This is a genomic window from Prochlorococcus sp. G5PB11 (assembly GCF_059772425.1).
In genome coordinates, this window is sequence record NZ_CM186287.1 from 1399319 (window position 1) to 1624222 (window position 224904).

Annotated in this window: 259 protein-coding genes, 3 tRNA genes and 2 pseudogenes (2 of these 264 only partly in view); 134 read left to right on the top strand and 130 right to left on the bottom strand. The window is 35.2% G+C overall.

The features are described from left to right. The 3 genes from AC6EI0_RS08060 to AC6EI0_RS08070 all read left to right on the top strand — a co-directional run. On the top strand, positions 1–84 hold the end of the coding sequence (locus AC6EI0_RS08060) for a hypothetical protein (protein WP_498522064.1). 102 nt of this gene lie to the left of the window's left edge; the window shows 84 of its 186 coding nt (coding positions 103–186); its start codon lies off the left edge, out of view; its stop codon occupies positions 82–84. A 205-nt stretch (positions 85–289) separates the two neighbouring features. Then, a complete protein-coding gene (locus tag AC6EI0_RS08065) occupies positions 290–649 on the top strand; it encodes a DoxX family protein (protein WP_498522065.1) in 360 nt (119 codons plus the stop codon). Between the two features lie 58 nt (positions 650–707). Beyond that, the gene (locus AC6EI0_RS08070; RefSeq protein WP_498522066.1) at positions 708–1169 is read left to right on the top strand and encodes a hypothetical protein; all 462 of its coding nucleotides are present in this window, start codon (positions 708–710) and stop codon (positions 1167–1169) included. Between the two features lie 84 nt (positions 1170–1253). Here the strand turns inward: AC6EI0_RS08070 and AC6EI0_RS08075 are convergent, their stop codons facing one another. Both AC6EI0_RS08075 and AC6EI0_RS08080 read right to left on the bottom strand, forming a co-directional pair. Further along, positions 1254–1388 (bottom strand): hypothetical protein, encoded by a 135-nt coding sequence (locus AC6EI0_RS08075; protein ID WP_498522067.1) that lies wholly within the window; start codon positions 1386–1388, stop codon positions 1254–1256. A 4-nt stretch (positions 1389–1392) separates the two neighbouring features. Then, the gene (locus AC6EI0_RS08080) at positions 1393–1566 is read right to left on the bottom strand and encodes a hypothetical protein (RefSeq protein WP_498522068.1); all 174 of its coding nucleotides are present in this window, start codon (positions 1564–1566) and stop codon (positions 1393–1395) included. A gap of 198 nt (positions 1567–1764) precedes the next feature. On the opposite strand from AC6EI0_RS08080, the gene AC6EI0_RS08085 reads away from it, so the two are divergent. Next, positions 1765–1929, top strand: a complete 165-nt coding sequence (locus AC6EI0_RS08085; RefSeq protein ID WP_011822881.1) for a hypothetical protein — start codon at positions 1765–1767, stop codon at positions 1927–1929. Positions 1930–1939: 10 nt separating this feature from the next. On the opposite strand, the gene AC6EI0_RS08090 is transcribed toward AC6EI0_RS08085, so the two are convergent. Continuing rightward, positions 1940–2167: a hypothetical protein gene (locus tag AC6EI0_RS08090; RefSeq protein WP_498522069.1), complete on the bottom strand. Its 228-nt coding sequence runs from the start codon at positions 2165–2167 to the stop codon at positions 1940–1942. A 179-nt stretch (positions 2168–2346) separates the two neighbouring features. Further along, positions 2347–2547, bottom strand: coding sequence for a DUF8673 family protein (locus AC6EI0_RS08095; protein WP_498522070.1), 201 nt, complete (start codon positions 2545–2547; stop codon positions 2347–2349). A gap of 171 nt (positions 2548–2718) precedes the next feature. Between AC6EI0_RS08095 and AC6EI0_RS08100 the strand changes: the two genes are divergently transcribed. Both AC6EI0_RS08100 and AC6EI0_RS08105 read left to right on the top strand, forming a co-directional pair. After that, positions 2719–4218: an FAD-binding domain-containing protein gene (locus AC6EI0_RS08100; RefSeq protein WP_498522071.1), complete on the top strand. Its 1500-nt coding sequence runs from the start codon at positions 2719–2721 to the stop codon at positions 4216–4218. Positions 4219–4385: 167 nt separating this feature from the next. Further along, entirely contained in the window at positions 4386–5603 is a 1218-nt protein-coding gene (locus AC6EI0_RS08105) for a DUF4214 domain-containing protein (RefSeq protein ID WP_498522072.1), read from the top strand. 428 nt (positions 5604–6031) lie between these two features. Here AC6EI0_RS08105 and AC6EI0_RS08110 read toward each other — a convergent pair whose 3' ends face one another. Further along, complete coding sequence (locus AC6EI0_RS08110; protein ID WP_498522073.1) at positions 6032–7291, bottom strand: DUF4214 domain-containing protein; 1260 nt, start codon at positions 7289–7291, stop codon at positions 6032–6034. 69 nt (positions 7292–7360) lie between these two features. Between AC6EI0_RS08110 and AC6EI0_RS08115 the strand changes: the two genes are divergently transcribed. From AC6EI0_RS08115 to AC6EI0_RS08125, 3 genes are all read left to right on the top strand, one after another. Continuing rightward, entirely contained in the window at positions 7361–7462 is a 102-nt protein-coding gene (locus AC6EI0_RS08115; protein ID WP_498522074.1) for a DUF4214 domain-containing protein, read from the top strand. 848 nt (positions 7463–8310) lie between these two features. Continuing rightward, a complete protein-coding gene (locus AC6EI0_RS08120; protein WP_498522075.1) occupies positions 8311–8472 on the top strand; it encodes a DUF8642 family protein in 162 nt (53 codons plus the stop codon). Further along, on the top strand, positions 8469–8660 hold the full coding sequence (locus AC6EI0_RS08125; RefSeq protein ID WP_498522076.1) for a hypothetical protein: 192 nt from the start codon (positions 8469–8471) through the stop codon (positions 8658–8660). Before AC6EI0_RS08120 ends, AC6EI0_RS08125 begins: the two co-directional genes overlap by 4 nt. Positions 8661–8878: 218 nt before the next feature. On the opposite strand, the gene AC6EI0_RS08130 is transcribed toward AC6EI0_RS08125, so the two are convergent. Further along, positions 8879–9034 carry a hypothetical protein gene (locus AC6EI0_RS08130; RefSeq protein ID WP_498461891.1) on the bottom strand — a complete coding sequence of 52 codons (156 nt, stop codon included), beginning with the start codon at positions 9032–9034 and terminating at the stop codon, positions 8879–8881. Positions 9035–9235: 201 nt separating this feature from the next. Between AC6EI0_RS08130 and AC6EI0_RS08135 the strand changes: the two genes are divergently transcribed. From AC6EI0_RS08135 to AC6EI0_RS08145, 3 genes are all read left to right on the top strand, one after another. Beyond that, the gene (locus AC6EI0_RS08135) at positions 9236–9403 is read left to right on the top strand and encodes a hypothetical protein (RefSeq protein ID WP_498522077.1); all 168 of its coding nucleotides are present in this window, start codon (positions 9236–9238) and stop codon (positions 9401–9403) included. A gap of 72 nt (positions 9404–9475) precedes the next feature. Further along, on the top strand, positions 9476–9661 hold the full coding sequence (locus tag AC6EI0_RS08140) for a hypothetical protein (RefSeq protein ID WP_498522058.1): 186 nt from the start codon (positions 9476–9478) through the stop codon (positions 9659–9661). A gap of 482 nt (positions 9662–10143) precedes the next feature. Further along, positions 10144–10422: a hypothetical protein gene (locus tag AC6EI0_RS08145; protein ID WP_498522078.1), complete on the top strand. Its 279-nt coding sequence runs from the start codon at positions 10144–10146 to the stop codon at positions 10420–10422. A 143-nt stretch (positions 10423–10565) separates the two neighbouring features. On the opposite strand, the gene AC6EI0_RS08150 is transcribed toward AC6EI0_RS08145, so the two are convergent. The 3 genes from AC6EI0_RS08150 to AC6EI0_RS08160 all read right to left on the bottom strand — a co-directional run bounded on the left by AC6EI0_RS08150 (position 10566) and on the right by AC6EI0_RS08160 (position 11207). Further along, positions 10566–10868 (bottom strand): hypothetical protein, encoded by a 303-nt coding sequence (locus AC6EI0_RS08150; protein WP_498522079.1) that lies wholly within the window; start codon positions 10866–10868, stop codon positions 10566–10568. A 76-nt stretch (positions 10869–10944) separates the two neighbouring features. After that, the gene (locus AC6EI0_RS08155) at positions 10945–11070 is read right to left on the bottom strand and encodes a hypothetical protein (protein ID WP_498522080.1); all 126 of its coding nucleotides are present in this window, start codon (positions 11068–11070) and stop codon (positions 10945–10947) included. Beyond that, a complete protein-coding gene (locus AC6EI0_RS08160) occupies positions 11067–11207 on the bottom strand; it encodes a hypothetical protein (RefSeq protein WP_498522081.1) in 141 nt (46 codons plus the stop codon). Before AC6EI0_RS08160 ends, AC6EI0_RS08155 begins: the two co-directional genes overlap by 4 nt. 56 nt (positions 11208–11263) lie before the next feature. Between AC6EI0_RS08160 and AC6EI0_RS08165 the strand changes: the two genes are divergently transcribed. Next, positions 11264–11656: a hypothetical protein gene (locus AC6EI0_RS08165; protein WP_498522082.1), complete on the top strand. Its 393-nt coding sequence runs from the start codon at positions 11264–11266 to the stop codon at positions 11654–11656. 190 nt (positions 11657–11846) lie between these two features. Here AC6EI0_RS08165 and AC6EI0_RS08170 read toward each other — a convergent pair whose 3' ends face one another. From AC6EI0_RS08170 to AC6EI0_RS08185, 4 genes are all read right to left on the bottom strand, one after another. Continuing rightward, complete coding sequence (locus AC6EI0_RS08170; RefSeq protein ID WP_498522083.1) at positions 11847–12437, bottom strand: hypothetical protein; 591 nt, start codon at positions 12435–12437, stop codon at positions 11847–11849. Positions 12438–12901: 464 nt separating this feature from the next. Next, entirely contained in the window at positions 12902–13138 is a 237-nt protein-coding gene (locus AC6EI0_RS08175) for a hypothetical protein (protein WP_498522084.1), read from the bottom strand. Beyond that, entirely contained in the window at positions 13131–13310 is a 180-nt protein-coding gene (locus tag AC6EI0_RS08180) for a hypothetical protein (protein WP_498522085.1), read from the bottom strand. Before AC6EI0_RS08180 ends, AC6EI0_RS08175 begins: the two co-directional genes overlap by 8 nt. A gap of 78 nt (positions 13311–13388) precedes the next feature. Then, positions 13389–13790 (bottom strand): hypothetical protein, encoded by a 402-nt coding sequence (locus AC6EI0_RS08185; RefSeq protein ID WP_498522086.1) that lies wholly within the window; start codon positions 13788–13790, stop codon positions 13389–13391. Positions 13791–13981: 191 nt separating this feature from the next. Between AC6EI0_RS08185 and AC6EI0_RS08190 the strand changes: the two genes are divergently transcribed. The 8 genes from AC6EI0_RS08190 to AC6EI0_RS08225 all read left to right on the top strand — a co-directional run bounded on the left by AC6EI0_RS08190 (position 13982) and on the right by AC6EI0_RS08225 (position 16183). Beyond that, positions 13982–14497, top strand: coding sequence for a hypothetical protein (locus AC6EI0_RS08190; protein ID WP_498522087.1), 516 nt, complete (start codon positions 13982–13984; stop codon positions 14495–14497). A gap of 232 nt (positions 14498–14729) precedes the next feature. Beyond that, positions 14730–14858 carry a hypothetical protein gene (locus AC6EI0_RS08195; RefSeq protein WP_498522088.1) on the top strand — a complete coding sequence of 43 codons (129 nt, stop codon included), beginning with the start codon at positions 14730–14732 and terminating at the stop codon, positions 14856–14858. A gap of 15 nt (positions 14859–14873) precedes the next feature. Further along, the gene (locus tag AC6EI0_RS08200; RefSeq protein WP_498522089.1) at positions 14874–15065 is read left to right on the top strand and encodes a cupin domain-containing protein; all 192 of its coding nucleotides are present in this window, start codon (positions 14874–14876) and stop codon (positions 15063–15065) included. Positions 15066–15078: 13 nt separating this feature from the next. Next, positions 15079–15147 carry a hypothetical protein gene (locus AC6EI0_RS08205; protein WP_498523523.1) on the top strand — a complete coding sequence of 23 codons (69 nt, stop codon included), beginning with the start codon at positions 15079–15081 and terminating at the stop codon, positions 15145–15147. A gap of 131 nt (positions 15148–15278) precedes the next feature. Next, positions 15279–15452, top strand: a complete 174-nt coding sequence (locus AC6EI0_RS08210; protein WP_498522090.1) for a hypothetical protein — start codon at positions 15279–15281, stop codon at positions 15450–15452. After that, entirely contained in the window at positions 15449–15589 is a 141-nt protein-coding gene (locus AC6EI0_RS08215; RefSeq protein ID WP_498522091.1) for a hypothetical protein, read from the top strand. Before AC6EI0_RS08210 ends, AC6EI0_RS08215 begins: the two co-directional genes overlap by 4 nt. Further along, positions 15590–15796, top strand: coding sequence for a hypothetical protein (locus AC6EI0_RS08220; RefSeq protein WP_498522092.1), 207 nt, complete (start codon positions 15590–15592; stop codon positions 15794–15796). It begins immediately after the preceding gene. Between the two features lie 222 nt (positions 15797–16018). Further along, the gene (locus AC6EI0_RS08225; RefSeq protein ID WP_498522093.1) at positions 16019–16183 is read left to right on the top strand and encodes a hypothetical protein; all 165 of its coding nucleotides are present in this window, start codon (positions 16019–16021) and stop codon (positions 16181–16183) included. On the opposite strand, the gene AC6EI0_RS08230 is transcribed toward AC6EI0_RS08225, so the two are convergent. After that, complete coding sequence (locus AC6EI0_RS08230; RefSeq protein ID WP_498522094.1) at positions 16180–16386, bottom strand: hypothetical protein; 207 nt, start codon at positions 16384–16386, stop codon at positions 16180–16182. The two genes, AC6EI0_RS08225 and AC6EI0_RS08230, sit on opposite strands and share 4 nt — an antisense overlap. A gap of 38 nt (positions 16387–16424) precedes the next feature. On the opposite strand from AC6EI0_RS08230, the gene AC6EI0_RS08235 reads away from it, so the two are divergent. From AC6EI0_RS08235 to AC6EI0_RS08250, 4 genes and pseudogenes are all read left to right on the top strand, one after another. Continuing rightward, a complete protein-coding gene (locus AC6EI0_RS08235) occupies positions 16425–16589 on the top strand; it encodes a hypothetical protein (RefSeq protein ID WP_413678143.1) in 165 nt (54 codons plus the stop codon). Positions 16590–17478: 889 nt separating this feature from the next. Then, positions 17479–18015, top strand: a pseudogene (locus AC6EI0_RS08240) (S1C family serine protease); the annotation flags it as partial. Positions 18016–18186: 171 nt separating this feature from the next. Beyond that, positions 18187–18513: pseudogene (locus AC6EI0_RS08245) on the top strand (FKBP-type peptidyl-prolyl cis-trans isomerase); the annotation flags it as partial. Positions 18514–19624: 1111 nt separating this feature from the next. After that, positions 19625–20809 (top strand): hypothetical protein, encoded by a 1185-nt coding sequence (locus AC6EI0_RS08250; RefSeq protein WP_498522095.1) that lies wholly within the window; start codon positions 19625–19627, stop codon positions 20807–20809. A gap of 399 nt (positions 20810–21208) precedes the next feature. Here the strand turns inward: AC6EI0_RS08250 and AC6EI0_RS08255 are convergent, their stop codons facing one another. The 4 genes from AC6EI0_RS08255 to AC6EI0_RS08270 all read right to left on the bottom strand — a co-directional run bounded on the left by AC6EI0_RS08255 (position 21209) and on the right by AC6EI0_RS08270 (position 23206). After that, positions 21209–21418, bottom strand: coding sequence for a hypothetical protein (locus tag AC6EI0_RS08255; RefSeq protein WP_498520185.1), 210 nt, complete (start codon positions 21416–21418; stop codon positions 21209–21211). A gap of 188 nt (positions 21419–21606) precedes the next feature. Then, positions 21607–21753 (bottom strand): hypothetical protein, encoded by a 147-nt coding sequence (locus AC6EI0_RS08260; RefSeq protein ID WP_498522096.1) that lies wholly within the window; start codon positions 21751–21753, stop codon positions 21607–21609. A gap of 249 nt (positions 21754–22002) precedes the next feature. Next, positions 22003–22338: a hypothetical protein gene (locus AC6EI0_RS08265; RefSeq protein WP_498522097.1), complete on the bottom strand. Its 336-nt coding sequence runs from the start codon at positions 22336–22338 to the stop codon at positions 22003–22005. A gap of 343 nt (positions 22339–22681) precedes the next feature. Next, positions 22682–23206, bottom strand: a complete 525-nt coding sequence (locus AC6EI0_RS08270) for a hypothetical protein (RefSeq protein WP_498522098.1) — start codon at positions 23204–23206, stop codon at positions 22682–22684. A 319-nt stretch (positions 23207–23525) separates the two neighbouring features. Here AC6EI0_RS08270 and AC6EI0_RS08275 point away from each other — a divergent pair, with 319 nt between their 5' ends. Further along, on the top strand, positions 23526–23834 hold the full coding sequence (locus AC6EI0_RS08275; RefSeq protein ID WP_498520189.1) for a hypothetical protein: 309 nt from the start codon (positions 23526–23528) through the stop codon (positions 23832–23834). A 195-nt stretch (positions 23835–24029) separates the two neighbouring features. Here AC6EI0_RS08275 and AC6EI0_RS08280 read toward each other — a convergent pair whose 3' ends face one another. After that, positions 24030–24242: a hypothetical protein gene (locus AC6EI0_RS08280; RefSeq protein ID WP_498522099.1), complete on the bottom strand. Its 213-nt coding sequence runs from the start codon at positions 24240–24242 to the stop codon at positions 24030–24032. A 997-nt stretch (positions 24243–25239) separates the two neighbouring features. Here AC6EI0_RS08280 and AC6EI0_RS08285 point away from each other — a divergent pair. The 3 genes from AC6EI0_RS08285 to AC6EI0_RS08295 all read left to right on the top strand — a co-directional run bounded on the left by AC6EI0_RS08285 (position 25240) and on the right by AC6EI0_RS08295 (position 27184). Then, the gene (locus AC6EI0_RS08285) at positions 25240–25635 is read left to right on the top strand and encodes a hypothetical protein (RefSeq protein ID WP_498522100.1); all 396 of its coding nucleotides are present in this window, start codon (positions 25240–25242) and stop codon (positions 25633–25635) included. After that, the gene (locus tag AC6EI0_RS08290) at positions 25635–26744 is read left to right on the top strand and encodes an NAD(P)-binding protein (RefSeq protein WP_498522101.1); all 1110 of its coding nucleotides are present in this window, start codon (positions 25635–25637) and stop codon (positions 26742–26744) included. Before AC6EI0_RS08285 ends, AC6EI0_RS08290 begins: the two co-directional genes overlap by 1 nt. A 164-nt stretch (positions 26745–26908) precedes the next feature. Further along, positions 26909–27184, top strand: coding sequence for a hypothetical protein (locus AC6EI0_RS08295; protein ID WP_498522102.1), 276 nt, complete (start codon positions 26909–26911; stop codon positions 27182–27184). Positions 27185–27233: 49 nt separating this feature from the next. Here AC6EI0_RS08295 and AC6EI0_RS08300 read toward each other — a convergent pair whose 3' ends face one another. Together AC6EI0_RS08300 and AC6EI0_RS08305 are read right to left on the bottom strand one after the other, a co-directional pair. Then, positions 27234–27536 carry a DUF8638 family protein gene (locus AC6EI0_RS08300; RefSeq protein ID WP_498522103.1) on the bottom strand — a complete coding sequence of 101 codons (303 nt, stop codon included), beginning with the start codon at positions 27534–27536 and terminating at the stop codon, positions 27234–27236. A gap of 246 nt (positions 27537–27782) precedes the next feature. After that, a complete protein-coding gene (locus AC6EI0_RS08305) occupies positions 27783–28139 on the bottom strand; it encodes a DUF2237 family protein (protein ID WP_498522104.1) in 357 nt (118 codons plus the stop codon). 498 nt (positions 28140–28637) lie between these two features. On the opposite strand from AC6EI0_RS08305, the gene AC6EI0_RS08310 reads away from it, so the two are divergent. Continuing rightward, complete coding sequence (locus tag AC6EI0_RS08310) at positions 28638–28745, top strand: high light inducible protein (protein WP_498490915.1); 108 nt, start codon at positions 28638–28640, stop codon at positions 28743–28745. Between the two features lie 61 nt (positions 28746–28806). On the opposite strand, the gene AC6EI0_RS08315 is transcribed toward AC6EI0_RS08310, so the two are convergent. Then, positions 28807–28977, bottom strand: coding sequence for a hypothetical protein (locus AC6EI0_RS08315; RefSeq protein WP_498522105.1), 171 nt, complete (start codon positions 28975–28977; stop codon positions 28807–28809). A gap of 265 nt (positions 28978–29242) precedes the next feature. Here AC6EI0_RS08315 and AC6EI0_RS08320 point away from each other — a divergent pair, with 265 nt between their 5' ends. The 5 genes from AC6EI0_RS08320 (at position 29243) to AC6EI0_RS08340 (ending at position 31696) form a co-directional block, all read left to right on the top strand. Continuing rightward, the gene (locus tag AC6EI0_RS08320; protein WP_498522106.1) at positions 29243–29368 is read left to right on the top strand and encodes a hypothetical protein; all 126 of its coding nucleotides are present in this window, start codon (positions 29243–29245) and stop codon (positions 29366–29368) included. A 179-nt stretch (positions 29369–29547) separates the two neighbouring features. Beyond that, complete coding sequence (locus AC6EI0_RS08325) at positions 29548–29706, top strand: hypothetical protein (RefSeq protein WP_498522107.1); 159 nt, start codon at positions 29548–29550, stop codon at positions 29704–29706. A 148-nt stretch (positions 29707–29854) separates the two neighbouring features. After that, positions 29855–30400 carry a DUF4912 domain-containing protein gene (locus tag AC6EI0_RS08330; RefSeq protein WP_498522108.1) on the top strand — a complete coding sequence of 182 codons (546 nt, stop codon included), beginning with the start codon at positions 29855–29857 and terminating at the stop codon, positions 30398–30400. 99 nt (positions 30401–30499) lie between these two features. Next, positions 30500–30916 (top strand): hypothetical protein, encoded by a 417-nt coding sequence (locus AC6EI0_RS08335; protein WP_498522109.1) that lies wholly within the window; start codon positions 30500–30502, stop codon positions 30914–30916. 114 nt (positions 30917–31030) lie between these two features. Beyond that, on the top strand, positions 31031–31696 hold the full coding sequence (locus AC6EI0_RS08340; RefSeq protein WP_498522110.1) for an SDR family oxidoreductase: 666 nt from the start codon (positions 31031–31033) through the stop codon (positions 31694–31696). Between the two features lie 16 nt (positions 31697–31712). Here AC6EI0_RS08340 and AC6EI0_RS08345 read toward each other — a convergent pair whose 3' ends face one another. Next, positions 31713–31982 carry a helix-hairpin-helix domain-containing protein gene (locus AC6EI0_RS08345; RefSeq protein WP_498522111.1) on the bottom strand — a complete coding sequence of 90 codons (270 nt, stop codon included), beginning with the start codon at positions 31980–31982 and terminating at the stop codon, positions 31713–31715. A 251-nt stretch (positions 31983–32233) separates the two neighbouring features. Between AC6EI0_RS08345 and AC6EI0_RS08350 the strand changes: the two genes are divergently transcribed. After that, a complete protein-coding gene (locus tag AC6EI0_RS08350; protein WP_498461937.1) occupies positions 32234–32905 on the top strand; it encodes a nucleotide-binding protein in 672 nt (223 codons plus the stop codon). A 219-nt stretch (positions 32906–33124) separates the two neighbouring features. Here AC6EI0_RS08350 and AC6EI0_RS08355 read toward each other — a convergent pair whose 3' ends face one another. Further along, positions 33125–34960 (bottom strand): ABC transporter ATP-binding protein, encoded by a 1836-nt coding sequence (locus AC6EI0_RS08355; RefSeq protein WP_498522112.1) that lies wholly within the window; start codon positions 34958–34960, stop codon positions 33125–33127. 749 nt (positions 34961–35709) lie between these two features. Here AC6EI0_RS08355 and AC6EI0_RS08360 point away from each other — a divergent pair. The 3 genes from AC6EI0_RS08360 (at position 35710) to AC6EI0_RS08370 (ending at position 37642) form a co-directional block, all read left to right on the top strand. Next, the gene (locus AC6EI0_RS08360; protein WP_498522113.1) at positions 35710–36774 is read left to right on the top strand and encodes a glycosyltransferase family 4 protein; all 1065 of its coding nucleotides are present in this window, start codon (positions 35710–35712) and stop codon (positions 36772–36774) included. A gap of 206 nt (positions 36775–36980) precedes the next feature. Beyond that, positions 36981–37151 (top strand): hypothetical protein, encoded by a 171-nt coding sequence (locus AC6EI0_RS08365; RefSeq protein WP_498522114.1) that lies wholly within the window; start codon positions 36981–36983, stop codon positions 37149–37151. A gap of 173 nt (positions 37152–37324) precedes the next feature. After that, positions 37325–37642 (top strand): DUF3303 domain-containing protein, encoded by a 318-nt coding sequence (locus tag AC6EI0_RS08370; RefSeq protein WP_498461940.1) that lies wholly within the window; start codon positions 37325–37327, stop codon positions 37640–37642. A gap of 76 nt (positions 37643–37718) precedes the next feature. Here the strand turns inward: AC6EI0_RS08370 and AC6EI0_RS08375 are convergent, their stop codons facing one another. Continuing rightward, positions 37719–37895: a hypothetical protein gene (locus AC6EI0_RS08375; RefSeq protein ID WP_498522115.1), complete on the bottom strand. Its 177-nt coding sequence runs from the start codon at positions 37893–37895 to the stop codon at positions 37719–37721. Between the two features lie 517 nt (positions 37896–38412). Here AC6EI0_RS08375 and AC6EI0_RS08380 point away from each other — a divergent pair. From AC6EI0_RS08380 to AC6EI0_RS08390, 3 genes are all read left to right on the top strand, one after another. Beyond that, positions 38413–38820, top strand: coding sequence for a cupin domain-containing protein (locus AC6EI0_RS08380; protein ID WP_498522116.1), 408 nt, complete (start codon positions 38413–38415; stop codon positions 38818–38820). A gap of 547 nt (positions 38821–39367) precedes the next feature. Continuing rightward, complete coding sequence (gene folE / locus AC6EI0_RS08385) at positions 39368–40108, top strand: GTP cyclohydrolase I (RefSeq protein WP_498522117.1); 741 nt, start codon at positions 39368–39370, stop codon at positions 40106–40108. A gap of 568 nt (positions 40109–40676) precedes the next feature. Beyond that, on the top strand, positions 40677–41801 hold the full coding sequence (locus AC6EI0_RS08390; RefSeq protein WP_498522118.1) for a THUMP domain-containing class I SAM-dependent RNA methyltransferase: 1125 nt from the start codon (positions 40677–40679) through the stop codon (positions 41799–41801). 1 nt (position 41802) lies between these two features. Here the strand turns inward: AC6EI0_RS08390 and AC6EI0_RS08395 are convergent, their stop codons facing one another. Continuing rightward, complete coding sequence (locus tag AC6EI0_RS08395) at positions 41803–42189, bottom strand: phage holin family protein (RefSeq protein ID WP_498522119.1); 387 nt, start codon at positions 42187–42189, stop codon at positions 41803–41805. Next, on the bottom strand, positions 42189–42653 hold the full coding sequence (locus tag AC6EI0_RS08400) for an ElaB/YgaM/YqjD family protein (protein ID WP_498522120.1): 465 nt from the start codon (positions 42651–42653) through the stop codon (positions 42189–42191). The genes AC6EI0_RS08395 and AC6EI0_RS08400 overlap by 1 nt, the downstream gene beginning before the upstream one ends. 216 nt (positions 42654–42869) lie before the next feature. Here AC6EI0_RS08400 and AC6EI0_RS08405 point away from each other — a divergent pair, with 216 nt between their 5' ends. The 4 genes from AC6EI0_RS08405 to AC6EI0_RS08420 all read left to right on the top strand — a co-directional run bounded on the left by AC6EI0_RS08405 (position 42870) and on the right by AC6EI0_RS08420 (position 48273). Then, entirely contained in the window at positions 42870–43007 is a 138-nt protein-coding gene (locus AC6EI0_RS08405) for a hypothetical protein (RefSeq protein ID WP_011294050.1), read from the top strand. Positions 43008–43099: 92 nt separating this feature from the next. After that, positions 43100–43489, top strand: a complete 390-nt coding sequence (locus AC6EI0_RS08410; RefSeq protein WP_498522121.1) for a hypothetical protein — start codon at positions 43100–43102, stop codon at positions 43487–43489. Positions 43490–43565: 76 nt separating this feature from the next. Continuing rightward, positions 43566–47171 carry a chromosome segregation protein SMC gene (gene smc / locus AC6EI0_RS08415; RefSeq protein WP_498522122.1) on the top strand — a complete coding sequence of 1202 codons (3606 nt, stop codon included), beginning with the start codon at positions 43566–43568 and terminating at the stop codon, positions 47169–47171. 58 nt (positions 47172–47229) lie between these two features. Further along, positions 47230–48273 (top strand): PRC-barrel domain-containing protein, encoded by a 1044-nt coding sequence (locus tag AC6EI0_RS08420; protein WP_498522123.1) that lies wholly within the window; start codon positions 47230–47232, stop codon positions 48271–48273. Here the strand turns inward: AC6EI0_RS08420 and AC6EI0_RS08425 are convergent, their stop codons facing one another. Both AC6EI0_RS08425 and AC6EI0_RS08430 read right to left on the bottom strand, forming a co-directional pair. Next, positions 48274–49551 carry a glycosyltransferase family protein gene (locus tag AC6EI0_RS08425; RefSeq protein ID WP_498522124.1) on the bottom strand — a complete coding sequence of 426 codons (1278 nt, stop codon included), beginning with the start codon at positions 49549–49551 and terminating at the stop codon, positions 48274–48276. It abuts the gene before it with no gap. A gap of 26 nt (positions 49552–49577) precedes the next feature. Continuing rightward, positions 49578–49659, bottom strand: a tRNA-Leu gene (locus tag AC6EI0_RS08430). Positions 49660–49785: 126 nt separating this feature from the next. Between AC6EI0_RS08430 and accC the strand changes: the two genes are divergently transcribed. Then, positions 49786–51129 carry an acetyl-CoA carboxylase biotin carboxylase subunit gene (accC, locus tag AC6EI0_RS08435; RefSeq protein WP_498522125.1) on the top strand — a complete coding sequence of 448 codons (1344 nt, stop codon included), beginning with the start codon at positions 49786–49788 and terminating at the stop codon, positions 51127–51129. 13 nt (positions 51130–51142) lie between these two features. Here the strand turns inward: accC and AC6EI0_RS08440 are convergent, their stop codons facing one another. Next, positions 51143–51442 carry a YggT family protein gene (locus tag AC6EI0_RS08440; RefSeq protein WP_498522126.1) on the bottom strand — a complete coding sequence of 100 codons (300 nt, stop codon included), beginning with the start codon at positions 51440–51442 and terminating at the stop codon, positions 51143–51145. A gap of 87 nt (positions 51443–51529) precedes the next feature. Between AC6EI0_RS08440 and psbX the strand changes: the two genes are divergently transcribed. Continuing rightward, positions 51530–51700 carry a photosystem II reaction center protein PsbX gene (gene psbX / locus AC6EI0_RS08445; protein ID WP_498520218.1) on the top strand — a complete coding sequence of 57 codons (171 nt, stop codon included), beginning with the start codon at positions 51530–51532 and terminating at the stop codon, positions 51698–51700. An 84-nt stretch (positions 51701–51784) separates the two neighbouring features. Then, positions 51785–52753, top strand: coding sequence for a Ycf66 family protein (locus AC6EI0_RS08450; RefSeq protein WP_498522127.1), 969 nt, complete (start codon positions 51785–51787; stop codon positions 52751–52753). 11 nt (positions 52754–52764) lie between these two features. Here AC6EI0_RS08450 and AC6EI0_RS08455 read toward each other — a convergent pair whose 3' ends face one another. From AC6EI0_RS08455 to def, 5 genes are all read right to left on the bottom strand, one after another. After that, complete coding sequence (locus tag AC6EI0_RS08455; protein WP_498522128.1) at positions 52765–53004, bottom strand: CAB/ELIP/HLIP family chlorophyll-binding protein; 240 nt, start codon at positions 53002–53004, stop codon at positions 52765–52767. A 9-nt stretch (positions 53005–53013) separates the two neighbouring features. After that, positions 53014–55002 carry an ABC transporter ATP-binding protein/permease gene (locus AC6EI0_RS08460; RefSeq protein WP_498522129.1) on the bottom strand — a complete coding sequence of 663 codons (1989 nt, stop codon included), beginning with the start codon at positions 55000–55002 and terminating at the stop codon, positions 53014–53016. A 122-nt stretch (positions 55003–55124) separates the two neighbouring features. Beyond that, positions 55125–55406: a hypothetical protein gene (locus tag AC6EI0_RS08465; protein WP_498522130.1), complete on the bottom strand. Its 282-nt coding sequence runs from the start codon at positions 55404–55406 to the stop codon at positions 55125–55127. Between the two features lie 111 nt (positions 55407–55517). After that, the gene (locus AC6EI0_RS08470; RefSeq protein WP_498461958.1) at positions 55518–55853 is read right to left on the bottom strand and encodes a histidine triad nucleotide-binding protein; all 336 of its coding nucleotides are present in this window, start codon (positions 55851–55853) and stop codon (positions 55518–55520) included. A gap of 69 nt (positions 55854–55922) precedes the next feature. Beyond that, positions 55923–56531: a peptide deformylase gene (gene def, locus AC6EI0_RS08475; RefSeq protein ID WP_498522131.1), complete on the bottom strand. Its 609-nt coding sequence runs from the start codon at positions 56529–56531 to the stop codon at positions 55923–55925. Between the two features lie 96 nt (positions 56532–56627). On the opposite strand from def, the gene AC6EI0_RS08480 reads away from it, so the two are divergent. Next, positions 56628–58553: an alpha/beta hydrolase family protein gene (locus AC6EI0_RS08480; RefSeq protein WP_498522132.1), complete on the top strand. Its 1926-nt coding sequence runs from the start codon at positions 56628–56630 to the stop codon at positions 58551–58553. Here the strand turns inward: AC6EI0_RS08480 and AC6EI0_RS08485 are convergent. The 4 genes from AC6EI0_RS08485 to sufB are packed head-to-tail and all read right to left on the bottom strand — an operon-like array spanning position 58550 to position 63319. Continuing rightward, a complete protein-coding gene (locus AC6EI0_RS08485; protein WP_498522133.1) occupies positions 58550–59797 on the bottom strand; it encodes an aminotransferase class V-fold PLP-dependent enzyme in 1248 nt (415 codons plus the stop codon). The two genes, AC6EI0_RS08480 and AC6EI0_RS08485, sit on opposite strands and share 4 nt — an antisense overlap. After that, positions 59794–61038, bottom strand: a complete 1245-nt coding sequence (gene sufD, locus AC6EI0_RS08490; RefSeq protein ID WP_498522134.1) for a Fe-S cluster assembly protein SufD — start codon at positions 61036–61038, stop codon at positions 59794–59796. The genes AC6EI0_RS08485 and sufD overlap by 4 nt, the downstream gene beginning before the upstream one ends. After that, positions 61035–61826 (bottom strand): Fe-S cluster assembly ATPase SufC, encoded by a 792-nt coding sequence (gene sufC, locus AC6EI0_RS08495; RefSeq protein WP_498522135.1) that lies wholly within the window; start codon positions 61824–61826, stop codon positions 61035–61037. The genes sufD and sufC overlap by 4 nt, the downstream gene beginning before the upstream one ends. Before the next feature lie 50 nt (positions 61827–61876). Next, positions 61877–63319, bottom strand: a complete 1443-nt coding sequence (sufB, locus tag AC6EI0_RS08500; protein ID WP_498522136.1) for a Fe-S cluster assembly protein SufB — start codon at positions 63317–63319, stop codon at positions 61877–61879. Positions 63320–63797: 478 nt separating this feature from the next. Between sufB and AC6EI0_RS08505 the strand changes: the two genes are divergently transcribed. The 5 genes from AC6EI0_RS08505 (at position 63798) to AC6EI0_RS08525 (ending at position 69735) form a co-directional block, all read left to right on the top strand. Then, positions 63798–64160 carry an NDH complex assembly factor CRR9 gene (locus AC6EI0_RS08505; protein ID WP_498522137.1) on the top strand — a complete coding sequence of 121 codons (363 nt, stop codon included), beginning with the start codon at positions 63798–63800 and terminating at the stop codon, positions 64158–64160. A 299-nt stretch (positions 64161–64459) separates the two neighbouring features. Further along, positions 64460–65545: a DUF4912 domain-containing protein gene (locus tag AC6EI0_RS08510; protein ID WP_498523524.1), complete on the top strand. Its 1086-nt coding sequence runs from the start codon at positions 64460–64462 to the stop codon at positions 65543–65545. Positions 65546–65564: 19 nt separating this feature from the next. Then, the gene (locus AC6EI0_RS08515) at positions 65565–65735 is read left to right on the top strand and encodes a DUF8677 family protein (RefSeq protein WP_011294071.1); all 171 of its coding nucleotides are present in this window, start codon (positions 65565–65567) and stop codon (positions 65733–65735) included. Between the two features lie 63 nt (positions 65736–65798). After that, entirely contained in the window at positions 65799–67448 is a 1650-nt protein-coding gene (locus AC6EI0_RS08520) for an alpha-D-glucose phosphate-specific phosphoglucomutase (protein WP_498522138.1), read from the top strand. Between the two features lie 88 nt (positions 67449–67536). Continuing rightward, a complete protein-coding gene (locus AC6EI0_RS08525; RefSeq protein ID WP_498522139.1) occupies positions 67537–69735 on the top strand; it encodes an AAA family ATPase in 2199 nt (732 codons plus the stop codon). On the opposite strand, the gene AC6EI0_RS08530 is transcribed toward AC6EI0_RS08525, so the two are convergent. Next, complete coding sequence (locus AC6EI0_RS08530; RefSeq protein WP_498522140.1) at positions 69736–70392, bottom strand: 4'-phosphopantetheinyl transferase family protein; 657 nt, start codon at positions 70390–70392, stop codon at positions 69736–69738. Between AC6EI0_RS08530 and bcp the strand changes: the two genes are divergently transcribed. Next, a complete protein-coding gene (bcp, locus tag AC6EI0_RS08535) occupies positions 70391–70858 on the top strand; it encodes a thioredoxin-dependent thiol peroxidase (protein WP_498522141.1) in 468 nt (155 codons plus the stop codon). The two genes, AC6EI0_RS08530 and bcp, sit on opposite strands and share 2 nt — an antisense overlap. On the opposite strand, the gene AC6EI0_RS08540 is transcribed toward bcp, so the two are convergent. Together AC6EI0_RS08540 and AC6EI0_RS08545 are read right to left on the bottom strand one after the other, a co-directional pair. Continuing rightward, positions 70828–71586 (bottom strand): type III pantothenate kinase, encoded by a 759-nt coding sequence (locus AC6EI0_RS08540; protein WP_498522142.1) that lies wholly within the window; start codon positions 71584–71586, stop codon positions 70828–70830. The genes bcp and AC6EI0_RS08540 overlap by 31 nt on opposite strands. After that, on the bottom strand, positions 71559–72329 hold the full coding sequence (locus AC6EI0_RS08545; protein ID WP_498522143.1) for a phosphoadenylyl-sulfate reductase: 771 nt from the start codon (positions 72327–72329) through the stop codon (positions 71559–71561). The genes AC6EI0_RS08540 and AC6EI0_RS08545 overlap by 28 nt, the downstream gene beginning before the upstream one ends. 71 nt (positions 72330–72400) lie before the next feature. On the opposite strand from AC6EI0_RS08545, the gene AC6EI0_RS08550 reads away from it, so the two are divergent. The 5 genes from AC6EI0_RS08550 to AC6EI0_RS08570 all read left to right on the top strand — a co-directional run bounded on the left by AC6EI0_RS08550 (position 72401) and on the right by AC6EI0_RS08570 (position 78838). After that, the gene (locus tag AC6EI0_RS08550) at positions 72401–73573 is read left to right on the top strand and encodes an NAD(P)/FAD-dependent oxidoreductase (RefSeq protein ID WP_498522144.1); all 1173 of its coding nucleotides are present in this window, start codon (positions 72401–72403) and stop codon (positions 73571–73573) included. A gap of 99 nt (positions 73574–73672) precedes the next feature. After that, positions 73673–75490: an SLC13 family permease gene (locus AC6EI0_RS08555; protein WP_498522145.1), complete on the top strand. Its 1818-nt coding sequence runs from the start codon at positions 73673–73675 to the stop codon at positions 75488–75490. 103 nt (positions 75491–75593) lie between these two features. Beyond that, a complete protein-coding gene (locus AC6EI0_RS08560) occupies positions 75594–76979 on the top strand; it encodes a TrkH family potassium uptake protein (RefSeq protein ID WP_498522146.1) in 1386 nt (461 codons plus the stop codon). A gap of 14 nt (positions 76980–76993) precedes the next feature. Beyond that, on the top strand, positions 76994–77698 hold the full coding sequence (locus AC6EI0_RS08565) for a potassium channel family protein (RefSeq protein WP_269609359.1): 705 nt from the start codon (positions 76994–76996) through the stop codon (positions 77696–77698). 3 nt (positions 77699–77701) lie between these two features. Continuing rightward, positions 77702–78838 (top strand): anhydro-N-acetylmuramic acid kinase, encoded by a 1137-nt coding sequence (locus AC6EI0_RS08570; RefSeq protein ID WP_498522147.1) that lies wholly within the window; start codon positions 77702–77704, stop codon positions 78836–78838. Between the two features lie 18 nt (positions 78839–78856). Here the strand turns inward: AC6EI0_RS08570 and AC6EI0_RS08575 are convergent, their stop codons facing one another. After that, on the bottom strand, positions 78857–79159 hold the full coding sequence (locus AC6EI0_RS08575; protein ID WP_498522148.1) for a ribbon-helix-helix domain-containing protein: 303 nt from the start codon (positions 79157–79159) through the stop codon (positions 78857–78859). A 139-nt stretch (positions 79160–79298) separates the two neighbouring features. Here AC6EI0_RS08575 and AC6EI0_RS08580 point away from each other — a divergent pair, with 139 nt between their 5' ends. Then, positions 79299–79655 carry a DUF8682 family protein gene (locus AC6EI0_RS08580; RefSeq protein WP_498522149.1) on the top strand — a complete coding sequence of 119 codons (357 nt, stop codon included), beginning with the start codon at positions 79299–79301 and terminating at the stop codon, positions 79653–79655. 33 nt (positions 79656–79688) lie between these two features. Continuing rightward, a complete protein-coding gene (locus AC6EI0_RS08585) occupies positions 79689–79919 on the top strand; it encodes a DUF8665 family protein (protein WP_498522150.1) in 231 nt (76 codons plus the stop codon). Here the strand turns inward: AC6EI0_RS08585 and AC6EI0_RS08590 are convergent, their stop codons facing one another. Continuing rightward, positions 79920–80084 (bottom strand): hypothetical protein, encoded by a 165-nt coding sequence (locus tag AC6EI0_RS08590; RefSeq protein ID WP_498522151.1) that lies wholly within the window; start codon positions 80082–80084, stop codon positions 79920–79922. Positions 80085–80169: 85 nt separating this feature from the next. Here AC6EI0_RS08590 and abc-f point away from each other — a divergent pair, with 85 nt between their 5' ends. Continuing rightward, entirely contained in the window at positions 80170–81888 is a 1719-nt protein-coding gene (gene abc-f / locus AC6EI0_RS08595; protein ID WP_498522152.1) for a ribosomal protection-like ABC-F family protein, read from the top strand. Between the two features lie 24 nt (positions 81889–81912). Here the strand turns inward: abc-f and AC6EI0_RS08600 are convergent, their stop codons facing one another. Then, positions 81913–83091, bottom strand: coding sequence for a trypsin-like peptidase domain-containing protein (locus AC6EI0_RS08600; RefSeq protein ID WP_498522153.1), 1179 nt, complete (start codon positions 83089–83091; stop codon positions 81913–81915). Positions 83092–83320: 229 nt separating this feature from the next. Here AC6EI0_RS08600 and AC6EI0_RS08605 point away from each other — a divergent pair, with 229 nt between their 5' ends. The 5 genes from AC6EI0_RS08605 to xseB all read left to right on the top strand — a co-directional run bounded on the left by AC6EI0_RS08605 (position 83321) and on the right by xseB (position 85790). Beyond that, complete coding sequence (locus AC6EI0_RS08605) at positions 83321–83596, top strand: DUF2973 domain-containing protein (protein WP_498461983.1); 276 nt, start codon at positions 83321–83323, stop codon at positions 83594–83596. Between the two features lie 54 nt (positions 83597–83650). Further along, complete coding sequence (locus AC6EI0_RS08610) at positions 83651–84034, top strand: DUF8663 family protein (protein WP_498461984.1); 384 nt, start codon at positions 83651–83653, stop codon at positions 84032–84034. Positions 84035–84134: 100 nt separating this feature from the next. Then, the gene (locus tag AC6EI0_RS08615; protein WP_011294091.1) at positions 84135–84281 is read left to right on the top strand and encodes a CAB/ELIP/HLIP family chlorophyll-binding protein; all 147 of its coding nucleotides are present in this window, start codon (positions 84135–84137) and stop codon (positions 84279–84281) included. A gap of 34 nt (positions 84282–84315) precedes the next feature. Then, the gene (gene xseA / locus AC6EI0_RS08620) at positions 84316–85476 is read left to right on the top strand and encodes an exodeoxyribonuclease VII large subunit (protein WP_498522154.1); all 1161 of its coding nucleotides are present in this window, start codon (positions 84316–84318) and stop codon (positions 85474–85476) included. A 62-nt stretch (positions 85477–85538) separates the two neighbouring features. Further along, on the top strand, positions 85539–85790 hold the full coding sequence (gene xseB, locus AC6EI0_RS08625) for an exodeoxyribonuclease VII small subunit (RefSeq protein WP_498520247.1): 252 nt from the start codon (positions 85539–85541) through the stop codon (positions 85788–85790). A 2-nt stretch (positions 85791–85792) separates the two neighbouring features. On the opposite strand, the gene AC6EI0_RS08630 is transcribed toward xseB, so the two are convergent. The 5 genes from AC6EI0_RS08630 to AC6EI0_RS08650 form a co-directional block, all read right to left on the bottom strand. After that, the gene (locus AC6EI0_RS08630; RefSeq protein WP_498522155.1) at positions 85793–86122 is read right to left on the bottom strand and encodes a hypothetical protein; all 330 of its coding nucleotides are present in this window, start codon (positions 86120–86122) and stop codon (positions 85793–85795) included. A 62-nt stretch (positions 86123–86184) separates the two neighbouring features. Further along, positions 86185–87093, bottom strand: a complete 909-nt coding sequence (locus tag AC6EI0_RS08635; RefSeq protein WP_498522156.1) for a YihY/virulence factor BrkB family protein — start codon at positions 87091–87093, stop codon at positions 86185–86187. Positions 87094–87244: 151 nt separating this feature from the next. Next, positions 87245–88063, bottom strand: a complete 819-nt coding sequence (locus AC6EI0_RS08640) for an inositol monophosphatase family protein (RefSeq protein ID WP_498522157.1) — start codon at positions 88061–88063, stop codon at positions 87245–87247. Positions 88064–88080: 17 nt separating this feature from the next. Further along, positions 88081–89658 carry a TolC family protein gene (locus AC6EI0_RS08645; RefSeq protein ID WP_498522158.1) on the bottom strand — a complete coding sequence of 526 codons (1578 nt, stop codon included), beginning with the start codon at positions 89656–89658 and terminating at the stop codon, positions 88081–88083. 37 nt (positions 89659–89695) lie between these two features. After that, positions 89696–91045 (bottom strand): TIGR03279 family radical SAM protein, encoded by a 1350-nt coding sequence (locus tag AC6EI0_RS08650; protein WP_498522159.1) that lies wholly within the window; start codon positions 91043–91045, stop codon positions 89696–89698. A 410-nt stretch (positions 91046–91455) separates the two neighbouring features. Here AC6EI0_RS08650 and AC6EI0_RS08655 point away from each other — a divergent pair, with 410 nt between their 5' ends. Together AC6EI0_RS08655 and nadB are read left to right on the top strand one after the other, a co-directional pair. Further along, on the top strand, positions 91456–92094 hold the full coding sequence (locus tag AC6EI0_RS08655) for a DUF3120 domain-containing protein (protein WP_498522160.1): 639 nt from the start codon (positions 91456–91458) through the stop codon (positions 92092–92094). 13 nt (positions 92095–92107) lie between these two features. Beyond that, the gene (gene nadB, locus AC6EI0_RS08660) at positions 92108–93808 is read left to right on the top strand and encodes an L-aspartate oxidase (protein WP_498522161.1); all 1701 of its coding nucleotides are present in this window, start codon (positions 92108–92110) and stop codon (positions 93806–93808) included. Here nadB and AC6EI0_RS08665 read toward each other — a convergent pair. From AC6EI0_RS08665 to AC6EI0_RS08695, 7 genes are all read right to left on the bottom strand, one after another. After that, a complete protein-coding gene (locus AC6EI0_RS08665; RefSeq protein WP_498522162.1) occupies positions 93795–94736 on the bottom strand; it encodes a vitamin K epoxide reductase family protein in 942 nt (313 codons plus the stop codon). The genes nadB and AC6EI0_RS08665 overlap by 14 nt on opposite strands. A gap of 180 nt (positions 94737–94916) precedes the next feature. Further along, positions 94917–95111: a cytochrome b6-f complex subunit PetL gene (petL, locus tag AC6EI0_RS08670; protein ID WP_498522163.1), complete on the bottom strand. Its 195-nt coding sequence runs from the start codon at positions 95109–95111 to the stop codon at positions 94917–94919. Further along, positions 95075–95476, bottom strand: a complete 402-nt coding sequence (locus AC6EI0_RS08675; RefSeq protein ID WP_498522164.1) for a DUF4346 domain-containing protein — start codon at positions 95474–95476, stop codon at positions 95075–95077. Before AC6EI0_RS08675 ends, petL begins: the two co-directional genes overlap by 37 nt. 77 nt (positions 95477–95553) lie before the next feature. Then, complete coding sequence (locus AC6EI0_RS08680; RefSeq protein ID WP_498522165.1) at positions 95554–95820, bottom strand: hypothetical protein; 267 nt, start codon at positions 95818–95820, stop codon at positions 95554–95556. Between the two features lie 31 nt (positions 95821–95851). Further along, positions 95852–97033, bottom strand: a complete 1182-nt coding sequence (locus AC6EI0_RS08685; RefSeq protein WP_498522166.1) for a GNAT family N-acetyltransferase — start codon at positions 97031–97033, stop codon at positions 95852–95854. Between the two features lie 16 nt (positions 97034–97049). Further along, positions 97050–97733, bottom strand: coding sequence for a RibD family protein (locus tag AC6EI0_RS08690; protein WP_498522167.1), 684 nt, complete (start codon positions 97731–97733; stop codon positions 97050–97052). Then, positions 97734–98660 carry a 6-pyruvoyl trahydropterin synthase family protein gene (locus AC6EI0_RS08695; protein ID WP_498522168.1) on the bottom strand — a complete coding sequence of 309 codons (927 nt, stop codon included), beginning with the start codon at positions 98658–98660 and terminating at the stop codon, positions 97734–97736. Positions 98661–98712: 52 nt separating this feature from the next. Between AC6EI0_RS08695 and AC6EI0_RS08700 the strand changes: the two genes are divergently transcribed. Continuing rightward, on the top strand, positions 98713–99309 hold the full coding sequence (locus AC6EI0_RS08700; RefSeq protein WP_498522169.1) for a shikimate kinase: 597 nt from the start codon (positions 98713–98715) through the stop codon (positions 99307–99309). On the opposite strand, the gene AC6EI0_RS08705 is transcribed toward AC6EI0_RS08700, so the two are convergent. Next, positions 99263–99526: a CRR7 family NDH-1 assembly protein gene (locus tag AC6EI0_RS08705; RefSeq protein WP_498462002.1), complete on the bottom strand. Its 264-nt coding sequence runs from the start codon at positions 99524–99526 to the stop codon at positions 99263–99265. The genes AC6EI0_RS08700 and AC6EI0_RS08705 overlap by 47 nt on opposite strands. A 22-nt stretch (positions 99527–99548) precedes the next feature. On the opposite strand from AC6EI0_RS08705, the gene AC6EI0_RS08710 reads away from it, so the two are divergent. Next, on the top strand, positions 99549–100256 hold the full coding sequence (locus AC6EI0_RS08710) for a DUF6816 family protein (RefSeq protein ID WP_498522170.1): 708 nt from the start codon (positions 99549–99551) through the stop codon (positions 100254–100256). Here the strand turns inward: AC6EI0_RS08710 and AC6EI0_RS08715 are convergent. Next, complete coding sequence (locus AC6EI0_RS08715) at positions 100243–100962, bottom strand: glutathione S-transferase family protein (RefSeq protein ID WP_498522171.1); 720 nt, start codon at positions 100960–100962, stop codon at positions 100243–100245. The genes AC6EI0_RS08710 and AC6EI0_RS08715 overlap by 14 nt on opposite strands. Positions 100963–101022: 60 nt before the next feature. Here AC6EI0_RS08715 and AC6EI0_RS08720 point away from each other — a divergent pair, with 60 nt between their 5' ends. The 4 genes from AC6EI0_RS08720 (at position 101023) to AC6EI0_RS08735 (ending at position 104153) form a co-directional block, all read left to right on the top strand. Continuing rightward, positions 101023–101229, top strand: a complete 207-nt coding sequence (locus AC6EI0_RS08720; RefSeq protein ID WP_498520265.1) for a DUF751 family protein — start codon at positions 101023–101025, stop codon at positions 101227–101229. A 2-nt stretch (positions 101230–101231) separates the two neighbouring features. Next, on the top strand, positions 101232–101615 hold the full coding sequence (rbfA, locus tag AC6EI0_RS08725; protein ID WP_498522172.1) for a 30S ribosome-binding factor RbfA: 384 nt from the start codon (positions 101232–101234) through the stop codon (positions 101613–101615). Between the two features lie 17 nt (positions 101616–101632). Continuing rightward, complete coding sequence (locus tag AC6EI0_RS08730; protein WP_498522173.1) at positions 101633–103267, top strand: glycoside hydrolase family 3 N-terminal domain-containing protein; 1635 nt, start codon at positions 101633–101635, stop codon at positions 103265–103267. Positions 103268–103367: 100 nt separating this feature from the next. Next, positions 103368–104153: a uroporphyrinogen-III synthase gene (locus tag AC6EI0_RS08735; RefSeq protein WP_498522174.1), complete on the top strand. Its 786-nt coding sequence runs from the start codon at positions 103368–103370 to the stop codon at positions 104151–104153. Between the two features lie 2 nt (positions 104154–104155). Here the strand turns inward: AC6EI0_RS08735 and AC6EI0_RS08740 are convergent, their stop codons facing one another. Then, a complete protein-coding gene (locus tag AC6EI0_RS08740) occupies positions 104156–104608 on the bottom strand; it encodes an SRPBCC family protein (RefSeq protein ID WP_498520269.1) in 453 nt (150 codons plus the stop codon). 3 nt (positions 104609–104611) lie between these two features. After that, positions 104612–106072, bottom strand: a complete 1461-nt coding sequence (zds, locus tag AC6EI0_RS08745; protein WP_498522175.1) for a 9,9'-di-cis-zeta-carotene desaturase — start codon at positions 106070–106072, stop codon at positions 104612–104614. 106 nt (positions 106073–106178) lie between these two features. Between zds and AC6EI0_RS08750 the strand changes: the two genes are divergently transcribed. Together AC6EI0_RS08750 and AC6EI0_RS08755 are read left to right on the top strand one after the other, a co-directional pair. Further along, complete coding sequence (locus AC6EI0_RS08750; RefSeq protein WP_498522176.1) at positions 106179–106568, top strand: HesB/IscA family protein; 390 nt, start codon at positions 106179–106181, stop codon at positions 106566–106568. Positions 106569–106596: 28 nt separating this feature from the next. Beyond that, positions 106597–107016: a tetratricopeptide repeat protein gene (locus tag AC6EI0_RS08755; protein ID WP_498522177.1), complete on the top strand. Its 420-nt coding sequence runs from the start codon at positions 106597–106599 to the stop codon at positions 107014–107016. 27 nt (positions 107017–107043) lie between these two features. Here the strand turns inward: AC6EI0_RS08755 and AC6EI0_RS08760 are convergent, their stop codons facing one another. Next, on the bottom strand, positions 107044–107973 hold the full coding sequence (locus AC6EI0_RS08760) for a TIGR01777 family oxidoreductase (RefSeq protein ID WP_498522178.1): 930 nt from the start codon (positions 107971–107973) through the stop codon (positions 107044–107046). A 189-nt stretch (positions 107974–108162) separates the two neighbouring features. Between AC6EI0_RS08760 and AC6EI0_RS08765 the strand changes: the two genes are divergently transcribed. Further along, the gene (locus AC6EI0_RS08765) at positions 108163–108426 is read left to right on the top strand and encodes an NAD(P)H-quinone oxidoreductase subunit O (protein ID WP_498522179.1); all 264 of its coding nucleotides are present in this window, start codon (positions 108163–108165) and stop codon (positions 108424–108426) included. A gap of 19 nt (positions 108427–108445) precedes the next feature. Here AC6EI0_RS08765 and AC6EI0_RS08770 read toward each other — a convergent pair whose 3' ends face one another. Continuing rightward, positions 108446–109099 carry a J domain-containing protein gene (locus tag AC6EI0_RS08770; protein WP_498522180.1) on the bottom strand — a complete coding sequence of 218 codons (654 nt, stop codon included), beginning with the start codon at positions 109097–109099 and terminating at the stop codon, positions 108446–108448. A 21-nt stretch (positions 109100–109120) separates the two neighbouring features. Continuing rightward, entirely contained in the window at positions 109121–110089 is a 969-nt protein-coding gene (gene cysK, locus AC6EI0_RS08775) for a cysteine synthase A (protein WP_498522181.1), read from the bottom strand. 143 nt (positions 110090–110232) lie between these two features. Here cysK and AC6EI0_RS08780 point away from each other — a divergent pair, with 143 nt between their 5' ends. The 5 genes from AC6EI0_RS08780 to AC6EI0_RS08800 all read left to right on the top strand — a co-directional run bounded on the left by AC6EI0_RS08780 (position 110233) and on the right by AC6EI0_RS08800 (position 114110). Beyond that, positions 110233–111798: an ArnT family glycosyltransferase gene (locus tag AC6EI0_RS08780; protein ID WP_498522182.1), complete on the top strand. Its 1566-nt coding sequence runs from the start codon at positions 110233–110235 to the stop codon at positions 111796–111798. An 83-nt stretch (positions 111799–111881) separates the two neighbouring features. Next, positions 111882–112142: a UPF0367 protein family gene (locus AC6EI0_RS08785; RefSeq protein ID WP_498462018.1), complete on the top strand. Its 261-nt coding sequence runs from the start codon at positions 111882–111884 to the stop codon at positions 112140–112142. 16 nt (positions 112143–112158) lie between these two features. Further along, entirely contained in the window at positions 112159–112845 is a 687-nt protein-coding gene (locus AC6EI0_RS08790) for an ABC transporter ATP-binding protein (RefSeq protein WP_498523525.1), read from the top strand. A gap of 29 nt (positions 112846–112874) precedes the next feature. Next, positions 112875–112946: transfer RNA gene (locus AC6EI0_RS08795), tRNA-Asn, on the top strand. A gap of 366 nt (positions 112947–113312) precedes the next feature. Next, the gene (locus AC6EI0_RS08800) at positions 113313–114110 is read left to right on the top strand and encodes a response regulator transcription factor (RefSeq protein ID WP_498522183.1); all 798 of its coding nucleotides are present in this window, start codon (positions 113313–113315) and stop codon (positions 114108–114110) included. Here AC6EI0_RS08800 and AC6EI0_RS08805 read toward each other — a convergent pair. Genes AC6EI0_RS08805 through AC6EI0_RS08815 form a run of 3 tightly spaced genes read right to left on the bottom strand, consistent with a single transcriptional unit; the run spans position 114107 to position 118030 of the window. Then, complete coding sequence (locus AC6EI0_RS08805) at positions 114107–115066, bottom strand: DNA polymerase III subunit delta' (protein ID WP_498522184.1); 960 nt, start codon at positions 115064–115066, stop codon at positions 114107–114109. The two genes, AC6EI0_RS08800 and AC6EI0_RS08805, sit on opposite strands and share 4 nt — an antisense overlap. Beyond that, positions 115059–115703 (bottom strand): dTMP kinase, encoded by a 645-nt coding sequence (gene tmk / locus AC6EI0_RS08810; protein WP_498522185.1) that lies wholly within the window; start codon positions 115701–115703, stop codon positions 115059–115061. The genes AC6EI0_RS08805 and tmk overlap by 8 nt, the downstream gene beginning before the upstream one ends. Then, the gene (locus AC6EI0_RS08815) at positions 115700–118030 is read right to left on the bottom strand and encodes a heavy metal translocating P-type ATPase (protein ID WP_498522186.1); all 2331 of its coding nucleotides are present in this window, start codon (positions 118028–118030) and stop codon (positions 115700–115702) included. Before AC6EI0_RS08815 ends, tmk begins: the two co-directional genes overlap by 4 nt. 160 nt (positions 118031–118190) lie before the next feature. On the opposite strand from AC6EI0_RS08815, the gene AC6EI0_RS08820 reads away from it, so the two are divergent. Then, a complete protein-coding gene (locus tag AC6EI0_RS08820; RefSeq protein WP_498462024.1) occupies positions 118191–118712 on the top strand; it encodes a photosystem I assembly protein Ycf3 in 522 nt (173 codons plus the stop codon). A 17-nt stretch (positions 118713–118729) separates the two neighbouring features. Here the strand turns inward: AC6EI0_RS08820 and radA are convergent, their stop codons facing one another. Beyond that, the gene (gene radA, locus AC6EI0_RS08825) at positions 118730–120109 is read right to left on the bottom strand and encodes a DNA repair protein RadA (protein ID WP_498522187.1); all 1380 of its coding nucleotides are present in this window, start codon (positions 120107–120109) and stop codon (positions 118730–118732) included. A 106-nt stretch (positions 120110–120215) separates the two neighbouring features. Here radA and rpaB point away from each other — a divergent pair, with 106 nt between their 5' ends. Genes rpaB through AC6EI0_RS08850 form a run of 5 tightly spaced genes read left to right on the top strand, consistent with a single transcriptional unit; the run spans position 120216 to position 124971 of the window. Further along, the gene (gene rpaB, locus AC6EI0_RS08830; protein ID WP_011294133.1) at positions 120216–120962 is read left to right on the top strand and encodes a response regulator transcription factor RpaB; all 747 of its coding nucleotides are present in this window, start codon (positions 120216–120218) and stop codon (positions 120960–120962) included. 4 nt (positions 120963–120966) lie between these two features. Continuing rightward, positions 120967–122289: a phosphate acyltransferase PlsX gene (plsX, locus tag AC6EI0_RS08835; RefSeq protein ID WP_498522188.1), complete on the top strand. Its 1323-nt coding sequence runs from the start codon at positions 120967–120969 to the stop codon at positions 122287–122289. Positions 122290–122347: 58 nt separating this feature from the next. After that, positions 122348–123364: a beta-ketoacyl-ACP synthase III gene (locus tag AC6EI0_RS08840; RefSeq protein ID WP_498522189.1), complete on the top strand. Its 1017-nt coding sequence runs from the start codon at positions 122348–122350 to the stop codon at positions 123362–123364. Positions 123365–123391: 27 nt separating this feature from the next. Next, entirely contained in the window at positions 123392–124288 is an 897-nt protein-coding gene (gene fabD / locus AC6EI0_RS08845; RefSeq protein ID WP_498522190.1) for an ACP S-malonyltransferase, read from the top strand. A 50-nt stretch (positions 124289–124338) separates the two neighbouring features. Next, the gene (locus tag AC6EI0_RS08850) at positions 124339–124971 is read left to right on the top strand and encodes a lysophospholipid acyltransferase family protein (protein ID WP_498523526.1); all 633 of its coding nucleotides are present in this window, start codon (positions 124339–124341) and stop codon (positions 124969–124971) included. A gap of 47 nt (positions 124972–125018) precedes the next feature. Here AC6EI0_RS08850 and tsaB read toward each other — a convergent pair whose 3' ends face one another. Both tsaB and AC6EI0_RS08860 read right to left on the bottom strand, forming a co-directional pair. Continuing rightward, positions 125019–125735 (bottom strand): tRNA (adenosine(37)-N6)-threonylcarbamoyltransferase complex dimerization subunit type 1 TsaB, encoded by a 717-nt coding sequence (tsaB, locus tag AC6EI0_RS08855; protein WP_498522191.1) that lies wholly within the window; start codon positions 125733–125735, stop codon positions 125019–125021. Next, positions 125696–125947 (bottom strand): Ycf34 family protein, encoded by a 252-nt coding sequence (locus AC6EI0_RS08860; RefSeq protein WP_498522192.1) that lies wholly within the window; start codon positions 125945–125947, stop codon positions 125696–125698. Before AC6EI0_RS08860 ends, tsaB begins: the two co-directional genes overlap by 40 nt. A gap of 29 nt (positions 125948–125976) precedes the next feature. On the opposite strand from AC6EI0_RS08860, the gene AC6EI0_RS08865 reads away from it, so the two are divergent. Together AC6EI0_RS08865 and AC6EI0_RS08870 are read left to right on the top strand one after the other, a co-directional pair. After that, entirely contained in the window at positions 125977–127170 is a 1194-nt protein-coding gene (locus AC6EI0_RS08865) for a tRNA nucleotidyltransferase/poly(A) polymerase-related protein (RefSeq protein ID WP_498522193.1), read from the top strand. Positions 127171–127235: 65 nt separating this feature from the next. Continuing rightward, positions 127236–127667: an RNA recognition motif domain-containing protein gene (locus AC6EI0_RS08870; protein WP_498522194.1), complete on the top strand. Its 432-nt coding sequence runs from the start codon at positions 127236–127238 to the stop codon at positions 127665–127667. A gap of 4 nt (positions 127668–127671) precedes the next feature. On the opposite strand, the gene AC6EI0_RS08875 is transcribed toward AC6EI0_RS08870, so the two are convergent. Both AC6EI0_RS08875 and pds read right to left on the bottom strand, forming a co-directional pair. Then, a complete protein-coding gene (locus AC6EI0_RS08875) occupies positions 127672–128610 on the bottom strand; it encodes a phytoene synthase (RefSeq protein WP_498522195.1) in 939 nt (312 codons plus the stop codon). 92 nt (positions 128611–128702) lie between these two features. Then, positions 128703–130079: a 15-cis-phytoene desaturase gene (gene pds / locus AC6EI0_RS08880; protein ID WP_498522196.1), complete on the bottom strand. Its 1377-nt coding sequence runs from the start codon at positions 130077–130079 to the stop codon at positions 128703–128705. A gap of 104 nt (positions 130080–130183) precedes the next feature. Between pds and ndhM the strand changes: the two genes are divergently transcribed. Together ndhM and AC6EI0_RS08890 are read left to right on the top strand one after the other, a co-directional pair. Beyond that, a complete protein-coding gene (ndhM, locus tag AC6EI0_RS08885) occupies positions 130184–130531 on the top strand; it encodes an NAD(P)H-quinone oxidoreductase subunit M (RefSeq protein ID WP_498520291.1) in 348 nt (115 codons plus the stop codon). Continuing rightward, the gene (locus AC6EI0_RS08890) at positions 130528–131187 is read left to right on the top strand and encodes a DUF3172 domain-containing protein (protein ID WP_498522197.1); all 660 of its coding nucleotides are present in this window, start codon (positions 130528–130530) and stop codon (positions 131185–131187) included. Before ndhM ends, AC6EI0_RS08890 begins: the two co-directional genes overlap by 4 nt. On the opposite strand, the gene AC6EI0_RS08895 is transcribed toward AC6EI0_RS08890, so the two are convergent. Further along, positions 131184–132134 carry a LysR family transcriptional regulator gene (locus tag AC6EI0_RS08895; RefSeq protein WP_498522198.1) on the bottom strand — a complete coding sequence of 317 codons (951 nt, stop codon included), beginning with the start codon at positions 132132–132134 and terminating at the stop codon, positions 131184–131186. The genes AC6EI0_RS08890 and AC6EI0_RS08895 overlap by 4 nt on opposite strands. A 109-nt stretch (positions 132135–132243) precedes the next feature. Here AC6EI0_RS08895 and AC6EI0_RS08900 point away from each other — a divergent pair, with 109 nt between their 5' ends. From AC6EI0_RS08900 to AC6EI0_RS08920, 5 genes are all read left to right on the top strand, one after another. After that, complete coding sequence (locus AC6EI0_RS08900) at positions 132244–132990, top strand: NnrU family protein (RefSeq protein ID WP_498522199.1); 747 nt, start codon at positions 132244–132246, stop codon at positions 132988–132990. A 25-nt stretch (positions 132991–133015) separates the two neighbouring features. After that, positions 133016–135022: an NAD(P)H-quinone oxidoreductase subunit 5 gene (locus tag AC6EI0_RS08905; protein ID WP_498522200.1), complete on the top strand. Its 2007-nt coding sequence runs from the start codon at positions 133016–133018 to the stop codon at positions 135020–135022. 138 nt (positions 135023–135160) lie between these two features. Continuing rightward, the gene (locus AC6EI0_RS08910) at positions 135161–136777 is read left to right on the top strand and encodes an NAD(P)H-quinone oxidoreductase subunit 4 (protein WP_498523528.1); all 1617 of its coding nucleotides are present in this window, start codon (positions 135161–135163) and stop codon (positions 136775–136777) included. 68 nt (positions 136778–136845) lie between these two features. Next, positions 136846–137739 (top strand): segregation/condensation protein A, encoded by an 894-nt coding sequence (locus AC6EI0_RS08915; protein ID WP_498522201.1) that lies wholly within the window; start codon positions 136846–136848, stop codon positions 137737–137739. A gap of 56 nt (positions 137740–137795) precedes the next feature. After that, a complete protein-coding gene (locus tag AC6EI0_RS08920; RefSeq protein WP_498462042.1) occupies positions 137796–138974 on the top strand; it encodes a sugar phosphate nucleotidyltransferase in 1179 nt (392 codons plus the stop codon). Here the strand turns inward: AC6EI0_RS08920 and AC6EI0_RS08925 are convergent. Further along, positions 138967–139848, bottom strand: a complete 882-nt coding sequence (locus AC6EI0_RS08925) for a methylenetetrahydrofolate reductase (protein ID WP_498522202.1) — start codon at positions 139846–139848, stop codon at positions 138967–138969. The genes AC6EI0_RS08920 and AC6EI0_RS08925 overlap by 8 nt on opposite strands. An 84-nt stretch (positions 139849–139932) precedes the next feature. On the opposite strand from AC6EI0_RS08925, the gene pedR reads away from it, so the two are divergent. Further along, a complete protein-coding gene (gene pedR / locus AC6EI0_RS08930) occupies positions 139933–140205 on the top strand; it encodes a photosynthetic electron transport-dependent transcriptional regulator PedR (protein ID WP_498462044.1) in 273 nt (90 codons plus the stop codon). Here pedR and AC6EI0_RS08935 read toward each other — a convergent pair. From AC6EI0_RS08935 to AC6EI0_RS08975, 9 genes are all read right to left on the bottom strand, one after another. Beyond that, positions 140202–140360, bottom strand: a complete 159-nt coding sequence (locus AC6EI0_RS08935) for a hypothetical protein (protein ID WP_498522203.1) — start codon at positions 140358–140360, stop codon at positions 140202–140204. The genes pedR and AC6EI0_RS08935 overlap by 4 nt on opposite strands. An 87-nt stretch (positions 140361–140447) precedes the next feature. Beyond that, positions 140448–140948, bottom strand: coding sequence for a CYTH domain-containing protein (locus AC6EI0_RS08940; protein ID WP_498522204.1), 501 nt, complete (start codon positions 140946–140948; stop codon positions 140448–140450). Between the two features lie 6 nt (positions 140949–140954). Beyond that, a complete protein-coding gene (locus tag AC6EI0_RS08945) occupies positions 140955–141860 on the bottom strand; it encodes an NAD(+) kinase (RefSeq protein ID WP_498522205.1) in 906 nt (301 codons plus the stop codon). Between the two features lie 9 nt (positions 141861–141869). Beyond that, positions 141870–142199 carry an NADH-quinone oxidoreductase subunit NuoK gene (nuoK, locus tag AC6EI0_RS08950; RefSeq protein ID WP_498522206.1) on the bottom strand — a complete coding sequence of 110 codons (330 nt, stop codon included), beginning with the start codon at positions 142197–142199 and terminating at the stop codon, positions 141870–141872. Positions 142200–142232: 33 nt separating this feature from the next. Continuing rightward, on the bottom strand, positions 142233–142835 hold the full coding sequence (locus AC6EI0_RS08955; RefSeq protein ID WP_498522207.1) for an NADH-quinone oxidoreductase subunit J: 603 nt from the start codon (positions 142833–142835) through the stop codon (positions 142233–142235). Next, on the bottom strand, positions 142835–143488 hold the full coding sequence (ndhI, locus tag AC6EI0_RS08960; protein WP_498522208.1) for an NAD(P)H-quinone oxidoreductase subunit I: 654 nt from the start codon (positions 143486–143488) through the stop codon (positions 142835–142837). Before ndhI ends, AC6EI0_RS08955 begins: the two co-directional genes overlap by 1 nt. Positions 143489–143597: 109 nt before the next feature. Then, positions 143598–144716, bottom strand: coding sequence for an NADH-quinone oxidoreductase subunit NuoH (gene nuoH, locus AC6EI0_RS08965; RefSeq protein WP_498522209.1), 1119 nt, complete (start codon positions 144714–144716; stop codon positions 143598–143600). Positions 144717–144790: 74 nt separating this feature from the next. Further along, complete coding sequence (locus tag AC6EI0_RS08970; RefSeq protein ID WP_498522210.1) at positions 144791–145918, bottom strand: citrate synthase; 1128 nt, start codon at positions 145916–145918, stop codon at positions 144791–144793. 139 nt (positions 145919–146057) lie between these two features. Beyond that, positions 146058–147644, bottom strand: a complete 1587-nt coding sequence (locus AC6EI0_RS08975; RefSeq protein ID WP_498522211.1) for a DUF3352 domain-containing protein — start codon at positions 147642–147644, stop codon at positions 146058–146060. A 77-nt stretch (positions 147645–147721) separates the two neighbouring features. Here AC6EI0_RS08975 and AC6EI0_RS08980 point away from each other — a divergent pair, with 77 nt between their 5' ends. Then, on the top strand, positions 147722–148078 hold the full coding sequence (locus tag AC6EI0_RS08980) for a rhodanese-like domain-containing protein (RefSeq protein ID WP_498522212.1): 357 nt from the start codon (positions 147722–147724) through the stop codon (positions 148076–148078). A gap of 13 nt (positions 148079–148091) precedes the next feature. On the opposite strand, the gene trpB is transcribed toward AC6EI0_RS08980, so the two are convergent. Then, entirely contained in the window at positions 148092–149345 is a 1254-nt protein-coding gene (gene trpB, locus AC6EI0_RS08985) for a tryptophan synthase subunit beta (RefSeq protein ID WP_498522213.1), read from the bottom strand. A gap of 39 nt (positions 149346–149384) precedes the next feature. Between trpB and AC6EI0_RS08990 the strand changes: the two genes are divergently transcribed. Beyond that, positions 149385–149708, top strand: coding sequence for a translation initiation factor (locus AC6EI0_RS08990; RefSeq protein ID WP_498522214.1), 324 nt, complete (start codon positions 149385–149387; stop codon positions 149706–149708). A gap of 52 nt (positions 149709–149760) precedes the next feature. Then, entirely contained in the window at positions 149761–150396 is a 636-nt protein-coding gene (cysC, locus tag AC6EI0_RS08995) for an adenylyl-sulfate kinase (RefSeq protein WP_498522215.1), read from the top strand. Between the two features lie 26 nt (positions 150397–150422). Here cysC and purE read toward each other — a convergent pair whose 3' ends face one another. Beyond that, entirely contained in the window at positions 150423–150959 is a 537-nt protein-coding gene (gene purE, locus AC6EI0_RS09000) for a 5-(carboxyamino)imidazole ribonucleotide mutase (RefSeq protein ID WP_498522216.1), read from the bottom strand. Between the two features lie 25 nt (positions 150960–150984). Next, entirely contained in the window at positions 150985–151137 is a 153-nt protein-coding gene (locus tag AC6EI0_RS09005) for a hypothetical protein (protein WP_498522217.1), read from the bottom strand. A gap of 171 nt (positions 151138–151308) precedes the next feature. On the opposite strand from AC6EI0_RS09005, the gene bchM reads away from it, so the two are divergent. Next, positions 151309–152010: a magnesium protoporphyrin IX methyltransferase gene (bchM, locus tag AC6EI0_RS09010; protein ID WP_498522218.1), complete on the top strand. Its 702-nt coding sequence runs from the start codon at positions 151309–151311 to the stop codon at positions 152008–152010. A gap of 30 nt (positions 152011–152040) precedes the next feature. On the opposite strand, the gene AC6EI0_RS09015 is transcribed toward bchM, so the two are convergent. Then, positions 152041–152769 (bottom strand): response regulator transcription factor, encoded by a 729-nt coding sequence (locus AC6EI0_RS09015; RefSeq protein WP_498462059.1) that lies wholly within the window; start codon positions 152767–152769, stop codon positions 152041–152043. Between the two features lie 78 nt (positions 152770–152847). On the opposite strand from AC6EI0_RS09015, the gene AC6EI0_RS09020 reads away from it, so the two are divergent. Next, positions 152848–153996 carry a cysteine desulfurase family protein gene (locus AC6EI0_RS09020; RefSeq protein WP_498522219.1) on the top strand — a complete coding sequence of 383 codons (1149 nt, stop codon included), beginning with the start codon at positions 152848–152850 and terminating at the stop codon, positions 153994–153996. Between the two features lie 7 nt (positions 153997–154003). Here AC6EI0_RS09020 and rsmH read toward each other — a convergent pair whose 3' ends face one another. Further along, complete coding sequence (gene rsmH / locus AC6EI0_RS09025; RefSeq protein WP_498522220.1) at positions 154004–154918, bottom strand: 16S rRNA (cytosine(1402)-N(4))-methyltransferase RsmH; 915 nt, start codon at positions 154916–154918, stop codon at positions 154004–154006. Positions 154919–154959: 41 nt separating this feature from the next. Here rsmH and AC6EI0_RS09030 point away from each other — a divergent pair, with 41 nt between their 5' ends. Beyond that, entirely contained in the window at positions 154960–156144 is a 1185-nt protein-coding gene (locus AC6EI0_RS09030; protein ID WP_498520317.1) for an NAD(P)H-quinone oxidoreductase subunit H, read from the top strand. A gap of 5 nt (positions 156145–156149) precedes the next feature. Further along, on the top strand, positions 156150–156602 hold the full coding sequence (locus AC6EI0_RS09035; protein ID WP_498522221.1) for an acyl-CoA thioesterase: 453 nt from the start codon (positions 156150–156152) through the stop codon (positions 156600–156602). Here AC6EI0_RS09035 and AC6EI0_RS09040 read toward each other — a convergent pair. The 3 genes from AC6EI0_RS09040 to menA are packed head-to-tail and all read right to left on the bottom strand — an operon-like array spanning position 156599 to position 159746. Next, positions 156599–157834: an AMP-binding protein gene (locus AC6EI0_RS09040; RefSeq protein WP_498522222.1), complete on the bottom strand. Its 1236-nt coding sequence runs from the start codon at positions 157832–157834 to the stop codon at positions 156599–156601. The genes AC6EI0_RS09035 and AC6EI0_RS09040 overlap by 4 nt on opposite strands. Further along, the gene (gene menC / locus AC6EI0_RS09045; protein WP_498522223.1) at positions 157831–158802 is read right to left on the bottom strand and encodes an o-succinylbenzoate synthase; all 972 of its coding nucleotides are present in this window, start codon (positions 158800–158802) and stop codon (positions 157831–157833) included. The genes AC6EI0_RS09040 and menC overlap by 4 nt, the downstream gene beginning before the upstream one ends. 20 nt (positions 158803–158822) lie before the next feature. Then, positions 158823–159746 (bottom strand): 2-carboxy-1,4-naphthoquinone phytyltransferase, encoded by a 924-nt coding sequence (gene menA, locus AC6EI0_RS09050; RefSeq protein WP_498522224.1) that lies wholly within the window; start codon positions 159744–159746, stop codon positions 158823–158825. A 99-nt stretch (positions 159747–159845) separates the two neighbouring features. On the opposite strand from menA, the gene AC6EI0_RS09055 reads away from it, so the two are divergent. After that, on the top strand, positions 159846–161246 hold the full coding sequence (locus AC6EI0_RS09055; RefSeq protein WP_498522225.1) for an isochorismate synthase: 1401 nt from the start codon (positions 159846–159848) through the stop codon (positions 161244–161246). On the opposite strand, the gene gshB is transcribed toward AC6EI0_RS09055, so the two are convergent. Continuing rightward, positions 161224–162153, bottom strand: a complete 930-nt coding sequence (gene gshB / locus AC6EI0_RS09060; protein WP_498522226.1) for a glutathione synthase — start codon at positions 162151–162153, stop codon at positions 161224–161226. The genes AC6EI0_RS09055 and gshB overlap by 23 nt on opposite strands. Before the next feature lie 3 nt (positions 162154–162156). Beyond that, positions 162157–162420, bottom strand: a complete 264-nt coding sequence (gene grxC, locus AC6EI0_RS09065) for a glutaredoxin 3 (protein WP_498523529.1) — start codon at positions 162418–162420, stop codon at positions 162157–162159. A gap of 85 nt (positions 162421–162505) precedes the next feature. On the opposite strand from grxC, the gene prfB reads away from it, so the two are divergent. The 5 genes from prfB (at position 162506) to AC6EI0_RS09090 (ending at position 165513) form a co-directional block, all read left to right on the top strand. Next, positions 162506–163616 (top strand): peptide chain release factor 2 gene (gene prfB / locus AC6EI0_RS09070; protein ID WP_498523530.1). Its coding sequence is split into 2 segments (ribosomal slippage): positions 162506–162580 and positions 162582–163616, totalling 1110 coding nucleotides; the frame shifts between segments, so codons are not numbered across the junction. Between the two features lie 11 nt (positions 163617–163627). Further along, complete coding sequence (locus AC6EI0_RS09075; RefSeq protein WP_498522227.1) at positions 163628–163819, top strand: DUF3285 domain-containing protein; 192 nt, start codon at positions 163628–163630, stop codon at positions 163817–163819. A gap of 16 nt (positions 163820–163835) precedes the next feature. Continuing rightward, positions 163836–164372 carry an rRNA maturation RNase YbeY gene (ybeY, locus tag AC6EI0_RS09080; protein ID WP_498522228.1) on the top strand — a complete coding sequence of 179 codons (537 nt, stop codon included), beginning with the start codon at positions 163836–163838 and terminating at the stop codon, positions 164370–164372. A 72-nt stretch (positions 164373–164444) separates the two neighbouring features. Further along, on the top strand, positions 164445–164903 hold the full coding sequence (locus AC6EI0_RS09085) for a diacylglycerol kinase family protein (protein ID WP_498522229.1): 459 nt from the start codon (positions 164445–164447) through the stop codon (positions 164901–164903). A 13-nt stretch (positions 164904–164916) separates the two neighbouring features. Continuing rightward, positions 164917–165513, top strand: a complete 597-nt coding sequence (locus AC6EI0_RS09090) for an anthranilate synthase component II (RefSeq protein WP_498522230.1) — start codon at positions 164917–164919, stop codon at positions 165511–165513. 34 nt (positions 165514–165547) lie between these two features. Here the strand turns inward: AC6EI0_RS09090 and AC6EI0_RS09095 are convergent, their stop codons facing one another. From AC6EI0_RS09095 to mnmE, 4 genes are all read right to left on the bottom strand, one after another. After that, positions 165548–166663: a pyridoxal phosphate-dependent aminotransferase gene (locus AC6EI0_RS09095; RefSeq protein WP_498522231.1), complete on the bottom strand. Its 1116-nt coding sequence runs from the start codon at positions 166661–166663 to the stop codon at positions 165548–165550. Then, entirely contained in the window at positions 166663–168486 is a 1824-nt protein-coding gene (argS, locus tag AC6EI0_RS09100; RefSeq protein ID WP_498522232.1) for an arginine--tRNA ligase, read from the bottom strand. The genes AC6EI0_RS09095 and argS overlap by 1 nt, the downstream gene beginning before the upstream one ends. Positions 168487–168561: 75 nt before the next feature. Beyond that, entirely contained in the window at positions 168562–169425 is an 864-nt protein-coding gene (gene nadC / locus AC6EI0_RS09105; protein WP_498522233.1) for a carboxylating nicotinate-nucleotide diphosphorylase, read from the bottom strand. 301 nt (positions 169426–169726) lie between these two features. Next, positions 169727–171121: a tRNA uridine-5-carboxymethylaminomethyl(34) synthesis GTPase MnmE gene (gene mnmE, locus AC6EI0_RS09110; protein WP_498522234.1), complete on the bottom strand. Its 1395-nt coding sequence runs from the start codon at positions 171119–171121 to the stop codon at positions 169727–169729. Between the two features lie 72 nt (positions 171122–171193). On the opposite strand from mnmE, the gene AC6EI0_RS09115 reads away from it, so the two are divergent. Continuing rightward, positions 171194–171649: a DUF2062 domain-containing protein gene (locus AC6EI0_RS09115; protein ID WP_498522235.1), complete on the top strand. Its 456-nt coding sequence runs from the start codon at positions 171194–171196 to the stop codon at positions 171647–171649. A gap of 54 nt (positions 171650–171703) precedes the next feature. Here AC6EI0_RS09115 and AC6EI0_RS09120 read toward each other — a convergent pair whose 3' ends face one another. Next, on the bottom strand, positions 171704–174040 hold the full coding sequence (locus AC6EI0_RS09120) for a RelA/SpoT family protein (RefSeq protein WP_498522236.1): 2337 nt from the start codon (positions 174038–174040) through the stop codon (positions 171704–171706). Between the two features lie 55 nt (positions 174041–174095). Between AC6EI0_RS09120 and AC6EI0_RS09125 the strand changes: the two genes are divergently transcribed. Next, positions 174096–175700 (top strand): ABC transporter ATP-binding protein, encoded by a 1605-nt coding sequence (locus tag AC6EI0_RS09125; protein ID WP_498522237.1) that lies wholly within the window; start codon positions 174096–174098, stop codon positions 175698–175700. On the opposite strand, the gene AC6EI0_RS09130 is transcribed toward AC6EI0_RS09125, so the two are convergent. Beyond that, positions 175684–176664, bottom strand: a complete 981-nt coding sequence (locus AC6EI0_RS09130) for an RluA family pseudouridine synthase (protein ID WP_498522238.1) — start codon at positions 176662–176664, stop codon at positions 175684–175686. The genes AC6EI0_RS09125 and AC6EI0_RS09130 overlap by 17 nt on opposite strands. After that, the gene (ylqF, locus tag AC6EI0_RS09135; protein ID WP_498522239.1) at positions 176664–177527 is read right to left on the bottom strand and encodes a ribosome biogenesis GTPase YlqF; all 864 of its coding nucleotides are present in this window, start codon (positions 177525–177527) and stop codon (positions 176664–176666) included. The genes AC6EI0_RS09130 and ylqF overlap by 1 nt, the downstream gene beginning before the upstream one ends. 478 nt (positions 177528–178005) lie before the next feature. Between ylqF and AC6EI0_RS09140 the strand changes: the two genes are divergently transcribed. Next, positions 178006–179211: a phosphoglycerate kinase gene (locus AC6EI0_RS09140; protein WP_498522240.1), complete on the top strand. Its 1206-nt coding sequence runs from the start codon at positions 178006–178008 to the stop codon at positions 179209–179211. A 39-nt stretch (positions 179212–179250) separates the two neighbouring features. Here AC6EI0_RS09140 and AC6EI0_RS09145 read toward each other — a convergent pair whose 3' ends face one another. After that, complete coding sequence (locus AC6EI0_RS09145) at positions 179251–179916, bottom strand: DUF8623 domain-containing protein (protein WP_498522241.1); 666 nt, start codon at positions 179914–179916, stop codon at positions 179251–179253. A gap of 109 nt (positions 179917–180025) precedes the next feature. Between AC6EI0_RS09145 and AC6EI0_RS09150 the strand changes: the two genes are divergently transcribed. Further along, the gene (locus AC6EI0_RS09150; protein ID WP_498522242.1) at positions 180026–181084 is read left to right on the top strand and encodes a UDP-N-acetylglucosamine--N-acetylmuramyl-(pentapeptide) pyrophosphoryl-undecaprenol N-acetylglucosamine transferase; all 1059 of its coding nucleotides are present in this window, start codon (positions 180026–180028) and stop codon (positions 181082–181084) included. Here the strand turns inward: AC6EI0_RS09150 and AC6EI0_RS09155 are convergent. From AC6EI0_RS09155 to AC6EI0_RS09200, 10 genes are all read right to left on the bottom strand, one after another. Beyond that, positions 181077–182159 carry a pyridoxal phosphate-dependent aminotransferase gene (locus AC6EI0_RS09155; RefSeq protein WP_498523531.1) on the bottom strand — a complete coding sequence of 361 codons (1083 nt, stop codon included), beginning with the start codon at positions 182157–182159 and terminating at the stop codon, positions 181077–181079. The genes AC6EI0_RS09150 and AC6EI0_RS09155 overlap by 8 nt on opposite strands. Positions 182160–182222: 63 nt before the next feature. Further along, entirely contained in the window at positions 182223–183380 is a 1158-nt protein-coding gene (locus AC6EI0_RS09160) for a quinone-dependent dihydroorotate dehydrogenase (protein ID WP_498522243.1), read from the bottom strand. Continuing rightward, a complete protein-coding gene (gene rnhA / locus AC6EI0_RS09165; protein WP_498506631.1) occupies positions 183367–183852 on the bottom strand; it encodes a ribonuclease HI in 486 nt (161 codons plus the stop codon). Before rnhA ends, AC6EI0_RS09160 begins: the two co-directional genes overlap by 14 nt. A gap of 68 nt (positions 183853–183920) precedes the next feature. Continuing rightward, positions 183921–184316, bottom strand: coding sequence for a 50S ribosomal protein L7/L12 (gene rplL / locus AC6EI0_RS09170; protein ID WP_498522244.1), 396 nt, complete (start codon positions 184314–184316; stop codon positions 183921–183923). A gap of 52 nt (positions 184317–184368) precedes the next feature. Continuing rightward, the gene (rplJ, locus tag AC6EI0_RS09175; protein WP_498520342.1) at positions 184369–184896 is read right to left on the bottom strand and encodes a 50S ribosomal protein L10; all 528 of its coding nucleotides are present in this window, start codon (positions 184894–184896) and stop codon (positions 184369–184371) included. Positions 184897–185118: 222 nt separating this feature from the next. Continuing rightward, positions 185119–185826: a 50S ribosomal protein L1 gene (gene rplA, locus AC6EI0_RS09180; protein ID WP_498462089.1), complete on the bottom strand. Its 708-nt coding sequence runs from the start codon at positions 185824–185826 to the stop codon at positions 185119–185121. Between the two features lie 69 nt (positions 185827–185895). Then, positions 185896–186321 carry a 50S ribosomal protein L11 gene (rplK, locus tag AC6EI0_RS09185; protein ID WP_269604350.1) on the bottom strand — a complete coding sequence of 142 codons (426 nt, stop codon included), beginning with the start codon at positions 186319–186321 and terminating at the stop codon, positions 185896–185898. Positions 186322–186423: 102 nt separating this feature from the next. Further along, positions 186424–187032: a transcription termination/antitermination protein NusG gene (gene nusG, locus AC6EI0_RS09190; RefSeq protein ID WP_498523532.1), complete on the bottom strand. Its 609-nt coding sequence runs from the start codon at positions 187030–187032 to the stop codon at positions 186424–186426. Positions 187033–187134: 102 nt separating this feature from the next. Next, complete coding sequence (gene secE / locus AC6EI0_RS09195; RefSeq protein WP_498522245.1) at positions 187135–187377, bottom strand: preprotein translocase subunit SecE; 243 nt, start codon at positions 187375–187377, stop codon at positions 187135–187137. 74 nt (positions 187378–187451) lie between these two features. Further along, the gene (locus AC6EI0_RS09200) at positions 187452–190217 is read right to left on the bottom strand and encodes an ATP-dependent Clp protease ATP-binding subunit (protein ID WP_498522246.1); all 2766 of its coding nucleotides are present in this window, start codon (positions 190215–190217) and stop codon (positions 187452–187454) included. A gap of 183 nt (positions 190218–190400) precedes the next feature. Between AC6EI0_RS09200 and eno the strand changes: the two genes are divergently transcribed. Further along, on the top strand, positions 190401–191702 hold the full coding sequence (gene eno / locus AC6EI0_RS09205; RefSeq protein WP_498522247.1) for a phosphopyruvate hydratase: 1302 nt from the start codon (positions 190401–190403) through the stop codon (positions 191700–191702). Between the two features lie 6 nt (positions 191703–191708). On the opposite strand, the gene AC6EI0_RS09210 is transcribed toward eno, so the two are convergent. Beyond that, on the bottom strand, positions 191709–193388 hold the full coding sequence (locus AC6EI0_RS09210) for an ABC1 kinase family protein (RefSeq protein ID WP_498522248.1): 1680 nt from the start codon (positions 193386–193388) through the stop codon (positions 191709–191711). After that, positions 193385–193696: a hypothetical protein gene (locus AC6EI0_RS09215; RefSeq protein ID WP_498522249.1), complete on the bottom strand. Its 312-nt coding sequence runs from the start codon at positions 193694–193696 to the stop codon at positions 193385–193387. Before AC6EI0_RS09215 ends, AC6EI0_RS09210 begins: the two co-directional genes overlap by 4 nt. A gap of 271 nt (positions 193697–193967) precedes the next feature. Here AC6EI0_RS09215 and AC6EI0_RS09220 point away from each other — a divergent pair, with 271 nt between their 5' ends. After that, the gene (locus AC6EI0_RS09220) at positions 193968–194924 is read left to right on the top strand and encodes an NAD(P)/FAD-dependent oxidoreductase (RefSeq protein WP_498522250.1); all 957 of its coding nucleotides are present in this window, start codon (positions 193968–193970) and stop codon (positions 194922–194924) included. A gap of 23 nt (positions 194925–194947) precedes the next feature. Here the strand turns inward: AC6EI0_RS09220 and AC6EI0_RS09225 are convergent, their stop codons facing one another. Genes AC6EI0_RS09225 through AC6EI0_RS09235 form a run of 3 tightly spaced genes read right to left on the bottom strand, consistent with a single transcriptional unit; the run spans position 194948 to position 197952 of the window. Next, positions 194948–195229, bottom strand: coding sequence for a P-II family nitrogen regulator (locus tag AC6EI0_RS09225; protein ID WP_498522251.1), 282 nt, complete (start codon positions 195227–195229; stop codon positions 194948–194950). A 9-nt stretch (positions 195230–195238) separates the two neighbouring features. Beyond that, on the bottom strand, positions 195239–196234 hold the full coding sequence (locus tag AC6EI0_RS09230; protein ID WP_498522252.1) for a sodium-dependent bicarbonate transport family permease: 996 nt from the start codon (positions 196232–196234) through the stop codon (positions 195239–195241). A gap of 50 nt (positions 196235–196284) precedes the next feature. Further along, entirely contained in the window at positions 196285–197952 is a 1668-nt protein-coding gene (locus AC6EI0_RS09235; RefSeq protein WP_498523533.1) for a SulP family inorganic anion transporter, read from the bottom strand. A 142-nt stretch (positions 197953–198094) separates the two neighbouring features. On the opposite strand from AC6EI0_RS09235, the gene AC6EI0_RS09240 reads away from it, so the two are divergent. From AC6EI0_RS09240 to AC6EI0_RS09265, 6 genes are all read left to right on the top strand, one after another. Beyond that, positions 198095–199030 carry a DnaJ C-terminal domain-containing protein gene (locus AC6EI0_RS09240; RefSeq protein WP_498522253.1) on the top strand — a complete coding sequence of 312 codons (936 nt, stop codon included), beginning with the start codon at positions 198095–198097 and terminating at the stop codon, positions 199028–199030. Positions 199031–199079: 49 nt separating this feature from the next. After that, entirely contained in the window at positions 199080–200081 is a 1002-nt protein-coding gene (gene hemB, locus AC6EI0_RS09245) for a porphobilinogen synthase (RefSeq protein ID WP_498522254.1), read from the top strand. A gap of 47 nt (positions 200082–200128) precedes the next feature. Further along, positions 200129–200533, top strand: a complete 405-nt coding sequence (locus AC6EI0_RS09250) for a VOC family protein (protein ID WP_498522255.1) — start codon at positions 200129–200131, stop codon at positions 200531–200533. 14 nt (positions 200534–200547) lie between these two features. After that, positions 200548–202965, top strand: a complete 2418-nt coding sequence (locus AC6EI0_RS09255; RefSeq protein ID WP_498522256.1) for an endonuclease MutS2 — start codon at positions 200548–200550, stop codon at positions 202963–202965. A gap of 99 nt (positions 202966–203064) precedes the next feature. Then, a complete protein-coding gene (cgtA, locus tag AC6EI0_RS09260; RefSeq protein ID WP_498522257.1) occupies positions 203065–204054 on the top strand; it encodes an Obg family GTPase CgtA in 990 nt (329 codons plus the stop codon). Positions 204055–204131: 77 nt separating this feature from the next. Continuing rightward, entirely contained in the window at positions 204132–204314 is a 183-nt protein-coding gene (locus AC6EI0_RS09265; RefSeq protein WP_413389723.1) for a hypothetical protein, read from the top strand. 70 nt (positions 204315–204384) lie between these two features. Here the strand turns inward: AC6EI0_RS09265 and AC6EI0_RS09270 are convergent, their stop codons facing one another. From AC6EI0_RS09270 to AC6EI0_RS09280, 3 genes are all read right to left on the bottom strand, one after another. Continuing rightward, on the bottom strand, positions 204385–204603 hold the full coding sequence (locus AC6EI0_RS09270) for a CP12 domain-containing protein (RefSeq protein ID WP_498462105.1): 219 nt from the start codon (positions 204601–204603) through the stop codon (positions 204385–204387). Between the two features lie 164 nt (positions 204604–204767). Beyond that, positions 204768–205433: a DUF2301 domain-containing membrane protein gene (locus tag AC6EI0_RS09275; protein ID WP_498522258.1), complete on the bottom strand. Its 666-nt coding sequence runs from the start codon at positions 205431–205433 to the stop codon at positions 204768–204770. Between the two features lie 9 nt (positions 205434–205442). Then, positions 205443–206417, bottom strand: coding sequence for a glutathione S-transferase family protein (locus AC6EI0_RS09280; protein WP_498522259.1), 975 nt, complete (start codon positions 206415–206417; stop codon positions 205443–205445). A 43-nt stretch (positions 206418–206460) separates the two neighbouring features. On the opposite strand from AC6EI0_RS09280, the gene AC6EI0_RS09285 reads away from it, so the two are divergent. Next, positions 206461–207378 (top strand): aspartoacylase, encoded by a 918-nt coding sequence (locus AC6EI0_RS09285; protein ID WP_498522260.1) that lies wholly within the window; start codon positions 206461–206463, stop codon positions 207376–207378. On the opposite strand, the gene AC6EI0_RS09290 is transcribed toward AC6EI0_RS09285, so the two are convergent. Continuing rightward, entirely contained in the window at positions 207369–207503 is a 135-nt protein-coding gene (locus AC6EI0_RS09290) for a YWSERL motif small protein (RefSeq protein WP_498522261.1), read from the bottom strand. The two genes, AC6EI0_RS09285 and AC6EI0_RS09290, sit on opposite strands and share 10 nt — an antisense overlap. Positions 207504–207701: 198 nt before the next feature. On the opposite strand from AC6EI0_RS09290, the gene psbA reads away from it, so the two are divergent. Next, on the top strand, positions 207702–208784 hold the full coding sequence (psbA, locus tag AC6EI0_RS09295; protein ID WP_011294225.1) for a photosystem II q(b) protein: 1083 nt from the start codon (positions 207702–207704) through the stop codon (positions 208782–208784). 128 nt (positions 208785–208912) lie between these two features. Beyond that, positions 208913–210010, top strand: coding sequence for a chorismate synthase (gene aroC / locus AC6EI0_RS09300; protein ID WP_498522262.1), 1098 nt, complete (start codon positions 208913–208915; stop codon positions 210008–210010). On the opposite strand, the gene AC6EI0_RS09305 is transcribed toward aroC, so the two are convergent. The 5 genes from AC6EI0_RS09305 to coaBC all read right to left on the bottom strand — a co-directional run bounded on the left by AC6EI0_RS09305 (position 210011) and on the right by coaBC (position 216172). Continuing rightward, positions 210011–210673, bottom strand: coding sequence for a bifunctional 4-hydroxy-2-oxoglutarate aldolase/2-dehydro-3-deoxy-phosphogluconate aldolase (locus tag AC6EI0_RS09305; protein WP_498522263.1), 663 nt, complete (start codon positions 210671–210673; stop codon positions 210011–210013). 16 nt (positions 210674–210689) lie between these two features. Continuing rightward, a complete protein-coding gene (ftsH, locus tag AC6EI0_RS09310) occupies positions 210690–212537 on the bottom strand; it encodes an ATP-dependent zinc metalloprotease FtsH (protein WP_498522264.1) in 1848 nt (615 codons plus the stop codon). 43 nt (positions 212538–212580) lie between these two features. Beyond that, positions 212581–213753 carry a sulfate adenylyltransferase gene (gene sat, locus AC6EI0_RS09315; RefSeq protein ID WP_498522265.1) on the bottom strand — a complete coding sequence of 391 codons (1173 nt, stop codon included), beginning with the start codon at positions 213751–213753 and terminating at the stop codon, positions 212581–212583. Positions 213754–213885: 132 nt separating this feature from the next. Continuing rightward, complete coding sequence (locus AC6EI0_RS09320) at positions 213886–214689, bottom strand: photosystem II manganese-stabilizing polypeptide (protein ID WP_498522266.1); 804 nt, start codon at positions 214687–214689, stop codon at positions 213886–213888. A gap of 226 nt (positions 214690–214915) precedes the next feature. After that, positions 214916–216172, bottom strand: coding sequence for a bifunctional phosphopantothenoylcysteine decarboxylase/phosphopantothenate--cysteine ligase CoaBC (gene coaBC, locus AC6EI0_RS09325; RefSeq protein ID WP_498522267.1), 1257 nt, complete (start codon positions 216170–216172; stop codon positions 214916–214918). Between the two features lie 204 nt (positions 216173–216376). Here coaBC and AC6EI0_RS09330 point away from each other — a divergent pair, with 204 nt between their 5' ends. Beyond that, a complete protein-coding gene (locus AC6EI0_RS09330) occupies positions 216377–216718 on the top strand; it encodes a DUF565 domain-containing protein (protein ID WP_498462116.1) in 342 nt (113 codons plus the stop codon). Positions 216719–216724: 6 nt separating this feature from the next. Here the strand turns inward: AC6EI0_RS09330 and AC6EI0_RS09335 are convergent, their stop codons facing one another. Together AC6EI0_RS09335 and AC6EI0_RS09340 are read right to left on the bottom strand one after the other, a co-directional pair. Further along, on the bottom strand, positions 216725–217744 hold the full coding sequence (locus tag AC6EI0_RS09335; protein ID WP_498522268.1) for an aspartate carbamoyltransferase catalytic subunit: 1020 nt from the start codon (positions 217742–217744) through the stop codon (positions 216725–216727). Next, the gene (locus AC6EI0_RS09340) at positions 217741–218310 is read right to left on the bottom strand and encodes a DNA-3-methyladenine glycosylase (RefSeq protein ID WP_498522269.1); all 570 of its coding nucleotides are present in this window, start codon (positions 218308–218310) and stop codon (positions 217741–217743) included. The genes AC6EI0_RS09335 and AC6EI0_RS09340 overlap by 4 nt, the downstream gene beginning before the upstream one ends. A 252-nt stretch (positions 218311–218562) precedes the next feature. Here AC6EI0_RS09340 and gatC point away from each other — a divergent pair, with 252 nt between their 5' ends. After that, positions 218563–218850 carry an Asp-tRNA(Asn)/Glu-tRNA(Gln) amidotransferase subunit GatC gene (gene gatC, locus AC6EI0_RS09345; RefSeq protein ID WP_498522270.1) on the top strand — a complete coding sequence of 96 codons (288 nt, stop codon included), beginning with the start codon at positions 218563–218565 and terminating at the stop codon, positions 218848–218850. Positions 218851–218859: 9 nt separating this feature from the next. Here the strand turns inward: gatC and crtR are convergent, their stop codons facing one another. Next, positions 218860–219894, bottom strand: a complete 1035-nt coding sequence (crtR, locus tag AC6EI0_RS09350; protein ID WP_498522271.1) for a beta-carotene hydroxylase — start codon at positions 219892–219894, stop codon at positions 218860–218862. Between the two features lie 48 nt (positions 219895–219942). Further along, positions 219943–220024, bottom strand: a tRNA-Leu gene (locus AC6EI0_RS09355). A 202-nt stretch (positions 220025–220226) separates the two neighbouring features. Here AC6EI0_RS09355 and AC6EI0_RS09360 point away from each other — a divergent pair. Continuing rightward, positions 220227–220745: a hypothetical protein gene (locus tag AC6EI0_RS09360; protein WP_498522272.1), complete on the top strand. Its 519-nt coding sequence runs from the start codon at positions 220227–220229 to the stop codon at positions 220743–220745. A gap of 51 nt (positions 220746–220796) precedes the next feature. Further along, positions 220797–223700 (top strand): isoleucine--tRNA ligase, encoded by a 2904-nt coding sequence (gene ileS, locus AC6EI0_RS09365; RefSeq protein WP_498522273.1) that lies wholly within the window; start codon positions 220797–220799, stop codon positions 223698–223700. Between the two features lie 18 nt (positions 223701–223718). On the opposite strand, the gene AC6EI0_RS09370 is transcribed toward ileS, so the two are convergent. Continuing rightward, the gene (locus AC6EI0_RS09370) at positions 223719–224330 is read right to left on the bottom strand and encodes a DUF3177 family protein (protein ID WP_498522275.1); all 612 of its coding nucleotides are present in this window, start codon (positions 224328–224330) and stop codon (positions 223719–223721) included. Between the two features lie 245 nt (positions 224331–224575). On the opposite strand from AC6EI0_RS09370, the gene trmB reads away from it, so the two are divergent. After that, a protein-coding gene (gene trmB, locus AC6EI0_RS09375; RefSeq protein ID WP_498522276.1) for a tRNA (guanosine(46)-N7)-methyltransferase TrmB crosses the window boundary here: on the top strand, positions 224576–224904 show its 5' portion. It continues 316 nt past the right edge of the window; the window shows 329 of its 645 coding nt (coding positions 1–329); it begins with the start codon at positions 224576–224578; its stop codon lies off the right edge, out of view.

Genomic DNA, 224904 nt, shown 5'->3' on the forward strand with positions numbered 1-224904 from the left:
TCTCGAAATAGCAGCTCGATTTGGACCTATGGAATTATCACAATCACGCTTCTTTCTATCATTAAGTACATAACTTCTAATTAGACGTATGAGTATAAAAGCTGCCTACATTGAAATAGATAGATGATTTGAGCTAGATCAGCTAGAGAGAAGACAAGATATGAAAGGTTCTTGTTAAATGCCTGAAGAGGAGAAATTTGAAAAATGTTGGGATACTGTCTACTAATTTTGTGTAGTGGTAAAAAATTGTTTCTTAAGTTATTTATGTAGTATTCGCTACTAAACGATTATGGATTTAACAAGATTTTATTCTTTGAACTTTCTTGGACGATTGTTGCTAAGTGCAATTTTTATAAATGCAATACCAGGCAAAATAACAAATTTTGCTGCTCAAGCTGAATACATAACAAACAGAGGGTTTCCCGAGCCAGTATCAATGATAATGATGGTAGGTGCAATAGCTTTACTTCTTGGTGGTACTGTCCTATTGATCTTCACAGAACGGGTCAAACTCGCTTGTTCACTACTTTTGATTTTCTTGGTGCCAGCGACAATAATTTTTCATTTGATACCATTTCAACTTGCAGCAGTCGCACGAAACCTATCTTTAATTGGAGGATTGTTAGTTGCCATAGAAAAATCAAAATAACTAATATCGATTCACTATTCAAAATCTTTTGGGCTGGCTTGAGTCAGTCCTTTTTGTAATGAAAAAACTCCACTTAATTATTGTATGTTTTTGGTTCTTTCAGCCCATCATCGCTAAAGCTAAGCCCGTAAAAGGGATTAGCGACTTTGATGGAGGCTTCAAAGGTGTTGAGAGAATCACTTTTGAATGTCCCGTCAACAATGAAAGAAATATACAAAGAACTAATGACGAATTTGACGATCAACAACCAAAAGAAAAATGTTGGGTTGATTTTCACCCAACTTATTTGAATGTTATGAATAAACAGGTGATAAATAAAAAAAATGTCATTAGTTTTTGGCAATCCCCTCCTCAATCAGGCAAGTGTTGTGCAAGTTGGAATTTAATTTATAAGGATGTCGAAGGAAAGAATAAAATCTTATCTATGAGAAAAAAAGAATTTCCATTCCCGCTCACTAAGAGAAAATTAAAAATACTTGGCACACCATCAAACATTATTAATCGTTGGCTTACACAATAGAAGAGAGACAAAGATCAAACTAGTCAAAGGAAGTCTTAGATTTATGGGATGTTCTTAATTCTCAAATCGAAAGAGCAACAGCTACTAACTTTTCACAAAAGAATCAAGGTCAATTTCTAGTTGAGTCCAATGGCTTTCTTCTGAACTTATCCCCCATAATTCACCTCGTTCAGAGGCTTCTAAAATGGATTCATAAAATTCTGGAATATGTTTTGACATTCTTTTAGTTGATTGTAGAAGCAGAAATTTTCTCTTCACAATCGGTATCTCCTGCTTCACAGACAACTTCAGCTTTATCAGAGTGTGAGCCACAACCCATTGCCACCACTGGTGAAACACCAAGAACTGTGTGAAGAGTAGTTGCCGAAAAAAGAAGATAAGGAATGAATTTTTTCATAATCATATTTAGAATTTCACTAATGATCTATCAATTGATTACCAACTGTGAGGTTTCAATGTTCGGTTAACTACTTAAAGATAATAGGAATAGAAACTATTTATAAATAAACGAGTCCTAATAAAAGTAACTTATAAAATAAAAGTTGCTGATTTTGGCATTTCTCGTATCCATTGATAGACAAAGAAATCAAGGAACATGAGTCACTTCCAATTTACTGATGAACAATTTATCGAGATCAGAGAAATCTGGAGAGATATCAATTCTCAATGCAAATTGCTGCAAGAGCAAACTGGTTGTCCTGATAGCGAAATAGTCAAAATGATTGACTCTGCAAAGAGTTATTGGGAAAACAAGAGTTAAAAAAAACTATTTACGCACTCAGTTTTTCCCAGATCACCTCTGATTCTTTGATCAAGTCAATAGCCTCATCTCTACCAAGTATCTTTTGTGCATCATTCATCAGCTGTATATATCTAAGCCTTAGTTCTTGTTTGTTCATGAGCTGCATTTGTATTTCATGCAGAGACTTCTCGCTAAGTGCAACATTATGTTTATTCGGTGCGTGCGAAAAGTTCAAAGAAGCATTGTGATGGGTCATTAGAATAAATCTGATTAACTTCTTAGCGAGAGAGGGAAATTGCTATGTAGAACAATTCCCTAGCCTCTAGTTGAGTGTCAAAAGGCGCTTTGCAAAACCTTTTTAAGCACATGCAGGTGATTGACTGACCTACGCTACGTACCTGATATTTTGGCTAGGTAACTGAGCTATCGAGTTAGTTAACCAGTACGGTTTTCCTTATTAAAGGTTGGTACTTTAAGCGTTGCAGCTTGAAGTCCTTCAGGGTAGACATTGAGTGATGTAGTCCACTCACAAAATTCTTGGCTAACTGCATAACTATCTTCATACCTCTGTAACTCATCGAGGTAATTTACTCTCTGAGTAGCCCATGCAATGATGAGTCGCTGACTAATATCCATCAATAAATCGTATTCAAGCCAAGAAAGTACCGTGGTTATTACTTGTTAAATCAATATGAAAAGAACCTTCAAACGAAAGCTTTTTTGTTCCAGATTACTCACGACTAAATCAACTTTTGGATAAAATTATGTGTAAACCTTTTAGTTCACAATTTTGTTTAACTTTAGAGAGTGGAGACGATAAATCTAGTTTGGTTCAAAAAAGACTTAAGAACATACGACAACGAAGCACTTTATGAAGCGCTAAAAACTGAAAATGTAATACCAATTTTTGTTGTTGAGCCAGATCTCTGGAAACTTCCTGATCATTCTTCAAGACAATGGGAGTTTGTACGAGAATGTTTAATTGATTTAAACAACTCATTAAGTGATATTGGTTTGAAATTAATTATAAGAGTTGGGAATATTCAAGATGTAATTAAAGAGTTTACGAAAAAGTTTCATGTTAAAGGTATTTATAGTCATGAAGAAACCGGCAATGAATGGACATTTAAACGTGATCAAGATCTAAGGCGTTATACAAAAAACGAAAACATAAATTGGCATGAATACAGACAATTTGGTGTTTTTAGAGGTCTTAAAACACGCATAAGTTGGTCTCAGAAATGGGAACAACATATGTCACAGGAACTCAGCAATGATCCTAGAAGAGTAAATTATTTTATTGATATTCCAAGTCATAATTTACCCTCATCTAAAAGTCTAAAGTTAAATTTAGATAAATGTAGTCATCGAATTCAAGGAGGAAGAAAGCAAGGGCTTCATAAACTGGATGAGTTTCTGAAATACAAAATAGATAATTATCAATATTCTTTATCAAGTCCTTTAAAAGCATTTGATGGATGTTCTCGCTTATCGCCTTACTTAACTTGGGGTTGTCTATCAATTAGAGAAGTAGTCCAGGCAATTAGAAAAACTAAGAAAAGAGGATCCAGAGCAATTGACTCAAGATTACATTGGCATTGCCATTTTATTCAAAAGCTTGAATCAGAACCTGAATTAGAAAATCGTGAGTACCATCCACACATGAGTGGTATCAGGAAGTCAAATCAAATTTTTTTAAAAGCATGGAGTCAAGGTCTAACTGGAATACCTTTTATAGATGCATGCATGAGATCCCTAAATAGTCATGGGTGGATTAATTTCCGAATGAGAGCAATGCTTATGTCATTTGCTAGCTACCAACTATGGCTTCCATGGCAAGAGAGTGGCTTATGCCTAGCACGCAAATTTATTGACTATGAGCCAGGAATTCACTGGACACAATGCCAAATGCAATCGGGTACGACATCGATTAATACAATTAGAATTTATAACCCAATTAAACAAGGATATGATCATGACCCAGAGGGAATATTTATTAGAACTTGGGTAAAAGAATTACAATACCTTCCAAGCAAATTCATCCATGAACCATGGGAAATTGATCTATTTCGTCAAAATGATTCATCATTCGTTCTTGGAAAAAATTATCCATTCCCTATTGTAGATCCAATTATTAGTACAAAGACAGCACGAGCAAAGCTTAAAGAGATAAGAAATAAACCAGGCTTCTTTGACATCGCTAATAATATCCTTGAGAAACATGGCTCAAGAGAAAGAAGAAAGTCAAAGTTGAAAAAGAAGCAAAACAATCCCAAGGGACATAATCAATTAACCCTCAAGCTTTAAAGTTGCAGGGCTGATGAGTCTACTAATATCGCCAGGAACGGTATAAAGATCAGCCAGTAGCAATAGTGTCTCTACTTATTTAAACGACCTAAGGTCACACTTAAAAGATGATTTTTCTAGGATTTAAGCATTACGTCTTAATTGGTTGATTTATTTCCAGAAATAAAATGTCGAATTATTATGAGCAATCTTCATCATCCACTTCTAATCAATCAGAAAGTAGTAATTCCAATGTCGAAACTAAGCTTGTAACGGTACAAGCTAAAAGCTCATCTCACCCATATTTTGGTCAAGGATCATCCAAAGGATATTTTATTGATGGAAAAGAATCCCCTTCATTAATTCTGAGACAGAACGTTGTATATAGATTCGATCAATCGGACAGCAGTAACGCTAATCATAAAATCTTGTTTTTTACTGATGCGAATAGAATAAATTCATATCAAAAAAACATTTCTGAAGTTGGTATTGCTGGTTCAACGGGTGCATATACCGAAATCACTTTAAACAGTGAGACACCAGTAGAAATTTTCTACCAATGTCAAAATCATCCTTTAATGGGTAGCAATATAAAATCGTCAACTACAGGTAATGACTTACTCACTAGTAGTTCAAACAATGAACTATTTGATGGAGGCGCAGGGACCGATACCGTTATTTTCACCGGAAAATTTTCTAATTATTCTTTCACACGCACCTCAACCTCCATAGACCTAGATGATCAAAGGACAGGAACTAATGATGGGACAGATACTCTTTCTAATATTGAATACATTCAATTCACTGATCAAACCGTAGAGGAATCCAAAGTAGATATCGTTAAAACCTATAGCGGTGAGTTTAGTGATTACAAGTTCTACAGCAAAGGTAATGGTGTCTATCAAATCAAAACTGATTCTGGGTATGACGACATCACAGGACTTCCCTTATTAACCTTCACTGGAGAAGCAAGCGATAGTTCATTTAAAGAGATCAGTGCAATTGTTGACATCAAAGGAACGTTTGATCAAGTCACTGGTTTAGAAACTGATGATGCAAAAATGTTCCGTCTCTATAACGCTGCATTTAAACGACTTCCTGACGCTGATGGTTTGAAGTATTGGATTGGGAAATATACTTCTGGAGAAAATGATGATCGAGCGGTTGCACAATCATTTCTTGTTTCAGATGAATTCTCTGAACGCTATGGTGCAAACGTTACTAACGCCAAGTATGTAGAAACGCTCTACGTCAATGTTCTCGGTCGTGACTACGATCAAGAAGGTTATAACTATTGGTTAGGGAATTTAAATTCGGGAAAAGAAACGAGGTATGAATTACTTTTAGGGTTTGCAGAATCAGCAGAGAACAAAGCGCTCTTTACAGACATTACAGGTTTTGGATAATCACCTCAACATCCAGCACAAATTTCTTCACTCTCATTATTCATACAACCACCACTCATTTACCCCCATACACCGCTCTTCATTTAGCTATCTAGAGAGAAAGCAGATCTATCTCTCTAAATAAATCCATCTATGTGCGTATTAAGTGGTAGCATTGCGGTAGCATATAAAACCAGCAGCTTTAAATCCCTTTTATACCAATCAGTCTCAGCTTACGTTGTATAATCGGCATTGATGTTGACATAACCCCGAAACCATTGCAATAACAGACTTGATATACAAGAAATTGCTGGTTTATTAGTGGTTTATTTGAAAAACATGCCCTGAAAACGTAGTCAGGGCGGTACTAGCGGTTCAAAAGTGGTTTATTACAGATGAATGTAGATAATATTTAATAACAAAAATTGCACATGATAAATCTTTTTTAATCAAGCAAATCCGGTCATCTCAGTAAATAATAATTTATTCTCATCAGATTCAGAAAAACCCAAAAGAACTTCATATCGTTGTTCAACACCATTGTTCAGATTACCAACCCAATAGTCGTATCCACTTTGATCGAGTTCTCTATTTAAAACATTGAGATAGAGATTTTTTACATACGTCTCATGTGTAATATTTGCACCATAACGTTCTTCAAATTCATCAGAGACGAGGAATGATTTTGAAACTACTCTTCTAGTATTTCGCCCTGAACTAAATTCATCGATCCAATACTTCAGTCCATCCGCATCAGGGAATCTTGCAAAGGCAGCGTTATAGAGACGAAACATTTCACCTGAGTCTGTATTGAGTCCTGTGACATGATCAAATGTTCCTTTAATATCTGCAATAGCACTAATACCAGAAGTATTATCAGCAAAAGTTAGTTTGGGTATACCAGTGATGTCATCAACGACTCCTGTGTCACTTTTGATCTCATACTTCCCATTACCTTTGTGATAAAACTTGTAGTCCCTGAAATTACCAGCATAAGTTTTAGAAACGTCTACCTTTGACTCCTCTACCGTTTGATCTGAGAACTCAATAAATTCAATATTTTTAATCGTATCTTCACCATCCTCATTTGTTTTCCTTAAATCAACTACGCGAAGTTCGTCACTAATTCTTATGAAACGATAGTCGTTAAATTTTCCAGAGTAAACAGCAGTATCACTGCCATCTCCACCGTATATTCTATCGTTCCCTGCACCAGCATTAATAATGTCGTCGCCACTACTTGCATCAATAGTATCTGTGCCTTGATTAGTGGTAATCACATCGCTACTAGAAGTACCTATTGTACTGTTGTTATAGTTCGATAATTCATAACTCAAACTAACTGTAGACTTAACTATTCCTCTTGCTCCTCCAGATATAACACCCTCTAAAGAATGTGCATTAAATGTCCAAGATCCATCTTCTCCTTCCGTATCATCTCCATATGCATGAAAAATCTGAAAATCACTATCATCATAAATTCCATTAGCATTTGAATCAAGAAAAATACTTGCACTATCGGAATAAGTAGTACCTTCAAAAGTAATTTGCTGACCAGTTGTCCACCACCATCCATTCAAAGAACTTGTAGAACTTTCCCAACTTCCATATTCACCTGCTCCAGACTCAGAGATCCATGACCAAGTGCCATGAGTTAAATCACTGGATTTTAAAGGAACTGCAAGTACCAACCAAACAATCCTAATCAATAAAGGTGTTAGATAAACTTTCTAGCACATATAGATTCTATATATAAAAGTTTGCTACATGCAGAGATCATGAAAAATAGTGGTTTAGAAACTCGATATGAACTCCTTTTAGGTTTTGCTGAATCAGATGAAAATAAAACTCTCTTTACTGAAATGACTGGGTTGAGTTAAGTAAAGAAGCTTTTAGAACAGCTGAAGAAGAAAGAGAAGAAACTCCTTATCCAATAAATTAATCCGCCTCTTGATTCATGAGAAAAATTTATTCCACGGTTAGCACTACCTCAACCGAACCTCAGTTTTAGAGAACTTCCTTTTAAATTATTTAAAGCGAGAGCGAGTAACTTCTAATGACACGTTGCGTTCAAGCTCAAGTCAGAGAAGGGGACAGTTGTCGAAATCCTGTCCCTTTACTCGCAAACTCATAAAATGTAGGTCTGCACTTTTTTGAGAACCCGAAGTGGTGAAATGTTCAATCTTTTCCCTTCAAAAACATCCTCATACAATTTTCAGTAAACCCTCCTCTGAGGGGGGTTTCTTTTACCTAATATTATTCTTAATCAGATAGCGGCAACGATCAATTTAACTGGTAACTTTTTTATTGCTGCTTGTGCATGGACTGGAAATATTCAACACGAGATATATTCTAGATACATTGAAAAGTCATCCCTTACTAATCTTTTTATTGAGCATAAGCTTGGGGGAGGGGAGGACAGAACTTCTTTCAATCTTCGTATCGATAGCAGCAATATTTTATTTCCGATTTCAATTTTGGGAACAAGATAATCGAAAACAAAAATTTTAATAATTTCACTGCTAAGACATAGTTCAACTATCATTAGTTGAAATTATCATGCCATAAATTTTCATAAGTTTTCTTCACAAGGAAGTATGAATAATTACTTAGGCTTTTATTCTCATTCACAGGTTAAATGATTAAATAGGTACTTTACATTTAGTATTAAATAAATATTTTATGAAACTTTAATGCTAGCTTCGTTGACCATTAGGAGGTGCAACTTATGACCATAAGAGATTCATTTCCCAAGCAAGATGTTGTCATCGAAAGAGATGCTATTGATGATTATTTTGAATGCATTACTGCATGCTCAATAGACAATGAAGGAATGCAATGTATAACACAATGTGTTGAAGTTCATCTTAAAAATGAGTTAGATCAATGATTACCAAAAATTCTCTTTTAATATCATCTAAAGGTGGAATAATTACCTTTTTGAAAGGAGATTCTGGGAAAAAAATTTATCACTCATGCTCTAGAAATAATTGCATCTACTCAGGAGACTTACATACAGCAAAATTATCCTTAGACAATCTTGAAGATGCAAACAATATCCTGCTAAAAATAAACTGAGAATATTCAAAGAAATAGTTTACGAATATCGAACATCTATAAGAGAACCTGCTTTTCAGGGGAGGTACTCTTCTCCTTATCCTGAGCAAGCAGTTACTACCGAAATTAAGTCTTAAACCTAATCAATTGTTTTTGTTTTCCTTCTTTTTATTTAGCCGTTCTCAAGAAACTCGACAAATTCTTTTTGTTGTTAAGTGAATTGCGAGTTCATTTCCTTGTCAGACATCTTTTTCGCTTTCTACTTTCTCTGCAAGTTCTCTAAGCATCTTTGCAATTACATCTTTTGACCAACTAAACTCTTCTTTCATACCATCGACACAGTCCATGACTGATTCCCAAGCCGCTTCATATTCTTCAGGATTTACTTTTGTCATGTTCCTAATTTAGGAATTTTTTTTATTAAACCTTCAAATTCTATTTAAAGGAACTCCAATCAAAATAAAAAAATGGATTGAGTTTTAAAGATGTTGCATTATGAGCCGTTAGTTTATGAGTAATTACTTGTGTGGTCTCCACATAGATTTTCACATTCATTTGAAGTAGACATGAATTAAGGATATTTAGGAGGTTTTGCTATGACCTGCGGAAATCCCTTCAACCATATGCTCAAAAATATTTTGATTGAGATGGTTGATTCTCCTACCCTATGGAAAATTAGAGACGAAAAAGAAATGGATTGTCTCACTTATGGATTTTGCTCTAAGCCAGAATCATTTCCTCGGCCTAGACGAGTAATACTTTAGGGTTTTTGTCCTGTAGATTTTTTGAATTAGGAGGAGTAGATATAAATCAAGGCACTATTAGGAGGTCAAACCATGTCATGCGGTAATCCTTTTAAACATGCAATCGAAGACGTAAAGGAAACATTCTCGAAATCATGTGGCGTTCCTATCCAAGGTAATGATTGGTGCGATCTGTTTTCGAATTATGAAACTGATTTTGATGAGGTCGAATACGAGAATGAATGTTTGCAGTTTGGCAACTGCTCAATGGACTACTAAAAAACATTGAACTAACAGGAGATCTAATTATGCAAGCAACACGTAGTTTCCGATCTAATGGGTCGAATACTCTTTCATCGATCTTTCTATGGTTTTCAGTCTTTTTGATTTCTATGGGAACACTTCCTCATCTCATTCCTTATTACTTTCAGTTGAAATATTGAGGTAAAAACAATGATTCTTGATCTTCTCAAACTCATTCTTAGAAAGCACAAAGATTATTGGGTTGTTGGTTAAACAGGAGTTTTTTCTCATGTTCACCTGATCTAAATTTGTTAGAATTGAATTAGGAGTCACAGCACCTTCTGTGGGTCAAAGTTAAATAAAGGATGGAAATTTAGTTCAGTCAGTTGAGTGCTTGACTCAAAGGGGGCGACCAAAATCTCGCCCCCTTATTCATGGGAATTAGAAGGAAAGCACTACCTCAACCGACCCTCCTTTTTAGTGAACTTATTTTTAGACTTATTCTGGGATATTGGGTAATGCGGACTACCCTTTATTCCAGAGATATTGGACTGTCTGTATTCGAAATGCGACTCTGTCCCTTCCTCGCAAATTTTTTAAAAGTATGTGTTCTAAATTTAATGAGAAGCAAAGAGATTATTGAAGATTTCATTAGTTCTTCCATAACAGAGATTTTAAAAAGATCGTTAACCCTTGATAGAGAAGATCAAATTGCAATCCATCAAGAGTTTAAAGAATGGATTTATGGAGGAACCACAGAGGAAGACATTTGGGTCATAGATCGTCCAATCAAATAATTAAATCTTCAATCCCTTTGCCACTAAAAGAGAGTCCCAAGTTCAATGCTTGTGTTGATGCTGCCTAACCATAATTAACTCTAAATTGCTCAAAAGGAAGACCAGTTTTACCCTCGATTTCTGTTTCTAATGAGATCCACCATTCACCATTCCTCTTCGTCTAATGAGACTTCATAAAACCTTCTTGCAAAATGTGCGTTTATTTCATCAAAAATTTTAACCCCATATTCATCTAATACTTCTTGCTCTGAATCAAAAACTCCTTCGCCTTCAGCATCAATAACTACACTTATTTCCCACCAATTTTTACTTTCCCATTCTGGTAGTAAATCAAGTAATGCTTGTGGAGCAAAAAGTTCTACTGACCAATTTACACCTGCTCTAAACCTTTCATTTCCATCTAAATCATCATCGTTTATGTGATCCAAATAATTGTCTGCTCTCATCCTCTCAACTTGTTTTGGATTGAATTTTTTTATTCAATCTTCGATTTCTTTTTGAGTTTTATACATTTCTCAACCCTTATTTCAAAAATGGAAGCAACTTGCTAAAGGTTGCTGGAAACGATCCAACAACGAGCGCCACTGCTCCAAGAACAACCGACACGATTGCAGCATCTACCAAAAGGTCTTTCCAGTTGTATTTCATCTCAACCTGACCATATCTGGCGTAGTGCATTCAGTCGGATATGAGATTACATTTTGTGCTGTAAAACCTGCACCTATCGCAACCAGTCCAATTACAAAGATCCATTTAGATCTCTCACTAGAGAGCAGTCTGTTCATAAAATTGGTAATGATGTTCAGTTTCCGTCAAGGATAACAATAATGCTTTTTATCCAATGACCTTCAAAACTATTAGAAGTATTTGTATTAGTTGTTTCGCACTCTTACTTATTCTCTACCCGTCAAAAATAGATGCTCTATCGCATGAGTGGGTTGCAGTTCCAAAGAGTCAGTATGGAGAGCAATTATGGGATAAGAACAGTGTTCAAAAAAATCAAGATGGATCCATACGAGTATTCAGCAAATTTATTCCTAAAAGTACTACTGACATTACTCAAGACATTTTGTATACGATGGATGTCAACTGTTCGGAAAATTCTTTTAGAGACGTTGCAGTAGGAGCAAAGGAATTTAATGAATTTAAAAACAAGGATTCACAATGGAAAGATGCCAATGGAGACAAATTGATTTTGGGTGTTATCGATCAGGTTTGCATGTTTGGAAATTAGATAAAAAGTAGACTACAAGCGTCCAACAAATGGCGACCATATCACCCTGTATGACTAATCGTCATTCAGGGGTGATAGAGATCATCATGATTGAAGAGTTAATAGTTAGTTGAGAGAAAGAAAAGATAGTACTCACAGGATGTCTATTAAGGAGACATCAATAGGGGTAAATACAATTCTGGATTATATGTTAGAAAGAGAAAAAATCTTCTTTTCGACTATGCTGAACCTGTAAAAAATTATTATTTTTGGAATTATTGTTAGTTGATAATAAGGGATCAACATAACTGATTTTTTTTATTTTAGTTTGAGATTGATTTGAAGATTTTATTTGAGTCATTGATAATAAAGATTTTGTTGATTTATTATCTGTCTTGATATTGACATGGCTACTGCTTACTCCTTTATATGAATTTTGGATAGATTGGATCCTTAAAAGACTTGAGCCTCCTATGGCTATAATAGCTAGACTACCAATCCCCCAAAATTTTGAAGGTGCTATGAACTTTAGTTTTTTAATATTTAGCTTTTCTGATTTTTCTTGATTCACTTTTGCTAGCTCAAGAGTTAATTGATCTTCTGGCTTTTCTTTAACTAATTCAAGATGTAAACTATCGTCTAATTTTTCAATAAATTCATTTGTTTGATTGTCAAGGATGTTGTTAAAGTAATAACCTATTAATGCAAAGACAATTAATAGAAAAAGTATCAATATTGCATCTGTAGGAATTGAAATTGTACTAGCATCGGTCAACTCAAGCTCAGTAATTCCTAGTGACATTAAAAATCTATGACTCTATTTATTAAAACTACCTTTAAAAAATATGGCTAGACTTCTTTACTTATCTATTTAATTTCAATGCGTATTAATACTGGCTATATGATTTGAAAGTATGATTTTTTATAGAAAGAGTGTGATTAGTTTGCGCCTATTACTTTTATTTGATTACTAATATCACAGATATCACAGAATTTCATCAATTCCTTTTATACTCATCTGTTTACGATTTGACTCTTCTTATATACACGGCATTTGCCTTTAAGTCTTCGATCACTTCATAACCTAAGAACCCCAATAATTCTTCTTGATTCTTAAAGCATCGATCACTCCATTCATAATTCTTGTCCCCCTTCGTATTTTTATACTCATAGCACTAGTAAAAATAATCAGTTCTATATCGCTCTACTTATCCAAACTTTTTTGCACGTCCTCTTGGAGTTTGTTGTAAATACTCCATGCAATTATCACGACTGGCAGATGTCTGAATCTTCAACTTTTTTATTCCACTCCTGGAAACTTGAACTGCCATTGGGTGAAGGTTGTTCTCGAATTCCTTTTAACTTTTTCCATCTGATGTAGAGAGCATCAATCAACCAACTTTCAGTTAATGACTTTGCACTATTCTTTAGTAGGCTATCTTGTCTCTTATTGAATTTTTCTGAGTCTAGAAGTTCTTGCTTCCAATCGATTTTTTCAGTCATTGACTTTTGCCTTCAACTTATAGAAGTTTTCTTCACAGCTACAAGAAACACCCTTGTAGTGATCTGGGAATGATTTCATCCAAGTAGGAATTGCCATCGTCATGGGATGACCACCTTTGATGTGAAAGACAACCTCTTTTGTTTTGTCTATGTAATGCGGAGGAAGACTCATCTTGCTACCTATTCATTTCATCAATACCTTTCTATTAACCACTCTGCACAGGGATTTCTTAGATTCTATTGAATTTACTTATGCAACTTTTTCCTCTTCTTCGTTAATCACTTCAACGACTTCTGGACTGAATGAAGAGAGTGCGTCATCATCATCATCATCGTCATCATAGTTTAGTTCTACTGATTGCTCTTTGATTTCATTAATTGGCTGGACTACATTTAATAGTGGCCCATCTGCCTTTGATACAGTCTCTTTTGCAGGAGTTGTCTCTCTCTTTTTAGGGGAAAGAGAGGTACTGGTTAAGATCCCTATTAGATTTTTAAGAGAGAAGAAAAACTTTTTGCAAATATCAAATAAATTGCTCAGTTCTTCTCTTATTATCTCTTGAGAATCTTTTTTTATAAAGAAAGTTGTGACAGTCCATCCAGTAAGTATTATTAAAAATAAACCTATCGATATAGTAATAAGATTTAGCATTATTAAAAGATAGAGTATACTAGTTATATCGACTCTTTTTAGGTATTTCAAGTTAGAGAAAATTTCTTAAAGCAAAAAATTATTTTATGTGGTTTTGCTTCAATAGTTGTTTCACAGTATTTTTACCATCATTCATTAGGTGGCTTTATATTCGCATATACGATATATAAGTTTAGTAGAAGACATCAAAGATGCCTGTTATTGCTTATTTGAAAAGTAATCAAAAGAAAATTCAATCCAAATATCATCGAGTTACAAAACGATTTAGGTCGCAATACGAGTTAATTCATCGGAAGCTAACATCAAGGTTTCATAGAGAACCAACCGAAACAGAGCTCATTCGCTACAAAATAAATAATTTAATAACTCAATCTAAAGAATCTATCGAAAGCAAAATCAATTCAACAAAATTTATACCTGTTTTTTCAAGAACGTCTACTAAAAACAATAACATATTTTATCCAGACATTATAGATTGGCTTCAGGGTCGATTTTCAGGACAAACAATTAGAATAATTGTAAGAGAAAGAAAAATAATTGAGAAGATTTTTGTGTCTCCTAAAGGCAATAAAATTTCTGTAAAGAGAAGTAAGTTAGAGTTGAGGATTAGATCAATCGCGACTATTCAAATTAAGTTGAGGTTAAGGATGAGGTCTCTGCCGATTATAGAAAGTAATCTAAAATTAATTGGTATAAAAGGAATTTAGTTCAGTTAAATTTAGCTGCGCACATAAAATCCGCGCATAGTTGGATTGATACAAAATGGTAGATTTGATTTCTTGCAGGATAGCTAAATTCATGCGGCGTATTGGGGTAAATGAGTGGTGGTTGTATGAATAATAAGAGTGAAGAAATTTGTTTTGAAAATAAGTGGTTAAGCAAAACAAACACAATGTTGCATTGAGTGAGAAATCTCTGCATGAAATATAAATGCAGCTCATGAATAAACAAGAACTTAGGCTTAGATATATACAGCTAATGAATGATGCACAACAGATACTTGGTAGAGATGAGGCTATTGACTTGATCAAGGAATCTGAGGTGATCTGGAAAAAACTTAGTGCTTAGATAGTTATTTATCTCTTGTCTATATCAGTCACCTCTCCTTGTCCTCAGACCACTATTGAGGAACTAGGAATTAAAAACTTGTCAATTTGGACTTGTGAAGAAAGTTCTTTTGATTGGACTTATTACGATAAAGAGACTTGTTTATTACTTGATGGTGAAGTAACGGTAACTCCATGGAGTAGAACCTCTGAAGTTTGGTGCAGGTGACTTAGTTATCTTTCTGGCAGGCATACACTGTAGATGGGATGTTCATAGGTTAGTCCGCAAGTATTATGGATTTGGTGATTAAAATAGGTAACCACTATCAATTCAGATGAAAAGCATGTCTAAAGTTATTGCAATTGGTATTGTCGCAATTTTTGTCCTAACTGCTTTTGCGGGATTGTTCTGAACTCTATTATCAAACTTAATAATCTCCCCATGAGTTATAAAATAATTAGACATGATAAAGAATCTGACGACATTACTCAGCAATCTTTTAACAGCTATGATGAGGCATACGATCTATTAGAAGAAATATATTCCGATGTTTGTTGTTCTGATGCTGATTATGGGGACCGTCCCTATTATGAAATTATTGAGATAGAAGAATGAAACTTATAGATATGCATAAGCAGCTAATTGCTTGGTATCAAAAGAAGCTTGGTCTGACTGATTATGGATTACTTTGGGTTGTCTTTTTAAAAGGAGTATTTGTAGCTCTAGTACTAGAAAGATTAATTGTTCACTAGATGTTTAACCAAGATGCTCTTTTGGAATATTTGAGTTCACCTGAGGGGGTTAATACAATTATTGTTGGAATTATTTTGGTTGGAGCTATTAACGCAATGTTTATAACTTACAGCATTAGGAGTACTTATGGAGCTGCTAAAACAGAAAGAGAAAAACTAAAAATTCAACAAGCTAAAATCGATAAATTATCACCTAAAAAGGAATAGCATATATGCCTTTTTTAAGACTTTGGAGAAGAACATCAAGAGGTAGACGTCTCAATATTAAACGTGTCATCTTATTTCCCGTAATCGTTTATTCAGCATATATTTTCATTGATAGCTTTATGCCTGTTTTTATGATTGGCTTTATACTTTGGTTATTATATAGCTGGACTGGTAAACGGCGGTTTTGGTAATGAAACAACCAAGTTTATTGGGACTCATATAATGAAGATAATCTTTTTGATTGCTATTCTTTGTGGTCTTACTTTTCCGAGTGTTCGCATAACTATTGCAGCTCTGTTAGAAGGCACGTCTGATTACCTATATAATTCAGCAAAAAAGGAAAAGACTTATATTCCTTATTGGCTAAAGAAATTTCGAGATGATTAATTATTGTTTTTTACGTTTTCATATTTTTGTTTGATCTCAGCCATAGTTAGTTCAAGTTCATGCTGCTTCTTATAAGCCTGTTGAAAGTCCTTCTTGCAGTATTCGATAACATGTTCAAGGTACTTGTCAGTGTCTTCTTCGCAGTGGGCTCTCTCAAGTATGTAGAACATAATCTCATCTAATATTTCAGGCCTATATTTCATTGAGTTTTAAGCGTTCAATTTCTTTTATTATCTCTTGTATGGAATCATCTAAGTGGAAACCTACAGAAGAAGAACGGGAAGTAATGGAAGCAGTTTGGATGCAGGTTAAAGGTGCATGCGAGAAATTAAAAGAAGAAACTAATGCAAAAGATGAGCACATCAGAAAGATGCTCAAAGAGATGGCTGATCGTTATTACTCATAAATAATCTTGAAAGCACTAACAGGTATTTAAAAGTTCTTAGAAGTCAGAGGTTTAAGCAGCCTCTGGACACCATCCAATCTTTCTCTACAGTCGCTGCATCCAATACTGACACTTTGAAGTCAGATGGTCTCCATGAGAGATAAGACGTTGATGTAGGTGACAAGTAAGAATCGTTTTGCAATGCCTGTCGCAGCAATAATTGAAATGTTGACATGTCATGCAAACGCTAGCTGAACGTATTTGGTTAAGAGTGTCTTCTTCGAGATAGTCCCACTCCTCTGCTGGGTTGTAACGCTTTTGGGGTAAAACTTTTTGGGTGCGATACGAAGACATTTCCTTAATCCAATAGGTTCTGCTACCACTGAATTCCAATCTGATGCACGAAAAACGGCATAGGGTGAGGACGCTGGAGTCATGTGTCTATAGCAGTACATCTGTACTAGCAATGACAAGGAGGTGTTGTCAAGTATTAATTAACGGTTGTTGGAATATCTATTTGGTTAATTGTCCTTTCGCTAGACTCAGTCATTAATTGTATGATTTTTGTTCAGTAATTGCTGCTTTGAATTAATTAAAGAGACATCTTTCCGATTATCTTCTTGTCAATCTTCAAATTGTTCTTATTGCTTAATTCTTTCAAAGTTTGATGATTGTTAATTGAATAGTTTTTATGCAGTGGGATCAAATTTATCTAGTGATTGAATTTGGGATAGTTCCTTCTTTCGTTTAGAGACACTGCTGTTTGGAGAGCTCTCTGTTTAAGACTTAGCTGATTCTTAATTTGATAGTGTCAATTAAAAGGTTTCTGTCAGAATGGGATGTCTTGGTAATTTAGTTTAGAGAAATGAAGAGAAGATTTATTCAGTCTTTAATTATTACTGTTATGCTCATGCCCATTGAGACAGTTGCAGAAGGAAATTGGTTTTCGTCTAACGCTGACTGTAGCAGTACCGAATATTCTACAAAAGAGTTACGAAAAAGATCTAATCCTGGTGTCGTTTTTATTTCTACACCTAAATCCACTGGAAGTGGTTTTGTTGTAAGTCATATTAAAAATGGAACTCTCATTCTTACTAATAGTCATGTCGTAAGAGGTTCTGATAAAATTACCGTTGAATGGTTTGACGGTAAAAAAGATCAAGCATTTATTCTTTTAGATGGTGGCGATACGACAACTTTATCTGATTTGGCTTTATTGAAAGTTGATGGGGTAGAAGGTAGCGTTCTTCCATTACAAAAAGAACAAGCAGTCGTCGGGGAAGATGTAATTGCAATTGGCTTACCCGAAGGCTTGAACTTTACTCTCGCAAAAGGAACAATTAGCAGTTTTAGAGATTCAGAACGAATCATTCAAACTGATACTGCTATTAATTTTGCTAATTCTGGTGGACCATTAATCAATCAATCAGGTTGTGTTGTTGGTGTAAACACGGCAGGATTAACCAAAAGTGAAGGTTTGAACTTCGCCATTTCTAGTCAGATAGCTAGACGTTTCATAAAAAAATATTATCCAGATAAACCTTCTTATGAGAAACTAAAACATACTCAGTCTTTTGGTAAAAGAGTAGAAGAGCAGTTGAATATTGACTCTAAAAGGACGACTGCTAGCGGACTGGAAATAGTAGATATTTATGTCGGAGATGGTGAAGAAGCTAAATTAGGAAACAAAATTTCGGTTAATTACACAGGATTGTTAGTTAATGGAACAGAATTTGATAGTAGTTATGGAAGAGGTCCTTTTGAATTTTCTTTGGGTGCAGGAATGGTAATACAGGGTTGGGAAGAAGGAGTCGCAGGCATGAAGGTTGGTGGTAAGAGAAAATTAATTATTCCACCAGATCTTGGCTATGGGAGTCGTAGTATGGGATCAATACCTCCAAATTCAACATTAATATTTGATATTGAATTACTAGGAGTTAATTAGTTGTAAACCATCTCAATATCATCTTTATCTAATTATTTATAGACACGATATATTAGATAATTAGTTTTAATGCGGGCAGATTATTTTTTCAAGTTGAATTTGTTGGGTTTCTCTAAAGAAAGCATATAGTCTATTAGATGTTGTAGAAAGGTGTTCCATTAAAACTTTTAAATTAATAGAGAAAATTACAGGGCAGAGCAGACGTGATTAAGGATGAATTACATACGTATTCTGACATCGGTTGTACTGGAATGAGAATAAGGAGCCAATGGAGTCCTGGCTTATAAGTCACTAGAAAAGTGAATTGATTTTGTTTTTGTGCTTTCTTCAGATTTTTGCTTCATCTAGCTCCGGAAACAGCATGTTGATATAAGCCATTATGATTACAACCAATGGAGGCATATTTGTCTTGTCTTCTTTAGTGAGCCGCTTTATCTCTGATAAGAAACTTTTAGCTTCTTGCTCGCTAATTTTGTGTTCTGAGTTCTTTTCTACTTGTTCAACGAGGGATTGGATTTAATTGCTAGAATCCATGAATTTATATAGCGCGCTATTTTAATAAAACGGATAAAATATATGACTACAAGCATAGATTAAGAAAACTTATCATCTTTTATATTAGTTCTAAGACTTGGGCGATAGGTGATACTTAGTCGTTGCCTAGATGTCTTAGGATATTTTTTGTTAACTAACCCAACTACTCCAGTAAAGAGAATTTTATCTTCATATATATCTCAGAAAAGGAGGCGTTTAGCGACAACAAGTTGTTTTTCTATGACTAAAAAGAGTCAAGAAATTTTAGTAAATATTCAAGTGGCTTAACCAAATTATTTCCTTCTAGTAAAATAGCGCCAGCAACTAATATGTTCTAATTTTATAAATTAATTAATATCAAATAGTATTTGATTAGTCGATCTTCTAGATTTCTTATATATTTATAAGAATTAATTTTGAGTTATGACATGAGTGTAATTGATTGTTCATTATTTTAAGAAATATACTAATCTATTAAAGTAATTTAAAGTTATATCTGAATTTATTATCAAAGTAGCACTATTATCTTGAAAAACAAAAAATATCTATTACATTATGATTGTCAAGTCTGGTTGAAATGCAAAAGCAGTATTTAAAAACAATACTGAATTTAACTTTTGATATTAAATTTATTATATTTATATTAATTCAATTTTTACCAATACAAGAGTTGAACTCAGAAGAATGGAAAGAAAAGAGACATAATACCAAATTTTTAGATAATTTTACAATAACAGATTCCCTTCAATGGCAAAAACTAGAAACAAATGAAGGAAAATATCAACAAAGGATAATATGGGATAAGATTGACACGAAAAATGACTTTAAAGGTGAAGACTATAATTCTAATAAAGACAGTAACAAGCTATTAGAGAATAGTGAAAATTCTAAAGATATAACTTTAGAAAATAAATTTAGATCTGTATCACGTAATTTAATCTATAAAGGAAATTTGTATCCGGAAATGAGTTTTTGGATACCTTCATCCTTTAAACATTCAAAAACATTTACTTATACAGTAACTGGACAGTTGCTGGGCAATCCAACTAATAGAGATGCAAAGGACGATTGTACTTGGAACGAATTTTGGAAGTCTTGTGCTGACGGTCAATTTTTCTTTGAAGCTACACCAATTAACACAAAATATTTCTCATTAGGTCTTAACTACTCTCAGCAGGAGATTTTTTTAGGAAATCGTTCAGATGGGACTTGGAGTGATGCTGGTCAAGCTATTGGATTCCAACTAAAAACGAATTTAACTTCTTCACAGGGATTTTCAATAATTGGAAATAATCTCTACAATCCTTACGGGAAAGGTGGGCCGAACAATAAGCATCCTGAGGTAGGAGAAACTGTAGAGGCAGATCTAGGTAGATCGTATTTATTTTTATATTCTAAAGCCTGGGATCTAGGCAAACATTTAAATAGTGAATCTTCTTCTTTACTGAACCTAAATGCAGGATTTGGTAATGGAAGATATAAATCAGCGGAGGAAATTGAAACAAATTGGATAAATTTAGGTAAGTATGAACCAATATTTTCTTTTGGAATAGCTTTAAATAAAAAAGTTTCTTTTTTTACTGAATATGCTGGACAATATGCTGGATTAGGAATTAGTTTGAGTCCTTTTAAATCTCCACTGACTGCAACGTTCATGCTTAGGGATTTTAAAGGATCTAATCAAGGTATAATTAATTGCCAAGATGGCAATGTCGAAAACTGTCGTGCAACAATTGATACTCGTTTGGTTTTTCACTTTTAACTGATTTGAACAAATTTCAATAAGCCCAATATTTTTGGTCAAGTGACTATCCCTTATTAAAAAGCTAAAATATCTCTCAATTGTATAACTATTCAATCAAGGATTTTTTTGTAGATGCTCTTCTTGATTTTTGCTCATTAGTTTTTGCATCTCAACTTCTGAATGAATTGATTTTTATAACATAGGTTAAACTTGTCTAAATAATTCAAAGAATAAAAGTTGTACATACAAGATATAGAAGGATTAAGATATGATTCTAAGATCGTTTGAATGATCCGAGCTTAAAGACTAGTGAATACAATCAATTAGGTATTAGTTAAGATTGTATAGTGTAGTTGAATGAGTGTATAAATATTTTGTATGTTTTCAAGCTAGTAAGCATCAAATAATAATTAAAATTTATGCAGCATATGTATCAATATCTAATAGTTTAGCAATATCATGATCTACAGCATCTCCTTCTTCTTTACGTTTTACGAATTTATCAAAGTCAATTACATTCAAATTTCTACGTTTGAGCTCAGCACTTTTATTAAAGTAATCGAGTGAAACTAGAAATATAGGAATAACGCAGAATGGAATAACTAAGATGTATAACTCAAAAGACATTAGCATTGATAATGATAACTTAAGCTTTACTCAAATAGACAATGATTGCAAGTGGGTTGCTACTAATTTGCTGTTTTCCTTATATGTTATCTAGGTCTAAGAGATTTAATTATTTTGTAGTCATTCAATTGACATCGAGTTTCCTGAAACAAGATACCTATAGTTAGCCTAAGTTGATTAATGAGCTTTCATGCAGCTTGATCTTCCATACGACCATATCTATATCTCATTATGTCTATTACTTTTTCTTTTGTGTTCCAGGTTTTAATGCGATCTTTTATGGTAAGTAGTTGTGATTCGGTTAGTTCAAGACGTGTTTTCCCAAGATTTTTCATTTAGTTAAATGCTTGTAGCTGTAATGATGATGATTTGTAGGCAAAGTAAACAGAAAAGGGTAACCATAGAGTCTTACACATATGAATTTATGATTTGATTCTCACATGTCTATATATCTTGTCAATCGCCAGTCTGAAATAATCAACAATAACTCTTGTGGGTCATGAATAGTATCGATGATTCATAAATAGTATTGCTTTAAGCTTACTCATATCAAATGCTTTAATTTTTATTTACCGCAATTTAAATTATGCAACCTTTGGATCTTCTTTTTCATGTAGTACTTTTTTGACCTTAGAATACTTTCTGCCAATTTTATATTGCCTATGGAATAGATTTAATTGGTTACTATCATCATTCGTAGCTTTAGTTTTTATCTCTGCTACTGGTTTGGTAATTTGACTCCAGACAAAAAGCATCGCAAGTGCTGAAACAAGCAATGGAAGATACGCTTTGATTAGGCTAACGACTACTAGAGTCGCTAAAAAACAAAGAGAAAAGAAAGCCCATTTAGGAACTTTATTATCTGTTAACGTTTTCTTTTTTGATTTTGAAGAAGGAATGATTGGCAGATCAGGAGTCATTCGTTATTAAATTGTATGAGTATTGGATTGGAGGATGTAGTAATTGGTTTTATCTGGTGTGGCAATATATGTTCTTCAAAGCAGCTTTAATTTATAGGTATTCTGTTATTTGATTGAGGTAGCCTAAAATTTTTGGACCTTCGTGAAATTGGTGATACGGCGATTGATAATGACACAGTGATTCAAGTTTAACTAGATAATTTTTAACAAATTCAATCAAGATTGTAAATGTTTCTGGATAGATTACCCTTAGAATTGATTGTTTTACTACCTTTTTTATAGCTATGTTTGTTTTTATATGAAACTTATAATTCTCTTTTTGATTGTTGGCTTGGTGTATGTATTATTTTATTTCGCATTGTAGTTCTGCTAGTGCTTCATTAGGAAGACCTAGGAAGGTATCTAAGATTTTATTTCCAGTTTTAGGTATTATGGAAATACCTACTAGCTTGGTTTTGCCATTGTTTTGAAGAACTTGACCTTCTCCTTCATGTAATTGACTTTTTACTTTTCCTGTTTTTAGTAAGGTGTTAACTATTAACCCAGGAAATTCAATAATAGCTCCAATGCTAAAAAGAAATTGGGACTCAAATTTTAATAACACTTCTCCAGAATTCTTATCAATAGTACCTGCTAGATGATCCATACACATTTCGATCTTTAAACCTGGTGGTAATGGGAGAGATAAAAATTTTGTTGTTCTTGAAGTTAGAGGAGGTATTAAAAATGTTTTAGATGAAAAGCTTATATTAAGAAGATTATTTTTCTTACTAGGAAATAATGTCGCTTTGCCTCCACCACCACAAGCATTATAGATAAATGGTGGATACGAGCCAATTGTCAATCGACATCCATCTAAGCTCTTCATTTGCATAAAGTAATCAAAATACTAGGTTTTATTAATTGTAATAGATATAACTTTATTCAAGTAAGCTAACAATAGCTACTCTGAGTCGCTAATGGTATTGCAACAATAATAAAATTTGTTTGCAATTGCTGTCTACTCGTTAAAATGAATCTATAAGTACCCTAGCTAGATCTTTTTGGCTAATTCTTATATAGCATTAATTGGAGATCACAGAACGAGTTATCAAATATTTTTCACTTAAATCATTATGTTCATTTGGTCATTCCAATTATTATTATTAACCTAGTAAACTAGAATGATTAATAAAATAGGTTAACTGATGTCTGAAAACTTAACCCCAGATTGGTCCTCAGAGTTTGAACATTACAAGAAACTATCCAGAGAAGTAGTTACCAAAGAAGACATAATTAATTTTTTTAATCAGAATCAGAAAGCTTTTTATCTAGATAACTTCTCTTCTAGCTGGGGCAATATGATGGAGGAATATGCGGTTAAAGAGAGTGTGAGTTTAGATCAATTAAACAAACTTGAGGAAATGCAATGGCAGGAGATGCCTGAATCATTAAAATTATTTGCCTATGATTTTTGTATCAAGAATGGGTTTTGTTTTACTGGTACATCGAGTTAATGTTAGGATTAAATTAACATAGTTAGAATTAAATAATAATTGGTAATTCCTTGCTACCATTAGTTAGCTATTCTGTAAATACTATAGTAATACATAGGTCTAATAATTATTCTATTTAAGATCTCCATAAGAAAAGAAAATCGATGAAGTTTTATTTTAGAATTTTTTTAATAAACTTTTCAGAATTAATAAAAATCATTGATTAATATTTCCTTTTCTTTTATCTTTTAATCTCTCTCGATTGGAAAGCCAAGATTTAAAGTTTTCATCCTCTACTTTTTCTCTCCACTCTTTGGAGGATATTGGTAGTTTTGTTTTTTTCTTTTGCCTTTTATTATTCAAAGTTAAATATAAATTTAAATAAGCAGCTATTAATATTAGAATAAGGAAAATGGAATTGATATTCATTTTAGACTTTTTACTTTCCTCACCAAAGTATAATCAATCTAATGCAATAAGTATATGATGTAAAACGATTGGGTCGTTTTAAGATTGAGAAAGGATCTTTTTATTGATTTACACAAAACCTGTTACTTTAATAAATAGTTCATTTTTCTCAGTTGATTTAGATAAATCTAAGAGAATATAATATCTTCATTCTCCTCTTATATGCAGTGCCCCTAACTAATAGTTCAAGCGAGTGGTAACTGGCATCATCGCTTAGAACATTTATACACTCTGTAGACATAGGTTTAATCCGAGATATCAATCTCCCCAACATTGTTAAATTTAACCTAGGCTAAAGCTTTCTCATTCTTTTTGATAGGGTAGAATTTATCACAATTGATTCATGCAAATCTTAATAGGTAGACGTTTAAAATACGAGTCAGATAGTCTTAATATTTTCTCAAAACGGATGTATTTGACTGTGATATCTCTAACAACATAGGCAATTGACCCTCTAGAGGAGGTTATCAGACTGAAAAAAGTCGTAATGCTTTAATCCTTTCCACTAATCTCTTCAACCTTATAAAAATAAAATTTACGACGATGTTGATTTCATTAAATGCTTCTCATATCTCTACTTTTTGATAATCGTTGTAAACAATTGGTTTGTATAGTATTGAATGATCAGGGAGAGTAAAAAATTTTTTCATAGATAACCCATGATTCCGGAATGCTGAGAGAAGCAACAGTAGAAACATTAATTGATTATGATTAGCTGATGTATTAATCACTACCCTAAGCTGCTGCTTAATTCGGTTCTTGAAAAAAGTATCAACCGGATTTATAGCTTTTGATGGAAGTGATTAATATGATTACCCTCAGAGACTAATTGCTTATTGATTTAAATCAATTGCCGATACTTTTTTTTTTCTATATAATTCAACTGAATGATATTAATTTGATAATAACATTCAAGGTTGATTTTAAAAGCTATTCGCTGGTTCTATAAAAGCAATTTATGAATATAATTAAAAAAAAATTATTTATATTAATAACCATAGGATTTTTTTCCCTTAACTTCTTACATGTATCATCTCTTCAAGCGATAGAGTTTGATTTAACAGCAGCTCAAAATTCCGTAGGTAAGAGATTTGCCAGTAAATTTTGCGAAGTAAAGGAAAAGGGTTTTTCTGCAGAATCTTCAAGTGAGTTTGCATTAAATAATACTTACTTAAAATTTGTGGCTTTTCCTGATGATGAAAAATTTATTGAGGATCTATGGGAATTTACCGTAGAGAGAATTCGAAACGATTGTGGGAACTATTTAAGTGAGAGTGAAGAAAATAATTTAAGAGATTTTTTTAAAGAAGAAGGAGAAATTGCTAGTAGTCGTGACTTATACCTTCCAAATTGATGAATAAAGTTTATGATTTTATAGTTATAGGCGCAGGCATATCTGCTTGTACGTTTGCATCATTTCTAAACAAAAGATTTTCTGATGCTTCCATAATGTTAATTGAACATGGCAGGAGAATTGGTGGTAGAGCTACAACAAGAAAATCCAGGAAAAATCAAATTCTTGAATTTGATCATGGATTACCATCTATTATTTTTAGCAAACAAATATCACAAGATATACTTAACTTAATTGCACCATTAATAAATTCAAGAAAATTGGTAGATATATCAAATGATATTTTAATGATCAATCAATTTGGTGAGATAAGGAATGAATCTAATAATTATCGATACTACAGGAGTTTACCTTTTATGATAAATTTTTCTCAGGAAATACTTAATCAATCTATTAACCCTAAAAAAATAAATTTTTTATTTCAAACACTGACTAAATCAATTAAACGCATTAATAATATATGGGAGATAAAAGTTAATCAAGGTAGGTTTATCAAATCTAAAAATCTTATTCTATCAAGTTCTTTAATAGCACATCCTAGATGCTTAGATATTTTGCAGATTAATTCTGTACCACTGCGGGATGCTTTCACCCCAGGTGAAGACAAGGTCGTTGATTGTGTATTACGAGAAATAAGAAAACAAAATTACATAAGTCGAAAAATTTATATTTTCCATATTTCTAATTCTGCAGTAGTTAAAAACTTTAATCATCAATATTTACATATACGCTTTTCAAAAGTGATTATGGATAATTTAAATTTTGAAAGAATCATTTTTCAAAGGCAATCTGATGGTTCTATGATTCTTGCTTTGCACTGCTTCTATATTAATAATTTTATAGATCTTAATACTGAGAGTGTTGCTAATTCATTGAGATCAGTTTTTGAGAATCATCCAAGATTTTTAGACTTATTTTTACAGGCAAGACTTATAGATAAAATGGATTGGAGAGCTTCTCAACCTCTTAACCCCCTACTCCCTAAGCAGTTACAATGGTCCCAAAATAGTCAAATTGGTTTTTGTGGAGATTGGTTTGAGTTGAATAGTTCTTCAGGATTAGAGACAGCTATGAAGAGTGCAATCAGATTGGCTAAATTGATTAACTGAATCTACTTTCTATAAATTTTTTTTAGTCATGATTCGAAAATTTCGAAATTCTTACTGACGATTTTTAAAATATTTTAGAATAATCATATTTTCTTAGAAAATATGATTTCTGACTTGCTTTATTTATGAGTAGTAGATATATATGATTTGTATTAATTTTTACTATGATTACGGTCGTTTTTCTGCTTTTTCTAGGTCTGGCGGGTTGGACTTTCTCAACATTAATGAGTAAAGGAAAGCATCAAGAGGAGATTACAAGAGAGTTGGGAAATATTTTAGAGAGCTTAAAGTTGCTTACTTCTTCTATTACTGCACTTGTAAAACTTTTGATGAAGGATTCTATTTCTTCTGCTAAGGAGGAGGACTTTAAACCGATCAGTTCTAATGTTGTAGATTTATTAAAGCTCGAAAAGAATGTAAAAGAAGAAGAAGCTGCTTAATCGCTTTACCTGAATAGTTAAGCATCGATCTAAGTTGGTCTTAATAGTCTCAGCTTCTTCTAACCCATGAAGGTGCTCCCGAGAACCATTCTCCTAGATCATCATGGCTTGGATCGTATGTTGAATGAGGTTCTTCTGAACATAGATTTAGTCCATTAAGTAATTTATCTATTGGATTAGATAGATGTTTGTTTCGTTGGATAAGTGAGGCTTTTCTAAGCCAATTAGATACATTTTGATTCTTTGCCGCATATTTATTGATGTAAATTCTTTCTTGAAGAGTGACTTGATCACCCTTAGCAAGTCTATTTAATATTTCTTGTATTCGAAGACGAGAAGATGTGGTCAACATGATTCATTATCTATTTTATTCTTTCTAGCTTGAAATATATGAAGTGCAAGTTGGGTTGGTTTAAATTTATAATTAATTTCTATTTCTATAAATTTTTTCTAATATCTATTGAGCCTTAATATTCTTTTTTTGATCTAAAACTAATATTAGCCTTTCTAGGCTGTACCAAATTATTTTAAAATATAAAGAATAATTATTTAAGGTTAATTAATCACGCAAAAATTGCTTTGAAAATGTTATTGCCAGTCAATTGTATGAAAATTGTTTTAAGGTTTCTATTTTGATTATTTGTAGTGTACTTTCTTCTGTTGCTTCAAGATCAACCAAAGGAGCCATTCCATCGTCAAATGCTTCTTTCCATCGAGGAGCACAAAGACACCAGCGATCGCCTTCTTTTAAACCTGGAAATCCTACTTGAGGCGAAGAGAGATCATTCCCCTGAGCTTTGCTGTATGTAAGAAATCGCTCAGTCATAACAGCACAGACCGTATGCATTCCTCTGTCAGATAAATCTGTTCTACATGTCCCATCTCGATACCATCCTGTCATAGGACTACAACTACAAGATTTGAGTTCAGTACCTAAAACATTTTTCTGCGACATGAATTGTTGTTACTTATAGTATCTGTAATATAGTTATTTACTTCTAAATATTTCTAATTTTCATTTTTATGTCAATTTACCGTAGACATTCTAATGAAGTCAAATTAAAATTGTTCAATTTCTCGCAAGTAGTTTGTGAGTTCTGTTGCAAATTCAAAATTCATTAATTCATTTATATTGGCATTACTGTTATGTGAATTAAAGAGATGCTTGAAACCTGAATTTAAAATTTTTTTATCTTCTATTTTTTAACTGATGAGACTTGCCATTTCTCTCTTCGATAGTACAATTGTATTATCTACGCATTACTCCTCGTGGAGATTTTATCTATTCTTTTGATTTTGCAAAGTGTACTTTTAGTTTCTTCAGGAAGTCCCTCTACTCCTTTATCAAATTAAATTTCCTTTAGACCTTTTAATTTTTTTTAAGGTAAGTTCGTTCGGTATTCCGCTCTCAATCAGTTTGTTGATTTGGTTATATTTATTTTTTTATTATTTCATGAACTCAGGCGCAGAACGTTTTAACGGATTGATGGCTATGTTAGGCATAGTCGCAGGTATTGGGGCTTACGCAACTACTGGTCAGATAATACCAGGAATTTTTTAACTAAAAAAAATCAGTTAATAGATGGGATTAATCTATTAACTGAGAACAATTACAATAGCAATCAGTCTTTATCCGACTTCTTTGAGATGTCTAATGCAGGTGCATTCATACCATCATAATCAGGACCAACCATGAGTCCTACGATTGCAAACAAAGCAATAAATGCGATACCTATAATAGGGGCAGTTGGAGCGGGAGTGGATAGCAAACCGCCAAGGATTAGTTGACTCATCTGAGTAGAGATAGGAATATTGTTTTAGCGACTAATTTTTCTTAACGCGTCATAGAAGACTAATTCTACTTTATTTATTTATTTTTCATCTTTATGAACTCACGATATATTTGGATTATTTATCATTTACTTCCTAAGTCATAAACGATTTAGCTTCTAACCTATCCACAAAGGTTAGATTACTCATTACACAATTAATCTTCTTTTTTCAGAGAAACGTAACCGAATTTACCGACATACAGAATTTTTTGGCTATTATTTAATCATGTTTATTAAAGGAGGTGATCCATTGTCGCATCTACCAATTGGTCAAGAGTCAATGGAAATGAGAAGATTTGTCAGTTCTATTGCTCCTGCCTTGAAAGGTTTTATCATTAATAGATTTATATAGTTACCTTTGTCTATTAATTAACTTGCCAGGTACTATGTGCCTGGCTTTTTTATTAATCATTTTTTTCTCAAGATCTATCTTGCAATGATATTTGCCCAGGTTCAAGACTTTTTACTTATCTCTTGATATATATTCTATAAAGGCTAGAGTGAAGTATAAAAGTAATTTTTCTTATTTCAATGTATAATAAAGAAAAAATTGAGGTTGCAGAACAAAGGATACTCGAGTTGAAAACTTTAATTAATCACTGGAAGACAAGCAATATTTCATCTAGAAGAGCTACTGTAGATTTTGTAGAGTCAATTCTTACTGAAAGGCAGGAGACCCAAGCAGCCTAATTCGATATACTTTGTGTTCATCAAAATATTTATGTTATCTATTTATACCTCACCTATCTTTTTATGTATTGAGCAAAAAAATTTTTATAATAATATTTTATGCTAAAAAACTAAAAATTAATTATAATGCTAAATAATTTTCAAACAAATGAAAATTTCTCTAAATTTAAACTTAAAAGAATTTTTTTGGAAAACTTTAAATAAAGTAACTAATAGCTTTAGTAATTTAACAGTTAATAATCTTGGCAATGGTTATATCAAATGTTGTTGGGAGATTAGCCCTGTTGATAATTTCAGGATTGAGTTTGGTAGAAGTTTTTTTTATGCAATTAGATTATTTGATATTAGTAATAATAGCAATAAAGATAATTCAACTTGTATTATGAAAGAGATTCAGGTAAGTAAATTTCAATCTTCTATTTCATTCCCTATTCCTATAAATAAAGGTAAGTATTATTTTGAGTTTGGCTATCGTAAGAAAAATGGTGAATGGAGAAAGCTCTCACACAATTACCTTAATTTGGGATATAGGATAAAAAAAATAACCAAATCTTTCGACAATGACAATTGGTTTGATTCTGAAATTATAGTTGGGAATACCGATCAAAGTCTTCATGAAAAGTCTTATCAACTTGCATTAAATAAACGAATTGGTGGCTCTGAGAATATTTCTCATAAAAAAGAAGATTTTTAAATTCAATTGATGAAGATAAATTTTTTTATTAAACTTTAATTTAATTTACCTTTATCAATTTCTAGATTTAAACTATAAAATAAGTAAAATTTTGGAATAATGTCAAAGGACTGGCCTCTGTTACAAACTTTAAAATATCATGCTTTTAGCAATATTGATATTGCTCAGATTTTTAATTATTTAGAAACTTTAGATTACGATTTAAATAAAACTAATTATCTTGGTTTGATAATTTCTAAAAATGAAAGATTAGCAAAATATTTTTTTCTCAGAGACCAATTAAGATTTGGAATCAATTCTTCAGATAAGACTTTATACATAAATGAAATTTTTGATCAATGTATAGATTGGAATGAGTTTTGGCGATTACTTGTAATAAAAAAAGGTTTTTGCTGTATTCGTCTGTCAGGAGATTTACGAAGCAAAACAAGATTTGCTTTTTTATATGGTCCAAATATTCTTTCAGGATCTTCATCAGCTTTTTGCGATTCTATTTATGAAGATCAAAATTATTGATCAGGCTGTTTTTAATTATCAAGAATTTTTTTATATATTTTTTTTGTCGCAATTTTAATTCTTCTCGTTTTTTTTATTTTTTTGCTTTAATCTTGTGAAAGATTAAAGCTTATTTTGTCTACTTATCTAATTACAGGCGCCAATAGAGGTATTGGTTTAGAACTTGTTCGTCAATTGAAAGCTAGAGGAGAAGATATAATTGCTACATGTAGATCGTCATCTTCAGAATTGAATGCCTTGTCAATAAGAGTTGAAACGAATATTGATATCACTTCTGGAGATTCCGTTACTAAGCTTAGAGAGAATTTAAATGACACTAAAATTGACGTCTTGATTCAAAATGCTGGAATTGCAGAATTTACTTCTCTTGAAAATTTAGATCCTCAAAGTATTCTTCATCAATTTGAGGTCAATGCTTTAAGTCCTCTTTGTTGTGTACAAACTATGCTAAGCCGTCTCAGTGATTCCGCAAAAATAGCTTTAATAAGTAGTCGTATGGGTTCAATAGAAGATAATATTTCTGGTGGTTCTTATGGATATAGGATGTCTAAAGTTGCTTTATGTATGGCTGGTAAATCTTTAGCTGTTGATTTAAAGCCCAAAGGTATTTCGGTGGCAATTTTACATCCAGGTTTAGTAAGTACTCGAATGACTGGCTTTACTTCAAATGGCATTCAGCCTGAACAATCTGTCAAAGGACTGATTCAAAGAATTGATGAACTTACACTTGAGAATACTGGCACTTTTTGGCATTCCAATGGTGAGATTTTACCTTGGTAAAAGAATTTTCTTATATTTATATCTTACCTAATGTTTTTCTTAAATTTTCAATAAAGCTAATACCAACTCCAGGGATATTTAACAGTTCCTCATCGGATGCTGAGATAATTGATTTTGGCGTCATGTAACCAGCTTTATAGAAATTATTGCAGTTTTTTGTTCCTATCCCTGGAATAGATGTTATATTTTCGAATCTATCTGATAATTTTTTTTCGTGTTTATTGAAAATGTGAGAAATCTTAGAAAGTTTTCTTTTTGTATTTAATAAAATCTTTTCGATGAACATTTATATGTCTAGAAGATCTTATTAAATATGCATTAGAAAAAACTTCTTGCAAGGATAAATATTTTCTTTTGATGACTAATTTATGAATTATGGCAGTAGAAAGTATAAAAAAATACAAAATAATATATAAATATATGTATTTCTTATGCTTTTAATCGTTTATTATTAGTATTGCTTGATTGGTCTTTGCTTGGCTACTTGACTTTGCGACTAAATCCTGCAAATTATTTTTAGATATAGATTCCTTACCTTTGTTCATAACTATATGTGGTCAAAAAGGTGGAGTAGCTAAAACTTGTACCTCAATTCATTTGGCAAGTGTTTGGAATTCTCAAGGGAAAAACGTTTGTCTAGTTGATGCTGATAGAAATCGATCGGCTCTTGCTTATGGCTCAAGAGGTAATCTTAAATTCAATATAGTCCCTGTAGAAGCAGCTGCTAAGGCTACGAGATTATCAGAAATTGTGATAACTGATGGTCAAGCGAGTACTGATGAAGAAGAGCTAAAACATTTAGCAGCTGGGTCTGATCTTGTTCTTTTGCCCACCGCCCCAAAAGCTAGATCGGTTGAATTAACTGTCGAATTAGCATCTTTATTAAAACAGTTAAATATTCCTCATGCAGTTTTATTAGTTAAGGTTGATTGTCGCCAAAAGCGAATTGCGAATGAAGCTAGAGAGGCCTTAGAAAAATTTGATTTAACGGTCTTAGAAGGTGAGATTCCTTTGTTATCAGCTTTTGATAAAGCAGAAAATCAGGGCGCCGCCGTAATTGATGCAGTAGATGATAAAGGTCGATCCGATCCCAGGCGAATGTCGGGTTGGTCGGCCTATTGCTCCATCGCTAAACAAATTCAATGCCAGATTTCGAAGCACTTGTCAGACATCAACAAACCAGTCGAAGACCAGCTACTGAGCGCTTAAAAGTAGTTGAAAAACTGCCTATCTCTACTCAATCACCTACTACTGATGGGAAAAATTTGAGTACTTTATTTTTTGGGTTCTTTGGAGGTATATCTGGATCAATAATTGGAACAGGTTTAATGCTGTATCTTTCAAATAAAGGTTTGATAGATTTGAAATTATTTTTTTAAATTTTGTTTTTTTTTCATATATTTTTTGATATTTTTCAATGTATGTAATTTATATATTTGATTTATGTGTTTTTTTCGCTATTTGTACCATGTCATAAAAAGTTTTAGATTGTTTTAGTAGATGATGATAATCTCCAAAGGCATTGATTCTTCCATCTTTAAATTCATATATACAATCTGACCTTTCAATCGTAGATAATCTGTGAGCAATCGTTACTATTGTGCATCGTCTACCTATAATTTCAATTGCATCCATTACCTCTGCTTCTGTTCTGTTGTCTAAAGCGCTAGTCGCCTCATCTAAAACTAATAATTTTGATTGCCTATAAAAAGCTCTTGCTATGGCCAATCTTTGTCTTTGTCCTCCAGATAGCCTGACGCCATTGTCACCAATTGATGTATTTAGACCCATTGGCATGTCAGATACTAATTCTGCTAATTGAGCTGCCTTTAGTGCATCCCAGACTCTTTTAACATCTATTAATTCTTTATCTAATCCATATGCGATATTTTCAATAATATTGCTGTTTAACAAAGTAATTGATTGTGGAACATAAGAGCAGCAATCCTGCCAAGCTGGAACTTCTGTATCGTTAACTTTAATCCCATCTAATAAAAGTTGTCCATCTGTTGGTCTAAGTAGACATAGTAGTTGGTTGGCTGTGGTGGTTTTTCCGCTTCCTGTTTCTCCAACAAAAGCTATTCTTGACCCAATGGGGATAGTAAGATTTATATCTTTTAAGGTGTATTCCTTGCTGTTGGGATATTTGTAACTCAGTTGTTCAAGCTTGATGTTATTCCTGGGTTCAATGCCTTTTTTTGTTGGAACTCCTATTGATCTTTTCGTTAGTCGACTTGATGGAAGTTCTATTAATTTCAGGATCTCTTCTAAATCAGGAATTGATGCACGCATAGAAGTTAGTGCTCTAAAGGAATCTTGTAATGGAGGAGTTAGTTTTAAGGCAGCTACTGCAATTGTTGCTAAAAATGGAACTATCTCAATAAGTATTGAAGTGTTTTGCCCAGTTATGTAAGGGAAAAGACCAATTGCAAAAATCAATGTAATACCAAATGGCTCTATTAATGATCTAGGAAATTCAGGTAAAACTTCAGCTTTCCAAATAAAAGGGAAAGAGTTTTTACCTGCTAATTTATATCTCTTTTCAAAATATGATTCTGAGCCAGTGAGGTGCACATCTATAATTGTCCTCATTGATTCAGTTAGAATATTGTTTGTTTCTTTCTCTAATTTGATTCTTTGACGAGAAGAATATCTTATAAAAGGTGTTACAAATAACGAAATAAAGATATAAAAAATTAAGAGACTAATAATTAAATAAAGAGCTATCGACTTTGCTATGAGAAGAACAGCAATACATATAAACGCAATCACACATAACCCACTAGAAATTTGAAGGATTGGCCTTACTAAAAATTCTGAGACTCTAGAGATATTTATTAGAACTTTTGATGATAAATCAGATTTTTTCTTGTCCAAGAAAAATTCATATGGTTGAGATAGTAATTTTTTCTGTGCTAATTCTGATAAGTCTCGCCAAACTGCTACTCTCAGTCTTTCTTGGGCTGCTTTAAGAAATAATTTAGAAAATGATGCCAGCCAATTCATTCCTATGTATATAACCACTAAAATTATGACTTTTGTTTTTGGGTCTTCAGGTATAAAAGTTTGAAATGGTAAGGGTGGTTGATTGGGTTGGCCTATAAAAACAGTAAATAATCTAGAAACAATTCCAACTACAATTACATCTATTAAGCCAGTCAAGGCTGCTACAGGAATTAATTTCAATAGAGACCTTCTTCTTCTAACCGGCAATGCCCTAAGTAGGCGCATCAATAGACGATATGTTTTGCTTGTACCAATCATTTAATAAAATTACTTACTTTTGAGAAATTGTTTATGCCTATTCAGCCAGTTCCTTGGGTGTTTGGTTTTCAGTCTTTTAGGGCAAAGCTTTGAATTTTACAAAGAAAATTTGGAGAAAGTATTTTTTAGAGATGATAAATTTTTTTTAATTTAAAAATTTTTACAGTGTAATTTATATTCAAAACTAGATTAATATCTTTTATTTGCTATTAAACTAACTAAGAAGATTAATATAATAAGTGGTAATAAATAAATCATAATCATAAAACCAGATAACAAGACAATTAGACTTAAAGAGATGAAAAATCCTATTAGTATAATTCTCAGAAATCTTTTGATTTGATTCAGCCAAAATATACCTTGAGTTTTTTCTAGATTGATTTGCAGCTCTTTGCGTCTAAGATATAGTTCTCTTAGTTCTTTTTGATGCCAGTTAATTGAGTCCTCTAATTTTGTTTTGTATACATTCTTTCCGATCTGCTCTATAAAATTATTTGATCTTGAGAATGTGGATCGCAATTTTACAATTTGTGCCTCCATAAGGGCTTTGCTACTTTCTGATATTTTTTTTTCTATCTCTACGATATTAGTATTTATTTGATCTTGTAAGGAAAAATTATCACTTGAATGATATTTTACAATTTCACAACTATTGTTTTTATTGTATTTAAAAAATTTAAGAAAAAAGTTTGCTCTAAACATTTGAATGACTATTATCTAAGATAGATCTCAATGCGTATATTATAACCATGACTTCTATAGTTTTTAATGGTAGCTACATTACAAAAAAAAATACAGGTATTGGAGTCGTTTCTAAAGATTTACTAAATTCTTTTTCACCCCATAAAATCACTACACTTATTCCAAAAGATATCGGTATCAAAGGTGATATTTATATACCTAATAACTTATCTCCAGGTTCAGGCATCAAAAGTCATTTTAGAAGATTGTATTGGCTTCAAAATGCTGTTCCAAAATTAATGAATAATTTAAATGCTGAATATTTTTTATCACCATTATTGGAAGCGCCATTATTTACTAATATTAAATCTGTTGTTCTGGCTCATGATTTAATACCAATTAGGTACCCTACGATATCATTTTTAACTTTATACCATTTAATTTATATTCCTTTGATTTTAAAACAAGCAAAGATAATTTTATGTAATTCTATTTCTACTGCTCATGATTTAAATAAATATTATAATGTGCCTATGCATAAATTATTTCCAATTAAATTAGGATTTGATAATGAAAAGTTTTATCCAATAAAAAAACAACGAAAAAAATTTTTTTTGATTATTGGTAGGCATAATCCACATAAAAATTTGCGTAGGCTTATCCAAGCATTTGCATATGCAAAAATAAATGATTATAAGCTTGTTTTTGTAGGACCTTTTGATAAGAGATATACACCAAGTCTTGTAAAATTAATTGATAAATATAATTTACAACATTTGTGTATTTGGAAAGGCTGGATTGATGATGATGAAAAGTTATCGTTATTAAACGAATGCCATGCACTCATCATTGTGAGTCTTTGGGAAGGATTTGGCCTTCCAGCTCTTGAGGCAATGGCTTGTGGAACGCCAGTTATTGCATCTGACAGAGGTGCTCTGCCTGAGATACTTGGAGATTATGGTTATTTAGTGAATCCATGTAATATTCAATCAATTTCTTTGGCTATGAAGGCCGTTATAGATGATAAAAAATGTTTCGAACATGCTCTTCAAGAGGGCCCGGCAAGAGCTGAATCTTTTAGTTGGTTTGATACTGCTAGAACAATCGAAAAGATTATTCAAAAACTTGATTAACCTTTATTTTTAAAGTTATTATTTAGAAATCCAAGTGGGGGTAAAGAAAATATTGAAATCATCAAATATCGAGAGAATTTTATGATTTGATTTCATTATTATTTAGATTCAAAAAATTATTACGTTATTGATTGGTTCCTTTTCCTGATAGTCTATCAATCTTAATTTATTACTGCTATTATGATTTTTCTAAGAATATTTTAGAAATGCCTAGTCGAAAATCAAAAAAAAAAGTAACTTCTAAAATAACTCAAGCAGTCGAAGAAAACAAAACAACACCGAGAACTGCAAAAATTGTTCTCTTTGTTTTTGGAATAGGTCCTCTAATTCTTATGTGTTTATTTTTATTCTCGAACGGATTTTTCAACTCTCCTTGATGATTTGATTAATCTAGGAAAGACGGTGCGTAATTTTTTTTCGGCTATAAAAATCAGCTCCTAGGAATTTCTATAGCTTTTGTCTTCTTTTTATAACATCATTTGTTTATTGATCGATATATCAACAATTTATTTTTTGGTTCCAGCTAAAGTTAGTTTTTACTTTACGCCTAATGCAACTCTATTTAGTTGATTGTCAGTTCACTGATATTGATAATCAAATTGCTGCTTATAAACAGTTTGTAGAATTTTGGGAAAATGGAGAGATGTCTAAACAAGATAAATTTGATGGGTTTGAAATGCTTTTCCGTGTCCATGCACCTGGAGAGGGTCGCGTTGTGATTCTCTGCAATGCAAATGGTGATAAGGAACTTTTTCAACATTTTGCTCCATGGAGAGCTCAGTTTGGTATAGATATGGAAATTACTCCGGTTATCAGCTGTCAAAATGTTGTGGACTATCACAAGGACTTATTTGCAAAAATGTCTTAAATCTACCCAACAAATCTATAGCTATATAATTCTTGACTCTAATTTATAAATAGATAATAAATTGAAAAAAATTGACTTATTTTTTAGAGAGTGCGTTTCCAGATGCCCATATATTTTTGAAGCCAGCTTTATCCTTGAGTAATCGTATAGGAAGTGTAACCAATATTGCTAATGCGATTAAAGCAAAAGAGTCGGTTGTAAATCTAGCAACGCCCCAATCGGATGAAGCTAAAGCAAAAATAGGTAAATGCATGGATTCAATTATTTTATAAGATATTATCAGAATATTTATTATAAATCTAATTACTTATTAAAAATTATTGTAAGCAATAAAGATATAAGAGGTTTATTAAATAAAAAATTACTTAATAACTTATAGAAGCTTAATTACATCTTTTTTAAAGATAATAGTATCATTTTAATTTCTTTATTTGTTAATAGATGGATTTAGATATTCTATTGGATTGTTTTAATTATTTCTTTTTTAGTCTGGTAATGCAGGCTTTATAGAAATAGATCTTTAGCTTTTACAGAAGGTATTAAGAAGTGGCACTGTTAGCTGTAATGCACAAGTGTTTCTTGGGGCTAAGTTTGTAATTTGAAAAGATTTATCTAGGCTAATGACAAGCGATACAATCATTTTCTGGATCTATTCATCGCCTAGCCCATTTGTATTAATTTAGACTTCTCAAATTTTTTGCAGTGTATACAATCAAGTTTCATTCAATTAAAAATTAATGCTTCGAAAGATCTTCAGCCTTTTAGCCTGTATGGCTTTCGCCTTGATGAGCTATTCGCCGATTGCTATGGCAGTTGATGAGAAGCCTCCTGTAGATGTACAAGAGCTTTTCACAAGCACAAAACCAATTTACGGAGAATCTTTCACATACCCGGAAGGTAAAGGTGAAATGAGGCTTTATAAAGTTGATGTTCAACCAGGTGGCGTTGTCCCTCTTCATTTTCATGAGGCACCATTAACTGGTTATATCGATGAAGGTCAATTAACACTAAAGACTAAGAAAGGTAAGAGTACAACTTTCATGGAGGGAGATTCTTTTGTTTTATCTGCTGATACTCCTCCTCATACCATGGCTAATAATGGAAAAGTACCTTCAGTTATGTGGGTAGTTGTAGCAGCCGCTGAGGGAGTTCCTACTCTCACTAATGTTGAAGGTTAAATAGTTTGTTTGCAGCCGATTGTTATCGGAAGCCGAAGGGCTGATCTGGGTCAGCCCTTTTTGATATCTTTCAAAGTATTGAGAATTTTTTTTCAGGAGAATTATTTGATTTACCTGAACTTTTCCCCACATCTATATTTTGACAAGTTTATCAATAACCCTACTTCTCTTAATGGAAAGATAGAGGACTTTTCAGTTCTTGTGGATCAATTGTGTAATAGGAATCCTGTGGATCAATTGTGTAATAGGAATCCTCCTTTAAAATTTGAAATTAGTTTCTAGATCTGTTTTGAATTATTTATTGTAGTAATTCTGGCTTGCCTTGAAATTGCTTTATCGGAGAATTATGAGATTGCACCTTGAACAGATACTTGGCGTATTTATTGCCCTAAAGAACCTTGCGCTAAATTGAAAAGAACACTTTCTAGCCTAAAGGGATCAATAGATGAATACACCTTTAAGCAACCTTTGTGTCTCGGTTTGTGGACTTGATATGTTAGTGTCATTAGCTGGTTGATTGTTTATTGATTCCTCACAATAAGGGTTTATGACTTCTACTACAAAAATTGAAGAAATTGACGATAATTTTAATCCGCTTTCTCAGCATTTAACTTCAGAAGTTATTCGTTCTCGTCTTTTGAAGGAAGGCGTTTCTTTTTTCGCTAATGACAATATCGCTGATCATATTGAACCAGGTGAGATAGAGGATTTAGAAGCTGAAGTTGCAGGCAGAATAAGAGATTTATTAAAAAGTTTAATTATTGATATTGATAATGATCACAACACATTAGAGACGGCAGAAAGGGTCGCTCGGATGTATATCAATGAAGTCTTTAAGGGCAGATATCATAAACAACCAAAAGTAACAAGTTTCCCAAATGTAAAAAATTTAGATGAGATATACACTGTCGGACCAATGACTATCAGGTCTGCCTGTTCTCACCATTTTGTACCAATTATTGGAAATTGTTGGATTGGAATTAAACCTGGGAAAAGAGTGATTGGTTTATCCAAGTTTTCTCGAGTTGCAGATTGGGTTTTTTCTAGGCCACATATTCAAGAAGAAGCTGTGATGATTCTTGCTGATGAAATAGAACGCCTATGCGAGCCACAAGGGTTGGGAATCATAGTTAAAGCAGATCACTATTGTATGAAATTAAGAGGTGTCAAAGAATCACATTGCAGTATGGTTAATTCGGTTGTAAGAGGCGATTTCAGACACGATCCAAGCTTAAAACAAGAATTCTTTGAACTCGTCAGACAACAGGAAACAGCCTTGTCTAGATAGTTGAATTAATTCCTTTTTGTCAATACTTTGCTTTTACTTGGGTTGAATCAAGTCAATATTTTTTATGTTTTTGAGACGCTTGAGAATTGTTTGTAGGAGAAATATTGGATTTTGCCTTGATTTTCCCGCAGTTTTACTATCGAATTTTTCCTGCATATTTTCCCGCAACTTTATTTTTGAGTTTTTTTGAGATGCTAAGACTCAATTCATAGCAATTAAAAAGGAGGCCTTACAGCCTCCACGGATCAATTGGGTAATAAGGCTGACCTAACCCCATCTCCTAAAAGATCAAGCAGCAACAGGGGCTGTTTGACGGGAGAAACTAACGATGTTGTTAGCAGTTATGGTTTTGCTCTGACCGAGCAGGCTTCAGTCATTCGCCTGATACCCCGTCGAAGCCATTGCAGCCCCATTGATGGAGCTGAGCGGAATCGAACCGCTGTCCGAGATACTGGTGTGAATCACCTAGTCCATTGGAAAATAGACACTTACATTCTGGCAGATCTTTTGGAATTAATCGATTAGTGTTCAAAGAACTTTTGTGTCCTTTCTAAATAATTTAAAAGCAATGAAAATTGTTGCATCTATTTCTCAAGGTCTTGAAAAAGAGGGTGCAAAAGAGTTGATAGAACTTGGAGCTAAATCAGTTAAAGCTTCAAGAAGGCATATATCATTCGAAGCTGATATGGCTTGTTTATACAGAATACATTTGCGATCTCGATTGTCTTTTAGATTTCTAAGAGAGATTTTTAGATTTCCTTGTAATGGCCCGCATGAACTTTATAGCGGTGTTCAAAGGTCAATTGATTGGGAAAATTGGCTTCACCCTAAGCAAAGTTTTCGAGTAGATGTCACTGGATTTGGAGCAGGATTATCACATACTCATTTCACTGCTTTGCAAGTAAAAAATGCAATTATTGATTTACAAAGAGAACGATGGGGTTCGCGTTCAAGCATCGATTTAAATAATCCAGATATTTGTTTTCATTTGCATTTGTCAAATGATCAAGCCTTTTTGAGTGTTGATGGATGTAATTCGAGTCTTCACAAAAGAGGTTATAGACCAGCTGTTGGAATGGCTCCAATAAAGGAAACATTGGCTGCTGGTTTAATTCGAATGACTGAATGGGATGGAACTATTAATTTGGTAGATCCATTATGTGGTTCTGGAACATTTTTGATTGAAGCGGTAAGCATGTTGCTTGGAATCCCATCTGGGTTGTATAGACAGTTTTTATTTAAGAATTGGCCGGATTTTGATATCTCCATATGGGATAAAGAACTAAAAATGGCACAGAAGATGAAACCCTTAAATAAGAAATTACCTAAAATAATTGGCTGCGAAGTTGATGAAATGATTTACATTTCCGCTACTGATAACGTAAGAAAAGCTGGCTTGGAAAATCATATAGAAATTATCAACTGCCCTTTTCAAGAATTTCAATTACCCTCTGGGCTAGGACTTTTAATTTGTAATCCTCCCTATGGGAAAAGAATAGGAAATGAAAATGAACTAGCTATGCTTTATCAAGAACTAGGTCAATATTGCAAACAAAAAGCCTCTGGCTGGAATCTTTGGTTACTTAATGGGAATCCACACCTAAGTAAACATTTGGGGATGAAAGCATGTCAACGTTTTCAAGTAAATAATGGTTCTATCGATTGCCGGTGGTTGAATTATAAAATTAATTAGTTTAATTTTTTCCTAAAACAGCTTTTGTGGTTTTTGCAATTCCTTCCCATGTTTCTGGCAGGTAAGGACCTTTTGCTAGATATCCTCCAATTCTGAGACTCATCCCCGCCAATACAAGATTTATAAGCACTAAAATTAAAATTGTTGATTTGTTGTCTAATTCAAGTAAGTCCCTGAGCCAATATCCAAGAAATAATTCAGAACCAAGTAAGGCAAATAACATCAGCACCCCTCCACTAGCCAAGAAAATCAACCCACTAATAAGTCGGCGTTTTTCCCTGTCCATTTCTTGCAGCGCAATGCGAACATGAAGGTCCATTACGGAACTTGCTAATGCAGTAACTCTTGCTGCAGCTCCTATCCCTTTTTTGCGTTCTGAGTTGGTCATTAATTTCTTCTGCCTCCACCAAGCAGTATGCCAAATAAAACTCCAATTCCAGCAGCAATTCCTATGGCTAAGAGGGGCCTTTTTCTTACTGGTTTCTCAATTCGTGGTCTTAGCGTACTGTTTAATTCATCTAGAAGGTTTTCAAGCTGTTTTTCGAGAGGTTCCAAAGACTCTGCTAGCCCTCTAGTTGTGTCAGTTGCAGAATGAAAAATTTCTTCCAGTTGTTCTTGTACTCCAAAACTGTTTTTACCTGAGTGTATTGATATGACATTGATTAAATCTTCGAGACTTCCTTTAGTTGCTTCTAATGTTTGTTTGGCTAAATCTGGCCATCTTTCTTGAATTTTTGGCAATAAATTATCAAATTGTTCATTGAACCATTGCTCTGGAGACTTTTCAGAAATAGCTTTTTCAGCCTCGACTGAATTTGATGTTGCAGAAGACGAGGAATTCACTGATTCCATAAACCTAAAGGTTTATTAGAGAATAGAGAGATATTGCCCTAATCGAAACCCCTTAATTGGTTCAATTTTGAAAGTTCCTTTAAAAGAATCTTTTTTTTTAAGTTTTATATGTTTGAACTCCATAATTTCATGAGAATTTTTCGTCGTCTTTGCTTACAAATATTGCTATTCGAATACGTATAGTGCTAAACGTCATGCATATCTCCTAAATAACCCATGGGCGTCGGAATCTCATCAATGGTTTTTGCTTCTAATACAATCCCTACTGACTTTGGCCTAGTCTTAGCCGCAATAGCAGGCGCTGGAAGTCTTCTTTTAATTGCTCTTAGGTTTGTACCTGAGGCAAAAAGCTAAAAGGTTTATCGTTCTGCAATTTGTATTTTGGAGATTTCCTCCTGATATGTTTTTGTGGGAAATTATTTGTTAGCTTTGAATTATTTTAAAAATTGAATACTTTTGGCAATGAAAAATTTTTTAGGTGGGTTTTATTAAGACATACCGGGGCACCCGATGATGAAGCTGGTATTCACTTTGATTTTCTTTTAGAAGATAAAGATTTTTGTAGAACTTGGCGATTGAATAAAATCCCATTATTAGATGGACCTTATGTATCTTCTGTATATATCGCTCCTCATAATCTTTATTGGCTAGATATTGAAGAAAAGGTTGTGTCTGGTAATCGGGGATTTGCAACTAGAATTAAAAAAGGAATTGTTTTGGAATCTCTACCATCTGTTGAGAATAGTTTCATAAATTTATCCCTAGAGTGGGGAAAGGTTGAATCTAATTTGGTAATTGATGAAAATGGTTTTAAAATTCTCAGCAAAAGATATTAATTATTTCTTGTAAATCAGAAAGGCTTGAGTTTTTCTCATATTTCGCTAACGTCATTCTTATTGTGGATGCATTCTATTGGTTCATATCAACCACGTAGATTTGTCTCATTTCAAGTCCTTTGGTGGATCGATGTCGATTCCACTTGAAGAGGGCTTTACAGTTGTAACAGGTCCAAATGGTTCTGGTAAAAGCAATATTCTTGATGGAGTTTTATTTTGTTTAGGCCTTGCAAATAGTCGAGGTATGAGAGCTGATAGATTACCCGACTTAGTTAATAGTGGCGTATTAAAAGCTGGAAAATCCTCGGAAACAAAAGTAACTGTTAAATTTGATTTAACTGATTGGCAGCCCGATGATGCCGAAGAAGGTATAGAGCCTACTGAGGAAGGTCCTTGGATTAAGCCCAATCAAAAAGAATGGATAGTATCAAGAAAATTAAAGGTTATGCCAGGAGGATCATATGCTTCCACCTATAGCGCAGATGGTCAGACTTGTAACTTACAGCAATTACAAACCCAATTAAGGCGCCTAAGGATTGACCCTGAAGGTAGCAATGTCGTTATGCAGGGAGATGTTACTCGAATTGTTTCTATGAGTAATAAAGATCGTAGAGGGCTTATAGACGAACTTGCTGGGGTAGCACTATTTGATGCTCGTATTGATCAAACTCGTACAAAGTTAGATGATGTTTATGAAAGGCAAGAACGTTGTCGCATTGTTGAACAGGAACTTATTCTTTCCAAACAGCGTTTGCAAAAAGATTGTGAGAAAGCAAGTTTATATAAAGATCTGAAAAATCAATTATTAATTGGCAGAAAGCAAGAGTTAGTTTTATCGTATGAAAATGCAAAAAAGGGGTTGGAAAAATTAGATGTTGATCATCAGGAATTAATTAAAAAAGAAAAATTAGATGCAGAAAAGTTACTTAAAAATGAAAATGATTTAAGTAAATGTATAGAAAAATTAGATATTTTACAAAAAAATGTTAAAGAACTTGGTGAAGATCAATTGCTCGAAGTTCAAGGTAAACTAGCAGGAATTGAATCTCAACATAGAGAGCTAGAAAGACAAGGTCTTGCTCATAAAAATGAAGGACAAAAATTACAGGAATCTAGAAATAATCTAATCCAGAGAAAGAAAGATTATCAAACTGATTTACAAATTAAGTTGAATGAGATTAATCCTAAAGATTTAGAGGAAGCTGACTTAAGATGTAAAGAAGCTGAGGCTTGGGTTGAATCTTCTAGAAGGAAGCTTTCAGATGTAGCAGGTCGTTCTGGTGCTTGGATAGAAAAACATCAGAAAGCCAGAGATGAACTTCAAAAAATCCGATTGGAATTAGATCCTAAAAGACTAGAGAAACAAAATATTGAAGAAAGTTTATTGCAATTAAATGTTATTTTAAAAGAATTAGAAACTGATCAGAAAACTGATGAATCCTCCAATGATAAAGTTCATATAGAAATTAATAATCTGAATAAGGAATGGGATAATGTTTTAAGTTCAATATCAATGAAGAAAGAAGAGTTTCAAGAATTAGTTTCTGAGAAAGGCATACAAGAGCGCACTAAACACAGATTAGAGAAGGAACAAGTAAAGCTTCAAAATGATATTGCTCGTTTAGAAAGTAGGAAAGAAATTATATCCGAAAGCCGAGGGACAAATGCAATAACTTTATTATTAAAATCTGGGATAGAAGGTATACATGGACCTGTTGCGAATTTAGGCGAAGTTGAAGATCGTTATCGAATTGCTCTAGAGGTCGCTGCTGGAGCACGACTTGCGCAAGTTGTTGTTGATAACGATCAAATTGCTGCAAAATCAATTGATCTTTTAAAACGAAAAAGAGCTGGAAGATTAACTTTTTTACCTCTTAATAAGATTTTAAAAAACTCTCAACATAGGTCCGATGTATTTCAGAGATCTGTTCACCTTAGTCACAATAAAAATACTGGCTTAATTGGTAAGGCTATTGACTTGGTTCAATTTGATTCAATATATAAAGATGTTTTCTTGTATGTATTTGGGGAGACAATTGTTTTTAGTGACTTGTCATCAGCTCGTGATCAAATTGGCATAAAAAGAGCTGTCACTTTAGAAGGTGAATTGTTAGAAAAGAGTGGAGCAATGACTGGTGGAAGTTTAAATAATAGAGCCTTGGGTTTGAGTTTTGGAAGAGCAAAAGATAGCGATGATTGTGATGTATTGAAGATTAGATTATTAGAAATTGGCGAGACCTTAGTCAATTGTCAAAAAAACGAAAGTCAACTCATCCATAAGCTAGATAATCTAAGGACTCATCTAAGTACATTAGAACAAAAGAAAGCAGCACTTGATGCCGAAAGAGAAACTTCTAAAAGATCAAATTCGCCTTTATTAGAACGCCAAAGTAATCGCTCAAAAAGGATTGAAGATCTAAAAAAATCTAAAAAAGAAAAGCTATTTCAATTAGAATCAATTAATTCGAGTATTAAACCTTTAGAGGTCGTTTTATCAGAAATTGAGAAGGAAGAGAAAACAATAGAAAAATCAAGTGACGCATCTGTTTGGTCTGAATTACAAAATGATTTAGAAGATGCTGATAAAAATCTTCTTGATTTTAGAAATAAAAGAGATGAGATTTCAAATAAGCAATCCCAAAACAAGCTTGCGATTGATCGATTAAATGATCAAGAGGCTTCTTTAATCAGCGAAGAAAAACGTTTAAAGGATTCTATAGATAATCTTGCCTCTGCTCATACCGCTTGGCGTGAGCAAAGCAATCTACTCAACACTAATCGGCAAGATTTGATCAATCAACAGAAAGATTTAGAAATTCGCTTTGGTGAACAACGAAAAGAAAGAGATTGTGTAGAAGCTGATGTGGCTAAAAAAAGATTGAACCTACAAGAGATGCAATGGAGTCTTCAACGTTTAAGGGAAGATCAAAAAAATTTGAAGGAAGAAATGCGTATGGAAACCATTCGATGTAGTGAATTAGAAAAAAAGCTTCCAAACCCAATGCCCATGATCTCAGATGAAATTAGAGATCATGGGCTAGAGGCTTTACTGTCTCACTTGAACGCTTTGCAGAAAAGGATGGAAGAATTGGAACCTGTGAATATGCTTGCACTGGAAGAATTGGCCAAATTAGAAGAGAGACTTAATGAACTTGAAAACAGACTTCAAGTTCTCACCGATGAAAGGTCAGAGTTATTGCTCAGAATAGAGACTGTTTCAACCTTGCGTCAGGAAGCTTTTATGGAGGCTTTTCAGGCAGTTGATATTCATTTTCGTGACATTTTTTCAAGTCTCTCTGAGGGTGATGGACATTTGCAACTGGAGAATCTTGATCAACCTTTGGAAGGTGGTTTGACTTTGGTTGCTCATCCAAAAGGTAAACCTGTAAGACGGCTTGCTGCTATGTCAGGAGGAGAAAAATCATTAACTGCTTTGAGTTTTCTTTTTGCCTTGCAACGTTTTAGACCTTCCCCTTTTTATGCTCTCGACGAAGTAGATAGTTTTTTGGATGGAGTAAATGTTGAAAGGTTAGCCGCTTTAATCTCCAAGCAAGCTGAGCATGCACAATTTCTTGTCGTAAGTCATAGAAGACCTATGATTGGAGCCTCAATGAGGACTATTGGAGTTACGCAAGCGAGGGGAAATCATACTCAAGTTGTTGGGTTGCCAATCGCAGCTTGATTGAATTTACTAAGATGGTCCAAAATGGTTTTACCAATCTCATTACTGCATATTTGAGTTGACCAACACTCAAGCCCAACAAGAATCACCATCAGCTGTTCCAAGTGACAGATTATGGCTTCGTTCTGAGTTAATGGGGACTCAGGTTATTACTCGTGATACTGGACGAAGGCTGGGCCTAGTAGGAGAAGTGATTGTTGATATTGATCGTAGAGAGGTTGTTGCTTTGGGACTACGAGATAATCCTTTAACACGTTTTTTACCTGGTTTGCCTAGATGGCTGCCTCTTGATCAGATCCGTCAAGTAGGGGATGTGATTTTGGTAGATACAATAGACTCCTTAAGTGAAAACTTTGTTCCCGAAAAATTTAATAAAGTTATTAATTGCCAGGTGATTACTGAATCAGGTGATCAGTTGGGAAGAGTACTTGGATTTTCTTTTGATATTGAAACAGGAGAATTGCTTACTTTAGTTATGGGAGCATTAGGCGTTCCTTTATTAGGCGAGGGAGTTTTAAGTACTTGGGAAATGCCTGTTGATGAAATAGTGAGTAGTGGCCCAGATCGAATAATTGTTTATGAGGGAGCTGAAGAGAAATTAAAACAATTAAATAGCGGTTTTCTTGAAAAGCTTGGTGTAGGCAATTCGGGATGGGAAGAAAGCGAAAGAGATAGGTATAGAGTTAATCTTGTCCCAGTTGAAAATCAATTAACTTCTGGCGATAGTGAAAATGATAATCAACGTCTTCTAGAACAATCCCAAGAGGAAATCTTTGAAGAAGAAGAGATGGAATATGTAGAATTAAAAGATTCAGAAGAACGACAATATGATCAGGAATTAAGATATCTTGATGAATCTAATCAATCATCAATTTACTCCGAAATTGATGCAGATGATGTTGGCTATAATCAATCACAATTAAACAATAAGAATGACAATTTTCAAGCTAATATAGCTTCTCCAAAAATTAAAAATAGATCAAAAATTACCAGAGAACAAGAACCTATAGATGTAGAACCCGTAGATGAATTATCTATCAAAGAATCTCAAGATTCTAAACCCAATAATAAAGAACTTTTAGATATTGAAGATCCATGGTAATTATTTTAAAAGTTTCTTTTCTTCTAAAAGATTAATAATTTGCTGACAAAATTTTTTTGTCGCCCCTTTATTGCCTCTGAGTGCTTGTAGATCTTGTTTTTGACCAGAAAGCCTTGAAGGAGAATTTAGCCAATCAATAGTTTCTTTAGCTATTTGTGATGGGGTTATATTGCCGATTCTTTCAGGGACAATCATCCTTTCTGCAGAAATATTTGGCCAAGCCAGGAAACCTCTATTTTTTAGTTTTACTAGGCTAATTAGTAATCCTATGAACCATTTCAAAATTGGCAATCTAGCTATTAAGCCTAGGAAACCATCCCATGCGTCCATTACTAAAATATGCTGCGTAGGTACAACGACTATCATCGGAATATTTAATGATCCTAGCTCGGCAGTATTTGCGCCTATTGTCGTTAGGGCAATATCACATTGGCTAAGATCACTATATGCTGGATGCTTTTCTTGTATAAAAATGACTGTAGAATTAGTAGTAATTAATATTCCTCTTTCTTCTTTATCATTGGCTTTATTAATTGATTTGATACCAGATTTATATTGCTTAGAAATTGGATTTTTGCTACTACCAAAGTAATTAATTTCATCTAAGTTTGTGGTAGGAGCGATAGGTATTAAAAACTTACATTCTGGCATTAACTCGGATATTTTATCTGCCACATCAAGAAAAAAAGGTATTCCAATTTTTAATTTCGCGCTTTTTGAACCTGGCATGAGTGCAATCCACTTGCCAGCAGGGAGGGGGTTATCAATTTTTGCAGTTTCATTTAAATCAGCTGTGAGGTCTCCAATTACAGAACAACGATTTTGAATTTGTTTAGGTACTTTTTCAACAATCTTTTCTGACATTGCGAGGATACGATTATTCCAAAAAGGCCATCTCACAATCCACTCTGCATATGTCATATGCAAATATTTCAATCTTGCTGATAGTAGAACGCTCCAAAATTGATCTCCTCCTAAAAAAATTACTAACCCTTGGGAAGGCCATGAACCAAATTTTTTAGGATGAATAAGAAGCTTTAAAAAATTATTTGCCTTTATTATCTTTTCAAATAGAAACCAATCTTTTGCAACAACAGCTTCATAACCAGTGGCATTTGGGCATGGAACTAATACCAAATTTAAAGATATAGGAGAATTATTTGCTTTTGGTCTTAACGCTATTTGCTTATGAAGTTCTTGGGCTATTGGTTTAACCCATGTAGATAGTTCGCCTGGTCCATTTGAGATGAAAATAATTGCTAAAGAATTATTACTCATTTAAAGATGAGCATCAGCTTTAATAATGCGGATGGCGAGACTTGAACTCGCAAGGCCGAAGCCACATGTTCCTTAGACATGCGCGTATACCAATTCCGCCACATCCGCAAGTTAACTCAGTTAAGCACTAAGTAACCTTGATCATAATGCTAAACCTATTAAGCTTCTACCTAATTGGTTTTAATGTTGGGTACCAATACTGATACGATCCGGCTGAGGACCTAATAATTTTGAATGCCCATAGGCAAATTGCTAATAGCTAATCGTGGCGAAATAGCTTTAAGAATTCTCCGGAGTTGTCGTGAGATGGGGATAGCAACGGTTGCTGTTTACAGTACGGTTGATAAAAATGCTTTACATGTTCAATTAGCTGATGAGGCGGTATGCGTTGGAGATTCGCCTAGCAGTAAGAGTTATCTAAATATCCCGAATATATTAGCTGCAGCGACCTCGAGAGGTGTAGATGCTATTCACCCAGGGTATGGTTTTTTAGCCGAGAATGATCGATTTGCAGAGATTTGTGGGGATCACGGGCTTATTTTTGTTGGTCCATCACCCCATGCAATTCGTTCTATGGGGGATAAGTCAACGGCTAAAACGACCATGCAAAAGGTGGGAGTTCCTACCGTACCTGGAAGTGAAGGTTTACTAGATAGTGTTTCAGCTGCATCCAAGCTTGCCTCTGAAATGGGATATCCAGTCATGATTAAAGCTACTGCAGGAGGTGGTGGAAGAGGCATGCGTTTAGTAGGACATTCAGATGAATTGGAGAATCTTTTTAAAGCTGCACAAGGGGAAGCAGAAGCTGCATTTGGAAATCCAGGTTTGTATATGGAGAAATTTATTGATCTCCCCAGACATGTTGAGGTACAGATTCTTGCTGATCGTTTTGGTAACGTTGTTCACCTTGGAGAGAGAGATTGCTCTATTCAAAGACGGCATCAGAAATTATTAGAGGAATCACCAAGTCCTGCTTTAGATGATCACTTAAGAATCAAGATGGGAGAAGCAGCTATTGCAGCTGCAAAAAGTATCAATTATGAAGGTGCTGGGACAGTGGAATTCCTGCTGGATCGCCATGGAAACTTCTACTTTATGGAGATGAACACTCGAATACAAGTGGAGCATCCTGTAACGGAATTAGTTACTGGTATTGATCTAATAGCAGAACAATTACGTATTGCAGGCGGAGAAAAATTACAACTTAGTCAGTCAGATATCAAGCTAGATGGCCATGCAATTGAATGCAGAATTAATGCCGAAGATCCTAGTCATAATTTCAGACCCTCTCCTGGCAAAATCACAGGCTGGTTGCCACCTGGTGGCCCAGGCGTAAGAGTAGATAGTCATGTGTACACGGGTTACGACATTCCTCCTTTTTATGATTCTTTAATAGGAAAATTAATAGTTTGGGGACGAGATAGAGAAGCTGCACTTAAACGAATGGAAAGAGCTTTAAACGAATGTGCAGTAACAGGAATTACAACTACTATTGATTTTCATTTAAAATTACTTAACAGAACAGAATTTGTAAAAGGGGATGTCCATACAAAGTTTGTTGAACAAGAAATGTTATAAACAGCTTTAAGGATCAAAATATAATTTGTGTTAGTAAACCTTGTTGGCCAAGAAATAATTCACGAAACAGACTTAAGAGACCCACCCAAATAATTGGAGTAACATCTACCCCTCCTATAGGAGCAAAAATTTTTCTAGTAGCTTTCAGTAAAGGTTCAGTTGGTAAGAAGATAATTGGCCACAAACCAGTTCTTAAATCTATTTTTGGATACCAAGTCAAAATAATTCTGAGAAGGAATGCAAGGGTTAGCAAACCTATTAAAAAACCCATTAAAAAATGCAGGGTTGGAAGACTTTTAATTAACAGAGGCATCACAAAGCTCAAAGCATTATTGAATAGATGGTATAAATCATCTTTTATTGCGTAAGATTACTCGGTCTTGCATAAGAATTAGCTGAAATGGCTTTTCATTTATTAAATTTGTTCCTTAGTGCTGGAGCTTCCAGTCAAGCTGCAACAAGTTCTGCTGTGGGGATGATAGGCAGTTTTCTTGCGGCTGGTGCCTTGGTAGTCGCACCTGCAGCAGCTGCATTGATTTGGGTTAGCCAAAAAGATGCATTGAGTAGATAGCCCTAGCAATCACCTGTTTATGCCATAGACTGATAGTAATAAGGGTTGTTTTCAACCTGAAAATCTTTATTTAAGAGGGCAAACTTGGTCAATGCCAGTCTAAATTGGGCCAGCATTGTTGGCATAGTTCTTGCTGTATGCGGAGCTGGCTTATATTTTCTCAGATCTTTTAAGCCAGCATTGGCAAGAGATTACGATGTATTTTTTGCCGCTATAGGTTTGCTCTGTGGCGGAATACTTTTTTTTCAAGGATGGCGTTTAGATCCTATCCTTCAGTTTGGACAATTTTTGCTTGCAGGGACTACTGTCTTCTTTGCTTATGAGAGTGTTCGACTAAGAGGGATTGCAACCGATCAAGCTCGCAGATCTTCATATTTTGATGATGAACTTGAGTTGCCAAGATCTTCTAGGGGAGGTTTGTCTGATGCAGGCTCTGATAGGAATTATGATCGATTTGAGGAATCTCAACCTATCAATAGAAGATTTTCAGGTAGGGATGAGTATCAAGAAGAGTATGCAGACAATGAAAGTTATGGAAGACGTCCATCTAGGGCTGTCATACCTGAGCAAGCTGTAAGTAGAAGGCCAAGAGATATCGATTCTTCAAGAATTAATTCTCGAGGAGCTGAGAGAGAAAGGAGAATGGAAAGGTTTAATAATCCAGACTCTTCTTCAGCAAGATCTTCAGATTTTGGTGAAAGGCGAATTAGTCGTCAAGAGAGCAGAAGAGGAACTCGTCCGTCTGCCAGCAGAGAAACTTCAACTAGTAGAAGAAATGATATATCTAATCCCTCCCAACGATCTTCATCCACAAACACTAATGATTTAACAAGACCTTCCTACAGAACTAGCAGGTCTCCTAAAACTAATAAAAATATTGAAGACGCGGCTTTTTCTAGTGTTGATAAGGCTGTAAACAGAACTAGTAGAAGATCTGAACAAAATTCTGGTGCAAAACCTGCTTCCAATAAAAGATCATCTTCAAAAGGTTCGTATTCATCATCTACAAGAAAGTCGAGACCTAGAGATAACAATTCAAGATTTGATGATTAAGCAAAAAATTATCATTTACTAATTATTCCAGCCCATTCTAAAAAAGATATCTTGCTAATTGCTTCTACAATTAGAACTGCCATTAAACCAATCATTGCAAATCTTCCATTAATTCTTTCTGCGTAGCCACTCCATCCAAATTCAGGAATATCATTTGTGGTTGCACTAGGTGAAAGATCTTTCGCTTCTGAATCAGTTTGCTCTGGCTCAGTTGATTGAATATCTTGAGTTGTTTCAGTATTTGAGTTCATAGAAATAAACTAGTTCTCAGTAAATTGGTAACTTGTAGCGGGCAACAATCGCCAACCTGCATTCTCAGTTATTTCAAGTACATTTTCATGATAGTTCTTTAAGGTTGGCCTATGTCCAACGCTAATGCAAGCCATCTCGCGATGGTTAAGAAGTTCATAAAGATGTTTTTCTGTGTTGACGTCTAATGCACTGGTTGCTTCATCTAAAACAACATATTTAGGTGAATTTAACAAAAGTCTTGCAAAAGCTAATCTTTGTTGTTCTCCGAGAGATAAAAGCCTTTGCCAATCTTGTTTAATATCTAGGTCAGGGTACCTTTGAATAATTTGAGGTAACTTGACTTCATCTAGAACGGCTTTTAAATGATCATCGCTGAATCTGTTTTTATCTAATGGGTAGCAAAGCTGCTCTCTCAAAGAGCCAAGAGTCATATATGGTTTTTGCGGAATAAATAGTAAATCACCATTTGAGGGTGTTTCTATGGTGCCGGATTGAATTGCCCAAAGACCACTAATAGCTCGAAGTAAAGACGTCTTACCGCATCCAGAGGGTCCTACGACAAGTAAACTTTCACCTGATTCGATACTTAGATTTAAGTTATTAATTAGGAAATTCTCTTTCCCAGGGGTTTTAATATTTACATTCTTTAGAACAATAGAATCGTTGGTTTTAATTTCTGCTTTGAAGTCAGCAAACTGGTTATTTCTGATCTCATTCATGTTTGATTGAAATCCTTCAAGTCTGCCTATCGAAGCTGAGAATCTAGCCAAAGCCTCTATTTTATAAATGATAAAAAAAAGTGATCCCTCGAGAAGGTTATAGTTTAAATTGGCTTGTTGAAAACTTCCATAGTCCATTTGCCCACTAAGAATTGGCCCTGAAAGAATAATGAAAGGAATAAAAACACTTCCGTATATTCCAGAGCGTTGGAGCACTCTTAATAATGCTTCCCATATTATTAAAAGATTAAAGTTATCAACCACAGATTTCAGTCTTCTACTAACTTCTTTTTCTTCTTGATTCTCACCAGAATAAAAAGCTATTGATTCTGCGTTGTTTCTTACGTGAACAAGACCATAACGAAAATCAGCTTCAAATCGTAATTGATCATAATTTAATTTGAACAATTTTCTACTAGCAAAAAGTAGTAAAGATGAAACTAATGTGGCGTAAACTATAAGAGCAAGTGTTAGCTCTTTACTTATACTCAGCAAAATAAAAATGTTTAGTGAAAATACTAATAATGAATCAAAAATATTCAGCGATAGGTCAATTGTTTGAGCAGTAAAGTCTCTAGCATCTTCTGTGATTCTTTGATCTGGGTTATCGATATTCGTTTCAGATTCATCGTTGGGATTTAATATGTAATATGTTCTATCGTCTAAGTAATCATTTATCAGGCTTTTAGATAACCACTCTCTCCATAAAAGCTGAAGCTTTGCTGAAAAATAAAATTGGAAGCTTCTTATTGGAAGAGCTGCAATAAAACAAATACCAAGAATCCACAAGTTTTTATAACTTTCTTGTTCATCTTTCTGTATTAATGCATTAGTAATATCCCTGACAAGAAAAGTGATTCCAGCGTTAATTCCGTTGACAGACAACAACATTAATATGATTACTCCTAGTAAAAGCCAAGGCAGCCATCTTTTTTGCCTTAACTGACCACGAACCGTGATGAATGAAAAAACTCCTAAGGCAAATAAACTTGAAATTATTATTCCTGAAGGACCTTCCCAAATGACCTTTAAGGAATTTTGAACACCTCCTAAAAACTGATTTGTTATCTCTGGAACTACGTTGCTTAGCAGGCTCATTAAACCTGTAAGTAAAAATAGAACTGTACCTCCTACACAAAATAATAAAGCAATTAATAAATAGACAAATAGCCAGCCATTGTTTTTTGTATATGGTAAAAAATATGGTTGAGTAAGCTTTCTTAATTTAATAAGTTGGCTTACTAGTCCTTTTTGAGCTTTCGAAATTGATGAAGTCATATTAATTAGATTATTTCAAAGTCAATAAATACTTGATTAGCAATAATGCTAAATTATTTTTTAAAGTTAAATTTTACACTTTTTGAGAGCAGAAACTCATCAAAGTCATTTATGTGTATATCTTAGCTAAAACCCAAATATGTTTTTATTGTCATTGGTATTGGTAGCGAAGAAATAAGCTGCATATCAAAAGAGTGAACAGCTGGGATAGTTTGATCTAAAGCCCAAATAACCAAAAAAGGAGCATTCAGAATTATCTGCCATTGCCATTTGTAAGTTAAAATTGCCCATATTTTTTTTAAAATAGTTTGCTGTTTATCACTAAGTTTTGACCAAAAATCTTGTAAATTGGTGCTTACTTTATTGATAAGGCTGTTTTTATCTGCAGCAGTTTGGGAATCCATTTGACTCTATTAATTAGACATCTTATAGCGCATATATGGGTCAAGCTGAGTCGATAACTGAGCCAGTAATGCAATCGTGTGAATAGCTAGAAAATCATGAAAATTGAGGATTTAACCTGGTGGCCAACTTAATTCCCTTCCGCCAATGAGGTGGATATGTAAGTGAAAAACTGTTTGGCCTGCTCCCTCTCCAGTATTGATAACTGTTCTCCAACTTTCTAAACCAACAGCATTAGCAATTTCAGTTCCTTTTAAAAGTAAATGACCTAGTAATTCTTGATCTTCTTTTTTTATCTCTTTGAGGCTTTTAATGGGTTTTCTTGGAATTATTAAAATATGAGTAGGAGCTTGAGGAGTTATGTCTTTAAAAGCCAAGCATTTCTCGTCACTAAAAACCTCATCACAAGGTATTTCACCGCTGAGTATCTTATCGAAAATTGTTGCCATTAAATCAGAAGCGATGCATATGCCAAGAATCTAATGCGATTCTTTGTAGTTTGAATTGACATGAGTCTTTCAATCGGATTTTTTTATGACATCTTGCTCGTTGAACTTATTTTCTGTTAATTGTTTTTTTAGCTCATCTTGATCAGTAACTTTATCAACAAATAAAACTCCATTGAGATGGTCAATCTCATGCTGAACGCATCGTGCCATGAGACCCTCAGCATTCATTTTTTTTGGTCTACCCATCTCGTCTCGATAACTAAATTTAATCGAGGAGGGCCTTACTACATTGAGATAAACACCAGGTATACTTAGACAACCTTCTTCATAAGTATCTAAGCTTGCACTAGATGAAATTATTTCAGGATTTATAAAAATATTTGGAGGGGTATGTGGATCTTCAAAATTTAAATCAATTACAATTATCCTTTTTTGCACTCCAACTTGTGGTGCTGCTAAACCAATTCCTTTCGCTGAATACATGGTTATGAGCATATTTTTCGCAAGCTTTCTAATTGAATCGTCAACCTTTACTATGCGATTAGCAGGAGTCCTTAAGGTCTCTTCACCAAGCATATAAATCTTTAAAGGAGGATTTTTTACAGCTTCTTTAGAGACTTTATTTAAAGGTTTCTTTTTTTCTGCATTTTTTGCAAGTTGAGCAAAACTTCCAGCCAAAGGAATATCAGAAGAACATCAATTGTTACTTTACTTTGTTTTCACTGATATGAGCGAATTAATTATCGACTCTCAACATGAACTAAAAACAAAACAATGACAATTTTGGACGCTGAAAAAGTTTATGGAGAAGCCCCCATATTTAAAGAGCCTCGGATCATAGGTGACTTGGTTTTATGGTTAGAACAAAGACCAAAAGAAAAGGGCAGAACTACAGCTTTAATTAGACCTTGGAGACAAAAAGATTTATCACCTCAAGAGTTAACACCTTATCCAAGTGATCTAAGGACAAAAATTCATGGTTATGGTGGTGCCCCTTTAACAGCTACCCTAAGTGGATCCGATCTAATATTAACTTGGGTAGACAATAAAGATAACTGCTTATGGATGAAAACTTGGTCTTATGAAGATGCAAATGAAAAATCTTCTTCTTTTAAATTAATACCAAAAATACAATCAATTTGTCTTTCAAAAAAACATAATTCTTTTCTTGCGGGTGGGGTGATTGACCTTCAAAAAAATATTTGGCTTGGATTGATGGAAGATGAAGAAGGAGATCATATAGTTTCTTATTCTTTAGAAAAAATTGATCAATATCCAAAATTTATTTATTCATCTAAGTCCCTTTTAGGCTATCTTGCGCTGAATTGTAAAGATAGAAAATTAGCATGGCTTGAATGGGAAAATACTTCAATGCCTTGGGATTTAAATGAATTAAAATTAGCTAAATTAGATGAGAAAGGAAATATAATTAATACAGTAACTTTTAATAAAGAATATTTAAATCTGACAAAAAGAATATCATTTTTTAATCCTATTTGGTCTGATAAAGGGGATCTTTTTGTTGCTGAAGATAGTAGTGGATGGTGGAATTTAACAAAGATTAAAACTGACACTAATAATAATTCAATTACTATTTTTCAGAATCAATGGACTATCAGGGCTGAAATTGCTTTTCCACAATGGGTCCTTGGGATGTCGAGCTTTTCATGCGTCGGGGATGATGTTGTTGGGGTTTTTGCCCAAGAAGGAATTTGGACTTTAGCTTTATTTCAAAAAAATGGTTACATCAAAATTATTGACCAACCTTTTATTGAGTTCTCAGGTCTTTATTCGTTTGAAAATCGACTTGTTGCAATTGCCAGTAGTTCAGAAATAAGTGAAGGTATTTTTGAAATAGATTTATTGAGTCAAAGTTGGGACCATACTCCTGCCTCTTCATTTAGCTTGGACCCAAAGCAAATAAGTATTGGCGAATCTTTTTGGTTTTCCGGATCAAATGAAGAGACTGTTCATGCTTGGTATTATCCACCTCTAAATAAAGAAAAATTGTTACCTCCATTATTAGTGAAAAGTCATAGCGGTCCTACAGGCATGGCTCATTGTGGATTGAATCTAGAGGTGCAATTTTGGACATCGAGAGGTTGGGCCGTTGTTGATGTTAATTACGGTGGCTCCTCTGGTTTTGGTAGGGAATATAGAGATCGATTGAAAGGTAATTGGGGTGTAATTGATGTTTTGGATTGTGCTAAGGCAGCTCAGTCATTGATTGCCTCTGGTAAGGCTGATAAGGAACGTATTGCAATTGTAGGGAGTAGTGCATCGGGATATACAGCTTTAAGTTGCTTGGCATCTACTGACATTTTTAATATTGGAGCATGTAAATATGCTGTAACTGATTTGATAGGTATGGCTAATTCAACGCATAGATTTGAAGAATTTTATTTAGATTATTTAATAGGAAATATCCAAACTGATTATGAAAAATATGTTCAAAGATCACCAATTGAAAATGTCAATTTTATCAATAAGCCATTGATTTTGTTTCATGGGTTAAAAGATAAAGTTATACTTTCTGATCAATCTATTGCAATTAAGGATCAATTAATAAAACGTGAAATCCCAGTTGAAATTTATTTATTTAATAACGAAGGTCATGGATTTAAGGATGGGAAAACAAAAGTTGATGTTTTAAAAAAAACAGAGGCTTTTTTTAGACAATATCTAAATCTAAATATTTAAGAATTTTTCCTTAAAAAAGAAATTACTGATTTGAGTTCTTCCGTAAGAGAATCAATTTCTGATGGAGTAGATGTAAAGCTCAAACTTGCTCTGGCTGTGCTTTTTATCCCATAGAAGCGATGCAGTGGTTGGCAGCAATGATGACCACTTCTTATGCAAATGTTATTACTATCAAGTAACTCAGCCACATCATTAGAGTGTATCTCCTTTATATAAAAAGTAGCCAATGGTCCTCTATCAGCTTGAATTAAAGGGTTAGGCCCAAGAATCGTTAAATCATCTATCTCCTCCAATTTCTCAAAAAGATATTTTGTTAATTCTTTCTCATAATTATTGATTTCGTTCAATCCAATTGATTGTAAATAATTAAGTGCGGTTCCCATTCCAATTGCTTCTCCTATAGCTGGAGTTCCCGCTTCGAATTTATGCGGTAAGTCTGCCCATGTGCTTTTATCCTTAAACACTTCATTAATCATTTCTCCTCCACCAAGGAAGGGGGGAATTCTCTCCAAAATTTCTTCTCTACCCCATAAAAAACCTATTCCTGTAGGACCGCAAAGTTTATGAGAAGATCCTGCCAGAAAATCAATACCTAGTTTCTTTACATCTACGGGCTTATGAGCAAGACTTTGACAGGCATCTAGAAGAACTAAGCTACCTTTTTTATGTGCAAGGTCAGTAATTTCCTCGATAGGATTACAACAACCTAATGTATTACTCACATGAACAAGACTGACTATTTTGGTTTTATCACTCAACTTCTTTTTAAAATCATCAAGATCTAATTCTCCATTTTTGTCGATATTGATATAAATTAGTTTGCATTTTTTCGCGATTGCAATCAATTGCCATGGAACTATATTACTATGATGCTCCATTAAACTTATCAATATTTCGTCGCTTTCTTTAAGTTCATAATTTCCCCATGCATAAGCTGCAAGATTGATAGCTTCGGTAGCATTTCTAGTGAAAATAATTTCTTTTTCATTATTGCTATTAATAAAATTTGCTGTTAACTTTCTTGAATGTTCGAATTTTTGTGTTGCGATTGCACTCAGCTGATGAGCACCTCTATGAACATTAGCATTTTCAAAGCTGTAGTATTTTTTTAAAGAATCAATTACTGCTTGTGGCTTTTGACTAGTAGCAGCATGGTCTAAATATACTAAATTGTTTTTATTCCCAGCAAAAAGTGGAAAATCATTTCTACTTTTTTCAGCAATCTTTTTTACTAAATCTTTCACTTTTTTATATCTCGTATTAATTTATCAATTAAATTCCATTTTCCAGCACTTTTACGAAAGTGTGAAATCACTTCATCACAATATCCTTTTAATAACAAAGAATTAGCATCTTGATTATCAATACCTCTACTAAGTAGATAAAATAATTCCTCATCTTGGAGTTGGCTTACAGTTGCACCATGAGTACACCTGACATCATCAGCAACTATCTCAAGTTCTGGTTTTGTATCTATCCTGGCGCGCTTGGAAAGTAATAAATTTCTACTGAGCTGAGCAGCTTCTGTTTTTTGTGCTTTTTGCGGAACGTCAATCGAACCATTGAAAATGCAATGGGAATATTCAGAAGCGATGGCTTTTTGTAATTGGTCAAGCTTTCCATTTGGGCCATCAAATCTAATTAAAGAATGTGTTGCTATTTGCTCTTTTGATTTGGTGACTTGAAGCCCTCTGATATTTGTGGAAGCTTCTCCTTTGCTTTGAATTATTCTTGGTTCAAATCGAGCATAATTCCAACCATGATGAATTGAATTAAGTGAATATTTACTCTCCTCTGCTTGTTCTACAGCTAAAGTACAAATTGAGGAGGATTCTTTTTCTTCACCAAAAGAAATTAACCCATGAGTTAGCTCTACGTTTGGTTCTAGTTTTATTTCAATTAAATGATTATGTGCTGAATTATTGTTACCTAGAAAAATTTGCAAAAGATCTAATGTTGCGCCCTCTTCTATAAGCAGAAAGATTCTAGTCGAGGTTGATTTTTTATCTATTGATGGAATTACAATTTCTAATGATTGATTGAAATTACTTTTAACCTTTAAAGCTAAAACCTCCAGACTAGATGCCTGATTTAGATAAACTGAAACGTCATTCTTTATGTTAGTTGACTTAACTATTTTGCCAAGATTATCTTCAATTTCTCTATTAGTTAGCCTTTCAATTCCATCAGGTAAATTAATATTTAGAACTGGATTTTTATTAGGACTAATTATAATTCTTTCTCTGTTCTTATCCTTGTCAGGGAAGTTAGATTCAACTTTACTATCTTCTTTATCAATCATTGTTGGTAAAGATAAAAAAGTATTTAGCCTATTTAAATTGGATAATCTCCACGCTTCATCCTCTTTAGAAGGCATTCCTTTATCTAAGAGGAATGCTCTTCCTATTAATTGTTCGTTTTTTAAATAACCTTGAGTTAGTGGAAGAGAGTCCAGCCAATCTTGGCAAATAGTTGATGATTTCATTTTGCCATCTGATTGTCTTTGGCATTTTGGTCAATGAAGTCATATCCTGATTTCTCAAGGTCAATTGCTAGTTCTTTTGTGCCGGTTTTTATTATTTTTCCATCAGCCATTATATGTACAAAGTCAGGAGTAATTTCATTGAGTAGTCTTTGATAGTGGGTTATTAAAATTGTCGCCGAATTTGGTTGCGAGAGTTTATTGATCCCAGATGCAACAATTCTGAGAGCATCGATATCAAGGCCTGAGTCAGTCTCGTCGAGTATTGATATGACTGGCTCAATAAGAGCCATTTGAAGAATTTCGTTCCGTTTTTTCTCCCCGCCTGAGAACCCTTCATTCACGCTTCTTTGTAGAAAGGCTGGATCCATTTCAACTATTTGCAATCTTTCTTTTACTAGATCTTCGAATTCAAAAGTGTCTAATTCACTTTTATTTAATTCTTTTCTTCTTGAATTTGTGGCAACTCTTAAGAATTCTAGATTACTAACACCAGGAATCTCTACTGGGTATTGGAAACCAAGAAAAATCCCAATTCTTGCTCTTTCCTCAGGAGCGAGATCAAGAATATTCTTACTTTTAAATTGGATGGATCCAGAAAGAACTTTATAAGATGGATGGCCAGCTATAACTTTAGAAAGTGTACTTTTTCCACTCCCATTGCGACCCATGATTGCATGGATTTCTCCTTCTTTGACTAACAGATTGACTCCATGAAGTATCTCCTGATCTTCAACACTGGCATGAAGATCTTTAATAGATAATATTGTTTCTGAAGTTGATGAAAGCACTAAATTAGATGGGAAGTTGTAGAGAGTAGAGGTGAAATTTTAGTTGATTTTTATCCAACCGAACCCTCCAATTTTAAAGCTAAAAGTTTATCTGCTTCAGATGCAAATTCCATAGGTAATTCATTGAAAACATCACTACAAAATCCACTGATTAACATTGAGACTGATTCTTCGAAATCAATTCCTCTACTTTGCAAGTAAAACAGTTGATCCTCTGAAATTCTACAAGTACTGGCTTCATGTTCAATATTGGATTGAGGTTGCTTGGATTGAATATATGGATATGTATTTGCGCTTGCTTTGTCACCGATCAACATGGAGTCACATTGACTGTAATTGCGCGAACCCTCAGCATTTGGGCTTATTGAGACAAGACCTCGATAGCTATTCTTAGATTGTCCTGCACTAATACCTTTACTGACGATCTTTGATTTTGTATTTTTCCCTATGTGAATCATTTTTGTCCCAGTGTCCGCTTTTTGCAGATTATTAGTTAATGCAATTGAATAAAATTCACCAATTGAGTTATCTCCTTGTAATACGCAACTTGGGTATTTCCATGTGATGGCAGATCCAGTTTCGACTTGAGACCAGCTGATTTTGCTTTTTTCCCCTCGACATTCTCCTCTTTTTGTGACGAAGTTATATATTCCTCCAATACCCTCTTCATTGCCTGCATACCAATTTTGTACTGTTGAGTACTTGATAGATGCATTATCGAGTGCGACAAGCTCGACAACAGCAGCATGAAGTGTATTGGTATCAAACATGGGTGCTGTACAGCCCTCTAGATAACTAACGGAGGAAGATTCTTCTGCGATAATTAAAGTTCTTTCGAATTGGCCAGTGTCTCCAGAATTGATTCGAAAATAAGATGATAATTCCATTGGGCATTCGACACCTTTAGGTATATAAACAAATGAACCATCACTGAAAACCGCAGAATTCAGGGCTGCAAAAAAGTTGTCATTTATAGGAACAACTGTTCCTATGTATTTTTCAATTAAATCTGGATATTCACTAACAGCCTCACTAATAGAGCAGAATATGACTCCGTGTTCGGAGAGCTTTTCTTTGTATGTAGTTGCGATGGAAACGCTGTCGAAAACAGCATCTACGGCTACATTAGATAACCTTTTTTGTTCACTTAGTGGTATTCCTAGCTTTTCAAAAGTTTCAAGCAATTTAGGATCAACTTCATCTAAACTTTTTTTCTTAATATCTTGTTTCGGAGCTGCATAATAAACTAGATCTTGATAATCTACTTTAGAATAAGATAAGCCGGACCAGTCAGGTTCTTTCATCTTCAACCATTGTTCATAAGCTCGCAAACGAAATTTCAATAAAAAATCAGGTTCATTTTTTTTTGCGGAAATTAGCCTAATAACATCTTCATTCAAACCTTTTGGGATTTTTTCAGTTTCAATTTCAGTTATAAAACCATACTTATAAGGTTGGGAAACAATTTCTTCGACGGTATTAGATTGGGTCATTTTATTTTGATTAAATCAAGTCGTAGTAGTTTTTATTTATGAAAAGTTTGGCTTTTAAAGATCCAAGATAATCATCAATTATGACATTTGAGGTTCGTCATTGGATCAGAGTGTTTTGATAGTTGGATCTCAAATGTCATTCTAAGTCAAATCAAGTGGGAAAACCCAGTGTTACGAAAGTAGTTTCAATCTCCTATTACCTTACGCCAAAATACTTGCGATCGTTTCAAGTTGTAATTGTGCTGGAATAGGCTTTTAATCTATTTGAAATTCCTAAAAGATTTTTCAATGTATAGAAATAGTTGTGTAAACCCCTATTAAAACAATTGATCTCATTTTTAAATTCCTCGTTTGAGCTTGTAATAGTCATTGAATGAATATTTTTATTCTGTTTATAGGTGCAAAAAAATAAGATAAAATCTATCAAAAGATAAATATTCTTTTAAACTTTAGATGTAAGAGATCGTCCCCCTGACAGATGATTCAATCTGATTTTGTCGATAGTTTTCCAAATAGCCCCTTAAGTAAAGAGGATATAAATTTGATCGCATTGACTAATCTTTCAGTTAGTCAAAAGCATCATTTAAGGATGCTTGCACATTGCCTGTATTGCTTTAAATCAATGAATAAAGAGCACTCAGGCGGTTTGCTTCCTGTGAAGGAGGAATGGCTTGAATGGTGCTTGAAAAATCCAATCATGCTTAAAGATGACGAGTTCGTGCACGTTATGTTTGAGCAATTTTCTGGAGCAGCTATCCAACTGGAAAGATTGTCAAATGATTTGAAAATTCCTCCATTGGATTTGACGTTGAAAAATTTAATCGACGCTTATGAAGATTGACATCGCTTTGATTAATCCATAAGAAAAATTTCTTTGAGAAAGATGATCCCAAAGAAAAAAGTCTTTGAAATTTCAAGGATCAGGATTTATTTTTTTTGATTGAATTGGAATTTATTTCGTTTGTTTCAAATTCGTGGATTGATAAGCAACTCCTATTTTTTAGTTATAGCAATGCTTTTTCTCTGAAGATCCAAATTTTTGCTCTCTGCTTGGAGTCAGTAGATGCTGACCACACCAACGAGAAGAGCACATTTCATCACATACTTATCGCACTGATCCCAAACAAAAAATGGAGGTTTATGGGCGTGACTATTGATCAAGAATCCCTGTCACGTTTAACACTTCGTCAGCTTCGTATTAAAGCGAGTAAACTAGGTATTCCCCTTTACAGTAGAAAATCAAAGGCTGATTTAGTAAAATGTGTTTTTCTATATGAGGAAAAAAGAGAATTAGAAAAACAGTTGATAAACAATAAGGTCGAACAATCTAACGAAGCAACCTACTCAAGTTCATCTGAGACTAAAGTTGTTTTTTTACCTCGTGATCCCGAGTGGGCATATGTCTTTTGGGAAATATCAGATACAGATCGTGCTAATGCTCAAAACGAAGGCGCTAATAGGCTTTCTTTGCGCTTAGCTGATGTGACCAATACAAATAACGGGGAAGCTAATCCTGGAACTCTTCAAGAAGTTGTTGTTGATAGTCATAGTACTGAATGGTATTTACCTATTCCTTTAGGTGGGAGAGACTACATGGTCGAACTCGGTTATCGAATTGGTCATAAATGGATGTCACTTGCTCATTCATCTTCAGCCAAAGTCCCCTCACTACATCCTAGTGAACAAATTCTTGATCAATTTGTTCCTTTTAGTTTGGAAGCTCCAGCGTCTACAACTGAACCTCAGATAGAAAATTTTGCATTAGAAAAACCCGATAGTGGTTTGCATGAGCGCTTGTATCAATCAGCGACCACAAAGTTCAGAACACGAAGAGTTGGCTCAGAAGAATTTCAAGAGGGTGTTCCAGGAGATATCAATACAAATAACGAATCTGGTTCTGGTCTTTGGGCTAGTGGCTTGAATGAGTCTGGCATTGGAGGGGTTCCACAAACTCGCTCCTTTTGGTTGGTTGCTGATGCGGAATTAATTGTGTATGGAGCTACAGATCCTTCAGCTAAATTGTTTATCGAAGATGAAGAGGTCCCATTGGCAAATGATGGAACTTTTAGATTGCAAGTTCCATTTAGAGACGGTATTCAGAACTATTCAATCAAAGCAATAGATAAAGATGGAATAGATTCCAGGAACATAACAATGAAATTCGAAAGAGTTACCCCAGTTGATAATACGAATCCAAATTCCAAGGCTGAATCAGAATGGTTTTAAATTTAATCCCAATTCATTGATGGTTCGTTTAATTGTTGCTTTTACTCCATTAGTAGGTGCTATTGCTTTTCCTTTATTAATTCCTACTACGATTGAACGTTTAGGACTTGGTCCGGGTGTTTTAAGTGCGTTGATTTTAAGTACCCTTTGGTTTATAGCAATGCTTCGTACTTCTGAAATGCCTCACTGAATTAAAATTTGCCATTTCGATTCTCTATTCATCCTCGATATCATTTACTAATCTATTCCCAAAGTGTTTTCTACAGAATTTAGCCAACTTACAATTAAGTTAAACTCACCTTTTACTGACCAGAAACCAGGTACCTCTGGATTAAGGAAAAGTACTTTGCAATTCGAGAAGACTCACTACCTTGAGAGTTTTATTGAGTCAATCTTGTGTTCTCTGCCTGGGGTGCGAGGAGGTGTTTTGGTTGTAGGAGGTGATGGAAGATACGGCAACAAAAGAGCTATTGATATCATTATTCGGATGGCAGCCGCACATGGTATTCAGAAAGTTATAACAACTGTAGATGGGATTTTGTCTACCCCCGCGGCTTCTAATTTGATTCGCATCAATAAAGCAATAGGTGGAATTATTTTGTCTGCTAGTCATAATCCAGGTGGAGTTGAAGGTGATTTTGGAGTCAAGCTAAATGGGGCAAATGGTGGACCGGCTTCCGAATCTTTAACTGATCAAATTTATAATTACTCAAAAAATCTTACAGAATATAAGATCGTACAATGTGAATCAAATAATTCTTTTTCAACTGGTAAATATAAATTAGCGTCAATGATTGTCGAGATCATTGACGGGGTAGAAGATTACTTAGATTTAATGAAAAAAATATTTGACTTTGATTTGATTAGTTCCCATATCAACAAAGATTTTCCTATCGTTTTTGATGCATTAAATGCTGTTACTGGGCCATATGCAAAGCGTTTGTTTGTTGACCATTTAGGCGCCAATTCAGAAACAGTAAGGAATGGAAAACCTTTGGAAGATTTTGGCGGTCTTCATCCTGATCCAAACTTGACTTATGCAAAAGATCTTGCAGATTTGCTTTTAAAAGGAAATTTATTTTCCTTCGGAGCAGCATGTGACGGAGATGGCGATAGAAATATGATTTTAGGACGTGGTTGCTTTGTAAATCCTAGTGATAGTCTTGCGATTTTGGCTGCGAATTATGATTGTGTACCAGGCTATGCCAAAGGTTTAGCTGGTGTTGCTCGTTCCATGCCGACGAGTTCAGCAGTGGATGTTGTGGCAAAACACTTAGGGATAAATTGCTTTGAAACCCCTACTGGGTGGAAATTCTTTGGCAATCTTTTGGACGCCAATAAAATTACTCTGTGTGGGGAGGAGAGCTTTGGGACTGGAAGTGATCATGTAAGAGAGAAAGATGGATTGTGGGCTGTTCTCTTTTGGTTGCAGATACTTGCGTCCAAGAAAAAGTCTGTTTCTGAGATAATGAGAAACCATTGGCTATTTTTTGGTCGTCATTATTATTCTCGTCATGATTATGAATCTATTCCATCTGAAGTTGCAAATACTCTTTATTCAAGATTGAGTAATATGCTTCCCAGTCTGAAAGATAAATCTTTTGCTGGAAGAACAATTAAAAATGCTGATGATTTTAGCTATACAGATCCAGTGGATGGTTCAATAACGCTTAATCAGGGTTTGAGAATTTTATTAGATGATGGTAGTCGAGTGTTAGTAAGACTTTCTGGCACGGGCACTCAAGGAGCTACTTTGAGAGTATATTTTGAAAGCTTTGTTCCCAGTAATGGTGATATCAATCAAGATCCGCAGTTAGCCTTGAACCATTTAATTAAAAGTATTGACTCTCTAGCTCAGATTTCAAAACTAACAGGTATGTCAACTCCTACAGTTATTACCTAGATCAAAAATCTTCCAATTGGAAATCATCAAAACAACTTTATAAGTTTTTTTTTGCTTTTAGAGTAATAAAAATGTTTGTTTGTTAGCTTTGGCCAAAGATCTGTTTGCTTTTAATGGTGAACAGCTAATACAGAATAATGCTCCTTTAGCTGATCGCTTGCGGCCTCAAACACTTGATGAATTTGTTGGTCAAGATCACATTCTTGCTCAAGGGCGTTTGTTGAGACGTTCAATTATTGCTGATAAAGTAGGCAACTTGTTGCTTTATGGACCACCGGGAGTTGGTAAGACTACTTTGGCTAGGATTATCGCTTCAAACACTCTATCTCACTTTAGTGTCATAAATGCTGCCCTGGCTGGTATCAAGGATTTAAGGTCTGAGATTGACTCTGCAATAGATAGATTAAATAAATATGGTAAACGCACGATTTTATTTATTGATGAGGTTCATAGATTTAATACTGCTCAACAAGATGCGTTATTACCTTGGGTTGAAAATGGAACTTTGACACTAATTGGTGCAACTACGGAGAATCCATATTTTGAAGTAAATAAAGCATTGGTAAGCAGATCTAGATTATTTCGTTTAAATAGTCTTAACGTAAAAGCATTACATCAATTATTGCAACGAGCTTTGAGCGATAAGGAAAGGGGTTATGGGTTGAAATTAATTAATATAGCCAGTGCTGCTCAGGACCATTTAGTTGATGTGTGTAATGGCGATGCACGCGTTCTGCTTAATGCTCTTGAACTTGCTGTAGAGAGCACCATCGCAAATCAAGATGGTTCAATCAGTATTGATCTAAAGATTGCTGAGGATTCAATTCAAGAAAGAGCGGTTTTATACGACAAAAAAGGTGATGCTCATTTCGATACTATAAGCGCTTTTATTAAGTCATTACGGGGTTCTGATCCTGATGCGGCATTATTTTGGCTTGCTCGAATGCTGGAAGCAGGAGAAAATCCACGATTTATTTTCAGACGTATGCTTATAGCTGCGGGAGAGGATATTGGTCTTGCTGACCCTAATGCAATTGTCATTGTTGAGTCATGCGCCGCTGCTTTTGATCGAATAGGTTTACCAGAAGGTATTTACCCGCTGGCGCAAGCAACTTTGTACTTGGCTTCAACTGAGAAGAGCAATAGCGTGAAGGCTATTTTTAAAGCGGTTCAGAAAGTCAAAGATTCCCATAAGCAAAACGTTCCTTCTCATCTTAAAGATGCAAATCGAGATAAAGAAGCTTTTGGAGATGGCATGGGCTACAAATATCCCCATTCTTTTTCAAAAAATTGGGTCCCTCAACAATATTTGCCGGATAGCTTAGTAAACGAGATTTTTTGGGAGCCAACTGAATGTGGATGGGAAGGGCAAAGACGGTCCCTTTTGAATGAAAGAAGATCTGAGCAGATAGCTTCTTTAGGTGAAGTTGAGCACCAAAATCCTTTAACTATTACATCTGGAAAAGTTGATAATGATTTGGAGAAATGGTTATTTCGTCAAGCTTTGCAAGAGGGGGAACGATTGAGTCAATTGGCGACTAAATTATGGTCAGGTGTTACCTGGAAGAAAAATCATAGAGTTTTAGTCTTAACTCCTAGTTCTTTGCTTTGGTCGTTAAAGCCTTTAAGAGAGACTTCTGAAGGTGGAGTTTTCTTAGCTGCATCAGAAGATAAGCATCCAAGGTTATTGGCTGAATTAGAGATTTTGGCTCTAATGGAGCGACCTGTTTTAATTGATTCAAAAGTTGAATCAATTAAAAAATTAGAAGACAACCTTAAATTTGAGGTAATAGGAGGAAGGATCCCTTGGAAAGTTTTCTCTGAAACAAATTTTTCTAAATTGTGGCCGATTCTGGCTGAAAAATGTACAGCGAACGCAGAATTAAGTTTGATTATTAGCAATCCATGTTCTGGCCCTGCTTTTGCTTTACGGGAAAACTTAGAAGTTTATAGCAATAATAAAAATTCTGATTTTCTATTATTAAATAATTTAATTTCCACAGAAGAGAAGTGGTTAAAGAAACAAGAAAATAAAAAGAATTTTATTTCACAATTGGAAAAATTAGGCTGGAATGTTTTTTTAGAGGAGTGGACTGAGTATGTATATCAGAAAATTGATACCTCTATAATAAAAAGGTGGCTTACTCAAGGCAGTGATTATCGTGAAATTATTCTAAAAGATTATGAGGAAGAAAAATTGAATCGATTGAAAGAATTATTTAAAAGATTGAATGGACGGACTATAAAACAGAAACTTATACATACTAAGTTTCTTGCTAAAATATAATTAATTAAGGCAAAGTATTGGTTTGTTAGTTATTAAATCTCCATCTAATGCAATTGCAAAGGTCCATTGATCATGACTTTGCCCGTAAACTTTTACTTTATGTCCAAATTTTTTATTGTAGGCAAATTGTGATTTATTTTTCCAAATCCATTGATTTAAATTTGTCGCTATCTTTCCACTCTGCCATTTGATTGCAGCTTCTTTGACGACCCATCTTTTAAGGACTAGTTCTCTAGCTTGGAAGGGGTTTAAATGTTCTATTTCGCAATTCTCATATTGAGTGAAAAAACGTTTTGACAATTTTTGAGCTTGAAATTCTCTGTCCTTTCTTTCTATATCTACCCCAATTTTTTTTGAGGACCATCCGATTAATAAAGCATCATAACAGTGACTAATACTGATATGACCCCATCCTTCCGCTAATAAAGGCGGTTTCCCAGGGTCGGCTTTGAGAGGTATATCGAGAGGGTCTAAGCCTGTCATGTTGGACATGACATTTCTGATGCAGCCTCTCGAGAAGTGGTAAATCATCCCCCTTTTTGGTTTTAACTTTTGAACCCATTTTTTTTCTTCGCTGCTTATTGGTAAAAGTTTTGATGACATCAAAAAAAGCCAAAGACCTAGTACGCTTTGATTGTTTATTTGAGTTGTATTCATGACTCTTTGTATTGGTGATTCTGCACCAGACTTTACTCTCCTTAATCAAGATGGTCTTGATATCAGTCTCTCATCATTTAAAGGTTCGAGAGTAGTAATTTATTTTTATCCAAAAGATAATACCCCTGGCTGTACTAAAGAAGCTTGCAGCTTTAGAGATAATTGGGAGCTTTTCAAATCAAACAATATTCACGTTTTAGGTATTAGTAAGGATGGCTCAAAGTCACATATCAAATTCATTGATAAGCATAAATTACCTTTTACACTTCTTACTGACAGTGACCCATGTCCTGTTGCAACTTTATATGAAAGTTATGGCTTGAAGAAATTTATGGGTAGAGAGTATTATGGAATGATGAGACATACTTTTGTTATAGATAAAGACGGGAAAATTGAATTAATATACTTAAAAGTAAAATCAGAAAATATGGCTAATCAAATTTTAAATGATCTCAAATTGATTTGATTTTTGTATATATCAATCATTCCCTCTAGAACTAGATTTGGGCAATGATTGATATTAATATTTGTATTTTTAAGTTCATTTAATATTAATGGTGCATCACCTCCGCACATCCATATTGGTAATTTTGTATCTGCAAAAATTTTTATAATTAACCCTATTAATGAATTTATTGAACCTTTTATCATTGCCTTATCAGTCTCATGTTGAAATATCTCAGACGGTATTTTTTTAACAATAGGAGCTTCTAGATTTAATGTGCCAGTGGCCATCGAAGATAATTGAAGACTGAAGCCAGGAATTAGTTGACCTCCAGCAAATTCTCCTTTATTTGTTATTTTTGTGACGCTTAAGATTGTACCTGCATCCATAATAATTAAATCTTTTTCTTTGCTTTTTGAAGATAAGTGCTTTTTGAAAGCACTCCATGAAGCAAGAGCTCTGTCAATTCCTAAATGAGATGGAAGATTACTTAGGGGTACGTTATCTAAAATTATTTTTTTTGAAGGAGTTAATTTAATATTCTCAGGGACAGTACCTACTGAGGCCCAAGTTAATTGAGAGTAATCTTTATTTGCAAATTCTATTGGATTTGGTGGGGTATGAAAATATTTCCAAGTTTTGTTTACCTTGCTTGCCCAATGCCATCTCGTATTACCAATCATTAAATAATTTTCTTCTGCGTACATGAGTTTATTCTTTGTTATTGAGTATTTAAATGGATCCCGCACTCTTCACTTAGGCCCCCAAATCTTGTTGACCTTCCTTTGATATTACTATTTTCTGCTTCGCTAGAATGCCAATCTCCTACAGTGGAATAGCCTTTTTCAAATAATGGATGTTGAGGTAATTTGTTTTTCTCCATGTAATAGAAAATATCTTTTTTATTCCAGTTTAGAAGTGGTCGGAGAGTTAAACGTTCTCGAATAAAATCAATATTAGACATTGATTGTCTGTTCTTGGTTTGGCCTTTTCTGACTCCGCTTGCCCAGCAATGAACATTTAGGTCTGAGAAAGTCTTTTCAAGAGGATCAACTTTCCGAATCTGATGATATTTTTCAAGATCTTTTTGTAATCCTGTTTCCCAAAGACGACCATATAAAGCCTCCATTCTTGCTGGGGATATGGGACTTTGAGCAACTACTAAATTTAATTCGAATAGTTTTGTTAATTTTTCTGCGTAGCTATAAGTTTCTTTTGGAAGATAGCCTGTGTCAATCCAAATGACCTTTGGCTTTTGATTAGATTTTAATGCCACCGTCATATGAAGTAAGACAGCAGATTGGATCCCAAAACTGGTTGTTAGAACAAATCTCTCATCAAATTGTTCAAAGCCCCATTCAAGTTGAGCTTGAGCGGACAGTTGCTCTAGGTCTTTGCTCGTCTCATTAATTGATTTCATCAGAGAAGGTTGAGGAAATTGAGCGGCTTTTCTCAAATCATTGGTGTAATTGTCTTTAGATTCTTTCTTCATGTTTGAGTTTTGTATGCCGAATTAGTCAAAGTTTGTTTAGGGTCTTTGAAATCATCTTAGATCTAGTCCCTATGGACTTGAACAATTTGAAATCAGATCCAATTGTTGTTGTTGGTGGCGGCTTCGGAGGACTATCTACTGTCCAAGCATTATTAGCTCGCTTGGATGGAACACCAATCATTTTGATTGATCAAAGCCCAAGATTTCTTTTTAAGCCATTGCTTTATGAATTATTAAGCGGTGAGCTTGAATTATGGGAGGTCGCACCGCAATTTTCTGCCTTAGCCGCAGAATTAGGATTTATTTTTTTACAAGAGCATGTAGTGAAAGTTAATGAACTTGAAAGAAAGTTAATTACTTCATCAAAGAGGGAAGTTAAATACTCTCAACTTGTTATAAGCACAGGATTAACAGCGGATTACTCTCTTTTTGATGGTTTAAAAGAATATGCTTGTGGTTTTTCTAATTTAAATGATCTCCTAAAAATTAAAGAGTTAATAAATTCTATCAATCTTTCTTCTAACTTCACAAAGCCTTTAGTGATCGCTGGAGCAGGACCAACTGGTGTTGAGCTTGCCTGTAAATTATCTGATTTAGTTAATAATAGAGTGGAAATATGTTTAATTGATAAAGGGAATAAAATCTTATCTAAATCCAAATCTTTTAATAGAGCAAAAGCAATAGAGGCAATTTCTGAGAGGAATATTAAGGTATACTTAAAATATAATTTTGAATCTATAAATGAAAAGACTGTAAAGCTATCAACTCTTGAGAACGAAAGAAAGAATTCCCTCGAAATTAATTATTCTGCCTTGGTATGGACTGCTGGATTAAGACCTTTTAGCTTACCAATAGTCGATCAGCTTTTAGATGAAAATAAGAAGATTAAAGTAAATGAATATCTGCAAATAAATGAATATCAGAATATTTTTTTCTTAGGAGATATCGTATTTTGTGAGAATTATTCTTTTCCTTCATCAGCTCAAGTAGCTATGCAGCAAGGTTATCTAACAGCTCAGAATATTTTTTCCCTTAGAATGGGAAGTCAACTTAAATCATTTCAATTTGAAGATCTTGGAGAAATGTTGAGTCTAGGTATTGGTAATGCATCGATCACTGGATATGGCATTACTTTGGCAGGACCGATTGCTTTTAAAGTAAGGCATTATGCATATCTTATGCGAATGCCAGGTTTCTCTATTTCTTTAAAATCCGCAGGATCCAGGCTATTAAGTAAAAAATAACTAATCGTTTATTTTTTCAATATCCTTAGTTCCTTTTCACAGTATTCTTAAAATCAATATTTGGACAGCGTCAGGTGAACAGGTTATTAATTAAAGAATATGAATGAGATATTAACTGTTTTAGAAAATCCCAAAGCTGTCATAACTTTGGCAGTATTGATTATTGCAGTTTTCTTGTTCGTGAGCAGTGCTTTGGCTCCAGAACTGACGGGGCTTTTGAGCGTTGCATTATTGATGGCTACGGGAGTTCTTTCCCCTCAAAAAGCATTGGCTGGTTTTGGAAGCCCTGCTTTGATTACTTTGATGGGTTTATTTGCTGTTTCAGCTGCACTTTTTAAAAGTGGCGCCCTTGATCGTTTAAGAGAGTTAATTGCCTCCGAAAGTATTCGTACTCCACGCAGATTGATAGCTTTGCTTGGATTAGTTGTAGCTCCTGTTTCAGGTGTTGTTCCCAATACTCCTGTAGTGGCTTCACTTTTGCCAGTAATTGAAGCGTGGTGCATTAAACGAAAACTATCTCCCTCTCGCGTATTGCTACCGTTATCTTTTGCCACGGTTCTAGGTGGAACTTTAACTCTTTTAGGTAGTTCAGTAAATTTGTTAGTCAGTGATATTAGTGATCAACTTGGCTACGGTGCTTTTGATCTATTTACATTTACGGCAATAGGAGTACCTATATGGCTTTTTGGGACAGCATATATGTTGTTAGCCCCACAATCTCTATTACCTGACAGAGGCCGCATTAGTTCTGAATATGGAGGGAGTTCGGATCAAACGAGTTATTTTACTGAAGTCACTATTCCGTCTGATTCTGAACTTGTTGGACATTCATTGAGAAATAGCCGCTTACAAAGAAGATTTGATGTGGATGTTTTAGAAATACAGCGTGAGAATGAAATACTTTTACCCCCCCTAGCTGATCGAATTATTCAGTCTGGCGATCGATTGTTGATAAGAATTACTCGGTCAGATCTTTTGCGTTTAAAACAAGAACATACTGTTCAGTTAAATAAAAACTTAAATATTGAAAAAAATTTTTTTCTATCCAATATTGATGAAAACCAACAAACTGTAGAAGTCCTCTTGCCAGCAGGGTCAACTTTGGCCGGTGCGAGTTTGCGTGAATTACGATTTAGGCAAAGACACAATGCTACTGTTTTGGCCTTAAGACGAGGTCAGCAAACTGTTCAAGAACGCTTAGGTCAAGCAATTCTGAGAGAAGGAGACGTATTACTTCTCCAAGCTCCTAGAGATTCAATTCGGGGATTACAAGATAGTAATGACCTTTTAGTTTTAGATCAATTTGAGAATGATCTACCCACTGTCACAAGGAAACCAATAGCAATTGGCATAGCCATTGCAATGTTGATAATTCCTTCAATCACTGATTTGCCCCTAGTAGCTTCTGTCTTAATGGCAGTAATTGCAATGGTCTGGGGTGGATGTTTAAGGCCAGCAGAGGTTCAAAGATCAATTCGACTTGATGTCATCCTTTTGCTTGGATCTCTTTCTAGTTTTAGTGTTGCAATGCAGACGACTGGTCTAGCGGATGCTTTTGCCAATATTTTGATTTTTATATTGCAAGATTTACCTACTTACACCTCTTTATTAGTTATTTTTCTTTCAACAACCATATTTACTCAATTTGTTAGTAATGCTGCATCTGTGGCTCTTTTGGCGCCAATAGCTGTTCAATTGGCCCCAAGTTTGAACCTGCCTCCTTTGGCTTTGTTAATAACAGTTCTTTTTGGCGCTAGTCAATCTTTTCTTACTCCTATGGGGTACCAGACAAATCTGATGGTATTTGGTCCTGGGCGTTATCAATTTTTAGATGTCACCAGATACGGAGCGGGATTGACAATCTTGATGACGTTTCTTGTTCCTTGGTTGATTTTATTAAAGTATAGTGTTTCTTAAATATGAGGAATATGATTATTAGCTTAGGTGAGATTTTAGATCTTTCTTCTGATTTTGATTATTTAATCTTTTCAAAATTAGTATCTATCTATTATCAGAGGAAGTGAGTATCAGAAAAGAAACTTACAGAAGGCTTACGGTTCCACAATTCACTGTGGTAACTGGTTTGCTTGTTATTACTTTTGGAACATTGTTGTTGTCGACACCTTTTTGTTCTAATGAAAATGTAGGTCTATGGGAAGCCTTATTTACTGCAACTTCTGCTGTCACCGTTACAGGATTATCTATTATTGATGTAGGAATAGATTTGACTTTTTTTGGACAACTGATTTTGGCAATTATGTTATTAATTGGTGGCCTAGGCTTAATGGCAATTACTACATTTTTGCAGGGTTTTATTGTTAGCGGAACAGAATTGAAAACACGTCTTGATAGAGGGAAAACTTTAGATGAATTTGGGGTTGGCGGTGTTGGTAAAACCTTTAAAGGGATAGCGATTACAGCTGCTATTCTTATTAGCTTTGGTGCTTCCATTTTATACTTTTTTGGTTTTAATAATATTGCTAACTCAAGTGAGAGGATATGGGCATCAGTGTTCCATAGCATTTCTGCTTATAACAATGCTGGATTTAGCTTGTGGTCTACAAGTCTAGAAGCTTACAGAAGCAACTGGGTAGTGAACTTTGTTTTAATTATTTTGATTGTTTTAGGTGGTTTTGGTTGGAGAGTGACAAATGATATTTGGATAAATCGTAGATCTTTAAGATTAAGAAATTTAACCCTTCATACACGCTTAGTAATTAGATCCTCTTTCATATTAATTTCTCTGGGCTTTTTGGGTTTGATTTTTACGGAATCTTTGGCTAGGGGGAGTTTCTTTTCATTGATTAATTTTGATGATCGTATATTAACTGCTTTATTTACCTCTGTTAGTGCTCGAACGGCAGGCTTTACGAATTTGCCGATTTCAATTGATAGCGTTTCTGATTCAGGCCTTTTATTAATAATGTTTCTGATGTTTATTGGAGCAAGCCCAGGTGGTACTGGAGGAGGAATTAAAACCACAACTATTGCCGCATTAATGGCAGCAACAAGAGCAACCTTGCGTGGTCAAAATGAAATTATTATTCGTAATCGTCAAATATCTGACAAAGTCATTCTTAAAGCTGTTGGAATAACAGTTGGTTCATTTTTATTTGTATTAATTATGGCTTTATTATTAAGCTTGAGTAATGGATTCAGTAATGGAGAGAATTTTTCATTTTTAGAAATGCTTTTTACGTGTATTTCTGCTTTTGCAACTGTAGGTTTCGATCTAGGTGTTACCTCAGAGCTAGGACACTTAGGTCAATTAATACTTGTTATTGGGATGTTTGTTGGCAGACTAGGTATTCTTTTGTTTTTAAGCGCTATGTGGCAAGCTCTCTATAAAACCAAGCTTCAACATCGCAATCGAATTGGCTACCCCAGGGAGGATCTCTATGTTTAATGAGGACACAAATCATGAGTGATTGGTGGCAATGGTCTCCCATAAAAGCAAATCAGAAACTTGGTTTTGCTGTAGTTGGAATTGGTCGTTTTGGAAGCGCTGTATGTAGAGAACTATTGAGAAATGGTGCTGATGTTTTAGCTGTTGATTCATCAGAGAAGGCAATAGAGGAATTACGTCAACTAGAGCCAACAATTGAGGCAAGGGTGGTTGACTCAACTGATGAAGAGTCTATGAAAGAGGCAGGTGTTCTTGAAATGGGGACAGTAGTTGTAGGTATTAGTGAGCCAATTGAGGCAAGTATTACAACAACTCTTATTGCAAAAGACACAGAGGGAAGTTTGGTTAAGCAGGTTATTGCTCGAGCAACAAGTGATCTTCATGAAAAAATGTTGAAAAGGGTTGGTGCGGATCGGGTTGTATTTCCTTCAAGAATGCAAGGTGAAAGATTGGGTTTGGAATTGGTCAGACCTAATTTGATTGAAAGATTAGAATTAGATGATAAAACCGGGATTGATGAGATTAAAGTACCTGAGGTATTTGTAGGCCGTTCGTTACGAGATTTGAATCTTAGAAAAAATTATTTTGTAAACGTTTTAGCTGCTGGTCCTGCTCAACTACTAACGGTTAATCCTCCCGCGAAATATATTTTGGAAAAAGATCATGTGCTTGTCGTTATGGGTTCAATGGAAGATCTTCAAAAGCTCCCTCAAACTTAATTTATGCGTGTATTGGGTTTAATGAGTGGTACGAGTGCTGATGGTATAGATGCAGTTTTAGTTGAATTTAGAGGTGATCCTTCAAAGCCGAAATGGGAAATTTTGAATACCAGCTCTTATCAATATCCATCCTCGACTAAAGAAAAAATAATACAAGTTGGTCAAGGGTTGAAAATGAATAGTAAGGATTGGTTTGAACTGGCTGAAGAAATTACTGAATTAAATGCTTTTGCTGCAAGGACTTGTGATCCTGATTCAACTGCTGAGGTTGTTGGATGTCACGGACAAACTTTATTTCATAGAAGCGTAAAGAAATCTAAAAGAGGAGGAAGTCTTCAAATTCTTTTAGGACCTTTACTTGCAAAGATTTTAGATCAAGTTGTTATTTTTGATTTTAGATCCAAGGATATTGCTTCGGGTGGTCATGGTGCCCCATTGGTAGCGTTAGTGGATGAAGCGTTATTTGGAAGGGTATATGGATGGCGAGGAGTTCTCAATCTTGGAGGAATAGCTAATCTTACTATTATTCCTCCCAAGAGCGGAATTGATAAAACTTCTGAGTGTTTGGGCTGGGATTGTGGACCGGCCAACTCCTTAATTGATTTAGCTATTAAAGAAAGTACTCATTCATCTTTAGAGTTTGATCAGAATGGATCTTTAGCATCTCTTGGGATACCTAAATTAAATATTATCGAAAAGTGGTTGAGGGAACCTTTCTTTCATCTCCAACCTCCAAGATCCACAGGTCGAGAGCAATTTGGTAGTCAAGATTTACAAAAAAGGAAAAAGCAATTGGGTGATTTATCAACAGAAGATTTAATATCAACACTAACTACATTTACAGTATCAATAATTTCTCAAGATTTAGAGAATCTTTTTAGGTTTAGAAAGATACGTTTAATCGAACTTTTGGTTGCTGGAGGTGGAACCAAAAATTTATTTTTAATGAAACAACTCCAGAAACAATGCTGCGGGGTTTGTGTTCGTCCAATAAATGAAATTGGTATTCCGTCTCAACATCGAGAGGCACTAGCTTTTGCAACTTTAACTTGGTGGAATATCTTAGGTAAAAAAGTTAATTCGAAGTTTATAACCGGAGCAAATAAATCTCTTTTATATGGATTGAGAGTTGATCCTTGATGTTAATTAATTCAATAGCTAATTTATTTTAAACCTTAATCTTTTTGGAATCCCTTTAAGTCTTTGTGTTTTTTGTTTTTCTAATGCATTGATAAAATTTTGTGTTTTATTTTTCTTAGTTTCTAATTCTTTTGATACTGAACTTTCTTTCAATTCGTGATGCTTAACCCCTTCCTGAATTAAAACTTTGGCCATATTGCTGACAGTTCTAGATTCTTTTACGGCTAATTCTGACAATCTTTCACATAAATCTTCTGGGAGTACAACTTGTATGCGAGGCGATTTTTGCTTCCCGTTAGATGAGTTTTGACGAGTAGCCATGCGTACAAAGAACTACCAAGTAGTAAATAGTGTACACTTGTACGTAAGGGTAGTATCCTTGTGTATGATACTTGCCAATCTGGACAGCTTTGTCTTGTCAACCTTTTGCTTAAATTTTTCGATTTAAAAGGAGTATTTCATGTCTCAGCCATCTCTTCCACAAACATCTAAACCTCTTTCTTCAAGTGTTGTTGCTGAAAAAAGGGCTATAAAAAGACAAAGAAGGAAGAGTCGTAGTAACGGTAAGAATGGAGATGTTCTAATTTCTGCTGTTGTCAGCTCTTACTTATTGACACATTTGCACCATGTTTTGCAAAGAGCGGAATATGGAGCTAGCAAAGAAGGAAGGTCATCTCATGCTGCGAACTTTGCTCAACTTCGTAAAGTCCTTTGTATGGATGCTAGAAGCATGAAAGACGCGTCTGCACTAGGTCTAAAGGAAAGTGATTTGGATATGTGCAATGAATCTCATGATTGCGAGACAAAAGCTGCATAATTGAATATTCTTTTAATTAGTGAATGTTTTTTTATGAGTGGCAATGCTTCAGAGCTTTATAAGCTTATAAATGCTGATCCAAAGAAAAAACAAGAACTTTTTCGTCAAGCCCTTCAAAACCCGAAGGGTGCTATGCAATCTATATGTGCTTTTGGGATTGAAATGAATTTGCCAGTTACCTCTGAAGAGGTAAAAGAATATTTGATTACCATTGATGATTCAGAGACTAAACAATGGCTGATAAAGGCTAGGGGGGGAATGTAATTAATTTTTGGAAGAAGTAGGGGTTGTGAATGAATTTTTACCATTTTCATTAATTTCTCTACGTTCATAGCCACCTCCTCCTGCCATCGTCCAAAAAAACCAATAACTAGGAATTGCAAGAGCAGCGGCAAGTACTAAAGCAGTAATTTGTTCGAGTCTTAACATGGCCTACTTATGTAATGTAATTTAAATCAGTTGGAATCTTTTAAAGCTAAATGATTAAAGGTAATTCACTTGAGGTTTTGTTGTAGTGTTGCGACTTGAAAAGATTAGTAAGATATATCCAACTGGACAAGTCTTGAAAGATGTCAGTTGGGAAATTAGAAATGGAGAAAGAATCGGTTTAGTTGGAGTCAACGGAGCAGGTAAATCTACGCAATTAAAAATTATTGCTGGCTTAGAAGAGGCAACAGATGGATCGTTGATTACTGAAGGCGATCCATCGATTGCATATTTAAAACAGGAATTTGATGTTGATTTTGCAAGAACTGTTAGAGAAGAGTTATTCGAGGCATTTAAAGAAGCATCTGATTTACTTCATGGTCAAAAACTAATTCAAAATAATATGGAATCTGAATTAGCCGCCAAAGATTCAGATTATCTGGATTCATTAATTAAAGAATTAAGCTTTATTCAAAGCAAATTTGAATCAATGAGCGGGTACGATTTAGAATCGAAAGTTGAGAAATTATTACCAACTATTGGTTTCAACCAAAACGATGGAGACAGATTAGTAGGAGATTTTTCTGGTGGCTGGCAGATGAGAATAGCTTTAGGAAAGATTCTCTTGCAAAGTCCTGATTTATTGTTATTGGATGAACCAACTAATCACCTAGATCTAGAAACTATTGAATGGTTAGAAACATATTTACTTAATCAAAAAGTTGCCATGGTAATTGTTAGCCATGATAGATCTTTTTTAGATAAAGTTTGTACAAGAATTGTGAATACAGAGCGAGGTCGATCTAAAAGTTATCTTGGAAACTATTCATCATATCTGCAACAAAGAAATTTTGAATTGGAATCAACAAAAGTTGCATATGAGAAACAGCAGAAGGATATGCAAGTTCAAAAGGAATATATTGAAAGATTTAGAGCAAGTGCTACTAGAAGTACACAGGCTAAAAGTAGAGAAAAGTTATTAGATAAAGTTGAAAAGATAGAAGCTCCTGAGAAGAGATTGAAAGGACCTAATTTTAAATTTATGGACGCACCAAGGTCGGGTAAGGATATATTAAGTATTAAAGATTTAACGCATAGTTATGACGAAAATATTTTATTTTTGGGAGCTTTTTTGGATGTACAGCCAGGTGAAAGAATAGCATTTATAGGACCAAATGGTTCTGGAAAATCTACTTTGCTACGATTAATTATGGGTTTGGAGGAACCTGAAGAAGGATCTATTTCAATAGGTAAATATAACATTATTCCCAGTTACTTTGAACAGAACCAGGCTGAAGCTCTTGAACTAGAAATGACGGTAATTGATACAATTTCACAATCCGTACCGAACTGGACTCAAACAGAGGTTAGATCATTATTAGGTAGCTTTGGCTTAATTAATGATTCAGTTTTCAAGGAGGTAAGCCAAATAAGTGGAGGAGAGAAAGCAAGGTTGGCTTTGGCATTAATGATTATAAAGCCATCAAATTTGCTTATTCTTGACGAACCTACAAACCATTTAGATATTCCCTCAAAGCAAATGCTGGAGCAAGCATTGTCCAACTATAATGGTAGTGCATTAATAGTTTCTCATGATCGATATTTTATTTCCAAAGTTGCAAATAAAATTGTTGAAATAAGGGATGGTCAATTAATTAAATATGAAGGGGATTATCAATATTTTAAAGAGAAAAAAATTGAGGAAAAAAAGGAAAAAGAAAAAGAATTAAAACTTGCAGAACGTGAGAGAAAAAGATTGGCTAATCGAGAAAAACAGAGAAAGAAAAAACAGATTAAAAAGAAATAATTATTCTTAAAAATACTTTTAACATTATGGTTTCAGATCAAAAATATTAATTGGTCTGATATGTTTTATGGACTCTCTATTTTTTCTAAGTATTTTAATTTCTAAATTTGACTTTAAATTACTCTGATTGATTTTTTTTACGACATCCGCTGGAGTTGAAATTTCTTCATTATTAATCGAGATTATTAGATCATTAACTTTTAATCCACCTTTTTCAGCAGGACCATTTGGCATCAAATATTTAATAATTGCTCCACTTTCTCTTTGGGAAAGAAAATTACTTTTTTGCCTGATATTGCTTGAAAGTGATACTCCGATAATAGGATGTTCTGCTCTTCCATTAGTGATTAAGTCTTGCGCGATTTTTCTAGCTCTATTTATTGGGATTGCAAAACCTAACCCTGCTCCTGGCCCTGAGCGAACGAGAGTATTTATGCCAATTACTTCTCCCAAAGAATTCAATAATGGACCTCCAGAATTACCGGGATTAATGGCTGCATCAGTTTGTATCAGATCTATTCTTTTATCGGATATCCCAAGCTGTGCAACATCTCTATTTAGATTACTAATTATTCCAAGGGTTACGGTATTCTCAAGTCCAAAAGGATTCCCAACTGCAATTGCCCAATCACCAACTTTTAGATTATCAGAATTACCCAATTGAGCAGTCGGCCATGGACCCTCTGCCTCAAGTTTAATAACTGCAAGATCCGTTAAAGAATCTTCCCCGACGACTTTACCAATCACTCGTCGTCCATCTGATAAACCAACTATGAGTTGGTCAGTTTTTTCTATTACGTGTGCATTGGTCAAGACAAGACCTTCTTCAGAAAAAATTACTCCACTACCTTGACCTCTTTCAATTCGAGATCGAGGAACTTGAAGTCCTCTTAGACCAAAGAAACGTTCAAAATATTGATCATTTAAAATTCCTTGTGGTAAAAACCTTTCATTAGAAGACAACACTTTGCGCTCTGTTTCTATAGTGACGACTGCATTTCCAATGAGGTGTAATGCTTTTGAGACGAAAGATTGTTTGTTTAGATTTTGTGGGGTTACTTGTAAAGTTTCACGAGAATAAACCGGAGTATTAAATCGTAAATTACAAACAATAAGTACAAATAGAACAAGAATTTTGAAATATTTTTGTTTTTCTAATTTCAGGTATCCTATTAAAAGTCTCTTTGCATCTAATCCATGCATGATCTTTGGAAAGGGATTAGTTTTTAATTTGAAGTCTTATGATAGCCAATTTAGAAGTTCAAAGATCCACTAATTTGATTACCGTAGATTTTTACTAAAGAACTGCTATTCAAACTTTATTTCCTTTAGAATCTTAATCTGCTTTATTGTGTAGAAGTCTATGAAACCAAATTGAGTTCAAGACTTAGTTTTAATGATTTATTCAGTTTTTTGATTTCTCATTTTGCAAATGTTGAGCAATTTCTTACCTTTTCTTTATGGCCTTTCAGTTTTTATTTTGTTGATAGTAGCGGCAAGAATAATGCTGAACGGGTTTTTCTCTGGTCAATCATTAAATACTCAAAATTCATTTTCACAAAAAAGACGTGACGATAGAACTGGTTTGGTTACTGTGCATCCTGAGCTGTTAAACGAAGATGGCTGCATCACTGATGAAGATTTGCTCACAGTTCGTTTTTCAAAGGACACTGATCATCCACAATCATCTGAAAAGCCTTCTGAATAATTTTCATTAGATTTTTTGGTTTGACATTAAATAGTTCTCAACGAGGTTTTAATTTTGGAACAACGAACCCGCATAGTCGCTGCAGTTTTGAAAAATATGAAGTTACCTCCTCGGTTTCGTCTTAGACTATTAAAGGAAGATCCAGTGAGGCTTGAGCTAAGTCTCACACCATCTTATGGCAAAGATCCTATTCAAGTTGGGTTGGTAGAATCACTTGATTTGGTTGCTAGACGGGACAGAGAAGGAAGAATGCCCAGAGATCTACAAGGAACATGGGATTGGACCGTACGCCATGGCGAAGTTAGTACCGGTGGATGGAATCCTTATTTGAAAGAAGCTCTGCAAACTATGTTTGAAACTGGATTGCCAGCAATTATTTATGAGGAACTAACCGGCGAGGACTATCATCCAGTTGATGGAGCCAAACATGTTCGATAGGTTATTAATTTTAAAAAATAAATTAATTTCAATAGTTAAGTTTTCTGTTTTCTCATTTGGAGCATTTCTTTAGTATTATTAGTATGAATTTGCTTTACAAATGAAAGATAACTTCGAGCCTCGTTATGGGTTTGTCAACTTTGCGGAAATATGGAATGGTCGATTGGCCATGATGGGTATATTAATAGGATTGACGACAGAGTTGTTAACTGGCCAGGGAATTTTAACTCAGATGGGAATTGGCTGAAAAAACTAATTCTTAGTTTTTTATTTTTCATAGTTTGACTAATTTTAAAACACACAAACAATCTCTACCTACATATAGTGTTAAAGAATTAAATGAATCTATTGGTTTATTATTATCTAGAGGATTCGCACCGAAATTTATACTTCAGGCGACTGTTTCTAAATCTCAAATAAAAAAAGGTCATTTATGGTTGACTTTGACTGATGGAAAGTCAAGCGTGGATGCAGTTGCATGGTCATCAACAATCAAGTCTTTAAAATTTCTACCCAAGGAGGATGATGGAGTTGTTATTGTTGGAAAATTAAATTTTTGGGAATCCCAAGCAAGATTATCTGTACAAGTTTTTGATATTCGAGCAAGTATTTCTACTATTCTTAAGAAGTTCGAAATAGTTAAATCCAAGCTTATTAAAGAAGGTTTGATAGATGATTTATTAAAAAGAAAATTACCAAAATATCCAAATTCTATTGGAATTCTTACAAGTGTTCCAAGCTCTGCATTGGCCGATATGCTTAGAACTGCTAAGGAAAGATGGCCTTTGACAAAACTGTATATAATTCCTATCCCAGTTCAAGGTAATAATGAATCTGAACTAAAGACAATTTTAAGTAAATTGAGGAAAAATAAATTAGCTTTAGATGCGATAGTTATTGGTAGAGGAGGAGGTAATAGAGAAGATTTAATGTTGTTTGATGCTGAAATTATTGCTAGAGAGATTGCAAAATTTCCTATTCCTGTAGTTACAGGAATAGGCCACGAAGATGATCTAACAGTTTCTGATCTTGTCTCAGACCATAGATCTGCTACTCCAACTGCTGCAATTGTTGATCTCTTACCTTCAAGAGAAATTGAAAAAAATAAATTTTTACAAAATAAGAAAATTCTCAATAACTATTTTAAAATTTGTGTTCAGAACAAAAAGAATTTTTTAAATACAAAAAAATCTTTTTTTCTATCTCATTCTCCTCAGCTATTCATAAAAAATCAAAGAGCAAAACTAAATTATATATATCAGCTTTTCGAAGCATTGTCCCCTGATAAATGGTTGAAAAGAGGTTTTGCTTTAATTAATGATGAGGAAGGTAATTCGATTTATAGTGTACAAAGTGTGAAGGCAAAAGATAAGCTCGTGGTTAAATTTTTAGATGGGAAAATCAATGCAGAGGTTAATAGTATCAATTATAGTAAAATATAAATTATTAAATAATACCTTTTGATTCTATTTAATCTGAAGGTGAGGGTACTAAAAAATCATCAATGTCAAAAAAAGTTGCCAGCATAAAAACTATAGAAGCTTTTAAAAAAGATATTAAGAAATTAAGTTATGAAGAATCTATCTCTGAATTGGAATCCATTTTAACAAATATACAGGATGACAATATTTCACTAGACAAAATTCAAATTAATTATGTCAAAGGTCACTTACTTCTTAAACATTGCGAGGAACTGCTGCAAGTTGTTGAACAAGAGATTAATGAAATTAATTCTACGTTTATAAAACTAGACTAATTTTATAAACTCATATCTTCCGATTTAATATCAATTGTTGCTGCACTTGCTGGTATGTTTTCGAGAATATCCTTTCTATTATTAATATTTGCTCCACATATTGGACAAATATTCTGATTATTTAAAAAGCTTGAGCCACAAGAATCACATTTTTGTATTTTTGATTGGATTCTTTTCCAAGAAAACCATCCTATCCCTGCTAATAATAGTGGTATTAATGTAATCAAAATGAATATTCCGCCTGCTAAATCAATAATGAATTTTCCAGCTGGTGTAGGAAAAATGAGAAGTACAATACAGACCATCCAAATTAATGAAGATGGCTTGTTCATGAGTATTTAAGATATCTACTTATATATTGTAATTTAAATTTTGATGCTTGTTTAATTGATGTTTAAACGTATCGATTGCGACGCATGCTTGCAATTACAACGCTCCAACACTGACCAAAATAAATAATGACACCTACCATCCAAACCCAAAGAGTCAATACTAAGACTCCTCCGATGAATCCATAAGCTTGAAATCTTGACCCCAAAGAGAGGATACTTCTACTAACCGCTAAATTTAAAATAGTTAGTAAGGTTCCAATCATAAAAGCTCCTGGTATTAGTGGTTTCAAAGGCACTCTTCTACTAGGAAGTAAGCCCTGCAAAAGTAGAGCCATCGTTGAAAAACCTATTAATGGGAGTATGAATTGCCCCACTTGAAGAACCGGTATTTTTGACATCGCATTTCCAATCCAAGGAGTTGTGTTTGCTAATTCTTCCAAAACGGCGCCAGGGATCATTCGAATATTTGCACTGATTTGATCTATGACCATTAAAAAACCTACCAAGAGAACCACAAAAAAAGCTTCTATTCGGTTTCGGATAAATCTAAATGCTTGAATTTTAAGTGGATCAGGTTTTGATTTAACTGGTAGAACGTCTTCCCATAATCTATCTGCTCCTCTTTGTAATGTTAGATAGGCATTGCCTGCAGTGATCATTAAGAACATTGCTCCAAGTATTCCAGCGCCAAATCCTTGATTAACTAATTTTACTAAAGTTGAATCAACTAGACCAACAACTGAAGGAGGTAAAACTTGAGCAGCCAAAGCAATAATTTGTTGATCTAAGCCTTGCTGTTTTCCTAAAAACCATGAAGCAACTGATAGAGATATCAGTAATATTGGAAAAAATGACTGCAGAGTGTAGTAAGCAAATGCTGCGCTTAAATCGACACAATCACATTTAGACCATCTTTCATAAGCTTTCCAGAGGCTACTAAAAAACCATCTTGTTTTTTGACTGTAGTTCAAGACCACTTTGGTTTTTGAGTGTTTATGTTTACTATTACGCTACTTGGTAGGGAGGAGATTTTTCTTAGTTGAATCGGTAGATTTAAATTCATAGATTGTTTTAGTGGGATATATTTTATTGTTGATTGAAAAATAAAAAGGTTATTTTGCATTAACTATCTTGAATTAATGCTGCACCCCAGGGCAGCATCTTGAGCAATTGATCTTTAGATGATGCTGTTAGTAATGGGAAATTCACAGAAGTAAGATCTGTCCCAGGGCTAATATCTTTCGGATTGGTTCCCAACCAATTGATGAGACAATTAAGTTCCTCGAGGATTAACCACGCAGCCGCAATATCCCAGATTTTTGGTGTTGCCTCCAAAGCAGCAATTGTTTGACCTACAGCAACACTAGTCATATTTAAACTTGAAACCCCCAGTAATCTGATTTTCCCTGGGAAAGACTGTTCTGGTTTCATTTGTAAAACCTTAATGGACCGGCTACAAAGAGAAATGCAGTCACTATTTTTTTTGAAACGAGATTCAGGCTTCAGTGGTTTTTTATTCAGCCAAACTCCCTTCCCTTTTATGGCAAAAATTCTTTTTTTTAGAGCTGGTATGTCAAGAAAGGCAGTCTCAGGTTCCCCATTGGTGAAACGCGCTATGGATATTGCCCAGTATGGTATGCCTGCTGCAAAATTAGTTGTGCCATCAAGCGGATCAACTACCCAATATTCATTTGAACTAGGAACTGACTTCTTGCCTTCTTCACTAAGGACGCCCTCACCTGGAGCAATTTTTGCTAGACCTTGAACTATTGTTTTATCACTCCACCTATCACACTCTGTAATCAGTGTTCCATCGGGCTTTATGTCAGAGTTGATTTGACCAAAATCTTGAAGCTGGCGTCTTCCCACCTCATCAACTAGGTGATGAATTGACATTAATTGAGCATTGCTCAGAGGTGTAGATATTGGGTTTTGATTCATTGTAATTCAGTTAAAAGCTATAGCTGACATAAAGGAATTAAGTTCGATTCGTAGAGATTTGATTTATTGTCTAAATCTCTATAATTTTCTTGATTGACTTTGATATCACATGGTTTGATGTTATCTAAACCAGTTTGCCTACTTAAATCAGCTAATAAAGTGTTATAGCTAGTTACAGAAATAATATAACGAACCTCGGAATCGGTTAAATCTCTTTGGTTATTTACAACTTCTCGCTGTGTCGTAATACCTGCTTTGTACCTAAGCTTGGCAAGTCTTAGAGATTCTCTTGCAGATAAAACTTCTACATAAGAAGAAGATATATTTAGTTTGGCCGATTCTAATTTGAAGAAAACTTCTTCAACTTCTTTTCTGATTTGAGCTCTTTGTAAAGCAAAATTTAGCTTTGCTTCTTTTGCTTTGCTTTTATTGTATTTGTATAAAGATTTTGAATTACCTCCATCAAAAATAAACCATGTAGCATTGAGCCCAATTGTATTAGAAAGATTAGAGGATCTATTACTAGTGTTTGGAGAAACTTGATTTAACTCACCTTTTGCAAATGAAGAGGTAAATGTATTTACTAAGCTTAATTTTGGTTGGCCAGCAGCTAATGCAGCGTTGGCATTGCTATTGTTGATTGAAATATCTAAAAGGATACTTTCAAGTTCTTCACGTGCATCATAAGCTGCAATAATACTATCTTCTAATGATAAGTCCCATACACCTAATACTTGGGTCTTTGAACCAATCAAAGGTGTGACATCCTCTGGGAAATTAAGTATTTCAGCAAGAGATCTTTGACCAATTTTTTTCTCTCCTGATTTAATGTTTAATAATTGTTGATCTCTGGCTAATTGTGTTTTAGCTTCGAGAACTTCTAATTTTGTACCAATACCAGATTCAAATCTGATCTCTGCATCTCTTAATCCAAGTGTTGATGATTCAATAGATTTATTTGCAACTTTTATTTCTTCATTTGCCTTTTGAAGATTAAAGTAGCGCTTTTTAGCTTCTAATTTTAAATCTCTTAGAATTATAGAGTAGGTGTATTTTGACTTTTCAAAACTATCTCTAGCTGATGCTATTTCGGGAACTCTTGCAGGATTAATTAAATCCCATTTAATTTGTGCATTAATAGATGAGCTCCATTGTTTACTAGTAGTGTCTTTTATTAAATTTGACTCATTGTAATTATTAGACGAAAAGTATTTTGGAAGGCCATTCGCTGTTAGGCTTAATGTTGGGTACCAGGAGGATAACTTACTTTTTAATATTGATTTTGCTTGATCAACTTTTTCTAAGTAAATTTTTATAGTTCGATTATTATTTATAAGAATAGTTTCTAACTGATTGAGATTTACATTTTTATAGGTTTTTACTAGTACTTCGCGGGGTCTAGAGGGCCTAAAAAGATCTTCAGGTGAATTTAATTCATGTAATAACTCTTGTGTTTTGTGGCTTTGATTTTTACTTAATTCTTCTTGAAACCTTATTTTAGAAACTATTTTTTGCGAACTTGTGGCCCATAAAGGATTTATCCCAGATATAAATAAACCGGCAAAGATTAGGAATTTTCTCTTCACTCTCCTCATAGTTATAAGAAAAACTGAGATGGATTCAATAAAGCAATTATGCTTTACAAAGTGCTTTGTTCACGATGTCGTCTGCATCATGGACAATTCTTATAGATACATTAAGTGACGAAGAGAGCTCTTGAAGAGTCATGTCATCAAGAAAGATTTTTTCCCCTTGCTTTAACATGACTGACGGTAGAAGTAATTCATCGCCTAATTCTTTTCCTTGCAGGCCTTTTACCAGATCTAGACCTGTTAGAAGTCCTGTCACTATTTGTTCTTGACCCCAATAAGGACTTGGAATTCCGTAAAGATGCAGTGTGAAATTATTTATTTTATTGAGTCTCTTACAAGGTTTCTGTAATTCATTTTCAACGAGTTTGCCAACAACCCAGCTGCATGTTCTCTTTTCATGAATTTCAATGGGAAGATTTCTTGTCGCTTCATCCATTGCTTTAAGAAAACTGCGAATACTTCCTACTCCATTCTCTTTTTGAGGTAAATCTTCATAAGAATTGAGCTTAGGTAACGGTTTCTTTGCTATCAAATACCATTCATCAGATAACCAGGCAAAACGGGAGCCCGTTGATTTGTAAAATTTCTTCTGCAATGGCTCAATTTGATTGATGACTTTTGTGGCACAAACAGAATTCACAGGTATTAGCCCATCATTACTTGGTCGGAATCTTGTTAACCCAACTGGAACTATTGCTGCTGAAAGGATTACAGGAAAATCTCCTTGTGCAAAACTAAATAGATCATTAATGGTTTTTGTTAAAGCTTTCCCGTCATTTAATTCAGGGCAAACAACAATTTGAGCATGAATTTGTATTCTCTTTTCTGAGAACCAAGCCAACTGATCTAAAAGTTCAATAGCTTTAGGATTTCTAAGTAATTTCGACCTTAAAGAAGGTTCTGTTGCATGCACTGAGACAAATAAAGGAGTAAGTCTTTGTTGATCAATTCTTAACCAGTCTTGCTCGGAAAGATTTGTAAGTGTTAAGTAAGAACCATATAAAAAACTTAGCCTGTAGTCATCATCTTTAAGGTATAAGCTTTTCCTTTTCCCTAAAGGCTGTTGGTCAATAAAACAAAATGGACACTGATTATTACATTGTTTTAATCCATCAAATAAAGCCTCAGTAAAAGCAAGTCCTAACCCGTCGTCATAATCTTTTTCAATATCAATTGTGTGTGTTATTCCTTTGTCATCTAATATTTTTAGTTGAATATTTTCTTCGGCAATGAGAAATTTGTAATCAATAAGATCTCTTGGTTTTACACCATTAATACTAATTAATTGATCTCCCGCTTCAAATCCAAGCTCCTCACCTATTGAACCCTCTTCGACAGAGGAAACAACAGCAGGTTTTATTTTGTTTTTATTTACCATTACTGTGTTCATTTATGATCCTAAACAAGAGAAATCACTTTTATAGTTTTCGGGTAGCATGAAAAAATTAATTGATCTTGAACAATTAATTTATTTTTAATATAAGTAAATTTTCAACAAAAAGTACTCTAGAAGCTTTTTTGAATCATCTCTTTTTCTAATGATTAAGAAAAGAGGCCTTGAAAAGCATTGCGATCATTAAAATAAAAATGTTTTTCTGAATTTTTCTTTTAACTTTCTTATTTGTATTCTGAAGACATTTTGGTTTGGGTATCGACTTGAAGCTAAATTCATAGAAGGTTGAGCTGAAAACCAACTCAGTTTTATTAATTCTGATTTACTCAAACAAACCCACCAATCCCATAAATAAAGAAACGTCCTATCTCTCAAAGTCAAGGACATTGCAGTTTTGGGCTAGCACAATGGTTGTCCTGCCGGTTTTTGTTCAGGCTCCATGGGTTCATGTGTTTCCTTTTTCAGCTTTTTTATTTAGTTTCCTCATATTTTTTCTTGGATTTTATTTACTTAAATTTTGTAGTAATAGATGGTCCTCTGTAGGTTCCCTATTGGTTGGTGTGAGTTGGAGCTGGTTAGGAGGATGTCTCTTTTGGGGATGGTTAAGAGCACATCCTGTGTGGCATTTGCCTGTTGAATCAATAGCTTTTCCAATAGCAATAAGTCTTTTAAAGACTCGATGGGAAATAGGAGCTAGTTTCTATTTGGCATCATTACTAGGCACTGCTTTTACAGATGTGATGATTGTTTTGACAGGTGTCATGAAGGCTTGGCCCGAAGTTGTTGACGCACCTTTTTCAGAAGCCTCCAAAATGTTGAGTTTCACGGCGGAACAATTATTGGAACCTTTTTCTCTATTTGCAATTTTAGTTGCAGCACTTTTAATAATTTTGATTGCAAATTGGATGAATCAAAAATCAAAAAGTGAGCCATTCTCTTCCGATGCTTGGCTTGTATCTAGTGCGGCTTTGACAACAACCTTATGGGTTGATGGATTATTTTTTGCGACTACATTAATTCAGCCTCAATTGAGTGGATTGATCTGAAAATTAATACTTTATGGACTTAAATACTGGATTTAATAAACATGATATTTACTCAACTAATTGGGATGTGATTGTTATTGGAGCAGGCGCTGCGGGTTTGATGTCTTCTCTTGAATTACCATCAAATTTGAAAACCTTACTGTTAAATCGCAATACCAGTAAACGCTCTTCAAGTAGATGGGCACAAGGAGGAATGGCTGCTGTTACTCGAATTGAAGATAGCGTGGATGTTCATGCATTGGATACAATGAAAGCGGGGGCTGGCCTTTGTGATCCTGAGGCAGTTCAAATGTTTGTTGAAAGTGCTCCGAGGTTAGTAGATAGGCTTTTGAAACTAGGCATGGAATTTGATAGAACCTCTGGAAAATTATCTACAACTCTTGAGGCTGCTCATACTCACAGAAGAGTGCTTCATGTCAAAGATAGAACTGGAAAGGCATTGGTTGATGTCCTTAATGAGCAAGTTGAACAAAAAGAAAATGTTTTGCATCAAAGAGGAATAAGAGTTACTCAGATTTGGGTTGAGAAGGGAAGGTGTTTAGGGGTACAAGTTTTAGATGGGCCAGCTTTACGTTGGATCAAATCAAAGGCAGTTGTTTTAGCTACTGGTGGCGGTGGCCATTTATTTGCTAATACAACAAATCCAACTCAAGCAGCAGGTGAGGGAATTGCTTTGGCGTGGAGGGCTGGAGCTCTAATAGAAGATCTCGAATTTTTTCAGTTTCACCCGACTGCTCTGAAATTGAATGATGCGCCCTCGTTTTTAATTTCTGAGGCATTAAGGGGAGAGGGTGCGGTTTTAGTGGACTCATTCGGAATGAGCCCTGTCGACCATCTTGAAGGGAAAGATCTTGCATCAAGGGATCAAGTCAGCAGAGCATTGTTTAAAGCTATGCAAAAGCAAAAAGTTGATCACATTGGTCTCGATGTGCAATCTATTGATGTTGAGGATATAGAAGCACGCTTTCCGTCTATTTTTCAAAGGTGTAGAGAGCTTGGCCTAGAGCCTTTAAAAGAATTAATTCCCGTTGCACCATCGGCTCATTATTGGATGGGCGGTGTCGCTACAAACTTGAAGGCACAAACCAATATTAAAGGACTTTTTGCGATAGGTGAAGTGGCGTGTACAGGACTTCATGGTGCAAATAGGCTTGCAAGCAATTCATTAATGGAATGTTTGGTTTTTGCAAATCAAATGAGAAATATCGAATTAAACGATGTTGAAACTCCAGTTATATCAATAAGTAATGCAAGTTTTAAGAAAGAAAACCTTCGCTTTTCTAGAAATGATGGAACTAATTATTTAACCAAAGAAATCGAAAAACTCAGACAATTATGTTGGAGAGAAGCTGGAGTGGATCGATCGCAAAAAGGAATGTTTGCCGCTCTTTCAAAAGTTAAACGAGATCATGAAAATCTCTTAAACGAGCCTTTATTAAATTTAGTTTTTTCGCAGTCAAAAGATGAAATTAATGGATTTGATGAAATTTCTAGGAGAGATCTTAACTTGCTTCTTGATTTAAGTAATCGACAAAAGTCTAGCTCGCTTATGTTGGAGGCTTGCTTATTTCGTAAAGAGAGTAGAGGAGGGCATTTTAGAGATGATTACCCTAATTCAGTTCCTTTTTGGAAATGTCATACTCGTCAAGTAAAAGGAAAGAATATTCATACAAGACCAGTTAGCGAAATTACTGTTATGACTAAAAATCTTTAGTGTTCTTGTAATTACTTAGTTCGGCTAATTCTTTAAGGCTTTTCACTCCTGAATCAATTGAGCCATTAATTTCCCAAGAAGGGAAACCTGTTATACCTTTAGCCTCGCAAAGTTCTCTTTGGTTATTGAACCCATCTTTTGCACATTCAACTAAATTCAATTTTTCCGAAGCTTCTTTCCCAAACATTTCTTTTTGATCATGGCAATGTGGACACCAATATGCGTTGTACATCACTGCTCCTTCTTTTGTAAGATGTTCTGCGAGTTTTATTTTTTCAGGAGAACTTAACGCGATTACCGCAGGTGGGGTACCTTGGATATTATTTGAGACTTCCTGGGTAGATGGATCAACTGATGATGACCAAACCAGGCCTGCCATAAGAACGGCTACTGACATAATAAAACCCCTGAAAAATAACTTTCCATAATCTTCCCATCCGCCTCCAAGCACATTCAATAATAGAAGTGAAACTGATATAAGACAAGAAAGAAGACAGAAAAAGCAGAAAGCTTTAATTTTAAATATCATAATTGAGATTAAAATTAAACTAAAAATAAAAGTCGATGTAGATATATAAAAAGATCCCCACCATGCGATTTTTGAGATACTATTTTTTTTATTTTTAAGAATCGGTATTAACGGGAATATTGCCATTAATAATATTAAAAAATAACTGATTAAACCCATTAAAGATAATGGAATAGAATAATTATTTGCTTGAATCAAAGTTCCCCAAGGGCTATTTAAAACTTTATCGCACCCCCCTAATCCACCTGGACAGTTTAGATTTCCTATTAATCCCCATTTGTTCAATGTTATTGATCCTGTATCAATAATTCCTACAGTTGATAATATGGCTATACCAACTCTCGCCCACTTTGAACCCAAATCTTGGCGTCGTCGACTTTTTAGTCTTGAGGATCCCATGCAGGTGGAATATGAATAGATAAAATTATTTATTTATCTTAAAGAGTAATTCATTTAAAGGCTGAATAATCTAAATCATTTTCAATGTTCTTTATATTTTTAGAACCATTTAAATACTTGAATCGGTATTAAATATAAACTACTTTAATTGTCAAGTACTAATAAGAGGGATTTATTGATTCAGATTAATTTAATAGCTTTAAGGGCTTTTTGAATCAAGAATGCTGCAGAAAGACCTGCCCCAACAAAAACTAAGTAAAATAAAATTCCCATTTGATTTAAATTTCTCAAATAATAATAATAGAACATCAATGCTTTATCTTGTGAATTTATTAATTTTAATCTTGAATATATTGTTTCCCATTTATAAGGCATTGCTCTGCTCGTTGTAATTCACGACCAATGTAAATGGCATGATCTAAATGACTGATGGGGAACGGACCATGACCCTCTGAGATTTGAATACCTAATTGCTTTGCACTTTTTCCTCTATAAATATTGCTTGGTTGATTCCTACTTTTTGTTTTACAACCAATTGTCTCACCTGACTCTGGATCAATAGCGCGGCCTTTTTGATCAATATCATTTAAATAATGTTCAAGTATTAACTCATTTGTTTTTGGTTCAATTTTTATTAAGAAATAACCAATTGGGTCAAGCTTTATTTGTCGCTTGGATAATTTATCGTCTAAAACCTTTATTGAGTCAATTAAGTCTTCTTGAGGATCTGGATTTTTCATTTCTTTAATTTAAAAATTAAAAAGAAGATACAGAAGTAATCTTTTATCATTACATTTTTAGCTTTTTCTTCAAAAATTTATCCTGAAATAAAGCTTTTTAAGATTAAAAATATAAGTAGATTTACAAAAATAAAAGATAAATAAACAACCCCTGGATTTTTTAGTCCTGCTGGTGCTGTTAGTTCGTAGCCAAACAGAGTAATAACACCTTGAGTCCCCTTATCTTTATAACTAAAAATCCCTTTAGCAAAGAAAGGTTTGTCTTCATTAGGCTCAACTTCATCTTTCTCAGTGGAAAGCGATTTATCTGTCTCAGGAGAATCTAGCAAATTGTTGTCTGTCATTAAGATTAAGTCTGTAATTTGTCTGAAGTTACTATGTAGTTGATAGCTTTGGCTCTTCGAACTTAAAAGGTACTTCATTGTTTGTAGCGTTTATTTGATCAAGCATTAATTTATTGGCTTTTGGAAGCCATTCTCTAATTAGTGAGTCCATAGGTGAGTTATACCATCTATGAAGACTTGCATTGGGTTTAGAAATAAAACCTCTTCGTTTTTTGTGACTCCCACCCGCCCCAGGATCAAAATATTTGATTTGATTTGCTATTGCCCACTCAATTGGAGAGTAATAACAAGCTTCAAAATGTAAATTATCTATATTTTCTTCTGAACCCCAATATCTCCCCCAAAGCATATTTTCGTTTTTAACACATAATGACATTCCAATAGTTTTATCAATTCCTTCTTTTTTTGCTTCAAATAAAACAATATTTTCTTTGAGGTCTGCTGATGTAAGTTCAGTGAAAAATGACTCAGTCAGGTATTTACTCCCCCATACTCCCCATCTTGAACAATGAAGCTCATAAAAATAATGCATTTTTTTTAAATTTATTACATTTATTTGTGATCCACTAACAGGCTCAACTTTTACTCCACATTTTTTTATGCTTTCTCTTTCTCTCTTGATATTTCTACGTTGATTAGAATTAAACTTTTTTAAAAAATCAGAAAAACTATTTTCTTCATTCAATTTTAATAAACTTTGTTGGTTGATCCACTTAGCGCAATTTAGAGATTCAGCTATTTTCATCCATTTAGGATCTACATATAAAAAATTACAACTTAAAATGCTATTTTGTTTGGCAAATCTATCAATTTCAGAGAATAATATATTTGTGAGATCTATGTTATTAACTCCTTCTGCAAAAAGAAAGCGATAACCTTCTATTGGACTTAGTGGACTCATCCCTATTAGCTTTGGATAATATTGAAGTCTCATGTCTTGAGCTAATTGAACAAAGGGATGATCAAATATAAATTCTCCATAACTATGAGATTTAAGATATAGAGGTGCACATGCAATTAAATTATTTTCACTCCACGCAGAGAGAAATAATGGTTGCCATCCATATTTTGCACTAACACTTTTTGATTTTTCTAATGCATTTAACCAATCCCACTTATAAAAAGGAGTTGAATTTTCTTTTAAGAAATTATTCCAAATAATTTTAGGAATCTCTTGGATTGATGAATGCCATTTAATTTTGATATTGTTCATTTCTTTTATATTAAACCTATATTAAAGATAAATTATTTCTAAAATATCTGATAAGTAATTCATTATTACCAAGCTTTTTACTTTCTTTTAGAATCCAGTTATTTTTTTCATTCATGATTGTATTTAGGTTTCTTAAGTCAGATGAAACCCAGCAGTATCCCCCTCCTAAAAGATCAGGAGTAATAGTAATTTGTAATTCATCTATTAGATCCTCTACAAGAAAAGCTGAAATAAGATTTGCGCCTCCTAGTAATACAATTTTCGCAATTCCTTTATGATATAAATCATCAAGAGAATCACGCCATGTAGATTTTAAATTTATTTTTTTATTGAATCCATTAGGAAGCATAATCTCATTTTTCTTATCTTGCTTTTGGATTAACCATTTTTGAAGTGGTTGTTTAAAAAAAAGCCAATTAGCTGGAAAATCTATTTGATTGCTGGCTATAAGAGCAATTGGCTGTTCATTCTTTCCTTCTGAAGTCCTTTGCTTTAATAAGTTTTTATTTTTAATGACACAAATTGATTGATGATCCCTCAGCGTTTGGCCTCCCATTAAAATCCCATCTGACCAAGCAAGTGATTCTTCTAGAACTAAACGATCACCAGACTGACCTAATTGTGTTTTTCCTCCTTCAGGATATGCGATACGTCCATCAATACTAGAAGCTAAAACTAATTTAACCCAATTTTTTTTCAACTATCTCAGCAAACCAATCTGATTCTTTGAGTCTTTAGTATCGATCTTTGATTCGGGTACGTTTGCATAAACCTCAGCTGCATTATTTGGACTCTCTTGTAGTTTTATCTTATATAAATTTGCCCCAATCGCATTGATTGGATTTGTTAATTTATCTGAAATATGCAATGCAATATTTTCAGCTGTGGGAACACAATTTGCAAAATAAGGAATATCTTTATTTAAAAAGGTATGATCAAAAGGCTCTACAACCAAATCATTAATTAAACTATTTAACGCAGATAAATCACATATCATTCCGGTTCTAGGATTAATCTTTCCTTTTACAGTTATATCTAATAAATAATTGTGACCATGTCCATTAGGCCTAGCACATTTTCCGAAAATTTTTTCGTTTTCGGTTTGAGGTAGATCTTCTCTGGCTAAGCGATGCGCAGCTGAAAAGTGTGTTTGAACTGTTAAATAAGCATCCATAGCATTTCCTTGATAGTCAGCCCAGAGTTTTGGGTTTTCGTAAAGGCGAAGAGACTTGAGTGGTAAGTGAGATTGAAGGCGCTCCCATATAATACGAACTAAACTTTCAGTTGTGGGAAGGCAACCTTCGGGTTTAGAAAGGTCAAACTCTGGCCATGTGTCATTTAAAAAACGAAAGTCAAGTTGACTTGTTACTTCCTTTTTTATGGCATGTTTTACATCTGAGAGGTTTAAGACCATGCCATATTTATTAAGATCCCCTTCCATGGTTACGATTAACTCGTAATTATGTCCGTGGCCAGGAGATATGGAGCATGGGCCAAACAAAGCTGAATTATCATCATCAGATAATTCAGGAAGCCTGTATAGGTGGCTTGCGCTAAAGCATGCTCGCCTTTTTATTACACAGCTTCTCCCCTCTCCATGGGGGAATTTAGATGTGATTGCTTCCATAAATTTTTCACATCAGATCACATCTTAATAACTTTTAGTTACTTCTGTCTTTATGTCCTTCAAATCAACCCCTAAAACTCTTAAAGAAAAGTTAGGTGGTCGAAATATATTTTTGATAGGAATGATGGGCTCTGGCAAAAGTCAGACGGGACCAGCTCTAGCAAAAATGATCAATTATGCTTTTGTCGATACTGATGATGTTATAGAAAAAGCTTCTAAGCAGTCTATTTCATCTATTTTTGAAAAAGATGGAGAGAAAGTTTTTAGGGATGTTGAAAAAAAAGTTTTAAAAGAAATTAGTCAACATCATTCTCTTGTAATTGCTACTGGAGGTGGTTTAGTTACATTGCCTGAAAACTGGGGCATTCTTCATCAAGGAATAGTTATTTGGCTAGATCTTGATTTAAAACGTTCACTTAAAAGATTGGAAAATGATAAAAAGAAACGCCCATTATTAACTGGGAATGATCTAGCTAAAAATTTTAGTCAGATTTATGAATCTAGAAAACCAATATATTGTGAATCAGATTTGAGAATAGAAGTTGAGGACCAATCTTCATATGAGGTCGCAACTATGATTGCTGAACATTTGCCAAGCATTCTTATTGACCCGGAGAATCAAGCCGAACGGCATACCACTGAATTGTAAAACCTGTTTTGATTTCCAGGTCGCAAGCTGTATCAAGCAAATGTTGAGCAGCTTCTGCTATTGAAGACTTACATGCAAGATCTAATGGTAATGAATCGAATTTATTTAACCAAGATTGAATCCATAAAAGAGTTTCTTCTTTATTCAGGAATTGTTCACTTTCGCCTGGAACCAAAACAACATAATTATCCATTTCTCTTATTAGCGGATCAGACATGAGACTGAAATTTTTCTTTTTTTTGATTTTTATTGTAATTCTTTTTTCTTACTCAGGTTCTACACTTGCTGAAACTATTCTGGAGAAAAATAATTTTCAACCATCTAAGCTTTCTGAACGCAAATTAATTTGGCCTGATTGGCGCTTTCCTTCTTCTATTAAGCGCCCAAAATTAAAAGATGATTTGATTTACCCTGATTGGTTTGAAGGGGTATGGGATGTTACTAGTGAGATAGTAAGTGATAAGAATCAAGAACCTATTAATCACTCAGCTAATTTCATTCAAAATAACTCGGGTAATGTAATTGCTGACCGTGAATACAACACTAAGTCTTATGCATTGAGCACAAATAGTGGTGGTTTTTTATCAGTAAAGAATGATCCTAAATCACCCAATCGTCAGTTTGCTAAATTAACAAAAGATAGGTATCTAGAGACAAAGATTATAGGAAGGCTTCAAGAACAAATAGATAAAAATATTTTTATTACTGATGAATTGATTTTACAAATTTTGCATACACCAGAATTGAGCAGGGTTAGCCAGGTCGAAACATTAACTGAGTTTAAGAAATGTGGATCTAACCAAAACAATGAGATAACTCCAAGTGAATTTAATATTTGTGGAGAACAATTTCAAGCAATTTACAACCAACCTGGACAAAATATTATTTCTGTGCCGATTAAAACAGAGAAATCTAAATTAATACTTAGAAAGACTAATCATGAGTAGTTGTTGCTAATTGATCTTCAATTAAGTCTCTCCAGTTAAAAAGATTTTGAAGACTTGGATCGTTTATATATAAAGGACAGCCTTTGCCTTTTAGACTTTCTCCAGATGAATTTGGAAATTTGAGAAGTGAAAGGTGTGATGCTACAGCAATATCAGCAATAGAAAGCTTTTCCCCAATAAGAAAGTTTTCTTGATCAATTAAATTTGATAAATATTGAAGATTTTGTTTTAGAGATTCTTTCTCTTTCTGGTTGATTAATCCAGAAATCTGATTAACAATCTTTGTAGGAATATTCATAAGAAGTTTTTGCATAGAATCCGAGATTTTGTTGGCAAATAAAGAGGAAATCAGTATTGGATTCTTCGTAAGCTCTTCCAAAAAGACAATTTTTATAGATTTTGCCAAAGTTGTATCTGCCCAATTCTCAATGATCTGGGCCTGAGAAGCTTCTTTTAGACTCTCTGGAATTAATTTTGGTACTGTTTCAATTTTCTCTAAGTGTCGTATTATTGAACTTGAGTCATAGATTGTTGTTTCCTTATCAAAAAGCACGGGTAATTTTTTCTGCCCTGTTTTCTGAAAGACATCTATTTGCCCTATGGCTGGAGTGATCTCTACGGTTCTATATTCAAGCTTTTTTGCAGCCAAAGCCATTCTTACTTTCAAGCAATAAGGTGAGTGCCTAAATTGATGAAGTACCAACATTCTATTTTTCTTCAAATGGTTAGCAGATTAGCTATTAATTCAGTCTTTTGGTGGTAAAAAATGGGTGAGTTTTTTTCTAATGTTTCTCGATATCCCAAATATCTCATCACAATAGTTTTGGGGGTTTTTGCTGCTGCAATTTCTCCATTAATTAAACGAGGTAGTAATCCGATCACAGCGATTGCTCTTGTTGGGGCGCTGTTAAGTGGACTTCTGACAATAATTTTCTTATTAAAGGCTATGGCTTTCCCTGCACCAATTACTTAGTTATGGCTAATTCAAGAAGGGTAGAAAAATTAGCAGCTTTACTAAAAAGGGAAGTTAGTGAACTTTTAGTTAATGGGGTTAGAGATGAAAGAATTCATCAAGCTATGATCACCATTACCTCTGTCGAGGTCTCCGGTGACTTACAGCATGCAAGAATTTTTATAAGTCTTTTTGGCGAAGAGAAAAAAAAAGCTGAAGTACTTATTGGTTTAGAGGAAGCAAAGCGATTTATTCGTGCTGAGCTTGCTCGAAGGCTTCAAATGAGACGGTCCCCTGAGCTTGTTTTTAAGATTGATAAAGGTATGATAAAAGGCCCTGCAGTTTTAGATCTTTTAAATTCATTAGAAATGGAGCGTCAAAGTAAAGATATAGGTAAGGACTTATAGATTAATAAATATTTTTGATGAATAAGTCTGATCTTAGAAGACAAGTTGCTGAATTATTCATAGTTAGAGCAAGTGGATTTAATCTTGATTCCCAACGTTTATATCCTCAATTAGAAGAATCTAATTCAAATCTTAAGAGACTTTTAGAAGAAGGTGTTGGTGGAGTTATTCTTTTAGGAGGAACTATAAAAGAATTAGAAATTCGATGCAATGTCTTAAAAAACTGGTCAGGTAAGCCTCTTCTTTTATGCGCTGACATTGAGGAAGGTGTTGGTCAAAGATTTTATGGAGGAACCAAGTTTATTCCTCCAATGGGTATCGCTCAGATTTATAAAAAAGATCATAAGCTAGCAATTTCTATTTCTGAGAAAATCGGTTATTTTACTGGTAAAGAAGCAAAATATATTGGTTTGAATTGGTTGTTAGCACCAGTTTGTGATATCAATAACAATTCAAATAATCCAGTTATAAATCTAAGAGCTTGGGGAGAAGAACCTGAAACAGTAAAAAGTTTAACTTGTGCGTTTCTTAGGGGTGTTTCTAGATCAAAAATATTGACTTGTGCGAAACATTTTCCTGGGCATGGAAATTCCGAAGTTGACTCTCACTTGGATTTGCCCGAGATACAGAAAGATTTATATAAATTAGAAAAATTTGAGTTAATTCCATTTAAGTCTTTAATCAATCAAGGAATAAATAGTATCATGATTGGACATTTGCTTTTGTCAAATATTGATCCTATTTACCCTGCAACGCTCTCAAAAAGATTGGTTACTGATTTATTACGTACAAAATTAAAATACGATGGTTTGGTCGTCAGCGATGCGTTAGTTATGAATGCAATATCTAATAAATATAGTAGTGGCATGGCTGCAGTCTTGGCTTTTGATGCAGGGATTGATTTGATTATGATGCCAAAAGATATAAATGAGGCAATTGACTCTCTTACTGATGCTTTTTATTCAGAAAAAATTTCTTTAGAAAGGTTACATATATCTAGAGAAAGAAGAAAGAAACAACTTGATTTAATTAGTAATGAAAATCATTTAGAACAAGAGGAATTGAGGAATGATGATATTAAAAATAAATTTTCATTGGATGCCTATAAATTTAGTAAATCTATAATAAAAAATTCAATTTATATCAGAGAAGAAAGTATTATAAAAGCTGAAGTTAATGATATTAATCTTATACAAATTGATAATTTTGATCAAATATCTAATAAATTTTTTCCTGCATTAGATCTACCTAAGGCAGTAGGGTTTAAAAATTTAATTATACATCCACTTGGTATCAGTCCATGGCAAAAAACTAATAAAAAATATTTACAATTAGAGCTATTTGGTAATAGTAAAATTCTTATTCAGCTTTTTGTAAGAGGTAAACCATTTATCGGTTTAGATTATCATAATGATCATTGGGTAGATGCGATAAAAAATTTAGAAATAGAGAAAAGATTATCTGGTGTAATAATATATGGATGTCCATATTTGTATGATAAAATCAAGAAAGCTATTCATAATTCTATTCCTTTAGCTTATAGTCCTAGTCAAATAGAGGAAGCACAAAAACAAATTTTAACTCGTATTTTGCAATCAAAAATTGTTCAAAAGGAAATTGATAAAACATCAAATAATGAATTTACTGATTAAAAATTGCTTAATCAACAATTTAGTATTCAAGAAAAACCTTATTAATATTTAAATAACTGGATAGTTATTCTTTAGACTTCCTAGAAAGAAGCATACAGAAATGTCTTTAACCGAAAGGAAGATAATTATTACTCGAGCCCAAGAACAGACTTCAGAGGCTCGTGAAATCTTTCTAAAAAATGGAGCTGAGGTATTTGATCTTCCTTCATTAGTGATCGGACCTCCAGCTGACTGGACTCCTTTAGATGATGCCTTAAAGGAAATTAATACCTTTGACTGGATAATCTTTTCTAGCGCAAATGGTGTTCGAAATGTTGAAGATAGAATGAAACAAATCAACTTGTCTTTGTCAAAAATTTCTAACACTATTCAAATCGCCGCTGTCGGAAGAAAAACAGCTTCTTTGTTATCAGATATGGATGCAAAGATTAGCTTTGTTCCTCCTCACTTTGTTGCAGATAGCTTGGTTGAGTATTTCCCTCAGAATCCCAAAGGTTTAAAATTATTTATTCCCAGAGTGCAGACTGGAGGCAGATCAGTATTGTCTGACTCTTTTAAATCACAAGGAGCAAAGGTTACAGAAGTAGCTGCTTATGAATCTTCCTGCCCTAAAGATATACCTCGAAAGACTATAGACGCTTTGAATAGTGGGGAAATAGATATTATTGCTTTTACTAGTGGTAAAACAGTAATAAATAGTGTCCGCTTATTTAATAAATACTTTGGTGAAAGTTGGTTGAAATTAATTGAAAAGATTAAGATTGTTTCTATTGGACCTCAAACAACTATTAGCTGCAAAAAACTCATTAGAAAACCTGATAAAGAGGCTTCCCCTCATGATCTAGAAGGCTTGTTGCAAGCTTGTTTAAAACTAAAATTTAATTGAATTTATGATGATTTTTCAACGAGCTCTTTAAACCCATCAAGATTTTTTTGTAATTCTTTTGTGACCATTCCTCCAAGAATATTTGCTTTCATTAGATTTGCTAAAACTTGAGGTAATTCATAAGATATTTTTAATTTAACTACAGTTTTAGCAATTTCTTCATTATAAAATCTTACTGAACCCTTAGTAGGTAAACCTCCAACTGATTTCCATTCCAATTTCTCTGCTTCTACTCTTTCAGTGATTTGAGCTTTCCATTTAAAACGAAAGCCATTGGCTGCAAGCGTCCACTCCGTTAAATCAGGAAGTGTGGAGGTTTTTTCGTCGACTGTTTTAACAGACTCGATCCAAGTCATCCACAAAGGCATCGAATCTAAGTCACTCCAAAACTTCCAGACTAGTTCAACTGGAGCATTAATTTCACTTATCACGGTGTGATCAAGCCACTTTCCCATTTCTTAAGCAACCGATGAATTTTTTGCTAGTGAAACAGACTTTGAGAGCATTGCTGAGGCAGCAAGATGACCGCTCATTGTTGCTCCTTCCATAGAGTCAATGTAGTCCTGTTTTGTGTAACTGCCTGCCAAGAAGAAATTACTAAAAGAGGTTTTTTGATCTGGCCTATATGGCTCCATTCCAGGTGCCTCTCTGTAGAGAGAATGTGAAACTTTTACCACATTGCTCCATAGAAGATTCAGGCTTCTAGAAGAGGGGAAAAGGGCCCTGACCTGTAGATCTGTATGTTTGACAATTTCGTCTGAAGACTTTGTAATCCAAGGATCACCGGGGGTTAACACACATTGAAGTAGCGAACCCTGGCCATCTTTTTTATAGTCTTCTGGGCTTGATAAAGCTAAATCTGCAAAACAACTAAAATCAGCATCGGCTGTGTATAACAAATTGTCTAAACCAGATGGACTTTTTAGGTTTCTTTTAGCTTGTTCATTGTTGACCTCGGTTACCCAGCCATTATATCTAAGTTGTACTGTTGCGACTGGTACAGCATCGAGCTTGAAAAGTGAGTCGAACTCTTTAAAACGTCTCCATGATCTAGGAATGATTCTTTTAATACCAGATACATCACAAGCAGCTAAATATTTGTCTGCTTGAATTTTTTTCTCTCCTTCTGGGGTTTGAAGAGTTAATCCAGTCACAGATGGTTGGTAGGAATCCTCTGAATGAATTTCTTTAACAATATTCTCTAGGTGAAGTCTTCCGCCTCTTTGTTCGATGTAATTGAGTATTGGTTTGGTGAGCCATTTGTGGGGTGAGCCCTTTAATAGGTTTAGTTTGGAGGCCTCTGTTTTTGAAGCGAACATCATAAAGATGGTAAGCATGCATCTTGCTGAAATGGCTTCGCAATCAATAAATCCCAGAGCATATGCAATAGGATTCCACATCCTTTCGATACTATTTAAGCTTCCTCCATGGTTAAGAAACCATTGTTGAAAACTTATAGAATCTAGTGATCGTATTGTTTTCATCGCACCCTCGTAGTCAATAAGCCCTCTTACAATTGGACTTGTTCCAAGAGCAAGAGCATTCCTTAGTTTGTCAATCCAATTTAATTGAGGTGTAGTGAAGAAGGCTTTTAAGCCGTTAAAAGGAGCTCCTGCAAAAAATCGAAAATCAAGCGATTTAATGTCACCGCCCTTATTGACAAAAAGATGAGTGTGATCTTTTGGTAAAAGATTTTCCAAGGCCCCTACTTTTCTCATTAATGCAAACAGATTGGCATAGTTGAAAAAGAAAACATGTAAGCCCATCTCTATGTGATTGCCATCGGAATCTTCCCAGCTTCCAACTTTGCCTCCCATAAATGGTTTTGCTTCATATAGGTCGACCTCATGTCCTTCATCAACAAGGTCAACTGCAGCAGTCAAGCCTGCTAAACCTGCACCTATTATTGCGATTTTCACTCGTTTAATTAGATGGATACACTAACTCTATGAATAAAAACTCTTTTTTGGCACTTTTAAAATCGAATATAATTAATAGAGTGTCATTAAAGTTCAGAAAAAAACAATGAGTGAATCAAACGCACCGCCTAAAACTCATAAAGCTCAAGATGGTAAGGGAGTACTTATAACCACTCCTGCATTGGATCAGTTGTCTAGACTTTGCAAAGAACAAGGCTCAGGGAAACTATTGAGAGTGGGAGTACGTTCGGGAGGATGTAGTGGTATGAGTTACACAATGGACTTTGTATCTACTGATGATATTCAAAAAGATGATGAAGTTTATGAATATTCAGTAGCTGGTAGTTCGTTTAAAGTTATTTGTGATCCAAAAAGTCTTTTATACATATATGGCATGCAGTTAGATTTCAGTACAGATTTAATTGGTGGAGGCTTTAACTTTACTAATCCCAATGCATCACAAACTTGTGGCTGTGGAAGTTCCTTTGCAGTTTAACTTTGACTAAAGAATTTTTAAATTAACAATGGATCAATCAGAGCAAAGCCTTTTTGAAGAAGCCCTTAATCGCTATAAAGCTGGTGCGCCAGCAGAGGAATTGATTGAAGATTTTCAGACAATAGCTTCTACTACACCAAATAATGCTGCGGCTTGGACATGCTTGTCTTGGTTGCAATTGTTATGTGATTTGCCGCAGGAAGCTTTGCGATCCGCGCGGTATGCAGTGAAACTTAATGGCCAAGATCCACAGTCAAGAATAAATTTGAGTCTTGCACTATTAGAAACTAATTCTAAGGGGGTTAGAGATCATATTGATTATGTAAAAAGAGCTATGTTCGTTCTTCCTGAATTAGAAAAAGAATTAAAAGAATCATTTGAAGATGGTCTTTCAAGAAAACCTAATTGGAAAACGTTACTTAAAATCAAAAATTGGTTAGACCTTTGATGCTTGAAAGGGATTCCTTTAAAAAATTTAATTTAATATTGCTTGAAAAGCATCATTAATAGTAGGAAAACTGAATTTAAATTTAAGCTTATTCAATCTTTGATTACTTACATTTTGTCCCTCTAAAACCACACGAGCTCCATCTCCTAAAATTAACTTCAATATTGGACCCGGCACTGCTAGAAGACTTGGTCTACCAAGTACTTGACCAAGTGAAGAAGAAAACTCATTCATTCTCACAGGATTTGGTGCAACCCCATTGATGACACCTGACCAAGCAGAATTTTTGATGCTTTCGCTAATTAGATTACAAAAATCTGTTCTGTGTATCCAGCTCATCCATTGCTTACCATCTCCTATGGGGCCTCCTAGACCAGCTCTAAAAATGGGAAGCATTTTCCCAAGTGCTCCGCCATCCTTAGCTAACACGATGCCTATTCTTATAATTACAAGTCTTGTCGATCTTGGTTTGTTTTTTGCAATAGATTCCCATTCATTACATAAACTCGCTAAGAAATCATCACCAGAAATGCTCTCTTCTGTGAATTTAGTTTGAGGATGAGAGCCATAAAAACCAATTGCCGAAGCATTGATAAGAACTTTCGGGGGTTTTTTTTGATTGCGTAGGTTTTCAATAAGATTTTTTGTAGTCTCTATGCGACTGTTTTTAATTTCCTTACATTGGTTTTCAGTCCATCTTTTCTCAGCAATTGGTTCGCCAGCAAGATTTATAACCCCCTCGCAGCTTTTCAACGAGTTTTGAATTTCTTCTTTACTCCAAGAAGAAGAATCAGCCGGATTCATTTGTATGACATTGATACTTTGATCATTGGCTATGGCTTTAAATCTCTCTTTAGATTGTCTAGATAAGACTGTGAGGCTGTGTCCTTCTTTGATTAGCAACGGAATTAATTCTCTACCGATAAAACCAGTACATCCGGTAAGTAGTAATTTCATGATTTCACTAATTAGATTGAATCAGCTTAGAGGTATTTTGATTAATTTATGGTGTTGATCAATCAAGAATATTTGCTTTATGGAATTTGCAATTAATTAATGACATGATTTTTACCATTTTGTTTTAACTGCTATTCTTTATTTGAATATTTGAATTAAGTCATTAGCCTTTTTTACTAATTATTTGAAATGTCAGAACAAACCGGAAAAGAAGATGATTCACAATCTCCTCCAAAGATAAAAAAGAAATTAAAAAAAGGAGATCTTGTAAAAGTTGATCGTGAAAAATACTCTAATAGCTTAGAGTCCAAATCGAGTGACACTAATTTACCTGAATATATTTTTCAAGGACCTGGAGAAGTATTGTTGATTAAAGGTGACTATTGTCAAGTTAGGTGGAGAAGACCAGTTCCTGATGTTTGGATATGTTCTGATCATGTAGTCTCATATTAATAAATTAAAAAAATCTAAACTATGATATAAGCCATTCTTTTTTATTACTTTGTAAAAACTTTCTTTTTTTCTTCGCAAGAGCGATCATTGCTTTTCCATCATGTAGATAATTGTCTACATAGCCCATTGTGTATCGTTCTAATTCATTAACTCCATCCTCAACATGTGAAAAGCAATGATAGAGCTCCAAACTGAAATTGCTAATAAATGATGGACTTGCAAAAGATGTGTAAATATTTTTAACCTTAGTTATTTTATTTCTACTTTTCTCAAGATATAGACAGAAAGAATCCATTAATATTTGATCATATGGATCAGCTGATAAATCTCTTATTTTGGATGCTAAAGGATTAATTATTTCTCCTAATAATCTATCAATCGGTAGATATACATTCTGGAACCATTTTTTTATATCTTCAGATTTAATATTATTAATAGTCTCTCTTTTATTTTTACTCTGGTTATAAACTTTTGAACCATTAGCATTATTTAAATTAAGATCTTTATGTTGTTTCCTTAGTATTTGCCATGCTGAGTTGATTTCGAGCATTACTGCTGAATCACCTCCTTTATCGGGATGGTGTATTTTAACAAGTTTTCTATATGCTTTTTTAATCTCTTCTAATTTTGCACTGGGATGAACTTTTAAGATTTGATATGGGTCTTTGCTCATTCTTAAATTCTTATTTCATTTTTAGAGGTACTCATTCCCTTTTACTGGGTTTGAGGGGATGGATGTAAACATAGTGGTTGATAGATATCTTTCACCAAAACTAGGTAAAATAACAACTAAGCGCTTATTTGTAAATTCAGGATGATTGCCTACTTTTAAAGCAGCGGCTACTGCAGCACCACTGCTGACACCACTAAGCAATCCTTCTTCCTTGGCAAGTCTTCTTCCTATGTCCATTGCTTCATTGTCATTGATTCTTATGACTTCATCAATTTGATTCATATCTAATACATTAGGGATGAAACCAGCACCAATGCCTTGTATCGCATGAGATCCAGGATTTCCTCCTGAGAGCACAGGGCTTGAAGAAGGTTCAACAGCAAAAACCTTGATTTTTGGATTTTGTTGTTTTAAAAATCGTGCACAACCTGTGATTGTTCCTCCTGTTCCCACTCCAGCAATTAATGCATCAAGCTTGCCTTCACAATCTTCCCAAATTTCTTCAGCGGTAGTTTTCTCATGAATATCAGGATTGGACAAATTATCGAATTGCTGCAGCAAATATGCATTAGGTATTGAAGCAACTAATTCCTTCGCTAAATGAATAGCTCCTTGAATTCCCTCTTTGCCAGGAGTTAGTTGAAGTTCTGCTCCAAATGCTCTCAACATTGAGCGTCGTTCAGTACTCATTGTGTCAGGCATTGTAAGTATCAGTCGATAACCCTTTGCTGCGGCAACCATCGCCAAGGCAATTCCTGTGTTTCCGCTTGTTGGTTCGATAAGAACGGTATGGCCAGGTTTAATGGTGCCTTCTTTTTCTGCTGATTTGACCATTGCGCCAGCTATGCGGTCTTTTACGGATGCTGTCGGGTTGAAACTCTCTAATTTAGCTACTATTTCAGCCCTACAATTAAATTCACCTGGTAATCGATTCAATTTGACCAAGGGTGTTTGGCCAACTAAAGAAGTTATGTCATTTGCAATTGGCATGGTTTTATTTTAGAAACAGGGATCAGTTACGTGGCAAAAGTTATTTAATAATTCAAGTCTTTTTTAATAATGCTTGAAAATTTGTTATTCAAAAGCTTTATTGGTCTTTTAGAGATATAAATAGGTGGAATATTTTTTTGATATTGACCGAGAGCATATCCCACAATTATCGGCTTCCAATTGTATGGATTTTTCTTTTTTGGACCATAGCTTGTGGAATAGCATTTGTCTCTTTGGGAAATTTGCCTTTAAGAGATTTCGATGAAGCAACTGTTGCAAGAGTTGCATTGGAATTAAACCAAAAAAGTGGACTAGAACGTTTGCTTCCCTCTATATGGGACCGGCCTTATTTGAATAAACCGCCTGGCTTGCATTGGATGATATCTTTTGCGATTGGAATTAGTCGAAATTTACAAAATAATTTTAAATTACTACCCTCTGAATTTTGTATAAGATTTTTCCCGGCACTTTTTTCTACATTTGTTGTTCCATTGGGAGCCCTGATTCAGTGGAATTTGCGTCCTAAAGATCGAATTTCTTGCATTACTACATCAGCAATTTTATTGACTTTATTGCCAATTATTAGGTATGGGCGAATGGCAATGTTGGATGGAACGCAGCTTAGTGCTATTGCACTTTTATGGTTTTGCTTATCATCTATAAAAAATAATAAGTCGAATAAATTTAATTTTTTAGGAGCTGGGTTTGCCTGTAGTTTTATACTTTTACTTAAAGCTCCTGTAATTATCCCTGCACTATTTGCATCTTTATTACCTTTAATCTGGGAATATAAATCACAAAAATATTTTAATAATTTTTCATGGGCCTGGTTCTTTTATGGACTAATTCCAGGTTTTGCTTGGCATTTATGGAATATCTTTTCATACGGGTCAGGAGCTCTCTGGCTCTGGTGGGGAGATGGAGCAGGAAGAGTTTTGTTTGAAAAAGGATCAGGAAGTGATCTGGGATTTTTGGTGCCAATAATTGAAATACTTGAAGGGGGTTGGCCTTGGATTCTTGTATGGCCAATTGGTTTTTTATGGGCATGCTTTAGTCTCAATACTCGTTGGGGAGTTTGGGCTTTTAGTACTCAGATCATTATTGCTGGAAGTATTTTACCCTTAAAAATGCAACTGCCTTGGTATATACATCCGTTTTGGTTGCCTTTCGCTTTAATATGTGGCCCCCCAGTCTCTTGGTTAATTGAAAGGAAAGGTAATGATTATCTTTTTGCTAAAAAGATATTAAGTAAGATTCCGTACGTATTAACTTTGATTGGATTATGCTTAATTGTTTTTTCTTTATTAATTAAATTCAATATTCTGAATTTTGGAGAGGGTTACTTCAATATAATTTTTTATATAAGTTTAGGTTGGTGTACGGGAGGATTGTTATTATCTAATTCAAGAAGAAATATTAGAAAAGTTGGTTTTGTTGGAATAATTTTTGGAAGTATTATTACTTTATTCTTTTTCGTGAGCTCTAAATTTTGGTTATGGGAAATAAATGAGAATTGGGATGTAAGACCAGTAGCTGAATTCTTATCTAGCTTTCCTGATCAAACAATATATATTCGAAATAGCTTCGAGCGTCCAAGCTTAAATTGGTATGCTCAAAAACAAATAAAAAGTTTTAACGATAAAAATCAAACTAATTGCAACCTAATTAAGAAAACAAATGATTGGGATCTTTTTACATGTAATGATTAAATAAAATATTATTATTCTGATATTTTTCACTTCTTCTGCATTTGTTTGTAAGAATTAAATGGTTATTAGGTTTTTAAAAACAAGTGTATTGTATTGAGCTTACTATTAAATTAAGTCCTTTGCCTTTGGTGGTACAAAGAAAAGAGCATGGAGATGCTCAGAGACTTTATTCTGAAGTAATTGATTCGATAAAAAAAGGCAATCAAAGCCTTTTAGAATTGACTTGTGAAAAAGTTGAAGATAAAAGAATTACTGTTCTTGTGAGTGAAATATCAGCTGTTCAGATTTATGAAAAGACCAGTAGCAGTTCTAGTAAGAGGCCTGGATTCTCATTCCAGGATTAAAAAATAGGGGGTTTGAATTTTGAAATCAACTTGGTCTGGTCACTTGGAATTCGATAAAGTTTCTTTTTCTTGGCCCTATGGAGTCAATGTTATTGATCAATTGTCTTTCTCAATTGTAAAACCTGGTTTGTGGATGATAGTGGGTGAAAATGGGAGCGGTAAAAGTACATTGTTTCGCTTGATCAGTGGGGTAATTCGCCCTAAAAGTGGAAAAATATACTGTTCGCTTAGACCATCAATGGTTTTCCAAAATCCAGATCATCAATTGCTCATGCCAACATGTAAAAGTGAATTAATGCTAAGCGTTCCTAAAACCATTCCACATAGCAAATTATTTGATTTGATTCAGTCTGCTCTTGAAAAAGTGGATTTAGGAGAAATGTTGGACAGACCAATTCATACCTTGAGTGGTGGCCAAAAGCAGCGATTAGCTCTTGCTAGTGCAATTGTCAGCAATTCAAATTTACTGTTACTTGATGAGCCCACAGCGCTACTGGATCCTCAAAGTCAAAATTCAGTTTTGAAAGTTGTGCAGAAGTTGACAAGTTCCTCAACGGAACCAGTAACGGCAATATGGGTGACTCATCGCTTGGAGGAATTATTTTTTTGTGATGGGGCCGCAATAGTTAAAAATGGATGTATAAGTAAATGGGATTCTGGTTCAAAAGTGTTCCAAGAATTAAAATCACTTGCCGTTAGGTAGCTGGCAAGGTTAAGTTCTTAATGTCTCAATCCTCGGTAGCTCAGCGGTAGAGCGATCGGCTGTTAACCGATTGGTCGCAGGTTCGAATCCCGCCCGGGGAGTTTAAAAAACAAATTTAAATTTGTTTAACCCTTTAAAATTAGATTTTCTAGTTGCTGAACTGAAAAACAAATATTTCTTGATTTGTAAGATAAAAACAAATCTCATTGATTTATTTATGAACATTTTTTCTTCCAGTTTTGAGAATTCCTTAACAGTAGAGCCCTGGAATCGGAAGACTTTCTAAAGACAGTTAATTTATTTTTCTCCTTTTCAAGTCTAAAAAACAAGTCAGGGCATATGATTTGCACGATTAAGGTATGGAAAAACGAATTTTCCGAATTCTGCAATAAAAACAAAATTTTGAGAGAATCATATGAAAATTTAGTAATCGCTCTTGCGGGTACTTTTAACTTGGTCATTTATCAATGAAGCCTTGCATTTTACTTATTGAAGACGACCAAGATATGAGAGATCTGGTTGCAGGGCACCTTGAGCACACTGGTTTTGATGTCCAAAAAGCTGAAGATGGTATCAAGGGCCAAGCACTTGCTTTGCAATACGCTCCTGATCTAATTCTTCTTGATTTAATGCTTCCCAAAGTTGATGGTTTAACTCTCTGTCAACGTTTAAGAAGAGATGAGAGAACAGCGGGTATTCCTATTCTCATGATCACAGCGCTAGGGGGCATAAAAGACAAAGTCACTGGTTTCAATTCTGGTGCAGATGATTACATCACAAAGCCATTTGACCTAGAGGAATTACAAGTCAGGATCAAGGCATTATTAAGGAGGACAAATCGTGCTCCAATGGGAAGTAATAATCAGCAAGAAATACTCAATTATGGTCCTCTCACACTTGTTCCTGAGAGATTTGAGGCGATCTGGTTCGAATCACCAGTACGTTTGACTCATCTAGAATTTGAATTGCTCCATTGTTTGATGCAAAGACATGGTCAGACAGTTGCACCTTCATTAATTCTAAAAGAAGTTTGGGGTTATGAACCTGATGATGATATTGAAACCATACGTGTGCATGTAAGACATTTAAGAACCAAACTTGAACCTGATCCTAGAAAACCAAGATTCATTAAAACTGTCTATGGTGCTGGATATTGCTTGGAATTACCAACTGGAGAAAAAATAAAAGAAATTCAGCCGTTAATAATTCAAGCTAGAGAAGCTAGTGCTGTTAAAGAGAATACTGATGAAAAAGTGATTGCTTAATCAATCAAATTAATTTCTAATAATGTTACTTCCCAAGCAAGTCTCGGTTGAACGTAATTTAATAATTGTTTTCTCAGTTCTTCGAGTTTTTTGATTATATTTGAGTTTTTTTGTTTTATCCAAATTCTATTTTGTTCGAAATCAATTAACCACAATTGCTGCTCTATATTAAGTTCATCAGTGATTTCTTTTGCTAATGTTAGTAATTTAATTTGGTTATCTAACCTGATTTCTAGTTTTTGTCTTAACGGACTTGAAATTTCTAACCAATATTGGAGATTTATTAGATACCGTCCAGGAGATCCATGTGAAAAATCGATTAGTTCCTTAATTTCTTCATTTGGAATATTATCTATTTCTCGTGCAAACTCTGATTGCTGAATGATTTTATTAACGTGATTATCATTTAGGCGTTCAAATGGGACTATTTGACATCTAGATCTAATAGTTGATAATAATTTCTCTGGTCTTTGAGTGATAAGAATAAATAATCCTGTATTTGTGTCTTCAAGAGTTTTTAATAATGCATTGGATGCAGACTCATTTATTCGCTCAACATCTTCAATTAAAACAATGCTTCTTTCTGCACCGAATGGCTTTTTCCCTAAGAATTCGATTATATCTTTAATTTGATTAAGCCTTATTTGTGGTCGTGATTTGATGCTTATATTTTCGGACTTTGCTTTTGTTTGTGAAATAGTTTTACCTTGCACTATATAAGAAGGTTCTATCCATAATAAGTCAGGATGATTATTACTTTCTATTTTTCTTTTTGTACTCCCTTTATCAAAACTCCTATCAAGAAGAGTATTAATAAAAACTTTTGCAGTTTTTTTTCTTCCAACTCCCTCTGGTCCAGCAAATAAATAAGCAGGAGCAATATGTCTTTTAGAGATGGCGGACTTTAAAATTTCAATTGCTAAATCTTGCCCATATATAGTTTCAAAGTTATTCATGTAATTTGCTTTTTGACAACTTTTTTATCTCCGATTTTATCTTGGATAAAATTTCTTTTTTGGAATCCATAGCAGATATGCGTTTCCATTTATTTTCTTCACATAAAGCCCTAAAGCCAAGAGAGACATTGGATAAAAACTCTTTGCCTTCTTTTTCCATTCGATCATCTTCTATATTTATTCTTCTTTTGATACTCTCTTCCACAGGTATATCTAGTAGAAATGTAATGTCTGGAGAAATATCTTGAGTAGCAATGATTTCTAGGTCTTTGATTAACTTGATATTTAATTTTCTACCATAACCTTGATAAGCAAGTGTGGATCCACAAAATCTATCGCTTATTACCCAATCCCCTTTGTTTAAAGATGGGCGAATAATTTCGTTGATGTGTTGAGCTCTATCTGCGGCATAAAGTAAAAGCTCTGTAATTGAATCCGGGCTGTATTCTTTAGAGGTATCTAATAAAAGTGATCTCAAGGATTTTCCTAGTTTAGTCCCGCCTGGCTCTCTAGTGATAACTAATTGATTATTTTCAGGAATCAGATCAGTCTCAAGAAGCCATTTTGATAATTGATTGATTTGAGTGGTTTTGCCAGAGCCATCAATACCCTCAAAAACAATAAACTTTCCTTTCATTTTGACTTCAATGAAATGGCATTAAATACAACACTTATTGAGCTCAAAGCCATTAGTAAAGCTGCCAAGGGAGGTGATAGTAATAAGCCTGATGATGGGAGAAGTAATCCTGCAGCTATTGGTAAAGCAATTAGGTTGTATCCAAATGCCCACGCAAGATTTTGTCTTATTTTGAGCATTGCTTGTCTCGAAAGTTGCAAAGCATTGGGTAGAGCCTCCAAATTTTCTCCGAGTAAAACAAGATCAGCAGAATCCTGAGCTATTTGAGTTCCTGTTCCTATTGCTACTCCTAAGTCTGCGGAAGCAAGAGCTGGAGCATCATTGATTCCATCACCAACCATTGCAACTAAGCCATTTTTCTTTAGTTCATTTAACTTATTAAGCTTGCCTGAAGGTAACATTTGCCATTCAATTTGCTTTGAATTAAACCCTAATTTTTTTCCTAGAGATAAAACTGCTGAATCTCTATCACCACTGAATAAACTCAATGAAAAACCTTTTGAGCGTAATTTGTTAATTGAAAGTAAAGCATCTTTTCTTAATTGATCATCTATTAAGAAAAAACCTAATAATCTACTCTCCCGAGCAACTGCAACTACTGACTGAGCTTTTCTTTTTGAATGCATAAAATGTTGTTCAATTATTTCATTCCATTGAACTCCCTCACTTCTTATCCATTCTGGCGTTCCGACTCTAATCAATCCCTCTAAATTATTAATTTTGCCTGATAAGCCTTTCCCTGCAAATGTAGTTGAGGAAGTGACTTTCTCTAATTTAATTTCTTTTTTATGCGCTTCTTGAATAATTGCTTGTGCGAGAGGGTGTCGACTATCTTGTTCGATGCTTGCGGCTAATTTGAGCATCTCATCCCTAGATGAATCTTGGTTTTCCCATGAGCCAACAATTAAAGGCCTTCCAATTGTCAGTGTTCCTGTTTTATCAAAAACGATCTGGCTGATTTTGGATGCCATCTCTATCACATCTCCGCCCTTGAAAAGCCAACCTCTTTTTGCAGCTTCCCCAGAGGCAACAGTTATTACTGTTGGCGTCGCAAGACCTAGAGCACATGGACAGGCAACAACTAAAACGGCTATTGACAATTGAAATGAGAGACCAATTGGTGTTTGCGTTGTATTCATTAAATGATCATGCAAATGATGACTTTGCATGAAACCCTGATTAGAGACTTCTAAAACTTCTGGCCATATTCTTGTTCCTATCTTCCACCAAAAAAGAAAAGTAAAAAAGGAGAGAGTTGTCACTGCATAGCAAAAAATTCCTGCAACCTTGTCTGCTAATCCTTGAATTGGGGCTTTTCTTGCTTGGGCTTCTTCAACTAAATTTATGATCTTTGCTATTGCAGTATCAGAACCTATTTTTTGTACCTCTAAAATAATAGTTGATTCTAAATTTAAGCTTCCAGATGGGAGCTCGACACCAGGTGATGCCTCTAATGGTAAGGATTCACCAGTCAGACTTGAGATATCTACTGCCGAATTACCCTTTACAACTAAACCATCAACAGGGATTCTATCTCCTGCTAATAATTGAATTTTTTCTCCTGGCCTTAGAGCGCCTATTCTTATCTCACGGGTTTGATTGTTATCTAAAACCAGGTTGGCTATGTCTGGCTGTAACTTGGCTAATTCTTTTAATGCTGTACCTGTGTTTACTCGAGCTCTTTCTTCTAAAAAACGTCCTAATAAAACAAATCCAAGTAACATTACCGGCTCATTAAAAAAACATGGCCAACCAACTTTTGGCCAAATTAAAGCAGTTATACTTGCTAAGTACGCACTTAGTACTCCAAGACTAACTAAGGTATCCATGGTCGGCGTAAGATTAATAGCCGCCTGGAAACCTGCTTTTAAGATTCCCTTTCCTGGGCCTAGTAAAGCAAATGTCGCAAGTGCTGCATGAAAAGGTAATGAACCAATCAGAGGAATGGATATTTGTTGCCCCTCTACTAAATGTCCCAATCCAGAGAGAATGAGAAGTGCAGTAGCTACTATTAGTTGTCGCCATTTATCCCATAAAGTTTGATTGTCATTTTTTTCTAATTCAATATTATTTGAAATCGTTTGGTAATCTCTTTCCTTAGCAGGAAAACCCTTAGATGAAAGAGTTCTTATTACATCATTTAAGGAATTATTAAGTTCTTTAAGTTCTACAAAAGCTGTTTTTGTAACTAAATTAACGCTCGCATTACTTATGTTTGGGTCGCTTTTAAGGATTTTTTCGACTGCCTGTACACAACTTCCGCATTTCATCCCATCTACATCAAGCAAAATTGAATTTTTGCTTTGTGCAATTTTTTTGTTGCTCAAGGGAATATAAATACTTGATACTTATTCTAAATTTAATAAATAAATAGCATGTTGCATTTATTTAATAATTTATTAATACATATAATTAGTTACATTTTATATATCCATTTTTTCTATTTCCAACCACGATAGAATATGTTCATTGAAATTGGTTCAATCCGTGCCACGAAGTCAAAACAAAGACAATTTTCTTGATAAGGCCTTCACGAAGATGGCTGAGGGAATAGTGAAAGTGATGCCAATTGCCTCTAAAGAAAAAGAGGCCTATCTGTATTACAGAAAAGGTCTAGCAGCACAAAATGATGGAGATTATTCAGAGGCTCTTGAGTACTACGAAGAGAGCTTAAAACTTGAGGATAATCAAGTTGATAGAGGAGAGACATTGAAAAACATGGCAATTATTTACATGAGCAATGGAGATGAAGAGAGGGCACTAGATACATATAAAAAAGCTTTAGGGCAAAATCCAAAACAGCCTTCCTGTTTGAAAAATATGGGATTAATTTATGAAAAAAGAGGCAGAATGGCTCAAAGGAATGGAAATCAAGATGAAGGTGATATCTGGTTTGATCAGGCAGCTGAAGTTTGGAGTAAAGCTGTGCGACTCTATCCAGGTGGATATTTAGATATAGAGAATTGGCTTAAGACTACTGGTAGAGGAAATGTTGATGTTTATTTATAACCTAACAAAACCCAAAATTAAATATTATTTAAAGCATAGATTAACGCTTGATTTATATTAGAGGCTTTTAATATTTTCAATTTTGTATTTGATTCAATCTGACTTGTATCTATTCCATTTGGGATGATTAATGTTTTATATCCAAGTCTGATAACCTCATTAATTCGTTGATGCATTTGTCTGACCAATCTTAATTGACCAGCTAGACCTATTTCACCTATAAAAATCACACCCTCTGCAAGCTCAATATCCTTAAAACTCGAAACTATTGCTGCTGCTATTCCAAGATCAGCTCCTGGCTCTTCTACGTCTAATCCTCCAGCAACAGCTAAATAACAGTCATATTTTGAGAGTGAGAGATTCATATTTTTTTCTAGAACTGCCAAGATTTGATGAAGCCTGTTTATCTCAATACCCGTGGTAGTTCTTCTTGGACTTGCATAACTAGTGGGATTTAAAAGTGCTTGTATATCTATGGCTAGTGGCCTTGTCCCCTCGCAAGTGACAATTGTCGAAATGCCAGGGGCAGAGATTTTGCTTAAGAATAGTTCGCTTGGATTAGATACTTCCGATAACCCATCTGCTTGCATTTCAAAAACACCAAGCTCACAAGTTGCACCAAACCGATTTTTTACCCCTCTAAGTAGTCTGTGAGAAGCAAATCTATCGCCCTCAAAAGTAAGTACTGCATCAACAAGATGCTCAAGCACTTTTGGTCCAGCAAGCATGCCATCCTTAGTGACGTGCCCAATAATTAAAAGAGATATGTTTTCTCGTTTCGCAATTTGCTGTAAAGCTGCTGAACATTCTCTAACTTGAGCAACTGAGCCAGGTGAGCTTGATAAACTCTGATCATGTAAAGCTTGAATGCTATCAATAACTGCAACTTCAGGTTTTAAATAATTAAGCTCTTTTATTACTAATTCTAGATCCGTTTCTGCAAGTAAATGAAGATTGGACTCAGAGTTTTCTATTCGATTCCATCTAAGTTTGACTTGTTGAGCAGATTCTTCAGCAGCCACATAAAGAACAGATCTATGGTGTGAGATTTTAGTGGCACTTTGCAAAATGAGAGTACTTTTTCCAATACCTGGGTCTCCCCCAATCAATACAAGTGATCCAGGTACTAAACCGCCTCCTAGTACTCTGTCTAACTCATCATATCCACTTGGAATGCGATCAATGATTTGGTCTTTTGTTTGATTTATCAGCTCTGAACGATATGGAGCTTTCTCTTTTGGAGAATTAATCTTTGTGTAAATAGATTTTTCTGATTTTTGATTAATTTTTTCTTCTATTATTGAATTCCATTCCCCACAATTGTTGCAGCGGCCAAAGAATTGCCTGGTTTGAGCACCGCAACTTTGACAGATATAAATAGAGACAGATCGAGACACTTAGTTGTAAAAAGGAAGTTGGCTGTAGTTGAATAAAGATAGTGATCTTTATTGTTGGTGAACCTTCACTTAAGATCTTGTGACAGCCGCCAAAACTAAGGAAGAAATGACGGCCACAAGTCCCTCAAAGGAAACCATCCTCGTAGCTGATGATGAGGCGAGTATTAGGAGAATCCTAGAAACTCGTCTATCTATGATTGGCTATCAAGTTGTTACGGCTTGTGATGGAAACGAGGCACTGGATCTCTTCAGAAATTGTGAGCCTGATTTGGTTGTTCTTGATGTCATGATGCCTAAATTGGATGGATATGGAGTTTGTCAGGAATTAAGAAAGGAATCAGATGTTCCAATAGTCATGTTGACAGCATTGGGAGATGTTGCAGACAGAATTACTGGTTTAGAGCTTGGTGCTGATGATTACGTTGTTAAACCATTTAGCCCAAAAGAATTGGAAGCAAGGATCAGGTGTGTTTTAAGAAGAGTTGAAAAAGAACAAATAGCAGGACTGCCTAATTCCGGAGTTATTGCTGTTATGAATTTAAAGATTGATACAAATAAACGTCAGGTTTACAGAAATGATGAACGAATTAGATTAACAGGAATGGAATTTAGTCTTTTAGAACTTTTGGTTAGTCGGTCAGGTGAACCTTTTAGTAGAGGGGAAATTTTGAAAGAAGTTTGGGGATATACACCTGAAAGACATGTTGATACGAGAGTGGTTGATGTACATATTTCTAGACTAAGATCAAAGCTTGAGGATGATCCAGCTAATCCGGAACTAATTCTTACTGCAAGAGGAACAGGTTATCTTTTTCAAAGAATTGTTGATTCAATGATTCCTGAAGGCTCATAAATCAGTGGAAAAAAATCACCAAAATAACAAATTAAATCGTTCTAAGGCAATTAGGCGATTGGTGATTTGGTACCGTCGAAATTCAGCTGTTACTAGTCTTGTTGACACTGCAACAAGCTCAGCTACGGCAGCAACTAATGTCGCTGGAACAGTTGTTTCTAATGCTGGTTCTGTTGTTACAAGCGCTGGATCTATAGCTAGAAGCACACTAGAGCCATTTGTATTTGATCCTCTTAGAAGACTTCAAGTTGGAGACAGTACAGAAGATAAAAATGAAATTCAAGATTCCGAAAGGGTTTGGGTTGCTGTCGATGGAATGGGAGGAGATCTGGCACCTGGAGCAATACTTGATGGGTGTTTGAAAGCTTTGTCATTGCTTCCATTAAAAATTAAATTTGTAGGTGAAATTGAGAAAGTACAAAAAGCAGCGATTGAATTTGGCTTAGAAGAATCTTTAGAGAGAGCATTAGATAATGGCAATTTTGAATTAATTCCCAGTGGTCTCTCAGTTGGCATGGATGAGGAAGCCACTGCAGTGCGCAAAAAAAAGGATTCGAGCATAAATATTGCAATGAAATTAGTTAAAGAAGGAAAAGCTATGGGTGTCTATTCAGCTGGGAACTCCGGAGCAATGATGGCCTCAGCGATATTCAAGCTGGGACGTTTAAAAGGAATTGATCGTCCAGCAATTGGAGCATTATTCCCAACAAAAGATCCTGGTCAACCAGTATTGGTTTTAGATGTTGGGGCAAATATGGACTGTAAACCAACGTATTTGCATCAATTTGCTCTTTTGGGAAATATTTATTGTCGAGATGTTTTGCAGGTCGAAAAGCCAAGAATAGGGTTATTAAATATTGGAGAAGAATCTTGTAAAGGGAATGATCTTTCTCTAGAAACTTATAAACTTTTAAGTGCTGAAGAACGTTTTTGCTTTTCTGGAAATTGTGAAGGAAGAGATGTCTTATCAGGTGATTTTGATGTTGTGGTTTGTGATGGATTTACAGGAAACGTTTTGCTGAAATTTTTAGAGTCAGTTGGTAGTGTTCTTTTGGGAGTTTTGAGGGCTGAGTTACCTAGAGGTAGACGGGGTAAAGTTGGTTCTGCTTTTTTAAGAAATAATTTGAAACGTATTAAGAAACGTTTAGATCATGCTGAACATGGTGGAGCGTTACTTCTAGGAATAAATGGAATTTGTGTAATTGGTCATGGTGGAAGCAAAGCTTTATCTGTTTTAAGTGCTTTAAGAGTTGTTCATTCTGCTGCAAGTCATGGAGTAATGGATGATTTAGCTAATCTCAATAAAACAGATGTCTTAAAGGTCTGATAGGAACTGTCCTGTCCTACCATGTGATTGACTTATGAAATGAAGGCTTTTTTTAGATTTGAATAGGAACTCTAAATGTGACTCAGGAATATCTTTTGTGGGGTGCGGAAGCGCCACGCCTAAAAAGATAATCAACAATAATCAACTTGGCCAGAGAGTAGATACTAATGATGAATGGATTCAAACTAGAACTGGAATTGGAGAAAGAAGAGTTATTGGAGAGAATGAATCTCTGATTGATTTGGCGACAGATGCAGCTCTTAATGCTGTAAAGATGGCTAATTGGGATGTAAAAACTATTGATTTGATAATTCTTGCAACATCTACTCCAGAAGATTTATTTGGCTCTGCGCCTAAAATACAATCAAATTTGAAAGCCTCCAATGCAGTTGCTTTTGATTTAACTGCTGCTTGTAGTGGCTTTTTATTTGCTTTGGTAACTGCATCACAATATTTAGCTTCTGGGTCTATGAAAAGAGCTGTGGTTATTGGAGCCGATCAATTGTCAAAATGGGTAGATTGGGATGATAGAAAGACTTGCGTTTTGTTTGGAGATGGAGCAGGAGCAGTAGCTATTGAAACCACTGATAATCAAAATGGTTTAATTGGATATGATTTGAAGTCTGACGGCAGTAAAGGAGGTTGTTTAAATCTCTTTCAATCAAATATTTTTTTAGATTTAGTTCAAGGAGCTAAACATCAAAAAGGGGAATATTTACCGATCAAAATGGAGGGGAAAGAGGTTTATAAGTTTGCAGTGAAAGAAGTTCCAATTATTCTTGGAGAACTTTTAGATAAATATCAAATACAGCCTGAAAGTATAGATTGGCTCTTGTTACACCAGGCTAATCAAAGAATTCTCGATGCTGTAGCTTCACGATTTTCAATACCGTCTGAAAAAGTGCTCTCAAATTTAAAACACTATGGCAATACCTCTGCAGCAACAATTCCATTGATGCTTGATGAGGCAGTTAGAGATCAAAGGATCAAATCAGGAGATTTAATAGCTTGTAGTGGATTTGGTGCTGGCTTGAGTTGGGGAGCCGCGTTGTTTTTTTGGCATGGTCCCTATTAGGCTGCTAAACAATTAATCAAATAAATTATGACTATTGCCTGGGTCTTTCCTGGTCAAGGCTCTCAAAAATTAGGGATGGCAAATTCGTTAATAGATTTGCCTGGTTCGAGAGAAAGATTTGAATTAGCTTCTCAAATTCTTGGACGAGATCTTTGGAAAATCTGTTGTGGTGAGAGTATTCCTAACGAAGAAATTTATGATTTAAACGATACTAGAAACACGCAACCTGCACTTTTTGTGGTTGAGTCACTATTGGTTGATGATTTAAAAAGACAAGAAAGGGAGACCCAAATAATTGCAGGTCATAGTCTCGGCGAGATAGTTGGTCTTTATTCAGCAGATGTTTTAGATGCGGAGAAAGCGTTGAGGCTATTAAAGAAAAGATCTGAATTAATGGCAGCTGCAGGAGGCGGTGCAATGATTGCAGTTTTGGGCTTTGATCGCGATGAATTAGATGAGTTGATTAGAGAAACTGAGGGAGCAGCAATAGCTAATGATAATAGTGAATCCCAAGTTGTTTTATCTGGTTCACCTGATGCGGTGAAGAAAGTGGCTGATAATTTAAAATGTAAAAGAGCAATTCCTTTACAAGTTTCGGGGGCCTTTCACTCCATATTTATGACTGAAGCATCTCAAAGCTTTGCTGAGGAACTTGATCAATTAACTTTTCAAGATGCTCAGGTACCGGTTCTTAGTAATGTTGATCCGACTCCAACTGTAGATGGTGGAACTTTGAAGGAACGCCTGAAAAAACAAATGACTACTGGGGTTAGGTGGAGAGAGACTATGAATGCCATGCAAAACGAAGGAATAACAACAATGGTTGAAATTGGACCTGGGAATGTACTTAGTGGGCTTGCGAAAAGATCAATGAAAGGAGTCCTGACTAGTCAAATCTCCAATGCAAGTGATTTAGGCTATTGATTTTGGAACAATCAAAAATAGTTGAGGGAGTTGAAACTATCAATCAAGCAATGCCTCGACAAAGCTTTGTTTATGGTTGCGTCAGTTATCTCTTTGTTTTCCCAATTTTTCGTTTTTTGTTTAGAGGTCAAACAATAGGGATTTCGAATTTACCCAAGACCGGCGGAGTTGTAGTTGTCTCTAATCATGGTTCTCATTTGGATCCACCAATATTGGGGCATGCCCTGGGCAGACCGGTAGCTTTTATGGCAAAGTCTGAACTGTTCAGAATACCAATTTTGGCATCTATAATTTCAGCCTGTGGGGCTTATCCAGTTAAGAGGGGTGCTGGGGATAGAGAAGCATTAAGAACTGCCTCTAATCGAATAAATAAAGGTTGGGCCACTGGTGTGTTTTTGGATGGAACTAGACAAGAGAATGGGAGGGTTAATGATCCTAAAGCAGGAGCGGCTCTTCTTGCAGGAAGGACAGGTTGCCCTATTCTTCCTGTAGCGATAGTCAATAGTCATAGAGCTTTTCCAAAAGGATCCTTTCTCCCTAGACTTGTATCTATTCATTTAAGAGTTGGTGAATTAATTCAACCCCCTAAAACAAGGAAAAGAGAAGATCTAACATCAACAACTAAAGAAATTCAAATAGCTATAAATTCAATGCTTGATAAAGGTCTAATTATAAATAATTGAGCTCAGTCTATCTCGATAATAAGAGAATATTGTAACTTATAAATTTTTTATTTATTATCTATTGGTGATGTTGGATAAATTGGCAATGTTTCTCCCCAATGAGAGTTAATTTTTGAATTTTGACAATACTGAGAAAAATCTATAAGTGAAATAATATCTTTTTCAATATTGTTAGAAGCTTTAATTGAAGGATTTATTTCTTTTTCATTGATTATCAATTTAGGGGGAATGATTTCAGTAAATTCATGATAATTTGTTTCTTGGTGAATTTTAATTAGTTTATATTGTCCAGCTACAAAGCCTCTTCGTGGCAAAAAATCTTTTATCCAAAACGGATTTTTTATTTGACTTTGATCAAGATCTCTATAAAGTCTTTGAGCCATTAAATGGAATGTACTAAGTGAATCTAATGAACAATTAATTTGCTGAGCAAGTGTTCTTGCCATTGAGATGGTTAATCTTGTGCTTGTAAAACTTCCAGGGCCTTTTGCTACTGAAATACGAATTATTTGCTTCCAAAATTTTCTAGGTAGAATGTTTTCTATACAACTAAATAATTTGTTTGATAAGGAGCGTCCGATATTAAATACTTCACTATTTATTATATTTTCTGGATTCTTAATATCTTTAATGGCAATTCCAAAGGATTCTGAGCAGCTATGTAAAGCTAATAAATATTTTGAATTTGAGCTATGGAAATCTTGCAATGGATTTATTATAATTGTTACTTTGGTATTTCTTCTCCTGGACGAAGTCTGCTCCATTTCCCTTTGTCTAATAGAAAACTATCACAACCTCTTACATCCCATTCAATTCCTATCTCGCTCTCAGGCATATCCAAAATATTGATATGAATTTTTGGATTAGTGCCTTGAAAATCTGGATTTTTGGAAATGTGTTTGACGCCGTGATTCTCTTCAACTGTGAAGTAGGTCTTGCATCTATCTACCCAAGCACAATCAACACAGATGCACATAGCTATAAAAATAAAACCTAGGAGTCATTTTGATAAGTAAGAACACATTACTATCAAATGATCTTTTTGGAGATTTAAATCCAAAAGATTGGCCAATATCCATAGCCGATTTGCCTGCTGGAAGTGCTTTGGTGGGGGGATCTGTAAGAGATGGATTGTTGAAAAAATTGAGTCAAAAACCTGAGTTGGATTTTGTGATACCAATAGAAGCTATTCAATTTAGTGAAAACTTATCAAAGAAAATTAATGCTACTTTTATAAAGCTTGATCAAAAGAGGGATATCGCTCGGTTAGTTACTAATGGATGGACTCTTGATTTTGCTGGACAGGTTGGAGCAACTCTTGAAGATGATTTATTAAGACGTGATTTTAGAATTAATGCAATTGCTTTAATGATTAGAGAAACGCCAGAGATATTTGATCCAACAGGAGGAATAGATGATCTAAAAAATAAGAGAATTGTTGCAATAAGTGAAAAGAACTTAATTGATGATCCTTTGAGAATTCTTAGAGGTTTTCGATTGATGTGTGAGTTGGATTTTGAGATAGAGGGAAAAACCAAAAGGTTTTTAAAAACTAATAAAGATAAATTAAGTAATGTTGCGCCGGAAAGGATGAAAATGGAGATTTTAAAAATAGTTAATTCAGAATGGAATCCTACAGTTTGGGAAACTTATTTAGAACTTCAAATATTGAGAGATTGGAATGAAGCTAAGCTCCCTTCTTATGAGATAAAAAAACAAGAAAATTTATCTAAAGAGCTTATACTTGGAAAGCCTTTAGCAAAATTAATATCTTTACTTAGTGATGAGGGTTTGTCAAGATTGAGATTTAGTAAAAATCAAATTAAAAAATGCAAAAATCTGAGATTTTGGGTTAATAAAACCAATTGCCTAGGTTTAGAGAATCTTTCAGAGGATGACAGGTTTCAGCTTCATCTTGATTTGGAAGAGGATTTGCCATCATTCATTCTTTTTTTGAATCAGAAACATAGAAACGTTTGGTTAAAACGCTGGAAAGACCTCTCTGACCCTCTCTTTCATCCTTCTTATCCTTTGGATGGGAATTTACTTCAAAAAGTCTTTGATATTCCTCATGGCCCTTTATTGGGGAAGCTTATGAGACATCTTTCTAAGGAAAGAGCTTATGGTCGATTCTTTACAAATCAAGAGGCTTTGGAGGTCGCTCGTAAATGGACCTTAGAGAATTCCCCCTCTATGTGATTAACTACACACAAATCAAATTCATCTCGGCCGTATGCCGTAGCCATTTTATCCCCTTTTTCTAAATGAGCGTCCGCCTTTACATCGGTAATTTGCCGCAGAATGTCAACGTTAAAGAACTTGAAGCCCTCCTAGCATCTATAGGTGATGGCATAAAATTTAAAGCTGTTTTCGATAGAGATACCAAGGCTTGTAGGGGATTTGGTTTCGCAAATATTAAGGATGAGAATATTGCAAATGAGCTTATTGAGAAATTAAATGGGTATGAATTTAATGGGAATAAATTGAGGGTTGAGCGTTCTGAACGTAAAGATTCCAATTCAAGTAACTCAAGAAGAGGAGGAGGTTCCAATAATGGTAATAGAGGTTCTAATCGTAAAGATGTTAAGAAAGTTGTACATAGCGATGCACCAATTAAAGAAGCTCCCGATCCAAGATGGGCTGGAGAACTATCAAAATTGAAGGATCTATTAGCTAATCAAAAAACCCCTGTATAGATATTCAACTAATTAGTGTTTTAAGTTTATATTTTTCATCGTTGATAGTTATCAGATAAGAGATTGGTAGGTTTATTGCTTTAACCCATCCCTTTACATAAGCACGATTATTGAAGACGTCATAATCTAATTTTTCAATTGAATTTAGTATTCCGCTGTATAACCTTAATGATGTCCATATGGGCCATCTTGCATCTATTGACAGCCATTTTATTCCTTCTTCAGACTTTTGGAACCAATCTCTCGCTCTTGCTAATTGAAAAGACATTAAAGCTTTCCAGTTCTCATTGATTTTTCCTTGCATTAAATCTTCTTCTGAGTAATTGAATTTTTCTAGATCCTCTAAAGGGAGATATATACGCCCTCTTCCTCTATCTTCGCCGACGTCTCTAAGAATATTTGTTAATTGATTCGCAATTCCTAAAGCGATAGCGGCTTTTGAAGTATCTGGAGATGGCTTATTTGGATTGGACGTATAGGCAGCATCAATTCCTATTACTCCTTGAGTCATCAACCCAACCGTTCCAGCAACTCGATAACAATAGAGTTTAAGTTCTTCAAAGGTTTTATATCTAGTTGTATCTAGATCCATTCTCTGGCCTTCTATCATATCGATATAGGGCTGAATAGATTGAGGGAATTTTTGAAGAGTATCCGCTAAGACTGCATCAAGATCATCTTCAGTATTACCAGCAAAAACCTTTTTTGTTTTGTCTTCCCATTTATTTAGTCGATCTGATAACTCATTTTTTGATTTTTTTTGAGCCTCAGTGCTATCCATCAACTCATCAGTTCTACGGCACCATACATAAATGGCCCATATTGCTCTGCGCTTGGCAGGAGGAAGCAACATAGTGCCAAGGTAGAAGGTCTTGGCCCATTGTGCAGTTTCTTTTCTGCAAGCCTCATAGGCATCCTCTAAATTCACAGAAGGCTGCACCAAAATTAAAAGTTTGTAAGTTTTTTAGTTTGCATTAATCTCTCGAATAGCAATTTTAAATAAATTGCTATTGATACATTAAGACTAAGAAGAACCTATGTCAGTTCAGATTCGATCTTTTCCGCACATAGTTTCCCACTTAACACCGCCCCTTCCATGGAAGCAAGATATTTTTGCATTGTATAATCACCCGTTAAGAAAAAGTTGCTAATAGGAGTCTTTTGATCAGGCCGTAAATCTTGACATCCAGGAACTGCTTTGTAGACCGATTGCGGTGTTTTTATCACTTTATATTTTCTTAATTTAGCTTTATCTTCCCCTAAGAAATGACTAGGGAAAAGCTTAGCCAATTCTTTCATTGTTGCATCGATGATTTCTTCATCTTTACGACTAATCCAGTCTTTTGCAGGCGCAAAGACTAATTCAAGCATGGATCGATTTGGATCCTCATATTCTTTACAAGTTATGCTCATGTCTGCATAAACGCTTAAGAGCGGAGATCTGCTAAATAAAAGGTGGTCAATATTGGTAAGTTTCCGATCGAACCAAAGATGAATATTAATAACTGGAACTCCTTTCAGACCTTCAAGTTTTCTGAATATATCTTTAGAAGCCCACTCACTTGGCAAAATTGTTTTAAAAATATCTACCGGCATTGCGCTGACATATGCGTCCGCTTCAATTTCTTTTCCATGAGATTCTTTAGCACTGCCTATCAAGAAATTTTCAACTGTGCCATCTCTTTTTAAATTGATTTTTTTAAGTGGGCTATTTAAAAATACATCGCCTCCTAAAGCTTTTATGTGATCAACCATTGGTTGGCAAAGTCTTTCTGGTGGGGCTCCATCAAGGAATGCCATTTTAGACCCGTTTTTTTCTTGTAAAAAGCGGTTTAAGGCAGTTAACAATACTGTTGAGGAAATTTCATCAGGGCCTATAAAATTAAGGGCCTTACTCATTGCGATAAAAACTTCGTCGTTTACTCTTTCTGGAATATTTTGTTTTTTTAGCCATTCGGTCCAAGAGTATTTATCACAATCTTCTACGTAATTTTGGCCGCGCAACATAGCAGGTATTAGCCCCAGCCCAAATGAAATTTTTTCTGGCCAGCTAAGCATGTCATTGTTGCTTAAAATTGCTGCGACTCCATTTATTGGAGCAGGCAAATCTGGGAAATCAAAACGGCTATATGTTCCAGGTTCTTCAGGTTGGTTAAAAATCATAGAATGACTTTTCCATTGAAGACGATCTTCAATATCTAACTCTTTAAAAAGCTGAAGCATGTTTGGATATGCCCCAAAAAATATATGCAAACCAGTTTCGTACCAATCCCCATCTTCGTCTTTCCAAGCAGCAACTTTTCCACCAAGTACGTTTCTTGCTTCATAAACGAATGGAGAATGACCTGCATCCGCTAAGTATTTTGCACATGAAAGTCCTGCTAATCCGGCTCCAGCAATTGCTACCCGCATACTTAAATAAAAGAGTATTTAACAACTTTAGTAAGTAAGACCACCCAACAAGGGTTAAGGTCGTTAAATTTGCAGTATAAATTTCGGTTTGTTGTTTTAAATTCATGAGCGACACTATCCTTAAGTGCACAACACGCCACGTAAGAATTTTTACTGCAGTAGTAGAAAATGAAGATTTAATTTTAGATAATGGTCATTTGACTTTGGATATTGATCCTGATAATGAATTTCTTTGGGAAGATCAATCCATTAGAAAGGTACAAGATTATTTTCGGGAACTTGTTTCTTCTCAAGACGATAAAGAGTTGAGTGATTACAGCTTGCGAAAGATAGGATCCTTGCTAGAAGATTTTATTCGAAAGTTGCTTAAAGATGGAGAACTCAGTTATAACCCAGATAGTAGGGTTATGAATTACTCCATGGGATTACCTCGAACTCAAGAATTACTATGAATCAAGGTCCCTACGATCGCCGTCCCCCATCTCGTAGAAGATCAGATCTTGCGAGAAGACAAGAAGGTAATAAATTTAATCCTAGAAATAATTCGAATTTTAGAAACCAATACGAACAAAGAGGAAGTAGATTTGATGCCTCTGGCCCTTCTGGTGGTGGTGGTGGCGGAATAAAAATAAACTCTAACTCAGTTGCTATTTTGGCTGGAGTTTTGGTTATTGGTGTTGGTATTGGTAGCCTCATAACAAGCACAACCTCAGGTGGTCAGGGAAATATTGCAAGTCAGCAACAGCTCGATATGGCAGTTCCAGATCCAGACTTTTGTAGGCAATACGGGGCTAGTGCTTTTGTGATTGATGTTGAAATGTATACGACCCTAAATCCTTCTACAAGCTTTGTTACACAACCAGCTCTTCAACCTGGTTGTGTAATTAGAAGGGAAAACTGGACTGTATTGCAAAAGCAAGGAGCCATAAATAACGATGATGTTAGAGAGTGTAAACAGAGAATGAATACATTTGCTTATATTGGTTCTATTAGGGATCAGCCAATTGTTCGTTGCGTTTATCAAGCAGATGTTAACGAGAATAAATTTATAATTAAAGGAGCTGAAGAAGATGCTGTTGGTATTAATAAGGAAGCCATACAATTTTAAATTTCATCATTAGATAATGGTGAAAATGAACTAGCAAATAAAGGCAGAATATCATTAGTGAAGGCTTCTGCAGCTCTTGATGAATATCTCCCTGGATTAGTGATTACTTTTAGTTCTCTTTTTACTTCTAGATCCGCAACAATGGCTCTGTGGATACTTCCTCCAGAAAGTTCTCTTTCAATTGATACTACTGGAAGAAAAGCGGCTCCAAGATCTGATTGAACAGCATTTTTTATCGCTTCCAGAGAATTTAATTCCATTTCAATATGTAATCTTTGCACATCTAGTCCCGAGGAAGATAGAAGTTGATCAACTACTTTTCGTGTCGTTGATTGATTGTCTAAAGTTATAAATCTTAGACTATATAAATCTTCTTTTGTAAGTACTTTTGACTTTGCCAATGGATGATTAGTAGGTAAAACAAGAGCTAATTCATCAGTTGCAAAAGGAATTACTTGTAATGATTCGTTTAGTTCTAATGGAAGTTGGCCTCCAATAATGGCTATATCAATCTGGCCATTAGCAACGCTCCACCCTGTCCTTCTAGTGCTATGAATTTGAAGTTGAACAGAAACCTCTGGATACTTTTGTCTAAAATGCCCAATCATTCTTGGCATTAAGTAAGTACCAGTAGTTTGGCTGGCTCCAATAATTAGAGAGCCCCCTTTGAGGTTGTTCAAATCTTCAATGGCTTTGCAAGTCTCTTGGCACTCTCCTAAAATTTTTTCGCAATAGTTAAGAAGAAGTTTTCCAGCTTCAGTTAATTGAGCTTTTCTTCCTCCTCTGTCAAATATGGCAATTTCTAATTGTTTTTCTAAATTTTGCACTTGCAAACTAACAGCTGGCTGAGTAACAAACAGGCTGTCAGCAGCTTTTTTAAAACTTCCCTCATCAACAATTGCTTTGAGGATTCTTAGTTGGTCAAGAGTGAATGGAATTTCGGCCATGGTGGCAGGCCTGCATGGCAGTTATTAAAGTAAAATTTAGGGAAAAACAACACCAACTGTTGATCCGGTATGGATCTAATAATTTTTTGAGAGGCTTTTAAAAGGACGAATGGCATTTTTAGATACGCATGGTTCGAGTTGTGTGATGATATTACTTTTGTTTTGTTTTGCCGTTATTCATAGTGGGGGCGCTGCTTTAAGGGTGAGGGCAGAAGGTTTAATTGGTGCAAGAGCATGGAGATTGATTTTTGCTTTTGCAAGTATTCCCTCAGCAGTTATTTTGGTTGGTTATTTTATTGCTCATCGTTACGACGGAGTTAGATTTTGGAATTTTCAGGGAGTTAGCGAATTAATTCCAATGATTTGGATTTTGAGTGCAATAAGTTTTCTTTTCCTATATCCAGCTACATATAACCTTTTAGAAATTCCAGCTGTTTTGAGACCCAAAGTTAGAATCTATGCTACTGGGATTATTAGAATTACTCGCCATCCTCAGGCAATTGGTCAAATTATTTGGTGTTTCGCGCATTTACTTTGGATAGGCACAAGTTTTACTCTTGTAACTTGCTTGGGATTAATTGCTCATCATTTATTTGCTATTTGGCATGGTGATAGAAGACTTAGTCTCAAATTCGGGCAAGAATTTGAGGATGTGAAGAAAAAAACATCAGTAGTTCCATTTTTGGCTGTGTTGGATGGACGACAAAAATTAGAAATCAAAGAATTTATCAGGCCTTCTCAAATGGGCATTCTCATTGCAGTGTTCTTTTTCTGGTGGTCCCATAAATTTATTTCTGTTGGAGCTGAGAGATTTCTCTCTTTTGATTTCACTGAATTACTAGCAAGAATTGCCTAAAATCATATCAATATGATTTAGCTGGATGCATTCGGCTGCAGATTTTGCTTGGTTAATTCCTCTCCTCCCTCTTTGCGGGGCAGTTTTGATTGGTTTGGGATTAATTAGTTTTAACGACCTCTTTAATCGTTCACGAAAACCCGTTGCAATAACACTTTTAACCTCTGTAGGTGCCTCTGCATTTATTAGCTATGCAGTTTTGGCTGAGCAACTTTCAGGCAAGCCTCAAGTTGAACACTTGTTCATATGGGCAAGTGCAGGTTCTTTTGAGTTGCCAATGGGATATGTGATTGACCCTTTAGCAGCCGTAATGCTTGCTCTTGTTACGACTATTGCTTTGTTGGTAATGATTTATTCCCATGGTTATATGGCACATGACCCTGGGTATGTTCGTTTTTTTACCTATCTAGCCTTATTTAGCAGTTCTATGCTTGGGTTAATAGTTAGTCCTAACTTGCTTGAAATATATGTATTTTGGGAATTGGTTGGAATGTGTTCATATTTACTTGTTGGTTTTTGGTACGACAGAGATGGTGCTGCGCATGCAGCTCAAAAGGCTTTTATCGTTAACAGAGTAGGAGATTTTGGGTTATTGCTCGGCATCTTGGGTCTTTTTTGGGCAACTGGAAGTTTTGATTTTAATGGAATTGCTAAGGGTTTATCAGAGTCAGTTAGTGCCGGGACAGTGCCAATATGGGCTGCTTTGACCCTTTGTATTCTTGTTTTTATGGGACCAATGGCAAAGTCCGCACAATTCCCTCTGCATGTTTGGTTGCCCGACGCAATGGAAGGCCCAACTCCCATATCTGCTTTAATCCATGCGGCAACAATGGTTGCAGCGGGAGTTTTTTTAGTAGCGAGGCTTGAGCCTTTGTTTAGCCAGTTTCCTTTTATTGGATTGTTCATAGCAATTATTGGGACAATTACTTGTTTTTTAGGAGCATCAATTGCTTTGACACAAATGGATTTAAAAAAAGGATTAGCTTATAGCACTGTTTCTCAACTTGGATACATGATGTTAGCGATGGGATGTGGAGCACCAGTTGCCGGAATGTTCCATTTAGTTACCCATGCATGTTTTAAGGCAATGTTATTCCTTGGTTCAGGTTCAGTGATTCATGCAATGGAGGAGGTGGTTGGTCATGAACCAATTCTTGCTCAAGATATGAGATTAATGGGCGGTTTACGTAAGAAAATGCCCATTACGGCAATAACCTTTTTCATTGGCTGTATTGCTATTAGTGGTATCCCCCCTCTTGCAGGTTTTTGGAGTAAGGACGAAATTCTTGGTCAAGCTTTTAATAGTTTTCCAATACTCTGGTTTATTGGTTTTTTAACGGCTGGAATGACTGCTTTTTATATGTTTCGTCTATATTTTCTAACTTTTGAAGGAGACTTCCGTGGTGAAAATAAAGAGATGCAGCTTGCTTTGCTTTCTCTGGCAGGTAAAGAGCAAGATGATGAGCATGAAGATCATGAAGTTGGCAAGATACATGAATCTGCATGGCCTATGACATTCCCCTTGGCAGTTTTGGCAATTCCTTCTGTTTTGATTGGATTTATAGGAGTTCCTTGGAACAGTGTTTTTGCAAACTTGTTAGACCCTCTTGAGGCTATTGAAGCTGCAGAAAAGTTTAGCTGGGGAGAATTTATCCCACTTGCTACTGCTTCTGTGGCTATCTCATCTGCAGGAATACTTTTGGCAGTTTTAACTTATTACCTTAAACGATTTGATCTTGGAGTCTCTCTCTCTGAAAAATATCCTCAAATAAATTCATTTCTTCAAAACAAATGGTATCTGGATGATATTAATGAGAAAATTTTTGTAAAAGGTAGTAGAAAGCTCGCTAGAGAAGTACTTGAAGTTGATGCAAAAGTAGTTGATGGAGTAGTTAATCTGACTGGATTGCTGACTCTCGGTAGTGGAGAAGGTCTAAAGTATTTTGAAACAGGAAGAGCTCAGTTTTATGCATTGATTGTTTTTGGAGGAGTGATTGCTTTGGTCGCACTTTTTGGCGTTATTGGGACATAATTTACATAATTTTTTTAGGTGTGTGTTTCATCCCCTATCTATAGGGTGCCAATAATCTCATAATTTCTAAACTCAAAAAGTGGTGATTAATTTCGAGTCTTGGAATTCGCTTTCAATGCAAGTTTGAACCTAGGTACAATGCTTATTCCTGAGCCAATTCAAGCCGATTTACCATGGTTAAGTTTATCCATATTTTTCCCAATTGTTGGAGCTTTAATCGTTCCTTTTATTCCAGATAAAGGAGAAGGAAAAGAAGTTCGATGGTATGCCCTAATAATTGCTTTAATTACTTTTCTAATTACCGTTGCTGCTTACTTTAAAGGTTTTGATCCGAGTCAAGAAGGCTTGCAGTTATATGAAAAAGTTAATTGGCTTCCAAATCTTGGATTGACTTGGTCTGTTGGCGCAGATGGTTTGTCAATGCCATTGATATTGCTTACAAGTTTCATAACCTCTCTTGCGGTTTTAGCAGCTTGGCCAGTTAGCTATAAACCTAAATTATTTTTCTTTTTAATCCTCGCTATGGATGGCGGCCAGATAGCAGTATTTGCTGTCCAAGATATGTTGCTTTTCTTTTTGGCTTGGGAATTGGAGTTGTTTCCGGTGTATTTATTTCTTGCAATCTGGGGCGGGAAGAAAAGGCAATATGCAGCCACGAAATTTATTATCTATACAGCAGGAAGCTCGTTATTTATTCTCCTTGCAGGTCTTGCAATGGGTTTCTTTCAAGGAGGAGGAATTCCAGATTTCGGCTATACCCATTTGGCTCAGCAAAATTTTGGTAAGGGGTTTCAACTGCTTTGTTATTCAGGATTACTAATTGCTTTTGGTGTCAAACTTCCTATTGTTCCTCTTCATACTTGGTTGCCAGATGCACATGGAGAGGCCACTGCTCCAGTGCATATGCTTTTAGCAGGCATATTGTTGAAAATGGGTGGATATGCTCTTCTAAGATTTAATGCGCAATTGCTGCCTGATGCTCATGCTCAATTTGCACCATTGTTAATCGTTCTTGGAGTAGTAAATATTATTTACGCAGCTTTAACTTCTTTTGCTCAAAGGAATCTAAAAAGAAAAATTGCTTATAGCTCCATAAGTCATATGGGTTTTGTTTTGATAGGCATTGGAAGCTTTAGTTCTTTAGGAACGAGTGGAGCTATGTTGCAAATGGTTAGCCACGGTCTAATAGGAGCAAGTTTGTTTTTCCTTGTTGGAGCAACTTACGACAGAACACACACGCTTCAATTAGATGAGATGGGGGGTATTGGTCAAAACATGAGGATTATGTTTGCTTTATGGACTGCATGCGCTTTCGCTTCACTCGCTTTACCTGGAATGAGTGGATTTATCTCAGAATTAATGGTCTTTGTTGGTTTTGTAACTGACGAAGTTTATACACTCCCATTTAGAATTGTTATTGCTTCATTAGCTGCAATAGGAGTCATTTTGACACCCATATATTTACTATCGATGCTCAGAGAAATTTTCTTTGGGAAAGAGAATGCGAAGTTAATATCCAAAGCAAAGTTGGTAGATGCTGAACCTAGAGAAATTTATATCATTGCTTGTTTATTAGTTCCTATTATTGGAATTGGTTTGTATCCAAAAATCATGACTGATACTTATATTTCATCGATTGATGGATTGGTTAAACGAGATTTGTTAGCCGTTGAGAGAATTAGAAATGACCAAGCAACGATTATAAGTAGTCCTAATTTATCAATTGGGACTATTGAAGCTCCTTTTTTAGATTGAATATCATTCCTTTGACCTGGCATAACTTTCATCAAAGAGATAACTTTCTTGTAGAGTCTTAGTCTTAATTGCCAGTTAATCTTTTAAGTCAAACTGCAGATTCTGGAGCGAGACTTGCAATTCGTCTTTTGCAAGATGCAGCTGAAAGAGGTGATATTGATCCATGGGATGTAGATGTTATTCCTGTTATTGATGGTTTTCTTGACCAACTGAAACAGCGGATTGAAATTCCAAAAAAGATTTCAGAACATTTCATTCAAAATGGTGGAAGTTATGAAGTTGATCTTGCTCAGAGTAGTGAAGCCTTTTTAGCCGCTTCTGTCTTAGTTGGCTTAAAGGCTGAGGTCCTTGAAGCTGAAATATTCTCTGTTGATGTAGATGATCAAGATGATTCAGAATTTGATTTTGGGGAGCAAGGTTGGCTAGATGAAACTTTTCAATTACCTTCTCGTCCAGAAAGACATCTATTTAGAAGGCCTGTTGCCCCTCCACCTTTTAGAAGGCCAGTTACGCTTGGAGAATTAATAAACCAGCTTGAGACCATTGCAGAATCTTTGAAAAATGATGAGTTGCATAATCGTAGAAAGTTACGACAGAGAAAATTAACTGATAGGGAAGTTATTGCTCAAGTTTCATCTCTTGCTCATCGAGAAAAATTACCTGAAACCACTGCAGCTTTGGCAATTTTTCTTAACGATTGGGAACAAGCTTTGCACTGGGTTGATTTTGAATTATTAGTTGAGAGGTGGAGTCAAGATTCAGCTTCAGAGGATTTGGATACTGATAGAGTTGGAGTCTTTTGGGCTTTATTGTTTTTATGTTCTCAAGGCAAGGTGGAGATTGATCAAAAAGATTCTTTGTTTTCTCCATTAAGTCTAAAGAGGCTTTTAGAACCAGGAATGGTTGCTCAACTTCCTTTGGCATCTTTGGACGTGACAGATGGCTCGCCGGCTGCTGCCTAGCTCTTTTTGGAGGCAGCATTCTATGTTGGCCTTGTATCGCTTCAGTTAGACCACTTATGAAGGCGATGATCCTGGCGGCTGGGAAAGGTACCAGAGTTCAGCCGATCACGCATGTGATTCCAAAGCCAATGATTCCTATCCTTCAGAAACCTGTAATGGAGTTTCTGTTGGAACTCCTTAAGGAGCATGGCTTTACTGAGGTTATGGTTAACGTTTCTCATTTAGCAGAAGAAATAGAAAATTATTTTCGAGATGGGCAAAGATTTGGAGTTGAAATTGCATATAGCTTTGAAGGCCGTATTGAAGATGGAGAATTAATTGGTGACGCATTAGGGTCAGCGGGTGGGCTGAAAAAAATTCAAGACTTTCAAAAATTTTTTGATGATACTTTTGTTGTCTTGTGCGGAGATGCACTAATTGATTTGGATTTGTCTGAAGCTGTAAAAAGACATAAAGAGAAAGGTGCCTTAGCCAGTTTGATTACTAAACGTGTTTCAAAAGATCAAGTAAGTAGTTATGGCGTAGTAGTAACAGATGAAGAAGATCGTGTTAAAGCCTTTCAAGAAAAACCTTCTATTGATAATGCACTAGGAGATACTATTAATACAGGAATATATTTATTTGAACCAGAAGTTTTTAATTATATACCATCTGGGAAACCCTTTGATATTGGCTCAGATTTGTTCCCAAAGTTAGTAGAAGAGGGGGCACCTTTTTATGCTTTGCCTATGGATTTTGAGTGGGTTGATATTGGTAAAGTTCCAGATTATTGGAGAGCAATAAGGAATGTTCTTAAAGGTGATGTTAGACAGGTTGAAATACCAGGTAAGCAGGTAAGACCAGGGATTTACACTGGTTTAAATGTTGCAGCTAATTGGGATAAGATTAATGTTAAAGGACCTATATATGTTGGTGGAATGACAAGGATTGAAGATGGTGTAACTATTATTGGTCCTTCTATGATTGGTCCGAGTTGTTGTATTTGTGAAGGAGCAACAATTGACAATTCAATAATATTTGATTATTCACTAATTGGACCTGGAGTGCAACTTGTAGAGAAGTTAGTTTTTGGTAGATATTGTGTAGGTAAAGAAGGCGATCATTTTGATTTACAGGAAGCCGCGTTAGATTGGTTAATAACTGATGCTCGAAGACAGGACCTAGGAGAACCTTCACCGCAACAAAAAGCGATGGCTGAATTATTAGGAACTGACCTAATTGGTTCTTCTAACTAATATTTGCTCTTTCTAAAATTATCGGTATTTGTTGCTCTGCTTTAACTGCCATAAGGTGAACCCCTTGAGCAATTCCTAGGAAACTTTTTACTTGCTCAGCAGCAATTGAGATGCCTTCATCAAGAGGGTTTGATGCACTCTCAAGTCTGGAAATTATTGATTCGGGTATGCATGCTCCTGGGACTACACGATTAATGAATTGAGCATTCTTAGCAGATTTGAGAAGAAAGACGCCAGCTAAAACAGGTATTTTCATAGGCTCTGTTATTTCCTTACAAAATCTCTCAAGCACTTTGGTGTCCATAACCATTTGAGTTTGAAGGAAATTAGCACCGGCTTTTTTTTTGAGTTCTATTCTTCTTCGTAAACCATCGAATCCTCTGCAATTTGGATCCGCAGCGGCTCCAGCGAACAAATTAGTTTGGCCATCGGGTAATGAACCAGACACGGGATCTATTCCTTTGTTAAGTGATGTGACTTGATTGATAAGTTCAATTGAGTTTAAGTCTTGTACTGATTTGGCTTGAGATTGGTCTCCTACCCGTACAGGATCGCCAGTTAAACAGAGGATATTTCTTATCCCTAAAGCGTGGGCTCCTAGTAGTTCAGCTTGTAATGCGATTCGATTCCTATCCCTACAAGATAATTGCAAGACTGGTTCAAGTTTTGCCTCTAAAAGCAGTTTGCACAAGGCTAGGCTGCTCATTCGCATGATTGCCCTACTGCCATCTGTAACATTGAACCCATGAACAAAGTCATTTAATTTGACGGCTTTTGATATGGCCGAAGCTGTATCTCCTCCCCTAGGAGGCATGATTTCAGCAGTAATAGCTGATAAGCCAGATTCAAGTCGAATTTGAAGTTTAGATTTCACATGTATTTTTTACTAGATAATTACTATCGGTGATTAAAGGCCCTAATCTAAGTAGTATTAATTAATGAGTTGTGAGTGAGGGGAATGTTTACAGGAGAGATCTCTAATTCGTCCCACATGGGACTCTCTGCTAGGGAAATGGAGATTATTGGATTGGTTGCAGATGGCCTCACTAATCAAGAGATTGCTGAAAAACTGACAATTAGCAAAAGAACTGTAGACAACCACGTGAGTAATATGTTCACCAAAACAGGTTCAAAAAACAGAGTGGCTTTATTAAACTGGGCAATGGATCATGGAAAGATATGCCGAGATGGGTTTAATTGTTGTTCATTGCCAGATGAAACAGATTCTTAGAAGATCTCATTATTTTCGTCCTCATTACTTTCTAATAGTGGCATTAAAGAAAATTCAATTGAAGATAAATTAAATAACTTTGCATATGCAATGCAAGCTTCCTTGTCAGTGCAAGTAAAGCGAAGTATACCCTCTTTGTCATAAAGACCGAACAAGTTAGGCCTCCTGCAATAGGTGCATAGGCTGCTAGTTGCTACTAGCGTTAATTATAAAGACAATCTAAAGTAACGTTTGCTCTTTGGCTATTCATCTTTAGTTTTCAGCCGATCTTTTAAAGACAATTCTGAAATAGGTATTTTTGCAAGAGATGCATTGCTTAGTAATTTGAGGCCTGTTATCTCCTTGCCACACCACGAGGGCACTTGGATTTCTTCGGATTCTGACATTAATTCAATTTCAGCTATTTTTAGAGAGAAATTTGATCCATCAAATAGATCAACTACCCAAGTTTTATTATTTATTTTTAGCTGATATCGAGTTTTGATAATTTTATATTTTGATAATTTTATTAATTCAATAGCATCTTTGATAGGAATGGAATATTCAAACTCGTTATTTACTAATCCATTTAAAGAGGACTTTAAAGTTATGTATGCTGTATTATTATTTATTATCCTTATTCGAGTTGCCCATTCATCTAAACTTGAATTTAAGTAGGCTTGTCTAATATCTTGAGTTAGTATTACCTTAGACTTCCACTCTTCACTCTTAACTAAGAATCTTCTTTCGATTTCTATTCCCATAACTTATTATTTATTGCTTTCATTAAGGCTGCTTGCCCAATGAAGTTTTTGAGTGATTGTCTTATAATAAGAAAGATTCTCATCTAAAATTATTATTGATGTTGAATGATTCGATTTCTTTATTAAACATATATCATTAGCTTCAATTAGACATCCACCAGATCCATCTAGCCATAATTTTATTTTTTGCTTTTTTTCTCTTATGGGTTTTATTACTAATTGAGATTCAGGAGGGACCACAATCGGTCTACTTGCCAAGCTCATTGGGCAAATGGCGCTTACGATTATTGCATCCAAGGAAGGGTGGATTATTGGCCCTCCTGCTGCCATTGAATAAGCAGTGGAGCCGGTTGGGGTCGAGAAAATAAGACCATCTCCTTTGTATTTGTCAACACCTTCACCATCTATTTCAAGCGCAAGACAGCAAGTAGGTGCAATTTCATCGGTGCAAGATCGAAAATAAAAATCGTTTAGAGCAAAAAATGATCTTTTAAGTGTCCTTTCATTATTGTTTTTTTCTGTAAATACATTTGCTTCAAGCATCATTCTTTTTTGTACGTTAAATCTATTATTTGTGACGCGTTCCCAGAAATTTTCTTGCTTTAATATATGACGATCGTGGGTCAAGAAGCCTAGATTGCCTCCAACATTAAAACTTAAAATAGGTATGTTTCTCGGGGATAAATATCTTGCTGCCTTTAAAACTGTTCCATCACCTCCTAAAACAAGAGCGATGTCAGGTAAATCCTCAGATTTTGAAAATAATTGATTAACATTGTTGGTTTCATTACTTATTTCTGAAAATAAAACCTTTCTTCCATAACCTTCAATTATTTTCTTGCAATTTAAGGTTTCTTTGTAAGCAGTATCGCTATCTGATCTATATAAGATCCAGATCAGATTTGTTGTCATTAATATTATCTACCATTTGAGTAGATTGAAACTTTCCATATCAATAGTAACTCTATTTCTATACAAAGAAAGTAGTATTGCTAGTCCAACAGCCGCCTCGGCCGCTGCGACTGTGATAACAAAAATCGAAAATACCTGTCCTCTAATTATTGATCCGTCTATATAGGATGAGAAACTCATTAGGTTTATGTTTACTGCATTTAACATTAATTCAATACTCATTAAAACTCTTACAGCATTTCTACTATTTATTAATCCCCATACACCAGTACAGAAGAGGAACGCAGCAACTATAAGGTAGGCTTGAAGAGGTACTGGTACGATTGAAGCTGCTAACATCTTTATTGAATAAAAATTATATATACAGTTGATTCATTTTAGACTATTTTCGGAAAGAAGAGGAATTTCTTTATCAATTAAGGACTTTTCTTTATTGAAATCATTTATATTATCTTTTGAAATTGAGCCATCTCTTCTTGCTAGAACAATTGCTCCAATCATAGCCATTAATAATAGAATTGATGCTAGTTCGAAAGGTAATAAATAATCTGTGAATAGATGTTCACCGATTCTTTCAGTTGCTTCTTCACCAATAGAGGTTGGTCCAGGCAAGTTCCATCTCGTCGTGATGCTAACGCGCAATAACAAAATTAATAATCCACCACAAACTCCACCAGATATCAATTTTCTGGTTTTAAGTCCTGAAATTGGTTTTAACTTTTCTTTCTTATTAACTAACATTATTGCAAATAATATTAAAACATTCACAGCTCCAACATATACAAGAATTTGAGCCGCAGCGACAAAACTAGCATTAAGTAAAAGATATAATCCCGCTACAGCCATAAATACTCCGCCTAATAAAAATGCTGAGTAAACAATATTTTCTAATAAAACAACTGCCAAACTTCCAGAAACTATGACAGCACTGAGAATTAAAAAGCAAATTAATTCTGTTGAATAAGCGATATTCATTAATTAGGAGAATTTAATTTTTTTTGAACCATATCGGACGAATTATTTTTACCATCTTTTTGTGATTTCTCTGTTTGTAGTTCTTTTATAATTTCACCTGGGAGCTTGCCTGCTCTTTTTTGGTTTGCGGATAGTTCATGGGGATCCATTATTCCCTCGGGCAAATAAGCCAATTCCCTTAGAGGAATAACTGAAGGATCTGAAGTTACGCTTGTTGGTAGTCTTCCGAGAGCAACATTATCGAAGTTAAGGCTATGCCTATCAAACGCAGCTAGCTCATATTCTTCTGTCATTGACAAACAATTTGTAGGGCAATATTCAACGCAATTTCCACAAAAAATACATGCACCAAAATCAATAGAATAATTTCTCAATTCCTTTTTCTTGGTTTCTTTGTTCATTACCCAATCAACTACTGGAAGATTAATTGGACATACCCTGACGCAAACCTCGCAAGCAATACACTTGTCAAATTCATAATGAATCCTTCCTCTGTAACGCTCAGAGGGAATTAGCTTTTCGTAAGGATATTGAACCGTTACTGGCCTTCGACGCATGTGGTCGAACGTAACGCCTAGACCGTCGACTAAATATTTTGCTGCACTAACTGCTTCTTTAGTGTAGTCGGCAACTTTTTCAAGGAAACCAAGCATATTAATCTTTCTGCCGGCGGCCCTTATTTACATTAACCATTATACAGTTTTTTAAAAATAAATGTAGGTACTTTTACTTAAAAAGTAGAGCGATTGTGTTGCTTTTCTTTTATCCTCCAAATGTCAAAGGAAATGCCAATTTCAGTGAAGCAGTGAAAAGTAAATTTACCAATGAAATAGGTAAAAGAAATTTCCATCCTAAATCAAGTAATTGATCAATTCGAACTCTTGGGGTAGTCCATCTCAATAAGATTGCTAAAAAAACCAGCAAATAAGCTTTGAGTATTGTCATGACAATGCCAGTAGATGCAGCAATAATTTGAACTAATGGATTATCAATTGAAAGACCTATCAATGACGAAAACCAATCAATTGATATTGGAAAACCCCATCCCCCTAAGTACAGAACGGAAACAAGTAAAGCAGATAAAACAAGATTTATATATCCAGCCAAGTAAAACAGAGCAAATTTCATACCTGCATACTCAGTTTGATAACCAGCTACAAGTTCTTCTTCTGCTTCAGGTAAATCAAAAGGTAGTCTCTCGCATTCAGCTAATGCACAGATCCAAAAAATAATAAAACCCACTGGTTGTCGCCATATATTCCAACTAAGAAAACCGGCAGTATTTTGTTGCTCAACTATATCAACTGTACTCAATGAGTTACTCATCATAACTATTGCTAAAACCGCTAGCGCTAGCGGGATTTCATAACTAATTGATTGAGCAGCAGCCCTTAGTCCACCTAGCAATGAATATTTGTTATTGGAAGAGTAACCACTCATCAATAAACCAATAGGTTGAATACTACTCAGGGCAATCCACAAAAAGATTCCTATGCCTACATTGCTAATTAGAAGATTTTGACCAAAAGGAACAATTAACCAAGATAGAATTACTGGAACCAAAACTAATATTGGGCCAACTGTGAAAAGAACGCTGTCTGCCCTTGCTGGAATAATGTCTTCTTTTACTAAAAGTTTTAAACCGTCTGCCATTGGCTGAAGAATACCAAGCGCGCCTGCATACTCAGGCCCGATTCTCTGTTGAGCTGCTGCTGAAATTTTTCGCTCTAGCCAAACTGTTACTAGTACACCAATGACGGCTGACACCAACACTAGAAGCATTGGCAGAGGGATCCATAAAAGATGAGCTAATTCATGAGATAAACCAAGGTTTTGAATACCTTGTGTAAAACTCATTTCAAGGTCTATACCTGAATTCACTTCTGATATTTAATCTATTAACAAGGTTAGTGTAATTTAAATTAATTTTGAATTCGAAAAAAAAATTTTTCAAATTATCTATTCTCAAGAGGCTGCCAATTTCTGATTTTTGCTCCTTCATAAATTTGTGACGGTCTAAAAATTCTATTTGCTCCAAGTTGTTCTCTCCAGTGAGCCAACCAACCAGCAACCCTGGAAATTGCAAAAACTGGAGTAAACAAATCTCGAGGGATACCAAGCTTTCGATAAACCAGTCCAGAATAAAAGTCAACATTTGGGAATATACCTTTTGGTCCCAGTTTTGAAATAGCCTCCTTTTCAAGTGCTTTGGCGACTTCATACATTTCATCTTTACCAAATTCCAAGAAAAGTTCCTCTGCAAAGGCTTGTAAAATTGTTGCTCGAGGGTCTTTTACACGATATTCCCTGTGACCAAAGCCCATGATTTTCCTTTTTTTTTCAATTGCATTATTGAGAAATGATGATGCTTTATCAGGTATTCCAATTTCTTCTAACATAGCTATCACATCTTCATTGGCCCCTCCATGTAGAGGACCGGCCAATGTCCCAACGGCAGAAGCTACTACAGCGTAAGGATCAGTCAGTGTGCTGGCAGTTACTCTTGCGCTAAACGTACTCGCATTGAGACTGTGCTCGGCATGAAGAATTAAACATCTATCGAAAACTCTTGCTGCAAGAGGATTTGGTTCTCTCTCGGTGAGCATATAAAGAAAATTGGATGAATAAGGTAAATCATCCTGAGGCTGAATTGGATCATCTCCCTTTCTTATTTGCTCGAAAGCAGCAACCATAGTAGGAATTTTTGCAATCAACCTCACGACTGCGTCGTAGATATATTTTGGATCATCAATTGCTCTTCGAGAATAAAAGAGACCGAGAGATGCAGCACTTGCTTGCAGAGCATCCATAGGATGCCCTGATTCTGGAAAACACTTGAGCATATCTCTAATTCGAAAGCTTACCCGTCTATGCATTTGAACATCCTCTTCAAATTTCTGAAGCTCATCTTCAGTCGGAAGTTCTCCCCATATCAACAGAAATGCAGTTTCTAGAAAACTACTTTTTTGGGCTAGCTGAGATATTGGATATCCTCTGTAATTCAGCTTTCCTTCTGTCCCGTTGATTTCGCATATCCCAGAGTTGGTTACTGGAACTCCTTCCAAGCCTGGCTTTAGAACCAAATTAGTTGTCTTTTGTTCGTTATCTATGGCTTTAGCTCCTCAAAATAATTTTTCTGGTTAATTGGAAAAAATAAACTTCAGTTTGAACTTTATTGTATAGAATTAAGCTATAAGTTGAATATAGCACTTTAAACTTTTATCAACTAATTTTTAAGTCGATTTTAACTTTAATGAAGTCTGGATAATTAATTGCAGGGACCGCAACAGATATATCAATATCCTGAGGAGGAGTTAGTTTGTTCCCTAGCATTGTTTTAAATAAGATGTATGGATAGAAATTAGTTAAAACTTTCTTAGTTTTTTGCTCCCCTAAATGTATCCTAAGGATATCATTAAAATCACTAATTTTTTCTATTTTCTGATCATTATCTGAGTAATTTTGCAAGTAATTTGTATTATCAAAATTTGAAATGGATGATAAGTTTTGACTCCAAATGTAACTCTCTTCATCTTCTTCAATAATTGCCTCGATATTTTCTTTTAGCTCATATTTTTCACTCTCATCTGTACTAATTTTTGACCAAATCTCTAGCTTCCTGGTTTTAAAATCTATTTTTGACCTTAAAAACTTCTCGTTTTTTAAAATATCTGTTACCTTTGTTTTGCTAGTATCTGATTTTTTAGTCAAAACGAACCAGTCTTTATCATTTATCCAAATCAAATTTCCTTTAGAGCTTTCAAGAATATTTTTTAAAAGATTAGAATAATCGGAAGTTGTTGATTCTTTAATAATTGACGCTATTAGCTTTTGATATGGATGACTAGAGTCTTTACTGAAATACTGACTAGGATTATCAACTATTATTAAATCTTTTGACGATTTAAAGTCTTTTTTTATATCAGTTAAATTATATTTAATATCTTTGAATGGCATTTTAGTTTTAATGTCATAAGATATTATTCCTTCTAAACTTATTTTACTCTTATCTAAATTTATAGAAGATATTAAATTATTGATCTCATTTGCCGGGAATAAATTTTCTTCTTCACCTATTAGATTTAAAATCTTATTTGGAGATATTTCTAGTAACAATATCCCGTCTTTAAGATTATCCTTTAATTGAATATTCTTATACTTATTTTTTGTATTTAGTATATTTTTATCTAATTTTTCTATTGACGAAATTATGATTTTAGGATTGGATGCTATTAAAAGATTATCTTTATTATTTGTAAAGTAAATTGATTTATTTGAAGAAAGTTTTTTTGAAATTATTTCTGTATTTGAAGTGCTTAATTTATTTTTGTTTATAATACTCTCATCAATATTTTTCGAGTCTAGTATAGATTCTAATTCTTCTTCGATATTTATATCTTCTTTTATTGCTAAGACCAAAAGCCAATCACTTTCAGCTTGTTTATCTAAACCAAATACAGCAAAGCTCCCATAATCTCCTACCAATTTTGAGAGGTCTTTTTCAAAATCAAGGCTAATTAACTTGAAAAAAGAATCTCTAATAAAACTTGTTTTTTTGTTAACAATACTCTTGCTAATTTTATCTTGATAATTCTCGACATACTTTGGAAGTATAACTGGATTGATTTTCCAGTGAAAAACCAGATCAGCATGAGTTGGTATATATTTCGAAGAAACTGGAGCATTAAATTGTTGTTCATTTAACTGTGGTTTCTGATTGAGCTGACTATTTCGCCAAAAAAATGTACCTATGAAAATTGATAAAACAATTATTCCTGATATTAAAAGATGAGATAGACGTAATTTCATGTTTTTATTATTTGAGCCTTTGTATACTTTTTGAACTTTGATAACAGAAAGTTTAATCTTTAATTAGAATCTAAAATATGAAACAGAATATTCCTTTAAATATATCTCCAAAAGAGTTAAATAAAATCTTAGAAGATGATTCTTCTGAAAAACCATTTATTGTAGATGTGAGGGAGGATAATGAACTAGCTATTGCTTCATTTTCATTTTCAGTATTACATCTTCCTTTGAGTAAGGCTTCAAACTGGTCAGCTAAAATAGGTTCAATGTTACCGAAGGATAAGCCTGTTCTAGTTGTCTGCCATGCTGGTGTGAGAAGTCTAAATTTTGGTATTTGGCTTTTAGAAAATGAGATAACGAACAGTGTTTGGAATCTTGTTGGGGGGATAGATGCTTGGAGTACTGATGTTGATCAATCTATTCCAAGGTATTAATAGGGTTTTTACTTTAAATTTCTGATCCTAGTTTTTCAGCAACTGTATTAACGTCTTTATCTCCTCTCCCAGAGCAGTTAATTACAACTTCAGAATTATGATTGAGAGTTGGGCAAAGTTTTTCTAGATAAGCAAATGCATGAGCGGTCTCTAGTGCAGGAATAATACCTTCCAATTTACTAACTAATTGAAGAGCTTCTATGGCTTCAGTGTCAGAAACAGCTGCATATTCCGCACGTCCAATTTCTTTTAAATAACTATGCTCCGGTCCAACTCCTGGATAATCAAGACCTGCGCTTATGGAATGCGCTTCCTCAACTTGCCCATCTTTGTCTTGGAGTAAGAGACTCATGGCTCCATGAAGCACTCCTATTCTTCCTTCGGTAATTGTCGCTGCATGTCGACCAGTTTCGACTCCATCTCCAGCAGCTTCAACTCCAATCATTCGCACACTTTTGTCTTCAACAAAAGAATGGAAAAGACCCATTGCATTCGATCCGCCACCAACACAAGCTAAAAGAACATCGGGAGACCTCCCAAAAGCTTGTGTGCATTGTTGCTTTGTTTCTTCCCCAATAACTGCGTGAAAATCTCTGACCAACATTGGATATGGATGTGGGCCCGCAACGGAACCGAGAATATAGTGAGTATTTTCAACATTAGTAACCCAATCTCGAATAGCTTCGCTGGTTGCATCTTTTAGTGTTGCAGTTCCAGTCGTTACTGGCTTCACTGAAGCTCCAAGCAATTGCATTCGGAAAACGTTTAAGGCTTGTCTTCGCATATCTTCTTTGCCCATATATATGATGCATTCCAATCCAAAACGAGCGCAGACTGTCGCAGTTGCAACTCCATGCTGACCAGCTCCAGTTTCAGCAATAATTCTTTTTTTTCCCATCCGTATCGCAAGAAGAGCTTGCCCAAGTGCATTATTTATTTTGTGAGCACCTGTGTGATTTAAATCTTCTCTCTTAAGCCAAATTCGTGGGCCTTTAGATGTATTTTTTCTGTAATGTTCAGTTAATCTTGTGGCTTCATATAGAGGAGTGGATCTTCCTACGTAAGTTTTTAGTAAATGATTCAATTCTGAATTGAATGAAGAATCCTTCCATGCTTCTTTAGCAGCTTGCTCTAATTCAATAAGGGCAGGTATTAAAGTTTCAGGAACATATTGTCCCCCGTACTTACCAAATCGACCAAAAGCATTTGGCCTTGTTAATGGAGATAAATCCGAATCTTTAAATTGGGTTGGGAGTGTACCTGTCACCTTAAATTAAGAAATAGTTACCAGCCAAAAAGTAAGAAAATGTCCAAAGGTGGCTGGAGTGAATTTAATGACCCTCTTAAGACAATAGGGAATGACACTCACAATAGTGTTACTCCTAAAGGAAAGCGACAAGTTCGTCTAGAAAGAACTCGATCTGGAAAGAAGGGAAAACTTGTGACTGTCATTAAAGGACTGGAATTAAATCCAGTAGAGGCAAAAGAAATTCTTAAGAATTTAAAAATAGCTTGCGGAACAGGGGGAGCTTTGAAAGGTGATTTTTTAGAGTTACAAGGAGATCAAATTTCAAAAGCTCAAGATTTTCTTTTTAAGGAGGGTTTTAGACCAAAACAGAGTGGAGGCTGACAATAAACTGTGTCGATCAACATGGAGAATAGTAAACAATTAGATTGAATTCATGGAACAAAACTCTCAAAGACCTCTATCAAAAGCCACCAATATAGTTTGGCACCAATCGTCAGTTGATAGAGATGCTAGATCTCAGCAAAGAGGGCATCGCAGTGCAATACTTTGGTTTACAGGTCTATCTGGTTCTGGGAAAAGCACACTAGCCAATGCAGTAAATGTAGCTCTACATAAAAATTGTTATTCAACTTATGTTTTAGATGGAGACAACATTAGACATGGTTTATGCAAAGATCTAGGATTTTCTGATTTTGATAGAGAAGAAAATATTAGAAGAATTGGCGAAGTCTCTAAACTTTTTCTTGATGCTGGGATAATTGTATTAACAGCATTTGTTTCACCATTTAGAGTTGATCGAAATAATGCAAGATCATTAGTTGGAAAAGATGATTTTATAGAAATATATTGTTCAGCTGATTTAGGGGTTTGTGAAACAAGAGATACAAAAGGACTTTATGCCAAGGCAAGAAATGGAGAAATCAAGGATTTTACTGGAATATCAAGTCCTTATGAAGAGCCTCAGTCTCCAGAATTGAAAATTGATACTGGAAATCTAGAGATTGATAAATGTGTAGATATAGTTACTAATTTTCTTGTTGATAAAAAGATTATTTCAAAAATCTCTTAGTGAATTAGTAATTCATTTCACGTTCATTACATTTTTTCTAGATACATTCCAGCTCCAATTTCTTTAAGTCTTTGATCTTTTTTTACTACATGGTCATGAAGCTCAGATCTGTAGGTTTTTAATTTGTTTTTTAATTCAGTATTATTAATTGCCAAAATTTGAGTAGCTAAAAGGCCAGCATTTAGTCCCCCTTCAATGGCAACTGTTGCCACTGGGATCCCTGAGGGCATTTGCAAGATTGAATACATAGAATCTACTCCCGAAAGCGCCTTGCTTTTGACTGGAACGCCTATTACTGGAAGGGTCGTAAGAGATGCGATCATTCCAGGTAGATGAGCAGCCCCTCCAGCCCCCGCAATTATGACTCTAAAACCTTTTGACTCTGCCATCTGAGCAAAATCCATCATCTCTTTAGGAGTTCTATGAGCGGATAAGATCCTTACTTCATTAGTTATCCCAAATTTATCTAGAATTGTAATGGCAGGTTCAAGAGTTTTAAGATCTGAATCACTTCCCATCACTACTGCTACTTCCTTCAATGTATGAGCTTCGGTTAAAGACAATTGTCAATTTTTATAAATCTCATTCTTAATAATGCCAATTATTTACAAATCCTGCATTTGCTAACAGTGGAAAATATTTTACAGAGACTTCCAAATGAGACATCGCAGGATTCACTTTGCATTCACTAGATAGATGGAAGAAAATAGTTAATAGGATTAATGATCCTTCTTCTGCCATTTGATGGCAACACTTGGTCCAAGTATGGTATCGAGTCAAAACACAATGACTGCAATAATTTTACTGGAAAAAATATTCAGTCTTTACTTCGATGGAGAATGAATTCTTGTAATCATCAGTTGTCTTGGCAGTTGGCTGCGTAAGATTGGTAAGAGGTAATTATCTGGTTAAATGACAACGCAAATTGAGAACAATGAAAAAGCCGAAGTCACTGAATATTTTAATGGGACAGGATTTGATAGATGGAATCGAATATATAGCGAAAGTGATGATGTAAATAAAGTGCAAAAAAATATAAGGATAGGTCACCAAAAAACAGTTGATGATGTCATTAATTGGTTGAAAGAGTACAACAATATAAAGGATAAAAGTTTCTGTGATGCTGGCTGCGGTGTTGGTAGCTTAAGTATCCCATTGGCAAAATTGGGTGCTAAATCAATTCATTTAAGTGATATTTCTGAAGCAATGATAACTGAGACGAAAAGCAGGGCAAAGGAGGCAGGCTTAGACTTCAATAAGCTGAATTTTCGAACATCTGATTTAGAGAATTTAAAAGGTTCCTTTAATACAGTTATTTGTTTAGATGTTTTCATTCATTACCCTCAACAGGAGGCTGAGACGATGGTTAAACATCTCTGTCAATTATCTGATGAGAGATTAATTGTTAGCTTTGCTCCCTATACCCCTTTACTAGCGCTTTTAAAAGGTATTGGTCAGCTATTCCCTGGACCAAGTAAAACCACCAGGGCCTACACATTAAGGGAGTCAGGAATTATCGAAGCTGCAAAGCAATCTGGCTTTAAAGTGGTCAAAAGCAAGTTGAATCAAGCTCCTTTTTATTTCTCGAAATTGATAGAATTTGAGAAATCCTAGTCAACTAAATCTTTATTTTTCAAAAATCATTTAGGTAACTAAATGATTTTCAAGTGCATATCTAACTAGTTCTGTTCTACTAGAAGTGCCGGTTTTAATAAATAATCGACTCACATATTTCTCTACATTGCGGATAGAAGTCTCAAGTTGTCTTGCAATTTCTTTGTTCATTAAACCTTCCGCAACTAGTTGCAAGACGCTTGCTTCTCTTGGGGTGAAATTAGGAATCGAATCATCTTTGCGTAGGTTGTTTTTATCCCCATGGCTAAGCATGGATTTTATTTCTGTAATCTGTTTTGCCATTTGGCCAACATCAGCATTCGCAAATCTGGCTGCTTCAGTTAATAATCGCTCTTGCCGCTGAACTACATTCTTAACTCTTGCAACTAGTTCATCTGGATCAAATGGTTTTGGCATGTAATCGTCTACACCTGCTTGATACCCCTGAGTTCTATCAGCCGTCATACCTTTAGCAGTAAGGAAAATGACAGGTGTACCTCCAAGTCGTTCATCTTCTCTAATTTTTTTTAAAAGCCCATAACCATCGCATCTAGGCATCATGACGTCACTGATAATCACATCAGGGATCATTTTTTGAGCTTTTTCCCATCCCTCTTCTCCATCTACAGCGGTTGTAACTTGAAATCCTTCATCTTCAAGATAAGCCTGAACAGCAGTTCTTAACCCAGGCTCGTCGTCGACAAGTAATATCCTTGGAGTCTGAGAAACTTCTTGTGTTGATGGATTGGGGTCACTCATAAAAATTAAACTTCTAGAGCTCTAAAAAGGATATTAACCTTTATTCCTCTCTTATTATTTAGCTTAACGTATGAATCAATGGATAATAATCACCTGAATTTTGATTTTCAGTCTTCAACACCATGTTGTACGAGGGTTGTTGAGGAGATGGCTCCTTATTGGAATGAGTTGTGGGGTAATCCCTCTAATACTAATAATCGATCAGGTGTTTTTGCTTCAGCTGCAGTAGAAGTATCTCGTGAGACAATAGCTTCCTATTTGAACATCAATCCTAAAAGATTAATTTTTACGAGTGGGGCAACAGAAGCAAATAATTTGGGTTTAGTTGGACATGCAAGAGCTAAAGCACAACTGATTGGAAAACCTGGACACATAATAACTGTTTCAACTGAACATCATGCAGTCCTTGACCCGCTTAGGCAGCTTCAAAAAGAAGGGTTTCGTTTGTCAGAATTACAACCTAATAAAGAGGGTTTAATCAATATTGAACAACTTTCTGAAGCTGTTGAAAAAGATACTTTTCTAGTTAGTGTCATGGCTGCAAATAATGAGATAGGGGTTTTGCAACCTATTGCTGAAATTGGATCTTTTTGTAAGAGAAAGGGAATCGCTTTTCATACTGATGCCGCTCAAGCCCTGGGTTATTTAGATTTAGACCCCGATAAATTTCGAATTGATTTGATGAGTTTGAGTGCTCACAAAATTTATGGACCTAAAGGTATTGGGGCTTTGGTGATTAGGGAAGGATTCCCACTTGAACCATCTCAATATGGAGGAGGACAGGAGCTTGGATTAAGATCTGGCACTCTTCCTGTCCCTTTAATTGTTGGCTTTGCAAAGGCAGTCGAAATAACAAAAAATGATCAGTATGGGAGGAATAAGAGACTTTTGTTTTTTAGGAACTTATTGTTGAGTGGATTAAAAAAGAATATTTCTGGATTGATAGTTAATGGATCTATCGATCAAAGATTGCCTCATAATCTCAATATCACTTTCCCTGGTGTGAAGGGAAGTCAATTGCATAGTCAATTAAGAAGGTTTATTTTTTGTACTAGTGGTTCGGCTTGCAGTAATGGTAACGCTTCTCATGTTTTAAAGGAGATAGGGCTTTGTAAAAATGATGCTGAAGCATCAATAAGGATGAGTATTGGGAGAAATACTACTGAGAAAGATATCAATAAGGCGATTGAAATTATTACAAATATAGTGATTAATCTTAGGCAATAAGTTAAGTCTATTTTAAAAATTTCTTTGCAGAAATTCTTAACTTTGCACTTTTACTTCTTGGATTTAATTTTATCTCTTCAAGGCATGCTCTCATAGGCTTTTTAGATAGTATTTTTAATCTATTGTCAGTTTTAAAACTCGATTTTACTCTTCTATCTTCTAGTGAATGAAAACTCATCACCATAAATAATCCATTTTCTAGCAACCAGTTTGGAGCTTTTAAAAGTAAACTATCGAGAGAGACTAATTCATTGTTTACAGCTATTCTTAAAGCCTGGAAAGTCCTAGTTGAGGGATGAATTCGACCATACCTTTGCTTGGGTGGAAAGCATCCTGCAATTGCATAAGAAAGGTCTTGAGTTCCAGAGTATGGCCCATTTTCTGCTAGATCATTTTTTATTTTTCTTGCAATACGTCTGGAGCGTTTTTCTTCTCCTAATTCATATATTAAATCAGCTAGATCTTGCTCAGAGAGAGTTTCAATAAGTTCGGCTGCACTTGAACCCTCTTCTGGGTTCATACGCATATCTATTGGACCATTTAGACGAAAGCTAAAACCCCGTGAAGGCTCATCAAGTTGATGACTACTGACTCCAAGATCCGCTAGGACGCAAATGGCTTGTTCGTGATGTGAAAAATCTGCGAAGTTTGTAGAAATTATTTCTATTCTTCTTCCGAATTTAATTAATTTTTTTGATGCTGCTTTTATAGCCATTGGGTCTTGATCAAGTCCAATGATTTTGATTCCCGGGAAATTTTCGAGTATTTGAGCTGAATGTCCCCCGCCTCCAATGGTGGCATCAATAATTAATCCTTGTTTTGTTAATTCACTTGGTAATTCCTTAAGTGATTGAATTATTTCTTTCCCCATTACGGGGACATGCTTAAAGTTAGAACTTGAACTAATTGGCCCTTCTTTCATAAGTTTTTACTAGTATTTAGACATTGCTTTGGTTTGGCCCAATGACGCAGCTTGAAACGCGTACGGAGCCGATGGTGGTCAACTTTGGGCCACATCATCCATCAATGCATGGTGTATTGCGATTAGTAGTAACCCTTGATGGAGAGGATGTTGTTGATTGTGAACCAGTTATTGGTTACTTGCATCGAGGGATGGAGAAAATTGCTGAGAATAGAACAAACGTTATGTTTGTTCCTTACGTTAGTCGCATGGATTATGCGGCTGGTATGTTTTATGAAGCCATTGTTGTTAATGCCCCTGAGCGTTTAGCGAATATAAAGGTACCCAAGAGAGCAAGTTATATCAGAGCGATAATGCTTGAGTTGAATAGGATAGCTAACCATTTGCTATGGTTAGGCCCATTTTTGGCTGATGTCGGAGCTCAAACTCCTTTCTTTTATATTTTTAGAGAAAGAGAGATGATTTACGATTTATGGGAGGCTGCAACTGGTCAGAGATTGATTAACAATAATTATTTTCGCATTGGTGGCGTTGCATGTGATTTACCTTGGGGTTGGTTAGAAAAATGCAAAGATTTTTGTGACTGGTTTGGTCCAAAAATTGATGAGTATGAAAAATTGATTACTAATAATCCTATTTTTCGTAGACGTATAGAAGGTTTAGGAGTTATAGGAAAAGAGCAAGCGATTAACTGGAGTCTTTCTGGCCCAATGCTTCGTGCAGCAGGTGTTCCGTGGGATTTGAGAAAGGTAGATCACTACGAATGCTATGACGATTTTGAATGGGATATTGCATGGGAGAAAGAGGGTGATTGTTATGCTAGATATAGAGTACGTATTGAAGAAATGAGACAGTCATTAAAGATATTACGACAAGCTTGTGAGATGATTCCTGGGGGGCCAACAGAAAATCTTGAGGCACAAAGAACAGTTGATGGAAAAAAAGGTGATTTGTCCGGGTTTGATTATCAATATGTTGCTAAGAAAGTTGCACCTACTTTTAAAATTCCTAATGGCGAATTATATACACGCCTTGAGTCTGGGAAAGGAGAGATAGGAGTATTTATTCAAGGTAATAATGATGTAACTCCTTGGCGTTTTAAAATCAGAGCAGCTGACTCAAATAATTTGCAGATACTTCCTCACATACTCAAGGGAGCCAAAGTCGCTGACATAATGGCTATCTTAGGCTCAATTGATGTGATCATGGGTTCTGTTGATAGGTAAGTCTTTTGAAGAAGCGTGATAGGAGAGATTGGTTGTTTTTGCAACGAACCGTTCGTTTTGGTGAGACAGATGCAGCAGGTGTAGTCCATTTTCTTCAATTATTCAAATGGTGCCATGAAGCTTGGGAAGAAAGTTTGGAAAGATATGGAATAGCTTTAAAAGACATTTTCCCTACAACCCAAATTAATCCAAGCAAGCAAAATCTCTCTCTACCTGTCGTACATTGTGAAGCAAATTATTCCAAACCACTTTATGTTGGAGATTCTATTAATATCGAATTAAATCCAGAAAAAGTAAATGATTCATCATTTATAATTCGATTTAAATTTAGAAAGAATGGTGAGCAGATAGGTACTACAAATATAAGACATGTATCGATAAATCCGATTACCAGAGAAAAATGTTCATTATCTAAGCAAATAGATTTATGGCTTAATGAATCTTGTTTCGGTTTTTAGTTAATTGGTGTATTTAAGGCTACCCAATCTTGCCATTTGTTTAGGTCCCATTTTTTATTTATATTTCTTGAAAGCTTTGGGCAATCGTACCAGTTCAGTGGCTTTTTTGATGGTTGCCAGTCGTTAATTAGACGAGTTAGAAGAGATATGATTTTAGATTTATTAATTTTTTTTTCTTTAAATCGAGCTAAGGCAACTAAACGTTGTCCCCATTTTTTATCACTCACGCCTAGTACAAAAATGTCTTTAATTGGGAGCTGATTTTTTGTGACTATTTTGACTAATTTCATTTCGATATCCTCTGGGAAAATTGTTTCACCACCCGAATTAATAGCTGAATCTCTTCTCCCAAGGATTTGAAGTGATTTTTTGTTATTGAGTGTGATAAATTGCCCTAAATCGCCTGCTTCCCACCATCCTTTTGAGTCTGTAATTGATTCGAATTTGTCATTCTTCCATTTTGAAGTTGCAATTCTACTAGTTTTAATCTTCAATAAATTCCTTTTGTTGATTTCTATCTCAACATCTTCGAGTGGAAAACCAACACTATTACTTCCTTTTAAAAAATCTTTTGGACTAAGGCAAGTCACCATTGCGACTGTCTCAGTAGCCCCGTAACAAGGAGCTAAATTAATAGATTTGCTTCTCGCTTTGTCAGCAAGATCGATGGGAATCGAAGCTCCTCCAACCCAAATGATGGCAAAAGATTGAAGCCATTTTAAACCATCAGGATTGTCAATTAGAGATAATAATTGAGTTGGGACTAGGGATGTAATTAATGGACGTCTATATTTATTAGTTAATTCTTCACTAAACCGTTTAAGTTGAAGTGGTTTATGCATCATAGAATGTGAAATCCAATGATACTCTGATTGCCAAGTGTGATGCCTCCACCAAGGCATGAAGCCACTTATATGGTGTAAAGGTAGTGAATTCAGAATTATGCACTCTTTTGGCAGTAGTCCATGATCCTTCAACCACTTTCCGGTTGCTAAAGCCGAATTAGTTAGATTTTTAATTGATTGGAAACAAAGATTTGGTCCGCCAATACTTCCCCCGCTTGAAATGATAATGCCTTCTCCTTCAGGTAAAGTTGCAGATGTGGAAATTTTCGTTTGATCTTTTGGAGGTGCCAGGTATACCCAGTTATGCTCTTCAAAATTCTTCAAAATTTCTTTTGAACATTTGAGGGTTTTTTCGGGATCACACTTTATAATTGAAAGTTTGGTCATGCGGCTTCCCAGACTGATTTTGGATTGTTGTTAAAGAGTGGTCCTTTCGGGCACCATCCTGGTGCAAGTCCAGGTGCGCATGGATTTTCTCCTTCGACTTGCTTGGCAGCGAGGTAATGAATCCACTTCCTCCCAATACCAGTTTCAAAAGCTGTGCTTATTACTGTTTGATTATCTTCTTTCCCTATTTCTTTTAAAAGCAATCGAGGATCACCATCTAAAGCAGGGCGTCGTATTTGCCAACTTTTCCATGTTTTTCGTAAATGTGGAAATTCAACCAAAGATTCGTCTAGTGCGATTGGTATTTGATCAGCCAATGAAAATAATCCTTCAATATCTTTTGATGGAAGTGGCTGCTCAATCCATTCCAAGCGATGTTCGTTTTTGAGTTCTGTACTCCATTCTTGTGCTTTTTGACGGCTCCATCCCCCATTTGGATCAATCCTAAGTTTGAAATTTTTTGGGAGAATAGTTAATATTTTTTGTAATATTCTTTCCTCATCAAAATTATTTTCTTTGTTAGATACTTTCCATTTTATTGTATGTGAACTTTTCGCTTTCTTCGATCTGTCTAAATAATTTTTTATTGAATCTAAAGGATCAATGTCTGTAGGTAAAAGATAACATGATTTTGTGATATCAAACTCTTTAAAACTTTGCTTTCTTGTAGTTAGAGTTTCTAAATCAGCTAAGGATGCTCCTAATCCGAAAGCAAGTGATCCTGGTAATTCACATAAATAATTTTCTATTGAATCTTTGGTAGTATTTTTCCCAATAAAAGCGAGTTTTTCGATACATGTTCTTAACTCACTTTCCTCGATAGGAGAAACTTCACCCCATCCGCAATTACCATCTGAGTCTTTTATTTGCAACAATAAACCCTTCTTGTGATGAATTATTCCTTGTGACGTAGTTAACTTTCTTGTTAGTTGAAATGAAAATGGCTTAATATTAATTATTAATTTCATGATTTAATAAAATCAAGAATTTATTTTAAAAATAAATACGACATAGCAAAACCTAAACTTAAGCATAAACCATTGATTGTCTGAAAGCGAAGAGCTAAAAATTTACTGTTTTTAATTAGCTCTGGCTTATTGTGATGTCTTTTAATTAATTTAATTAGATCTAATCCTGAAGGAAGGCTTATTAAACATATAAGAGTTGTTAGGGGCCATATCCCATTTAGTACTGGTAATAACTCTAAAAGAAATATTAAACCAACTAACCACGGTAAAAAATTTGCTGCTCGACTAGTTCCTAAAACAACTAAGGGTGATTTTTTACCAACAGCAGCATCTTGATTGATTTGATGAAAATGCGAACAGAAAAGAACCAAAGTTGTCGCCATCGCCGGACCTGCCCCAACTATTAGTGCAGTACCCCAGGGGATGGTTTCAAAATTGGATTTAGGAGAAATAACTATTAGTGCTGCAGCTGTCGCTAGCGGGCCAAATGCGATCCAGCAGAGGGGTTCCCCTAACCCCTTATACCCCAGTCTAAAAGGAGGTCCTTGATACAAATATCCAAGTAAACAGCAAATTAAGACCAAAAAAAGTACTGTTATTTCACTTTTTAAAGCGAGGATCAATATTATAAATAAACCCAATAAAAGGGAAAAATATGCAACTCGACTTACAGTGGTTTTATTACCAGTTAAAGCTACTACCGAGTGGAATTTGTATTTGTCAACACCAGTTTCATCGTCAAAAAGATCATTGGTAAGGTTTTCCCAAAGCAAAATCAAGATTGAGGCTATTAGGAAGCCGATGAATTGTCCTAGACGAATATTGCCGCTATTTCCTAGCTTCCATCCTGCAGACAAAATTACTGGCATTATTGCGACTGAATACAGTGGCCACTTAATTGCAGCTTGCCAAAGATGTTTCCTTTCAGTTGTAGAAGACTTCACTGATAAAATAACCTGCTCTGTTTGTTTCTTGGTTCTTTCCTTAAGACTAGGCAGCAGTTCATATATTGGTTTATTTATGTTTAAAGGGTCTAATTGGTTATGAATTTTGAACCTGTCTTTAGTGAGCTTTTAGTTAGTTCTCTTCAGAAATGGAGTTCAAGAAAAGTTGATGAATGTATCTTGAGCATTTCTGCTCCCGTAAGTCAAGCAGATCCTTTAACAACATTACCTTTAATTGCTGAGAAACATCAGTTTAGATTCCTTTGGGATCTCTCTCCAGGGTTGTGCATCTCTGCTGGAGGACATTGTCAATCATTGGATTTATCTGGGCCAAAGAGGTTTGAAAATGCACAAAGGTTTAGTGATGAGATTTTTACTCGATTGATAGATACTTGTCCAAGCCCAGTTTTCTCAGCATCAAGGATTCTATTTTCATTTTCTTTCTTTGATCAAATTAAGAGTAATGAAAAGTCAATAGATGATAAATTTTCTTTGCAGGCTGTTTTGCCTAAGTGGCAATTAACTGCAAGAGACGGATCGACATGGTTACGTTTAAATTCAGTTGCTCAGAATCCGACAGATGTTCGTGAAGCGACAGAAAGATTATGGGCAATTCGAGAAAAGATCAATAGATCACCAGTCATAATTGACCATGAGTTAAAAGAAAATCTTTTAGTCGAAGATCTTTCTAATGATTGGAAATCTCAATATCGAGATGCATTAAGCAAGGGTATTGAATTAATAAATGTAGGTGATTTGGATAAACTTGTATTGGCTACAAGACAACTTCTTTTCCTGAAAAAACCATTGGATCCACTGAAGTTACTTGCTCGGCTAAGATTTCAGCAATCTAATAGTTGTCGATTCCTTTGGCAAAAAAACAATGATGAGTCATTTTTTGGCGCATCACCAGAGAGACTTATAAGTGTCAATAAAAATCAGTTGCTAATTGATGCTTTGGCGGGTACTGCAAAGAAAGGTGACGATGGGAAGAAATTGCTTGCTTCCTCTAAAGATTTAAGAGAACACCATTTTGTAGTTAAATCTATTATCGAACAACTTTTAAGAAAAGGGATTAAAGCAAGTCATCCATCTCAACCAAAATTAATTACTCAAGGACATCTAATCCATTTGCATACTTTGATTGAAGCTTTTGTTAAAGAGAAATCTCCTCTTGAGTTGGTTGAAGCGCTTCATCCAACACCTGCAGTTGCAGGATTGCCTCTGACTAAATCTTTGAGTTGGTTGACAGCTATAGAATCATTTGATCGTCAAACATATGCTTCTCCAATAGGATGGATAGATCAAAATCAAAATTCAGAATTTAGGGTAGCTATTCGTTATGGACATGTGAGAGGCAATGAACTTAAATTATTTGCTGGGGCTGGCTTAGTGAAAGGCTCTACTGTTGAGGAGGAAATGCAAGAGGTAGCTTTGAAATTCGAAGTTTTAAGAAATCAATTAAACTTAGATAAGGTTAATTGTTCAAATGAACTTTAAGGGAATCGATCACTTGATCTCCTAAGGGAACATTCATTAGGTTTTCTACTTCTCTAATACCAGTTGGACTCGTTACATTTATCTCACTTAACATTCCCCCAATAACATCTATTCCAACAAAAAAGAGCCCTTCTTCCTGTAATGCAGGTTTTATTTGATCACATATCTCTATTTCTTTAAGAGTTAATTTAGTTATCTCAGCTTGTCCACCTAAAGCGAGGTTGCTTCTGAAGTCTCCTTTTTTTGGGCGTCTATTAATTGCACCTAATGGTTCTCCATTAACCAAAAGGATTCTTTTATCGCCATTTATTACTTCTGGTAGAAATTGTTGCATCATCACTGGCAAATGTTCTTGCGAAGTAACCAGTTCTAGTAATGCTTCTAAGCCTGGCGCATCCTTTGCAATTCTTATGACTCCTTGCCCACCTTTCCCTCCAAGTGGCTTTAAAACAACTTCTCCATACTCTTTTGCAAATGTGATTAATTGTTCCAACCTACTTGCGACAAGAGTGGGAGCCATTAATTCACTAAATCTTAATGCTCCTAACTTTTCATTCCAAGCTCTAAGTGAGGCAGGCTTGTTAATTACATTGACACCATCTCTTTCTGCAACCTCTAATAAATGAGTTGCGTATAAAAAAGCCTCGTCAACAGGTGGATCTTTGCGCATCCAAATGCAGGAGAAATCTCTTAAAGGAAGGCTTTGAGATGACTGGACATTGATCCATGGTTCACAATTAACTTTATTAGAAACGACCCATGCATCATCTCCCCGGGCTTGAAGGTCAGAGGGAGTACAGATCCAAACATCTATGTTGGCTCTAGACGCAGCTTGCATAAGTGCTGCTGATGAATCCTTTTTGGGATTAATATTTTCAATTGGATCTAGAACAAATAGTTGCTTCATGAATCAATTATTAGTTTCAATAATTTCATTTAATTTATTAGTTCTCTCAAGTTCGTAGAGTTCGTCGCAACCTCCAATACTTTTTCCATTAATAAAAATTTGAGGAACAGTTCTGAGTCCTCCTGCTCTTTCTGACATTTTTATTCTTGCTTCATTGTCTCCATCAATAGAATATTCAGTGAATTGGATTCCTTTTTCATTGAGTAGCGCTTTTGCACGCAGGCAAAAGGGGCAAAATCTCCAAGTGTATATTTCTACTGAAGAGATGCCTGAATCGTGAATTGATCTGTTCATTTATAGTTTTTGGGTGGATATGCTGATAGCTTTTAATGTATTGATTCTATTACCTCGTTTGCAAGACCTGACTGATTTTAAAAGAGACCTTTCTTTGCTGACTGCTCGCCTGGGTACAGCCCAGGATTGTCTTTGACGAGCCTGCATTGTTAGCAAGGAAAAAGGATTTAGAACAAATTGCATCACAACCTGAGTTTTGGAATGATTCCCAAAACGCCCAAAAACAGATGCGTCAACTTGATGAGGTTAAAGCAGAGTTGGAAAAATTAAACATATGGAGGAGCGCCATTGAGGACGCCAATCTCTCGCTAGAGCTTTATGAGTTAGATCCTGATGAAGAAATTCTCTCGGAAGCTCACAACGGGCTTAGGAAATTAAAACTAGAACTTGAACGTTGGGAAATGGAGCGCCTTTTAAGCGGTACTTATGATAAGGAAGGTGCTGTTCTTTCAATTAATGCTGGAGCGGGTGGAACTGATGCTCAAGACTGGGCTCAAATGCTTTTAAGGATGTATACCCGTTGGGCTGAAAATAATGGGATGAAAGTAATTATTAATGAACTTTCGGAGGGAGAAGAAGCGGGAATAAAAAGTGTCACTATCGAAATAGAAGGTTTGTACGCATATGGCTTTTTACAAAATGAAAAAGGAACACATCGTTTAGTCAGAATCTCCCCTTTTAATGCAAATGGAAAGCGACAAACCAGTTTTGCCGGAGTTGAAGTTATGCCTAAAATTGATGAGGAGGTTGAACTTGAGATTCCTGAAAAAGATTTAGAAATTACTACAAGTCGCTCAGGTGGAGCAGGCGGACAAAATGTAAATAAAGTTGAGACTGCGGTTCGTATTCTTCATGTGCCTACAGGTATTGCAGTTAGATGTACACAAGAAAGATCTCAACTTCAAAATAAAGACAAAGCTATGGCATTATTAAAATCAAAATTGATGGTGATAGCAGTAGAACAACGAGCTGCAGAGATTGCTGATATTCGCGGGGATATTGTTGAAGCTGCTTGGGGAAATCAAATTAGAAATTATGTTTTTCACCCTTACCAGATGGTAAAAGATTTACGTACTGAACAAGAGACAACAGATATAGGTTCAGTTATGAATGGGGAAATAGATATTTTTATTCAGTCTCTTTTAAGGCAAAATATTGAAGAATCATAAATTTATTGGATATGAATAATAAAAATATTTCTGACGACGATGTCAAGAAAAATACACCACCTCCAAGTTTTGTGAAACTTGCGATGAAAAATATGGTTCGTAAAGGTAGTCAAAGTCTTTATCATTTTGGCTTAACTGCTTTTGGTTTTCTCGGATTTATTCTTTTGGTTGCAGTTCTTGGGAAACCTCACATACCGCAATAACTTTATGGAGAATTATTTGTCTAGTTCAAAAAAATTGGATGTAGAACTTTCTTTTACCCCTTTCCCGGTTCAAGATTTAGGTACCTCTGTAAACAATGAGACTTTAGAGCTGTTGAAAAATCCAAGTAAGTGGACTGAAGATGTAAGTAGATGGATTAGATTTATACAAGTCAATGAAGAACTTAAGTGTCCTGAAATAGTTCGAAATGCGTCTCAATTTAGCTTGGGATTGGAATTAACGAATGATGAACAAATTCTTGATCTAAATTATACTTGGCTAGGTAAATCAAAAAGTACAGATGTGCTTTCATTTCCCATAATTGATGAGACATCTTTTTGTATGAGTAATGAATATGTCGAATTGGGTGACATAGTTATCTCTGTTCCGACAGCAATCAGACAAGCCAAAGAAAATAGTGCTGATTTATTTAGAGAACTTCGATGGCTTTCCACTCATGGCCTTTTACACCTTTTGGGTTGGGATCATAGTGACGAAGAGAGCCTTAATAAAATGCTTTTCATTCAAGAGCAACTTATAGATTTAAATTGTTAATGAAAAACAAATCTACTGTAGCTAGAGTAACTAGCTATTATTCTTTAAAAGCAAGAATGACGAGTGATAAGGATGCCTCCTAAGATACCTAGTGAATCTGAGAGAGAAGTTTGGGGCAGGTTTAAAACTCTTCAAAAACCTAATAAAAGATCTTCATGGAAGATTGCTAAAGATCTTCCAACCAGCTTTTTATATGCAGCTAAAGGCATAGGATATGCTTTTTCGACTCAGAGGAATTTTCGAATTCATGTTGGTTTTGCAATTGGTGCGTTTGTTTTAGGTCTCTTACTAGGTCTTAATAAAAGTGATTTGGCAATAATGGCCCTTACAGCCTCTAGTGTGTTAGTAGTTGAATTGCTGAATACAGCGATTGAATCAGTTGTTGACTTGGCTATTGGAAAACAATTTCATCCACTCGCCCAAATCGCTAAAGATTGTTCGGCTGGAGCAGTTTTAATAGCTTCATTCAGTTCAGTACTGGTTGCTATTTTATTATTATTGCCTCCAGTACTTAAACAGTTTGGAGTTTAATGGTTTTAAAATTATGTTTTTAGTAATCGACAATTATGACAGCTTCACTTATAACCTTGTTCAATATTTGGGCGAATTAGCTTCTCAGCATTCAATCGCATCAGAAGTAAGAGTCGAACGTAATGATGCTCTTACAATAAGTGAAATTAAAAATTTAAATCCTGATGCAATTTTGTTATCTCCTGGTCCAGGAGACCCTAATCAATCTGGCATTTGTCTAGATATTTTATCTGATTTATCAATTGAAATACCAACCCTTGGCGTCTGTCTTGGTCATCAAGCTATTACGCAAGCTTTCGGTGGGAAAATAATTAGAGCTAAGGAATTAATGCATGGTAAAACATCTAATATTTTGCATAAAGGTACTGGAATATTTAAAGATTTGCCTAATCCCCTAGTAGCAACTAGATACCACAGCTTGATTGCAGAGAGACAGAGCCTCCCAGAGTGCTTAGAAGTTATAGCCTGGCTAGAAGATGAAACGATTATGGGAATAGCTCATAAGGATTACCCTCACATATACGGGGTACAGTTCCATCCTGAGAGTGTATTGACAGAAGCTGGGCATAAGTTACTTTCTAATTTCTTGGATGTAGCAGAAACTATCTAGATTATCTAATTATCTATAGACGTTATAAATAAATTTATACCTCATCGACAACCTTAAAAGCTGACCAGAATCTTTTCATCTGCTCAATTGTTCCAATGCTAACTCTGATAGAGCCTTCTAAATTTTTTTTCTTATCCATATTTCTAATTAGTATTCCAGATGACTTTAGTTGTTGTTCAACGTGTTTTGGGTTTGATTTTGGCCAAAGTAGAAAATAGTTCCCTCCATCAAGATGATGCTTTACTTGATACTTTTCAAATGTATTTTTTATCCAATTACGAGCCTCCAGTACTTTCTTTACATAAGAATCAATATAGGGTTGATCTTTAAGTGCTGCAAAAGCTGCGATCACAGCAAAGCTATTGACGTCATAAGGACCAGTGACTCTATTAACTATGTTAATTACTTTAGAGTTACCAATAGCAAATCCAATTCTTAAACTTGCTAAACCAGCAGTTTTAGAAAGCGATCTTAGTACAACAAGATTAGGTGTTTTTTGAAAATTTACAAATGGCAGAACACTATCACCTGTAAACGCCTCGTAAAGTTCATCGACAACAACTAGTGTTTTAGATGAAAGCTTTGTGATCTCTATGATTTTTTCTGGACTTAGTCTTGTTCCGGTGGGATTGTTTGGATTGCATATGAGTAAAATCTTAGGATTATTTTGTGTAATGAATTCGCAAATGCGATCAAATGGGTATTGAAAATCATGACCCTGATAAGGTATTGAGATAATTTTCATTCCTCGCATTTGTGCGCATGGAGCATAATATCCAAAAGTAGGCGATGTTGTTAACATTAGATCATTTAAGTCGCCATAGGCATGAAAAATAGCATTTATTGCTGCATCTACTCCATTAAAAATACCAATTTCAGATGAGTTTATATTCACCCTTGCATTTTGCTTGATAAGAGTTTCCACCACCTTTTCTTGAAGGCCTGAGTATTCAGGATAAATAGATATTTCATCTCTACTTATTTCTCTGAGAGATTTAATTACTAGTGGACTTGGTCCAATAGTGTTTTCATTGAAGTCTAGTCTTAGTAAATTTCGTCGACCTTCCAGTGGCGCTGAATAAGGCTTTAAATCCTCTACATTTTTCCTGGGATTTGGTAGATCTATGAATGAATCTTCTGTTTTTTTCATTACATTCTTTCCAGCGTGGGTATCCCCAACAAACTCATACCCAGTTTAAGTGTATCTGCAGTGATAGAACATAAAGCAAGTCTGCTCGTCCTTGAGGGTTCACTTGCTTTTAAAATAGGAACTTGATCATAGAACCTATTAAAGATTTGACTTAATTCGAATAAATATCCGCATAAGCGATTTGGAAGAAGCTCTTTTTCGACTTCAGCAATCACAGAATCAAGTTGTAATAGCTTGCGAACTAATGTCCATTCTTGTTGTTCTTTGAATTGAATATCCTGACTTAATACGTTTAAATCCCCACCTTTGCGAGATATACCAGCTATTCGAACTAATGCATAAAGTAAATAAGGAGCTGTATTCCCTTGCAAAGAGAGCATCTTATCAAAACTAAATTGATAATTAGAGACTCTATTTTGACTTAGATCCGCATATTTGATGGCTGCTATCCCAACAGTTGTCGAAACTTTATCTATAAAACTTTCATTCTCGTATCTACTTTCAGTATTGAGACGATCTATAAGATCGTCTTTTGCTCGTTGAATTGCTTCATCCAGAAGGTCTACTAATCTAACTGTCTCTCCGGAACGAGTCTTTAATTTTTTACCATCTTCTCCTTGCACAAGACCAAAGGGGACATGCTCAATTTGACAATCTTTAGGAATCCAATTTGCAAGTTTTGCAATTTGAAAAACTCCAAAAAAATGTGATGCTTGCCCAGCATCGGTTACATAAATCAAACGGAATGCTCCATCTCCATCTGGGGGATTAGTCAATCTGTATTTAATCGCTGCTAAATCAGTAGTTGCATAATTAAAACCTCCGTCACTTTTTTGAATAATTATTGGTTGGGGCTTGCCGTCTTTACCTACTATGCCATCAAGAAAAATACATTGAGCTCCTTGATCATTTATTAGCAAATTTTTATTTTTTAAATCATCAATTATATCTACTAAAAATTTGTTATAAAAGGATTCACCTCTTTCAGTCAGTTTGATATCAAGCCGATCGTAGATCTTTTGAAACTCTTTTCTTGATTGATTACATAGCAATTGCCATGCAATTAGACTTTCTTGATTACCTGCTTGTAAATTAACAACTTCACCTCTAGATTTATTCTGAAAGATTTGATCTTCATCAAATCTTTTTTTTGCTTGACGATAAAAATTTACAAGGTCACTTATTTCCACTACATCTTTTGTATGGAGTGCCTCTGGGCTTACCTCTTTTAAATGAGTGATGAGCATGCCAAATTGTGTACCCCAATCGCCCACATGATTGATTCGTAAGACTTCATAACCGCTGAATTCAAGAACCCGTGCGAGAGAGTCACCAATAATTGTTGATCGTAAATGACCAACATGCATTTCTTTAGCAATATTTGGACTGGAAAAATCAATAATAACTCGATTGTTATTTGTTCCTTCTTCTGCTTTTTCATTGCTGAATTCTTTTTGAGGCACTCCTAATCTTTGATCGTTTAGACGAAGATGGATCTCGGATATAAGTGTTTTTGTATTAATAGATAGATTTATAAAACCTGGACCTGCGATCTGTGGTGGGTTGCATAATTCCAAGAAACCATTATCTTTTTGAAGCTGATCAGTGATTTGTTGTGCGATATGACGAGGAGGCTTTTTTAGTTCTTTTGAAAGTGCTAAAGCACAATTTATTTGAAAATCTCCGAACTCTGGCTTCGATGCGGGGACCAAGCTAGAACTTGTGAGTATTGAGGAGGTTTTTGAGGTTCTTTCCTCTTTTGGGAATACCTTATTGAAAGCTCTATTAATTGCTTCTTCTAATTTGGCGGATATTGCAAGCATGATGTTTGTGGTTAGGTGGAACTGTTAAGATTTCCTGGCTTTTTCATATTGTCAGAAAATAGTTTATTCATTGTTTTAGTCAAAGCGCATACTGAAATCTATCCATTTACTTTTGGTGATTGGCGCGCTAGTTGATATTAGATCGATACCTGTAAAAACATAGTCTGATAAATTTTTTGGATTAATTCCAGAAACTTCAATGACAATATTTTGTGAGACGTGCTTGGAATAATTTTTCTTTGAAAGTTGACGTAATTCTGGAACTAATTTCTCAATAGTTTGAATAGACATTTCATCAAGTAAGACTCCATCAGCACCAGCTTCTACCGCTTCTTTTGCTTGGGCGGGAGTTTCTGCTTCCACTATTATTTTTTTTGTCCATGGAATAGTCTTTTTTAAGATTGTGATGCTCTCACTAATCCCTTGAGACCATTCAATATGATTTTCTTTCAACATTGCAGCATCATCTAATCCAAGTCTATGGTTTATTCCGCCACCACAATGAAAAGCATATTTTTCGAAGATTCTCAGCCCTGGAGTAGTTTTCCGGGTGTCTGCCAATCTCACATTAGATCCTGAGAGTTTACTTACCAGTAAAGCTGTCGATGTAGCAATACCTGAAAGATGCATGGCTACATTTAGAGTTATTCGCTCTCCTGCTACTAATGATGAAGAAGACCCTTTTAACTCTAACAGCCTTTGATCCTTATTAAATTGTTGCCCATCTTTGATGAGTAGTTGAATATCAACTTGGGGATCAATTTTTTTAAATATTAGTTTGACAAGATCTCCACCACAAAAAGTTCCTTCTTCTTTCGCTACCCAATGAGCTGATGCACTTCTGTTTTTGAGGACAAATCTTGTGAGATCTCCATCACCGAGATCTTCCTCAATCCAGGTATCTAATATTTTATTTAGCTTTGGTGAGCGAAGATCCACAATACAACAAATACATTTATTACTATACCAATGCTAAAACCATTTATAGAAATATCTTTTCCTATTTTTTAATTTCATCTATTTATTTTTATCTATATTACTTCCAAGCTAAAGAAGTTTTGTAATAATTTTCTTGGAGATATGTTAGATATGCTTTAATTAATTTAGTTTAGAATATTTTTAGAAAGTGGACGTTGTTCATAGCGTGAACATTATGGTGGCTATATTGATTGGAGGGGTTTGCTATTACTTATATTATATTTTTACAATCGATAATACCTAGTAGATACAAATTGCTTGATTACTTCCCAATACAGAATTTTGAAAATATATTATCAAGTAAACTCTCTGTTAAATCATCGCCTGTTAATTCACCTAAATAATTAATAGCTTGTCTTAAATCGATCGTCCAGAAATCCCAAGGGAGCTTTTCATCAAAAACCTTATCAATATTTTTTAGTGATTCCATCGTTGACTTCGCCAGATCAAGTTGTCTTTCATTTAGAGCAATGTTTAAACCATGCGTTAGAGACGAACCACACATTTTTAGTAGATAATTAATTAAATCGTCTTCCCCATGGCCTGTTTTTGCACTTATGATCACTAAATTCTCTTTTCCTGGTAGATCTTTTGGAATTTTTTCAAAAGGATTATTCTTCTTTAAATCAGATTTATTTCCAGCAATTAAGAGTGGAATATTTGTGGGTAATTGTTTGAGTATTTTTTCATCTTCATTAGTCCATCCATTTGAATAATCATAGATCAATATTATGAGATCAGCTTGAACCAAAGTCTTTTTAGTTCTTGAAATACCAATTCTCTCTATGATATTTTCAGTTTCTCTTAGACCTGCTGTATCAATAAAAGTTACTGGTATTCCCTCTAACACTATTTCACTTTCCAAAAGATCTCTTGTCGTTCCAGGTAAATCAGTAACAATAGCTTTTTCTTGCTTAGAAAGCCTATTCATCAAGGAGCTTTTCCCTACATTAGGCTTTCCGGTTAATGCAATTTTTAAACCAGTGCGAACCCAGCATCCTCTTTTAGCATTATCAATTAGTTCGTTAAGATCTTTTTTAATTGCAATAATTTCATTTTTTACATTTTCTTCATCTAACTTTGGAAGATCTTCTTCAAAATCTATTCTTGCTTCAATTTCAGTTAGTTGCTCTATCAGTCTTTTCCTGATTGATAGGATCGTAGTTTGAATATTTCCTTCAATTCCATTAATCGCGAGTTCTGCAGCTTTTCGGCTTCTTGCTGACACTAATTCGCTAATTGATTCTGCTTGAGTAAGGCTTATGCGACCATTTAGTACTGCTCTTTGGCTAAATTCACCTGGCTCTGCTCTTCGAACGTTTTTATTGTCAAGTACTCTTTCCAGGATCCTCTGGACTGAAATGATTCCACCATGGCAATGGATTTCCACTACATCTTCACCTGTAAAGCTTCGTGGCCCTTTCATTATTAATATGAGTACTTCATCGATATATATTTTTTGATTTAGTTCGGTTACATGTCCGTAAAGCACTTGGTGAGATCCCCAATCATGCTTTCCAGGAATATGAACAATAGTCTTAGTTATCTCAATTGCTGTGGGGCCAGAGATCCTAATGACAGCGATGCTTCCCTGGCCGGGAGAAACGGCAGTTGCAATTGCAGCAATTGTCTCTTCAGTAGGGGAAAACAAATTCATGAAGCAATAATCATGCAATCTTCACTAAGATAAAATCTAATTTTCTTTTTTATGATCAAGATTTTTTAAAATATGAGAAAAATCTTTCTAAATCTAATACAAAGAATTCGTAAATTTATTTCTTGGCTCTGGAAGCAGGAAGGTTCTCCCTCTCAGAGAGCACTAGGGTTGGGTGTGGGGATATTTAGTGGTTGCTTTCCATTCTTTGGTTTGCAAACTTTGATGGGAGTATTTTTAGCAAAAATTTTCAAGGGGAATAGTGTTTTTGCAGCTGTTGGGACTTGGATTAGCAACCCATTGACTTATGTGCCTTTATATTATTTTAATTATAGAATAGGCTCTCTAATAATTAATAAAGAAAAAAATATAGTAGATTTTAGCCATATAACTACTAATCAGTTGTGGTCTCAAGGTTGGGATCTAAGTTCTCGATTAATAATTGGCTCCATATGTATGGGCCTTTTGACTGGAGTTATTGGTGGGCTCGGCTCATATTATTTACTCAAAAAACTTTCTGATAAAATATAAATTTATATCTTTGAAATGCTTTTTTTTTAGCAATTCATTGGATTCTTCAAAATGTTAATTGATTCCTGTTCTGGCGATATCTAAGACATCTACCATCGAACGTATTTGATTGATTGTGATTTCTAATTGATTAACGCTTTCTAGTTCAACTCTTAAATCTATACATGCTGGTTTACCTTGAGATGTCTTAACTCTGGCATCTATTACATTAATGCCTCTATCAGAGAGTCTCATTAATATATCTTTAAGCACTCCGACTCTATCAATAACTTCAATTCTTAATTGAATAGGAAATTTTTTTTCTTTGATGCAAGTATTGTTATTCCACTTTACTGAAAGTCTTCTATTATCAGGAACTGATTGTATATTGACACAATTAGTTCGATGTATAGTTATCCCATGATTCCCAAGTGCAACTGTTCCAAGTATGGATTCTCCTGGTAAAGGGCTGCAACATCCACCTAGTCTATAGTCAAGTCCTTCCAGGCCAAGTATGGGTGAATATTTGGTTTGAGATGTTTTTGTTTTATTGGAAACGTGATTGGTTTGTGATCCAATTTGGTTTGCTATCTCGATATCACTTAATTCATTCTCAGGTAGTTGGTTTTGAATTTTTATCTCTTCTCTAAATCTATTAATTACTTGATGTAGGGTTAAGGCCCCAAATCCAAGTGCAGCTAATAAATCCTCCGTAGACTTTAGATTACATCTTTCAGCAACTTTTGTGATCGCTTCACCTTTGAGTAGATTATCAATCCCTTTACGACCAAATTCTTGTTCTAGTAGTTCTTTCCCTCTTAAAATGGTTTCTTGACGATGACTTTTTTTATACCATTGCCTGATACGATTTCTAGCTGTGGGTGTGGCTACATAGTTTAACCAATCCAAGCTTGGATGGGAACTCTTGTGAGTAAGGATCTCAACAAAATCTCCATTTTCTAGAGGTGTAGATAGCACGCACAAACGATCATTGATTCTCGCACCATTACAATGATTTCCTACTTCAGAATGAATCCGATAGGCGAAATCGATTGCGGTTGAACCATTCCTTAATCCCAAAACATCTCCTTTTGGAGTAAAAACAAACACTTCTTCATCAAATAAATCTTCTTTTATTGATGCAAGATAGTCATTATGATCATTGACGCCATCTTCTTGTTGCCATTCAACTAATTGACGCAACCAATTAAACTTTTCTGAATCAGGATTGGCAGGAGATCCTCCTTCTTTGTACTTCCAGTGAGCGGCAATTCCAAATTCTGAAACCCTATGCATTTCTGGAGTCCTGATTTGCACTTCATTAGGTCTGTGTCTGCCAATTACAGCTGTATGTAGCGACTGGTATCCATTTGGTTTAGGGAGTCCTATATAGTCTTTAAAACGTCCGGGTATTGGTCTGAATGTGTCATGGACAACAGCAAGAGCTCGATAACATGTCTCGACATCTGAGACAAGAATTCTTAGAGCAGCAACATCAAAAATTTCATGAAATTCTTTTTGTTGCCTTTGCATTTTGCTCCAAATTCCATATAAATGCTTTGGCCTTCCACTAACTTCACATTGATTAAGTCCTGCTGAGTTCAAACGATCTTTGAGTAATTGAACAGTTATATTTAATCTCTCTTCCCTTTCACTACGTTTGCTAGCTATTTGTTGTTGAATTTCTCGGAAGGGATCTGGCTCTAAGAGTTTAAATGCTAAGTCCTCTAGTTCCCATTTAAAACGTCCTATTCCTAAACGATTAGCGAGTGGAGCATAAATTTCTCTTGTTTCTTTCGCTATTCGAGTTTGTTTTTCTTTCCCTAGGTAACTAATAGTACGCATATTGTGTAGCCTATCTGCAAGCTTCACTAGTACTACTCGAATATCGCTAGCCATAGCTAGAAACATTTTACGTAGGTTTTCTGCTTGAGCTTCTGTGCGATTATTAAAATGGATTCCTCCTAATTTAGTAACTCCTTCTACTAGATATCTAACCTCACTCCCAAAATACCCCTCGAGTTGTTCTGGGGTTATATCTGTATCTTCGACGACGTCATGTAAAAAACCTGCTGCAATTACGCTAGCGCTTGCACCTATCTCTCTAAGTAAGTCTGCAACTGCAACTGGATGGGTTATGTAAGGCTCCCCACTTTTTCTGAATTGACCTTTATGTAATTGAAATGCAAGATCAAAAGCAGCAACTAATAAAGCTTCAGAATCTCTTGGGCAACTTGCTCCTATCCCAGGTGGAATATTTCTAATGCAATTTTTTAACCACTCTGGCAAAATAATTTCGTAATCATCAATATTTTTAATCTGATGAGTTCTGAGTTGCGGCTTGCCATCAAAAAATTCATCACAGACAACATTGGTCTGGGTTGAATTGCGTGCAGAGGTGACTTTAGACATCAGCACCGGCGCTTAATTTATCTTATTCAAGCTCAACATTTCTTGCTACCTTTTTATGAATAATTCATCAAAAGAAGTTTTAAAGATACATAAACTAAATGCTATCTATCCAAATAGTTCTAAGTCCGTATTAAACGGACTAGATCTGAATATGAATCGTGGAGATAGGCTTGCATTAGTTGGTAGATCAGGATGTGGGAAAAGTACTGTTGCAAAAGCTGTAATGCAGCTTCTTCCTGCTGGATGTATTTGTAAGGGTGAGATTTTTTTAAATGGGAAAAATGTATTGGAGCAAGATAAGGTTTCTTTGCAAACTATTCGAGGAACAGAGGTTGGATTGATATTTCAGGATCCAATCTCACGTTTAAATCCTTTAATGACTGTTGGCGATCATTTGGTTGATACTTTTAGAGCTCATGATAAGTCTGCAACAAATAATACTTTAGTAAATAAGACTAAAAGCTTACTAGATAAAGTTGGAATAGATCCTTTGAGATTTAATTCTTTTCCTCACGAATTTAGTGGAGGGATGCGACAACGGGTGGCAATTGCTTTGGCGATTTGTTTAAGACCTCCATTGATAATTGCTGATGAGCCTACAACTAGCTTGGATACAATAGTTGCTGACCAGATCATGGCTGAATTGAGTTTTCTTTGCGATGAAATTGGGACTGCTTTACTATTAATTAGTCATGATTTATCTATGGCATATAAATGGTGTAATAAAATTGCAATACTTGATTATGGGAAAATAGTAGAATCTGGAAATATTAAGGAGATAATTTCTAATCCAAAAACTCATATTGCTCAAAGGTTAGTTGATTCAGGCAGAATATTAGAGGGCTCTGAGAGAGAAATAATGAATAAAAGGACTGTATTATTGAGAGTAAACAGACTACGATGTTGGCATAATATAGGCTTTTGGCCCTTCAATACTTTTTGGCTTAAAGCTGTTAATGAAGTTACCTTTTCTCTTCATGAAGGTGAAACTCTTGGCGTCGTGGGTCCATCAGGATGTGGTAAGAGCACTCTATGTAGAGCTTTGACTGGTTTATTGCCTACAAGAGGTGGAAGTATTGTTTTTCTTGGATCTAATATTTCAAATTACAATAAGAAATCTTTAAGACAATTACGTAAATTTATTCAAATTATTTTTCAAGATCCTTCTACTGCTTTGAACCCTAAGATGTCAGTACTCGATGCAATTATAGACCCTATTCTTATCCATAAGTTGTTAACTAGATCTCAAGCTAGAGAGAAAGCTCGTAATCTTTTAGGCCTTGTAGGTTTAACTCCCACAGAAATGTATGAACAACGTTTACCTTCTCAACTTTCAGGGGGACAACAGCAAAGAGTGGTTATTGCAAGAGCGCTGGCACTTAACCCTAAAATACTTATCTGTGATGAAAGCGTCAGTATGTTAGATGCAGAAATCCAAGCAGAAGTTTTGGAGCTACTTCGCTCTTTACAAGAAAAATTAAAATTGTCCATGTTATTTATAACTCATGACTTATCAGTTGCAGCGGGCTTTTGCCATAGAGTATTAGTATTTGATAAAGGAAAAATTATTGAAGAGAACTCTGGTAAAAATTTGTTGGATAATCCTCAACAATACCTGACACAAAAGATGGTTGAGGCTTGCCCTAGATTGCCGAAATAATATTATTGTTTGACTTTAATACTTTTAAAAGTCTCTCAAAATCTTGCGGTAATGGAGCTGTGAATTTCATTCTCTTTAGTGTTATTGGGTGTATTAAACCTAATTCAATTGCATGTAATGCTTGGCCGCTAAGATTAATGGGTAATTTTTTACATCTACTATAAGTTTGGTCACCAATAATAGGGTGACCTATGTGTGCACTGTGAACACGAATTTGATGAGTTCTACCTGTATCAAGTTTGAATTTAAGAAGAGAAAAATTTCCTAGGTTTTCAATTAACTTCCAATGTGTGCAAGCATATCTACCTGATTCTTCATTAACTACAGCATATTTTTTTCTATCTTTTGGATGTCGACCAATACATCCGACAACCATTCCTCCAGTTTCTTTAATGGCTCCGTGTACAACAGCAACATAATGTCTTGCGGCCACTCTTTTTTGTATTTGAATTTGAAGTTTTACTAAAGCTTCTTGAGACTTTGCTACGACAATGCACCCAGTTGTGTCTTTATCTAAGCGATGAACTATTCCAGGCCTCAATTTGCCTCCGATTCCAGGTAAGTCCGGACAATGATTGATTAATCCATTGACTAAAGTTCCAGATTTATTACCTGGTGCAGGATGTACTGCTATTCCTGCTGCTTTATTGATGACTATTAAATGATCATCTTCGTATAGTATGTCTAAATCTATCTCTTCTGGTTTTAAGTAAGGAAGAGGTTCCGGTGGTGGAACCCAAAGTTGAATTACGTCGCCTGGCCTAACGGGAGTTTTTGCTTTCCCAGTTTTACCGTTTACTCTTGCAAAACCAGCTTCGATAAATTTCTGAATATGAGCTCTACTTTGTTCAGATCTTTGACTGACTAGCCATCTATCTAGCCTCATAGGTAAAGGCTTTTGGTATTTACCCTCAAATAATTCGCCTGGGCCTTGCCCAAATTCAAGCTTGATTTCTTTATCCATTAGGGGAGTTCAAGAGAAATATTTCCCAATAAATTTTTACGAAAATCATCAAGTAGTCTTTGAGACATTCTTCTAGTATCTCCGGAAGTGTGACGTTTTGCTGCTGAAAGTAGCCATAAAGATTTATCTTTAATGATTTCATTGATAAATATTCCATATCTATTTTGAAGACACATTGGCTTAATTCCAGCTTCTTGCTTGGTTGCTAATGTCTCAAGAAGCTTCATAAAGTTAATGGCTACTTGTTCCGTATCGTATGCGGCTTGACCGATATCATCACATATGGCCAGCTTTAACGCGGCACTTTGATCTTCAAATCTTGGTGGAAGAACTCCAGGAGCATCCAATAGATCCAGATCTTGTCCAATTCTTACCCATCTCAAACTTCTAGTTACACCTGGCTTTCTTGAACTAGAGACAACTTTTTTTTTAACTAATCTGTTAATGAGAGCAGATTTTCCAACATTTGGGAAACCAAGAGTTAGTACTCTAATTGCACGATTTTTCATCCCACGATCGAGACGTCTTTGATTTAACTCTTGCCCAGCACGAATGGCAGCTTGTTTTATTTGGAGAACGCCTGTTCCAGCTTTTGCATCACACCACCATGGGACTTTCCCTTCTGACCTTAATTTTTTATCCCAAGCTTTGTAGGCATCGATATTGATCATGTCCTTTCTATTAATCACTAATATTTGCTTCTTACCTTTTAACCATTTTTGAAGATATGGATGAGAAGTTGAGAGAGGAATCCTTGCGTCTCGCACTTCGAAAACTAGATCAACTTTATTCAGATGTTCCTTTAATTGTTTTTCTGCTTTTGCAATATGACCTGGGTACCATTGTATAAGCTGCTTGTTCACGGAATTTAAAAGAATTTGGTTGAAATTGATTTATCTCGAAATTAAAAAAGTTGATTTTGATCTATTTTGGGTGGGTATTTTTGAAATTTCTAAGTTCAACGTATCATCTGAAATGATTAAGTAAGTTAATAATAATAATTGATTTATTCTAAACATCCTGACGGGAAATCAATTTTATTGATCAATCTAGATTAATAGAATTACAATATTTAATAACAAGCCATTGAAAAAAACATCTCTCATATTGCGTGTTTAAAAAAAAATTGATTTCCAAACTTATTACTGTAAGATTATTTCTTTAGTAACTGCAGTTGTTTGAGGGGTAATTAATTATTTTCAATAAAAGCTTTTAATATTTAAAATATCGTTTTTGGTTCCTCAAGGGTTTAGGTAGATTTTTTCTGTGTCTTAGTAATTACCCAATTGGTACCTTTCAAGAGCTATGGTCACTCAGTTTCCTTTCTGAATCTTATAAATTATGTCTAAGCGTTCCCTGTCAAGTCTCGGCGCTGAAGACTTATGCGGCAAACGTGTTTTAGTTAGAGTTGATTTTAATGTCCCATTAGGAGATGAGGGGCAGATAACTGATGACACAAGAATTCGTGCTGCTTTACCAACTATTAATGACCTTCTTGAGAAGAGTGCAAGAGTTATTCTTTCTGCTCATTTTGGTAGGCCAAAGGGAGAGGTTAATGAAACAATGCGTTTGACAGCTGTTGCTCAAAGACTAAGTGAATTGCTTGGTAAAACAGTTGTAAAAACAGAAAGTTGTATAGGAGCTGAAGCTAAGTCAAAAGTAGATGCGATGTCTAATGGTGATGTTGTCCTTTTGGAAAATGTTCGATTTATTGCTGGCGAAGAAAAAAACGATGGAGAATTTGCTAGAGAATTAGCTTCTTTGGCAGAAGTATATGTAAACGATGCTTTTGGTGCCGCTCACCGTGCTCATGCTTCAACTGAGGGAGTTACAAAGTTCCTGAGTCCTTGTGTCGCTGGCTATTTAATGGAAAAAGAATTGAAGTACCTTCAAGGAGCGATAGATCAACCTCAAAGACCATTGGCTGCAATAGTTGGCGGTTCTAAAGTAAGCAGTAAAATAGGTGTTTTGGAATCTTTGATTGATAAATGTGACAAGATAATCGTTGGTGGAGGGATGATATTTACTTTTTATAAAGCCAGAGGATTATCTGTTGGTAAAAGTCTTGTCGAGGAAGACAAGCTAGAATTGGCAAGTGCTTTGGAGAAGAAAGCTAGAGATAAAGGAGTTGAGTTCCTGTTACCAAGTGATGTTGTATTGGCTGATGATTTTTCTCCTAATGCAAACAGTAAAGTTTCAAGAATAGATTCTATTAGTGAAGGCTGGATGGGATTGGATATTGGTTCAGAATCAATTGAACTTTTTCAGAACGCCTTGAAAGATTGCAAAACTGTGATTTGGAATGGACCGATGGGTGTCTTTGAATTTGAGAAATTTGCAAATGGAACCAATTCAATAGCTAATACGTTGGCTGATTTAAGTTCCCAAGGATGCTGCACAATTATTGGAGGTGGAGATTCAGTAGCAGCAGTTGAGAAAGCAGGTTTAGCTAAAAATATGTCTCATATATCTACTGGAGGTGGTGCCAGTCTTGAACTTTTGGAAGGGAAAGTTCTTCCTGGAGTTTCTGCTCTAGATGATGCTTAACAATTTGAATCTGGCTTTATGATTTTTAGAAGTAGGTTTTTATAGACCTACTTCTATTTTTTTTGTTATTGAATAAATACCTTCAGGATGAGTAATGATTGCTGAAAAAGTTTGAGAGCCAGGGTTTAAGGGCGCTTGAACATATTTAAATAAACCACCTGATTGATTAGGCTTAATCCCAAAGATATCATTGGATAAATTAATATTATCTTCGTTTTTAAGTAAGATCATACCACTAGCAGTTAATGCATTGCCTAATGGATTTTCAATGACTAAATTTATTTCGTATTTCTGCCCAGTAAAAACTTTGTCTGGAGATATAACTTTTATAATTAAAGGTGAATTTTGACTATTCAAAATTGATTCTTCTTTAATAACTTTATATTCTTTGATTTTATTGTTGTAGGTCTCTAATTGAACAGTCTGTTTAGTATTGAGATTATAAATTTGATCATTAATTTCTCTTGTAGATATTATTTCGACATTTAGTAATGGCTTATTTGTTTCATTTCTAACTTGTTGGATTGACCATTTTGTATCTTTATATTTTTCCTGAAAAGCTTTGTAGCGCTTATTAAATTGATTGAATGATTTTTTTAGAAATAAATCTCTTAGTAAATCATCATTATTCAGGTTGAGAATTTCCTCCAATTTATTACTTAGCAACTGCTTATCTATGTTTTTACTTAAAGCAGAATTGATCATTAGGGGATGTAGCAATAAAAATATTATTGATTTCACTATGAGTGAATGTCGCACGCCTACCTTTTTTACTCAATATAACCTAGCCTTCATGAATAAGGTTATTTAATTTATGCCTCGCCTTTTAATTGCTGCAAGCGGAACAGGTGGGCATATTTATCCTGCATTATCTTTCGCTGATTCACTCTCAAATTCTTGGGAAATTGAGTGGCTAGGTGTGCCAAACAGGCTAGAGATTGACCTGGTTCCCAAAAAATACAATCTAATCAAGCTAAAAGTTGGAGGATTACAAGGAAATATTTTTAGAAAGATGTTTGAAATTTGTAAATTACTTCTTTCTTCTATCCAAGTTTCTATTCTATTACGTCAAAAAAAGATTAACGTTATTTTTACTACTGGTGGATATATATCTGCTCCAGCTATTCTCGGAGCCAAAATAACTGGCATTCCTATCATTTTGCATGAATCTAATGCTATCCCTGGAAAAGTAACTAGGTTATTGGGTAGATTTTGTGACCATGTAGCACTAGGCATCCCATCGGCATCGGAGTATTTGCAAGGATGTAAAACAAGTTTTACTGGAACGCCTGTAAGGTCAGAGTTTTTTTTAGATCAATCTCTTCCCCATTGGGTGCCGATCGGAGATGGTTTATTGATTGTGGTTATGGGAGGTAGTCAAGGAGCAATAAAAATGAATGAGATGGTTAGGAATATCTTACCTTGGTTGCTTGAGAAAGGTTGTAGAGTTGTTCATCTGACTGGTCACAATGATTGTTTCTACAAAAATTTAGATAAGGTTGATACGCACGCTAATTTGGTTGTAAGACAATTCAGTAATGAAATATCGGCCTTACTGCGAAATGCTGATCTTGCAATAAGTAGAGCAGGATCTGGTGCAATTTGTGAATTAATGGCAACTAAGACCCCATCAATTTTAATACCTTTTCCAGCTTCTGCCGATCAACATCAAGAGTTAAATGCTGCTTATATGGCTAGATATGGAGGTGCTGTAATAGTTAATCAACATGATCCAGAAAAGGCTATTTTGAAAAATACTTTATCTAATTTGCTAGGCTCTGATTCTCTCAGTAAAATGAAATTTAATATGAATAATTACAATTGCATTAATTCGAAAAATAAGTTGTTTGATATTATAAATTTGATTAGTTAATGTAATCTTTTAATGTATTAATAATTTGAATATTTTGTGTTCTTTTTTGAAAACTTATTCTTATCCAATTTTCTCCTAAATTTGTAAATGACCTACAATCTCTTAACAAAATCCCTCTTTTTTTTAAATTCTCAAGAAGATTTAATATAGAATTATCACTTTTAATTAACTGAAAATTAGTAGTTGAAGGCAAAGGCTTAATAGTAGAAAAGGTTGATAAATTTTCATACAACCACTTCCCTTCTTTGTCTACCCACTTATGGATCTTCTTTAATCTTTTTTTATGCATCTTCGAATCTTTCATTATCATTTTAGTTGCATTTATAGCTAGCGTATTAACGGGCCAAGGATCTCTTATCTCCTTCCATTGTAATAATCTATCGGCATTAGTTACCGCATATCCTACCCTCAATCCAGCTATACCTATAAATTTAGTAAGACTCCTTATTACTATAAGGTTCTTGTGCCTATTAGTTAAGTCAATTATTGATTGATTTTCACCTCCAGGTACAATAGAAATAAATGCTTCATCGCAAATAACCAGTTTATAATTAGTTAATATACTTTCTATAGATGCACGACTCCATAATTGCCCAGTTGGGTTGTGCGGATTTGTGATCCACAATACTTGGGTTTTTGGTTTAATTGGAAATGATTGAGGATTTCTATTAGTCCAAGATAAGGGTAAAGGGTTATGAATATAGGGAGCATTCCAACACTTTAAAGCTCTTTTATAGTCTCCAAACCCAGGAGAAGGTAAAGAACTTAGGCCATATAAACTTGCATCTCTTGCTGCCCAAGTAAATAATTCAGAGGCTCCATTTCCAGGTAAAATCATAGAAGGATCAATATTATGCCATTTTGAAATAGCATTTTTAACTTCGAAATAACTTCTATCAGGATAAGATTTGATAGATCCATTCTTTATACTATTAATTAGATAATTATTTAATTTTTTAGGTAATTTAAACGGTACTATTGATGCACTTGCATCGATGATATTTTTTGTTGAAAGTCCTAACTTTCTTGCTTCTTTTTCGATATTACCTCCATGATTATCAAAGTCTATTTTCATTATATTTGAGACAATATCATGTCCAGTTTCACTCATAATTATTTGCTGAATTCATTTGTTTCATTATTTCCAGGGTTCTTCTGAACCGATTGCATCTTTAATATTTTTGAATCCGTGCTTTTCCATTTGCAATGTTAATCCATCTAAAATATCAGGAACTAAATTTGGCCCCTCAAATATCCAACCAGTATAAATTTGAACTAGTGATGCTCCAGCTGTAATTCTCTCCCATGCCGCTTTTGCTGAGTCAATTCCACCCACGCCAATCAGCGGTAAATCATTATTAGTACTTTTTCTAAGCCTCTTCATAACTTCAAGTCCTCTTTTTTGTAAGGGAAGTCCACTTAATCCTCCACTTTCTCGCTCTAAAGTATTTCCAGTTTTGATTGTTAGTTTTTTTAAATTAAATCGATTTAAGCTTGTATTGATTGCAATGATTCCATCAATTCCATTTTCCATAGCAACTTTGGCAATTTCATCAATTGCTTCGTTGGAAAGATCTGGTGAAATTTTTACAAGCAAAGGCGGACAATCTGATACCTCTTTAAGAGTTCTTATTAATTTTTTTATTTGTTTTGTTCCTTGTAGTGAACGAAGACCTGGGGTATTTGGCGAACTAACGTTGATTACTGCATAGTCTGCTAATGGAGCTAAAAGGGTTAGGGATCGAGAATAGTCTTTTGGAGCGTCATCAAGCGTTGTGATTTTTGACTTTCCTAAATTTATTCCTAGGACACAGGGTCTATTTCCTGGCTCAGTGAGTTTTTGCTTTTCTAAAGTTTTTAAAAAATTCTCTGCTCCTTCATTATTGAATCCCATTCGATTCAGGGCAGCTTTTTCTTTGGCAATTCTGAAAAGTCTCGGTTTTGGATTGCCTTTTTGGGGATGCCAAGTAATTGTTCCTAATTCGGCGAAACCAAATCCAAAATAGTTCCAAAGACCTGCGCCTACACCATTCTTATCAAAACCTGCCGCAAGTCCTAAAGGGTTTTTAAATTGAGAGCCAAAAATAAATTGATTTAAGCTGGAATTGTTTCTTTGAAGACCACTCGATGCTTTTTTAAGGATGTTAGAAATTATTGGAAAATTTCTATTTAATGATGCTAATTTAATTGCATTAAGAGCTGAATTAGTAAGTATTTCCGCATCAACACCCTCGTCCTGAGATAGAAGCTGGCCAAGCAGAATATTGTACAAGTCGCTTTTTTTATTTTTTGACAAAATCTTTTAGTTGTATTTTTCGACCTTTAGAAAAAGCTACCGCAATAGCATCGACTCTATCATTATCTTTTTCTCCACTATGACCTTTGACATATTGAAGTTTGATTTTTGGTAGCGAAGGATCGTCAAGAGCTTTCCATAAGTCTTGATTGAGAACTGGTTTGCCCGAGGCTGTTTTCCAGCCTCTCTTTTTCCAGTTTGACATCCATTTTCCCATCCCATCAATTAAATATTTGCTATCAGTTTTAATGGTTATCGAAGGGTGAAATTTTATTTCTTTTAATTTTTCCAGAACAAATAATGCAGCTTGCAATTCCATTCGATTATTTGTTGTATCAGGGCTATATCCACCGAATTCAACTTCGCTTCCATCTTGGAATCTAATTAATACCCCCCAGCCACCGGGACCTGGATTCCCACTACAGGCACCATCAGTTGCTGCAGAAATCGCAAATTTTTCTTCAGTTGTCATAAAAAAAACCGGTCTAATTAGACCGGTTTCATATAAGCAGAAAACTGGTGTTTATCCAGTAACAATATTTATTTTAAAGTTACTTTCCCACCAACAGCCTCAATTGCTTTCTTTAGCGCCTCAGCATCTTCTTTTGTTGCTCCTTCTTTGATTGTTTTTGGAGCAGCTTCAACTAGGGCTTTTGCTTCGCCAAGGCCTAAACCTGTGGCATTGCGAACTTCTTTGAGGACTTTGATTTTAGATGAAGCTTCAAAGCTTTCTAAAACTACCTCAAATTCAGTTTTTTCTTCGGCAGCCTCACCACCATCGCCACCAGCAGCAGCTCCTGGAGCTGCCATGACAACGCCAGCAGATGCGGCAGCAGATACACCAAAAGCTTCTTCTATTTGCTTAACAAGCTCTGAAGCTTCAAGCAAAGAGAGGCTTTTTAATGAATCTAAGATTTCATCGGTTTTTGCAGACATGTTTTAAATCAGCAACTAAGTAAGTAGAAAACAAATTGTTTAACAATGAGTATCAGCTCTCGCCGCTCTCAGAATGTTGTTTAAGAGACCTTGCAAGTCCAGATGGGACCTCATTTATACCAATAGCAATTTTGCTTGTTATGGAATTCATTGCACCAGCAATTTGCGCCATAAGTGCTTCCTTACTAGGAAGTTTTGCAATCGCTTTGATCTCATCTTGAGATAAAAGTTTGCCTTCGAAAAGACCTCCTTTAGTCTCAGATTTTTGAGTTTCCTTTTGAAATGCTTGTACAGCTTTAACAGCACTCCCAACATCTCCTTTGATTAAAACAAAGGCGTTAGTACCAGTAAGCAATGACTCCAAACCAGTCCAGGAATCTTTTCCTTTTATGGCTTGACGCATCAAGGTGTTTTTAGTGACCTTGCAGATGCCATCGCTTTTTTGCAATCTTGAGCGCAAGTCAGACATCTCTTTTGTGGATAAGCCCTTGTAATCAAGAACTAGAGCCATTTCAGAGTTATCTAGTAGACCCTCTATCGTTTCGACGATCTGTTTTTTGCTTTCCAGCGTGCGGCCCATAATAATTGGATCGAATCGGGGGAAGGACTGGACATACGGCCATATTCCCCTTGGGGAATCGAGGCCGCTTACGATTCAATCCAAAAGATAAAACCCTGCGTATGCCTCGGCTGGGATTATAAATTCTATTAAAACAAAGGTTTAATAAAATCAGACCGGCTGTCTTTGGCTGGGCGCATGCCCTTGTGGTTAAACCACTCGGTTAATTTACAACAAAAAGGGTCACTTTTCTTTCTGCAAGTCTTGTAATTCGTTGATATCTACTTCTACCGATGGCCCCATTGTGGATGTAATAAAAAAGCTTCTCCAGAATTTTCCTTTCGCTCCGCTAGGTTTATTTTTATCTATTGTTAATTGCAATGTCTTCAAATTTTCAAGAAGAGCATCTTCCGAAAAACTCGCTTTACCAAATCGGACATGCACAATTCCTGCTTTGTCTGCTCTAAATTCAAGCTTTCCTGCTTTAAATTCTTTAATAGCTCCTACTAAATCAGTTGTAACTGTTCCTGCTTTTGGATTAGGCATAAGTCCTCTTGGTCCAAGCACTCTTCCAAGTTTTGCAACCTTGGGCATCATGTCGGGAGTAGAAATTAGCAGGTCGAAGTCCATTTCTCCTTTGTTGATTGAATCAACTAAATCTTCCTCCCCAGCAAGATCAGCGCCTGCTTTCGTCGCCTCAGAAACTTTTTCACCACGTGTCACTACCGCTATCCTTATGTTCTGACCGGTGCCACTTGGCAAGGCAACCGTAGTTCTAAGTTGCTGATCAGTATATTTTGGATCGATGCCTAGTCTTATGTGAGCTTCTATAGTCTCATCGAATTTTGCATTTGCATTCTCCTTGACTAGCTTTATTGCTTCAATGGGAGAGTATGTACGTTCTTCCACTTTGGAAAGTAACGTTGTCATTCTTTTTGAAAAATTTTTCATAATAAATTGGGGTCCAATCGACTTTTCGTCTCCCCCTTCAAGAGAACGTTTAATGATTTTACGATTTTATTAGTCCTTTATGGAAACCCCCATATTTTTGGCTGTCCCCTCAATAACTTTCATTGCTGATTCGATGCTGCTGCAATTGAGATCTGGAAGTTTTGTTTTAGCAATTTCTTCCAGTTGACTTTTACTAATCGAACCGGCAGTTCCTTTCGCTGACTCGCCTGAACCTTTCGCAATGCCTGCGGCTTTAGTTATTAGAACCGAAGCAGGAGGGGTTTTTGTTATGAAAGTAAAACTTCTATCTTCGAAAACTGATATTTCTACAGGTATAACAAAGCCAGCTTTGTCTTGGGTGCGCGAATTGTATTCCTTACAAAACGCCATGATATTTACCCCATGTTGACCAAGCGCAGGCCCAACTGGAGGAGCTGGGTTGGCTTTGCCAGCCTGTAAGGCCAACTTGATCAGGGCTACTACTTTCTTTGCCATCGGCTGAGGATTGAACTAATGCGGAAAACCTGAAACGAATCAGATGAATTATCTAATAAACTTAACTCCTAGACTGACCAGACAGCAAAAGGAAATTAAAAATCAATTTTGTTTGGTTATTTGAGAAAATTCAAGTTCAACAGGAGTTTCTCTTCCGAAAATTGATAATAGTGCCTTTAGTTTGTTTCTTTCTCCAGAAACTTCAATTACTTCTCCTTGGAAATCTTTAAAAGGTCCTGAAGTGACAACAATCTGATCACCTTCTTCTACATCCAACTTTACAACAGTTTTCTTCTCAGCTGCTCGTTTAAAAATTCTATTAACCTCTTGCCTGCTAAGAGGGCGTGGTTTGATATGCCCTCGTGCTTTACCGGTAGCTCTTCGGTCTTCTGCACCAACAAAATTAATGACATTAGGAGTACTTCTTACCGCCATCATTGTGTCTTCATCTAACACCATACGAACAAGCACATATCCAGGGAATACCTTCTCTTCTGTGGTCTGCCTACTTCCATCTTTCTTTAGCTTAACTGCAGGTGTTTGAGGGATTTCTATTTCTATAATTCTGTCACTAACACCAAGAGTGATTGCTCTTTGCTCAAGTGTCGCTTTTACTTTCTTTTCGCAACTGGAGGCAACTTGAATTGCGTACCAACGTGCAATATTTGTTTTTATTGTTTGGTTTGGAAAATGTGATTGATCATCATCAATGTTCTCTGATCTATCGATTATTTTTGAATCTTTAGTAGGAGTGGTTTCAATATCTGACACTGGAAAAAGTTGTGAGAGGTTTAGAAATTTAGATTAGTGAACTCAGCGAAATATCTGAGTAGAGGCCCATCCATAAAAACGGCTTACAGCTGCGATTGATACTGCTGATAGAGTGACCATTAAAATCACAGCAACAGATTCACTGAAAAGTTGTTGGCGTGAGGGCCATACAACTAATTTCATTTCATCAATTGTAGAGGATAAAAAACTTTTTTTTAAGGCAGTCTTTTCCTGTTGTTTAGGAATTACCTTTTCTTGATCCTCTTGAGAGGTTGGACTTGTCACTTTGGGAAGATTGAAAGGAAGGTGCTTTTGAAAAAAAAATTGCTATGAACCTAGATTAACTTATGTTTGATGGATTAGTTATCTATTAAAAAAAGAAGTTTTTTTGACTCATCATCTTTAATCTTAACCCTTATTGTTTTCGCATCTTCAAAAGCTTCCTCTAAAATTTGTGTTGCCAGTGGGTTTTCTAATCTCTTTCGGATTACTCTTCTTAGTGGTCTAGCTCCGTATTCAGGTTCATGGCCTTCATCTGCAAGAGTCTTAATAGTGTTTTCGTCAACATAAAGATCTAAACCTTGGTGTTTGAGAAGCTTCTTGAGTTCTTCAAGTTGAAGGCGCACAATTTGTTCTAAACTCTCAGGATTAAGTGGACTAAATCTTATTACTTCATCGATGCGATTCAAAAATTCTGGTCGAAAATGTTTTGTTAGTGCCTCATTGATTTTTTGATCTAATTCTTCTGCAAGAATATTTTTATTTGAACTTTCACTTCGTACTTGAAGTGAATTATTTAATATTGCCTGGCTAGCAAGATTGCTCGTCATAACAATAACTGTGTTTCTAAAATCTACTGTTCGACCTTGAGAATCGGTCAGTCTTCCATCATCTAAAACCTGTAAAAGGATATTAAAAACTTCTGGATGAGCTTTTTCTATCTCATCAAGGAGTAAAACTGCATAAGGTCTTTTTCTAATTGCTTCTGTTAATTGCCCACCTTCTTCATAACCTACGTATCCAGGTGGTGCACCTAAGAGCCTTGAAACAGCATTTCTCTCCATATATTCGCTCATATCAAGTCTCAATAAAGCGTCCTCTTCATCAAATAATGAATTTGCCAGTGATTTAGCTAGTTCAGTTTTTCCAACACCTGTAGGGCCCAGAAAAAGAAATGATCCTATAGGCCTTCTTATGTCCTGCATCCCAGCTCTTGCTCTACGAATTGCTGCTGAAACTGCTTGAACAGCATTTAATTGACCGATAACTTTTTTTTCTAGTTCTTGTTCTAACCGTAAAAGCTTTTGTCTCTCACCTGATAAAACTTTGCTAACAGGAATCCCTGTCCATCTTGAGACAACATCAGCTACATCCTCTGGGAAAACTTGATCTCTTAGCAAAGAATTTCCATATTCATTATCTTCTTGAATGCAAGCTTCTATTTCTTTTATGCGTTCTTTGATTTCAAAAAGTTGTTCATAGCTAAGTCTTTCGGCTTCTTCAGTATCACCGGAGATTTCCGCTTCTCTTATTAAATTTTTTAATTCTTCAGCTCTTACTTTTAGTTCTTGTAATTCCGCTGATTTCTCGATTTGATCTTGCCATTTTTGTTTGATCTGAGCTATTTCACAGAGTAAAAATTCTTTCTGTTCTTCAAGATTATGTATAGTTTCTAATGTTGTTTCTTTGTTTGCACTTTTGATTGAAGACTCTATATCAATAACTTGAGACTCTTTCTCTTCTATGATTTTTGGTTTTGATGTAGATTCGATTTTCACTTGAGCTGAAGCCTCGTCAATCAAGTCAATAGCTTTATCAGGTAGGCATCTGTCACTTATATATCTATGAGATAAACGATTTGCTGTAATTAGGGCTTCTTCAGTAATAATCACTCCGTGATGAGACTCATAATTTTCTCTAAGTCCTTTTAGGATTTCCAAGCTTAAATCTAGACTTGGCTCTTTGATTGATACTTGCTGAAATCGTCTATCAAGGGCTAGGTCTTTTTCAATCGTACGTCTATAATTGTCCGGAGTGGTTGCACCAATACAACGTAAGTCTCCGCTGGCTAATAATGGTTTTAATAAACTGCCAGCATCAGTATTTGATCTGTCTTTGCTTACAATTGAGTGTAATTCATCAATAAATAGAATCACTCCTTTTTCACTGTTGCTGATTTCACTTAACAATGATCTAAATCGTTCTTCAAATTGCCCTCGGAATTTAGCTCCAGCTATTAATGCGCCGATATCAAGTGAAATCAGTCTTAAACCTTGAAGAGAATCAGGAAGTTCGTTGGCTATTATTTTTTGTGCTAATAATTCTGCTACTGCTGTTTTCCCCACACCTGGAGCACCAATAAGTACTGGATTGTTTTTGCCTCTTCTAGATAAAACTTTTGTAATTGCTTTGATTTCCGACTCTCTGCCGATCACAGGGTCTAATTTCCCATCTTCAGCTTCGGCTGTAAGGTCTTTGCAGTATAAATCCAATGCACTTGGCGTTTCATGAAGTTTTAAAGGTTGTTCTTTTGAGGTGATCTCCTTATTGGTGATAGGAGCAAGTGACTCTGGGACATTATTTTTTGAATTTTTTTGGGGAGATACAGACTGCCTGGAATTTTTGTGTGGTCTATCTTCTTTTTGTTGAGTTGTATTTCTTTTTGATTGTTTAAATGACTTTGGTGCTGGTAGTCGTCTCAACTCTGCTTCAAGAAGTTCACTAGGCAGACCTGCTTGATAAAAAAGATCTTCTCCTAAGCGATTGTCTCTACCAAGTGCGATAAGGATATGAGATATCTCTATTTGATTAGATCCCCATCTAGAGCGAAAATCATCAGCTGTTTCAAGAAGAATTTCTAAATCTTCTCCAACAAATAAGTCTGATTGATTGTTTATTGGAAGTTCAGTAATAAAGTTATCTAAAATTTGATTTATTTCTCTATGATCAACAGGAAGGGAATTTGTATATTTTTGGAATTTTTTGTTTCTAAAAAGAACTTGAATAAGATGTTCAACATCTAAGTTCTGATGACGCCATCTTTTGGCCGATTGTTCAGCTATTAGTAAAAGACTCCAAGCTTCATCGCTAAAAGAATCTGGTTCTGTTGTTAGACTTCCATTCATTTTCGATGAATTTGATTGAAATTGGTCATTTGCCTTTTAAATTTTGATTGAGACCTTTTTATCGATACGTTTATTTCTTGTTAAGACAAATTTGATTGATTAGGTCTTGGAAAGCAAGCTAGATTAGCAATTCAGGAACATATGGGAATAATGTAGTTCATAAGATCTAAAATCATTAAATTTGTGGCTGAATCTCTAGAACTTGTTATTGATACCATTATGGCCCGAGAAGTTTTGGATTCTCGTGGTAATCCAACGGTAGAAGCTGAAGTGCTTTTAGAAGGAGGAGCTATTGGACGTTCAATTGTTCCAAGTGGCGCCAGTACTGGAGCCCATGAGGCTCATGAATTAAGAGATGGTGGAAAACGTTATCTGGGTAAAGGAGTTATCAAGGCCGTTGGTCATATAGAAGAAACTATTGCTCCTGCTTTATGTGGCCTTTCTGCTTTAGATCAAGCCACAGTTGATTCTGTAATGAAACAACTCGACGATACAGAGAACAAATCAAATCTTGGTGCAAATTCAATTCTCGCTGTCAGCATGGCTACAGCAAGAGCAGCAGCTAAAGGTTTGGGGTTACCTTTATACAGGTATTTAGGTGGCCCAATGTCATCTTTATTGCCAGTGCCATTGATGAACGTCATCAATGGAGGAGAACATGCTGCAAATAATCTAGATTTTCAGGAATTTATGTTGGTTCCTCATGGTGCTGAAAGCTTCAGAGAAGCCTTAAGAATGGGAGCGGAGGTTTTTCACACGCTTAAAGATTTATTGAGCCAAAAAGGTTTGTCAACTGCTGTGGGCGATGAAGGAGGATTTGCTCCGAATCTTGAAAGTAATAAAGCAGCAGGTGACCTTTTAATGCAAGCAATTGAACATGCTGGATTTAGACCAGGGGAGCAAATCTCTTTAGCATTGGATGTTGCAAGTACAGAGTTTTATAAGGAGGGAAAATATATTTATGGAGGAAATTCTTATTCCAGCGAGGAAATGGTTGAGGAATTGGCTGGGTTAGTTAATTCATTTCCAATCATATCTATTGAAGATGGATTGGCTGAAGATGATTGGGATGGCTGGAGCTTGCTTACGGAAAAGCTTGGCAAAAGTGTGCAATTAGTTGGAGATGATTTATTTGTCACCAACACACTTCGTTTACAAAAAGGAATTGATGAGAATATTGCAAATTCAATTTTAATTAAGGTTAATCAAATAGGTTCTCTGACGGAAACACTTGAAGCTATAGAGCTTGCCTCAAGATCGAATTATACAACTGTAATAAGTCATAGAAGCGGAGAAACTGAAGATACAACTATTGCTGATTTGTCAGTAGCAACTAAATCAGGTCAAATTAAAACAGGTTCATTAAGTAGGAGTGAAAGAGTCGCGAAATATAATCAATTACTTCGCATTGAGGATGAGTTAGGTAGTCAAGCGACATATGCCGGACTTGTAGGCTTGGGACCAAGAGGAAGATCTAAGATTTGATTATGACTATTTAAGGCCTTTTCTCCCTTGGAAACTATCTAAACGACTTTCGCTTCTCATCTTAAATTTTAATTTAATCCAACTTAGTGCTATCGGAAATCCAATCGTTGCTGGTACGAGAAATAGGAAAGGTCTATTAGTTGAAGCTAGTAAAGCAGATGATATTGCAAGTGAGCCAAGGAGAACAGAATTACCCAATGAATGTTGAGCATAAATCAATCTTCTGAGTTGCCTATCAGATTCACCCATTCGCACTTGAAGTTGCAAGTCCCCTTGCTCCAGTCTCTCTAGATTTTCATCTAAGCGTTTTGGTAATCCAACAGCTTTACTCCCTATTTCAGTGACTTGTCTTCCTAATTCATTAAATAAGTCATTAGAATCTGAATTTTTTGAAGTCATTAGAGGGAGAAGAAATGGTTTTGCTATGGCTATTAAGTTAAATTCGGGGTCTAAATATCTTCCAACTCCTTCAAAAGTTGATAACGCTCGAAAAACAAAAATCAACTCAATAGGTATTCTAAACGGTTTCCCATAGGCTAGTTCAGATAAATCCCCAGAGAGCCTTTCTATAATTTGAGAGTCAAATGGAGGTGTCAGAGCTTCATTTAACATTATTCTTACTAACCTTCTAACTGGACCTATTTCGATATCTTTTTCTATTAAACCAGCAATTTGAAGCTCTTTGACAAGTCCACTAACATCTCTAAGCGCTGCGGCTTTGATCATTGAATTTAGCCTGCCTCTAATACGCTCAGAGACAAAACCCATCATCCCAAAATCATAGTAAATAAGAGAACCTCCCAAAGAAACAGCTAAATTGCCTGGATGAGGATCAGCATGAAAAAAACCATAATTAACTAATTGTTTTAAATAACTTGTAGCTCCAATCTTTGCAATTGAAGCAGTATCAATGTCATTACTCTTTAGAGATTGAATGTCATTAATCTTAATTCCTGATAAATACTCCAAGCACAAAACCTTACTGGTGCTTAAATCCCAAAATACACTTGGAATTAAAATATCTGAGTCATCTATAAATTGTTGTTTAAATCTTGCTGCATATTGGGCTTCAATGCGAAAATCAAGTTCTCTTAGCAATACTCTCTTCGACTCCTTTGCAATCCCTATCCAGTCATTACCTCGACTTAGGGACTTTATTCTTTGAACTAATTTGGCGACTTGATTCATTACATCTAAATCAAGCCTGAAAAACTTTTCTATATCGGGTCTTTGGACTTTGAAAATAACATTTTTATCATCAATTAACCTGGCTTTATGAACCTGAGCAAGCGATGCTGAGCCAATTGGAATTTCATCAATACTTATGATTTTTTTGTATGAATTTCCAAGTTGTTCTTTTAAAATACTTTGAACTTTTTCAAATTCAAAAGGTGGAACTCTATCTTGTAAAGATGTAAGTTCTTTTACCCATGCTGATGGTATAACATCAGCTCGTGCAGATAAAAGTTGGCCTAATTTTATAAATGCTGATCCCAGATTAACTAATTCTTTCGTAAGCCATTTTGCTCTTGAAGTATTTCTTCTATTTCTTTTTGTGGCAGTATAACCATTTAAATAAGTCCATTTTTTAGAATCAAACCATAAATAGAAAAGTAATCCTAATAATATTATCCAAATTCTAATGGCTCTTCTAAATCTTTGAAGTTGACTAACTAGAAATATCAATTTTTTCCCTCAATATCTTTGTTGATCTCAATAACCTTTGATCTTAGATTATCTATTTTAATTTGAATTAAATCTTCTTTACTTAACTCTTCCCTAGAACTTTTCTCTTTTGATGAATTAGGTTTTTTCCCTAAACGTTCAGATTCTTCTATAACCTCTTCTTTAAAGCTATCCCATTCATTTTGGAGTTTTTGTGGCAATTCCTCAGCAATTTCGGTGAATTCTTGGGCAGAATGGATCACTTTCTTCGTTATCCGAGCTGCTATTCGGTTTATGGCTGCTTTTAGCAGTATTTCTGAGTCGCTCAATGATCTAATTAATCAGCTTTCACTTTAGAAGATCCAGGGTTTTTTGTGTCTTCAGATTGAAACTGGCTATATGCAGATTTGCTCTTAATCAATTAAATCTATTTAGAAGATTGTTTGTTATCACTCAACCTAGAATATTTTCATTAGAGTTGAAGAGTACAAACATTTGATTTGATTTGATTTGGGGTAAAGTCTAATCTTTTAACCCAAGTGATTTCAAAGCATCCTTTTCTCTTCTCGAGAGATCAAAACCTAACCAAGAGATTTTCCATTGGAAACCATTGAAACTGATGTTGTCATAGTTGGTGGTGGGCCTGCTGGTTGCAGTTGTGCGCTTTACACTTCCCGTGCAGACTTGAAAACAGTAATTCTCGATAAGAATCCTGATGTAGGTGCGCTAGCAATAACACATCAAATTGCCAATTATCCAGGTGTTTCTAGTGAAATGAGCGGAGAGGCCCTATTGAAATTGATGAGAGATCAAGCTACTCAGTACGGGGCTGATTATCGCAGAGCGCAAGTTTTTGGAATTGATGCTACTGGTGATTGGAAAACGATTTACACCCCAGAAGGAACTTTTAAAGCAAAGGCACTTGTCGTTGCGAGTGGTGCAATGGGAAGACCAGCATCATTTAAAGGAGAGGCGGAATTCCTTGGTAGAGGTGTGAGTTATTGCGCGACTTGTGATGGAGCTTTTTATAGAGATCGTGAAGTCGCCGTTGTTGGTACTAATAAAGAGGCAATTGAAGAAGCAAATGTTCTTACAAAATTTGCCTCTAAAGTTCATTGGATAACATCCAATGATCCAAAATCAGACGATCATCATGCACAAGATCTGTTATCAAAACCAAATGTGAAACATTGGAGTAAGACGAGGTTAATGCTAATTGAAGGTAATGATTCTGGGGTGACAGGTATTAAGGTTAAAAATCGTTCAATTGATCCTAATCAAGATATAGCTCTTGAAGGAGTTTTTGTGTATATGAGCGGTTCAAAGCCTATTACTGACTTTTTAGGTGAACAGGTCGCGTTTAAGGAGGACGGGGGAGTTTTGGTGGATGACTTTATGTCGACAACAGTCGAAGGGGTTTGGGCTATTGGGGATATTAGAAACACTCCTTTTAAGCAAGCTGTTGTTGCAGCCTCGGATGGATGTATTGCTGCTATGGCAATAGATAGATATTTAAATAGTCGTAAATCAATACGTGTTGATTGGGTTCACGCCTAACTTAATCAAACCAGAAGTATTTTTTAAAGAGGTGTTGCCTCTGAAACATAGGCCACACCTCCATAGTAACTAAGCACAGATTTTATATTTTCTCGTATTTTATCTATTATGTCTTGCTCGCAAAAAATAATTACGTGTGCATTTGACCCAAATCCTGTGAATTCCATATCTTCAGTGATGATTCTTTCTGGCCCCCTTCCAGTTGCATGTTTCATAACGGTATAACCAGGAACTTCAGCTTTTTCTAATGCTGATAGAACATCATTTAATTCTCTTTCACTAAAAATTAAGTCAAGTCTTTTCATGATATTTAGTTACCCAATTGATGGAATCATTGTGTTTACTAAGCCCATATATACTGGTATTCCAATGATGATGTTAAAAGGAAAAGTTAATCCAAGAGTGGTTGAAATGTAATAACTAGGTCTAGCTTCAGGAACAGTCATTCTCATTGCCGTTGGTACAGCTAAGTATGACGCACTAGCACAAAGAACTACAAACAAAAGAGCATTACCTGGATCTAAATTTAGAAATCTGGCTACTACTGATCCAAGTACAGCATTAACGATTGGCATGAAAATTGAAAACATCACTAGAAAGGCACCAGTCTTATTGATGCGAGCGAGGCGTTGGGCAGCAACAATTCCCATGTCAAGCAGGAAAAAACACTCTGCGCCATAGAATAAATCAGCGGTGAATGGTTCCATTTTCTTTATGTCAGACGGATCAATCGCTGATGTTAAAAAACCTATGAGAAGGCTTCCGAGTAACAAATAGACAGAACCATTTAACATTGACTCATGAAGAATTGATCCCCACATCATTTTTCTTTTGATGGGCCTATCTTTGGGCGCTCCAAATTTGACTAAGAGAAGACCAATTATTATTGCTGGTGATTCCATTAGTGCCAAAGCTGCAACCATAAAACCATCAAAAGGTATATTTTGACTTTCGAGAAAGCTTTCAGCAGTTATGAATGTAACTGCACTTATTGATCCATATGCAGCTGATATTGCTGCTGCATTAAAAACATCAAACTTAAATCTCAGTACTACAAAACAAATAAGAGGGATAAATAGTGACATTAATATTGCTGCTATCACAGTTGGAAGAACTGGATAACCAAAGCCACTTTTTTGTAGCTCAATACCGCCTCTGAAGCCTATTGCAAGTAAAAGATATAAAGAAAATAATTTTGGAAGAGGAGCTGGAATCTCAAAATCAGACTTTAATGCGTATGCTATTGCACCCAAAAAGAAAAAAAGTATCGGAGGACTTAAAGCATTTTGGATGAAAAGGTTTTGTCCCATTTCTCGTTAGTTTTTAAAGCAATCAATCAGATTGAATATATTATCGACTATCAACCATTGAGGCTGTCAATTGCAGCTGTTAGAGCTTCTTTTCTTGTGCCAATTACATCAACCCCAAATTTAGCAAGTCTGTCTTTTACTCTTCCTGTTGCACCAGCAACATATGCTTTCCTTGAGTTGTTTAGTGCTTCTTGAACCATATCTTCTATTGCGAGAGTCGCAGTTACTCCAAGCCTAGGTACATCAGTAATGTCAAGAATTAGAACTTTGTAGTTTCTTACAAGCATCATTCTTTCAGTAATTCCTTTTGCTGCTCCAAAACTAAGTGGCCCTTTTAATCTGAATAGCATTACTTCTCCTGCACAGCGATCTAAAAGTGCTTTCTCATCTGAGGGAAGTTGTGAATTTGCTGCATTGTTGTTTGATGTTGAATCAAATGGGTTATCTGCTTCCATTCCCTCCAACTGAGTCTCCGTAATAGAATCGATTGTCAGCATATTTGCAATGAATACACCAACAAGTACAGCCCATATTAAGTCCCAGAAAACTGTCATTAAAAGGACGCCATACATCACACTTGCTGTTTTAAGAGAAAGTCGATGAGCCCTTAATAAAAAGCCCCAATCAACAATGTCTAAACCAACTTTTATTAGAATTCCTGCAAGAAGAGCTGTAGGAATTTGCGATGCTAGAGGACCTGCTCCAACAAGGACAAATAGCAATACAACTGAATGAACCATTCCTGAAATTGGAGTGGAACCTCCAGATTTGACATTTATTACTGTTCTCATGGTTGCCCCGGCTCCTGGCAAACCTGTGAAAAGACCAGCTACTGCATTTCCAATACCTTGTCCAATGAGTTCTCTATCAGAATTGTGCCTGGTTTGAGAGATATTGTCTGCTACAAGAGATGTAAGAAGGGAGTCAATAGCACCAAGAACAGCAAGGACTAGTCCAGCTTTAAGAATTATTGGGAAGAAATTGCCAAAACTTGGATCTGGGAGACTTAAAGAAAGACCACCCTCTGGTATTGCTCCTATTCGGTCAATTGAACTATCGCCAAAAAGAATTATTGATAAAGGAGTAACTATTAATAATGCTAAAAGAGGAGAGGGGACCCATTGACTGATTTTGCGGGGGGTCAGAAACACTATCGCAAGTGTCATTATTGCAACTGCTATTGCAGCCCCATCCGGTTCGAAATTATTAACTAAAGTTGAAAGAGACTCTAATACTCCTCCTCGAGTTGATATCCCAAGTAAAGGTCCTATTTGGAGAGTAATTATGATTACTCCAATTCCAGACATAAAGCCTGAGACGACTGAATAAGGGACAAGTGTGATGTATTTACCAAGCTTTAGTAGGCCAAATAAAATCTGAAATAATCCCCCAATGACTACAGCAGCCATTACTAAAGGAAGAATTTGTCCAGCAGATAAATCTCTTGGGACTCCTACAGCCGCCAAGCTAGCAACCACTCCAGCAACTGTTACGCTCATCGGCCCAGTTGGACCACTTACTTGAGCAGGAGTTCCTCCAAACAATGCGGCGAGGAATCCAACTACGACTGCTCCGTAAAGGCCGTAGATAGCACCTCCAGGGCCTAGTGCCGCATTACCAAACGCTAAAGCTAGCGGTAGGGCTACAACCGCAGCGGTCAAGCCACCTAATACATCACCTCTTATATTTTTCAGGTGAAAGCCATTAATTAACGCCAATCGACTCTCCTTACTTGAATTCACTTAAATAAGCCTATCTCTTCAAGGTTCAATTACGTTCGGCATTTTCAATTTTTAGATACTAGATTTAGTAAAAATCATTCAAAGATTGACTCTTAGCACCTGAAAAAGCTTAATTTTCATGGAATTAAAAGGTTTTAAGGATTATTTCAAAATCCTTGGTATTAGTAGAAATGCTACCGATAAAGAAATCAAAAGTGCCTTCAGAAAACTTGCTAGACAATTTCATCCTGATTTGCATCCACATGATGATGAGGCTGAATCAGAATTTAAAGAAATCAATGAAGCTTATGAAATTCTTTCTGATGTGGATAAAAAAAAGTCTTATGAGGAATATCTAAGTTATTGGTCTAAAAATATTTATGAAAAGTCTAGGGATTTTGCTAAAGAAAAAAATGACAAGCGCTTTGATGAATATAAAAACTTTGATGATTTTTTGAGTGATTTAATTGGAAAATTTAGTGAGGTCGGTCAAGAAATTTACTCAAATATATCTTCAGAGAAGAATGCTCAATCATTAAATCTTGATGCTGAATTTAATTTGCAGATTAGTTTTTTAGAAGCTTTGAATGGAGCTCAAAAGATTCTTTTGGTAAATGATGAACGAATCGAAGTGAACATCCCAAAAGGGATTAAAACAGGATCAATCTTACGTATTAAGAACAAGGGCAACATACAGCCTGGGAAAGGGAAAAGAGGAGATTTGTTGATTGAAATATCTATCAAATCCCATCCAATTTGGAAAGTCAAAGGTTTAGATATTTATGCGGACTTACCTATTTCTCTAGATGAATTAGCTTTGGGAGCAAATGTTTTGGTTGCCTCTCCTCGAGGAGATACATATTTATCAATTCCCTCTGGAAGTTTGCCTGAGCAAGAATTCAGATTAAAAGGGCAAGGATTTCATAATTTAGATACCCAAGGGGATTTGTTATTTACTCTAAAATTAAAATTACCTGAAAACTGGACAGATGATGAGTTGAGACTTATTGAAAAGCTTAGATCTGTTCGAATAAATGAACCCCGATCAAGCTGGTTTGATCAGGCGAGGACTTAAAGGAAGTAAAATGTATTTGTCTGTTATGTAGTTATCTTTATTGGTCAATATGCATCTTACTTATCGGCCTCGTCGCCTTCGTAGAACAAACTCTTTGAGAGAGATGGTTAGAGAGAACAATGTTTCTGCTTCTGACTTTATTTATCCTCTTTTTGTTCATGAAGGTTTAGATATTCAAGAGATACCAGCGATGCCAGGTTCATTTCGCTGGTCAATGGATGGGTTGGTTGATGAAGTTAAACGGGCTTGGAATCTAGGAATTAGATGTGTCGTTCTGTTTCCAAAAGTTTCAGATGAGCTGAAAACAGAAGATGGAGCTGAATGTTTTAATGAAAAAGGCTTAATACCAAGGGCTATTGAAAGGTTGAAAATAGAGATACCTGAAATGAGTATCATGACTGATGTCGCTTTAGATCCTTATTCCTGTGATGGTCATGATGGAATAGTTAGTAATCAAGGAATAATTTTGAATGATGAAACCGTTGATTATTTATGTAAGCAAGCATTGGTTCAAGCACAATCGGGAGCAGATTTAATTGGACCAAGTGACATGATGGATGGAAGAGTAGGAGCAATAAGAGAAGCCTTAGATGATGAAGGTTTTGAACATGTAGGAATAATTAGTTACACTGCAAAATATTCATCTGCCTATTATGGTCCTTTTAGAGAAGCTTTAGATTCTGCTCCCAGATCATTATCAAATAAGCCTATCCCGAAAAATAAAAATACCTATCAGATGGATCCAGCTAATGCTAGAGAAGCCATAACAGAAGCTCAACTTGACGAACAAGAGGGATCGGACATCCTAATGGTTAAACCTGGTTTGGCTTATTTAGATATTATTTATCGTCTAAGGGAAGAATCAGAATTACCAATCGCTGCATATAACGTTAGTGGAGAGTATTCAATGGTCAAAGCTGCTGCTCAAAGAGGTTGGATTGATGAAAAGGCAATTGTTTTAGAAACTTTATTGAGTTTCAAAAGAGCTGGGGCAAACCTGATCCTCACATATCATGCGTGTGATGCCGCAGGATGGTTAAAAGAACAATAGAGTTAATTAAGAACATTATTTAAAATTTCAATCTTCAATAAAAAGTAATGCTAGAAAAACAGTCTCAATTAAATATTGAAGAAGTTAATCGGCTTGGTCATGTAGCTATAAGAGTGGAAGATGTTGATAGGGCTAAAAGGTTTTATTTGAGCTTGGGGATGAAGCTTGTTTGGGATGATCCTGATTGGTGTTACTTAGAGACAGTAGAGAATAAAGATGGCCTTGCTTTGCTTGGACCGGGCTACAAAGCGGCTGGTCCACATTTTGCATTTCATTTCACTAATAAGGATGAAATAGAAAGCATTCATTCATCTCTAAAAAACCAAGGTGTAAAGGTTGGTGCTTTGCATAATCATCGAGATGGAACTTCTTCTTTTTACTTGAAAGATACAGAAGGTAATTGGTTGGAAATGCTTTATCACCCATCAACAGGAATCCCAACAAATCAATAGAATTTCTTAGAGGAATGGAAGTTTCAATAAATCAGGATGATTCAGAAAAAACACAAATAATTCTAGAATCTTTGGAGTTACTTGAATGGCCAACTGTTTGTAGCCATTTGTCTACATTCGCGGTCACCCAACAAGGTCGTAATAAATGTAGAAGCTTTGATTTGCCATTAGATATATCTCTTAGCAAGGAGCTATTGTCCCAAACGTTAGAAATTGGATCATTAGATATTTCTGTTGATGGAGGAATATCTTTTGAAGGTGTTCATGATTTGGAAAATATTCTTTTGATATGCTCCAAAGGTGGTGTTGCAATAGGTGAGGATTTATTAAAAGTTGCTGATACGTTAAGAGCTGCTAGAAAATTACGTAAACTAATATTTGATCAATCAATACGTCCACGACTCTCTGAATTACTCAAAGACGTTGCAACGTTGCCTGATTTGCAAAAACTCCTCGAATTTGGTCTGGATGAAGGTGGAAGAATTGCTGATCGTGCTAGTCCAAAACTTTCTGAATTACGACGCCATAGGAATTCGGTACGTCTTCAAAGAAAAGATATTCTTCAAGATATTATTCGGAAATATGCTGGATTACTTCAAGACAATATTATCTCGGAGAGGTATGGAAGACCTGTTTTAGCTTTTAAAGCTGGGACTTCCGATCAGATTAAGGGAATGGTTCATGATAGTTCGGCTTCAGGAAATACGATCTATGTCGAGCCACAAGTTGTCATATCAATAGGGAATCGTTTGGCTAAAATAGATTCTGAAATCTTTAATGAAGAGAGGAGACTTTTAGCTGATTGGAGTAAGGAGGTTGGGTTTAATGCCGATGTGATAGCTCATTTAGGAGAGATTCTTTTGCAGATTGAGTTTGCATTGTCACGAGCACGTTACTCTAAATGGCTTGACGGGGTGCCAGCAATTCTTGATGAAAAGGAAAATACACTATTTGAGATTAAAGATTTTCGCCATCCTTTATTAGTATGGAATGATTTCCATGAGAGAAAAAATACAGTCGTACCAACTAGCTTTGATGTCCCTTCTGATTTAAAAGTTGTTGCGATTACAGGCCCTAATACTGGAGGCAAAACAGTTGCGTTAAAAAGTATTGGTCTAGCAGTTTTAATGGCAAAAGCAGGAATACTTTTACCATGTACTGGTTCGCCAAGATTACCCTGGTGTAAAAATGTTTTGGCTGATATTGGTGATGAGCAGTCATTACAGCAAAATTTATCTACATTTAGTGGGCATATTCTTCGTATAAGTCGAATACTTAATGCCATAGCTTCTTTCCGTGGTACGACTCTCGTTCTTTTAGATGAAGTTGGAGCGGGAACTGATCCCTCTGAAGGTACAGCCTTGGCTATGGCTCTGTTAAAGACAATGGCGGATAGAGCACGATTAACTATTGCTACTACTCATTTTGGAGAATTAAAAGCACTAAAATATAGTGATTTAAGATTTGAAAATGCTTCAGTTTCTTTTGATAGTGAAACAATAAAACCAACCTTTCATTTGCAATGGGGAATTCCTGGTAGGAGCAATGCAATTGAGATTTCAAAAAGACTTGGTCTTGATTCGGAAGTGATAAAACGCGCTCAAGAGTTTATCAATCCTGCAAGCGTTGATAATGTTAATCAAGTTATTAAAGGTTTAGAAAAACAACGTGAGCGGCAGCAATCAGCAGCTGAAGATGCTGCGGCTTTATTAGCAAAAACTGAATTATTACATGAAGAATTACTTGATAGTTGGCAGAAACAACGTCAACAAACGGAGAAGTTTAATGAGCAAGGAAGGTTTAAACTGGAGTCATCAATTCGAGAAGGTCAAAAAGAAGTAAGACATTTGATTAAACGTTTGCGCGATCAAAATGCTAGTGGTGAAACAGCAAGAATTGCTGGTAGACGATTACGGCAAATGGAGAGAGGATATCGAAGCGATAGGCGGGTCCCTCCTTTGCCGGGATGGGTTCCCAAAATTGGAGACAAAGTTAGATTGTCTTCTATAGGTAAAGCAGGTGAAATAATTTCTTTCTCAGATGATGGAATGCAATTAACAGTATTGTGTGGTGTATTTCGAAGCAAAGTTAGTTTGACTGAAGTAGAAAGTCTTGATGGTCAAAAAGCCGAAATAAATCGAAGTGTGCAAGTAAAAACTTCGCGGGTAGTAAGAAAGAATTTATCTTTAGTTCGTACTAAAAAAAATACCTTAGATGTAAGAGGTTTACGCGTGCATGAAGCGGAGGGGGTAATTGAAGAAAAATTGAGAAATTGTTCCGGAGCTTTATGGGTTATTCATGGAATTGGTTCTGGAAAACTAAAAAAAGGTTTGAGGAAGTGGTTTGATTCACTTTCATATATTGAAAAAGTATCCGATGCTGAACCTCATGATGGCGGCCCTGGATGTAGTGTTGTGTGGATGGTTGATTGAAATTGAGGTGAAAGTTATAAACCGTGTTTTTAGTTCTTTAATTTAGCAAGGATGAATGTAAGAATTATTATTTAGTTTATTGACTATAGATATTTCTAAATGCAATTTATTGATCAGGCTATTATTGATGTCAAAGCAGGTTCAGGTGGTGATGGTATCTCTGCTTTTAGAAGAGAAAAGTATGTTCCAGCAGGTGGTCCTGCTGGAGGAGATGGAGGACAAGGAGGAAATGTTGTTTTAGAGGCTGATGATAATTTACAAACTCTTTTGGATTTCAAATTTCAGAAATTAATTTCTGCCGAGAATGGTCAAAGAGGTGGCTCTAACAAATGCACTGGAGCATCAGGAAATGACACTGTACTTAAAGTTCCATGCGGAACGGAGGTAAGACATCTCTCTACAAATATTATTCTTGGTGATTTAACTCATAAAGGCCAACAACTTATTGTCGCGTTTGGTGGAAAAGGAGGTTTCGGGAACGCTCGTTATTTATCAAATAGCAATAGAGCCCCAGAAAAATTTACCGAAGGCAAAGCAGGTGAAGAATGGTCATTGCAATTGGAATTGAAACTACTAGCAGAAGTTGGAATTATTGGTTTGCCTAATGCAGGCAAAAGTACTTTGATTTCTGTACTCTCCTCTGCAAGACCAAAGATTGCTGATTATCCATTTACAACTTTAATTCCTAATCTCGGAGTAGTAAGAAGGCCCTCAGGCGATGGAACAGTTTTTGCAGATATTCCTGGCTTGATTGCTGGAGCCTCAAAAGGAATAGGGTTAGGGCATGATTTTCTTCGACATATTGAACGAACAAAGGTTTTACTTCATTTAATTGACTCAGCATCAACGGACCCGATAAATGATTTCAAAATTATTAATGAAGAATTAAGGTCGTACGGTCATGGTTTGATTTCTAGGCCAAGAATTTTTGTTCTGAATAAAAAAGAACTATTAAATGAGAATGAAATTAAAAAACTTCTAAATAATATTGAGAAACTAACTATGAAAAAGGTGTATATAATTTCTGCAGTAACGAAATTTGGTCTGGATGATTTGTTGAGTTCTATTTGGAACGAACTTGGATATTAATTAATTGTTATGAGTGAATCATACCTACTTGTCTTGCAGTTAATTTTTGGTCATAACTAAAAGGAGTTATTAAAATTATGGATTTTTACAGTTGTTTTGATGGACAAGGAGAAATTATTGCTCGCTGCCAGACTGATCAAGATATTAATGTTCTAAAAAAAATGGGGAGACCTATCGCTGAAGTACGTCAAATGAAAAATGAGGAGGCAGTTGTTTGCTCTTTAACTGGAAGCCCTTCAGATTTTAATATGGATTATTAATAGGTTAATAACACAAAAAAAGGGAGGTTGTTGCCTCCCCTTTTTTTGTACTATTAATTGTTTTTAAATTTTAATCGTCGTATACCAAGCACTCTGGTTCATCAGGATTGGCGTCGCAGAATAGTTCTAGAGCATTTGGATCATGCTTATCTTCAGGATGATGCTCCTTGTATTCCTTTAGAGAATTAAGTTCATCTTCTAAATGATGAAGCTTGGATTCATTCCCTTGAGCTTTTGCTTCTTGAATCTCGGATTCATCTTTTTGAATATGCTCGTCAATAGTTTTCATGGCGTCTTGTAAGAGCAGGATCATTTGACTAACACAATAATTATGACGGAGGAATATTGCACGTGGTTTGTAAATTTGGTTGGATTTCCTCACCATTCCCTGACTTAAGACCTACAAAAGAGATCTTTTGTAGGTTTTGTCGAGTTGATAATTTGTTGATTTATTCAACTATCAGATATTTTAGCTTCTTTTCTTTGGCTTTCTAAATAATCAAAAACGCTTTTATCTCCTATATCAGCTTCTGCTGGTAGGTTGAATTTCCTTATTCCCATTGATATCAATAGCAAGGACGAAACAACTAGCGTTGCAAAAGTAAAACTTTCATTAGCTAATTCAGTTAAATATCCAAGTAAAGCAATTGGAATGAAAATTGTTATCCCTATTGCCTCAATTCTTCTAAAACAAAAAAACTCTTTGAAACCTATCCCAGTTAAAGAAGCAAAAAGTGGGCCTATAAGTAATATCGATTTTGGATTTTCTCTCAGGCCATACATGAGATTTGTTACTCCGAAATGATATAAAAGTATCAACAATCCAATACAACCGAGTAACCAGAAAATTGTTAGTGTTTGATGTAAGGGTCTTAAATATATATGTATCCACTTCAGGCTTAAGCCTATACTTATTGACATACATAATAGCCAAATCCATATTTGATGAGATCCATTGAAAAACCATTGAGCTATTCCTATTACAAAGAATAATCCGCAGAAAAGAATTGATAATCGGTAAAGTAGAACTTCCTTTTTATCATCTGAAGTAACTATGAAATCACCATAGACTCCTTTAATAGGATTTGAGGATTTAAAGTAAGAATTTTCTTCTTTCATAGTTGATAATTAATTGTTGACAGTTGTTGTAATATCTTCTCCTTTAGGAATAATACTACTTGGGTTTAAAGGAAATAAAGCTCCAAAATAATCTTTTCTCCAAGTATCAACATCACATGTTTTTTTAATGTTGTACATATTAAAAATTTTTTTTCTCCATTTAATTATATGTGGGAAAGATTGAATTGGTTTATTACTACATTTAAATAGTGGGTAATAAATTGCTTCCCATCTAATAAGGGTAGGGAAAAGTTTTATATCAGCAATTGAAAGATTCTTTCCACAAAGCCAAGGACCTCTTGATTGAAGATTTTCTTCTATCGTCTTTAGAGCTGAGAACAAATTCTCAGAAGCTTTTTCATAAGCTTTTTGATTTCTAGCAAATCCACATTTATAAACTCCATTATTAATATTTTCTTGAATTAGATTTTGCCAGTGAATAATTTGTTCTTTATATTTGCTTGGATTAAGGTCTATTTCGTGATCGTATATAGGCCAATTATTTAATATTTCGACAAGCTCAGCGCTTTCATTATTTATAAGTCTTAATTTTGCTTCGGGTTCATTACCTGGATCGAAAAGCATTGGTACTGTTGCTCGTCTTGATTGATAATTTCCGCATTTTCGATAAAGCTCTTGAAGGGTTTTACAACCTTTTATTGGAGGGTCTAATATCCATCTTCCTCCCGCTGTGTCTACTTCAGCAATGTGAAGATTGATCGATTTCTTTAATCCTTTGATCTCATGAATTATCCATGTTCTATGTGCCCAAGGACAACTTTTGCCGACAATCAAACCTGGCATTTGAGTTGATGCTCTATTTTTTAAATCCTTCTCTGTCGGGATTTGAATATGTTGTTGAAGATTTATAGGCCTCTTGTAATTTCCACTAGAATCTGATGGTGCAAGACCATTCATTAAAATTCTCCATTCAAAACTCCATATGTTTCTTGCAGCTTTTACAAATATTGGTGGTATGGCCATGACTTTCTTTTAGGGTTATTTTTATATCTATAGTTAGTGAATAATGATGCAGCTACAAGTACTCCTGGTGGCTGGTACGCATGGTAATGAAATAAATGGTATCTGGCTTTTTGATGAATGGAAAAAATCACCGTTTTTAATAAACTCTTACGGGATTAAAACTTTTAAGGTGATTGGAAACCCTGAGGCTAAAAAGGTAGGGAAAAGATACATTCATCATGATTTGAATCGTAGTTTCAAAGAAGAATCATTTTTATTTATTAACTCTTCAAATTTCGAGGGAAACAGAGCGAATGAATTAGTGAATCTTTATGGAGAGGCAGGAGAAACTCCCTGTCAAATAGCATTAGATTTTCATACAACCACAGCATCCATGGGAAGTTGCTTAGTTGTTTATGGAAGAAGATATTCTGATTTGGCTTTGGCTTCTTTAATTCAAAATAAATTAGGTTTACCAATATATCTACATGAATCTGATCAAAAACAAACAGGTTTTTTAGTTGAATCTTGGCCTTGTGGACTTGTTATTGAAATTGGACCTGTAGGTCAGGGTCTATTGAATTCTAGAATTATTTCACAGACAAAATTAATTCTTGAAAGTTTGATAGAACAAATTCATCAAATTAAGAATTTTAATTTCTTTTTTCCTGACAAATTGATAATTCACAGGCATATTAAAAGTATCGATTTTCCAAGAGATGAAGAAGGTAATATTGATGGTTATGTACATTCATTTAGGCAATCAAAGGATTGGCAAGAATTAAAGAAAAACGATGAATTATTTTTTAAGTTGAATGGTGAAATAATTCGGTATGAAGAAGATGAACCATATATTCCTGTTTTCATTAATGAAGCAGCTTATGCGGAAAAAAATATTGCTATGAGCTTTACCAAAAAAGAATTATGGGATGTAAAAAAAGAATGGAAACAATCACTAATAAAGCTAGTACATCAAAAGTAAGTTCTCTCGCTCCAATAAACAACTGCTCCTTGAGCTTCTAATTCATATTTTCTGTGACGTGCTTCACATAAAGGAACCCTCTCTTCAGCCCTACGACCGTTAATCAGCCACTTTATAAGAACCAATTGCTGACCTCTGAGGCTAAATCTTAAAAGAATCTTAAGGCGTCTTAAGTGCTCTTCGGGCGCAACTTTCTGATTCTCTTAATAAATTGTCCTACAAATTGGCCACAGAAAGCATCATTCTCCTTTATTATCACTGCTGGCAGTCTAATTAGCTGCTCTTATTTACTCGTCCCATCAGGGACATACACATTCGTCCTCATGACCACCATTCAGCAGCAGCGTTCTTCGTTGCTCAAAGGTTGGCCACAATTCTGCGAGTGGGTTACTTCCACCAACAATCGTATCTATGTCGGTTGGTTCGGTGTATTGATGATCCCTTGCCTTCTTGCGGCAACAACTTGTTTCATCGTTGCATTTATCGCTGCTCCTCCAGTTGATATCGACGGTATCCGTGAGCCAGTAGCTGGTTCATTTATGTATGGAAACAACATCATTTCTGGTGCTGTTGTTCCTTCAAGTAACGCTATCGGCCTTCACTTCTACCCAATCTGGGAAGCAGCAACTCTTGATGAGTGGCTATACAACGGTGGCCCTTACCAGCTTGTAATCTTCCACTTCCTTATTGGTATCTCTGCATACATGGGACGTCAGTGGGAGCTTTCATACCGTTTAGGTATGCGCCCATGGATCTGTGTTGCATATTCAGCTCCTGTATCAGCAGCTTTCGCTGTATTCCTTGTTTACCCATTCGGTCAGGGTTCATTCTCTGATGGTATGCCTCTAGGAATCTCTGGAACATTCAATTTCATGTTCGTTTTCCAGGCTGAGCACAACATCTTGATGCACCCGTTCCATATGGCTGGTGTAGCAGGTATGTTCGGTGGTGCTTTGTTCTCTGCAATGCACGGTTCTTTGGTTACTTCATCACTTATCCGTGAGACCACAGGACTTGATTCACAGAACTACGGTTACAAGTTTGGACAAGAAGAAGAGACATACAACATCGTTGCAGCTCATGGCTACTTCGGTCGTTTGATCTTCCAATATGCAAGCTTCAACAACAGCCGTAGCCTTCACTTCTTCTTGGCTTCATGGCCAGTAATTTGTGTTTGGTTGACATCTATGGGCATCTGCACCATGGCTTTCAACTTGAACGGCTTCAACTTCAACCAGTCTGTTGTAGATACTTCAGGCAAGGTTGTACCAACCTGGGGTGACGTACTTAACCGTGCAAACCTTGGTATGGAAGTAATGCATGAGCGTAATGCTCACAACTTCCCACTTGACCTAGCAGCTGCTGAGTCTACTTCTGTAGCTCTTGTTGCACCTGCAATCGGTTAAGTCTTTAACTTGATTTTTCAAAGCCCTCTTTTAGAGGGCTTTTTTTTTGCTTTTTTCAAGTTATGCATTGCATTTATTGGTTTATTTTTTAGTGAGTATTGATTAACATTTTGAAGATAGGTTTATTTATGGGAAGTAGTTTCGGAAAACTTTTTAATATCAGCACTTTTGGTGAATCTCACGGTGGTGGTGTTGGTGTAATCATTGATGGATGTCCACCAAGGTTGGAGCTTGATATCAATGAAATACAAAATGATCTAAATAGAAGGAGACCAGGTCAAAGCAAAATCACTACTCCCAGAAACGAGAGTGATGAAGTTGAAATTCTTAGTGGTCTTTTAGAGAACAAAACTTTAGGAACACCAATTGCGATGGTTGTTAGAAATAAAGATCATCGGCCTAAGGATTATTCTGAAATTAAAAAAGCCTTTAGGCCATCTCACGCTGATGCAACTTATCAGAAAAAATATGGAATTCAGTCTTCAAGTGGCGGAGGACGAGCATCCGCAAGAGAGACGATAGGTAGAGTCGCGGCTGGTTCTGTTGCAAAGCAACTTCTCACTAAGTCTTCTAATACGGAAATACTTGCTTGGGTGAAGAGAATTCATGATATAGAAGCTGATATTCAACCCAATGAAGTAACTTTTGATGAGATCGAGAAAAATATTGTTCGGTGCCCAAATCAAAAAGCTGCAGCTTTAATGATTAAACGAGTAGAAGCTTTTGGGAAAGAAGGAGACTCGTGCGGAGGAGTAATAGAATGTGTTGTTCGTAATCCTCCAGTCGGCATTGGTATGCCTGTCTTTGACAAGTTGGAGGCTGATTTAGCAAAGGCATTAATGTCTTTGCCTGCCACTAAAGGTTTCGAGGTAGGGTCTGGTTTTGGAGGTACTTATCTGAAAGGCAGTGAACATAATGATCCTTTTGTACCATCGGACTCTGATCAATTGAAAACTGCTACGAATAACTCAGGGGGCATTCAAGGAGGAATTTCTAATGGTGAGGATATAGTTTTGAGGGTTGGATTTAAACCTACAGCAACAATTAGGAAAAGCCAAAAGACTATTGATGAGGATGGTAATGCTGTAACTCTCAAGGCTAAAGGAAGACATGATCCTTGTGTTTTGCCAAGGGCAGTTCCAATGGTTGAAGCAATGGTTGCATTGGTTTTAGCCGATCATTTACTTAGGCATCGAGGACAATGTACTGACTTTAAAAATCAATAATTAATTATTGGTTTTTAAAGTAGATCTTGAATAATCTCTTAGCCAAATTCCTAGATCGTTGTCGGGAGTTTGGTTTCGTAATTCTCTTCCGATAACTAATGCATCGTATCCATTTTTTATAAATTTTTTTAAGTTTCTACTTTTAATTCCACCCGCACCAATAAAAAAAATGTCCTTTTGAGTTATCTTTTTTAATTCGTTTATAAAATTAATTCCTAATTTTGATGCAGGAAAGATTTTTACAATTTTATATCCTAGATTAATTGCTTCTTTGAAATTTTCAATATTCGATATCCCTGGAATAACTAGTTGATTATTTTGTATGGCTTTGAGGTGAATTTCTTTGTTAAATGATGGACTCATCGAATAATTTAGATCTAATGAGAGAATTGAATCTAAAGATTCTATTGACTCAATTGATGCAGCACCAAGATTAATTGATTTGAAATTCTTTTTTATTTCTGATATCAAATTAACCCATTCTGCATTTGAATCCCACCCTATTTCAACATTTTTAATACCATAATTATATAGTTTTTCGATTTTTAAAAATAAACTCTCTCTTTTTTTTGATATATTAAAAAATTGATTTTCTAGCCTAATAACAACTATTAAAGGCTGTAATTTAAGTCTATCTATTAAATTATTTTGCTTGATTTCCAAAAATTATATTTATTGACTAAGCATACTCTGCAACTTTAACTTCATGGCGAATTAATAAATCCTGGAACTCAAGAGAATCAACGGTCTCAGTTTCCATAAGCATTGATGTTAACTCTTCGAGAACCTGACGGTTTTCGTTTAAAGCTTTTTTGGCCCTTTTGTATGCTATTTCAACAAGAATTGAGACTTCTGAATCAATAGTGGCAGCTGTATCTTCTGAAAAATCTCTTTCCGCAGAAATGTCTCTACCAAGAAACATGCCCCCTTGAGATCGACCTAAAGCTACAGGCCCTAACTTGTCACTCATGCCAAATTTCGTAATCATTTGCCTAGCAACTGAAGCTACTTGCTTTAGATCATTTGATGCACCAGTAGTTACTTCATCTTCTCCGTAAATAATTTCCTCTGCAACTCTTCCTCCAAGTGCAACAGCCATTTGATTTTGTAGGTAAGACCTTGAATAAAGACCAGATTCCATTCTTTCTTCACTGGGAGTGAAAAAAGTTAAACCTCCAGCCTGTCCTCTTGGAATGATTGAGATCTTTTGTACTGGGTCATAATCTGGCATTACAGCTCCAACTACGGCATGACCAGCTTCATGGTAGGCGACTAGCCTTTTACGCTTCTCACTCATTACTGTATCTTTTTTCTCTGGACCAACCATGATTCTCTCTATTGCAGCACCTATTTCGTCGTTGCTGACCTCAGTTAATTCTCTTCTGGCAGCTAATATAGCAGCTTCATTTAATAGATTTGCTAAATCAGCCCCGGTGAAACCAGGTGTTCTTCTAGCTACCTGATCGAGGTCAACTCCCTTTGAAAGAGTTTTACTTCTTGCATGAACTTTGAGTATTTGTAATCTACCTGAGTAATCAGGTCGGTCTACGGTTACTTGCCTGTCAAACCTCCCAGGTCGCATTAGTGCAGAGTCAAGCACGTCGGGTCTATTGGTCGCAGCAACAATAATTATTCCTGTATTTCCTTCAAATCCGTCCATTTCTGTTAGTAGCTGGTTTAGTGTCTGCTCTCTTTCATCATTACCTCCTCCTAGGCCTGCTCCACGCTGGCGACCTACAGCATCTATCTCATCAATAAAAACTATACAGGGAGCATTCTTTTTAGCTTGTTCAAAAAGATCTCTAACTCTGCTAGCACCAACTCCAACAAACATTTCTACAAACTCAGAACCTGAGATAGAAAAGAATGGGACAGAAGCTTCACCAGCTACTGCTTTCGCAAGCAAAGTTTTTCCTGTTCCTGGAGGGCCTACTAATAAAACACCTTTAGGAATTTTTGCTCCTACAGCTGTAAAGCGGTCAGGATTTTTTAGAAAATCAACTACTTCAGTAAGTTCAAGCTTTGCACCTTCAATTCCCGCAACGTCTCCAAAAGTAATTTTTGTCTCTGACTCCATTTGTAATCTTGCTTTACTTTTTCCAAAACTCATAGCTTGATTTCCACCCCCACCAGAGCCAGCTCTTCTAAATAGAAAAAATAGACCTCCAAGTAAAAGAATTGGGAAAATAAGGCTGCTAGCTGCTTGTTGAAGTGGGTTTGCTTGAGTAGTTGGTTGTACAGCAATATCGACATCATTATCGGTTAGAAGTTGCAGCAATTCTTGATCAGGAGCCAAATTAACCAAAGCTCTGTTTCCATCACTTTCAACAATTTGAGCTGTACCTTTGTCTGGAGATATAAGTACTCTGCTTACCTGCCTGTCTTGAACAGCTTCTATGAAGTCACTATATCTAAGTGTCCTAGATGCTTTAGTCGGACTTGGCTTATCGAAAAAAGCACTTCCAACAAAAATCACTACTACAACAATTAGGACATAGAGGCCTATGTTTCTCCAGCGTTTGTTCAATGTTCTTCCATATCTAACAAGAGTTTAATAGGATCAGGTCCAACTATGCGGCTCTTAGTACATCAACGACGCTTTTAAATGCAAACCATTCAGGAATTTCTTCCCCACTTCTAAGCATTTTTCTGAATTGAGTGCCGCTTAATTTTTTTACGTGTAATCCTTTTTCTTCTGCATAATTAGCGGTTACATATCCTTCCTCCTCAGTAAAAACGAGATTTAATGATGGAACAGTTTGCATCTCTAATTCTTCACAGCACTTGTTTGCAAAATCCTGAGCATCATATGGACCATAAAAATCTTTTCCGCTAAGAGAGGACTTACAACCGGCCATATCTCTTCCAATAATGAAATGAGTGCATCCATAGTTTCTCCTAATAATCATGTGCTGAAGAGCCTCTCTTGGCCCAGCCATATGCATCGAATAAGGAAGGTATGACCATCTGATTTTTGGATTATTCACCTCAGAGGCAAGTTTTTCATAAGTTTGAAATCTTACTGATCCAGGGATGTCATCTTCTTGAGTTGGTCCACAAGTTGGGTGAACAAGAACAACACCATTTTGGCTCACATTATTTGCTTCTAAGGCTCTTGTGAAAAGCTCGTAATGGGCTCTATGAATTGGATTTCTGCACTGGAATGCGACAACATCTTCTCCAGGTGGAAGTTTCTCTCTTACTTGAGAAGGGGTTTGGCAAGTAAAAACTCTTCTAGGTAATTCGAGACCTTTGATAGAGCCCCCTAAATAATATTTTTTTCTCTCCATAGAGATCATTCTTATCGCAGGATGCTCCAAAGAAGTTGTTCCATAGCAAAACTGGGCCTCAATCACTTTGTCAGGTGTCCATTTTTCTTCTACTTCTAAAATCGCCAGTTCTTGATTTTTGTAATTTAGTAAAACAGAATCTCCTGGATTTATATCTTCTCTATCAGTATCCATCACAATTGGCAATCCAAAAAGCAGACCTGATTCGATTCGATTATGTTTGACAACTGAGTTGTAATTTTTTTCACTCATGAACCCATTCAAAGGTGAAAAAGCACCTACCAAAAGAAGCTCAATATCACAAGCATTTCTATCTGAACAATTTAAAGTTTTAAAAGAATTTTTTTTTAACTCTTTTGCCTCTTTATCAGATGCCATAAGGTTTAAAAGTTCTCCACCATAAGGTTTGATCAAACCTTCAAGATTTCTATTAGAATTCTGCTTGCTAGTCATTTTGCCGTGAAGTAACCCGGCAAATTCTCCCAGATAAAGGGCCCATATTTGAGAAATTGTTTGGATTAAATTTTGCCCAAAAAAAAGAGGGTTTTACCCCCCCCTTTTTTTTTTGATTGAGATGGTTATTTTTTAGGCTTTGCGACCATAGAAGATACCTTTAATTTTGATATCAACTGGATCTTTTGATCCAAGGTCATTGTCTGAAGGTTGGATGGCAACAAATTGGCCGCCAAATTCTTCAGTATCTGCATCAACACTATCGACAGTAAGTGTTATTTCACCTTTACCGCCAAGATCATCTTTAACATTTTCTCTTGCAAGATCTTCATCATCACCCCCACGAGCAATGAGAGCTTGAGCATATTCAACACCAGTTGATTTGGCACGGCTCTTTGGATCAAGAAAGTCTGCAGATCTATAGCTAGGAGTTGTTGTTGGACCTGAAAATTCAGCTCCAGGTTCAATTGACTTTCCTTGCTTGGATTCAGCAACCATCTCTTTAACAGAGAAAGCAAAAGGGAATTCTTCTCCATTTGGAGCAAGAACTGTAATTAGAGAGAAGTCAATACCACCTTTTTCAGTGAATTTACCTCCAGAGAGATCTCCATAAACTTCATCAAGACTTGTGTTGAAGCGAGGACTGATAATTTTTGCTATTGCAAAATCAGATTTATTTCGCTTGTTACCTGGAAGTTTTACTGAAACTTCCGTTGGCTGAAGGCATAAACTTTTAAATTGGCCGTCAGCATTGATAGAACCCGATGAACCAGCTGGTAAAACAGTGCAAGCATCAGCTTGGCCAGTATTAACAACATTGCCAAAACGAGCATTGCCTTGCTCGCGCCCTTTTAAAGCCGCAGATGCGCTTGATGGGAGAGTTGTAAAGGTGAGACAAAAAGCCAGCATCAAAGCCAGCAGAGGACGAAATCGCATGAGAGGGCTAGATGACTGCGGTCGAAACCGCCCAATTAATTCAGTTGGGATATTACAGGTGTCAAATACTTCTTATCACAAGCATTTGACAGCTCTATACAACCCGTAGCTTTTTGTTTGTTGCATTTAACACTCCGATTTCCTCGAAAACCCGCTTGCAGCAGTTGTTTCCAAAGTTTTGACGCTGATTATTGAAAAAAAATAAATACTCAAAAAATCTGTAAATTTATGATTTGAGATTTCGAATTTCATCTAAAAGTTGATGAGATATTGAAAGTTTTGTCGATAATGATAATTTTTTGACGATTTTTTTCGGACCTAACAAGAAACCACTGTTGAAGTTTTCGTCAAATCCTTGCCCAGATCTGTCAATGGGATTGGCCATAAGAAGGTCACAACCTTTCAAAATTCTTTTTTTCTCTCCCTTTTCAATAATTTCATTGTCATTTCCAGTCTCAGCAGCAAAACCTAGGAAAATTTGATTTTCTAATTTCTTGCTTGTTTGTTTTTTAATTATGTCTGCAGTCATTTCTAAATCATCAAAAATGGACTTTAAAAAAAATTCTTTGGAAATTTTTTGTACACATGGACTATTTTTTTTGAAATCTGATACTGCTGCAGCCATAACAATAACTTGAGCAGATGGTTGCAAATCATCAATTTTTGCTCCCATTTCAGCTGAGCTTCTTACTGGGTAAGTATTAAGCCCCTCTAAAAGATCTTCTTGAACCCTTATTGGGCCATGTACTAAGTCAACTTGTGCACCTCTTAATTTTGCAGCTTGAGCTATCAAAACCCCCATTCTTCCACTACTTCGATTTGTTAATTGTCTTGCAGCATCAAGATCTTCGACGGTAGGCCCAGCTGATATGAGAAACCTTATGCCTATTAGATCTTTGGTGAGAAATTTATTCTCTGCCTTGAAAATCAATGCACTTTCAGAGGCTAATTCAATAATATCTAAATTTACCATTTTCCCATCACCAACTCTGTCGCAAGCTAAAAGTCCTTCACTAGGCTCGAGGCTTATAATTTGGTCTATGGTCTTTACGAAATTCCAATTCTTTTTTACTGATTGATTTCCCCACATTGAGGTGTTCATTGCTGCAGCAAAAAGTATTTGAGATTGACTGGCTAAAAGAATGCTCGACAGAAGCCCATCAGCATTTCCAGTAGTAAATTTGGATAAAGATGTGGCGCTCATGGGTGCAACAATAATTAGCTCTGCCCATTCTGCTAATGCAATATGCAAGGGCTTAGTTTGAGAATCATTCCACTGATCTTTATCTTGATAACATTTATTTCTGCTTAAAGTAGATAAAGATAGGGGGCTAACTAACTTTGCTGCGCTCTGCGTTATGACGCATTTGACCTCTACCCCAGCTTTTACTAGACGACTAACCAAAGCAGGAGCTTTTACTGCTGCAATACTTCCTGTGACAGCAACTAATATTTTTTTTCCAGATAAAGTTGAATTATTCATGATATGTAGATTTTATCTTAAATAGATCTTTAAAAGATATTTTTTAAATTTAAATAATTTATATTTTTCATATTAAAGGAAATTTGATTGTTTATATTTTGATAGAAGTAATTTTTTTGCTTTATGTGATCTTTGTTTTATTATGTATATGTTAGAGAATTTAATAATGAGAAAAATCTAAAGTAATTTTTTGTTTTTTTCCATATGCCTCCAAGAACGCAGAAAACAGTTTTATATAAATCATCTGCAAAGATTTTTGATAGGCTAGCAAATTGGGCTGCAAATCCATGGAGAAGATATTCATTGTTGGTAATTATTTTTTTGATAGGTTTTTTTCTTGGTAGTTCCCTTGGTATGATCAATGGAGTACTTGCTTTGATGGACCCGGTTGGCGCATTTATAGTATTAGTATTTTTGGAGATATTAATTAAAGCTAGATTTATTTTTTTAAAATCGAAAAAGCCAAAAATTCTTGTATGGGTCATAGACATGTTTAGGCTCGGAATAGCTTATGGCCTTTTTTCAGAGGGATTAAAATTGTTATAAGTGCAATTAATTATTTTTACTTAACCCTAGTAAATACAACAAGGCCATTCTTGTTGGAATACCATTCTCTACTTGCTTGCTTATAAGATTGATTGAATTATCTTCCACTAAGTTACTGCTTATTTCTATTCCTCTATTCACTGGTCCGGGATGTAGGACAGGAACTTTCTTTTCACACCACTTTAAACTTTCATGTGTTATTCCATATTTTGTATAGTAACTATCTAGATCTGTCAGCATATTTTGCTTCATTCTCTCTTTCTGTAATCGAAGTGTCATAACAGCATCACTATTTTTCAAGGCATCTTTTAGTGATCTTTCTATAAAAATAGAACCTCTCTTCTTGATGGGGTCAAATTTTTGTCCTGGCGGAGGATTGAGAACAAAATCAATGAATTCTTCTGGAAGTAGACTTGGAGGTCCACAAAGCGTTACTTCAGCTCCACATGCAGTAAGGGCCCAAAGGTTTGATCGGGCAACTCTAGAATGAAGAATATCTCCAACTATTGTGATCCTTTTGTTTAAAAGACTCTTCGTGGATGGTTCGTTTGGATTAAAGAAATTAGCTAGTGTAAACAGATCCAAAAGTCCTTGACTTGGATGACTATGAAATCCATCTCCTGCATTAAGAATAGATGTATTGATGTTATTTGTATCTAGGTAATTAGCTAACTCCGCAGGCACATTTGTAGACTCGTGCCTAATTACTAAAATATCAGCACCCATGGAGATGTATGTGAGGATTGTGTCTAATGGGCTCTCTCCTTTGCTTAAAGAACTTGTTGATACAGAAAAATTTTGAACATCAGCAGATAGTCTCTTTGCAGCAAGTTCAAAGCTAGATCGTGTTCTTGTGCTTGGCTCAAAAAATAAGTTAGTAATCAATCTTCCTTGAAGTGCAGGAAGTTTTCTAGAACTTGATTTATGGACATCTTTGAATCTTGTTGTTAGTTCTAAAACTGTGTTGTAATCTTCTAAAGAAAAAGTAGATAGATCAAGAATGTGATTTTGTTTCCAATTATTCATAATCCCTCAAATGTGGGTGCTGACCAACACTTGTTTTTCGGAGGAATTCGATCTCCTTTAACCCTTTTGCTAACACTCCTACTACATTTAAGGTACCAACGCCAAGGTATATCTTTAGCTTGAGATATGCCAATTCTTGTAGTCTGAACAATATTTCCCGTCCTTCTAAAATTTTCTCCCTGCTGTAACCAAAAATCATTTGCAGGTGATAGGGGTAAATTGTCAAAATTGCGATTTAATCCAAACCTTTTTGCTAATAACCCTGGCCCAGAGGCAATTCTCTCGTTTTCCCCTTTTATTTCTATTGATCGAAGAAGTACACCATTTGCCCAATTTTTCTCTCCGGTAACGATATTAACGCAATTATTAATTCCGTATGAAAGGTATATGTAAAAGTTACCAGGTTCTCCAAAAAGTGTTTCGTTCCTTTGAGTTCTCCCTGAGAAACCATGGCATGAGTCTTCTTCTTGAGAATAAGCCTCAGTTTCAACAATTACACCAGCAAGATAGTTGTTCTTTGATAAGCGCTTAACTAAAAAACAGCCAATTAAGTTCGGAGCGACCAAATGAGATGGCCTTGAGAAGAATTCTTTTGTAAGAATTGAGATTTGCTTACTATTTCTTTTGATTCATATTACTCACTTAATAATAGATTTCTACAATTGCTTATCAATCGACTAGAACCTAGGATTCCACAATAGGCATTTAGATGGCACAATGGTAGATGAACTAATTTGTCTAACCGAAATCACTAAGATCTTTGCTAATAAGGTTTCCTTGTAATTTAATAAAGATCTTCAAAATTTTCTAACATAAACATGACTAAAATTTCTTCGTCTGATGTTCGTAAGGTTGCGCAGTTAGCTCGTTTAGAACTGCCAGAAGATCAAATAGAAACTTATACAAAGCAACTCGAAGAAATACTTTCATATGTTGATCACCTACAAGAAATAGATACTGGTAATATTCCCCCTACTACTAGAGCTGTCGAAGTAGTTAATGCAATGAGGGATGACTTTGTTGAAGTTAATAGCTCAAGAGAAGATATTCTTAATCAAGCTCCTCAAAGAGAAGGTGATTTTTTTAGGGTTCCTAAAATACTTTAGATTTATAAACTACCTTTTGGTTTCTGTTTTTATACGAGTTTTATGAATTAATTTTATATATTTTTTTCTCCAATTAATTTTGGGTAATATTCTTGCTAACGATCTCATTTTACTTCTTCTTTCTTTATGACTTCTAATTCCAAGTAAAATATCATATAGAAAATTTAGACTATCTTTTTTAGTTTCAAAAGTACCCATTCTTTGAGGTGAACCTTTTTGATCTAAGAGAGGTTTTGTCGCTTCATAAGCAGGTTTATATTCAAACCAGGGAATTGATGGCCATAAATGATGAACTAAATGATAATTTTGTCCCATTATTAACAAATTCATTAATTTACTTGGATAGACTCTTGCATTTCGCCATCTATTTCTAGATTGAAAAGGTCTGTGTGGAAGATAATCAAAAAATATTCCTAAAGTTACTCCCACCATTAATGCTGGTCCAAACCATAGATTATAAATAACATTCATAAAATTATATTTAATTCCCGCAATTACAATGCAAATAAATATCCCCCTCTCAATTCCCCATTGCATTAGTTCAAACTTTCTCCACAGTTTTCGTTCAAAGAAAAAATATTCATGATAAAAAAATCTTGGAGCTATTAACCAAATAGGACCAAAAGTACTAACTATATGATCTGGATCGTTTTTGGGGTCGTTAACGTATTTGTGATGTTCGAGATGAACTCTTGTGAAAACTGGGAAACTAAAACCTAGTAATATGGCCGAACCATGCCCCATGAATTGATTGATCCATTTATTTGGATGGGCAGCATTGTGACAGGCATCATGAATAACGGTTCCTTCCATGTGGAGAGCCAAAAAAGCCAATGCGACTAATATTGGTAACGGCCAATTCCCTTGATACCATTGCCAAACACTAATTATTGCAAGACAATACCCACCAAAGAATAGCCCTAAAGTTACGTTTATGGGCTTAGGCGGATCAAGATAGTCCTGGATCTCATTTTGCCAGTCTCTTAATGACTTCAGTTTTTTTGTTGCCTTATCTTTGTCAGACCTCGATAAGCACTGGGTCATTGCTTGATGTGATGTAAATAAATGAGCTTGTTCAGCTTAATTAAAAAATGCCCACCGGGAGACTTGAACTCCCACGACTAAAGTCACTGGTACCTAAAACCAGCGCGTCTACCAATTCCGCCAGGTGGGCCTAGGTTCTCACCGATAATCAACTGATCTTAGCAGCTCATTGATGGCTATTTAAAGACTATTTTTGATTCGTGAACGTAAAAAGATTAATGTAATTTTTATATTGATATATGAGAGATTGGTAATTCTCTTTTTATGAAGCATGATTTGTAGCTGCTTAAGAGGCTTCTCCTACCAAAAACAAGATTCATATTGACAAAAATATGGTTGTTTCTATTTTTGGATATTTATTTCTTTTTGTTGGATTTTTGACATTGTTTTTACCTTTAATGCTTGTCGAACTAAGTAGGCCTAGAGATTGGTTAATGGGCGTACTTTTTTTATTTTTAGGATTATTTCTCCTAGTGGAGAATGATCTTTTAAGAGGTTCGATAAATTTACTTGTTATTTCTATGGCAATTTTATATGGAAAAATGATACTAGAAATCATTGAAAATAGATGGTATAAACTAAGTCCTGAAGAAATAAAGCGTATTGGATCTTTTCAAAGATGGTTTGAATCTTTTAAACAGCTCGTTCAAAGTTTTGCTTTACTAAGCAATGGCTTTTTAAAGGTTCTTACAAGCTTTACGAACAAATCTGAAAAACCTTTAAAAGAAAAAAAATGGGTTCATCCAGAATTGAAAGAAGAAGTCAAGAAGAAAGCAGTTGATCAATCTGTTCCAAATGGTTCCAATAAGATCATAAATCAAGAATTACCTGAAAATGAAGAGACTTCTTGATAAGGTTAAAAGGCCTAAAGTAACCAAGTTGACTACTGGATATTTCTCAAAGTGAATAATGTAAATAAAGATTCTCAAAAGGATCGCCCTACCTACAAAGACACTCTCAACCTTCTGCATACAAATTTTGGGATGAGGGCTAATGCAACCCAAAGAGAACCTGAGTTACAAGCTTTTTGGGCTGAAGAAAAAATAGATTTCGAATTAGGCTTAAAAAATACTGGAGAGACTTTTACTTTGCATGATGGCCCCCCTTATGCAAATGGGACGCTGCATATGGGCCATGCTCTTAACAAAGTATTGAAGGACATAATTAATAAATTTCAAACTATGAGAGGTAAAAAGGTTTGTTATGTCCCTGGATGGGATTGCCATGGGTTGCCTATTGAATTGAAAGTTCTTCAAGGTTTGGATAAAACTCAACGGGCGGAACTTACCCCTATTAAATTGAGGAAAAAAGCAGCTGCTTATGCAAAAAAGCAAGTTTCTCAGCAAATGGATGGTTTCAAAAGGTGGGGAGTCTGGGGAGATTGGGATCAACCATATTTAACTTTGGACAAAAAGTTTGAAGCGTCCCAGATTAAGTTATTTGGCGAAATGGTTTTCAAAGGATACATATATAGAGGCTTAAAACCTGTTCATTGGAGTCCAAGTTCTCAAACTGCTCTTGCCGAGGCGGAATTAGAATACCCCAGTGGTCATGTTAGTAAAAGTATTTATGTAGGATTTAAAGTTGATCAAATACCAAAAATATTAACTCAAGAAATTTCTAATCAAGCACCAGATCTTTTTAATTCTGAAGGACAATTAAAAGAAGTTAAACTTGTTATATGGACAACCACGCCTTGGACAATTCCTGCAAATGAGGCAATATCTGTTAACCAAAAATTAGATTATGTAATTGCACAAGGCTCTGATAGATCTTTAATAATTATTGCTAATGATCTTTTGGCAGATGTTTCTGAAAGCGTAGGAGTTAATTATGAAAAAAGAGTATTAATCAATGGATCGAAATTAGATGGTATTCTATATCATCACCCTTTATTTGATAAAAGAAGTCCTGTAGTATTAGGGGGAGATTATATAACTACTGACTCTGGAACTGGATTAGTACATACTGCTCCAGGTCATGGTGTTGATGATTTTAATACTGGTAAAAAATATAATCTACCAATTTCTTGCCCAGTAGATGCTAAAGGTTTTCTAACTAAGGAAGCTGGAAAATTTGAAGGCCTAAATGTATTAAAAGATGCTAATAATACAATAATAAATGATCTCATTAATACTGGATCTTTGATTAAAGAAATACCATATGAGCACAAGTATCCTTATGATTGGAGAACTAAGAAACCAACTATTTTTAGGGCTACAGAGCAATGGTTCGCTTCTGTTGAAGGGTTTAGGGATAAAGCACTTTCTTCAATAGAGGATGTTATTTGGCTCCCTGAATCTGGCAAAAATAGAATTCACTCTATGGTTAGAGAAAGAGGTGATTGGTGTATTTCACGACAAAGGACATGGGGAGTACCAATACCAGTTTTTTATGAAAAAAATGGGAAAGAAATTCTACTTAATCAAGAAACTATTGCTCACATAACTGATTTATTCTCTACTCATGGAGCAGATGTTTGGTGGGAATACGAAGTTTCTCAGCTATTACCTCCGTCTTATTTAAACGAGGCAGATCGATGGCAAAAAGGCACTGATACTATGGATGTTTGGTTTGACTCAGGCTCTAGTTGGTCTTCTGTTATTTCCAAGAAAGAAAAACTAAATTATCCAGCAGATTTGTATTTGGAGGGATCTGATCAACATCGGGGTTGGTTTCAGTCATCTTTATTGACTTCGGTAGCAGTAAATGAATATGCACCTTTTAAAAAAGTCCTTACACATGGTTTTGCTTTAGATGAGAATGGCAGGAAAATGAGCAAATCCTTAGGAAATATTATTGATCCTTTAGTTATAATTAATGGTGGTTCAAATAAAAAATTAGATCCTGCTTATGGAGCAGATGTTTTGAGGCTTTGGGTTAGTTCTGTTGATTACTCAGCAGATGTTCCTATTGGTTCAAATATACTTAAGCAAATTTCTGACGTTTATCGCAAGGTTCGAAATACGTCTCGGTATCTATTAGGAAATCTCTATGATTTTGATTACAGAAAAGATTCCATTGATATTTTAAACCTACCATTATTAGATCAATGGATGTTGAATAGAACAGCTGAAGTGATTGATGAGATAACCGACGCGTACTCCAATTTCGAATTCTCTAAGTTTTTCCAAACAATTCAGAATTTTTGTGTAGTTGATCTATCAAATTTTTACTTAGATATAGCAAAAGATAGGTTGTATGTGAGCTCTAAAACTGACTTTAGAAGAAGAAGTTGTCAGACAGTTTTATCCTTGGTTATTGAGAAAATATCTGGCTTAATTGCACCTGTTTTATGTCATATGGCAGAGGATATTTGGCAAAACATTCCATATAGTTTAGAGGAAAACTCCGTTTTTCAAAGAGGATGGCCTAAAGTCCCTGACTCGTGGCGAAATAATAGTCTTAATATTCATGTTGCTGAATTACGCAAACTTAGAACAGTTATTAATCGTATGTTGGAAAGCTGTCGAAATAATCAAGAATTAGGTTCCTCTTTAGAAGCTTCAGTAAGAGTTGATATCTTTGATGAAAAAGTTAAAGATGCTATCGAATGGTTATCTTTAAGTGAATCTAACGAGGTTGATGTCTTGAGAGATTGGTTCCTTGTTTCATCTTTTCAAATTGGGGGAGAGCCTTGGGCTGAGGTTTTAGTCAGTGAAGATAATGATATTGCATCAGTGGATATTGCTAAAGCCAATGGATTTAAATGTGAAAGATGTTGGCATTACGAAGTTAAAATGAGCCAAAATCAAAACCATCCAAAGATTTGCACTAGATGTGAAAAAGTAGTGTTGGCTATTTAAATATAAATTAATTATTGTCTAAAACTTACCTGCAAAACGTCCATTTTTTGGGAATTGGATCACAAGCCATTGTAGTAAACCTATTAGATATAGTATCAGAGCTAGATATGCGAAAAATGTAGCTAAAGTTGTAGTCCAATTACCATCTAAAATAAATTTTATAATGATTTTTGTTGTAATAAATGTATTGTATGGGATTTCTCTCCAAGTATCGCAATAGTTTTCTGTTATTGAATTTAAACATCTCCAACTAATAATATGAAGTCCAGTATTTAAAATTCCCCAGAAGGATAAGCTCCAACGCCAAATTCTTGTTGTTAATGAAATTGGGTTGTATATATACATTTCATCAATTTCTTCATTGAGATCAACCCAAAACCAAATAGAAGCAATCATTAGTATTGGTGAGATTAGAGATATGAATAGGCCTAATTGGCTCTCACTACTTAGAAACAGAATATTTATTGCGTAAAGACTAGAAACTTTCCAATAAATTGATAACAATCGATCAATAGAGCTTGAATTGGAAATTTTTGCCCAAATAAAGAGAAACAAAGGCAGACCAAATGCAAAAGTGGCTGCAATACGATATGAGAGCCAAACTAGAATTTGGAATTGAGGTTCAGTCAAGACAATAATCTCATTCATATGTATTATCAGCCTTTATCTATTTTTTTCATCTTTATTCCCAATTATTAAAGATCTTTCTCTATATTCATAGAAAAAACCTGACTCAGAAATCGAATTTATTCTATATTTTTATTGACGATTAGTAGCAAATAAATAATATAGTTTATCTTCTTGAGACTTTGATCAGGAATTTGAAGTTAACTTGCTAGGATATAACTTTGATTTATTAATATCAGGCTTCATTTGTGAGACAGCATGTAAATCCTCTAAGCCATTTTTTTCAGTTACCTTTATCACTGCCAAGTAAGTCTGTTCTTTTCAAGAATTCTCATCACCCAATTCATTTAGATATTGGTTCTGCTAAAGGAGAATTCTTAATAGAATTGGCATCAAAATATCCCAATTGGAATTTTTTAGGACTTGAGATAAGAGAACCTCTTGTTAGTTCATCTGAAAGAAAAAGAAAACAATTGGGATTGTTAAATTTAAAATTCCTATATTGCAATGTGAATATTAGCTTAGATGAATGGTTATCAGATTTAGATCTTAATCAATTAAAAAGAGTTTCTATTCA

Excerpts from the sequence above, each read along its gene's own strand:
- AC6EI0_RS08065 (WP_498522065.1), top strand. The coding sequence starts at position 290 with ATGGATTTAACAAGATTTTATTCTTTGAACTTTCTTGGACGATTGTTG.
- AC6EI0_RS08070 (WP_498522066.1), top strand. The coding sequence starts at position 708 with ATGAAAAAACTCCACTTAATTATTGTATGTTTTTGGTTCTTTCAGCCC.
- AC6EI0_RS08075 (WP_498522067.1), bottom strand. The coding sequence starts at position 1,388 with ATGTCAAAACATATTCCAGAATTTTATGAATCCATTTTAGAAGCCTCT.
- AC6EI0_RS08080 (WP_498522068.1), bottom strand. The coding sequence starts at position 1,566 with ATGAAAAAATTCATTCCTTATCTTCTTTTTTCGGCAACTACTCTTCAC.
- AC6EI0_RS08085 (WP_011822881.1), top strand. The coding sequence starts at position 1,765 with ATGAGTCACTTCCAATTTACTGATGAACAATTTATCGAGATCAGAGAA.
- AC6EI0_RS08090 (WP_498522069.1), bottom strand. The coding sequence starts at position 2,167 with ATGACCCATCACAATGCTTCTTTGAACTTTTCGCACGCACCGAATAAA.
- AC6EI0_RS08095 (WP_498522070.1), bottom strand. The coding sequence starts at position 2,547 with ATGGATATTAGTCAGCGACTCATCATTGCATGGGCTACTCAGAGAGTA.
- AC6EI0_RS08105 (WP_498522072.1), top strand. The coding sequence starts at position 4,386 with ATGTCGAATTATTATGAGCAATCTTCATCATCCACTTCTAATCAATCA.
- AC6EI0_RS08115 (WP_498522074.1), top strand. The coding sequence starts at position 7,361 with ATGAAAAATAGTGGTTTAGAAACTCGATATGAACTCCTTTTAGGTTTT.
- AC6EI0_RS08120 (WP_498522075.1), top strand. The coding sequence starts at position 8,311 with ATGACCATAAGAGATTCATTTCCCAAGCAAGATGTTGTCATCGAAAGA.
- AC6EI0_RS08125 (WP_498522076.1), top strand. The coding sequence starts at position 8,469 with ATGATTACCAAAAATTCTCTTTTAATATCATCTAAAGGTGGAATAATT.
- AC6EI0_RS08130 (WP_498461891.1), bottom strand. The coding sequence starts at position 9,034 with ATGACAAAAGTAAATCCTGAAGAATATGAAGCGGCTTGGGAATCAGTC.
- AC6EI0_RS08135 (WP_498522077.1), top strand. The coding sequence starts at position 9,236 with ATGACCTGCGGAAATCCCTTCAACCATATGCTCAAAAATATTTTGATT.
- AC6EI0_RS08140 (WP_498522058.1), top strand. The coding sequence starts at position 9,476 with ATGTCATGCGGTAATCCTTTTAAACATGCAATCGAAGACGTAAAGGAA.
- AC6EI0_RS08145 (WP_498522078.1), top strand. The coding sequence starts at position 10,144 with ATGCGGACTACCCTTTATTCCAGAGATATTGGACTGTCTGTATTCGAA.
- AC6EI0_RS08150 (WP_498522079.1), bottom strand. The coding sequence starts at position 10,868 with ATGAGAGCAGACAATTATTTGGATCACATAAACGATGATGATTTAGAT.
- AC6EI0_RS08155 (WP_498522080.1), bottom strand. The coding sequence starts at position 11,070 with ATGAAATACAACTGGAAAGACCTTTTGGTAGATGCTGCAATCGTGTCG.
- AC6EI0_RS08160 (WP_498522081.1), bottom strand. The coding sequence starts at position 11,207 with ATGAACAGACTGCTCTCTAGTGAGAGATCTAAATGGATCTTTGTAATT.
- AC6EI0_RS08165 (WP_498522082.1), top strand. The coding sequence starts at position 11,264 with ATGACCTTCAAAACTATTAGAAGTATTTGTATTAGTTGTTTCGCACTC.
- AC6EI0_RS08170 (WP_498522083.1), bottom strand. The coding sequence starts at position 12,437 with ATGTCACTAGGAATTACTGAGCTTGAGTTGACCGATGCTAGTACAATT.
- AC6EI0_RS08175 (WP_498522084.1), bottom strand. The coding sequence starts at position 13,138 with ATGACTGAAAAAATCGATTGGAAGCAAGAACTTCTAGACTCAGAAAAA.
- AC6EI0_RS08180 (WP_498522085.1), bottom strand. The coding sequence starts at position 13,310 with ATGAGTCTTCCTCCGCATTACATAGACAAAACAAAAGAGGTTGTCTTT.
- AC6EI0_RS08185 (WP_498522086.1), bottom strand. The coding sequence starts at position 13,790 with ATGCTAAATCTTATTACTATATCGATAGGTTTATTTTTAATAATACTT.
- AC6EI0_RS08190 (WP_498522087.1), top strand. The coding sequence starts at position 13,982 with ATGCCTGTTATTGCTTATTTGAAAAGTAATCAAAAGAAAATTCAATCC.
- AC6EI0_RS08195 (WP_498522088.1), top strand. The coding sequence starts at position 14,730 with ATGAATAAACAAGAACTTAGGCTTAGATATATACAGCTAATGAATGAT.
- AC6EI0_RS08210 (WP_498522090.1), top strand. The coding sequence starts at position 15,279 with ATGAGTTATAAAATAATTAGACATGATAAAGAATCTGACGACATTACT.
- AC6EI0_RS08215 (WP_498522091.1), top strand. The coding sequence starts at position 15,449 with ATGAAACTTATAGATATGCATAAGCAGCTAATTGCTTGGTATCAAAAG.
- AC6EI0_RS08220 (WP_498522092.1), top strand. The coding sequence starts at position 15,590 with ATGTTTAACCAAGATGCTCTTTTGGAATATTTGAGTTCACCTGAGGGG.
- AC6EI0_RS08225 (WP_498522093.1), top strand. The coding sequence starts at position 16,019 with ATGAAGATAATCTTTTTGATTGCTATTCTTTGTGGTCTTACTTTTCCG.
- AC6EI0_RS08230 (WP_498522094.1), bottom strand. The coding sequence starts at position 16,386 with ATGAAATATAGGCCTGAAATATTAGATGAGATTATGTTCTACATACTT.
- AC6EI0_RS08235 (WP_413678143.1), top strand. The coding sequence starts at position 16,425 with ATGGAATCATCTAAGTGGAAACCTACAGAAGAAGAACGGGAAGTAATG.
- AC6EI0_RS08250 (WP_498522095.1), top strand. The coding sequence starts at position 19,625 with ATGCAAAAGCAGTATTTAAAAACAATACTGAATTTAACTTTTGATATT.
- AC6EI0_RS08255 (WP_498520185.1), bottom strand. The coding sequence starts at position 21,418 with ATGTCTTTTGAGTTATACATCTTAGTTATTCCATTCTGCGTTATTCCT.
- AC6EI0_RS08260 (WP_498522096.1), bottom strand. The coding sequence starts at position 21,753 with ATGAAAAATCTTGGGAAAACACGTCTTGAACTAACCGAATCACAACTA.
- AC6EI0_RS08265 (WP_498522097.1), bottom strand. The coding sequence starts at position 22,338 with ATGACTCCTGATCTGCCAATCATTCCTTCTTCAAAATCAAAAAAGAAA.
- AC6EI0_RS08270 (WP_498522098.1), bottom strand. The coding sequence starts at position 23,206 with ATGAAGAGCTTAGATGGATGTCGATTGACAATTGGCTCGTATCCACCA.
- AC6EI0_RS08275 (WP_498520189.1), top strand. The coding sequence starts at position 23,526 with ATGTCTGAAAACTTAACCCCAGATTGGTCCTCAGAGTTTGAACATTAC.
- AC6EI0_RS08280 (WP_498522099.1), bottom strand. The coding sequence starts at position 24,242 with ATGAATATCAATTCCATTTTCCTTATTCTAATATTAATAGCTGCTTAT.
- AC6EI0_RS08285 (WP_498522100.1), top strand. The coding sequence starts at position 25,240 with ATGAATATAATTAAAAAAAAATTATTTATATTAATAACCATAGGATTT.
- AC6EI0_RS08290 (WP_498522101.1), top strand. The coding sequence starts at position 25,635 with ATGAATAAAGTTTATGATTTTATAGTTATAGGCGCAGGCATATCTGCT.
- AC6EI0_RS08295 (WP_498522102.1), top strand. The coding sequence starts at position 26,909 with ATGATTACGGTCGTTTTTCTGCTTTTTCTAGGTCTGGCGGGTTGGACT.
- AC6EI0_RS08300 (WP_498522103.1), bottom strand. The coding sequence starts at position 27,536 with ATGTTGACCACATCTTCTCGTCTTCGAATACAAGAAATATTAAATAGA.
- AC6EI0_RS08305 (WP_498522104.1), bottom strand. The coding sequence starts at position 28,139 with ATGTCGCAGAAAAATGTTTTAGGTACTGAACTCAAATCTTGTAGTTGT.
- AC6EI0_RS08310 (WP_498490915.1), top strand. The coding sequence starts at position 28,638 with ATGAACTCAGGCGCAGAACGTTTTAACGGATTGATGGCTATGTTAGGC.
- AC6EI0_RS08315 (WP_498522105.1), bottom strand. The coding sequence starts at position 28,977 with ATGAGTCAACTAATCCTTGGCGGTTTGCTATCCACTCCCGCTCCAACT.
- AC6EI0_RS08320 (WP_498522106.1), top strand. The coding sequence starts at position 29,243 with ATGTTTATTAAAGGAGGTGATCCATTGTCGCATCTACCAATTGGTCAA.
- AC6EI0_RS08325 (WP_498522107.1), top strand. The coding sequence starts at position 29,548 with ATGTATAATAAAGAAAAAATTGAGGTTGCAGAACAAAGGATACTCGAG.
- AC6EI0_RS08330 (WP_498522108.1), top strand. The coding sequence starts at position 29,855 with ATGAAAATTTCTCTAAATTTAAACTTAAAAGAATTTTTTTGGAAAACT.
- AC6EI0_RS08335 (WP_498522109.1), top strand. The coding sequence starts at position 30,500 with ATGTCAAAGGACTGGCCTCTGTTACAAACTTTAAAATATCATGCTTTT.
- AC6EI0_RS08345 (WP_498522111.1), bottom strand. The coding sequence starts at position 31,982 with ATGTTCATCGAAAAGATTTTATTAAATACAAAAAGAAAACTTTCTAAG.
- AC6EI0_RS08355 (WP_498522112.1), bottom strand. The coding sequence starts at position 34,960 with ATGATTGGTACAAGCAAAACATATCGTCTATTGATGCGCCTACTTAGG.
- AC6EI0_RS08360 (WP_498522113.1), top strand. The coding sequence starts at position 35,710 with ATGACTTCTATAGTTTTTAATGGTAGCTACATTACAAAAAAAAATACA.
- AC6EI0_RS08365 (WP_498522114.1), top strand. The coding sequence starts at position 36,981 with ATGCCTAGTCGAAAATCAAAAAAAAAAGTAACTTCTAAAATAACTCAA.
- AC6EI0_RS08370 (WP_498461940.1), top strand. The coding sequence starts at position 37,325 with ATGCAACTCTATTTAGTTGATTGTCAGTTCACTGATATTGATAATCAA.
- AC6EI0_RS08375 (WP_498522115.1), bottom strand. The coding sequence starts at position 37,895 with ATGCATTTACCTATTTTTGCTTTAGCTTCATCCGATTGGGGCGTTGCT.
- AC6EI0_RS08380 (WP_498522116.1), top strand. The coding sequence starts at position 38,413 with ATGGCTTTCGCCTTGATGAGCTATTCGCCGATTGCTATGGCAGTTGAT.
- folE (WP_498522117.1), top strand. The coding sequence starts at position 39,368 with ATGACTTCTACTACAAAAATTGAAGAAATTGACGATAATTTTAATCCG.
- AC6EI0_RS08390 (WP_498522118.1), top strand. The coding sequence starts at position 40,677 with ATGAAAATTGTTGCATCTATTTCTCAAGGTCTTGAAAAAGAGGGTGCA.
- AC6EI0_RS08395 (WP_498522119.1), bottom strand. The coding sequence starts at position 42,189 with ATGACCAACTCAGAACGCAAAAAAGGGATAGGAGCTGCAGCAAGAGTT.
- AC6EI0_RS08400 (WP_498522120.1), bottom strand. The coding sequence starts at position 42,653 with ATGGAATCAGTGAATTCCTCGTCTTCTGCAACATCAAATTCAGTCGAG.
- AC6EI0_RS08405 (WP_011294050.1), top strand. The coding sequence starts at position 42,870 with ATGGGCGTCGGAATCTCATCAATGGTTTTTGCTTCTAATACAATCCCT.
- AC6EI0_RS08425 (WP_498522124.1), bottom strand. The coding sequence starts at position 49,551 with ATGAGTAATAATTCTTTAGCAATTATTTTCATCTCAAATGGACCAGGC.
- accC (WP_498522125.1), top strand. The coding sequence starts at position 49,786 with ATGCCCATAGGCAAATTGCTAATAGCTAATCGTGGCGAAATAGCTTTA.
- AC6EI0_RS08440 (WP_498522126.1), bottom strand. The coding sequence starts at position 51,442 with ATGCCTCTGTTAATTAAAAGTCTTCCAACCCTGCATTTTTTAATGGGT.
- psbX (WP_498520218.1), top strand. The coding sequence starts at position 51,530 with ATGGCTTTTCATTTATTAAATTTGTTCCTTAGTGCTGGAGCTTCCAGT.
- AC6EI0_RS08455 (WP_498522128.1), bottom strand. The coding sequence starts at position 53,004 with ATGAACTCAAATACTGAAACAACTCAAGATATTCAATCAACTGAGCCA.
- AC6EI0_RS08460 (WP_498522129.1), bottom strand. The coding sequence starts at position 55,002 with ATGACTTCATCAATTTCGAAAGCTCAAAAAGGACTAGTAAGCCAACTT.
- AC6EI0_RS08465 (WP_498522130.1), bottom strand. The coding sequence starts at position 55,406 with ATGGATTCCCAAACTGCTGCAGATAAAAACAGCCTTATCAATAAAGTA.
- AC6EI0_RS08470 (WP_498461958.1), bottom strand. The coding sequence starts at position 55,853 with ATGGCAACAATTTTCGATAAGATACTCAGCGGTGAAATACCTTGTGAT.
- AC6EI0_RS08480 (WP_498522132.1), top strand. The coding sequence starts at position 56,628 with ATGACAATTTTGGACGCTGAAAAAGTTTATGGAGAAGCCCCCATATTT.
- sufD (WP_498522134.1), bottom strand. The coding sequence starts at position 61,038 with ATGAAATCATCAACTATTTGCCAAGATTGGCTGGACTCTCTTCCACTA.
- sufB (WP_498522136.1), bottom strand. The coding sequence starts at position 63,319 with ATGACCCAATCTAATACCGTCGAAGAAATTGTTTCCCAACCTTATAAG.
- AC6EI0_RS08505 (WP_498522137.1), top strand. The coding sequence starts at position 63,798 with ATGATTCAATCTGATTTTGTCGATAGTTTTCCAAATAGCCCCTTAAGT.
- AC6EI0_RS08510 (WP_498523524.1), top strand. The coding sequence starts at position 64,460 with ATGGGCGTGACTATTGATCAAGAATCCCTGTCACGTTTAACACTTCGT.
- AC6EI0_RS08515 (WP_011294071.1), top strand. The coding sequence starts at position 65,565 with ATGGTTCGTTTAATTGTTGCTTTTACTCCATTAGTAGGTGCTATTGCT.
- bcp (WP_498522141.1), top strand. The coding sequence starts at position 70,391 with ATGACTCTTTGTATTGGTGATTCTGCACCAGACTTTACTCTCCTTAAT.
- AC6EI0_RS08530 (WP_498522140.1), bottom strand. The coding sequence starts at position 70,392 with ATGAATACAACTCAAATAAACAATCAAAGCGTACTAGGTCTTTGGCTT.
- AC6EI0_RS08545 (WP_498522143.1), bottom strand. The coding sequence starts at position 72,329 with ATGAAGAAAGAATCTAAAGACAATTACACCAATGATTTGAGAAAAGCC.
- AC6EI0_RS08550 (WP_498522144.1), top strand. The coding sequence starts at position 72,401 with ATGGACTTGAACAATTTGAAATCAGATCCAATTGTTGTTGTTGGTGGC.
- AC6EI0_RS08555 (WP_498522145.1), top strand. The coding sequence starts at position 73,673 with ATGAATGAGATATTAACTGTTTTAGAAAATCCCAAAGCTGTCATAACT.
- AC6EI0_RS08565 (WP_269609359.1), top strand. The coding sequence starts at position 76,994 with ATGAGTGATTGGTGGCAATGGTCTCCCATAAAAGCAAATCAGAAACTT.
- AC6EI0_RS08570 (WP_498522147.1), top strand. The coding sequence starts at position 77,702 with ATGCGTGTATTGGGTTTAATGAGTGGTACGAGTGCTGATGGTATAGAT.
- AC6EI0_RS08575 (WP_498522148.1), bottom strand. The coding sequence starts at position 79,159 with ATGGCTACTCGTCAAAACTCATCTAACGGGAAGCAAAAATCGCCTCGC.
- AC6EI0_RS08580 (WP_498522149.1), top strand. The coding sequence starts at position 79,299 with ATGTCTCAGCCATCTCTTCCACAAACATCTAAACCTCTTTCTTCAAGT.
- AC6EI0_RS08585 (WP_498522150.1), top strand. The coding sequence starts at position 79,689 with ATGAGTGGCAATGCTTCAGAGCTTTATAAGCTTATAAATGCTGATCCA.
- AC6EI0_RS08590 (WP_498522151.1), bottom strand. The coding sequence starts at position 80,084 with ATGTTAAGACTCGAACAAATTACTGCTTTAGTACTTGCCGCTGCTCTT.
- AC6EI0_RS08600 (WP_498522153.1), bottom strand. The coding sequence starts at position 83,091 with ATGCATGGATTAGATGCAAAGAGACTTTTAATAGGATACCTGAAATTA.
- AC6EI0_RS08605 (WP_498461983.1), top strand. The coding sequence starts at position 83,321 with ATGTTGAGCAATTTCTTACCTTTTCTTTATGGCCTTTCAGTTTTTATT.
- AC6EI0_RS08615 (WP_011294091.1), top strand. The coding sequence starts at position 84,135 with ATGAAAGATAACTTCGAGCCTCGTTATGGGTTTGTCAACTTTGCGGAA.
- xseB (WP_498520247.1), top strand. The coding sequence starts at position 85,539 with ATGTCAAAAAAAGTTGCCAGCATAAAAACTATAGAAGCTTTTAAAAAA.
- AC6EI0_RS08630 (WP_498522155.1), bottom strand. The coding sequence starts at position 86,122 with ATGAACAAGCCATCTTCATTAATTTGGATGGTCTGTATTGTACTTCTC.
- AC6EI0_RS08640 (WP_498522157.1), bottom strand. The coding sequence starts at position 88,063 with ATGAATCAAAACCCAATATCTACACCTCTGAGCAATGCTCAATTAATG.
- AC6EI0_RS08645 (WP_498522158.1), bottom strand. The coding sequence starts at position 89,658 with ATGAGGAGAGTGAAGAGAAAATTCCTAATCTTTGCCGGTTTATTTATA.
- AC6EI0_RS08650 (WP_498522159.1), bottom strand. The coding sequence starts at position 91,045 with ATGAACACAGTAATGGTAAATAAAAACAAAATAAAACCTGCTGTTGTT.
- AC6EI0_RS08655 (WP_498522160.1), top strand. The coding sequence starts at position 91,456 with ATGGTTGTCCTGCCGGTTTTTGTTCAGGCTCCATGGGTTCATGTGTTT.
- nadB (WP_498522161.1), top strand. The coding sequence starts at position 92,108 with ATGGACTTAAATACTGGATTTAATAAACATGATATTTACTCAACTAAT.
- AC6EI0_RS08665 (WP_498522162.1), bottom strand. The coding sequence starts at position 94,736 with ATGGGATCCTCAAGACTAAAAAGTCGACGACGCCAAGATTTGGGTTCA.
- petL (WP_498522163.1), bottom strand. The coding sequence starts at position 95,111 with ATGCCTTATAAATGGGAAACAATATATTCAAGATTAAAATTAATAAAT.
- AC6EI0_RS08675 (WP_498522164.1), bottom strand. The coding sequence starts at position 95,476 with ATGAAAAATCCAGATCCTCAAGAAGACTTAATTGACTCAATAAAGGTT.
- AC6EI0_RS08680 (WP_498522165.1), bottom strand. The coding sequence starts at position 95,820 with ATGACAGACAACAATTTGCTAGATTCTCCTGAGACAGATAAATCGCTT.
- AC6EI0_RS08685 (WP_498522166.1), bottom strand. The coding sequence starts at position 97,033 with ATGAACAATATCAAAATTAAATGGCATTCATCAATCCAAGAGATTCCT.
- AC6EI0_RS08695 (WP_498522168.1), bottom strand. The coding sequence starts at position 98,660 with ATGGAAGCAATCACATCTAAATTCCCCCATGGAGAGGGGAGAAGCTGT.
- AC6EI0_RS08700 (WP_498522169.1), top strand. The coding sequence starts at position 98,713 with ATGTCCTTCAAATCAACCCCTAAAACTCTTAAAGAAAAGTTAGGTGGT.
- AC6EI0_RS08705 (WP_498462002.1), bottom strand. The coding sequence starts at position 99,526 with ATGTCTGATCCGCTAATAAGAGAAATGGATAATTATGTTGTTTTGGTT.
- AC6EI0_RS08715 (WP_498522171.1), bottom strand. The coding sequence starts at position 100,962 with ATGTTGGTACTTCATCAATTTAGGCACTCACCTTATTGCTTGAAAGTA.
- AC6EI0_RS08720 (WP_498520265.1), top strand. The coding sequence starts at position 101,023 with ATGGGTGAGTTTTTTTCTAATGTTTCTCGATATCCCAAATATCTCATC.
- rbfA (WP_498522172.1), top strand. The coding sequence starts at position 101,232 with ATGGCTAATTCAAGAAGGGTAGAAAAATTAGCAGCTTTACTAAAAAGG.
- AC6EI0_RS08730 (WP_498522173.1), top strand. The coding sequence starts at position 101,633 with ATGAATAAGTCTGATCTTAGAAGACAAGTTGCTGAATTATTCATAGTT.
- AC6EI0_RS08735 (WP_498522174.1), top strand. The coding sequence starts at position 103,368 with ATGTCTTTAACCGAAAGGAAGATAATTATTACTCGAGCCCAAGAACAG.
- AC6EI0_RS08740 (WP_498520269.1), bottom strand. The coding sequence starts at position 104,608 with ATGGGAAAGTGGCTTGATCACACCGTGATAAGTGAAATTAATGCTCCA.
- AC6EI0_RS08750 (WP_498522176.1), top strand. The coding sequence starts at position 106,179 with ATGAGTGAATCAAACGCACCGCCTAAAACTCATAAAGCTCAAGATGGT.
- AC6EI0_RS08755 (WP_498522177.1), top strand. The coding sequence starts at position 106,597 with ATGGATCAATCAGAGCAAAGCCTTTTTGAAGAAGCCCTTAATCGCTAT.
- AC6EI0_RS08760 (WP_498522178.1), bottom strand. The coding sequence starts at position 107,973 with ATGAAATTACTACTTACCGGATGTACTGGTTTTATCGGTAGAGAATTA.
- AC6EI0_RS08765 (WP_498522179.1), top strand. The coding sequence starts at position 108,163 with ATGTCAGAACAAACCGGAAAAGAAGATGATTCACAATCTCCTCCAAAG.
- AC6EI0_RS08770 (WP_498522180.1), bottom strand. The coding sequence starts at position 109,099 with ATGAGCAAAGACCCATATCAAATCTTAAAAGTTCATCCCAGTGCAAAA.
- cysK (WP_498522181.1), bottom strand. The coding sequence starts at position 110,089 with ATGCCAATTGCAAATGACATAACTTCTTTAGTTGGCCAAACACCCTTG.
- AC6EI0_RS08800 (WP_498522183.1), top strand. The coding sequence starts at position 113,313 with ATGAAGCCTTGCATTTTACTTATTGAAGACGACCAAGATATGAGAGAT.
- AC6EI0_RS08805 (WP_498522184.1), bottom strand. The coding sequence starts at position 115,066 with ATGAATAACTTTGAAACTATATATGGGCAAGATTTAGCAATTGAAATT.
- tmk (WP_498522185.1), bottom strand. The coding sequence starts at position 115,703 with ATGAAAGGAAAGTTTATTGTTTTTGAGGGTATTGATGGCTCTGGCAAA.
- rpaB (WP_011294133.1), top strand. The coding sequence starts at position 120,216 with ATGACGGCCACAAGTCCCTCAAAGGAAACCATCCTCGTAGCTGATGAT.
- fabD (WP_498522190.1), top strand. The coding sequence starts at position 123,392 with ATGACTATTGCCTGGGTCTTTCCTGGTCAAGGCTCTCAAAAATTAGGG.
- AC6EI0_RS08850 (WP_498523526.1), top strand. The coding sequence starts at position 124,339 with ATGCCTCGACAAAGCTTTGTTTATGGTTGCGTCAGTTATCTCTTTGTT.
- tsaB (WP_498522191.1), bottom strand. The coding sequence starts at position 125,735 with ATGGAGCAGACTTCGTCCAGGAGAAGAAATACCAAAGTAACAATTATA.
- AC6EI0_RS08860 (WP_498522192.1), bottom strand. The coding sequence starts at position 125,947 with ATGTGCATCTGTGTTGATTGTGCTTGGGTAGATAGATGCAAGACCTAC.
- AC6EI0_RS08870 (WP_498522194.1), top strand. The coding sequence starts at position 127,236 with ATGAGCGTCCGCCTTTACATCGGTAATTTGCCGCAGAATGTCAACGTT.
- pds (WP_498522196.1), bottom strand. The coding sequence starts at position 130,079 with ATGCGGGTAGCAATTGCTGGAGCCGGATTAGCAGGACTTTCATGTGCA.
- ndhM (WP_498520291.1), top strand. The coding sequence starts at position 130,184 with ATGAGCGACACTATCCTTAAGTGCACAACACGCCACGTAAGAATTTTT.
- AC6EI0_RS08890 (WP_498522197.1), top strand. The coding sequence starts at position 130,528 with ATGAATCAAGGTCCCTACGATCGCCGTCCCCCATCTCGTAGAAGATCA.
- AC6EI0_RS08895 (WP_498522198.1), bottom strand. The coding sequence starts at position 132,134 with ATGGCCGAAATTCCATTCACTCTTGACCAACTAAGAATCCTCAAAGCA.
- AC6EI0_RS08900 (WP_498522199.1), top strand. The coding sequence starts at position 132,244 with ATGGCATTTTTAGATACGCATGGTTCGAGTTGTGTGATGATATTACTT.
- AC6EI0_RS08905 (WP_498522200.1), top strand. The coding sequence starts at position 133,016 with ATGCATTCGGCTGCAGATTTTGCTTGGTTAATTCCTCTCCTCCCTCTT.
- AC6EI0_RS08910 (WP_498523528.1), top strand. The coding sequence starts at position 135,161 with ATGCTTATTCCTGAGCCAATTCAAGCCGATTTACCATGGTTAAGTTTA.
- AC6EI0_RS08920 (WP_498462042.1), top strand. The coding sequence starts at position 137,796 with ATGAAGGCGATGATCCTGGCGGCTGGGAAAGGTACCAGAGTTCAGCCG.
- pedR (WP_498462044.1), top strand. The coding sequence starts at position 139,933 with ATGTTTACAGGAGAGATCTCTAATTCGTCCCACATGGGACTCTCTGCT.
- AC6EI0_RS08940 (WP_498522204.1), bottom strand. The coding sequence starts at position 140,948 with ATGGGAATAGAAATCGAAAGAAGATTCTTAGTTAAGAGTGAAGAGTGG.
- AC6EI0_RS08945 (WP_498522205.1), bottom strand. The coding sequence starts at position 141,860 with ATGACAACAAATCTGATCTGGATCTTATATAGATCAGATAGCGATACT.
- nuoK (WP_498522206.1), bottom strand. The coding sequence starts at position 142,199 with ATGTTAGCAGCTTCAATCGTACCAGTACCTCTTCAAGCCTACCTTATA.
- AC6EI0_RS08955 (WP_498522207.1), bottom strand. The coding sequence starts at position 142,835 with ATGAATATCGCTTATTCAACAGAATTAATTTGCTTTTTAATTCTCAGT.
- ndhI (WP_498522208.1), bottom strand. The coding sequence starts at position 143,488 with ATGCTTGGTTTCCTTGAAAAAGTTGCCGACTACACTAAAGAAGCAGTT.
- AC6EI0_RS08975 (WP_498522211.1), bottom strand. The coding sequence starts at position 147,644 with ATGAAATTACGTCTATCTCATCTTTTAATATCAGGAATAATTGTTTTA.
- AC6EI0_RS08980 (WP_498522212.1), top strand. The coding sequence starts at position 147,722 with ATGAAACAGAATATTCCTTTAAATATATCTCCAAAAGAGTTAAATAAA.
- AC6EI0_RS08990 (WP_498522214.1), top strand. The coding sequence starts at position 149,385 with ATGTCCAAAGGTGGCTGGAGTGAATTTAATGACCCTCTTAAGACAATA.
- cysC (WP_498522215.1), top strand. The coding sequence starts at position 149,761 with ATGGAACAAAACTCTCAAAGACCTCTATCAAAAGCCACCAATATAGTT.
- AC6EI0_RS09005 (WP_498522217.1), bottom strand. The coding sequence starts at position 151,137 with ATGGCAGAAGAAGGATCATTAATCCTATTAACTATTTTCTTCCATCTA.
- bchM (WP_498522218.1), top strand. The coding sequence starts at position 151,309 with ATGACAACGCAAATTGAGAACAATGAAAAAGCCGAAGTCACTGAATAT.
- AC6EI0_RS09015 (WP_498462059.1), bottom strand. The coding sequence starts at position 152,769 with ATGAGTGACCCCAATCCATCAACACAAGAAGTTTCTCAGACTCCAAGG.
- AC6EI0_RS09020 (WP_498522219.1), top strand. The coding sequence starts at position 152,848 with ATGGATAATAATCACCTGAATTTTGATTTTCAGTCTTCAACACCATGT.
- rsmH (WP_498522220.1), bottom strand. The coding sequence starts at position 154,918 with ATGAAAGAAGGGCCAATTAGTTCAAGTTCTAACTTTAAGCATGTCCCC.
- AC6EI0_RS09030 (WP_498520317.1), top strand. The coding sequence starts at position 154,960 with ATGACGCAGCTTGAAACGCGTACGGAGCCGATGGTGGTCAACTTTGGG.
- AC6EI0_RS09040 (WP_498522222.1), bottom strand. The coding sequence starts at position 157,834 with ATGACCAAACTTTCAATTATAAAGTGTGATCCCGAAAAAACCCTCAAA.
- menC (WP_498522223.1), bottom strand. The coding sequence starts at position 158,802 with ATGAAATTAATAATTAATATTAAGCCATTTTCATTTCAACTAACAAGA.
- AC6EI0_RS09055 (WP_498522225.1), top strand. The coding sequence starts at position 159,846 with ATGAATTTTGAACCTGTCTTTAGTGAGCTTTTAGTTAGTTCTCTTCAG.
- gshB (WP_498522226.1), bottom strand. The coding sequence starts at position 162,153 with ATGAAGCAACTATTTGTTCTAGATCCAATTGAAAATATTAATCCCAAA.
- AC6EI0_RS09075 (WP_498522227.1), top strand. The coding sequence starts at position 163,628 with ATGAATAATAAAAATATTTCTGACGACGATGTCAAGAAAAATACACCA.
- AC6EI0_RS09085 (WP_498522229.1), top strand. The coding sequence starts at position 164,445 with ATGCCTCCTAAGATACCTAGTGAATCTGAGAGAGAAGTTTGGGGCAGG.
- AC6EI0_RS09090 (WP_498522230.1), top strand. The coding sequence starts at position 164,917 with ATGTTTTTAGTAATCGACAATTATGACAGCTTCACTTATAACCTTGTT.
- AC6EI0_RS09095 (WP_498522231.1), bottom strand. The coding sequence starts at position 166,663 with ATGAAAAAAACAGAAGATTCATTCATAGATCTACCAAATCCCAGGAAA.
- argS (WP_498522232.1), bottom strand. The coding sequence starts at position 168,486 with ATGCTTGCAATATCCGCCAAATTAGAAGAAGCAATTAATAGAGCTTTC.
- mnmE (WP_498522234.1), bottom strand. The coding sequence starts at position 171,121 with ATGAATTTGTTTTCCCCTACTGAAGAGACAATTGCTGCAATTGCAACT.
- AC6EI0_RS09115 (WP_498522235.1), top strand. The coding sequence starts at position 171,194 with ATGAGAAAAATCTTTCTAAATCTAATACAAAGAATTCGTAAATTTATT.
- AC6EI0_RS09120 (WP_498522236.1), bottom strand. The coding sequence starts at position 174,040 with ATGTCTAAAGTCACCTCTGCACGCAATTCAACCCAGACCAATGTTGTC.
- AC6EI0_RS09125 (WP_498522237.1), top strand. The coding sequence starts at position 174,096 with ATGAATAATTCATCAAAAGAAGTTTTAAAGATACATAAACTAAATGCT.
- AC6EI0_RS09130 (WP_498522238.1), bottom strand. The coding sequence starts at position 176,664 with ATGGATAAAGAAATCAAGCTTGAATTTGGGCAAGGCCCAGGCGAATTA.
- AC6EI0_RS09140 (WP_498522240.1), top strand. The coding sequence starts at position 178,006 with ATGTCTAAGCGTTCCCTGTCAAGTCTCGGCGCTGAAGACTTATGCGGC.
- AC6EI0_RS09145 (WP_498522241.1), bottom strand. The coding sequence starts at position 179,916 with ATGATCAATTCTGCTTTAAGTAAAAACATAGATAAGCAGTTGCTAAGT.
- AC6EI0_RS09150 (WP_498522242.1), top strand. The coding sequence starts at position 180,026 with ATGCCTCGCCTTTTAATTGCTGCAAGCGGAACAGGTGGGCATATTTAT.
- AC6EI0_RS09155 (WP_498523531.1), bottom strand. The coding sequence starts at position 182,159 with ATGAAAATAGACTTTGATAATCATGGAGGTAATATCGAAAAAGAAGCA.
- rnhA (WP_498506631.1), bottom strand. The coding sequence starts at position 183,852 with ATGACAACTGAAGAAAAATTTGCGATTTCTGCAGCAACTGATGGTGCC.
- rplL (WP_498522244.1), bottom strand. The coding sequence starts at position 184,316 with ATGTCTGCAAAAACCGATGAAATCTTAGATTCATTAAAAAGCCTCTCT.
- rplJ (WP_498520342.1), bottom strand. The coding sequence starts at position 184,896 with ATGGGCCGCACGCTGGAAAGCAAAAAACAGATCGTCGAAACGATAGAG.
- rplA (WP_498462089.1), bottom strand. The coding sequence starts at position 185,826 with ATGAAAAATTTTTCAAAAAGAATGACAACGTTACTTTCCAAAGTGGAA.
- rplK (WP_269604350.1), bottom strand. The coding sequence starts at position 186,321 with ATGGCAAAGAAAGTAGTAGCCCTGATCAAGTTGGCCTTACAGGCTGGC.
- AC6EI0_RS09200 (WP_498522246.1), bottom strand. The coding sequence starts at position 190,217 with ATGAATGGAAGTCTAACAACAGAACCAGATTCTTTTAGCGATGAAGCT.
- AC6EI0_RS09225 (WP_498522251.1), bottom strand. The coding sequence starts at position 195,229 with ATGAAAAGACTTGACTTAATTTTTAGTGAAAGAGAATTAAATGATGTT.
- AC6EI0_RS09230 (WP_498522252.1), bottom strand. The coding sequence starts at position 196,234 with ATGGGACAAAACCTTTTCATCCAAAATGCTTTAAGTCCTCCGATACTT.
- AC6EI0_RS09240 (WP_498522253.1), top strand. The coding sequence starts at position 198,095 with ATGGAATTAAAAGGTTTTAAGGATTATTTCAAAATCCTTGGTATTAGT.
- hemB (WP_498522254.1), top strand. The coding sequence starts at position 199,080 with ATGCATCTTACTTATCGGCCTCGTCGCCTTCGTAGAACAAACTCTTTG.
- AC6EI0_RS09250 (WP_498522255.1), top strand. The coding sequence starts at position 200,129 with ATGCTAGAAAAACAGTCTCAATTAAATATTGAAGAAGTTAATCGGCTT.
- AC6EI0_RS09255 (WP_498522256.1), top strand. The coding sequence starts at position 200,548 with ATGGAAGTTTCAATAAATCAGGATGATTCAGAAAAAACACAAATAATT.
- cgtA (WP_498522257.1), top strand. The coding sequence starts at position 203,065 with ATGCAATTTATTGATCAGGCTATTATTGATGTCAAAGCAGGTTCAGGT.
- AC6EI0_RS09265 (WP_413389723.1), top strand. The coding sequence starts at position 204,132 with ATGGATTTTTACAGTTGTTTTGATGGACAAGGAGAAATTATTGCTCGC.
- AC6EI0_RS09270 (WP_498462105.1), bottom strand. The coding sequence starts at position 204,603 with ATGAAAACTATTGACGAGCATATTCAAAAAGATGAATCCGAGATTCAA.
- AC6EI0_RS09275 (WP_498522258.1), bottom strand. The coding sequence starts at position 205,433 with ATGAAAGAAGAAAATTCTTACTTTAAATCCTCAAATCCTATTAAAGGA.
- AC6EI0_RS09280 (WP_498522259.1), bottom strand. The coding sequence starts at position 206,417 with ATGGCCATACCACCAATATTTGTAAAAGCTGCAAGAAACATATGGAGT.
- AC6EI0_RS09285 (WP_498522260.1), top strand. The coding sequence starts at position 206,461 with ATGATGCAGCTACAAGTACTCCTGGTGGCTGGTACGCATGGTAATGAA.
- psbA (WP_011294225.1), top strand. The coding sequence starts at position 207,702 with ATGACCACCATTCAGCAGCAGCGTTCTTCGTTGCTCAAAGGTTGGCCA.
- aroC (WP_498522262.1), top strand. The coding sequence starts at position 208,913 with ATGGGAAGTAGTTTCGGAAAACTTTTTAATATCAGCACTTTTGGTGAA.
- sat (WP_498522265.1), bottom strand. The coding sequence starts at position 213,753 with ATGACTAGCAAGCAGAATTCTAATAGAAATCTTGAAGGTTTGATCAAA.
- AC6EI0_RS09320 (WP_498522266.1), bottom strand. The coding sequence starts at position 214,689 with ATGCGATTTCGTCCTCTGCTGGCTTTGATGCTGGCTTTTTGTCTCACC.
- coaBC (WP_498522267.1), bottom strand. The coding sequence starts at position 216,172 with ATGAATAATTCAACTTTATCTGGAAAAAAAATATTAGTTGCTGTCACA.
- AC6EI0_RS09330 (WP_498462116.1), top strand. The coding sequence starts at position 216,377 with ATGCCTCCAAGAACGCAGAAAACAGTTTTATATAAATCATCTGCAAAG.
- AC6EI0_RS09335 (WP_498522268.1), bottom strand. The coding sequence starts at position 217,744 with ATGAATAATTGGAAACAAAATCACATTCTTGATCTATCTACTTTTTCT.
- gatC (WP_498522270.1), top strand. The coding sequence starts at position 218,563 with ATGACTAAAATTTCTTCGTCTGATGTTCGTAAGGTTGCGCAGTTAGCT.
- crtR (WP_498522271.1), bottom strand. The coding sequence starts at position 219,894 with ATGACCCAGTGCTTATCGAGGTCTGACAAAGATAAGGCAACAAAAAAA.
- AC6EI0_RS09360 (WP_498522272.1), top strand. The coding sequence starts at position 220,227 with ATGGTTGTTTCTATTTTTGGATATTTATTTCTTTTTGTTGGATTTTTG.